This window comes from Kitasatospora sp. NPDC015121 (assembly GCF_055562955.1).
The window spans coordinates 201,084-430,217 of the sequence record NZ_JBVHEH010000003.1; the positions used below are offsets into that span (position 1 = coordinate 201,084).

Annotated in this window: 193 protein-coding genes, 8 tRNA genes, 1 rRNA gene, 1 pseudogene and 1 riboswitch (1 of these 204 cut by a window edge); of the genes and pseudogenes, 68 read left to right on the forward strand and 135 right to left on the reverse strand. The window is 73.4% G+C overall.

Features of this window, described 5'->3' with window-relative positions:
• Positions 1-2,222, forward strand: partial view of a protein kinase domain-containing protein gene (locus ACZ3J7_RS04895; RefSeq protein WP_465616910.1) — the 3' portion only. The gene continues 151 nt to the left of window position 1, outside the view; the window shows 2,222 of its 2,373 coding nt (coding positions 152-2,373); the start codon falls outside the window, past its left edge; it ends in the stop codon at positions 2,220-2,222.
• Positions 2,223-2,280: 58 nt separating this feature from the next.
• Here ACZ3J7_RS04895 and ACZ3J7_RS04900 read toward each other — a convergent pair whose 3' ends face one another.
• The 3 genes from ACZ3J7_RS04900 to ACZ3J7_RS04910 all read right to left on the reverse strand — a co-directional run bounded on the left by ACZ3J7_RS04900 (position 2,281) and on the right by ACZ3J7_RS04910 (position 4,116).
• On the reverse strand, positions 2,281-2,856 hold the full coding sequence (locus tag ACZ3J7_RS04900; protein WP_014135608.1) for a TerD family protein: 576 nt from the start codon (positions 2,854-2,856) through the stop codon (positions 2,281-2,283).
• Between the two features lie 149 nt (positions 2,857-3,005).
• Positions 3,006-3,464 carry a peroxiredoxin gene (locus ACZ3J7_RS04905; RefSeq protein ID WP_465616913.1) on the reverse strand — a complete coding sequence of 153 codons (459 nt, stop codon included), beginning with the start codon at positions 3,462-3,464 and terminating at the stop codon, positions 3,006-3,008.
• 214 nt (positions 3,465-3,678) lie between these two features.
• A complete protein-coding gene (locus ACZ3J7_RS04910; RefSeq protein ID WP_465616915.1) occupies positions 3,679-4,116 on the reverse strand; it encodes a DUF3052 domain-containing protein in 438 nt (145 codons plus the stop codon).
• 467 nt (positions 4,117-4,583) lie between these two features.
• Here ACZ3J7_RS04910 and aceE point away from each other — a divergent pair, with 467 nt between their 5' ends.
• Positions 4,584-7,334, forward strand: coding sequence for a pyruvate dehydrogenase (acetyl-transferring), homodimeric type (gene aceE / locus ACZ3J7_RS04915; protein ID WP_465616917.1), 2,751 nt, complete (start codon positions 4,584-4,586; stop codon positions 7,332-7,334).
• A gap of 165 nt (positions 7,335-7,499) precedes the next feature.
• Here the strand turns inward: aceE and ACZ3J7_RS04920 are convergent, their stop codons facing one another.
• Complete coding sequence (locus ACZ3J7_RS04920; protein WP_465616919.1) at positions 7,500-9,095, reverse strand: MFS transporter; 1,596 nt, start codon at positions 9,093-9,095, stop codon at positions 7,500-7,502.
• A 243-nt stretch (positions 9,096-9,338) separates the two neighbouring features.
• Between ACZ3J7_RS04920 and ACZ3J7_RS04925 the strand changes: the two genes are divergently transcribed.
• From ACZ3J7_RS04925 to ACZ3J7_RS04955, 7 genes are all read left to right on the forward strand, one after another.
• A complete protein-coding gene (locus tag ACZ3J7_RS04925) occupies positions 9,339-10,007 on the forward strand; it encodes a TetR/AcrR family transcriptional regulator (RefSeq protein ID WP_465616921.1) in 669 nt (222 codons plus the stop codon).
• Between the two features lie 62 nt (positions 10,008-10,069).
• Positions 10,070-11,350 (forward strand): sensor histidine kinase, encoded by a 1,281-nt coding sequence (locus ACZ3J7_RS04930; RefSeq protein WP_465616923.1) that lies wholly within the window; start codon positions 10,070-10,072, stop codon positions 11,348-11,350.
• Positions 11,347-12,024, forward strand: a complete 678-nt coding sequence (locus ACZ3J7_RS04935) for a response regulator (RefSeq protein ID WP_465616925.1) — start codon at positions 11,347-11,349, stop codon at positions 12,022-12,024. The genes ACZ3J7_RS04930 and ACZ3J7_RS04935 overlap by 4 nt, the downstream gene beginning before the upstream one ends.
• A gap of 125 nt (positions 12,025-12,149) precedes the next feature.
• Positions 12,150-13,259: an alpha/beta hydrolase gene (locus tag ACZ3J7_RS04940; RefSeq protein ID WP_465616927.1), complete on the forward strand. Its 1,110-nt coding sequence runs from the start codon at positions 12,150-12,152 to the stop codon at positions 13,257-13,259.
• Between the two features lie 93 nt (positions 13,260-13,352).
• Entirely contained in the window at positions 13,353-14,564 is a 1,212-nt protein-coding gene (locus ACZ3J7_RS04945; protein WP_465616929.1) for an acyltransferase family protein, read from the forward strand.
• Between the two features lie 52 nt (positions 14,565-14,616).
• Positions 14,617-14,952, forward strand: a complete 336-nt coding sequence (locus ACZ3J7_RS04950) for an MmcQ/YjbR family DNA-binding protein (RefSeq protein WP_465616931.1) — start codon at positions 14,617-14,619, stop codon at positions 14,950-14,952.
• A 144-nt stretch (positions 14,953-15,096) separates the two neighbouring features.
• Complete coding sequence (locus ACZ3J7_RS04955; protein ID WP_465616933.1) at positions 15,097-16,287, forward strand: alpha/beta hydrolase; 1,191 nt, start codon at positions 15,097-15,099, stop codon at positions 16,285-16,287.
• A 29-nt stretch (positions 16,288-16,316) separates the two neighbouring features.
• Here the strand turns inward: ACZ3J7_RS04955 and ACZ3J7_RS04960 are convergent, their stop codons facing one another.
• Both ACZ3J7_RS04960 and ACZ3J7_RS04965 read right to left on the reverse strand, forming a co-directional pair.
• Positions 16,317-17,339 carry an aldo/keto reductase gene (locus ACZ3J7_RS04960; protein ID WP_465616935.1) on the reverse strand — a complete coding sequence of 341 codons (1,023 nt, stop codon included), beginning with the start codon at positions 17,337-17,339 and terminating at the stop codon, positions 16,317-16,319.
• The gene (locus ACZ3J7_RS04965) at positions 17,336-17,827 is read right to left on the reverse strand and encodes a MerR family transcriptional regulator (RefSeq protein WP_465616937.1); all 492 of its coding nucleotides are present in this window, start codon (positions 17,825-17,827) and stop codon (positions 17,336-17,338) included. Before ACZ3J7_RS04965 ends, ACZ3J7_RS04960 begins: the two co-directional genes overlap by 4 nt.
• 118 nt (positions 17,828-17,945) lie before the next feature.
• On the opposite strand from ACZ3J7_RS04965, the gene ACZ3J7_RS04970 reads away from it, so the two are divergent.
• Complete coding sequence (locus ACZ3J7_RS04970) at positions 17,946-18,776, forward strand: serine hydrolase domain-containing protein (protein ID WP_465616939.1); 831 nt, start codon at positions 17,946-17,948, stop codon at positions 18,774-18,776.
• A 25-nt stretch (positions 18,777-18,801) separates the two neighbouring features.
• Here the strand turns inward: ACZ3J7_RS04970 and ACZ3J7_RS04975 are convergent, their stop codons facing one another.
• Positions 18,802-19,632 carry a pirin family protein gene (locus ACZ3J7_RS04975; RefSeq protein WP_465616941.1) on the reverse strand — a complete coding sequence of 277 codons (831 nt, stop codon included), beginning with the start codon at positions 19,630-19,632 and terminating at the stop codon, positions 18,802-18,804.
• Between the two features lie 247 nt (positions 19,633-19,879).
• Here ACZ3J7_RS04975 and ACZ3J7_RS04980 point away from each other — a divergent pair, with 247 nt between their 5' ends.
• The 5 genes from ACZ3J7_RS04980 to fabF all read left to right on the forward strand — a co-directional run bounded on the left by ACZ3J7_RS04980 (position 19,880) and on the right by fabF (position 24,826).
• Positions 19,880-21,076 carry a PucR family transcriptional regulator gene (locus ACZ3J7_RS04980; RefSeq protein ID WP_465617253.1) on the forward strand — a complete coding sequence of 399 codons (1,197 nt, stop codon included), beginning with the start codon at positions 19,880-19,882 and terminating at the stop codon, positions 21,074-21,076.
• 90 nt (positions 21,077-21,166) lie between these two features.
• The gene (locus ACZ3J7_RS04985) at positions 21,167-22,105 is read left to right on the forward strand and encodes an ACP S-malonyltransferase (protein WP_465616943.1); all 939 of its coding nucleotides are present in this window, start codon (positions 21,167-21,169) and stop codon (positions 22,103-22,105) included.
• Complete coding sequence (locus ACZ3J7_RS04990) at positions 22,102-23,130, forward strand: beta-ketoacyl-ACP synthase III (RefSeq protein WP_465616945.1); 1,029 nt, start codon at positions 22,102-22,104, stop codon at positions 23,128-23,130. Before ACZ3J7_RS04985 ends, ACZ3J7_RS04990 begins: the two co-directional genes overlap by 4 nt.
• 80 nt (positions 23,131-23,210) lie before the next feature.
• Complete coding sequence (locus ACZ3J7_RS04995; protein WP_033250147.1) at positions 23,211-23,453, forward strand: acyl carrier protein; 243 nt, start codon at positions 23,211-23,213, stop codon at positions 23,451-23,453.
• Positions 23,454-23,557: 104 nt separating this feature from the next.
• Positions 23,558-24,826, forward strand: coding sequence for a beta-ketoacyl-ACP synthase II (gene fabF, locus ACZ3J7_RS05000; RefSeq protein ID WP_465616947.1), 1,269 nt, complete (start codon positions 23,558-23,560; stop codon positions 24,824-24,826).
• Between the two features lie 92 nt (positions 24,827-24,918).
• Here fabF and ACZ3J7_RS05005 read toward each other — a convergent pair whose 3' ends face one another.
• The gene (locus ACZ3J7_RS05005) at positions 24,919-25,413 is read right to left on the reverse strand and encodes a DUF3145 domain-containing protein (RefSeq protein WP_465616949.1); all 495 of its coding nucleotides are present in this window, start codon (positions 25,411-25,413) and stop codon (positions 24,919-24,921) included.
• Between the two features lie 276 nt (positions 25,414-25,689).
• The gene (locus tag ACZ3J7_RS05010; RefSeq protein WP_465616951.1) at positions 25,690-26,709 is read right to left on the reverse strand and encodes an NADP-dependent oxidoreductase; all 1,020 of its coding nucleotides are present in this window, start codon (positions 26,707-26,709) and stop codon (positions 25,690-25,692) included.
• 91 nt (positions 26,710-26,800) lie between these two features.
• Between ACZ3J7_RS05010 and ACZ3J7_RS05015 the strand changes: the two genes are divergently transcribed.
• Together ACZ3J7_RS05015 and ACZ3J7_RS05020 are read left to right on the forward strand one after the other, a co-directional pair.
• On the forward strand, positions 26,801-27,280 hold the full coding sequence (locus ACZ3J7_RS05015; protein ID WP_465616953.1) for a MarR family winged helix-turn-helix transcriptional regulator: 480 nt from the start codon (positions 26,801-26,803) through the stop codon (positions 27,278-27,280).
• 281 nt (positions 27,281-27,561) lie between these two features.
• Complete coding sequence (locus ACZ3J7_RS05020; protein WP_465616955.1) at positions 27,562-29,172, forward strand: LCP family protein; 1,611 nt, start codon at positions 27,562-27,564, stop codon at positions 29,170-29,172.
• Here the strand turns inward: ACZ3J7_RS05020 and ACZ3J7_RS05025 are convergent.
• The 3 genes from ACZ3J7_RS05025 to ACZ3J7_RS05035 all read right to left on the reverse strand — a co-directional run bounded on the left by ACZ3J7_RS05025 (position 29,159) and on the right by ACZ3J7_RS05035 (position 31,916).
• The gene (locus ACZ3J7_RS05025) at positions 29,159-30,067 is read right to left on the reverse strand and encodes a 1-aminocyclopropane-1-carboxylate deaminase/D-cysteine desulfhydrase (protein WP_465616957.1); all 909 of its coding nucleotides are present in this window, start codon (positions 30,065-30,067) and stop codon (positions 29,159-29,161) included. The two genes, ACZ3J7_RS05020 and ACZ3J7_RS05025, sit on opposite strands and share 14 nt — an antisense overlap.
• Before the next feature lie 62 nt (positions 30,068-30,129).
• Positions 30,130-31,290, reverse strand: a complete 1,161-nt coding sequence (locus ACZ3J7_RS05030) for a YncE family protein (protein ID WP_465616959.1) — start codon at positions 31,288-31,290, stop codon at positions 30,130-30,132.
• Entirely contained in the window at positions 31,287-31,916 is a 630-nt protein-coding gene (locus ACZ3J7_RS05035; RefSeq protein ID WP_465616961.1) for an ankyrin repeat domain-containing protein, read from the reverse strand. The genes ACZ3J7_RS05030 and ACZ3J7_RS05035 overlap by 4 nt, the downstream gene beginning before the upstream one ends.
• A 553-nt stretch (positions 31,917-32,469) precedes the next feature.
• Between ACZ3J7_RS05035 and ACZ3J7_RS05040 the strand changes: the two genes are divergently transcribed.
• Entirely contained in the window at positions 32,470-34,749 is a 2,280-nt protein-coding gene (locus ACZ3J7_RS05040) for a M9 family metallopeptidase (RefSeq protein WP_465616963.1), read from the forward strand.
• 298 nt (positions 34,750-35,047) lie between these two features.
• Here the strand turns inward: ACZ3J7_RS05040 and ACZ3J7_RS05045 are convergent.
• Positions 35,048-35,121 (reverse strand) — tRNA-Ile (locus ACZ3J7_RS05045).
• Positions 35,122-35,408: 287 nt separating this feature from the next.
• Here ACZ3J7_RS05045 and ACZ3J7_RS05050 point away from each other — a divergent pair.
• Together ACZ3J7_RS05050 and ACZ3J7_RS05055 are read left to right on the forward strand one after the other, a co-directional pair.
• The gene (locus ACZ3J7_RS05050) at positions 35,409-36,284 is read left to right on the forward strand and encodes a trypsin-like serine peptidase (RefSeq protein WP_465616965.1); all 876 of its coding nucleotides are present in this window, start codon (positions 35,409-35,411) and stop codon (positions 36,282-36,284) included.
• Positions 36,285-36,421: 137 nt separating this feature from the next.
• Positions 36,422-37,210 (forward strand): trypsin-like serine peptidase, encoded by a 789-nt coding sequence (locus ACZ3J7_RS05055; RefSeq protein WP_465616967.1) that lies wholly within the window; start codon positions 36,422-36,424, stop codon positions 37,208-37,210.
• 113 nt (positions 37,211-37,323) lie between these two features.
• On the opposite strand, the gene ACZ3J7_RS05060 is transcribed toward ACZ3J7_RS05055, so the two are convergent.
• A tRNA-Asn gene (locus tag ACZ3J7_RS05060) sits at positions 37,324-37,396 on the reverse strand.
• A gap of 5 nt (positions 37,397-37,401) precedes the next feature.
• Positions 37,402-37,474 (reverse strand) — tRNA-Asn (locus ACZ3J7_RS05065).
• A gap of 312 nt (positions 37,475-37,786) precedes the next feature.
• Between ACZ3J7_RS05065 and ACZ3J7_RS05070 the strand changes: the two genes are divergently transcribed.
• The 3 genes from ACZ3J7_RS05070 (at position 37,787) to ACZ3J7_RS05080 (ending at position 41,126) form a co-directional block, all read left to right on the forward strand.
• Complete coding sequence (locus tag ACZ3J7_RS05070; protein WP_033215863.1) at positions 37,787-38,080, forward strand: hypothetical protein; 294 nt, start codon at positions 37,787-37,789, stop codon at positions 38,078-38,080.
• A 131-nt stretch (positions 38,081-38,211) separates the two neighbouring features.
• A complete protein-coding gene (locus ACZ3J7_RS05075; protein WP_465616969.1) occupies positions 38,212-39,642 on the forward strand; it encodes an FGGY family carbohydrate kinase in 1,431 nt (476 codons plus the stop codon).
• 77 nt (positions 39,643-39,719) lie between these two features.
• On the forward strand, positions 39,720-41,126 hold the full coding sequence (locus ACZ3J7_RS05080) for a glutamate decarboxylase (RefSeq protein WP_465616971.1): 1,407 nt from the start codon (positions 39,720-39,722) through the stop codon (positions 41,124-41,126).
• 177 nt (positions 41,127-41,303) lie between these two features.
• On the opposite strand, the gene ACZ3J7_RS05085 is transcribed toward ACZ3J7_RS05080, so the two are convergent.
• The 3 genes from ACZ3J7_RS05085 to ACZ3J7_RS05095 form a co-directional block, all read right to left on the reverse strand.
• The gene (locus tag ACZ3J7_RS05085; protein WP_465616973.1) at positions 41,304-42,509 is read right to left on the reverse strand and encodes an RNA polymerase sigma factor; all 1,206 of its coding nucleotides are present in this window, start codon (positions 42,507-42,509) and stop codon (positions 41,304-41,306) included.
• 157 nt (positions 42,510-42,666) lie between these two features.
• Positions 42,667-44,574: a DNA primase gene (gene dnaG / locus ACZ3J7_RS05090; RefSeq protein ID WP_465616975.1), complete on the reverse strand. Its 1,908-nt coding sequence runs from the start codon at positions 44,572-44,574 to the stop codon at positions 42,667-42,669.
• 125 nt (positions 44,575-44,699) lie between these two features.
• Positions 44,700-45,971, reverse strand: coding sequence for a deoxyguanosinetriphosphate triphosphohydrolase (locus ACZ3J7_RS05095; RefSeq protein WP_465616977.1), 1,272 nt, complete (start codon positions 45,969-45,971; stop codon positions 44,700-44,702).
• A gap of 189 nt (positions 45,972-46,160) precedes the next feature.
• Between ACZ3J7_RS05095 and ACZ3J7_RS05100 the strand changes: the two genes are divergently transcribed.
• A complete protein-coding gene (locus tag ACZ3J7_RS05100; RefSeq protein WP_465616979.1) occupies positions 46,161-46,802 on the forward strand; it encodes a helix-turn-helix domain-containing protein in 642 nt (213 codons plus the stop codon).
• A 137-nt stretch (positions 46,803-46,939) separates the two neighbouring features.
• Positions 46,940-48,190, forward strand: coding sequence for an MFS transporter (locus ACZ3J7_RS05105; protein WP_465616980.1), 1,251 nt, complete (start codon positions 46,940-46,942; stop codon positions 48,188-48,190).
• Between the two features lie 83 nt (positions 48,191-48,273).
• Here the strand turns inward: ACZ3J7_RS05105 and ACZ3J7_RS05110 are convergent, their stop codons facing one another.
• Together ACZ3J7_RS05110 and ACZ3J7_RS05115 are read right to left on the reverse strand one after the other, a co-directional pair.
• Complete coding sequence (locus tag ACZ3J7_RS05110) at positions 48,274-49,026, reverse strand: sirohydrochlorin chelatase (RefSeq protein WP_465616982.1); 753 nt, start codon at positions 49,024-49,026, stop codon at positions 48,274-48,276.
• Positions 49,027-49,146: 120 nt separating this feature from the next.
• Entirely contained in the window at positions 49,147-52,068 is a 2,922-nt protein-coding gene (locus ACZ3J7_RS05115; RefSeq protein ID WP_465616984.1) for a hypothetical protein, read from the reverse strand.
• Between the two features lie 520 nt (positions 52,069-52,588).
• Here ACZ3J7_RS05115 and nirB point away from each other — a divergent pair.
• Together nirB and nirD are read left to right on the forward strand one after the other, a co-directional pair.
• Positions 52,589-55,216 carry a nitrite reductase large subunit NirB gene (gene nirB, locus ACZ3J7_RS05120; RefSeq protein WP_465616986.1) on the forward strand — a complete coding sequence of 876 codons (2,628 nt, stop codon included), beginning with the start codon at positions 52,589-52,591 and terminating at the stop codon, positions 55,214-55,216.
• Entirely contained in the window at positions 55,213-55,560 is a 348-nt protein-coding gene (nirD, locus tag ACZ3J7_RS05125; RefSeq protein ID WP_465616988.1) for a nitrite reductase small subunit NirD, read from the forward strand. Before nirB ends, nirD begins: the two co-directional genes overlap by 4 nt.
• Before the next feature lie 67 nt (positions 55,561-55,627).
• Here nirD and ACZ3J7_RS05130 read toward each other — a convergent pair whose 3' ends face one another.
• Positions 55,628-56,587 carry an SGNH/GDSL hydrolase family protein gene (locus ACZ3J7_RS05130; protein WP_465616990.1) on the reverse strand — a complete coding sequence of 320 codons (960 nt, stop codon included), beginning with the start codon at positions 56,585-56,587 and terminating at the stop codon, positions 55,628-55,630.
• Positions 56,588-57,529: a PAC2 family protein gene (locus ACZ3J7_RS05135; protein ID WP_465616992.1), complete on the reverse strand. Its 942-nt coding sequence runs from the start codon at positions 57,527-57,529 to the stop codon at positions 56,588-56,590.
• Positions 57,530-58,181: 652 nt separating this feature from the next.
• Between ACZ3J7_RS05135 and ACZ3J7_RS05140 the strand changes: the two genes are divergently transcribed.
• Positions 58,182-58,937: a GNAT family N-acetyltransferase gene (locus ACZ3J7_RS05140; RefSeq protein ID WP_465616994.1), complete on the forward strand. Its 756-nt coding sequence runs from the start codon at positions 58,182-58,184 to the stop codon at positions 58,935-58,937.
• 232 nt (positions 58,938-59,169) lie between these two features.
• Here the strand turns inward: ACZ3J7_RS05140 and ACZ3J7_RS05145 are convergent, their stop codons facing one another.
• The 8 genes from ACZ3J7_RS05145 to ACZ3J7_RS05180 all read right to left on the reverse strand — a co-directional run bounded on the left by ACZ3J7_RS05145 (position 59,170) and on the right by ACZ3J7_RS05180 (position 68,343).
• Positions 59,170-59,526 (reverse strand): transcriptional regulator, encoded by a 357-nt coding sequence (locus ACZ3J7_RS05145; RefSeq protein ID WP_465616996.1) that lies wholly within the window; start codon positions 59,524-59,526, stop codon positions 59,170-59,172.
• Positions 59,523-60,023, reverse strand: a complete 501-nt coding sequence (locus tag ACZ3J7_RS05150; RefSeq protein WP_465616998.1) for a hypothetical protein — start codon at positions 60,021-60,023, stop codon at positions 59,523-59,525. Before ACZ3J7_RS05150 ends, ACZ3J7_RS05145 begins: the two co-directional genes overlap by 4 nt.
• Before the next feature lie 130 nt (positions 60,024-60,153).
• Complete coding sequence (locus tag ACZ3J7_RS05155) at positions 60,154-60,678, reverse strand: ribonuclease (RefSeq protein WP_465617000.1); 525 nt, start codon at positions 60,676-60,678, stop codon at positions 60,154-60,156.
• A 214-nt stretch (positions 60,679-60,892) separates the two neighbouring features.
• Positions 60,893-63,601, reverse strand: coding sequence for a pyruvate, phosphate dikinase (gene ppdK / locus ACZ3J7_RS05160; protein WP_465617002.1), 2,709 nt, complete (start codon positions 63,599-63,601; stop codon positions 60,893-60,895).
• Positions 63,602-64,166: 565 nt separating this feature from the next.
• Complete coding sequence (gene dusB / locus ACZ3J7_RS05165) at positions 64,167-65,354, reverse strand: tRNA dihydrouridine synthase DusB (protein WP_465617004.1); 1,188 nt, start codon at positions 65,352-65,354, stop codon at positions 64,167-64,169.
• Positions 65,355-65,570: 216 nt separating this feature from the next.
• Positions 65,571-66,452: a DUF4097 family beta strand repeat-containing protein gene (locus ACZ3J7_RS05170; RefSeq protein ID WP_465617006.1), complete on the reverse strand. Its 882-nt coding sequence runs from the start codon at positions 66,450-66,452 to the stop codon at positions 65,571-65,573.
• The gene (locus ACZ3J7_RS05175) at positions 66,449-67,096 is read right to left on the reverse strand and encodes a response regulator (RefSeq protein ID WP_465617008.1); all 648 of its coding nucleotides are present in this window, start codon (positions 67,094-67,096) and stop codon (positions 66,449-66,451) included. Before ACZ3J7_RS05175 ends, ACZ3J7_RS05170 begins: the two co-directional genes overlap by 4 nt.
• The gene (locus ACZ3J7_RS05180; RefSeq protein ID WP_465617010.1) at positions 67,084-68,343 is read right to left on the reverse strand and encodes a sensor histidine kinase; all 1,260 of its coding nucleotides are present in this window, start codon (positions 68,341-68,343) and stop codon (positions 67,084-67,086) included. Before ACZ3J7_RS05180 ends, ACZ3J7_RS05175 begins: the two co-directional genes overlap by 13 nt.
• A gap of 135 nt (positions 68,344-68,478) precedes the next feature.
• Between ACZ3J7_RS05180 and ACZ3J7_RS05185 the strand changes: the two genes are divergently transcribed.
• From ACZ3J7_RS05185 to ACZ3J7_RS05200, 4 genes are all read left to right on the forward strand, one after another.
• On the forward strand, positions 68,479-68,979 hold the full coding sequence (locus ACZ3J7_RS05185; RefSeq protein WP_465617012.1) for a hypothetical protein: 501 nt from the start codon (positions 68,479-68,481) through the stop codon (positions 68,977-68,979).
• Positions 68,976-69,536, forward strand: a complete 561-nt coding sequence (locus ACZ3J7_RS05190) for a hypothetical protein (RefSeq protein ID WP_465617013.1) — start codon at positions 68,976-68,978, stop codon at positions 69,534-69,536. Before ACZ3J7_RS05185 ends, ACZ3J7_RS05190 begins: the two co-directional genes overlap by 4 nt.
• A gap of 905 nt (positions 69,537-70,441) precedes the next feature.
• Positions 70,442-71,020 (forward strand): NADAR family protein, encoded by a 579-nt coding sequence (locus tag ACZ3J7_RS05195; RefSeq protein ID WP_465617015.1) that lies wholly within the window; start codon positions 70,442-70,444, stop codon positions 71,018-71,020.
• 315 nt (positions 71,021-71,335) lie between these two features.
• Positions 71,336-72,916, forward strand: coding sequence for a hypothetical protein (locus ACZ3J7_RS05200; RefSeq protein WP_465617017.1), 1,581 nt, complete (start codon positions 71,336-71,338; stop codon positions 72,914-72,916).
• Between the two features lie 150 nt (positions 72,917-73,066).
• On the opposite strand, the gene ACZ3J7_RS05205 is transcribed toward ACZ3J7_RS05200, so the two are convergent.
• Positions 73,067-74,449: a glycine--tRNA ligase gene (locus ACZ3J7_RS05205; RefSeq protein WP_465617019.1), complete on the reverse strand. Its 1,383-nt coding sequence runs from the start codon at positions 74,447-74,449 to the stop codon at positions 73,067-73,069.
• 313 nt (positions 74,450-74,762) lie between these two features.
• Here ACZ3J7_RS05205 and ACZ3J7_RS05210 point away from each other — a divergent pair, with 313 nt between their 5' ends.
• From ACZ3J7_RS05210 to ACZ3J7_RS05225, 4 genes and pseudogenes are all read left to right on the forward strand, one after another.
• Positions 74,763-75,746 carry a metal ABC transporter substrate-binding protein gene (locus ACZ3J7_RS05210; RefSeq protein WP_465617020.1) on the forward strand — a complete coding sequence of 328 codons (984 nt, stop codon included), beginning with the start codon at positions 74,763-74,765 and terminating at the stop codon, positions 75,744-75,746.
• Between the two features lie 53 nt (positions 75,747-75,799).
• On the forward strand, positions 75,800-76,624 hold the full coding sequence (locus ACZ3J7_RS05215) for a metal ABC transporter ATP-binding protein (protein ID WP_465617022.1): 825 nt from the start codon (positions 75,800-75,802) through the stop codon (positions 76,622-76,624).
• Positions 76,621-77,487, forward strand: a pseudogene (locus ACZ3J7_RS05220) (metal ABC transporter permease); the annotation flags it as partial. The gene ACZ3J7_RS05215 and the pseudogene ACZ3J7_RS05220, both read left to right, overlap by 4 nt.
• 227 nt (positions 77,488-77,714) lie before the next feature.
• Positions 77,715-78,134, forward strand: coding sequence for a Fur family transcriptional regulator (locus tag ACZ3J7_RS05225; RefSeq protein ID WP_014135670.1), 420 nt, complete (start codon positions 77,715-77,717; stop codon positions 78,132-78,134).
• A 142-nt stretch (positions 78,135-78,276) separates the two neighbouring features.
• Here the strand turns inward: ACZ3J7_RS05225 and ACZ3J7_RS05230 are convergent, their stop codons facing one another.
• From ACZ3J7_RS05230 to leuA, 4 genes are all read right to left on the reverse strand, one after another.
• Positions 78,277-79,104 carry an isoprenyl transferase gene (locus tag ACZ3J7_RS05230; protein WP_465617025.1) on the reverse strand — a complete coding sequence of 276 codons (828 nt, stop codon included), beginning with the start codon at positions 79,102-79,104 and terminating at the stop codon, positions 78,277-78,279.
• A 2-nt stretch (positions 79,105-79,106) separates the two neighbouring features.
• A complete protein-coding gene (gene recO / locus ACZ3J7_RS05235) occupies positions 79,107-79,853 on the reverse strand; it encodes a DNA repair protein RecO (RefSeq protein WP_465617027.1) in 747 nt (248 codons plus the stop codon).
• Between the two features lie 223 nt (positions 79,854-80,076).
• Positions 80,077-80,622: a TerB family tellurite resistance protein gene (locus ACZ3J7_RS05240; RefSeq protein ID WP_465617029.1), complete on the reverse strand. Its 546-nt coding sequence runs from the start codon at positions 80,620-80,622 to the stop codon at positions 80,077-80,079.
• A gap of 466 nt (positions 80,623-81,088) precedes the next feature.
• Positions 81,089-82,873, reverse strand: coding sequence for a 2-isopropylmalate synthase (gene leuA / locus ACZ3J7_RS05245; protein WP_465617031.1), 1,785 nt, complete (start codon positions 82,871-82,873; stop codon positions 81,089-81,091).
• A 409-nt stretch (positions 82,874-83,282) separates the two neighbouring features.
• Here leuA and ACZ3J7_RS05250 point away from each other — a divergent pair, with 409 nt between their 5' ends.
• Positions 83,283-83,549 carry a protealysin inhibitor emfourin gene (locus tag ACZ3J7_RS05250; RefSeq protein WP_465617033.1) on the forward strand — a complete coding sequence of 89 codons (267 nt, stop codon included), beginning with the start codon at positions 83,283-83,285 and terminating at the stop codon, positions 83,547-83,549.
• A gap of 101 nt (positions 83,550-83,650) precedes the next feature.
• On the opposite strand, the gene ACZ3J7_RS05255 is transcribed toward ACZ3J7_RS05250, so the two are convergent.
• The 20 genes from ACZ3J7_RS05255 to hrcA all read right to left on the reverse strand — a co-directional run bounded on the left by ACZ3J7_RS05255 (position 83,651) and on the right by hrcA (position 102,018).
• Positions 83,651-84,364: an alpha/beta fold hydrolase gene (locus ACZ3J7_RS05255; RefSeq protein WP_465617034.1), complete on the reverse strand. Its 714-nt coding sequence runs from the start codon at positions 84,362-84,364 to the stop codon at positions 83,651-83,653.
• A gap of 32 nt (positions 84,365-84,396) precedes the next feature.
• Entirely contained in the window at positions 84,397-85,326 is a 930-nt protein-coding gene (gene era, locus ACZ3J7_RS05260) for a GTPase Era (protein ID WP_465617035.1), read from the reverse strand.
• 66 nt (positions 85,327-85,392) lie between these two features.
• The gene (locus ACZ3J7_RS05265; RefSeq protein ID WP_465617037.1) at positions 85,393-85,551 is read right to left on the reverse strand and encodes a hypothetical protein; all 159 of its coding nucleotides are present in this window, start codon (positions 85,549-85,551) and stop codon (positions 85,393-85,395) included.
• 166 nt (positions 85,552-85,717) lie between these two features.
• Complete coding sequence (locus ACZ3J7_RS05270) at positions 85,718-86,071, reverse strand: cytidine deaminase (protein WP_465617039.1); 354 nt, start codon at positions 86,069-86,071, stop codon at positions 85,718-85,720.
• Positions 86,072-86,112: 41 nt separating this feature from the next.
• On the reverse strand, positions 86,113-87,102 hold the full coding sequence (locus tag ACZ3J7_RS05275; RefSeq protein ID WP_465617041.1) for an aldo/keto reductase: 990 nt from the start codon (positions 87,100-87,102) through the stop codon (positions 86,113-86,115).
• 99 nt (positions 87,103-87,201) lie between these two features.
• The gene (locus tag ACZ3J7_RS05280) at positions 87,202-87,741 is read right to left on the reverse strand and encodes a DUF4383 domain-containing protein (RefSeq protein ID WP_465617043.1); all 540 of its coding nucleotides are present in this window, start codon (positions 87,739-87,741) and stop codon (positions 87,202-87,204) included.
• Positions 87,738-87,980, reverse strand: a complete 243-nt coding sequence (locus ACZ3J7_RS05285; RefSeq protein ID WP_465617044.1) for a hypothetical protein — start codon at positions 87,978-87,980, stop codon at positions 87,738-87,740. Before ACZ3J7_RS05285 ends, ACZ3J7_RS05280 begins: the two co-directional genes overlap by 4 nt.
• A gap of 138 nt (positions 87,981-88,118) precedes the next feature.
• Positions 88,119-89,447, reverse strand: a complete 1,329-nt coding sequence (locus ACZ3J7_RS05290; RefSeq protein WP_465617046.1) for a hemolysin family protein — start codon at positions 89,445-89,447, stop codon at positions 88,119-88,121.
• Between the two features lie 13 nt (positions 89,448-89,460).
• On the reverse strand, positions 89,461-89,955 hold the full coding sequence (gene ybeY / locus ACZ3J7_RS05295; RefSeq protein WP_014135684.1) for an rRNA maturation RNase YbeY: 495 nt from the start codon (positions 89,953-89,955) through the stop codon (positions 89,461-89,463).
• A gap of 14 nt (positions 89,956-89,969) precedes the next feature.
• Complete coding sequence (locus ACZ3J7_RS05300) at positions 89,970-90,980, reverse strand: PhoH family protein (protein ID WP_465617255.1); 1,011 nt, start codon at positions 90,978-90,980, stop codon at positions 89,970-89,972.
• A gap of 318 nt (positions 90,981-91,298) precedes the next feature.
• Entirely contained in the window at positions 91,299-92,219 is a 921-nt protein-coding gene (locus ACZ3J7_RS05305; protein WP_465617048.1) for a ribonuclease Z, read from the reverse strand.
• 3 nt (positions 92,220-92,222) lie between these two features.
• Positions 92,223-92,576 (reverse strand): HIT domain-containing protein, encoded by a 354-nt coding sequence (locus ACZ3J7_RS05310; RefSeq protein WP_465617049.1) that lies wholly within the window; start codon positions 92,574-92,576, stop codon positions 92,223-92,225.
• 51 nt (positions 92,577-92,627) lie between these two features.
• The gene (locus ACZ3J7_RS05315) at positions 92,628-93,035 is read right to left on the reverse strand and encodes a hypothetical protein (RefSeq protein WP_465617051.1); all 408 of its coding nucleotides are present in this window, start codon (positions 93,033-93,035) and stop codon (positions 92,628-92,630) included.
• Positions 93,036-93,046: 11 nt separating this feature from the next.
• On the reverse strand, positions 93,047-93,442 hold the full coding sequence (locus ACZ3J7_RS05320; RefSeq protein WP_465617053.1) for a hypothetical protein: 396 nt from the start codon (positions 93,440-93,442) through the stop codon (positions 93,047-93,049).
• A gap of 37 nt (positions 93,443-93,479) precedes the next feature.
• Complete coding sequence (locus tag ACZ3J7_RS05325; RefSeq protein WP_465617054.1) at positions 93,480-95,036, reverse strand: peptidoglycan-binding protein; 1,557 nt, start codon at positions 95,034-95,036, stop codon at positions 93,480-93,482.
• Positions 95,037-95,133: 97 nt separating this feature from the next.
• Positions 95,134-95,421: a WXG100 family type VII secretion target gene (locus ACZ3J7_RS05330; protein WP_465617056.1), complete on the reverse strand. Its 288-nt coding sequence runs from the start codon at positions 95,419-95,421 to the stop codon at positions 95,134-95,136.
• Positions 95,422-95,582: 161 nt separating this feature from the next.
• A complete protein-coding gene (locus tag ACZ3J7_RS05335; protein WP_465617058.1) occupies positions 95,583-98,786 on the reverse strand; it encodes a S41 family peptidase in 3,204 nt (1,067 codons plus the stop codon).
• An 81-nt stretch (positions 98,787-98,867) separates the two neighbouring features.
• Positions 98,868-99,611, reverse strand: coding sequence for a 16S rRNA (uracil(1498)-N(3))-methyltransferase (locus ACZ3J7_RS05340; RefSeq protein ID WP_465617060.1), 744 nt, complete (start codon positions 99,609-99,611; stop codon positions 98,868-98,870).
• Between the two features lie 115 nt (positions 99,612-99,726).
• On the reverse strand, positions 99,727-100,863 hold the full coding sequence (dnaJ, locus tag ACZ3J7_RS05345; RefSeq protein WP_380236927.1) for a molecular chaperone DnaJ: 1,137 nt from the start codon (positions 100,861-100,863) through the stop codon (positions 99,727-99,729).
• 81 nt (positions 100,864-100,944) lie between these two features.
• Positions 100,945-102,018 carry a heat-inducible transcriptional repressor HrcA gene (hrcA, locus tag ACZ3J7_RS05350; protein WP_465617062.1) on the reverse strand — a complete coding sequence of 358 codons (1,074 nt, stop codon included), beginning with the start codon at positions 102,016-102,018 and terminating at the stop codon, positions 100,945-100,947.
• Positions 102,019-102,319: 301 nt separating this feature from the next.
• Between hrcA and htpX the strand changes: the two genes are divergently transcribed.
• A complete protein-coding gene (gene htpX / locus ACZ3J7_RS05355; RefSeq protein WP_465617064.1) occupies positions 102,320-103,240 on the forward strand; it encodes a zinc metalloprotease HtpX in 921 nt (306 codons plus the stop codon).
• A 51-nt stretch (positions 103,241-103,291) separates the two neighbouring features.
• Positions 103,292-103,885 carry a PspA-associated protein PspAB gene (gene pspAB, locus ACZ3J7_RS05360; RefSeq protein WP_465617066.1) on the forward strand — a complete coding sequence of 198 codons (594 nt, stop codon included), beginning with the start codon at positions 103,292-103,294 and terminating at the stop codon, positions 103,883-103,885.
• Here the strand turns inward: pspAB and ACZ3J7_RS05365 are convergent.
• Positions 103,882-104,568, reverse strand: coding sequence for a hypothetical protein (locus ACZ3J7_RS05365; RefSeq protein ID WP_465617068.1), 687 nt, complete (start codon positions 104,566-104,568; stop codon positions 103,882-103,884). The genes pspAB and ACZ3J7_RS05365 overlap by 4 nt on opposite strands.
• 106 nt (positions 104,569-104,674) lie before the next feature.
• Between ACZ3J7_RS05365 and ACZ3J7_RS05370 the strand changes: the two genes are divergently transcribed.
• Positions 104,675-105,520: a DUF3097 domain-containing protein gene (locus ACZ3J7_RS05370; protein WP_465617070.1), complete on the forward strand. Its 846-nt coding sequence runs from the start codon at positions 104,675-104,677 to the stop codon at positions 105,518-105,520.
• A 102-nt stretch (positions 105,521-105,622) separates the two neighbouring features.
• On the opposite strand, the gene ACZ3J7_RS05375 is transcribed toward ACZ3J7_RS05370, so the two are convergent.
• From ACZ3J7_RS05375 to ACZ3J7_RS05385, 3 genes are all read right to left on the reverse strand, one after another.
• A complete protein-coding gene (locus ACZ3J7_RS05375) occupies positions 105,623-105,889 on the reverse strand; it encodes a sigma factor (protein WP_465617071.1) in 267 nt (88 codons plus the stop codon).
• A gap of 82 nt (positions 105,890-105,971) precedes the next feature.
• Positions 105,972-107,201 (reverse strand): radical SAM family heme chaperone HemW, encoded by a 1,230-nt coding sequence (hemW, locus tag ACZ3J7_RS05380; RefSeq protein WP_465617073.1) that lies wholly within the window; start codon positions 107,199-107,201, stop codon positions 105,972-105,974.
• 75 nt (positions 107,202-107,276) lie between these two features.
• The gene (locus tag ACZ3J7_RS05385) at positions 107,277-109,178 is read right to left on the reverse strand and encodes an AMP-dependent synthetase/ligase (RefSeq protein ID WP_465617075.1); all 1,902 of its coding nucleotides are present in this window, start codon (positions 109,176-109,178) and stop codon (positions 107,277-107,279) included.
• A 249-nt stretch (positions 109,179-109,427) separates the two neighbouring features.
• Here ACZ3J7_RS05385 and ACZ3J7_RS05390 point away from each other — a divergent pair, with 249 nt between their 5' ends.
• From ACZ3J7_RS05390 to ACZ3J7_RS05405, 4 genes are all read left to right on the forward strand, one after another.
• Complete coding sequence (locus tag ACZ3J7_RS05390; protein ID WP_465617077.1) at positions 109,428-111,161, forward strand: ABC transporter ATP-binding protein; 1,734 nt, start codon at positions 109,428-109,430, stop codon at positions 111,159-111,161.
• Complete coding sequence (locus ACZ3J7_RS05395) at positions 111,158-113,263, forward strand: ABC transporter ATP-binding protein (RefSeq protein ID WP_465617079.1); 2,106 nt, start codon at positions 111,158-111,160, stop codon at positions 113,261-113,263. Before ACZ3J7_RS05390 ends, ACZ3J7_RS05395 begins: the two co-directional genes overlap by 4 nt.
• Before the next feature lie 131 nt (positions 113,264-113,394).
• Positions 113,395-114,312 (forward strand): RNA polymerase sigma factor SigJ, encoded by a 918-nt coding sequence (gene sigJ, locus ACZ3J7_RS05400; RefSeq protein WP_465617081.1) that lies wholly within the window; start codon positions 113,395-113,397, stop codon positions 114,310-114,312.
• 84 nt (positions 114,313-114,396) lie between these two features.
• Complete coding sequence (locus ACZ3J7_RS05405) at positions 114,397-115,467, forward strand: NAD(P)/FAD-dependent oxidoreductase (RefSeq protein WP_465617083.1); 1,071 nt, start codon at positions 114,397-114,399, stop codon at positions 115,465-115,467.
• A gap of 83 nt (positions 115,468-115,550) precedes the next feature.
• Here the strand turns inward: ACZ3J7_RS05405 and lepA are convergent, their stop codons facing one another.
• Entirely contained in the window at positions 115,551-117,419 is a 1,869-nt protein-coding gene (lepA, locus tag ACZ3J7_RS05410; protein ID WP_465617085.1) for a translation elongation factor 4, read from the reverse strand.
• 104 nt (positions 117,420-117,523) lie between these two features.
• On the opposite strand from lepA, the gene ACZ3J7_RS05415 reads away from it, so the two are divergent.
• The 3 genes from ACZ3J7_RS05415 (at position 117,524) to ACZ3J7_RS05425 (ending at position 119,035) form a co-directional block, all read left to right on the forward strand.
• Positions 117,524-117,829, forward strand: coding sequence for an antibiotic biosynthesis monooxygenase family protein (locus tag ACZ3J7_RS05415; RefSeq protein ID WP_465617087.1), 306 nt, complete (start codon positions 117,524-117,526; stop codon positions 117,827-117,829).
• Between the two features lie 174 nt (positions 117,830-118,003).
• Entirely contained in the window at positions 118,004-118,267 is a 264-nt protein-coding gene (gene rpsT, locus ACZ3J7_RS05420; RefSeq protein WP_099899135.1) for a 30S ribosomal protein S20, read from the forward strand.
• A 456-nt stretch (positions 118,268-118,723) separates the two neighbouring features.
• On the forward strand, positions 118,724-119,035 hold the full coding sequence (locus ACZ3J7_RS05425; protein WP_465617089.1) for a hypothetical protein: 312 nt from the start codon (positions 118,724-118,726) through the stop codon (positions 119,033-119,035).
• 43 nt (positions 119,036-119,078) lie between these two features.
• On the opposite strand, the gene holA is transcribed toward ACZ3J7_RS05425, so the two are convergent.
• Positions 119,079-120,074 carry a DNA polymerase III subunit delta gene (gene holA, locus ACZ3J7_RS05430; RefSeq protein WP_465617091.1) on the reverse strand — a complete coding sequence of 332 codons (996 nt, stop codon included), beginning with the start codon at positions 120,072-120,074 and terminating at the stop codon, positions 119,079-119,081.
• A gap of 140 nt (positions 120,075-120,214) precedes the next feature.
• Here holA and ACZ3J7_RS05435 point away from each other — a divergent pair, with 140 nt between their 5' ends.
• Complete coding sequence (locus ACZ3J7_RS05435; protein WP_465617093.1) at positions 120,215-120,478, forward strand: hypothetical protein; 264 nt, start codon at positions 120,215-120,217, stop codon at positions 120,476-120,478.
• A gap of 161 nt (positions 120,479-120,639) precedes the next feature.
• Here ACZ3J7_RS05435 and ACZ3J7_RS05440 read toward each other — a convergent pair whose 3' ends face one another.
• The 15 genes from ACZ3J7_RS05440 to ACZ3J7_RS05510 all read right to left on the reverse strand — a co-directional run bounded on the left by ACZ3J7_RS05440 (position 120,640) and on the right by ACZ3J7_RS05510 (position 136,942).
• Positions 120,640-123,390 (reverse strand): ComEC/Rec2 family competence protein, encoded by a 2,751-nt coding sequence (locus ACZ3J7_RS05440; protein ID WP_465617095.1) that lies wholly within the window; start codon positions 123,388-123,390, stop codon positions 120,640-120,642.
• Positions 123,391-123,641: 251 nt separating this feature from the next.
• Positions 123,642-124,133 (reverse strand): ComEA family DNA-binding protein, encoded by a 492-nt coding sequence (locus tag ACZ3J7_RS05445; RefSeq protein WP_465617097.1) that lies wholly within the window; start codon positions 124,131-124,133, stop codon positions 123,642-123,644.
• Between the two features lie 766 nt (positions 124,134-124,899).
• Positions 124,900-125,832 carry a DegV family protein gene (locus ACZ3J7_RS05450; protein WP_465617099.1) on the reverse strand — a complete coding sequence of 311 codons (933 nt, stop codon included), beginning with the start codon at positions 125,830-125,832 and terminating at the stop codon, positions 124,900-124,902.
• 118 nt (positions 125,833-125,950) lie between these two features.
• A complete protein-coding gene (locus tag ACZ3J7_RS05455; RefSeq protein WP_465617101.1) occupies positions 125,951-126,733 on the reverse strand; it encodes a hypothetical protein in 783 nt (260 codons plus the stop codon).
• A 363-nt stretch (positions 126,734-127,096) separates the two neighbouring features.
• The gene (leuS, locus tag ACZ3J7_RS05460) at positions 127,097-129,976 is read right to left on the reverse strand and encodes a leucine--tRNA ligase (RefSeq protein WP_465617103.1); all 2,880 of its coding nucleotides are present in this window, start codon (positions 129,974-129,976) and stop codon (positions 127,097-127,099) included.
• 207 nt (positions 129,977-130,183) lie between these two features.
• The gene (locus ACZ3J7_RS05465) at positions 130,184-131,476 is read right to left on the reverse strand and encodes a hypothetical protein (RefSeq protein ID WP_465617104.1); all 1,293 of its coding nucleotides are present in this window, start codon (positions 131,474-131,476) and stop codon (positions 130,184-130,186) included.
• 92 nt (positions 131,477-131,568) lie between these two features.
• A tRNA-Ala gene (locus ACZ3J7_RS05470) sits at positions 131,569-131,641 on the reverse strand.
• A 182-nt stretch (positions 131,642-131,823) separates the two neighbouring features.
• Positions 131,824-131,896, reverse strand: a tRNA-Ala gene (locus tag ACZ3J7_RS05475).
• Positions 131,897-131,934: 38 nt separating this feature from the next.
• Positions 131,935-132,007: transfer RNA gene (locus tag ACZ3J7_RS05480), tRNA-Ala, on the reverse strand.
• 152 nt (positions 132,008-132,159) lie between these two features.
• Positions 132,160-132,807: a histidine phosphatase family protein gene (locus tag ACZ3J7_RS05485; RefSeq protein WP_465617257.1), complete on the reverse strand. Its 648-nt coding sequence runs from the start codon at positions 132,805-132,807 to the stop codon at positions 132,160-132,162.
• A complete protein-coding gene (gene rsfS / locus ACZ3J7_RS05490; protein WP_387643114.1) occupies positions 132,804-133,241 on the reverse strand; it encodes a ribosome silencing factor in 438 nt (145 codons plus the stop codon). The genes ACZ3J7_RS05485 and rsfS overlap by 4 nt, the downstream gene beginning before the upstream one ends.
• 166 nt (positions 133,242-133,407) lie before the next feature.
• On the reverse strand, positions 133,408-135,468 hold the full coding sequence (locus tag ACZ3J7_RS05495; RefSeq protein WP_465617107.1) for a LytR C-terminal domain-containing protein: 2,061 nt from the start codon (positions 135,466-135,468) through the stop codon (positions 133,408-133,410).
• Between the two features lie 19 nt (positions 135,469-135,487).
• Positions 135,488-136,150 (reverse strand): nicotinate-nucleotide adenylyltransferase, encoded by a 663-nt coding sequence (gene nadD / locus ACZ3J7_RS05500; RefSeq protein WP_465617108.1) that lies wholly within the window; start codon positions 136,148-136,150, stop codon positions 135,488-135,490.
• A gap of 175 nt (positions 136,151-136,325) precedes the next feature.
• Positions 136,326-136,475: a hypothetical protein gene (locus ACZ3J7_RS05505; RefSeq protein WP_014135723.1), complete on the reverse strand. Its 150-nt coding sequence runs from the start codon at positions 136,473-136,475 to the stop codon at positions 136,326-136,328.
• A gap of 242 nt (positions 136,476-136,717) precedes the next feature.
• The gene (locus ACZ3J7_RS05510) at positions 136,718-136,942 is read right to left on the reverse strand and encodes a hypothetical protein (RefSeq protein ID WP_465617110.1); all 225 of its coding nucleotides are present in this window, start codon (positions 136,940-136,942) and stop codon (positions 136,718-136,720) included.
• A gap of 238 nt (positions 136,943-137,180) precedes the next feature.
• Here ACZ3J7_RS05510 and ACZ3J7_RS05515 point away from each other — a divergent pair, with 238 nt between their 5' ends.
• Positions 137,181-138,263: a M48 family metallopeptidase gene (locus ACZ3J7_RS05515; RefSeq protein WP_465617112.1), complete on the forward strand. Its 1,083-nt coding sequence runs from the start codon at positions 137,181-137,183 to the stop codon at positions 138,261-138,263.
• A 29-nt stretch (positions 138,264-138,292) separates the two neighbouring features.
• Here the strand turns inward: ACZ3J7_RS05515 and ACZ3J7_RS05520 are convergent, their stop codons facing one another.
• From ACZ3J7_RS05520 to folC, 20 genes are all read right to left on the reverse strand, one after another.
• A complete protein-coding gene (locus ACZ3J7_RS05520) occupies positions 138,293-139,351 on the reverse strand; it encodes an SCO2583 family membrane protein (RefSeq protein WP_465617114.1) in 1,059 nt (352 codons plus the stop codon).
• Between the two features lie 96 nt (positions 139,352-139,447).
• Positions 139,448-140,053, reverse strand: coding sequence for an SCO2584 family spore wall biosynthesis protein (locus tag ACZ3J7_RS05525; protein WP_465617116.1), 606 nt, complete (start codon positions 140,051-140,053; stop codon positions 139,448-139,450).
• A 125-nt stretch (positions 140,054-140,178) separates the two neighbouring features.
• The gene (locus ACZ3J7_RS05530; protein WP_465617118.1) at positions 140,179-141,486 is read right to left on the reverse strand and encodes a glutamate-5-semialdehyde dehydrogenase; all 1,308 of its coding nucleotides are present in this window, start codon (positions 141,484-141,486) and stop codon (positions 140,179-140,181) included.
• Between the two features lie 221 nt (positions 141,487-141,707).
• On the reverse strand, positions 141,708-142,310 hold the full coding sequence (locus ACZ3J7_RS05535; protein WP_465617119.1) for a hypothetical protein: 603 nt from the start codon (positions 142,308-142,310) through the stop codon (positions 141,708-141,710).
• Between the two features lie 80 nt (positions 142,311-142,390).
• Positions 142,391-143,527: a glutamate 5-kinase gene (gene proB / locus ACZ3J7_RS05540; RefSeq protein WP_465617121.1), complete on the reverse strand. Its 1,137-nt coding sequence runs from the start codon at positions 143,525-143,527 to the stop codon at positions 142,391-142,393.
• A gap of 187 nt (positions 143,528-143,714) precedes the next feature.
• A complete protein-coding gene (gene obgE, locus ACZ3J7_RS05545) occupies positions 143,715-145,175 on the reverse strand; it encodes a GTPase ObgE (protein ID WP_465617123.1) in 1,461 nt (486 codons plus the stop codon).
• Between the two features lie 102 nt (positions 145,176-145,277).
• Positions 145,278-145,535 carry a 50S ribosomal protein L27 gene (gene rpmA / locus ACZ3J7_RS05550; RefSeq protein ID WP_014135732.1) on the reverse strand — a complete coding sequence of 86 codons (258 nt, stop codon included), beginning with the start codon at positions 145,533-145,535 and terminating at the stop codon, positions 145,278-145,280.
• A 38-nt stretch (positions 145,536-145,573) separates the two neighbouring features.
• The gene (gene rplU / locus ACZ3J7_RS05555; protein ID WP_014135733.1) at positions 145,574-145,891 is read right to left on the reverse strand and encodes a 50S ribosomal protein L21; all 318 of its coding nucleotides are present in this window, start codon (positions 145,889-145,891) and stop codon (positions 145,574-145,576) included.
• Positions 145,892-146,128: 237 nt separating this feature from the next.
• Positions 146,129-149,734: an Rne/Rng family ribonuclease gene (locus ACZ3J7_RS05560; RefSeq protein WP_465617126.1), complete on the reverse strand. Its 3,606-nt coding sequence runs from the start codon at positions 149,732-149,734 to the stop codon at positions 146,129-146,131.
• A 364-nt stretch (positions 149,735-150,098) separates the two neighbouring features.
• Entirely contained in the window at positions 150,099-150,872 is a 774-nt protein-coding gene (locus ACZ3J7_RS05565; RefSeq protein WP_465617128.1) for a TIGR03936 family radical SAM-associated protein, read from the reverse strand.
• A 134-nt stretch (positions 150,873-151,006) separates the two neighbouring features.
• The gene (locus ACZ3J7_RS05570) at positions 151,007-151,633 is read right to left on the reverse strand and encodes a hypothetical protein (RefSeq protein ID WP_465617130.1); all 627 of its coding nucleotides are present in this window, start codon (positions 151,631-151,633) and stop codon (positions 151,007-151,009) included.
• Positions 151,634-151,736: 103 nt separating this feature from the next.
• The gene (locus ACZ3J7_RS05575; protein WP_465617131.1) at positions 151,737-153,665 is read right to left on the reverse strand and encodes a TIGR03960 family B12-binding radical SAM protein; all 1,929 of its coding nucleotides are present in this window, start codon (positions 153,663-153,665) and stop codon (positions 151,737-151,739) included.
• A gap of 87 nt (positions 153,666-153,752) precedes the next feature.
• Positions 153,753-154,952 (reverse strand): rod shape-determining protein RodA, encoded by a 1,200-nt coding sequence (gene rodA / locus ACZ3J7_RS05580; protein ID WP_465617133.1) that lies wholly within the window; start codon positions 154,950-154,952, stop codon positions 153,753-153,755.
• Entirely contained in the window at positions 154,949-157,183 is a 2,235-nt protein-coding gene (gene mrdA / locus ACZ3J7_RS05585) for a penicillin-binding protein 2 (RefSeq protein WP_465617135.1), read from the reverse strand. Before mrdA ends, rodA begins: the two co-directional genes overlap by 4 nt.
• A 21-nt stretch (positions 157,184-157,204) precedes the next feature.
• Complete coding sequence (gene mreD / locus ACZ3J7_RS05590; RefSeq protein WP_465617137.1) at positions 157,205-157,849, reverse strand: rod shape-determining protein MreD; 645 nt, start codon at positions 157,847-157,849, stop codon at positions 157,205-157,207.
• Positions 157,849-158,784, reverse strand: a complete 936-nt coding sequence (gene mreC, locus ACZ3J7_RS05595) for a rod shape-determining protein MreC (RefSeq protein ID WP_465617139.1) — start codon at positions 158,782-158,784, stop codon at positions 157,849-157,851. The genes mreD and mreC overlap by 1 nt, the downstream gene beginning before the upstream one ends.
• 70 nt (positions 158,785-158,854) lie before the next feature.
• A complete protein-coding gene (locus ACZ3J7_RS05600) occupies positions 158,855-159,880 on the reverse strand; it encodes a rod shape-determining protein (RefSeq protein WP_030458241.1) in 1,026 nt (341 codons plus the stop codon).
• Between the two features lie 366 nt (positions 159,881-160,246).
• Complete coding sequence (gene ndk / locus ACZ3J7_RS05605) at positions 160,247-160,660, reverse strand: nucleoside-diphosphate kinase (protein ID WP_100836136.1); 414 nt, start codon at positions 160,658-160,660, stop codon at positions 160,247-160,249.
• Positions 160,661-160,756: 96 nt separating this feature from the next.
• Entirely contained in the window at positions 160,757-161,119 is a 363-nt protein-coding gene (locus ACZ3J7_RS05610) for a DUF4233 domain-containing protein (RefSeq protein ID WP_465617141.1), read from the reverse strand.
• Between the two features lie 6 nt (positions 161,120-161,125).
• A complete protein-coding gene (gene folC, locus ACZ3J7_RS05615; RefSeq protein WP_465617143.1) occupies positions 161,126-162,517 on the reverse strand; it encodes a bifunctional tetrahydrofolate synthase/dihydrofolate synthase in 1,392 nt (463 codons plus the stop codon).
• A 129-nt stretch (positions 162,518-162,646) separates the two neighbouring features.
• On the opposite strand from folC, the gene ACZ3J7_RS05620 reads away from it, so the two are divergent.
• Both ACZ3J7_RS05620 and ACZ3J7_RS05625 read left to right on the forward strand, forming a co-directional pair.
• A complete protein-coding gene (locus ACZ3J7_RS05620) occupies positions 162,647-164,035 on the forward strand; it encodes a glycosyltransferase family 2 protein (RefSeq protein WP_465617145.1) in 1,389 nt (462 codons plus the stop codon).
• A gap of 163 nt (positions 164,036-164,198) precedes the next feature.
• The gene (locus ACZ3J7_RS05625) at positions 164,199-165,779 is read left to right on the forward strand and encodes a chitinase (RefSeq protein ID WP_465617147.1); all 1,581 of its coding nucleotides are present in this window, start codon (positions 164,199-164,201) and stop codon (positions 165,777-165,779) included.
• 64 nt (positions 165,780-165,843) lie between these two features.
• Here ACZ3J7_RS05625 and ACZ3J7_RS05630 read toward each other — a convergent pair whose 3' ends face one another.
• Both ACZ3J7_RS05630 and ACZ3J7_RS05635 read right to left on the reverse strand, forming a co-directional pair.
• Positions 165,844-166,386, reverse strand: coding sequence for a hypothetical protein (locus tag ACZ3J7_RS05630; protein WP_465617149.1), 543 nt, complete (start codon positions 166,384-166,386; stop codon positions 165,844-165,846).
• A gap of 277 nt (positions 166,387-166,663) precedes the next feature.
• The gene (locus tag ACZ3J7_RS05635; RefSeq protein WP_465617151.1) at positions 166,664-169,303 is read right to left on the reverse strand and encodes a valine--tRNA ligase; all 2,640 of its coding nucleotides are present in this window, start codon (positions 169,301-169,303) and stop codon (positions 166,664-166,666) included.
• Between the two features lie 159 nt (positions 169,304-169,462).
• On the opposite strand from ACZ3J7_RS05635, the gene ACZ3J7_RS05640 reads away from it, so the two are divergent.
• Positions 169,463-170,416, forward strand: a complete 954-nt coding sequence (locus tag ACZ3J7_RS05640) for a resistance to Congo red protein (protein WP_465617153.1) — start codon at positions 169,463-169,465, stop codon at positions 170,414-170,416.
• A 94-nt stretch (positions 170,417-170,510) separates the two neighbouring features.
• Complete coding sequence (locus tag ACZ3J7_RS05645; protein WP_465617155.1) at positions 170,511-171,329, forward strand: hypothetical protein; 819 nt, start codon at positions 170,511-170,513, stop codon at positions 171,327-171,329.
• Between the two features lie 92 nt (positions 171,330-171,421).
• Here the strand turns inward: ACZ3J7_RS05645 and clpX are convergent, their stop codons facing one another.
• The 5 genes from clpX to ACZ3J7_RS05670 all read right to left on the reverse strand — a co-directional run bounded on the left by clpX (position 171,422) and on the right by ACZ3J7_RS05670 (position 176,256).
• On the reverse strand, positions 171,422-172,708 hold the full coding sequence (clpX, locus tag ACZ3J7_RS05650; RefSeq protein WP_014135752.1) for an ATP-dependent Clp protease ATP-binding subunit ClpX: 1,287 nt from the start codon (positions 172,706-172,708) through the stop codon (positions 171,422-171,424).
• A 280-nt stretch (positions 172,709-172,988) separates the two neighbouring features.
• Positions 172,989-173,651, reverse strand: a complete 663-nt coding sequence (locus ACZ3J7_RS05655; RefSeq protein ID WP_465617157.1) for an ATP-dependent Clp protease proteolytic subunit — start codon at positions 173,649-173,651, stop codon at positions 172,989-172,991.
• Between the two features lie 44 nt (positions 173,652-173,695).
• Complete coding sequence (locus ACZ3J7_RS05660) at positions 173,696-174,325, reverse strand: ATP-dependent Clp protease proteolytic subunit (protein WP_465617259.1); 630 nt, start codon at positions 174,323-174,325, stop codon at positions 173,696-173,698.
• A 249-nt stretch (positions 174,326-174,574) separates the two neighbouring features.
• On the reverse strand, positions 174,575-175,972 hold the full coding sequence (tig, locus tag ACZ3J7_RS05665; RefSeq protein WP_465617159.1) for a trigger factor: 1,398 nt from the start codon (positions 175,970-175,972) through the stop codon (positions 174,575-174,577).
• 210 nt (positions 175,973-176,182) lie between these two features.
• Positions 176,183-176,256: transfer RNA gene (locus ACZ3J7_RS05670), tRNA-Pro, on the reverse strand.
• A gap of 161 nt (positions 176,257-176,417) precedes the next feature.
• On the opposite strand from ACZ3J7_RS05670, the gene ACZ3J7_RS05675 reads away from it, so the two are divergent.
• Positions 176,418-176,491: transfer RNA gene (locus ACZ3J7_RS05675), tRNA-Gly, on the forward strand.
• 130 nt (positions 176,492-176,621) lie between these two features.
• On the opposite strand, the gene ACZ3J7_RS05680 is transcribed toward ACZ3J7_RS05675, so the two are convergent.
• The 3 genes from ACZ3J7_RS05680 to ACZ3J7_RS05690 all read right to left on the reverse strand — a co-directional run bounded on the left by ACZ3J7_RS05680 (position 176,622) and on the right by ACZ3J7_RS05690 (position 180,022).
• Positions 176,622-177,626, reverse strand: a complete 1,005-nt coding sequence (locus tag ACZ3J7_RS05680) for a M23 family metallopeptidase (RefSeq protein ID WP_465617161.1) — start codon at positions 177,624-177,626, stop codon at positions 176,622-176,624.
• Between the two features lie 5 nt (positions 177,627-177,631).
• Positions 177,632-177,785, reverse strand: a riboswitch (cyclic di-AMP (ydaO/yuaA leader).
• 371 nt (positions 177,786-178,156) lie between these two features.
• The gene (locus ACZ3J7_RS05685; protein ID WP_465617163.1) at positions 178,157-178,351 is read right to left on the reverse strand and encodes a hypothetical protein; all 195 of its coding nucleotides are present in this window, start codon (positions 178,349-178,351) and stop codon (positions 178,157-178,159) included.
• A gap of 459 nt (positions 178,352-178,810) precedes the next feature.
• Positions 178,811-180,022: a SpoIIE family protein phosphatase gene (locus ACZ3J7_RS05690; protein WP_465617165.1), complete on the reverse strand. Its 1,212-nt coding sequence runs from the start codon at positions 180,020-180,022 to the stop codon at positions 178,811-178,813.
• A 356-nt stretch (positions 180,023-180,378) separates the two neighbouring features.
• On the opposite strand from ACZ3J7_RS05690, the gene ACZ3J7_RS05695 reads away from it, so the two are divergent.
• Positions 180,379-180,756 carry a sterol carrier protein domain-containing protein gene (locus tag ACZ3J7_RS05695; protein ID WP_465617167.1) on the forward strand — a complete coding sequence of 126 codons (378 nt, stop codon included), beginning with the start codon at positions 180,379-180,381 and terminating at the stop codon, positions 180,754-180,756.
• A gap of 44 nt (positions 180,757-180,800) precedes the next feature.
• Here the strand turns inward: ACZ3J7_RS05695 and ACZ3J7_RS05700 are convergent, their stop codons facing one another.
• Positions 180,801-181,286: a ribose-5-phosphate isomerase gene (locus tag ACZ3J7_RS05700; protein WP_465617169.1), complete on the reverse strand. Its 486-nt coding sequence runs from the start codon at positions 181,284-181,286 to the stop codon at positions 180,801-180,803.
• Positions 181,287-181,357: 71 nt separating this feature from the next.
• Positions 181,358-181,954, reverse strand: coding sequence for a biotin transporter BioY (locus ACZ3J7_RS05705; protein ID WP_465617171.1), 597 nt, complete (start codon positions 181,952-181,954; stop codon positions 181,358-181,360).
• Positions 181,955-182,229: 275 nt separating this feature from the next.
• Between ACZ3J7_RS05705 and ACZ3J7_RS05710 the strand changes: the two genes are divergently transcribed.
• Complete coding sequence (locus ACZ3J7_RS05710; protein WP_465617173.1) at positions 182,230-183,618, forward strand: amino acid permease; 1,389 nt, start codon at positions 182,230-182,232, stop codon at positions 183,616-183,618.
• Between the two features lie 58 nt (positions 183,619-183,676).
• Here the strand turns inward: ACZ3J7_RS05710 and ACZ3J7_RS05715 are convergent, their stop codons facing one another.
• A complete protein-coding gene (locus tag ACZ3J7_RS05715) occupies positions 183,677-184,312 on the reverse strand; it encodes a mycothiol-dependent nitroreductase Rv2466c family protein (RefSeq protein ID WP_465617175.1) in 636 nt (211 codons plus the stop codon).
• Positions 184,313-184,492: 180 nt separating this feature from the next.
• On the opposite strand from ACZ3J7_RS05715, the gene pepN reads away from it, so the two are divergent.
• The gene (gene pepN / locus ACZ3J7_RS05720; protein ID WP_465617177.1) at positions 184,493-187,078 is read left to right on the forward strand and encodes an aminopeptidase N; all 2,586 of its coding nucleotides are present in this window, start codon (positions 184,493-184,495) and stop codon (positions 187,076-187,078) included.
• A 62-nt stretch (positions 187,079-187,140) separates the two neighbouring features.
• On the opposite strand, the gene ACZ3J7_RS05725 is transcribed toward pepN, so the two are convergent.
• The 5 genes from ACZ3J7_RS05725 to acnA form a co-directional block, all read right to left on the reverse strand.
• Positions 187,141-188,094, reverse strand: a complete 954-nt coding sequence (locus ACZ3J7_RS05725) for a carbohydrate ABC transporter permease (RefSeq protein ID WP_465617179.1) — start codon at positions 188,092-188,094, stop codon at positions 187,141-187,143.
• Between the two features lie 10 nt (positions 188,095-188,104).
• Entirely contained in the window at positions 188,105-189,037 is a 933-nt protein-coding gene (locus tag ACZ3J7_RS05730; protein ID WP_465617181.1) for a carbohydrate ABC transporter permease, read from the reverse strand.
• Between the two features lie 127 nt (positions 189,038-189,164).
• Positions 189,165-190,559 (reverse strand): N-acetylglucosamine/diacetylchitobiose ABC transporter substrate-binding protein, encoded by a 1,395-nt coding sequence (ngcE, locus tag ACZ3J7_RS05735; protein ID WP_465617183.1) that lies wholly within the window; start codon positions 190,557-190,559, stop codon positions 189,165-189,167.
• A gap of 368 nt (positions 190,560-190,927) precedes the next feature.
• Positions 190,928-192,259: a glycoside hydrolase family 18 protein gene (locus ACZ3J7_RS05740; RefSeq protein ID WP_465617185.1), complete on the reverse strand. Its 1,332-nt coding sequence runs from the start codon at positions 192,257-192,259 to the stop codon at positions 190,928-190,930.
• Positions 192,260-192,429: 170 nt separating this feature from the next.
• Positions 192,430-195,090 (reverse strand): aconitate hydratase AcnA, encoded by a 2,661-nt coding sequence (acnA, locus tag ACZ3J7_RS05745; RefSeq protein ID WP_465617187.1) that lies wholly within the window; start codon positions 195,088-195,090, stop codon positions 192,430-192,432.
• A gap of 327 nt (positions 195,091-195,417) precedes the next feature.
• On the opposite strand from acnA, the gene ACZ3J7_RS05750 reads away from it, so the two are divergent.
• From ACZ3J7_RS05750 to ACZ3J7_RS05765, 4 genes are all read left to right on the forward strand, one after another.
• Complete coding sequence (locus tag ACZ3J7_RS05750) at positions 195,418-195,939, forward strand: SigE family RNA polymerase sigma factor (RefSeq protein WP_465617189.1); 522 nt, start codon at positions 195,418-195,420, stop codon at positions 195,937-195,939.
• Between the two features lie 92 nt (positions 195,940-196,031).
• A complete protein-coding gene (locus tag ACZ3J7_RS05755) occupies positions 196,032-196,943 on the forward strand; it encodes a hypothetical protein (RefSeq protein ID WP_465617191.1) in 912 nt (303 codons plus the stop codon).
• Between the two features lie 18 nt (positions 196,944-196,961).
• Positions 196,962-197,366, forward strand: coding sequence for a type II toxin-antitoxin system VapC family toxin (locus tag ACZ3J7_RS05760; protein ID WP_465617193.1), 405 nt, complete (start codon positions 196,962-196,964; stop codon positions 197,364-197,366).
• A 141-nt stretch (positions 197,367-197,507) separates the two neighbouring features.
• Positions 197,508-198,062: a superoxide dismutase family protein gene (locus tag ACZ3J7_RS05765; RefSeq protein ID WP_465617195.1), complete on the forward strand. Its 555-nt coding sequence runs from the start codon at positions 197,508-197,510 to the stop codon at positions 198,060-198,062.
• A gap of 45 nt (positions 198,063-198,107) precedes the next feature.
• Here the strand turns inward: ACZ3J7_RS05765 and argF are convergent, their stop codons facing one another.
• The 3 genes from argF to ACZ3J7_RS05780 form a co-directional block, all read right to left on the reverse strand.
• The gene (gene argF / locus ACZ3J7_RS05770) at positions 198,108-199,109 is read right to left on the reverse strand and encodes an ornithine carbamoyltransferase (protein WP_465617197.1); all 1,002 of its coding nucleotides are present in this window, start codon (positions 199,107-199,109) and stop codon (positions 198,108-198,110) included.
• 195 nt (positions 199,110-199,304) lie between these two features.
• Positions 199,305-201,908 carry a polynucleotide kinase-phosphatase gene (locus tag ACZ3J7_RS05775; protein WP_465617199.1) on the reverse strand — a complete coding sequence of 868 codons (2,604 nt, stop codon included), beginning with the start codon at positions 201,906-201,908 and terminating at the stop codon, positions 199,305-199,307.
• On the reverse strand, positions 201,905-203,566 hold the full coding sequence (locus ACZ3J7_RS05780) for a 3' terminal RNA ribose 2'-O-methyltransferase Hen1 (protein WP_465617201.1): 1,662 nt from the start codon (positions 203,564-203,566) through the stop codon (positions 201,905-201,907). Before ACZ3J7_RS05780 ends, ACZ3J7_RS05775 begins: the two co-directional genes overlap by 4 nt.
• A gap of 101 nt (positions 203,567-203,667) precedes the next feature.
• Between ACZ3J7_RS05780 and dapD the strand changes: the two genes are divergently transcribed.
• Positions 203,668-204,657 carry a 2,3,4,5-tetrahydropyridine-2,6-dicarboxylate N-succinyltransferase gene (gene dapD / locus ACZ3J7_RS05785; RefSeq protein WP_465617203.1) on the forward strand — a complete coding sequence of 330 codons (990 nt, stop codon included), beginning with the start codon at positions 203,668-203,670 and terminating at the stop codon, positions 204,655-204,657.
• Between the two features lie 280 nt (positions 204,658-204,937).
• On the opposite strand, the gene ACZ3J7_RS05790 is transcribed toward dapD, so the two are convergent.
• The 7 genes from ACZ3J7_RS05790 to ACZ3J7_RS05820 form a co-directional block, all read right to left on the reverse strand.
• Positions 204,938-205,795, reverse strand: coding sequence for a DUF6099 family protein (locus ACZ3J7_RS05790; RefSeq protein ID WP_465617205.1), 858 nt, complete (start codon positions 205,793-205,795; stop codon positions 204,938-204,940).
• A gap of 204 nt (positions 205,796-205,999) precedes the next feature.
• Entirely contained in the window at positions 206,000-206,380 is a 381-nt protein-coding gene (locus tag ACZ3J7_RS05795) for a nucleotide pyrophosphohydrolase (RefSeq protein ID WP_465617207.1), read from the reverse strand.
• The gene (locus ACZ3J7_RS05800) at positions 206,377-207,765 is read right to left on the reverse strand and encodes an AAA family ATPase (protein WP_465617209.1); all 1,389 of its coding nucleotides are present in this window, start codon (positions 207,763-207,765) and stop codon (positions 206,377-206,379) included. The genes ACZ3J7_RS05795 and ACZ3J7_RS05800 overlap by 4 nt, the downstream gene beginning before the upstream one ends.
• Before the next feature lie 126 nt (positions 207,766-207,891).
• Entirely contained in the window at positions 207,892-208,722 is an 831-nt protein-coding gene (locus ACZ3J7_RS05805; RefSeq protein WP_465617211.1) for a putative RNA methyltransferase, read from the reverse strand.
• A 136-nt stretch (positions 208,723-208,858) separates the two neighbouring features.
• Positions 208,859-209,272, reverse strand: coding sequence for a hypothetical protein (locus tag ACZ3J7_RS05810; RefSeq protein ID WP_033256814.1), 414 nt, complete (start codon positions 209,270-209,272; stop codon positions 208,859-208,861).
• Entirely contained in the window at positions 209,269-209,505 is a 237-nt protein-coding gene (locus ACZ3J7_RS05815; protein ID WP_465617213.1) for a toxin-antitoxin system HicB family antitoxin, read from the reverse strand. Before ACZ3J7_RS05815 ends, ACZ3J7_RS05810 begins: the two co-directional genes overlap by 4 nt.
• A gap of 125 nt (positions 209,506-209,630) precedes the next feature.
• Positions 209,631-210,359, reverse strand: coding sequence for an NUDIX hydrolase (locus ACZ3J7_RS05820; RefSeq protein ID WP_465617215.1), 729 nt, complete (start codon positions 210,357-210,359; stop codon positions 209,631-209,633).
• 84 nt (positions 210,360-210,443) lie between these two features.
• On the opposite strand from ACZ3J7_RS05820, the gene ACZ3J7_RS05825 reads away from it, so the two are divergent.
• The 3 genes from ACZ3J7_RS05825 to ACZ3J7_RS05835 are packed head-to-tail and all read left to right on the forward strand — an operon-like array spanning position 210,444 to position 213,830.
• Positions 210,444-212,231: a hypothetical protein gene (locus tag ACZ3J7_RS05825; RefSeq protein WP_465617217.1), complete on the forward strand. Its 1,788-nt coding sequence runs from the start codon at positions 210,444-210,446 to the stop codon at positions 212,229-212,231.
• Positions 212,228-213,181 carry a 5'-methylthioadenosine/S-adenosylhomocysteine nucleosidase family protein gene (locus ACZ3J7_RS05830; protein WP_465617219.1) on the forward strand — a complete coding sequence of 318 codons (954 nt, stop codon included), beginning with the start codon at positions 212,228-212,230 and terminating at the stop codon, positions 213,179-213,181. The genes ACZ3J7_RS05825 and ACZ3J7_RS05830 overlap by 4 nt, the downstream gene beginning before the upstream one ends.
• The gene (locus ACZ3J7_RS05835; RefSeq protein WP_465617221.1) at positions 213,174-213,830 is read left to right on the forward strand and encodes a hypothetical protein; all 657 of its coding nucleotides are present in this window, start codon (positions 213,174-213,176) and stop codon (positions 213,828-213,830) included. Before ACZ3J7_RS05830 ends, ACZ3J7_RS05835 begins: the two co-directional genes overlap by 8 nt.
• A gap of 18 nt (positions 213,831-213,848) precedes the next feature.
• Here the strand turns inward: ACZ3J7_RS05835 and ACZ3J7_RS05840 are convergent, their stop codons facing one another.
• The gene (locus ACZ3J7_RS05840; RefSeq protein WP_465617261.1) at positions 213,849-215,183 is read right to left on the reverse strand and encodes a class I SAM-dependent RNA methyltransferase; all 1,335 of its coding nucleotides are present in this window, start codon (positions 215,181-215,183) and stop codon (positions 213,849-213,851) included.
• Between the two features lie 560 nt (positions 215,184-215,743).
• Entirely contained in the window at positions 215,744-217,816 is a 2,073-nt protein-coding gene (locus ACZ3J7_RS05845) for an APC family permease (RefSeq protein WP_465617223.1), read from the reverse strand.
• A gap of 244 nt (positions 217,817-218,060) precedes the next feature.
• On the opposite strand from ACZ3J7_RS05845, the gene ACZ3J7_RS05850 reads away from it, so the two are divergent.
• Both ACZ3J7_RS05850 and ACZ3J7_RS05855 read left to right on the forward strand, forming a co-directional pair.
• Positions 218,061-218,729, forward strand: a complete 669-nt coding sequence (locus tag ACZ3J7_RS05850; protein WP_465617225.1) for a potassium channel family protein — start codon at positions 218,061-218,063, stop codon at positions 218,727-218,729.
• On the forward strand, positions 218,729-219,385 hold the full coding sequence (locus ACZ3J7_RS05855; RefSeq protein WP_014135788.1) for a potassium channel family protein: 657 nt from the start codon (positions 218,729-218,731) through the stop codon (positions 219,383-219,385). The genes ACZ3J7_RS05850 and ACZ3J7_RS05855 overlap by 1 nt, the downstream gene beginning before the upstream one ends.
• 56 nt (positions 219,386-219,441) lie before the next feature.
• On the opposite strand, the gene ACZ3J7_RS05860 is transcribed toward ACZ3J7_RS05855, so the two are convergent.
• From ACZ3J7_RS05860 to ACZ3J7_RS05875, 4 genes are all read right to left on the reverse strand, one after another.
• A complete protein-coding gene (locus ACZ3J7_RS05860) occupies positions 219,442-220,185 on the reverse strand; it encodes a DUF3159 domain-containing protein (RefSeq protein WP_465617228.1) in 744 nt (247 codons plus the stop codon).
• Positions 220,182-220,592: an OB-fold nucleic acid binding domain-containing protein gene (locus ACZ3J7_RS05865; RefSeq protein ID WP_465617230.1), complete on the reverse strand. Its 411-nt coding sequence runs from the start codon at positions 220,590-220,592 to the stop codon at positions 220,182-220,184. Before ACZ3J7_RS05865 ends, ACZ3J7_RS05860 begins: the two co-directional genes overlap by 4 nt.
• Positions 220,593-220,680: 88 nt before the next feature.
• Positions 220,681-221,361: a response regulator gene (locus ACZ3J7_RS05870; RefSeq protein ID WP_465617232.1), complete on the reverse strand. Its 681-nt coding sequence runs from the start codon at positions 221,359-221,361 to the stop codon at positions 220,681-220,683.
• On the reverse strand, positions 221,358-223,982 hold the full coding sequence (locus ACZ3J7_RS05875; RefSeq protein ID WP_465617234.1) for an ATP-binding protein: 2,625 nt from the start codon (positions 223,980-223,982) through the stop codon (positions 221,358-221,360). Before ACZ3J7_RS05875 ends, ACZ3J7_RS05870 begins: the two co-directional genes overlap by 4 nt.
• A 138-nt stretch (positions 223,983-224,120) precedes the next feature.
• Here ACZ3J7_RS05875 and ACZ3J7_RS05880 point away from each other — a divergent pair, with 138 nt between their 5' ends.
• Positions 224,121-224,951: a patatin-like phospholipase family protein gene (locus ACZ3J7_RS05880; RefSeq protein ID WP_465617236.1), complete on the forward strand. Its 831-nt coding sequence runs from the start codon at positions 224,121-224,123 to the stop codon at positions 224,949-224,951.
• 17 nt (positions 224,952-224,968) lie between these two features.
• Here ACZ3J7_RS05880 and ACZ3J7_RS05885 read toward each other — a convergent pair whose 3' ends face one another.
• The 5 genes from ACZ3J7_RS05885 to rrf form a co-directional block, all read right to left on the reverse strand.
• The gene (locus ACZ3J7_RS05885) at positions 224,969-225,634 is read right to left on the reverse strand and encodes an ABC transporter ATP-binding protein (RefSeq protein ID WP_465617263.1); all 666 of its coding nucleotides are present in this window, start codon (positions 225,632-225,634) and stop codon (positions 224,969-224,971) included.
• Positions 225,635-225,641: 7 nt separating this feature from the next.
• On the reverse strand, positions 225,642-226,589 hold the full coding sequence (locus tag ACZ3J7_RS05890; RefSeq protein WP_465617238.1) for an ABC transporter ATP-binding protein: 948 nt from the start codon (positions 226,587-226,589) through the stop codon (positions 225,642-225,644).
• Between the two features lie 276 nt (positions 226,590-226,865).
• On the reverse strand, positions 226,866-227,996 hold the full coding sequence (locus ACZ3J7_RS05895; protein WP_465617240.1) for a hypothetical protein: 1,131 nt from the start codon (positions 227,994-227,996) through the stop codon (positions 226,866-226,868).
• A complete protein-coding gene (locus ACZ3J7_RS05900; RefSeq protein ID WP_465617241.1) occupies positions 227,989-228,714 on the reverse strand; it encodes a SigE family RNA polymerase sigma factor in 726 nt (241 codons plus the stop codon). Before ACZ3J7_RS05900 ends, ACZ3J7_RS05895 begins: the two co-directional genes overlap by 8 nt.
• Positions 228,715-228,850: 136 nt before the next feature.
• Positions 228,851-228,967, reverse strand: a 5S ribosomal RNA gene (rrf, locus tag ACZ3J7_RS05905).
• Positions 228,968-229,134 lie beyond the last annotated feature (167 nt).

The window sequence follows — 229,134 nt, forward strand, 5'->3', positions numbered from 1 at the left end:
TCGCCGGGGACGCCGACTTCCGTGAGCGGTTCCGCCGCGAGGTGTCCGCCGCGCAGTCCGTCGGCGGCACCTTCACCGCGCCGGTGGTGGACGCCGACCGGGACGGCCCCTCGCCCTGGCTGGCCACCGCGTACGTGCTCGGGCCGGCGCTGGACGACGCGGTGCGCGCCCACGGGCCGCTGCCGGTGGAGGCGGTGCGCACCCTCGGCGTGGGCCTGGCCCAGGCACTGTCCGCGATCCACGCGGCGGGCCTGGTGCACCGCGACCTCAAACCGTCCAACGTGCTGCTGGCCGCCGACGGGCCCCGGGTGATCGACTTCGGCATCGCCCGGGCGCTGGACGGCGACCGGATGACCTCGACCGGCGTGGTGGTCGGCTCACCCGGCTTCATGAGCCCCGAGCAGGCGGCCGGCCGCCGCCTCGGCCCGGCCGGGGACGTGTTCTCGCTCGGCTCGGTGCTGGTGTACGCCGCCACCGGCCACGGCCCGTTCGACCGCTCCGAGGACGGCGGGGCGCCGTCCGCCGCCTCGCTGCTGTACCGGGTGGTGCACGACCGGCCCGACCTGGCCGACCTGCCCGAGCCGCTGCGGGCCGCGGTCACCGCCTGCCTGGCCAAGGACCCGGAGGCCCGGCCGGCGCCCGCCGAGCTCGGCGCGCTGCTGGGCGAGCCGGTCGCCCCGGCCCGCTCCGGCTGGCTGCCCGCCGCGCTCGCCTCGGAGATCGCCACCCGCGCCGCCGAGGTGATGGACCTGGAGGCCCCGGTCCGCCCGGCCGACCCGCGCGCGGCCGCCGTCGCACCGGCCGCCGTCCCCACCCCCACCGAGGTCTCGCTCCCCGGGGCGCCCACCGCCGTCGACCCCGGCACCGTCCGGCTGCGCGCCACCGACCCCGCGGCCGCGCCGGCCGGGCACCCCACCGCGCCGGTCGCCCCGGCCCGCCCGTCCCGCCGGGCGCTGCTGCTCGGCGGCGGCGCGGCGGTGCTGGCCGGCGCGGGCGGCCTGACCGCCTGGGCGCTCGGCGGCGGCGCGGGGCCGGACCCGGCGCCGAAGCCCGCCCCGCCGACCGGCACCGGCACCCCGGTCACCCCCGCCGCGTCCGGCACCGCCCCCAGCCGGGCCCCCGGCATGCCGCCCGCGCCGCTGTGGACGTACCGGACCGAGGCGAGCAACGTCGGCAGCGTCGGCCTGGTCTTCTCCCCCGGCCTGCTGCACATCGGCAACGCCGACCTGATCACGGTGGACCTGTCCGACGGCAGGCAGAAGTGGATCACCAAGGACGCGATGGCCTACCACCTGGCCTGCGCGGGCGGCACGATCAGCTACGGCACCGTCGCCGACCTGATCACGGTGGACGCCGCCACCGGCACCGTGCTGTGGAAGTACCGTCCCGAGCCGGCGAAGCCGAACGGCGTGCAGATCGCCTCGGACACGGTGCTGAACGCCGACGACCGCGCCGTGTACGCGATGTGCGCCTACCTGAAGCTGGACGACAAGGGCGTCACCGACGCGGGCGCGAAGACCGAGAAGGGCATCATGGCGCTGTCCCGCAAGGACGGCTCGATGCTGTGGAACCAGCACCGGCAGCAGACCGCCGACTACACGGTCAGCTCGGTCCTCACCCCGGACGCCCTGCTCTACACCGACAGCAAGGAGAACCTGGTCGCCCGGTCGCTGGCCGACGGCACCCAGACCTGGTTCGCCACCACCAACTCCCGCTCGGCGTACCAGCCGGTGGTGCAGGACGGCCTGGTGTTCTGCTCGGCCGAACCGAACGGCGTCCAGGGCGTGCGGGTCTCCGACGGCAAGCAGGTCTGGGCGAAGACCTCGGACCGCTCGACCCGGATGTGGTACGGGGCGCCCGCGGCCGGCGGCCACGTCCTGTACTCGGTGCTCGGCGGCATGACGCTGACCTACCAGGGCACCACCTACACCCCGACCGCCCCGACCCGGGTGGTGGCGTTCGACGCGGCCGACGGCACCGAGCTGTGGCACCTGGAGCTGCCCAGCGAGGTGTCGATGGACACCAACCCGGTGCTGGTCAAGGACACCCTGTTCGTACCGACCGCGGACCGCGGCGTCTACGCCGTCGACGTGGTGGGCCACAAGGTCCGCTGGGTCTTCCAGACCAACGCGGGGGCCGAGCTGCCCTGGCACCTGGCCGGCAACGGGGAGCTGCTGATCGCCGTCCAGGGCAACCAGGTGATGGCCCTCCCGCCGGAGTAGGACGACGGACAGGGCGGCCCCGCGCGCGGAGCCGCCCCGCCGGGGCCGTGCCGACCGGTCAGACGTTGACGCCGAAGTCCTGGGCGATGCCGCGCAGGCCGGAGGCGTAGCCCTGGCCGATGGCGCGGAACTTCCACTCGGCGCCGTTGCGGTACAGCTCGCCGAAGACCATCGCGGTCTCGGTCGAGGCGTCCTCGGAGAGGTCGTAGCGGGCGATCTCGGCGCCGCCGGCCTGGTTCAGCACCCGGATGAACGCGTTGCGGACCTGGCCGAAGCTCTGCTGCCGGTTCTCCGCGTCGTAGATCGACACCGGGAAGACGATCTTCGTGATCTCGGCCGGGACGTTGGCCAGGTCGACCTTGACCTGCTCGTCGTCGCCCTCGCCCTCGCCGGTGAGGTTGTCGCCGGTGTGCTCGACCGAGCCGTCGGCGCTCTTCAGGTTGTTGAAGAAGATGAAGTCGGCGTCGGAGCGGACCTTGCCCTGCTCGGTGCAGAGCAGCGCGCTGGCGTCCAGGTCGAAGTCCGTGCCGGTGGTGGTGCGCACGTCCCAGCCGAGGCCGACGACCACGGCGGTCAGGCCGGGCGCCTCCTTGGTGAGCGAGACATTGCCGCCCTTGCTCAGGCTGACACCCACGTGGTCCTCCAAGAAGTTCGATTTCCCGGTCCGTCAACGGCCCGATCGTAGTGCCGGGTTCCCGGCCCGCGGCGCCGACCGGCCCGGCGCGGCGCGACTTCCGCCCCGCCGGGCCGGTCCGACTGCCCCGGGCCGGGCCCGGGCGGGCCTCAGAGCGCGCCGAGGGCGGCCAGGTACTCCTGGGTGTCCCGGGCGTCCGGCAGGCCGTTCACGACGCTCCAGCGGACCACGCCCTCCTTGTCGATGACGAAGGTGCCGCGGACCGCGCAGCCCTTCTCCTCGTTGAAGACGCCGTACGCGCGGGAGACCTCGCCGTGCGGCCAGAAGTCCGACAGCAGCGGGTACTCCAGGCCCTGCTGGTCACCGAAGACCCGCAGCGAGAACGGCGAGTCGTTGGAGACGGCGAGCACCTGCACCTCGTCGTTCTGCAGGCGCGGCAGCTCCTTCTGGATCTCGCAGACCTCGCCGGTGCAGACGCCGGTGAAGGCGAACGGGTAGAAGACCAGGACGACGTTCTTCTCGCCGCGGAAGTCGGACAGCCTGACCGACTCGCCGTGCTGGTTGCGGAGCTCGAAGTCCGGGGCCTGGGTGCCGATCTCGACGGTCATGGAAGGACCTTCCTGCCTGAACGGTGGTGGACGGTGGTGCGCTCGGGACGATCCTCCCACCCGCGGCCCCCGGTTCGACCGTCCGGGTGAGCCCGCGCGCCCGTCCGGGCGATCCGTTCGCCCTGGGTGAACACGGTGCGGCGGGCCCCGGAACGCGGACGGGCCCCGCCGGCGCGTTCGCCGGCGGGGCCCGCCACGGGTGGTGCTCCGAAGGTCAGCGCTTGCCGGCCTTCGAGGCCTTGGGGGTGGCCAGGCGGGTTCCCGCCCAGTCCTTGGCGATCGCCACCGAGCTGGTCTGCGACAGACCGGCGGTCTTCGCGGCGTCGGCGATCTCGTGCGCCTCGACGTGCCCGTCTCGGCCGGTCTTCGGGGTGAGCAGCCAGATCAGGCCGCCCTCCGCCAGGTACTCCAAGGCGTCGACCAGGGAGTCGGTGAGATCCCCGTCCTCGTCGCGGTGCCACAGCAGGACGCCGTCGGCGACGTCGTCGTAGTCCTCGTCGACGAGTTCGGTGCCAGTGATCTCCTCGATCCCCTCGCGGAGCTGCTGGTCACTGTCTTCGTCGTACCCGAGCTCCTGGATGATCTGGCCCTCTTCGAAGCCGAGACGAAGCGCCGGGTTGGACTTGTCCGCGGGGTCCGCGGTCGCGCTCACGGGAATAACCTCCAGTATTCGGCCCGGCGTCCATGCCGGGGCTGTGGCCGTAGTCCACACGGGAGCGGCGGTTCGCGCAAGTACCCGACCCCCGATCCCACCCAAAGGTTGACGTGTCGCCGGGCGACACGCCGCCCACTGTGGTGGTGAACACACCCATATGTCCCTGTCCGTACCGACAAGGTTGCTTCGTCTCGTACCCGCCCGCGGCCCGTTCACCCCCCGTACGCCTGCCCGAGATGCGAACGGCATTCGGGTGGGGGCGGGGTGCGGGCGTAAAGTCTCCTGTTGGCCCTCATCCCGGTCGGCCGCCATCGTCCGCCCGGGTCCAAGGTCAAACCACCTCCTGACCGTCCCGTCCACCAGGCGGAACGGTTACCGATCGGTAGAGATGACGGATCTCCGAAAGCGGTAGCACGATGGAGGCGGCGCGACAACTCAGTTTCGACCGACAGTGAAGGAACAGCGTGGCTTCCGGATCCGATCGCAACCCGATCATCATTGGCGGCCTCCCGAGCCAGGTCCCGGACTTCGATCCCGAGGAGACCGCGGAGTGGCTGGAGTCGCTTGACGCTGCCATCGACGAGCGGGGGCGCGAGCGTGCCCGCTACCTCATGCTGCGGCTGATCGAGCGCGCCCGTGAGAAGCGCGTGGCCGTGCCCGAGATGCGCAGCACGGACTACGTCAACACCATCGCCACCAAGGACGAGCCGTTCTTCCCCGGCAACGAGGAGATCGAACGCAAGATCCTGAACGCTACGCGCTGGAACGCGGCCGTCATGGTCTCCCGCGCCCAGCGTCCCGGCATCGGCGTCGGCGGGCACATCGCCACCTTCGCCTCCTCCGCGTCGCTGTACGACGTGGGCTTCAACTACTTCTTCCGCGGCAAGGACGCCGACGGCGAGTCGGGCGACCAGGTCTTCTTCCAGGGCCACGCCTCGCCCGGCATCTACGCCCGCGCCTTCCTGCTGGACCGACTGACCGAGCAGCAGCTCGACGCGTTCCGGCAGGAGAAGTCCAAGGCGCCGTTCGGCCTCTCCAGCTACCCGCACCCTCGGCTGATGCCGGACTTCTGGGAGTTCCCGACCGTCTCGATGGGCCTCGGCCCGCTCGGCGCGATCTACCAGGCCCGGATGAACCGCTACCTGGAGCACCGGGGCATCAAGGACACCTCCGACTCGCAGGTGTACGCCTTCCTCGGCGACGGCGAGATGGACGAGCCCGAGTCGCTCGGCCAGCTCTCGCTGGCCGCCCGCGAGGGCCTGGACAACCTGACGTTCGTGGTCAACTGCAACCTGCAGCGCCTGGACGGCCCGGTCCGCGGCAACGGCAAGATCATCCAGGAGCTGGAGTCGCAGTTCCGCGGCGCCGGCTGGAACGTGATCAAGCTGGTCTGGGACCGCAGCTGGGACCCGCTGCTGGCCCAGGACCGCGACGGCGTCCTGGTGAACAAGCTGAACACCACCCCGGACGGCCAGTTCCAGACCTACGCCACCGAGACCGGCGCGTACATCCGCGAGCACTTCTTCGGCGGCGACCTGCGCCTGCGCGCCATGGTCGAGAACATGACCGACCACCAGATCCAGCACCTGGGCCGCGGCGGCCACGACCACCGCAAGGTCTACGCCGCGTTCAAGGCCGCCCGCGAGCACAAGGGCCAGCCGACCGTCATCCTGGCGCAGACCGTCAAGGGCTGGACGCTGGGCCCCAACTTCGAGGGCCGCAACGCCACCCACCAGATGAAGAAGCTGACGGTCGAGGACCTGAAGCGCTTCCGCGACCGGCTGCACCTGCCGATCACCGACAAGCAGCTCGACGAGGGCTACCCGCCCTACTACCACCCGGGCCGCGACTCGGAGGAGATCCAGTACATGCACGACCGCCGCGAGGAGCTCGGCGGCTACGTGCCCACCCGCAAGGTGCGCCCGCGCAAGCTCGAACTGCCGGGCGACGACGCGTACAAGGCGGTCAAGAAGGGCTCCGGCAACCAGACCATCGCCACCACCATGGCGTTCGTCCGGGTGCTCAAGGACCTGATGCGCGACAAGGGCATCGGCAACCGCTTCGTGCCGATCGCGCCCGACGAGTACCGCACCTTCGGCATGGACTCGCTGTTCCCGTCCGCCAAGATCTACAACCCGCTCGGCCAGACCTACGAGTCGGTCGACCGCGAGCTGCTGCTGGCGTACAAGGAGTCCCCGTCCGGCCAGATGCTGCACGACGGCATCTCCGAGGCCGGCTGCACCGCCTCGCTGATCGCGGCCGGCTCCTCGTACGCGACGCACGGCGAGCCGCTGATCCCGGTGTACGTCTTCTACTCGATGTTCGGGTTCCAGCGCACCGGCGACCAGTTCTGGCAGATGGCCGACCAGCTGGCCCGCGGCTTCGTGATCGGCGCCACCGCCGGCCGCACCACGCTGACCGGCGAGGGCCTGCAGCACGCCGACGGCCACTCGCAGCTGCTGGCCTCCACCAACCCCGGCGTGGTCGCCTACGACCCCGCCTACGGGTACGAGATCGCCCACATCATGCAGGACGGCCTGCGCCGGATGTACGGCTCCTCCGCCGAGCACCCGCACGGCGAGGACGTCTTCTACTACATCACCGTCTACAACGAGCCGATCAAGATGCCCGCCGAGCCGGAGAACGTCGACGCCGACGGCATCCGCAAGGGCCTCTACAAGCTCTCGGACGGCACCGCCGGCCAGATCCCCGCGCAGCTCCTCGCCTCCGGCGTGGCGGTGCCGTGGGCCCTGGAGGCGCAGCGGATCCTCGCCGAGGAGTGGAACGTCAAGGCGGACGTCTGGTCGGCGACCTCCTGGAACGAGCTGCGCCGCGACGCCGTCGAGGCGGAGGAGTTCAACCTGCTGCACCCGGAGGAGCCGCAGCGCGTCCCGTACGTGACCACCAAGCTCTCCGGGGCCGAGGGTCCGTTCGTGGCCGTCTCCGACTGGATGCGCGCCGTCCCGGACCAGATCGCCCGCTGGGTCCCCGGCCAGTACCAGTCGCTGGGCGCCGACGGCTTCGGCTTCGCCGACACCCGCGGCGCGGCCCGTCGCTTCTTCCACATCGACGCGCAGTCGATCGTCCTGGCCACCCTCACCGAGCTGGCCAAGCAGGGCAAGATCGACCGCTCGGCCCTGAAGGACGCGATCGACCGCTACCAGCTGCTCGACGTGGCGGCGGCCGACCCCGGCGCCGCGGGCGGCGACGCCTGAGCACCGGCCTCCGGCGAAAGGCCCGCCCGGGGAGGGAATTTCCCTCCCCGGGCGGGCCTTTCCGCTTGTCCGCGGCCGCCCGCGCGGCTCCCGCGGACGGAGAACGGGATCCGCCCGGGGCGGAGGGTTCTCCTCCCCGGGCGGATCCGCGAGCGGTGCGTCGTGTCAGATGTGGACCGAGGGTCCGCTCTCGTTCACGCCGCGGCGGGTGAGCAGGCCCAGGCCCGCCGCCGCCAGGGCGACGACCGCGGCGACCACGAAGGCCACGCCCATGCCGCTGACGAACGAGGAGTGCACGGCGTCGGCGACGCCGCGGGCGAACTCCGGCGTGGCGGTCGGGCCGAGGTCGGCCGCCTGCGGGGCGATGCCGAGCTGCGCGCCCTGCTTGAGCAGTTCGCCCTGTTCGCCGGTCGGGAAGGGGGCGCCGGTGGCGGCCCACTTGCCGGGCAGTTCGCTGGTGACCTTGGAGGCCATCACCGCGCCGAGGACGGCGGTGCCGAGGCTGCCGCCGACCTGCATCGCGGCCTGCTGGAGGCCGCCGGCCACGCCGGACAGCTCCAGCGGGGCGTTGCCGACGATGACGTCGGTGGCGCCGACCATGACCGGGCTGAGGCCCAGGCCCATCAGCAGGAACCAGAGCGACATGACGCCGTTGCCGGAGTCGACGTCCAGGGTGGACATGCCGATCATCGCGGCGGTGGTGAGCAGCATGCCGCCGACGATCGGGATCCGCGGGCCGACCTTGCCGATCAGGAAGCCGGCCACCGGCGCGCCGACGATCATCATGCCGGTCATCGGCAGCAGGTGGACGCCGGCGTCGACCGGGGCCATCCCGTGCACGTTCTGCAGGTAGAAGGTGACGAAGAAGACGCCGCCGAAGAAGGCGAAGGCCATCAGGACCATCAGCAGGGTGCCGGCCGAGAGCGGCACCGAGCGGAACAGCGACAGCGGGATCAGCGGTTCCCTGGCGTAGTTCTGCCAGACCGCGAAGAGCGCCAGGGCGAGCAGCGCGCCGCCGAGGAAGAGCAGGGTGAGCGGGTCGCCCCAGCCCCAGCTCGGGGCCTTGATGATGCCCCAGACCAGCATGAACATCGCGCCGGAGAGCAGCACGATGCCGGGGACGTCGAAGGACTTGGCGGCGTTCTCGGCCCGGACGTCCTTGAGCACCAGCAGGCCCAGGACGAGGGCGATGACGCCGACCGGGATGTTGATGTAGAACACCGACTCCCAGTTGACGTGCTCGACCAGCAGGCCGCCGACGATCGGGCCGGCCGCGGTGGAGGCGCCGATGACGCCGCCCCAGATGCCGATCGCCATGTTGAGCCGGTCGGCGGGGAAGGCCCCGCGCAGCAGGCCGAGCGCGGCGGGCTGCAGCAGCGCGCCGAACAGGCCCTGCAGCACGCGGAAGAGGATCACCTGCTGGATCGAGCCGGCGAAGGCGATCGCGGCGGAGGTGGCGGCGAAGCCGACCGCGCCGACCAGGAAGGTGCTCTTGTGGCCGAACCGGTCACCGATCTTGCCGGCGGTGATCAGGAAGACGGCCAGGGCCAGCAGGTAGCCGGAGGTGACCCACTGGATGTCGGACGGGCTGGCGTTCAGGTCCTTGGCGATGGCCGGGTTGGCGATCGCGACCACGGTGCCGTCGAGGGCGACCATCATGACGCCGACGGCGACGGTGAGCAGCGTCAGCCAGGGGTGTCCCCGGAGTCGGCCGCCCGCGGTCGGAACCGCTTCCTTGTCGAGTACTACGGACTGGCTCATGTCTCGGGACTTCCCCGTTCGTGTGGTGTCGCTGGGACCGCTGGGAGCGCTGGGAACGTGAACGGCGGCGTCCGGCCCTCACTCCCTCCCGGCCCCCCGGGGGGCGGGAGGTGCGCCCCTCCACGGGCTCCGGGACGGGCGGGCACCGCCACCGCGGAACATTATGGCAGCTACTGACATTCGACAAAGGGTGACTCCTGTCACCTGGTGCCAGTTGCCGATCACGGCGCTATCGTTGGCTCCATGGCCACCCCCACCACCGCCGCCGACCCGCAGCCCGTCGGCCTGCGGGAACGCAAGAAGCGGCGCACCCGGGACGCCCTGGTCGACGCCGCGCACCGGCTGTTCCTCTGCCACGGCTACGGGCGCACCACGGTGGACGAGATCGCGTCCGAGGTGGAGGTCTCCCAGCGCACCTTCTTCCGGTACTTCGCCAACAAGGAGGAGGTCGCCCTCGCGGTGCTGGCCGACGCCGAGGAGGCCTTCCTGGGCTTCCTGCGGGACCGCCCGGCCGCGGAGAACCCGCTGGAGGCGATGCGCGGCGCCGTCCGGGAGGTCTGGCAGTCCGTCGACCGCGGCGAGGGCACCGGCCCGGCCGCGCTGGAGCTGTTCGAGCTGATCGAGTCCACCCCGACGCTGCTCGCCGCCCACCTGCGGCACTCCCTCCAGCAGGAGGCCGAGGTCGCCCGGGTCCTGGCCGAGCGCGAGGGCCTCGACCCGGAGGTCGACCTCCGCCCCCGCCTGCTGGCCGCCGTCTTCGGCACCGTGGTGCGGATCTCGCACCTCTCCTACGCGGCCAGCCCGGCCGCCGACGGGCACTCGATGACCGGCATGCTCGACCTGATCGAGCGCCACTTCGACCAGCTCGGCCCGGCCCTGGCCGGCTCCTGGCGCCGCCCCCTACTCCGGTAGCCCCCGGACGCGCTACCGGGGTATGAGGACACCCGCCGGGCCGGCGACCTACCCTCGGCCCGGTGAACCCCTGGACCGAATTCCTGCGCGCTCTCACCGAACCGCTCGGCGACCACCGCCCGCCGCTGTCGACGGCCCGCCGGCCCTGGATCCGGCTGCTGCCCTACGGGCTGGTACTGGCGATGACCGGCTCGCTGCTGCCCACCGGCGTCGTCACGCTGCAGCGCTTCTACGGGGTGGACCCGGGGCTCGCCACCGCGCTCGCCGTGGTGCAGGCGGGCGCGCTGCCGCTGGCGCTGACCCGGCCGCTGCTCGCCTGGCAGCTGGTGGCGCCGTCGGTGCTGGTCGGCGCGGTCGCCACGCACGGCGCCGCCGCCGAGCAGCCCTGGCCGTGGCCGGTCACCACGCTGCTGGCGTACCTCTTCCTGATGGTCTTCCTGGCGATCCGGGAGCGCGGCCGCACCCTGCTCGCGGTCTGGGTGGTCACCTTCGTCGGCTGCAGCCTGAGCTGGACGGTCTTCAACGCGCACTTCGACGGCTCCTCGGTGGTCGCCGCCGCGCTGTCCGGCGTGCTGCTGCTGCTCGGCTGGAGCCTGCGCGGGCGCGGCGAGGCCAAGCGGCTGCTGGCCGAGCAGGAGCAGATCTCGGAGACCGAGCGGGCCCGGCGCACCCTGCTGGAGGAGCGCGCCCGGATCGCCCGCGAGCTGCACGACGTGGTCGCCCACCACATGTCGGTGATCACCGTGCAGGCCGACAGCGCCCCGTACCGGATCGAGGGCCTGCCACCGGCCGCCGTCGAGGAGTTCGGGCAGATCGCGGCCGCCGCCCGCGGCTCGCTGGCCGAGATGCGCCGCCTGCTGGGGGTGCTGCGGGCCGCCGACGCGGCCGCCGACAAGGCGCCGCAGCCGGGCCTGGACGACCTGCCGAAGCTGCTGGCCACCGTCGGGCAGGCCGGGGTGCGGGCCGAACTCGCCGTCGAGGAGGCGGTGTCGGCGCTCGGCCCGGTGCCCGAGGCGGTCGGCCTGTCCGCGTACCGGATCGTCCAGGAGGCGCTGGCCAACGTCGTCCGGCACGCCCCGGGCGCCACCGCCGGGGTGCGGCTGGCCGCGGCGGACGGCGCGCTGGTGCTGACCGTCCGCAACGACCCGCCGCCCGGCCGGGCCGCCGCCGTGGAGACCTCCGGCGGCACCGGGCAGGGGCTGGTCGGAATGCGCGAGCGCGTCCGCCTGCTGGCTGGCACCCTGGACACCGGTCCGACCGCCGACGGCGGCTACCTGGTGACCGCCGTCCTGCCGCTGGACGGCACCGGGCCGGGCCCGGAGTCAGGGGAGAGCACCGCATGACCATCCGCGTCCTCATCGTCGACGACCAGGCGATGGTCCGGGCCGGCTTCGCCGCCCTGCTCAACGCCCAGAGCGACATCGACGTGGTCGGCGACGCGGCCGACGGCAGGCAGGCGGTCGAGGCCAGCGGCCGCACCCACCCCGACGTGGTCCTGATGGACGTCCGGATGCCCGAGATGGACGGCCTGGAGGCCGCCCGCCGTCTGCTCGACCCGCCGCCCGGCACGGTCCACCGGCCGCGCGTCCTGATGCTCACCACCTTCGACGTCGACGACTACGTGTACGAGGCGCTGCGGGCCGGCGCCAGCGGCTTCCTGCTCAAGGACGCCCCGCCCGCCGACCTGATCGCCGCCGTCCGGGTGGTCGCGGCCGGCGACGCGCTGCTCGCCCCGTCCGTGACCCGCCGGCTGATCGCCGACTTCGCCCGCAACCGCCCCGCGCCGCGCCGCGACCCGCGGCTGCGGCTGAACGGACTGACCCCGCGCGAGACCGAGGTCCTCGAACTGATCGCCCGCGGCCTGTCCAACCAGGAGATCGCCGCCCGGCTGGTGCTCGCCGAGCAGACCGTCAAGACCCACATCGGCCGCATCCTCGCCAAGCTCGACCTCCGCGACCGCGCCCAGGCCGTCGTCCTCGCCTACGAGAGCGGCCTGGTCCAGCCCGGCGAGCGGTAGCGTCCGTCCCCCGGGTGACCCCCCGGTATGACACCGCTGTTGGCTCCGCGGTGTGACGCCCGCCCGGGCGTCGCCCTCCTACCTTCCTCCCGTTGCCGAACGGACGGAACGGAAGGAGGACCGGGATGCTGTCGCGCCTGCGTCGGGGAACGGCCGTGGCCGGGTTGGTGCTGGCCGCGGTGCTGGGGGCGGGGTCGTGGGCGTCGGCGGACGCGCAGACGCCGCTGACGGGGCCGCCGCCGGGTGCGGTGGCGTGGGCCGCCGACACCACGCTGGGGGTGCCGCTGCCCGATCCGGCGAGGGCCGGGCCGGCCGAGGTGGCCGCGTTCTTCGCCGGCCTGCCGGCCGCCCGGCGCGAGGCGCTCGCGGTGCGCCACCCGCAGGTGGTCGGCAACCTGGACGGCGCCCCGGTCGCGCTGCGCCTGCGGGCCAACGCGCTGGCCGTCGCCGAGGAGCGCGACCGGCAGCGGGCCCGGGCCGCCGACGCCGGGCTCCCGGCCGCCGAGCGCGCCGGGGCCGCCGCGCGGGCCGACCGGTACGACGGGCTGGCGCAGCGCCGGCTGCTGGCCTTCGACCCGCGCGGCCGGGGCCAGGTCGCCGAGGTCTTCGGCGACCTGGCGGGCGGCGGCCGCACCGTCGTCCTGGTGCCGGGCTCGGACACCGACCTGGCGAGCTACGACCGGCCCTCGGCGGCCGGCTACGACACCCTCGCCGGGATGGCCCGCGCCCTGCGCGCGGCGAGCGGCGGGCGGGTCGCGGTGGTCGCGTGGACCGGTTACACCACGCCGGTCGGCCTCGGGGTGGACGCGGCCCGCGAGGAACTGGCCGAGGCCGGCGCGAAGCGGCTGGCCCGGCTGGTGGAGGGGCTGGCGCCGGTGACCGGGCCGGTGGAGCTGGTCTGCCACTCGTACGGGTCGGTGGTCTGCGGGCGCTCGGCGCCGGACCCGGCCGCGGTGGCCGGGGTGGTGGCGGTGGCCTCGCCCGGGATGGGGCTGGAGCGGGCGGACCAGCTGCGGGTGCCGGTGTGGGCGGTGAGCCGCAACGCCGAGGACTGGATCGGCGACGTGCCGAACGTCTCGCTGCTCGGGTTCGGCCACGGTGCCGACCCGACCTCGGGCGGCTTCGGCGCCCGGCTGCTGCCGTCCGCCGGCTCGCACGGCCACACCGGCTACTTCGCGCCCGGTTCGGCCTCCCTCGCGGCCCTCGCCGCCCTCGCCCTCACCACCCGCGCCTGACCCGCCCACGCACCCGACGCACCCCACGTGCCCGGCGTGCCCGGCGTGCCCGGCGCGTCCGGCGCGCCGTCAACCGTCCGAGGAGACGCCACGATGACCGCTCTGACCACGCTCCGCCGCACCGCGGCGGCGATCGACGCCAAGACCCCCGCCACCCGCGACCGCGCCCTGGACGGGCTGCGCGCCGTCGCCCTGCTGTCCGTCCCGCTCGGCCACTGGATGCTCGGCGGCTTCGACGCCGCCGGCGGCGTGCTGCGCAACGCCAGCCCGCTGGGCGCGATGCCGTCCCTGGCGCCGCTGAGCTGGGTGCTGCAGATGCTGGGGGTGTTCTTCCTGGTCGGCGGCCGGGCCTCGGCGCTGTCGCTGCGCCGGGCCGCCGAGCGCGGCGTGCCGACCGGGCGGTGGCTGCGCGGCCGGGTGCTGCGGCTGGTGCGCCCGGTGCTGGGGGTGGCCGCGGTGTGGGCGGCGCTGGTGCCGCTGCTGCACGCGCTGGGCGTGCCGGACGCGACGGTGCGCACCGGCGCGGTGCTGATGGTGCAGCCGCTCTGGTACATCGCGATGTACCTGGTGCTGACCGCGCTGACCCCGCTGTGCGTCAAGTTCGGTGCGCTGACCAGGGGTTGGGGGTCGTCGGGGCTGCTGGCGGCGGTCGCGGCGGTGGACTTCCTGCGGTACGGGCCGTGGGGCGGTTCGATGCCGGGCTGGCTGAGCCTGCTGAACCTGCTGCCGGGCTGGCTGTTCGCCTACCAGCTGGGCGTGGACTGGGCGCACGGCCGGCTGACCCGGGCCGGGGCGAAGCTGCTGGCGCTCGGCGGGGCGGCGCTGTTCGCGGTGCTGCTGCTGGTGTTCCACTACCCGGCGAGCATGGTCGGCGTGCCGGGCGCGGCCCGCACCAACTCGCACCCGCCGTCCGTGCTGGTGCTGGCCCTGGCGTCGACGCAGGCCGGGATCGCGGTGCTGCTGAAGGACCGGCTCGGCCGGGCGCTGCGGCGGCCGCTGCTGTGGCTGCCGGTGGTGGTGGTCAACCTGGGCGCGATGACGATCTTCTGCTGGCACCAGAGCGCGATGTTCCTGACCGCGCTGGCCGGTTCGCACCTCGGCGCGCTGCCCGGCCTGACCACCGCCCCGGAGTCGGGCGCCTGGGCGCTGGCCCGGCTGGCCTGGCTGCCGGTGTTCGGCGCGGTGCTGGCGCTGGTCGGCCGGTGGGCCCGGCGCTTCGACGCCCCGTGGCCGTCCCGGGCCTGGCGGGCGGTGGCGGGCGCGGGCGCGGCGCTGTTCGCGGTGTACGCGCTGGGCGCGGTCTGAGCCCGGCCGTCGGCGGGGGCCGCTGTCGGCGGCGGGACGTACGCTGGCCGCCGTGGCGACCTTCGACGAACTGACCGCACTCGCCCTGGCACTGCCGGGGGCCCACCAGGAGGAGACCTGGGAGCAGGTGACGTTCCGGGTCGGCCGGAAGATCTTCGCGATGGGCCGCCCGGAGACCGGCGAGGCGACGGTGAAGGCCGCCCCGGCGGAGCAGGCCGAGCTGGTGGCCGCCGCGCCCGGGGTGTTCTCGGTGGCGCCGTACACTGGCCGGTTCGGCTGGGTCCGGGTCCGGCTGGCCGGCCTGGAGGGGGCGGAACTGGGCGAGCTGCTGACCGACGCCTGGCGCTCGGTCGCCCCGAAACGGGTGGTGGAGGGGCACGGCGGGTAGCGTCCGGGCGAATGTGACGCGGAACACCGTTTACTCCCTGCCCGGCGGGTCGGGTGCCCTCTACTCTGGCTGACTAGTAGTTGGCAGTCACAGCACCGTCGGGCCCGTCCCGCCGCGATGTACCGGCCCGAGGGAGTGGACGCCATGCACCGCAGGCGGGTCAAGCGGATCCTGATCGGCGTCTTCGCCGGCTGCGCCGCCCTGGTGGACGCGGGTGCCGCCGCCGCCCAAGCGGCCGCCTCCAACGAGCAGTTGGCGATCACCACGCCGCCCGCGGGCAGCACCGCCTGGGTCGCCGACCGGAGCTTCGGCCACACCCTGCCCGACCCGGCCACCGCCGACCCGGCCGCCGTCGCCGCGTTCTTCGCCGCGCTGAAGCCCACCGAGCTGACCCGGCTGATCGCCGCGTACCCGCTGGTGGTCGGCAACCTGGACGGCGCCCCGGTGGACGTCCGCTACCGGGCCAACCGGGTCGCGATCGCCGACGAGCGGGACCGCGCCCGGCAGCGCGCCGCGGACACCGCGCTGGACCCCACCGCCCGCGCGCTGGCCGCCTCCCGGGCCAACGACTCGGACCGGCTGCTCGCGCCGGGCCGGCAGGTGCTCGCCTTCGACCCGCGCGGCCGGGGCCTGGTCACCGAGGTCTGGGGCGACCTGTCGGCCGCCGAGCGGATCGCCGTCCTGGTCCCGGGCTCCGACGCCGACCTGGGCCACTTCGACCAGACCGCCGACCCGCTGCGCTCCCCCGCCGGCATGGCCCGCGCGCTGTACGCCGAGGAGCGGGCGCAGTCCCCCGGCACCCGCACCGCGGTGGTCGCCTGGACCGGCTACGTCACCCCGCAGGGCCTCGGCCCGGACGCGGTCACCGCCCGGCTCGCCGCCGCGGCCGCGCCCCGGCTGGCCCGGCTGCTGGCCGGCCTGAAGCAGACCAGCCACCCGGACGCGCCGCCCGCCCTGCTCTGCCACTCGTACGGCTCGGTGGTGTGCGGCACCGCCGCCCCGGGGCTGCACGAGGCGCAGCCCACCGACGTGGTGGCGTTCGGCAGCCCCGGGATGGGCGTCGACTCGGCGGCCGAGCTGGGCACCGGCGTCCAGGTGTGGGCGGCCCGGAACCCGAACGACTGGATCGGCAACGTCCCCTACCTGGAGGTCGGCGGTCTCGGGCACGGTGCCGACCCGACCACCCACGCGTTCGGCGCGATGTCGATCTCCTCACTGGGCGCCAGCGGCCACACCGGCTACCTGGCCGAGGGCACCGCGAGCCGGCACAACTTCGCCGCGATCGCGCTCGGCCACTACGGGGACGTCACCGGCCCGTCCGAGACCCAGGGCTAGGACCGCCCGGCCGGACCGCCCCGCCCCGCTCAGACCTCGCGGGCGTCGGAGGTCGCGCTCATGTCGGCGTAGCGGCCGCCGGAGACCCGGGCCGCGATCGGCTCCAGCTCGGCCAGCTCCTCCTTGTCGAGCACCAGCCGGGTCGCGCCCAGGTTCTCCTCCAGCCGGCTCCGCTTGCGGGTGCCGGGGATCGGCACCACCGCGGTCAGGCCGTGCGCCTCGGCGCGCTGCCCCAGCCAGGCCAGCGCGACCTGCGCGGCGGTGGCGCCGCGGCGTTCGGCGATCGCCCGGATCGGGGCGACCAGTTCGGCGTTCCCGGCCGCGTTCGGGCCGGTGAACTGCGGCAGGTGGCGGCGGAAGTCGTTCGCGTCCAGCTGCCCGGCGTCGGCGAACGCCCCGGTCAGGAAGCCCCGGCCGAGCGGCGAGTACGGCACCAGCGCGACGCCCAGCTCGGCCGCCGCCGGGACGGCGCTGCGCTCCACGCTGCGGGCGAAGATCGACCACTCGGACTGCAGCGCGGTGATCGGGTGCACGGCGTGCGCCTCCCGCAGCTCCGGGCCGGTCACCTCGGACAGGCCGAGGTACCGCACCTTCCCGGCCTCGACCAGCTCGGCCATCGCGCCGACCGACTCGGCCAGCGGGACCCGCGGGTCGCGGCGGTGCATGTAGTAGAGGTCGATCACGTCGACGCCGAGGCGGCGCAGCGAGGCGTCGACCGCCTGCCGGACGTACGCCGGGTCGTTGTTGATGCCCCGGTAGGCGGGGTCGTCGGCGCGCCGCTCGATGGCGAACTTGGTGGCCAGCACGACCTGTTCGCGGTGCGCCCGGACGAACGGGCCGATCAGCTCCTCGTTGGCGCCGGAGCCGTAGATGTCGGCGGTGTCGAACAGGGTCACGCCCAGTTCGAGCGCCCGCTCCAGGGTGGCCAGCGCCTCGTCGGTGTCGGTCGGGCCGTAGAACTCGCTCATCCCCATGCAGCCCAGGCCCTGCACGCCCACGACCGGGCCGTGGCCGCCGAGCCGGGTGGTCTCGATGGTGTTGTCGCTGCTCATGCGCTCTTCCTGTCCTGTGCGGTGTGGTCCACTGGCGTCCCGCCGTCGGGGAGCCGGGCGTCCAGCCCGTCGTAGTGGTCGATCTTCCGGTCGATCGCGGCGAGCGTGGCGTGCAGGTCGGCGATCCGCTGGCGCACCTCGGTGCGGTGCGCGACCAGCAGGTCGCGCCGCTCGGTGCGGGTGCCGTCCCCGGCCCGGAGCAGGTCGACGTACCGGACCATGTCGGCCACCGGCATGCCGGTCAGCCGCAGCTTGGTCAGGAACGCCAGCCGGGCCAGGTCGGCGTCGCTGTAGCGGCGCTGCCCGGCGTGCGAGCGGTCGACCGGCTCCAGCAGGCCGATCCGCTCGTACCAGCGCAGCGTGTGCGCGGTCAGCCCGCTGATCGCGGAGACCTCGCCGATGCTGTGCCGGGGCGTCAGGTCCGGTGCGGCGGTGGGGTGCCGGAACGCCTCCTCGCACGCCGGCACCTGTTCCGCGGGCTCTGCCATGGTTCCGGTCTCCTGTCTCGACGACACCGACGACGCTACCGACTTGGAGTGCGCTCGAAGCAAGCCTGGCACGCCACGCGCCCGCCCGGGCCGGGGCGGGCTGGGTAGAGTGCGGCCCATGCAGAGCTTGCGGATGATCGAGGACTGGCCGGTACCCCACGCCGCGGCGGCGGTGGTCCGCGGGAGCGACGGCGCGCTGCTGGGCGCGCACGGCCCGCAGGACCACCTGTTCCCGCTGGCCTCGGTGACCAAGCTGCTCAGCGCGTACGCCGTGCTGATCGCCGTCGAGGAGGGCGTCTTCGAGCTCGACGACCCGGCCGGGCCGCCCGGCTCCACCGTCCGGCACCTGCTGGCGCACACCTCGGGCCTGGCCTTCGACGAGCACCGGGTGATGGCCGAACCCGGCAACCGGCGGCTCTACTCCAACGCCGGCTTCGACGTGCTGGCGGCCGCCCTGGAGGACGCCTCCGGCATCCCGTTCGCCCGGTACGCCGCCGAGGCCGTCTTCCAGCCGCTCGGCATGCACGCCACCCTGATCAACACCGCGCACCGCACGCCGGCCGGCGCGGGCGGCCTGTCCACCGTCGCCGACCTGGTCCGCTTCGCCGCCGAACTGCAGTCCCCCAAGCTGCTCGACCCGGCCACCGTGCGCGCCGCGACCCGCGAGGTGGCCTTCCCCGGCACCAGCGGCGTGCTGCCCGGCTTCGGCCACCGCCGCCCCAACGACTGGGGCCTGGGCTTCGAGATCCGCGACCACAAGGCCCCGCACTGGACCGGCACCGCCAACTCCCCCGGCACCTTCGGCCACTTCGGCCAGTCCGGCACCTTCCTCTGGGTCGACCCCGCCGCCGACCTCGCCTGCCTCGCCCTCACCGACCGGGACTTCGGCCCCTGGGCGGCGGAGGCCTGGCCCCGCCTGGGCGACGCGGTCCTCGCCGAACGGGCCTGACGCCCGGCGCGCCGCCGGGACCGGCTCAGCCGAACCGCACCGGCGTGCGCATCTCCCAGAGCAGCAGTTCGACGCCGTCCGCCCCCGCCGTCGGGTCCGCGAACGCGTCGCCGGTGATCCGGACCGAGTCGCCCGGGCCGGCCGACCGCCCGCCGCCCTGCGGGCCGGGGACGGTGCGGTAGCCGACCGATCCGGCGACGACGTGCGCGTAGCGGAAGGGCGCGGCGGGCAGCTCGGGCAGCGGCATCCACGCGGGGGCCCGGACCAGCCAGAGCGCCGCGTCGCTCCGGCGCAGCCGCAGCGCCCGGTCCGCGTCCTCGTCCCGCCCGGAGGCGAGCAGGTGCAGCCCGTCGCCGTCGGGGACGGCCCGCAGGCCGAAGCCGGGCGGGGCGCCGTACGCGTCGGGCTGCAGCCACATCTGGACGAAGCGCACCGGTTCGGTGGCCCCGCCGGGGTTGCGCTCGGTGTGGCTGATGCCGGTGCCGGTGGACTGCACCTGCACCGTGCCGGGCCGCACCACGCTCGCGTGGCCGGCGTCGTCGCGGTGGGCGAGGGCGCCGGAGAGCACCCAGGTGACGATCTCGGTCTCGCTGTGCCGGTGCGCCTGGTAGCCGGCGCCGGGGGCGAGGGTCTCCTCGTTGCAGGCGAGCAGCGCGCCGAAGGAGGTGTTCCTCGGGTCGTAGTGGCCGGCGAAGGAGAAGGCGTGCCGGGTGGTGACGCCTTCGGCGGGTTCCGACAGGTAGCGTTCGGCGGCGCGCCGGAGGTCGGCGCGGCCGCGCTCCTTGCGGCCCGGTCCGGACACCGGTTCGACGGGTTCGTACGCCTGCCCGCCGGGGGGCGGAAGTTCCACGCTCACGGGCACCACGGTAGCCGGTGTGACGGGTGCCACCGGTCGACATCGGGCCGGGTGTGCACGAGCACCCTCCGGCGTGAGGCAGGCTAGTGCCGTGCCAGCCGCCTCAGCGAAACCCGACAAGCCCTCCGACCGGACGTCCGACGCGCGCCCCGCTCCCGAGCGGCCCGCGGAGAAGCCCGCGGAGAAGAAGCCCGCCAAGCGCCCGGCCGCGGCGAACCGCCCCGCGGGGGTGCCGGGCCGGGGGCGGATGACGGCCGAGGAGCGGCGGTTCGCCGCCGAGCGGGCGGAGCTGCGGGCGGCGACCCTGAAGCGGCTGGAGAAGTCGGCGGGCAAGCTGGCGTCCGCGGCGATCGCCCGGATGGACGACCAGCTGGCCTGGTACCGGCGGATGCCGCCGGAGCACCGCTCGTGGATCGGCCTGGTCGCGCAGGCGGGCATCGCGGCGTTCACCGAGTGGTACCGGCACCCGGAGGCGCCGCAGGCGATCTCCACGGACGTGTTCGGCACCGCCCCGCGCGAGCTGACCCGGGCGATCACGCTGCGGCAGACCGTGGAGCTGATCCGCACCACCATCGAGGTGATGGAGGAGGCCATCGAGGAGGTGGCCGCGCCCGGCGACGAGGCGGGCATGCGCGAGTCGGTGCTGGTCTACGCCCGGGAGATCGCCTTCGCCACCGCCCAGGTGTACGCGCAGGCCGCCGAGGCGCGCGGCGCCTGGGACGCCCGGCTGGAGGCGCTGGTGGTGAACTCGCTGCTGTCCGGCGACGCCGACGAGGGCGTGCTGTCGCGGGCGGCGGCGCTCGGCTGGGGGCAGCCCAGCCAGGTGCGGGTGGTGATGGGCAGCGCCCCGGACGGGGACAGCGAGCTGGTGGTGGAGGCGATCCGGCGCGCGGCCCGGTACGCCAAGCTGCACGTGCTGACGGGGGTGCTGGGCCGCCGGCTGGTGGTGGTGGTCGGCGGCGACAAGGAGCCGGTGCACGCGGCCCGGGCGCTGATCGGGCAGTTCGCGCCGGGTCCGGTGGTGGTCGGTCCGACGGTCGGCGACCTGCTGTCGGCGACGCGTTCGGCGCACGCCGCCGCGCAGGGCCTGAAGGCGTGCGCGGCCTGGCCGGACGCGCCCCGCCCGGTGCTGGCCGACGACCTGCTGCCGGAACGGGCGCTGGCGGGCGACGAAGTGGCGCGCCGTCAGTTGGTGGAGGAGATCTACACACCCCTGGAGGAGGCCGGTTCGGCGCTGCTGGAGACGCTGAGCGTCTACCTGGAGCAGGCGTCCTCGCTGGAGGGTGCCGCCCGGATGCTCTTCGTTCACCCGAACACCGTGCGCTACCGGCTGCGTCGTGTGACAGACGTCACCGGCTATGCTCCGTCGGACGTGCGTTCGGCCTTCACCCTGCGCATCGCCCTTGCTCTGGGGCGTCTCGGCTCCGGGTCCGATCAGACCTGACCGGACTGTAGGGAATCCACAAGCCGACGTGCTTTTCTTCGTCATCGTCGCCTACCCGCCCCCGGGCGTCCGGCGAGAGAGGGTTGAACCGTGCTCGTTATCGTCGCCCCTGGACAGGGTGCCCAGACTCCCGGCTTCCTCAACCCCTGGCTCGAACTGGACGGCGCCGCCGACCGGCTCCGCCGGTGGTCGGCGACGGCCGGCCTCGACCTGGTGCACGCCGGCACCGAGGCCTCCGAGGAGGAGATCCGGGACACCGCCGTCGCCCAGCCGCTGCTGGTGGCCGCCGGCCTGGTGACCGCCGCCGCCCTGTTCCCGCAGGGCCTGGCGGGCACGGTCGGCGCGGTGGCCGGCCACAGCGTCGGCGAGATCACCGCCGCGGCGCTGGCCGGCGTGCTGTCCGAGCAGGACGCGCTGGGCTTCGTCCGCGAGCGCAGCCTGGGCATGGCGGAGGCCGCCGCGGCGACCGCGACCGGCATGACCGCGGTGCTCGGCGGCGACCCGGAGGCGGTGCTCGCGAAGCTCGCCGAGCACGGCGTGACCCCGGCCAACAACAACGGCGGCGGCCAGCTGGTCGCGGCCGGCACGCTGGAGCAGCTGGACGCGCTGAAGGCGGACCCGCCGGCCGGCGCGCGGCTGATCCCGCTGAAGGTCGCGGGCGCGTTCCACACCGCGCACATGGCCCCGGGCGTGGCGCGGCTGGAGAAGCTGGCGCCGTCCCTCGCGGTCGCCGACCCGGCCCTCGCGTACCTCTCGAACCAGGACGGCGAGGTGGTCGGCTCCGGCGCCGAGGTGCTCGCCCGCCTGGTCTCGCAGGTCTCCCACCCGGTCCGCTGGGACCTGTGCATGGAGACCCTGCAGCGGCTCGGCGCGACCGCCGTGATCGAGCTGTCCCCCGCCGGAACCCTCACCAACCTGGTCAAGCGCAACGTCAAGGGTGTCGCCACGCTGGCCCTGAAGTCCCCCGCCGATCTCGACAAGGCCCGCGCACTCGTGGCCGAGCACGGCAGCCAGGAGGCGACCGCATGAGCGCGACCATCAAGCCGGCCACCGGCGCCCGGTTCTCCCGCATCCACGGCGTGGGCGGCTACCGGCCGACCCGGGTGATCCCCAACTCCGAGGTGCTGAACTGGATCGACTCCTCGGACGAGTGGATCCGCACCCGCTCCGGGATCGCCGAGCGCCGCTGGGCCGGCCCGGAGGAGACCGTCGCCGAGATGTCGGTGCAGGCGGCCGGCAAGGCCGTCGCGATGGCCGGGATCCGGCCGGAACAGATCGGCGGCGTCATCGTGGCGACCGTCTCGCACCTGAAGCAGACCCCGGCGATCGCCACCGAGATCGCCCAGCGGCTCGGCTGCGGCACCGCCCCGGCGTTCGACATCTCGGCGGCCTGCGCGGGCTTCGGCTACGGCCTGAGCCTGGCCGACGGCATGGTGCGCGGCGGCAGCGCCGAGTACGTGCTGGTGATCGGCGTGGAGCGGCTGTCCGACCTGACCGACGTCACCGACCGGTCGACCGCCTTCATCTTCGGCGACGGCGCCGGCGCCGCGATCGTCGGCCCGTCCGACACCCCCGGCATCGGCAAGGTGATCTGGGGCTCCGACGGCTCGCAGGCCGACGTGATCTCGCAGACCCAGGCCTGGGACACCGCGTTCGCCAAGCCGGACGCGGTCAACGGCGCCGGTGACGAGACCAAGTGGCCCGCCCTGCGGATGGAGGGCCAGACGGTCTTCCGCTGGGCGGTGTACGACATGGCGAAGGTCGCCGAGCAGGCCCTGGAGGCCGCCGGGATCACCGCCGACCAGCTCGGCGCGTTCATCCCGCACCAGGCGAACATGCGCATCATCGACGCCATGGTCAAGAAGCTGGACCTGCCCCCGAACGTCCCGGTGGCCCGCGACATCGCGGAGACCGGCAACACCTCCGCCGCGTCCATTCCGCTCGCCATGGAGCGGATGCTGGAGCGCGGCGAGGCCAAGAGCGGCGACCTGGCACTGATCATCGGCTTCGGGGCGGGTCTCGTCTACGCCGCCGCGGTCGTTACGCTCCCCTAGGCGTTTTTCCCCCGTCACACCCCCAGAGCGCGTCGGTCCACCGGGCCGCACGCCGTCAACACCGAGAAGGAGCAGCCGACATGGCTACCCGCGAAGAGGTTCTCGAAGGTCTCGCCGAGATCGTGAACGAGATCGCCGGCATCCCCACCGAGGACGTCGCCCTCGACAAGTCCTTCACCGACGACCTGGACGTCGACTCGCTGTCCATGGTCGAGGTCGTCGTGGCCGCCGAGGAGCGCTTCGGCGCGAAGATCCCGGACGACGAGGTCAAGAACCTCAAGACCGTCGGCGACGCGGTGGACTTCATCGTCGCCAACGCCTGACCCGGCGCCAGGCCCCGGCCGGGGCGCGCCCGCCGCGCCCCGGCCGGACCCCTCCCCCTCCGGTCCTTTGACCCTCCCCGCAGATGTGAGAGAAGAAGAAACCAGTGACTGCTGAAAACCGCACCGTGGTCGTCACGGGTATCGGCGCCTTCACGCCGCTGGGCGGCGACGCCGCCGCTTTCTGGGAGGGCCTGCTGGCCGGCAAGTCCGGGGTCCGCGCCCTCACCGAGGAGTGGGCGGCCGAGCTACCCGTTCGGATCGCCGCCCGGGTGGCCGTCGAGCCCGGCGAGATCCTGCCCCGCCCGCTGGCCCGCAAGCTGGACCGCTCGGCCCAGTTCGCGCTGATCGCCGCCCGCGAGGCCTGGAAGGACGCGGGCTACGAGGCCCCGGCCACCGACGACTCCAACCCGCTGGCCCCCGAGCGGCTGGGCGCGGTCATCGCCTCCGGCATCGGCGGCGTCACCACCCTGCTCGACCAGTACGACGTGCTCAAGGAGCAGGGCGTCCGCAAGGTCTCCCCGCACACCGTCCCGATGCTGATGCCCAACTCCCCGGCGGCCAACGTCGGCCTGGAGGTCGGGGCCCGCGCGGGCGTGCACACCCCCGTCTCCGCCTGCGCCTCCGGCGCCGAGGCGATCGGCTACGCGATCGAGATGATCCGCACCGGCCGCGCCGACGTGGTCGTGGCCGGCGGCACCGAGGCGGCGGTCCACCCGCTGCCGATCGTCGCCTTCTCCAACATGATGGCGATGTCCAAGAACAACGACGACCCGCAGCACGCCTCCCGCCCGTACGACAAGGGCCGGGACGGCTTCGTCCTCGGCGAGGGCGCCGGCGTGGTCGTGCTGGAGTCCGCCGCGCACGCGGCCGCCCGCGGCGCCCGGGTCTACTGCGAGGCCGTCGGCCAGGGCCTGTCCTCGGACGCGCACCACATCGCGCAGCCCGAGCCGACCGGCGCCGGCGTGGCCCGCGCCATCGACGACCTGTTCGCCCGCAACGAGCTCGACAAGTCCGAGGTCGTGCACGTCAACGCGCACGCCACCTCGACCCCGCAGGGCGACACCGCCGAGATCAAGGCGCTGCGCCGCACCCTCGGCGAGCACCTCGACCACGTGGCGATCTCCGCCACCAAGTCGATGACCGGCCACCTGCTCGGCGGCGCCGGCGGCATCGAGACCGTCGCGACCGTGCTCGCCCTGTACAACCGGATCGCCCCGCCGACGATCAACGTGGTCGACCTGGACGACGACATCGACGCCGACGTCGTCCGCGACGAGGCCCGCAAACTGCCGGTCGACGGCCGGATCGCCGCCCTCAACAACTCTTTCGGCTTCGGCGGCCACAACGTGGTGCTGGCCTTCCGCACCGTCTGACGCGCCGTCCGGCGCCTCGTCCGTTCCAGGGCACCCGGAAGGGGGGTGCGGGGTCTCCCCCGCACCCCCCTTCCGGCGCGTCGGACCGCCGGTCAGACCACCTGGTGCAGCCAGCGCACCGGCGCGCCCTCGCCCGCGTACCGGAACGGCTCCAGCTCGTCGTCCCAGGGCTTGCCGAGCAGCCGGGCGATCTCCGCGGCCAGGTCGCCGCCCTCGTTGCGGGTGCGCAGCAGGACGGCGCGGAGCCGGTCCTCGGGGATCAGGATGTCGCCGTGGATGCCCGTGACGGCGTGGAAGATGCCGAGCGCGGGCGTGGAGGAGTACCGCTCGCCCTCCGCCGTGGCGCAGGGCTCGCTGGTCACCTCGTACCGCATCAGCTGCCAGCCGCGCAGCGCGGAGGCGAGTTTGGAGGCGGTGCCGGGCTCCCCCTGCCAGGAGAGTTCGGACCGCCAGTGGCCGGGCGCGGCGGGCTGCCTGATCCAGTCGAGGTTGACCCGCACGCCTAGCACCCCCGCGACCGCCCACTCGACGTGCGGGCACAGCGCGCGCGGCGCGGAGTGGACGTAGAGCACACCACGTGTCGTCACCGGGACCTCCTGGCTGTGGACGAGGGTCGCCTTCCCCAGCTGCCTCGCGCCGTCGCCGGTAGGTAGTGACCAGTTGCTACCCCGTGCCGCTCGATTTATTCGACATTAGGTCATCAAATCGAGCAAAACGGACAAGCTTTCCCCCCATGCTAGTCGGTTCCTCCGAGAGGTCTACCCCCGCAGCGCCCACCTCCCCCGAACGGCCGCACGCGCGCGCCCCCGCCGGGGATCCCGCTCCGGTGGGGGCGCACTGACGGTGCGGCAGCTGAGCGGCGGTCAGACCTCGACGACCATCTTGCCGGTGTTGGCGCCGCGCAGCAGGCCGATGAAGGCCTCGGCGGCGTTCTCCACGCCCTCGACCACGGTCTCGTCGGAGCGCAGCGCGCCGTCCCGCAGCCAGCCGCCGACCTCGGCGAAGAACTGCTCGCGCAGCGCGGCGTGATCGCTGACGATCATGCCCTGCAGGCGCAGCCGCTTGCCGATGGCGAGCGCGAGGTTGCGCGGCCCCGCCGGGGCGGAGGTGTCGTTGTACTGGGCGATGGCGCCGCACAGGGTGACCCGGCCGTGCACCTTGAGCGCGCCGATCGCGGCCTCCAGGTGCTCGCCGCCGACGTTGTCGAAGTACACGTCGATGCCGTCCGGGGCGGCCTTCGCGAGCTGCTCGGCGACCGGCCCGGCCTTGTAGTCGAAGGCGGCGTCGAAGCCGTACTCCTCGACCAGGGTGGCGACCTTCGCGGCGGAGCCGGCCGAGCCGACCACCCGCTCGGCGCCCTTGAGCCGGGCGATCTGTCCGACCAGCGAGCCGACCGCGCCGGCCGCGCCGGAGACGAAGACGGTGTCGCCGGGCTTGAACGAGGCGACCTCCAGCAGTCCGGCGTACGCGGTGAGGCCGGGCATGCCGAGCACGCCCAGGTAGGCGGAGAGCGGGGCGAGCTCCGGGTCGACCCTGACCGCGTGCGCGGCGTCCAGGGTGGCGTACTCGCGCCAGCCGAGCCCGTGCAGCACGGCGTCGCCGACCGCGAAGCCCTCGGCCTCGGAGGCGACCACGTACCCGACCGCCCCGCCGTCCATCGGCGCGCCGAGCGCGTACGGCGGGACGTAGGACTTCACGTCGTTCATCCGGCCCCGCATGTAGGGGTCCACCGAGAGATGGGTGTTGCGCACCGTGACCTCGCCGGGGCCGGGCCGCCGGACGGGCGCCTCGACCAGGGCGAAGTCGGCGGGGACGGGCCAGCCCTGCGGGCGCGCCGCCAGGTGCCACTCGCGGCCGGTGGCGGGGAGGTCCTGCTCTGCCATCACGTACTCCTGAGGGTGAAATATTCAGCGCCTGAAGCAATCGTGCGAATGAAAGGTTCAGGTTGTCAAATGTTCAGCTAGACTCGAACGCATGGAGCAGCCGGAGGAGGAGCAGGCCATGACGGAGCAGCGCGCCGCGGCCGTCGACCCGATCACGCTGGAGGTCGTCGACCTGATGGCCCGCCTGGTCGGGCTCTTCCACCGCGAGTACGAGGAGGCCGCGGCCGCCCGCTCGCTCACCGGCGCCCAGGCCAAGGTGCTGGCGCTGCTGCGGCGCGGGCCGATGCCGATGCGGCACATCGCGCAGACGCTGTCCTGCGAGCCGTCCAACATCACCGGCATCGTCGACCGGCTGGAGGGCCGGGGCTTCGTCACCCGCGAGTCCGACCCGCAGGACCGCCGGGTCAAGCTGGTGGCCGCCACCGCCGCCGGGCGCTCCGCCTCCACCGAGCTGCGCGAGTCGCTGAACTTCGCCCGCGAGCCGCTGGCCGCCCTGGACGGCGAGGAGCGCGCCCAGCTGCGCGACCTGCTGCGCCGGATGCTCGACTCCACCGGGCCCGAGGCCGGCTGAGCCGCCGGCGGCGCCCCGTCCCGCCCGTCCGACCACGCCCGACCACGCCCGACCACGTCCGACCACGGCCGACCACGGCCGCCCTCCGGAACCGGACGGCACCGTCGACCCGCCCGGTTCCGCCGGTTCGAAAAATCTCTCGAAAAAAATGGTTCGCGTGTAACCATTCCGTGGGCCGGGCCGTCCAAGTAGTGACGAGAGCGGATCCGCAGTGCGGCGGATCAGCCGAGTGCCTGCCCTCGGGCACCAGTTGCCGCTGCGCGCAGAGAGACCTCCGACCGATGACCGACGCCAAGCACGACGCCGCCCCGACCCGCTCCCGCGGCCGCCGGACAGCCCGGGCCCTCGGAGCCGTCACCGCCGCCGCGGTCGTCGCCGCGGCCGGCGCCGGCGCCTGGTACTACCAACGGCTCGACCACAACATCACGACCTTCGCGCCCGAGGGCATCGCCTCCAGCCGCCCGCCGGTCGCCACGCCCGCGCCCACCGGCGGACGCCCCGTCAACATCCTGCTGCTCGGCTCCGACACCCGGGACGACGGCAACAACTCGCTGGGCGGCGGCGACGAGGGCGTGGGCCACTCCGACACCGCGATCCTGCTGCACGTGTACGCCGACCACAAGCACGCGGTCGGCGTGTCGATACCGCGCGACACCCTGGTCACCGTCCCGCCCTGCCTCCTCCCGGACGGCACCTGGAGCCGGCAGCGGACCAACCAGATGTTCAACTCGGCGTTCACCGTGGGCGAGTTCAAGAACGGCAACCCGGCCTGCACGCAGAACACCGTCGAGACGCTGACCGGCCTGCGGGTGGACCACACCCTGGTGGTCGACTTCAAGGGCTTCGCCGCCATCACCAGCGCCGTCGGCGGCGTGGACGTCTGCGTGCCCAACGACGTGGACTCGTACGGGATCCACCTGACCAAGGGCCGGCAGACCGTCTCCGGCCAGCAGGCGGTGGACTACGTCCGGGCCCGGCACGGCCTCGGCGACAGCTCCGACATCGGCCGGATGCTCCGGCAGCAGGCCTTCATGTCCTCGCTGATCAAGAAGGTGCAGGGCCAGGGCTTCGGCCTGACCACCCTGCTGCCGCTCGCCGACGCCGCCACCAAGTCGCTCACCGTCGACCCCGAACTCGGATCCCCCTACCGGCTGGCCGAGTTCGCCCAGTCCCTGCAGGACATCCCGCTCTCCGAGATCCAGTTCGTCACGGTGCCCTGGCGCTTCCAGGGCGCGCGGGTCGCCGTGGTCGAACCGGACGCGAGCATCCTGTGGAACCTGCTGCGCGAGGACCGCACCCTCGACGGCCACACCACCGGCACCGGTGCCTCCGCCACGCCCGCCGCCGGCACCTCGTCCTCGCCCACCCCGTCCACCACCCCCTCGCCGTCGGCCGGCGGATCGGCCGCCGCCCTGGACGCGCCGGTCACCGTGCACAACGCCGCCAAGTCCACCGGCCTGGCCGGCCGCACCGCGCTCGCCCTGCGCGGCCACGGCTACACCGACATCACCATCGGCGCCGACACCCCGGCCCGCCGCACCACCCTGATCGAGTACGGCCCCGGCCGGCAGGCCGCCGCCGAACAGCTCGCCCTGCTCTACCCCGGCGCCGAACTCCGGGCCGACACCGTCGACGGCCTCGTCCTCACCCTCGGCCAGGACCGGGCCGGCTCCGACACCGCCGGGACGGGGGCCGGAACCGGCTCCGACACCGCCGGGACCGGGAACGCCGTCGAGCTGTCCGGCGGCACCGGCGGCCCCTCGGCCACCGGCAGCGCCCCGGCCACCGGCAGCGCCTCGCCCGGCACGCCGCCCTCGGGCATCCCCTCGGGCATCACCGACAACACCCGGCCCGCCGACGCCGACCTCTGCAGCGACCTCAACTTCGGCTGACCGGCGGGTCGGCCGGGTCGGGCAGGCCCGTCACCACCACCGTCACCCGGCGGCCCGCCCACTCGCCCGTCCGCAGCAGCCCGTACACCGCCCACAGCGCCTTGGCCACGTACCGGCGCTCCACCGGCACCCCGTACGCGTCCTGGAACCACCGGGCGAACCGTTCCAGCTCGGGCGGGACCCTGCCGTACCCGCCGCCGTGCCAGCCGTGCGCCAGCCGCCAGTTGGCGGACTCCCGGCCGTACCCGGCCCGCTGCAGGGCGGCCACCTCGCGCTCCAGGTAGCCCTCGCCGCGCAGCACGGCGACGCCGAGGGCCCGGGCCCCGGCGGGCAGCCCCGCCGCGATGCCCGCCAGGGTGCCGCCGGTGCCGACCGCGCAGCAGACCACGTCCCGCGCGCCGAAGTCGGGCAGCTGCCCGGCGAGTTCGGCCGCGACCACGGCGGCCCCGCGCACGGCCGGACCGTTCGAGCCGCCCTCCGGCAACACGTGGTAGCCCTCCCGCCGCCCCCGCCCGGCGGCCGCCTCCCGGTAGGCGGAGCGTTCGACGAACTCCAGCACCATGCCGTCCCGTTCGGCCCGCGCCAACGACCAGTTCCGCGGCCGCCCGGCCAGCTCCGCGCCGCGGATCACCCCGACGCTGGCCAGCCCGAGCCCCTTCGCGGCCGCCGCCACCGCCCGCACGTGCGTGGAGTACGCCCCGCCGTAGGTGAGCAGCCCCCGCGCTCCGGCTCCGACCGCCAGCTCCAGGTTCGGCGCGAGCTTGCGCCACTTGTTGCCGGGCACGGTCGGATGCGCCAGGTCGTCCCGCTTGAGCCACAGCTGGGCCCCGGCCGCGGCGAACTCCGGATCCTCGACCACCGTCAGCGGCGTGGGCAGGTCAGCGGCAGCAAGCATCCGCCCACCCTAGGGCCCGCCCGCTCCGTCCCCCTCCCCCTCCCGCTCCCCCGTTCCCCCGCTCAGAGGACCACCACCCCCAGGGGGCGCCGTCCGGCGTCCAGGCGGTGGGTGGTGCCGTCGGCGAGGTCGACCAGGGTGATGCCGTTCCAGTAGCCGTCCCGGGTGAAGCCGCCGGTGACGTAGGCGGTGCGGCCGTCGGCGGAGACGGCGACGTCCTCGTGCGGGACGCCGAGGGGGTAGACCCGTTCGCTGCCGTCGGGCTCGCGGACGGTCAGGCTGGGGCCGCGGTCGTCGCGGGTGACCGGGCCGGAGCCGACCACCAGCAGGCGGCCGTCCGGGGTGGTGGTGGCGCCGTGCTGGTGGGTGTCGGCGGTCATCGGCTCGATCGTCACCCGGCCGGTGGCGGGGTCGACCACGGCCAGGCGCTCGCCCTCGAAGGGCAGCAGCAGCCTGCCGTCGCTCGGGCGGACCGCCGCGTAGTGCGGTTTGAGCCAGGAGCCGAGGCCGCCCTCGGTGCCGTACGGGGCGACCTCGATCCGGCGGGTGGCCAGGCCGTCGGCGGCGACCACCGTGACGTCGAAGGAGTCGTGGCCGGTGGCGTAGGCCTCCCGGCCGTCCCGCGAGACGTCGACGTCGAAGGGGCGGCGGCCGACCGGGGCGACCCCGGTGACCTCGCCCTTCGCGGTGTCGACGACCTCCAGCACGCCGGTGCGGCCGGGCACGTTCACGCCGACGTACAGCCGGGTGCCGTCGGGCGACAGGGCCAGGCCCATCGCGCCGCCGCGGTACTCGCCGGTCCCGGCCGGGCCGGTGTCGGTGCGCAGCGCGACCTTCCGGAGCAGGGTGCGGGCCCGGGTGTCGACCTCGGCGACGCCCTCGGCGGTGCTGACCCAGGCCCGCCCCCCGCCCGGTGCGAGCGCGACCGCGTACGGCGCGGTGCCCACCTCGACCGAGCCGATCGGGCCGCGTGCCGGGTCGACGAAGGTGACGGTGTCGGCGCCGAAGTCGGCCACCAGCAGCGTACCGGCGGGGCTCGCGACCGGAGCCGGGGCGGCGGTGGTGGCGGCGGGGCTCGGCGCGGACGCGGGTGAGGATACGGGTGCGGCGCCGGGGTCAGGGCCTGGGCCGGGGTCAGCGGCGCAGCCGGCCAGCAGGGCGGCCAGCACCGGTGCGGCCAGCAGGAGCAGCGGACCGGTGCGCCGACGGCGGCGGGCGGTCACCGGGTCGTCCCGTCCGGAGCGGGCGCGGCCGTCTCGGCTGCCCGCAGCAGGGCGGCGAGGGCGGCGAAGCCGCGCCGTTCGGCGTGCCGCAGCGGGGTCACGCCGTCGCTGTCGGCGAGCCGCGGGGAGGCGCCGGCGGCGAGCAGCAGGCGGACGACCTCGGTGTGCGCCCGGCCGCCGTCGCCGAGGATCACGGCCTCCAGCAGGGCCGTCCAGCCCAGCCGGTTGACGTGGTCGACGTCGGTGTCGGTCTCCGCCAGCACGGCCCGCACGTAGGGGACGTGGCCGCGCTCGGCGGCGGGTATCAGGCTGACCCCGCCGAACCGGTTGGTCAGCCGGACGTCGGGGCCGGCGGGCAGCAGGGCGCGCATCATCGGCACGCTGCCGGTGACGCCGGTGACCAGCCAGGGGCTGTCCTCCCGCTCGTCCCGCGCGTCGGGGTCCGCCCCGGCGGCGACCAGGAGTTCGGCCACGGCGACGTGGTCGGCGAGCGCGGCGAGGAGCAGGGCCGTCCGCCCGTGCGGGTCGCGGGCCTCCGGGTCGGCGCCGTCGGCCAGGGCGGCCCGAACGGCGTCGAGGTCTCCGGTGCGCGCGGCGGTGAGCAGGCGCCGGTCGGTCGCGGTCATCACGGTCCTCCTTCTGAGGGACGGCAGGTGGAGCACGGAGTGCCTCGACAGACGTGCGGGAGCGGCGGGCGGGAGGGGCGGGGGGACGGGTCCGCCGCCCGACTCCATGGTCGCCCCGGCCCCGGCCGCGTTCCGTCGGCGAACCGGCCGGTTCGGGCGGGCGTTCCGGTGGACCCCGGCATCAGCCGATCGGTCGATGCGTCAGCGCGTCGGGCGTGTTCTCGCAGCTCAGCTCGGGTGCGGGGGCGTCGGCGCGGCCCGGGCCGCGCCGACTGCGGCTGCCGTGACCAAAAAGTTTCCCACCGGCACCCGAACGGAATCCGAACATCGGACGACGGCCCGTCCACCCCGAGCCGTGCGCCGGTCGACCTGCGGTTATCCACCGCCGGGCGGCCCGACCGCCGGGCCGGCCGGGACTGCCGGGCGTGCGCGGCGGCGTCCGGCCCGCGGTTTCGGCCCTTCCCTCCCGCTGTGATCTATGCCATTTTACATGTCACACATCAGATGGTCGGCGCCCTCAGGTCGACCGCCTCAACCGCTCGGAGCCCCCACCGTGCGTCACATCCGCATATCGATGGCCCAGTTGGGCCGGGTGTTCGCCCTGGCGTTCGCACTCGTGCTCACCATCGGACTGTTCTCCCCGCAAGGCAGCGCGTCCGCCGCCCCCGCCGCGACCGGCACCGGCGCCCCCGGTGAGTCGTCCGCCGCCCCGACCGCGCACCCCGTGCCGAAGTCGCCCGACGAGCCCGCGGACAGCCGTCCGACCCCGGGCGCGGTGCGGACCGGCACCGACGCCGCGCCGCAGAAGGCCGCCCAGAACGCCCCCACCGTCAAGGGCGACAAGAAGTTCGGCGCACCGGCCGCCGACGCGAACGGCTGCGACACCTCGCTGTTCGGGTCCACCAGCGGCGACGCCCTGGTCAACGCGGTCAGGTCGGCTTCGCTGGACTGCGTGGGCAAGCTCTACAACATCACCGGCACCGACGCGAAGAACACCTTCCGCGAGCCGCAGATGGTCACCGTGGCCAACGCCCTGCGCACCGCCTCGGCGGGCTACGACGGCACCAACTCGGCCTCGGTCGCCCAGCTGGTCACCTTCCTGCGGGCCGGCTACTACGTCCAGTGGTACAACGCGGACACCGTCGGCCCGTACGGCGGCACGCTGCAGAGCGCGATCCGCGGCGCCCTGGACGCGTTCCACGCCGCCCCGCACGCCAAGGACGTCACCGAGGCCAACGGCCAGATCCTCTCCGAGGCCGTCATCCTGATCGACTCCGCCCAGGAGAACGCCCGCTACACCGGCGTGGTCAAGGACCTGCTCGACCGCTACACCCCCGCCTGGACCGGCGGCATGTGGTCGGCCGTCAACAACACCAAGCTGATCCTGGAGAACGGCCTCGGCGACGACGCGTTCAACGCCGCCCTGGTCGCCGACCCGGGCGTCGGCACCTCCATCGCCTCCTTCGTCAAGCGCAACAGCTCGATGATCACCGGCGGCGACCTGGCCACCGGCCTCGGCATCGACCTCGGCTCCTTCCTGGAGCAGCCGGTGCTGCGGGCCCAGGCCCGCCCGCTGGTCAAGGACCTGGTCAACGCCTTCCCGCTGGTCGGCGCCACCGGCCCGCTCACCATGAACCTCGCCTGGTTCACGGAGAAGAAGGACGAGGGGCACTGCTCCTACTACGGCCTGTGCGACCTGCCGACCCGGCTGGTCCCGCTGGTCCTGACCGTCGACCGCGTCTGCAGCTCGACCCTGCACATCCGCGCCCAGGCCCTCAGCGCCACCGAGCTGGACGGGACCTGCGCCAGCCTCGCCAACGAGGACGCCCTCTTCCACAGCGTGGTCAAGGACGGCGGCCCGGTCGCCGACGACGTCAACACCGCCCTGGAGGTCGTGGTCTACGACTCCTCCTACGACTACCGCCTGTACGCCTGGTCGATGTTCGACATCGACGTCGACAACGGCGGCATGTACCTGGAGGGCACCCCGAGCCAGGCCGGCAACCAGGCCCGCTTCATCGCCCACGAGGCGGAGTGGCTGCGCCCGGCGTTCTCGGTCTGGAACCTCAACCACGAGTACGCGCACTACCTCGACGGCCGCTTCGACTTCTACGGCGACTACGAGGCCGGCCAGACCAACCCCAACATCTGGTGGATCGAGGGCTTCGCCGAGTACATGTCCTACACCTACCGGGACGTCCGCTACGACGAAGCGATCGCCCAGGCGGCCAAGGGCACGTACAAGCTGAGCACCCTGTTCGACACCACGTACGAGAACACCGACTCCACCCGCACCTACAACTGGGGCTACCTGGCCACCCGTTACATGCTGCAGTCCCACCCGCAGGACGTCGCCGCCTACCTGGGCCGGACCCGCACCGGCGACTACACCGGCGCCCGCGCCGTCATCACCGGCATCGGCACCTCCTACGACGCCGACTTCGCCACGTACCTGAAGGCCTGCGGCGCCGGCGACTGCGGCACCCTGCAGCCCGCCGCCGCGCCGCTCTGCGCCAACCAGGACACCCGCTGGTACGAGCAGAACTGCCGCCGCGACGGCGTCGCCGCCACCACCGGCAACTACAGCTACGCCTTCCTGAACCTGCCGGCCGGCGTGAAGCAGCTGACCATCACCACCAGCGGCGGCACCGGCGACGCGGACCTGTACTGGAACCCGTCCGCCTGGGCCACCACCGGGTCCTCCACCGCGAAGTCGACCAACACCGGCAACGGCGAGACGCTGACCCTCACCAACCCGCCCGCGGGCTGGGTGTACTTCAGCCTGTACGCGCGGAACGGCTTCTCCGGAGTCACCGTCACCACGCAGTACTGACCGCCCCCGTGACGACGGCGAGGCCCGCGGATCCCCGGATCCGCGGGCCTCGTCCGCGTTCCGGCCCGGTCAACGGGGGGCCGTTCCCGAAGGGGTGAACCCGCCCGGCCCCGGCGGCGCACCCGGCCCGGGTCCCGCGCCCGTTCCGGGGACGTTCCGCGGGCGTTCCACGGCGGGGCCCCGGGAGGCCGTTCCGGACCGCTCCCGGTGGGCGCTACCGTAGACCCGAAAACGCGGGGATTCGATGTTCTGCCTGGTCAGGGGGGATGTTCACCTGACGTTGCGTCAGCGGCCGAGGTAGGGCGGGTGGGACTCGAACCCACGACCAAGGGATTATGAGTCCCCTGCTCTAACCGGCTGAGCTACCGCCCCCCGACTCGACCCGCCGGGGCCGACGAAGCGGTCCTGGCAGCAGCAGACGGCCCCTCAGGGCCGCCCCCGGCAGCATAGCCGGTCGATCACCCGTGGTGCGCGCCGGGGGCGCATCCGGGTACGCACGGCCCGCCGCCCGTCCGCGCGTCACCCGGCGGCCCGGACGGCTCCCCCGAACGGCGGCCCGGCCGGGGCCGAACGGGGTCCGGTGGCGCCGGTGGCGGGGGGGCCGGTCGGCGGGCGACGCTGGAGCGTCGGGTTGGCGCGAGCGGGAGCGGGTGGCCGGGATGAAGCGGTCCGCGGGTGCGGCGGCGTGGACGGCGGCACTGGTGCTGGCGGCGGTCGGTTGCGGCTCCGCGGCCACCACCACGGGTGCGGCCGCCCCGTCCCCCGCACCGACCCCGGCCACCCTCCCGGCGGGCGCCCCGGCCGCCGCCGTCGCGCACGGCTGGGGCCGGGAGCGGCTGCTGGCCGCGGTCGACCGGCACCGGGGGACGACCCGCACCGTCGCGCCGACCGAGCCGAACAGCCGGGTCGGCGCGGTCTTCACCCACGGCACCGACGGCGACCACTTCTGCACCGCCAGCGTGGTCGACAGCCCCGGCCGGAACCTGATCCTGACCGCCGCGCACTGCCTGGTCGAACCCCGGACCGGCCGGACCCGCGCCGACCTGGTGTTCGTCCCCGGCTACCGGAACGGCGACGCCCCGTCCGGGGTCTGGCCGATCGACCGGGTCACCGTCGACCCGAGCTGGCGGCACGGCGGCAACGCGGACCTGGACGTGGCCTTCGCGACCGTCCGGCCGCAGGACGGGCACCAGGTGCAGGAGGTGCTGGGCGGCAACCGGCTCGGCACCGACCAGGGCCACACCCTGCCGGTGCGGGTCACCGGCTACCCGAGCAGCACCGACCAGCCGATCACCTGCGCCGCCACCACCACCGAGCAGAGCCCCACCCAGCTGCGGATCGACTGCCCCGGCTACACCGGCGGCACCAGCGGCAGCCCCTGGGTCACCCGCCTCGACCCGGCGACCCGCACCGGCACCGTGGTCGGCGTGATCGGCGGCTACCAGGAGGGCGGCGACACCGCCGACACCTCCTACAGCAGCTACTTCGGCGCCCCGGTCCGGGCGCTCTACCAGCAGGCCGCCGGCGGCTCGTGACCGCGCGTCGGGACGGCGGGCGGGCGGCCGTCCAGGCCTTTCCCGCCGGCGGTTGCCCGGCCCGCGCGGGCCCTGGTAGACCTTGCAGCGACCGCCGCCCGGCCCCCGGGCGGGCCGCCGAGCGGAAGCGAGCCACGGTGCCGCGCACCTCCCCCAGCCCCGGCCCCCGGCCGGCCGCCGCCGGTGCGCTGGCGCTGCTGCTGGCCGCCGCCGTGGCGGGCTGCGGCTCCTCCGACGGCGAGCGGCCCACCGCCGGGCGCCCCGCGGGCGGCCCGTCGGCCACCGCCCGGCCCGCCCCGGCCGGCCCGGCGTCCGACCGGATCGGCGCCCTGTTCGTCGACGGCCCCGACGGCGCCCGGGCCTGCACCGCGGGCGTGGTGCACAGCCCCGACCGGAACCTGCTGATCACCGCCGCCCACTGCGCGGCCCCCGGCGGCGTCCCGCTGGACGGCCTGGTGTTCGTCCCCGGCTACCGGGACGGCCGGACCCCGTACGGCACGTGGCCGGTCACCGGCGTCACCGTCGACCCGGCCTGGGAGGACGGGCAGGACGAGGACCGGGACGTCGCCTTCCTCACCGTCGGCCCGGTCGACGGCCGGCCGGTCGAGGACGCGGTGGGCGCCGACGCGCTCGCGGCCGACGCCGAGGCAGGCTCCGGGCAGGAGGTCACCGTCACCGGCTACCCCAACGCCGACGACGCCCCGGTCACCTGCCGGGCCCGCGCCACCGCGTACGGCGCCACCCAGCAGCGCTTCGACTGCGCCGGGTTCACCAACGGCACCAGCGGCAGCCCGTGGATCACCGGCGCGGGCCGGGTGGTCGGGGTGATAGGCGGCTACCAGGAGGGCGGCGACACCGCCGACACCTCGTACAGCGTGCGCTTCGACGCGCACGTCACCGAGCTGTACCGGCGGGCCGCCGGCTGAGCGGCCCCGGGGCGGGGCGGGGGCCAGGGCTGCGGGGGCCGGGAAACACGAAGGCCCCCCGGGCCGGCCGGGAGGCCTTCGCTCTGTACCGATCACCGAGACTTCCGGTGAAGCTCCCCCAATTGGACTCGAACCAATAACCTGCCGATTAACAGTCGGCTGCTCTGCCAATTGAGCTATGGGGGACCGCGCTCCTCCAATTGGACTCGAACCAATAACCTGCCGATTAACAGTCGGCTGCTCTGCCAATTGAGCTATGGAGGATCGTGCTTCCGCTTCGACCACCCCGGTCTCCGGATCGCTCCGGGGCCCACGGTGCTCGCTGCGGGACATACATTAGCGCACTCAGGGGGGTGTTCCGCCAATCGCTTTCCCCGGCGTCCTCCCCCACCTCCGGCCGGTCCCGCCCGCCGGGTCGGACCGGCGCGCCCCGCGCGCGCCCCGGGGCGCGGGCGGGGATGCTGGTGCACGGCGGTCCGGTCGGCCCGGAACCGCCACCGGAAGCGCGGTTCACGACCCGGCCGGACGGGTAGACGCGGCACACAATCGCGCGGCGAGGAAGGGTGGAACCCAGGCATGTGGAAGGTGTCGTTGATCGTGGGCCTCGGGATCGGGTACGTCCTCGGTACCCGGGCCGGACGCGAGCGGTACGAGCAGTTGGCCGGCGCGGCCCGGCACGTGCGGGAGAACCCGCGGGTGCAGGACGCCGCGGAGAAGGCCAAGCAGCAGGCGGGCGCGGTCGCCGGGAAGGCCGCCGGGGCGGTCGCCGACAAGGTCGGCGAGAAGCTGCCGAACGCGCTGACCGAGCGCGTCCCGTACTTCGCCAAGCAGCACGGCGAGGACGACGGCTGGGGCACCGTCCGCCCCTGAGCCGGCGGAATCCGCCGCAGGCCCGCTGAGCTGGGCCGGAGGGTCGCCGGACGGGGTGGTTCCGGTACCGACTGGGCAACACTTGCGGCAGTCGGCCCCGCCCCGGCCGCCGACTGCGGCATGATCTCGGCATGGCCATCGTCGCGGGCATCGACAGCTCCACCACTCGCACCCGGATCGTCGCGTGCGACGCCGACACCGGCGCCGTGCTCCGACAGGGCCGGGCCCCCCACCCGGTGATCGAGGGCGAGGAGGGCCGGAGCACCGAGGTCGACCCGCAGACCTGGCTGCACTCGCTGGGCGACGCCGCCGCCGGGGGCCTGCTGGAGGGCGTCCGGGCGATCGGCGTCTCCGCCCAGCAGCACGGCCTGATCGGCCTGGACGCCGGGGGCGTGCTGGTGCGGCCCGCGCTGCTCTGGAACGACCCCCGCTCGGCGGGCTCGGCCGCCGCGCTGCTGGACGCGCTGGGCGGCCCGCAGCCCTGGGTGGAGGCGATCGGCGCCGTCCCCGGCCCCACGTACACCATCGCCAAGCTGCGCTGGCTGGCCGAGTTCGAACCGGCCTCGGCGCAGCGGATCGCCGAGGTGCTGCTGCCGCACGACTGGCTGGTCTCCCAGCTGCTGGGCGGCCCGAAGCGGCGCACCACCGACCGGGGCGACGCCTCCGGCACCGGCTACTGGTCGCCGGTCACCGGCGAGTACCGGCAGGACCTGATCAAGCTGGCGCTCGGCCACGAGCTGGGCGTCCCGCACGTGCTCGGCCCGGCCGAGCCCGCCGGGCACACCCCCGAGGGGCTGCTGATCTCGGCCGGCACCGGCGAGAACATGGCGGCCTCGCTCGGCCTCGGCCTGGGCCTGGGCGACGCGGTGGTGTCGCTGGGCGGCAACGGGACGATCTTCGCGGTGCACGACCGGGCCGTGGTCGACCCGTCCGGGCTGGTCTCCTCGTTCGCGGACGCCACCGGCCGGCACCTGCCGATGGTGGCCACCCTGAACGCGGCCCAGGTGCTGCGCTCCACCGCGGCGATGCTCGGCACCGACCTGGCGGGCCTGTCCGAGCTGGCGCTGCAGTCCTCGCCCGGCGCGTACGGGATGGTCTTCCTGCCCTACCTGGACGGCGAGCGGACCCCGAAGCTGCCGCACGCGGCGGGCACCCTGACCGGGCTGCGGGCCGAGTCGATGTCGCCGCAGCACGTGGCGCGGGCCGCCGTCGAGGGCATGCTGTGCAACCTGGCCGAGGCGCTGGACGTGCTGCGCGGGCACGGCGTGGCGGTGAACCGGGTGTTCCTGCTCGGTACGGCCGGGCGGCTGCCCGCGGTGCGGGAGATCGCGCCGCAGCTGTTCGGGCTGCCCGTGGCGGTGCCCCCGCCGGGCGACCACGCGGCGCGCGGCGCGGCCCGGCAGGCCGCCTGGGCGCTCGCCGGAACGCCCGAGCCCCCGAGCTGGGAGCTGCCCGACCTGACCGTGCTCGCCCCCGAGCAGGAGCACGACCTGGCGGTCGGCAGCGCGGTGCGCCAGCAGTTCGCGGCGGTGCGCGAGCAGTACCACCCGGAGACCGCCTGACCCCGCGCGGCCTGATGTGCGAGGGCTGCGGTCCGGTGCCACCGTGGAGGTTCCACGAGTGGAGGGACGTTCTCGCCATGGCGCTGCACAAGGGCAAGAAGGACGACGGGAAGCGGCTGCCGTTCAGCCCGCTGCACGTGCTGACCGACCCGCTGGGGGCGATGCAGCAGGCCCCGGCGCTGCACGAGCTGCCCCGGGTGCCGGTCCCGCCGTCCGTCGCCTACCAGCTGATCCACGACGAGCTGATGCTGGACGGCAACGCCAAGCTCAACCTGGCGACCTTCGTCACCACCCAGATGGACGAGTACGCGGACCGGCTGATGTCCGAGTGCCGCGACAAGAACATGATCGACAAGGACGAGTACCCGCAGACCGCCGAGCTGGAGCGGCGCTGCGTGGCCATCCTCGCCGACCTGTGGCACGCGCCCGACCCGGCGGCGGCGGTCGGCTGCTCGACCACCGGCTCCAGCGAGGCCTGCATGCTCGCCGGGATGGCCCTGAAGCGGCGCTGGACGGCCCGCAACGCCGACCGGTACGCGGCCGGGGCCCGGCCGAACCTGGTGATGGGCGTCAACGTGCAGGTCTGCTGGGAGAAGTTCTGCAACTTCTGGGAGGTCGAGGCGCGGCTGGTCCCGATGGCGGGCGAGCGCTTCCACCTGAGCGCCGAGGAGGCCGTCGCGCACTGCGACGAGAACACCATCGGCGTGGTCGGCGTGCTCGGCTCCACCTTCGACGGCTCGTACGAGCCGATCGCCGAGATCTGCGCCGCCCTGGACGCCTTCCAGCAGCGCACCGGCCTGGACGTGCCGGTGCACGTGGACGGGGCGTCCGGCGCGATGGTGGCGCCGTTCCTCGACCCCGAGCTGGTCTGGGACTTCCGGCTGCCCCGGGTGGCCTCGATCAACACCAGCGGGCACAAGTACGGCCTGGTCTACCCGGGCGTGGGGTGGGCGCTGTGGCGGGACGGCGCGGCGCTGCCCGAGGAGCTGGTGTTCAAGGTCAACTACCTGGGCGGCGAGATGCCGACCTTCGCGCTGAACTTCTCCCGGCCCGGGGCGGAGGTGGTCGCCCAGTACTACGCGTTCCTGCGGCTCGGCTTCACCGGCTACCACGCCGTCCAGCAGGCCTGCCGGGACGTCGCGCGGTACCTCGCGGCGGAGATCGGCGCGTGCGGACCGTTCCGGCTGATCACCGGGGGCGACCAGCTGCCGGTGTTCGCGTTCACCACCGTGGACGACTGCCCGTTCGACGTCTTCGACGTGTCGCGGCGGCTGCGCGAGCGCGGCTGGCAGGTGCCCGCGTACACCTTCCCGGAGGGGCGGACCGACCTGGCGGTGCTGCGGGTGGTCTGCCGCAACGGGTTCACCCGGGACCTCGCCGACCTGCTGCTCGCCGACCTGCGGCGGCTGCTGCCCGAGCTGGAGCGCCAGCCCGCGCCGCTCAGCGACCTGGGGATGCCGCAGCGCAGCGGGTTCCACCACTGAACGGCCCGGGGTCCTAGGCCCTCTCTTTCGGATCTTGTCGGATCAGCGCGCGGCATTGGGCGCCCGGCTGGGAGTGCCGGCCCGACGCCCTCGTACTGGATGTACTTGGGTGTGGGGCCGGTGCTTCCAGGCGGGATGCCCGGCGTCGGGCGCCCGGCAAGATCCGAAAGAGAGGGCCTAGTCGAGGTAGCCGCGGAGCTGGTCGGCGAAGGCGTGGTCGCGCAGCTTGCCGAGGGTCTTCGCCTCGATCTGCCGGATCCGCTCCCGGGTCACCCCGAACAGGTGGCCGATCTCCTCCAGGGTGCGGGGGCGGCCGTCGTCCAGGCCGTAGCGGAGCTGGACCACTTGGCGCTCGCGCTCGCCGAGGGTGGCCAGCACCGCCTCCAGGTGCTCGCGCAGCAGCAGGAACGCGGCGCTCTCGGGCGGGGACGCGGCGTCGGCGTCCTCGATCAGGTCGCCGAGGGCGACGTCGTCCTCCTCGCCGACCGGGGTGTGCAGCGAGACCGGCTCCTGGGCCAGTTTCAGCACCTCCCGGACCCGCTCCGGCGGCAGCTGCAGCACCTCGCCGACCTCGGCGGCGGTCGGCTCGACGCCGCGCTCCTGCAGCAGCGAGCGCTGCACCCGCAGCACCCGGTTGATCAGCTCGACCACGTGCACCGGCACCCGGATGGTGCGGGCCTGGTCGGCGAGGGCCCGGCTCATCGCCTGGCGTATCCACCAGGTGGCGTAGGTGGAGAACTTGTAGCCGCGCGCGTAGTCGAACTTCTCCACCGCCCGGATCAGGCCGACGTTGCCCTCCTGGACCAGGTCGAGCAGGGTCAGGCCGCGCCCGACGTAGCGCTTGGCGACCGAGACCACTAGCCGCAGGTTCGCCTCGATCAGCCGCCGCTTGGCGATCCGGCCCAGCACCACCAGCCGGTCCAGGTCGCCGAGCAGGCGCTCGTCGGCGGGCAGGCGCTCGTCGGCGGGCGGGACGCGGTCCAGCGCCTCCTCCGCGAACAGGCCGGCCTCGATCGCACGGGCCAGCTCCACCTCCTCGACGGCGGTCAGCAGCCGGATCCGGCCGATCTCGCGCAGGTACTGGCGCAGCAGGTCGGCGGCCGGGCCGGTGCCCTCGTCCAGCGCGGGTTCCGGCGGCTCGTCGGCCGCCAGCTCCTCGGCGGTCGGGCCGTCCTCGGTGGCGGGGTCCTCCTCGGTGGCGGGGCCGTCCTCGGTGGCGGGGCCGTCCTCGGTGGTCGGGCCCTCCTCGGTGGCGGCCGGGCTCGCGGGGGCGGGTGCGGCGGGGCCGGGGCCGGGGTCGGTGGGGGCGGGCTGGGGCGGGATCGCGGCGTCCCGGGCGGGGGCGGTCTGGGGCGGGCGGGCGACGGAAAGCTCCACGGGCATCCCTCCAGGGGCCGCGCGCGGCCTGGGGGTCGGCCGCGCCACACCCCAGGGGATACCCAGCGCGGCGGGCCCGGGCACCTGCGAGCGGGCGCGAGCCGGTCGGACGGCACCGCACGGCGGGCCGGGTGCCACCCGGGCGGAGCGGGCCGACGCCGCGTCAGAGCGCGGCGGCGCCCCGGGAACGGAGCTGCTGGCCGTACTGCTGCAGGGCCCAGAGCTCGCTCTGCACCGGATGCTGCTCCTCGGCGGTGGCCCGGTCGCCGAGTCGACGCAGGTGGGCGCGGACCTCGTCGATCCGGCGGTCCACGGCCTGCAGGCGCAGCTTCACCAGGAACTCCCCCGCGTACAGCTGGTCGGCCTTGCGGCGGGTGCGGATCGGTTCGACGGTCAGCTCGGTGACCAGGCCGCGCACCTGGTCGTCCGGGCTGGCCTCGCGGACGGCGGCGGTGAAGTCGGGCAGGCCCGCGCCGTACGCGGTGCCGCCGGCCTGGCCGATGGCGCGGCGGACGGCCCGGTACGGCGGGGTGGGGAACTCGTCCTCGCCGTACTGGTCGAAGGCCGGGCTGACCAGGTCGGGGTGCTGGAGGGCGAGCTTGAGCAGCTCGCGCTCGACGAACTGGGCCGGGTCGCGCGGGTTGAGCCGGAACGCGGGCCGTTCGGGGCGGACCGGCTGCGGGGCGGCCTCGGGGCGGCGCAGCGTGCGCTGCTGGCCGCTCTGCTGGTTCTCGCGCTGCCAGCGGGCGAGTTGGGCGATCCGGTTGACCACGAAGCGCTCGTCCAGGATGCCGACCATGCCGGCCAGCTGGACGGCGTACTCGTGCTGGATCGACCGGTCCTTGATCTTGACGATGATCCCGGCGGCCTCCTCCAGCGCGGCGGCCCGGCCCTCCGCGGTGTCCACCCGGTGCCGGGCGACGGCCGAGCGGAGCGCGAACTCGAACAGCGGGACGGGGTTGTCCACCAGGGTGCGGACCGCCTCGTCGCCCTGGGCCAGGCGCAGCTCGCACGGGTCCATGCCGCCCGGGGTGATGGCGATGGAGGTGCGGGCGGCGAACTTCTGGTCGTCCTCGAAGGCGCGCAGGGCGGCCTTCTGGCCGGCCGCGTCGCCGTCGAAGGTGAAGACCGTCTCGCCGCGGTAGGTGGAGGTGTCCATCAGCAGCCGGCGGATGATCTTGATGTGGTCCTCGCCGAAGGCGGTGCCGCAGGTGGCCACGGCCGTGGTGACGCCCGCCAGGTGGCAGGCCATCACGTCGGTGTAGCCCTCGACCACCACCGCCCGGCCGGACTTGGCGATCTCCTTGCGGGCCAGGTCGATGCCGTACAGGACGTTCGACTTCTTGTAGAGCGGCGTCTCGGGGGTGTTCAGGTACTTCGGGCCGTTGTCGTCCTCGCGCAGCCGGCGCGCACCGAAGCCGACCACGTCGCCCGCGCTGTCCCGGATCGGCCAGACCAGCCGACCCCGGAAGCGGTCGATCAGGCCGCCGCGCTGGCCCTGCGAGGCCAGGCCGCCGACCGAAATCTCCTTGTCGGTGAAGCCCCGGCCGCGCAGGAAGCGCACCAGGTGCTCCCAGCCGACCGGCGCGTAGCCCACCCCGAAGTGCTTGGCGGCGGCCTCGTCGAAGCCCCGCTCGGCCAGGAAGCGGCGGCCGATCTCCGCCTCCGGCGTGGCCAGTTGCTCCTGGAACCAGGCGGCGGCCACCTTGTGCGCCTCGACCAGCCTGGTCCGCTCGCCCTGCTGGTGGCGCGGGCTGTAGCCGCCCTCCTCGTAGCGCAGCGTGATGCCCGCCTGGGCGGCCATCCGCTCGACCGCCTCCGCGAACGAGCAGTGCTCGATCTTCATCAGGAAGGTGATCGTGTCCCCGGACTCGCCGCAGCCGAAGCAGTGGAAGACGCCCTTGCCCGGGTGCACGTAGAAGGACGCCGACTTCTCGTCGTGGAACGGACAGACGCCCTTGAGCTGCGCACCGCCGCCCGCCGCCAGCTGCACGTAGTCGCCGACCACGGCGTCGATCGGCAGGGCGGCACGCACCGCCTGCACATCCTCGTCCCTGATCCGACCGGCCACCGGGAAAGTCTACGGGAGCGGGTCTGACACTCCGGGCCCCTCGGTCCGCCGCCCGGCCCGTCGGCGTGCGGAGCCGGCCCGTCGGCGCGTGGGGGCGGCGCGTGCGGGCGGCCCGTGGGGGCGGGCTAGGCGACCAGCTTGGCGTGCAGGGCGAGCGCGGAGGCGTCGGTGAGGGTGGCGATCTGGTCGATCACGGTGCGCAGCGCGGCCCGGTCGTCCTCCGCCTCCTCGTACTGGGCGGCGAACACCGGGTCCAGCCGGTGCGGGGCGTCGTTCAGCAGCACGTCGGCCAGCTCGGCGATCACCACCCGCTGGCGGGAGCGGAGTTGGGCCTGCTCGTCGCGCTGCATCACGTACCGGACGGCGACCGCCTTGAGCACCGCGCACTCCAGCCGGACGCCGCGCGGGACGACCAGCTCGGCGGCGTACCTGGTGAGGGGGCCGGAGCCGTGGCGGGCCCGGGTGGCCTGCTCGGCGGCCAGGCAGAAGCGGCCGATCAGCTGGCTGGTGAGGTCCTTCAGCCCGGCCCGGGCGCGGGCGGTGCCGTCGTAGCCGGCCGGCCACCAGTCCTGCGCCCGCAGGCGGTCCAGGGCCTCGGCGAACTCGGCCTCCTCGGCGTCGGCGAACCGCTCGGCGACCTTGAACAGTTCGGCGCGCTCGGTCGCGGAGCGCAGCGCGGCCGGGTCGATGTGGCCGGCCTGCAGGCCGTCCTCCACGTCGTGGGTGGAGTACGCGACGTCGTCGGACCAGTCCATCACGGTGGCCTCGAAGCACTTGCGACCGTCGGGCACGCCGGTGCGCAGCCAGCGGAACACCGGCAGGTCGTCCCCGTAGACGCCGTACTTGGTGGAGCCGGGGTCGGCGGGGTGCCGCCCGCGCGCCCACGGGTACTTGGTCGCGGCGTCCAGCGCGGCGCGGGTCAGGTTCAGGCCGACGCTGCGGCCGGGCCAGGGGGCCAGCCGGACCTCGGGCTCGTCCAGCGGGGCGAAGCGCTTGGGCTCCAGCCGGGTCAGGATGCGCAGCGACTGCGCGTTGCCCTCGAAGCCGCCGCAGGCCTCGGCGGCCTGGTCGAGCGCCTCCTCGCCGGTGTGGCCGAACGGCGGGTGGCCGATGTCGTGGGCCAGGCAGGCGGTCTCCACCAGGTCCGGATCGCAGCCGAGCGCCGCCCCCAGCTCGCGGCCGACCTGCGCGCACTCCAGCGAGTGGGTCAGCCTGGTCCGCGGGAAGTCGCTGCGCATCGGCGCGACCACCTGGGTCGTCCCCGCCAGCCGGCGCAGCGCGGCGGAGTGCAGCACCCGGGCGCGGTCCCGCTGGAAGGCGGTGCGGCCGGGCCGCTTGTCGGGCTCGGGCACCCAGCGGGCCTCTGACTGCGGATCGTACGGAGCCGTGTTCTTCATAGGCCAGTCACCGTACGCCGGATGACGGACAACCGACCCTGCGCCGCGCGTACGGGGGCGCGAACGGGAGGTGGCGGGTGGGCGGGCGGCGGGGTGGTGGCGGGGTGGTGGCGGGGCGGACCGGAAGTTGCAGAGGAAACTCTGCAAAGAGGTCTATGCAGAGAGTTCTCTGCAATCTACGCTGGACCCATGACCGAGCACCGCCCCGAAGACTCCGAAGGCTCCGCCACCGCCCCGGCCTCCCCGCCCGCCGAAGGCGCCGCACCGCGCCGCCGGCTGGACGCCGGCTCGCTGCGCGGGCTCGCCCACCCGCTGCGGATGCGACTGCTGGACGAGCTGCGGCTGAACGGCCCGGCGACCTCCGCCCGGCTCTCCGAGCGCACCGGCGAGTCCACCGGCACCATCAGCTGGCACCTGCGGCACCTCGCCGAGCACGGCTTCATCGAGGAGGAACCCGGCCGCGGCACCAAGCGGGAACGCTGGTGGCGCGCCGCGCGCGGGGGCATCACGCTCGCCGCCACCGACTTCGACCGGGACCCGGGCGCCCGGGCCGCGCTCTCCGTCTTCCAGGCCGAGAACCTGCGCCGGCAGTACCAGCGGGTCGCCGACTCGATGGCCGCCGACTGGGAGGGCGAGTGGCGGGGCACCGGCTCCGTCTCCGACTGGAGCAACCTGCGCCTGACGCCCACCCAGCTCCAGGCCCTCGTCGACGAGCTGGCCGCCGTGGTCGCCCGGCACACCCCCGACCCGGACGCCGCCCCCGATCCGGCGGCGCGACCGGTCATCGTCCAGATCCAGGCACTGCCCCGAAAGGACCCCGACCGGCCATGACCGCGCCCGCACCCACCCCCGCGCCCGTTTCCGACGCCGCCTCCGGGTCCGCCCCCGTTTCCGGGTCCGCCTCCGGGTCCGCTCCCGTTTCCGCTTCCGGGCCCGTCGGGCTGCTGCGACGGCACCGCGACTTCCGGATGCTGTGGATCGGCGAGACCGCCAACAAGTACGGCTCCGCGGTCACCGGGCTGGCCCTGCCGCTGATCGCGGTCAGCACCCTGCATGCCAGCACCCTCCAGGTCGGCCTGCTCGGCGCCGCGGGCTGGCTGCCCTGGCTGCTGATCGGCCTGCCCGCCGGGGTGTGGGTGGACCGGCTGCGCTGCCGCCCGATCATGCTCACCGCGACCGCCGCCTCCCTGCTGCTGTACGCCACCGTCCCGCTGGCCGCGCTCGCCGGGGCGCTCACGCTGTGGCACCTGCTGGCCGTCGCGCTGCTCGCCGGGGCCGCCGAGGTGTTCTTCCAGACCGCGTACACCGCGTACCTGCCGCAGCTGCTGGCCCCCGCCGACCAGTCCGAGGGCAACGCCAAGCTGCACGGCAGCGCCTCGGCCGCGGGCATCGTCGGGCTGGGCAGCGGCGGTCTGATCGCGCAGCTGGCCGGGCCGGTCAGCGGGCTGCTGGCCAACACCGCGACCTTCCTGCTCTCGCTCTGCTGCACCGCCCGGATCGGCCACCGCGAACCGGCCCGCGCCGGCCGGCCCCGCCGGGCGCTGCGCCAGGAGGTCGGCGAGGGCCTGCGCCTGCTCGCCTCGGACGTCTGGTTCCGCACCTTCGCGCTGTTCGGCGCCGCGTCCAACCTGGTGCTGACCGGCTACCAGTCGCTGCTGGTGGTCTTCCTGATCCGCGAGGTCGGCGTCGGCGAGGGCACCGTCGGCCTGCTGGTCGCGCTGGCCTCCACCGGCGGCATCGTCGGCGCGGCCGTCGCCCGCCGGATCGCGGCCCGGCTCGGCACCTCGCGGGCGATGCTGGTGCTGGAGCTCGTCCTGCCCGCGCTGACCGTGCTCATCCCGCTGACCGGCCGCGGCGCCGGACTGGCCTGGTACCTGGTCGGCGGGTTCGGCGCCTCCTGCGGCGTCGTCGCGGGCAATGTCATCAAGGCGACCTTCCAGCAGCGCTACTGCCCGCCGGAGCTGCTCGGCCGGCTCTCCGCCAGCAGCGCGGTGCTCAACTTCGGGTCGATCCCGCTCGGCGCGCTGCTGGCCGGCGTCCTCGGCACCCAGCTCGGCGTGCGGCCCGCGCTGTGGCTGATGACCGTCGGCGTCCCGCTGGCCGCGCTGATCCTCTGGTGCTCGCCGCTGCGCCGGGTCCGCGACCTGCCCACCGAACGGCGCGCGCCGGCCCTCGGGAGCGGGCTGCCGCCGGTGCCGGCCGTCGGCACGGCGGGCTGACGGGCTGACGGGCTGACGGGCGGTGCCTGCCGGCCGGGCCGCCGGGGAGGGGGGTCCCGGGGCGCGGAGGTGCGGGGTGCGGGTCAGCCGGCCAGGCGGACGGTCCGGGTGACGCAGGTCTGATACCGCTCCAGGACCAGCCGGGCCAGCGCGGGGTGGTCGCCGAGCGGGGCGGAGGTCAGCGCGCCGCCGGCCGCGGCCGCGAGGCGGGCGAAGTCGCCCGGTGCGGTGAAGTACGAGGCGACGGCGACCCGCGGGTGGCCCTCGGCGGTGAGTTCGGCGACCCGCGCGGCCACGCTCGGCCCGTTCGCCGCCACGTACCCCGGGCGGACGGGGACGCCCAGCCGGTCCGACAGCAGCGCGGCCTGGGCCTCGGCGTCCCGGGCGGCGTCCTGGTCGCGGGAGCCGGAGGCGGCGAGGACCACCGGCTCGTCCCGCCACCCGGCCGCCAGCAGGCGGTCGGCCAGCGCCTCGGTGAGCAGCGGGTCCGGCCCGAGCGGCGGGGTGCACTCCCCCGCCAGGTGCGGTGCGGCGGAGAGCGTCCGGGGGATGTCCACCTTGCTGTGGTAGCCGCGGCCGAGCAGCAGCGGCACCAGGACCACCCGCCCGCTCAGCCCGTCCAGCACGGTCGGCAGCAGCGGGTCGTTCAGCCCGAGGTGCCCGAGCCGGATGTCCAGCTCCGGTCGGGCCCGCCGCAGCCGGGCGTGCAGCCGGCCGAGTTCGGCGGCCGCGGCCGGGTCGTGCGAACCGTGCGCCACCAGCACCAGAGCCGGGCGGCGGGCCGCGTGCAGCACCCGCAGCGGGGCGAGGCGGCTGGGAAGCGAAGTGGTGGTCATACCGTCCACCATGCCGGATCCCTGTTTCGACCCGGTTGCCCGCCGGTCACGGGGGTTTTCCCCCGCACTCACCCGACCACCCCACCGGGGTGAACGGGCCGGCCCCGCACGGGGCGGTGATCAGCCCGCGGTGGGATCCCCCGCCTGTCGCGGAACGCGCGGGCGGCGCGCCCCCGCGACGGGACGCCCGTCCCCGGGGAGGGCGGGAGCGGTGGTCGACCGCGGGGCGGCGCTGTCGGTGCCCGGTTCCCAGCCGTTGCCGTGCAGCGCCTTCGCGACTCCGGGCCGGGCGGACGCCCCGTACTCCTGGAGCAGCATCAGCGCCTCGCGGTGGGCCAGCGGGTCGCCGGCCTCGGCGGCCCGGCGGTACCACTCCACGGCGTGTTCGGGTCGGCGGCGTTCGGCGAGCATCCGGGCCGCCGCGAGCAGGGCGTCCCGGTCGCCTCCGGCGGCGGCCCGCTCGTACCAGGTGAGCGCGTCGTCGATCCGGCCCCGGCTCTCCAGCATCTCGGCCGCCTCCCGGACGGCCGGTCCGTCGCCCGTGTCGGCGAGCCGCTGGACCCAGGCGATGGCCCGGTCACCGGTGACCGCGCCGCAGAGCATCCGGGACGCCTCGCGCAGCCGGTCCGGCTCCGGGCGGTCGGTGGAGTTCAGCAGCAGCCCGGCTTCGAAGAACCGGCCGGCCTCCTTGAGCAGTTCCACCGCCTCCTCCAGCGCGGCGGCCCCGGAGCGGCGGCCGGCGGCCCCGGAGCAGCGGCCGGCGGGGACGGGCACCGCGGTGCCCGGACGGACCGGCTCCCCGTTCCGGGTGCTCCGCGCGGCCGGGACGGAACGCGGCACGGGGACGGCGGACGCCCCCGGTTCGAGGTGCGGCGCGGCCGGGACGACGGCGGGCAGGACGGGCCGCCCGCTCGCCGCGGCCGCGGCCCGGTGCCAGTCGGCGGACTCCCGGGGGCGGCCCAGTTCGCCGTGCAGCCGGGCGAGTTCGCGCATCGCGTAGACGTCGCCGCGGGCGGCGGCCCGTTCGTACCAGTGGACGGCGCGGGCCCGGTCGCCGTGCCGCTCCAGCAGGTCGGCGGCCTGGAACAGGGCGGTCTCGCTGCCCGCTTCGGCCGCCTTCCGGTACCAGTCCAGTGCCCCGGCCGCGTCTCCGGCCCGCTCGCACCGCTCGGCGCGGTCGCGCAGGATCTGCGGGTCGCCGATGTGCGCGTACCAGGGCAGGTTGCCGTACTGGCCGTGCCGGGCGAGCAGGGCCGCGGCCTCGTGCCAGGCGTTCTCGTCGCCGGCCGCCGCCGCGCGCTCGTACCAGGCGGCGGCCTCGTCGATCCGGCCGGCGGCCTCCAGGGTCCGGGCCGCCTCGTGCACGCCGACCGGGCCGCCCCGGGCCCAGGCCCGTTCCCACCAGGCGACCGCCTGGTCGATCCGGCCGGCCTCGGCGCAGAGCCTGGCGCAGTCGACGGCCGCCTCGGGGTGCCCGTCGGCCGCCGCCCGCTCGAACCAGTCCAAGGCCTCGGCGCCGCGCCCGAGTTCGGCGAGCAGTCGGCCCGCCCGGTGGCGGGCGGTGGAGTGGCCGGCCCGGGCGGCCGCCTCGAAACGCTGCAGGGCCGGAGCGATATCGCCGTACCGGCCGAGCAGTTCGGCACCCCGGCAGTGGGCGTCGGCGTCCCCGCCCCGGGCGGCCCGGTCGTACCAGTCGACGGCCTGCTCGAACCGGCCGTCCCGCTCCAGCAGTTCGGCCGCCCGCAGCGCGGCCTCCGGCACGCCCCGGTCGGCGGCCGCGCCGTACCAGTCGGCGGCCTCGGCGGTGCGGCCGGCCTCGGCGAGCAGGGCGGCGCCGACCGAGAGCGCGGCGGGGTCCCCCGTCTCGGCGGCGGAGGCGCACAGGCCGACCGCGATCCGGGTGAGCCCCCGGGTCGCCGCCGACCGGGCCAGGGCGGACCGGTCGGCGGGGTGGGCGTGCCTGGTCAGGCTCTCCCACAGCCCGGCCGGGATCGTGCGCCCCTCCCGCTCCGGCCCCAGCTGCCGCACCAGGGCCTCGGCGAGCCACACCTCGTGACCGCCCGCCACCCGGACCGCCTCCGCACTCCGGTGCGCCGCCGTGCCCTGGTCCGCCGCCGTGCCACGGGAGGCTGCCGTGTCGCGGGAGGCCGCCGTGTCGCGGGAGGTCGCCGCGTCGCGGAGCCTCTCCGTCCTGCCGGGCGCCTCCGCGGCGCGAGACGGGGCGATGCCGCGCGGTGCCCGGCCCGCCGCGGTCCGGGCGCCCGTGAAGCGACCGTCCGCGGTACGGCCGTTCAGCGGGTCGGCGGCCGTCGGGTCACCGGTCATCAGGAGCGCGCCCGTGCCCGGGACGGCCTTGCGCAGGTAGGCCAGCCCGTCGGCGACCCAGCCGGGCCGGAGGGCGCTGCGCTCGTGCGAGGTCAGGTAGTGCGGGGCGGAGGCCGCGAGCAGCGCCGCCGGCAGGACCGGACGGTGGCCCAGGCGCACCGCGTCCATCGCCGCGTCGACGACGGCCCTGGCGGCGGGCGGCGCCGAGCGGTAACGGTTCACCAGCCGGGCGCCGACCGGTCCGGGGCCGCCGACCGCTGCCCGGTGGGCCGCCGCGCCCGCTCCGGCGGCCGCCGGCCAGGTCCGGCGCACCGCGCCGTCCGCTCCCCGGAGGGCTACCACCCGCCGTCCGGACGGGCACGGTGCGGCGGTGGCCGACTCGTGTCCCTCGTCGTCCGGCGGCGGTGGAACGGCGAGCCGCTCCCGGCGGCGGTCGGACTCCAGCAGGGCGGCCCAGTGGGCGGCCGACCGCACCGGTCGACCCGCGACGCGGGCCAACTCCCCTGCCACCAAGGCGAGTCGGTCCGCCTCGCGGGGCACCGAGCGTCCGGACAGCCAGCCGTACAGGGTGGACGGTCCGATGCCGCCGATCCGGGCCAGGTGTGTCCGGGTGACCGTCCGGCCGCCGACCCGGCGGGCCTCGTCCCAGAGCAGCAGGAGTTCGCGCAGCACTGCGGAGTGAGCCGCACGGACCCCCACCTGCACGTCTGTTGTCATGCCAGCTCCCGGCCGGACTCGGACCGGATCTTGGAATCCGCTCCCCTGCGTGCAGGGTACGCACTCCCTCACCCCCACGTATCGACTTCTCCACGAATCCCGTTCCGGATCGGCGGTCCTGCCCCCGCGGGAGCCCGCCACCTGGTATGGGGCCTCCGGGGCGCTCCTCCCGGCGGCGGTGCCCACTGGAACGCCGCCCGCCGCACCTGACGGACACGTCGCCGGGCGCGGAGGGAGGGGAAGGGCGGCCGACCGCTCTCACAGCCGGTGCCGGGCGCCGCTGAGGCCGAAGTTCCGGCGGTGAAACAGGGCGGCACCGGTCGGGAAACACCCTCCGAGCATGCTCGGTGCCACGACAGCGACCGGGTCGCAGCCACGGCGGGCCGCCCCGGTCGAGGCCTCCGGCGGGACCGGAGGCGCACTGCGCCCCGACCGGACCGACGGTGGTCCGGTCGGCGCCCGGTCAGCCCGCCAGCTCCGACGCCCACCATCCGGAGCACGACCTCGGAGGGACTTCCCGATGACCACCACCAAGCCCACACTGCTCCTGGTCGGCTACGGCATGGTCGGCCACCGCTTCCTGGAAGCCCTGGTCGACACCGGCGCCGCCGACCGCTACCGGGTCGTCGTCCTCGCCGAGGAACCCCGGCCCGCCTACGACCGGGTCGGCCTGACCTCCTACTTCTCCGGCCGGAGCGCGGACGACCTGCTGCTCGCCGAGGAGGGCTTCACCGATCGGCACGGGTTCGAGGTGCACCTCTCCTCCCCCGCCGTCTCACTCGACCCGGCGGCCCGGACCGTCACCACGGCCGCCGGGCACACCCTCCCGTACGACACCCTGGTGCTGGCCACCGGCTCCTACCCCTTCGTCCCGCCGGTGGACGGCCGGGACGCCGAGGGCTGCTTCGTCTACCGCACCATCGAGGACCTGCAGGCGATCGAGGCCTACGCGGCCGGGGCCCGGGTCGGCGCGGTGGTCGGCGGCGGGCTGCTCGGGCTGGAGGCCGCCGGCGCGCTGCGGGGCCTCGGCCTGGAGACCCACGTGGTGGAGTTCGCGCCGCGGCTGATGCCCGTCCAGGTGGACGAGGCCGGCGGGGCCGCGCTGCGCCGGACCATCGAGTCGATGGGCGTGGTCGTGCACACCGGCATCGGCACCAAGGCGATCACCGTCGCCGAGGGCCGCGCGGTCGGCATGTCCTTCACCGACGACTCGGCGCTGGCGACCGACCTGGTGGTGTTCTCCGCCGGTGTCCGCCCCCGCGACCAGCTGGCCCGCGAGGCCGGCCTGACGGTCGGCGAGCGCGGCGGCATCGCGATCGACGAGCACTGCCGCACCTCGGACCCGCACGTCTTCGCGATCGGCGAGTGCGCCCTCGCGGTGGACGGCCGGGTCTACGGCCTGGTCGCCCCCGGCTACGAGATGGCCGTCGCGGTGGCCCGGCAGCTCGCCGAACAGGCCGCGCAGCCGTTCACCGGCGCGGACCTCTCGACCAAGCTCAAGCTGCTCGGCGTCGACGTGGCCAGCTTCGGCGACGCCTTCGGCAGCATGCCCGGCTCGCTCGACGTGGTCTACTCCGACTCCCGCTCCGGCGTCTACAAGAAGCTGGTGGTCACCGGCGAGGGGGCGCTGCTCGGCGGCATCCTGGTCGGCGACGCCTCGGCCTACGCCACCCTCCGCCCGCTGGCGGGCACCGGGAAGCCGCTGCCCGTCCCGGCCGAGTCGCTGGTGCTGCCGGCCGGCGCGGACACCGCGGTCTCGCTCGGGAGTTCCGCGCTGCCCGACGACGCGGTGGTCTGCAGCTGCAACAACGTCACCAAGGGCACGATCCGGGCGGCCGTCACCGACCACCGGTGCACCACCGTCCCCGAGGTGAAGAAGTGCACCCGGGCGGGCACCAACTGCGGCTCCTGCGTGAAGCTGCTCGGCACGATCGTCGCGGACGAGCTGGAGGCGAGCGGCGTCGAGGTCGACCGGGGCCTGTGCCCGTGCTTCGCCCACACCCGGGCCGAGCTCTACGAGATCGTCCTGGTCAAGCGGATCCCGACGCACCGGCAGCTGCTCGCCGAGCACGGCCGGGTGCCGGAGGGCTCCGAGGGCTGCGAGGTCTGCAAGCCGACGGTCGCCTCGATCATCGCCTCGCTGGCGCCCGAGCTGGAGGCCTCCGGGCACATCCTGGACGGCGAGCAGGGCGCCCTGCAGGACACCAACGACCACTTCCTGGCGAACCTGCAGAAGAACGGCTCCTACTCGGTGGTGCCGCGCATCCCCGGCGGCGAGATCACCCCGGACAAGTTGATCGTGATCGGCGAGGTGGCCAAGGAGTTCGGTCTCTACACCAAGATCACCGGCGGTCAGCGGATCGACCTGTTCGGCGCCAGCGTCGACCAGCTGCCGATGATCTGGAGCCGGCTGGTCGCGGCGGGCTTCGAGTCGGGCCACGCGTACGGGAAGTCCCTGCGCACCGTGAAGTCCTGCGTCGGCTCCACCTGGTGCCGCTACGGCGTGCAGGACTCGGTCGCCATGGCGATCCAGCTGGAGCTGCGCTACCGGGGCCTGCGCTCGCCGCACAAGCTCAAGTCCGCGGTCTCCGGCTGCGCCCGCGAGTGCGCCGAGGCCCGCGGCAAGGACTTCGGCGTCATCGCCACCAGCAACGGCTGGAACCTGTACGTCGGCGGCAACGGCGGCGCCACCCCCCGGCACGCCGACCTGCTCGCCCAGGACCTGGACGACGAGCAGCTGGTCCGCCTGATCGACCGGTTCCTGATGTTCTACATCCGCACCGCCGACCGGTTGGAGCGCACCTCCACCTGGCTGGAGCGGATCGAGGGCGGTCTGGACCACGTCCGCGAGGTGGTGGTCGAGGACTCGCTCGGCATCGCCGACGAGCTGGAGCGCCTGATGGCCCGACACATCGGCGACTACCAGGACGAGTGGGCGGCGACCCTGGCCGACCCCGAGCGGATGCGCCGGTTCGTCTCCTTCGTCAACGCCCCCGGGGTGCCCGACCCGAGCATCCGGTTCGTTCCCGAGCGCGACCAGGTCAAGCCCGACCTGGTGCTGCTGGCCACCGAGGAGCAGCTGCTCGCCGCCCTCGACCCCGACAACGCCCAGTCCCCGACCGCCCGCATCCTGGAGGAAGCCCGATGACCGCCACCGCCTCTGCCACCCGGGTCGAACTGCTCTCCCCCGCCGGCTGGTCCCCGGTCTGCGACTGGGACCTGCTGGTCCCCGGTCGCGGCGTCGCCGTCCTGCTGCCGGACGGCCGTCAGGCCGCCGTGTTCCGCGACAGCAACGACCGCCTCTACGCCGCCGACAACCGCGACCCGTTCACCGGCGCGTACGTCCTCTCCCGGGGCCTGCTCGGCTCCACCGCGGACGGCCGGGTCTACGTGGCCTCGCCGCTGCTCAAGCAGCGCTTCGACCTGGCCACCGGGGAGTGCCTGGACGACGAGGGCGTCCGGATCGGCGTCCACACGGTCCGCGCCGCCTGACCGCCCCGCCCGGCACCGGCCCGCTCCGGCCGACCCCGCCCCCGTCGTCCCGCCGACTGGGGCGGGTTCAGTTCCGCTGCCGGAGCGCGGCCAGGACGGCGGCGGCCATGCCCTGCTGGCCCCGGGCGTTCGGGTGGATGGGTGCCAGCCCCTTCCCGGCGTCGAGGGGCTCCACCCAGCGGGTGCCCTCGCCCTCGCACATGTCGTGACCGGTGGACGAGGAGTAGGTGTCGACGAACGCCACCCCGGCGGCCTCGGCGCGCTGCCGGAGCATGCCGTTCAACTGCCGTTCCTGCTCCGCGACGAAACCGATGTCGGCGTCCGCGATCCCCTCACCCAGGGCCTCGCTGCAGCGCCCCGGGTCCTGCGGCAGCAGGGCCGGGTAGCCGACGAGCAGCACCTCGGCCTGCGGGGCCCGCCGTCTGATCTCGCCGAGGGCCGCGGTCAGCCGTTCGCCGGTGGCCGTCATCCTCCGCTGGACCTCGCCGCTTCCGGCGCCGCTCGTGTAGTACGTCCGGCAGGGCGCGTCGTCGCCCCTGCCGATCAAGCCGTGCCGGAGGCTCTCGACCGCGCAGCGGCCCAGGACGTCCATGAAGCCGGCGTCGTTGCCGCCGATCCCGAGCGTCACCAGCCGGGTCGCCGTGCTGAGGGCGTCCAGCTGCGGCGGGTTGGTCCCGTCCTCGGTCCGCTGGGCCGCCGTCAGGTCCCCGGTGCGCGCGCCGCTGCAGCTGACGTCGGTGAAGTCCTTGAGGTCGAGCCGCTGGGCCACCAGGGACGGGTAGTTGGCCCCCGAGCGGCCGCAGCCCTGCGGGGTCCCGCCCTGGGGCGGGATTCGCAGGCCCGAGGTGTAGGAGTCCCCGAGGGCCACGTAGGGCCCGGTGACCGGGGTCGGGGCGGGGGAGGGTGTCGGCGGCGAGGCCCGGTCGGGCTTCGGAACGGGGGCGGCCGCTCCGGCGCCGCACCCGGCGGTGCCGATCAGGGCGGCCCCCGCCAGGGCCGCCGCCACGGCGACCGGCAGGCGGCGCACCTACTCGGCGCCGCGTTCGTGCTCGGCCAGGAACTCCTCGAACCTCCGGCCGAGCTCGTCGGCCGAGGGGAGGTCGTTGGCCTCGGCGAGCAGGCTCTCCCGGTCGACGACGCCGGAGACCGCGTCGTACTGGCCCTCCATGCCCTGGATCGCCGTGCGCAGTTCGCCGTCGCCCTGGGAGAGCTGGTCCTCGATCTCGGCGTAGACCTCGTTGACCCGGGCGCGCAGTTCGCTGCCGGGCAGGATCAGGCCGGTCGCCGACTGGGTGGCCTCCAGGACCGCCACCGCGGCGGCCGGGTAGGAGGAGCGCGCGATGTAGTGCGGGACGTGGGCGGCGAAGCCCAGCACGTCGTGCCCCGCCTCCATGAGCCGGTACTCGACCAGCGCCTGGGCGCTGCCGGGCACCTGGGCCTGGTCGAACCACTTGGGGTGGCCGGACGCCAGGTCGATCCGGTTGCCGTGCGGGGTGAGGCCGACCGGGCGGGTGTGCGGGACGCCCATCGGGATGCCGTGGAAGGAGAGCGCGAGCCGGATCTCGAACCGCTCCACCAGATCGGCGATGGCGGCCGCGAACAGCTCCCACTCGGTGTCCGGCTCGGGGCCGGTGAGCACCAGGAAGGGCGCGCCCACCGCGTCGCGCACCAACTGGAGCAGGATCTCCGGCGGGTCGTAGTCCGTCCAGCTCTCGCGGTCGAAGGTCATGGCGGGGCGGCGCGCCCGGTAGTCGACCAGCCGGTCGTGGTCGAAGCGGGCCACCACCTGCGGGGAGCCCTGCTCCAGCAGGTGCGCGACGACCTGGCCGCCCGCCTCGCCCGCGTCCATGAAGCCCTCGAAGTGGTAGAGCAGCACCAGGCCGGTGCCGGCCTCGGCCGCGGCGCGGGCCGCCGCCAGGGCGGTCACGCCCTGCGGTTCCAGCTCGTACAGCTCCTTGGGATCACGCACGGCGCACCCATCCCCGTTCCGTCTCGTCGTCTCGGAATGCTTTCGGACCTGATCTCTCCAGCGTGCGACGGCCCGTCGGAATTCCCGCCCTCGCACGAGTCTTCACGTCGTCTCTCGAATCCTCTCACCTCCGGGCAAAGTGCCTGGTCGCAGGCGTGGCACTCGGGTCACCCGGTACGGTGGCGAAGCGGCCCGGCGTGCCGAAAGGACCCGCGCGCCCCTGCTGGCGCGCCGCGAAGTGACGCACCGCCTCCGGGCGGGTATCGTCCTCTCGCTGCCTCGCATCGTCGCGTCGTCGCGCCACGCCGTCTGTCACGTCGTGGGCCACGCCCCGGTCCGTTGCGCTGCCAGTCATCCCATGCGCACCTTGCCTTCACCTGGCCGCCTGCTTCGCTTCGTGATCTCGTTTCTCTCTCGGCCATCTCGCGGACGCACACTGTCCCGTCGCTCATCCCGCCGGATCGGTCCGTCGACCCGTGTCCGTACCGGCACCGCGCTGCCCGCCTCCGGGCTGCCGTCCCGCCGCACGCCCGAGCCTCTGGCGTAGCGCCCCCGGGCGGCCGTTCTCCGGGGCCGGGGCGACACGACCACTGCCCTCGCGCCGCGAACCCGGCACGCTGGCACCCGACGACGCCGAAGGACCGAAGGATCCGTGCCCGTACCCGTCACCCTCTACGGCCGCACCGTGCGGCTGGAGCCCCTCGCCGAGCACCATGCCGCGGCCCTGGCCCTGGCCGGTTCCGAGGACCGTACGACCTACGCCTTCACCCCCGTGCCGCACGGCCTGGAAGCCGCCCGGGAGTACATCGCGCGCGCCCTCGCCGATCGGGCGGCGGGCCGGTCGATGCCGTTCGCCACGGTGAGCACGGCCGACAACCGGGTCGTGGGCTCGACCCGGTTCCTGGAACTGGACTACTGGCAGGGCCCGCTGGTGTGGCCGCCCGCGCCGGGCGTGCCGCACGGCGACCCGCTGGAGGCGGTCCCGGACGCCGCGGAGATCGGCAACACCTGGCTGTCCCCGCGGGCGCAGGGCACCGGCATCAACACGGAGGCGAAGCTGCTGATGCTGCGGCACGCCTTCGAGGTGTGGGGGGTGCAGCGGATCTCGCTGCGGGCCGACGCCCGCAACACCCGTTCCCGGGTCGCCATCGAGCGGCTGGGCGCCACCTCCGAGGGGGTGCGCCGGGCGCACTCGCGCGGCCTGGACGGGGTGGTCCGGTCCACCGCGTTCTACTCGATCCTGGACGAGGAGTGGCCCGCCGTCCGCGACATCATCGAGCTGCGGATCGCCGCGGCGACCTCGCCCAGCGCGCCGGACCCGGCGCCGCTCAACCAGGAGTGCCTTAGACACGGCAGCCCCCTGGTGACCGACCCGATGATCGGCGACTCCCTGGTGCCGGCCGCCTGAGCCGAACGGACGGGCGGGGTGGGCGGGGCCGGTCCTCCCGGTCGGGGCGGGTACGCGGCGGACGATCACGTCGGGCACCCGCCCCGGCCGGTTCCTCCCGGGGGTTTCTCGGCACTCTGTCGAGTTGTCAAGGAGCACGGACAGCACGGGTCCGGGCCCACCTCCGCTCCTGGGTGTGATCCTCCTGACACTCCGCCGGCCCGCCGCGCCCGCCCCGACGGTCGCGCGCCGCTCAGCCGTCGGCCCCGGCCTGGCCCGGCTCCGGTTCGGCACCGGGTGCGGCGCCGGACGCGGTCCCGGCCGCCTCGGCGGTGGCGGCCAGGTGCTGGAGCGCGGCCAGGTGCGCCGCCAGCGCGGCACGGCCCTGCGGGGTGGCGGACAGCCAGGTGCGGGGCCGCTTGCCGACGTAGCCCTTGCGGGCCCGCAGGTGGCCGGCCGCCTCCAGGCTCGCCGCGGTCTTGCTGAGCACCGAGTCCGAGACCTGGCAGTAGTCGCGGACGACGGAGAACTCGGCCTCCTGGCATCCGCTGAGGAAGGCCAGGACGGTGAGCCTGGTGGGCTGGTGGAGTATTGGGTCGAGTCCGTTCACCGCTCGCTGCTCATGCTCTGCTCCTTGATGTCTCGATTGGCCAGGGCGATGACGCCCCACACGGCCAGGCCCGCGACCAGGCCCGCGGCGGCCATGGCCCACCCCTGGTCGTCGGTGGCCAGCCACGTTCCGAGCCAGGCCAGCAGCGCCGCCAGGACGGTCAGGCCGAGCGCGCGCAGGACGTTCGGCGGGACCTTGGCCTTCTCCAGCCGCGCGGCGACGCCGCTGGAGCGCATGGCCACCCGCACTATCGCCCCCAGCACCGCCGCCAGGGCGGCCGCGCACAGCGGTATCAGCCACTGCGCCTGCCGCTGGAAGCTCTGCCCGATCGCCGCGCAGTAGACCGCGAGGGTCGCGCCCACCCCGGGGCCGTACCACCAGGGCATCGGCGTGGGCCGTCGGGCGGCGGCCCGCGCGCGCTCGGCGAGCGCCAGCGCCTCGGCGGGCGCGAGCTCCTCGGAGTGCGGCCCGGGCGCCTGCTGCCTGTCGTCAACCATCGGTTCCCCCATGCGGACGTGCCGTCGGATCCGACCTGCTGCCGGATCAAGTGCTGTCACTCTGGCACATGCTTTCCGCCATGGAAAGTAATTTTCCGACGGTCCGTCAGCGGGCCTCCGGGCGGGCCGCTCAGCAGCGCGGGTCGATCTCCTGGAAGCTGGCGTAGTGGTCGGCCGTCCAGTACTGCTCCCCGGCGCCACCGGTGACGATCCGCCTGGTCCCGCGGTCGTCCGACCCCGGCGTGACCACGGTGAACTCGTGGTAGTAGCCGCTGCCCTGACGGGGAAGTCGGCTCTCCCGGTTCTCGAAGACGACGCCGTCCGAGCGGTACGGGTAGGGGCCGCCCCGGGCGATCAGGCCGAGGGTGTCGAGGGCCTGCGCGGGCAGCTTTCCGCGGCAGACGTCGGCCAGCGCCGTGCTGGTGGGCACCCAGGTGGCCCGGGCGGCGGGCGACTTGGCCGGGGCCGAGGGCTTGGGGGCGCCCGTGGCGCCACCGCGGGTGGCGGTGGCGGCAGACGCGGCGGAGGCGGGGGCGGAGTGCGCGGCGCCCGCCCCGTCCGGGTCGTTCCCGCCGTTCAGCAGTGCGGCGACCGCGGCGGCGATGCCGAGCAGGACCACGGCGACGAGGCCGATCAGGCGGTTTCGGCTGTTCATGCCCCAAGCCTGCCGCACCCGCTCACCCGGACGGCGCACGGCGCGCGCCCGGGCCGGCCGGCCCGGGCGCACGGGAGAACGCCGCCGGGGCGGGACCGGACGCCGTTGTCCGTTCCCGCCCCGGCTGCTCCGTACGGCGGCTCTCCTGCGCCGAGCTCCGCCGTACGCCCCTCCCCTTCGGAGGGGTGCGGTCAGTGAACCGCGCTGCTTCGTGTCAGCGCGAGTCGCTTCCCGCCGTCTCGATGGCGGCGCGGCCCGCTTCCAGCCGCGCCACCGGAATCCGGAAGGGGGAGCAGGATACGTAGTCCAGCCCCACCTCGTGGAAGAAGTGGACCGAGTCGGGGTCGCCGCCGTGCTCGCCGCAGACGCCGAGCTTGAGGTCGGGGCGGGTGGCCCGGCCGGCCTGGGCGGCGTTCTTGACCAGGGCGCCGACGCCGTCGCGGTCGATGGTCTCGAACGGGCTGACCCCGAAGATGCCCTTCTCCAGGTAGGCGGTGAAGAAGGAGGCCTCGACGTCGTCGCGGGAGAAGCCCCACACGGTCTGGGTCAGGTCGTTGGTGCCGAAGGAGAAGAAGTCGGCGGCCTCGGCGATCTGGCCGGCCGTCACGGCGGCGCGCGGCAGCTCGATCATGGTGCCGAGCTTGATGTCGAGGTTGACGCCGGTGGACGCGGCGACCTCGGCGAGCACCCGCTCGCACTCGTCGCGGACCAGCTCCAGCTCCTGGACGGTGCCGACCAGCGGGATCATCACCTCGGGGCGCGGGTCGCCGCCGGCCAGCTTGCGCTCGGCCGCGGCCTCGGCGATCGCCCGGACCTGCATGCCGAACAGGCCGGGGATGACCAGGCCGAGGCGGACGCCGCGCAGGCCGAGCATCGGGTTGGCCTCGTGCAGCCGGTGGACGGCCTGGAGCAGGCGCAGGTCGTTCTCGTTCGGGTCCTTGCGGGCCTCGGCGAGGGCGACGCGCACCGACAGCTCGGTGATGTCGGGCAGGAACTCGTGCAGCGGCGGGTCGAGCAGCCGGACCGTCACCGGGAGGCCGTCCATCGACTGGAACAGCTCCAGGAAGTCGCCCTTCTGCAGCGGCAGCAGGCTGGACAGCGCGGTCTCGCGGTCCTTGTCGTTGTCCGCCAGGATCAGGTGCTCGACCTCCTTGCGGCGCTCCTCGCCGAGGAACATGTGCTCGGTGCGGCACAGGCCGATGCCCTGGGCGCCGTACCGGCGGGCGCGGTTCGCGTCCTCGGCGTTGTCGGCGTTGGCGCGCACCGCGAGGCGGCGGCGGCCGTCGGCGTGCGACATCAGCCGGTGCACGGCCTGGACCAGCCCGCCCTGGACGTCGGCGCCGGCGTGCAGGGTGCCCTCGAAGTACTCGACCACCGGGGACGGCAGCACCGGGACCTCGCCCAGGTACACCTTGCCGTTGGCGCCGTCGATGGAGACCACGTCACCCTCGTGGACGACCTGGCCGTCGGCGGTGGTGAACTTGCGGTTCTTGGTGTCGACCTCCAGCTCCTCGGCGCCGCAGACACAGGTCTTGCCCATGCCGCGGGCGACCACGGCCGCGTGGGAGGTCTTGCCGCCGCGCGAGGTGAGGATGCCCTCGGCGGCGATCATGCCCTCCAGGTCGTCCGGGTTGGTCTCGCGGCGGACCAGGATGACCTGCTCGCCGGAGCGGGACCACTTCACCGCGGTGTACGAGTCGAAGACCACCCGGCCGACCGCCGCGCCGGGCGAGGCGGCGATGCCGTACGCGACCGGCTTGGTCTCGGAGGTGGGCGCGAAGCGCGGGAACATCAGCTGGGCGAGCTGGCCGCCGGTGACCCGGTGCAGCGCCTCGTCCAGGTCGATCAGGCCCTGGTCGACCAGCTGGACGGCGATCCGGAAGGCGGCGGCGGCGGTGCGCTTGCCGACCCGGGTCTGCAGCATCCAGAGCTTGCCGCGCTCGATGGTGAACTCGATGTCGCACAGGTCCCGGTAGTGGTTCTCCAGGGTGTGCATGATGGTCATCAGCTCGTCGTACGACTTCTTGTCGAGCTGCTCCAGGTCCGCCAGCGGCAGGGTGTTGCGGATGCCCGCCACCACGTCCTCGCCCTGGGCGTTCTGCAGGTAGTCGCCGTAGACGCCCTGGGTGCCGGTGGAGGGGTCGCGGGTGAAGGCGACACCGGTGCCCGAGTCCTCGCCGAGGTTGCCGAAGACCATGGTGCAGACGTTGACGGCGGTGCCCAGGTCGTTCGGGATGCGCTCCTGCCGGCGGTACAGACGGGCCCGGTCGCCGTTCCAGGAGTGGAAGACCGCGTGGACCGCCAGGTCCAGCTGCTCGCGCGGGTCCTGCGGGAACTCCCGGCCGGTCTCCCGGAGCACGATCGCCTTGAAGGTGGCGACCAGCGACTCCAGGTCCGCGGCGGTGAGGTCGAGGTCGTTGGCGGTGCCCTTGGCGTGCTTGGCCTCCTCCAGCGCCTCCTCGAACAGCTCGCCGTCGACGCCCAGCACGGTCTTGCCGAACATCTGCACCAGACGGCGGTACGAGTCCCAGGCGAAGCGTTCGTTGCCGGACTGGGCGGCGAGCCCGGTCACCGAGGCGTCGGAGAGGCCGATGTTCAGGACGGTGTCCATCATGCCGGGCATCGAGAACTTCGCACCCGAGCGGACCGAGACCAGCAGCGGGTCGTCCGCCTGGCCGAGCCGCTTGCCCATCCGCTCCTCAAGGGCGACCAGGTGGCCGGTGATCTCCTCGTTCAGCGAGCCCGGCTCCGTGCCGGTCTCCAGGAAGACCTTGCAGGCGTCGGTGGTGATGGTGAACCCCGGAGGGACGGGAAGGCCCAGGTTGGTCATCTCGGCGAGGTTCGCACCCTTCCCGCCGAGAAGATCCTTGAGGTCCTTGTTTCCTTCGGTGAAGGAGTAAACAAACTTCTGCTGCGCCGCCACGGGTCGTTCTCCTCGCACACGGTTGCCCTGACGCCGGAGAACATACCCATTTCGAAGGCCTTCTAGGGGGGCGAATAGCTCGTACGAGCTTCGGAGTGGGCGATTGGCCAGCAGATCTAATGCCCGGAGGGACGTTCACCTGCGTTAGTGAAATCGTCCGGGTGACGCTAGCCTGCCTTCAGGAGTTGAAGGCATCACTACGTCAAGCTCGCTCGAACCGGACACACCGTGACGGCATTCGCACCACCGTGTTTCCCCGGCTTGATTTCCTGCAGCCAGCCGGGGTGATCCACCGGGGGCCCGTTCGGGAAGCGATCCCGACTTGTACACCTTGGCGAAGTCCACTGACTGACTGTCACTCGCCACGATATGTGGCCAGCGTCACGGACGCATCTCAGCCGTCGTGCCGAGTAGGCCTACGCCTATCGTCGCTTTCCGTTGATGATTCCGTCGCTCTGCGTTGCCCGTTTTCGCCTTCGAGGAGCCCTGCTGTCCATCTTGGACAACAGGGCTGGGACGCTCCGGCCAGGCTCGAATCCAGGGCGAATCCGCCGGATCGTACAGATCATCCGCCGGAGGTGTCCGATTCGGCGTCTTCGGCGAGCCGGGCGCACTCGTACGGATCGTCCAACCAGCCCTCGGGCAGGACGACCCGGTTGTTGCCACTGGTCCGCCCGCGCGGTCCGTCGGCGCCGATGGGCCAGCTCTGCTCCTGGTCGACCAGCGCGAGCGTCTCGGCCAGCTCGGTCAGCGAGCTGGAGTTGGCCAGCTTCACCCGCAGCTCGGAGCCGACCGAGAAGCCCTTGGTGTACCAGGCGACGTGCTTGCGGAAGTCGATGACGCCGCGGGCCTCGTCGCCCAGCCACTCCCCCAGCAGCTGGGCGTGCCGCACCATGGCGCGGGCCACGTACCCGAAGGTGGGGCGGGCGTAGTCGACATCGCCCTCGAAGATCGCCACCAGGTCCTTGAACAGCCAGGGCCGGCCCAGGCAGCCGCGTCCGACGACCACGCCGTCACAACCGGTCTCGCGCATCATCCGCACCGCGTCGTCGGCGGACCAGATGTCCCCGTTGCCGAGCACCGGAATGCCGGCCGGGACGGACTCGCGGAGGCGGGCGATGGCCGACCAGTCCGCGGTGCCGCCGTAGTGCTGGGCCGCGGTGCGGCCGTGCAGGGCGATCGCGCAGACGCCCTCCTCCGCGCCGATCCGCCCGGCGTCGAGGTAGGTGAGGTGGTCGTCGTCGATGCCCTTGCGCATCTTCATGGTGACGGGCAGGTCACCGGCGTTGGCGACCGCCTGGCGCAGGATGTCGCGGAGCAGGTTGCGCTTGTACGGCAGCGCGGAGCCACCGCCCTTGCGGGTCACCTTGGGGACGGGGCAGCCGAAGTTGAGGTCGATGTGGTCGGCCAGGCCCTCCGCGGAGATCATCCGCGCGGCCTTGCCGACGGTCTCCGGGTCCACTCCGTACAGCTGGATCGAGCGCGGCTTCTCGCTCGGGTCGAACTTGATCAGCTGCATGGTCTTGGCGTTGCGCTCGACCAGGGCGCGGGTGGTGATCATCTCGGAGACGTACAGGCCCCGGCCGCCGCTCTGCTCCCGGCACAGGGTGCGGAAGGGGGCGTTGGTGATGCCGGCCATCGGCGCCAGCACCACCGGCGGCCAGACCTGCATCGGCCCGATGTGCAACGGGGCGAACTCCGGCGTGCCGGGTGCGGCGGGGACGGCCTGGGCGGTGTCGGGCGTGGTGGTCATGCGCGGCGGATCCTCGATACGGGTAGGGCCCAACGGCGGGCTTCCGGACTCTCCATTCTCTCCCACCCGCCGGACAGGCCCGCCCCGGTGCCGCCCCCCGGCGGGCGGCCCCGGGCCGCCGGGCCGTTCCGGGCGCGGTCGGAGGGCGTCCAGGGTGCGGTCCAAGCGCGGTCGGAGCGAGGTGCGAAGCGCGTTCCGGGTGTGCTCAGGGCGCGCTCAGGGCTTCCCCGTCCGGCCGATGGTGACGGTGCCGGAGGCGGCGGTGACGTCGAGCAGCCGGGGCGAGTCCACGTCCTGGAGGGACTGGTCGACCTCCTGACCGCCGCCCTCGCCGCCGAGCTCGATCCGGTACCGGCTGCGGTCGTCGGGCAGCCGCAGGACGAGGTTGCCGGAGGCGAGGCGGACGGCGACCTCGTCCGGTGGGCGGTCGTATTGCAGGACGACCTGGCCGGAGGAGGCGGACAGTTGGGCGCTGGCCGCGCCCAGTCCCGTGCCGATGATCTGACCGGAACCGCTCTTCGCCCGGATCGGCCCGCTGACCCTGGTCAGCTCCAGCTGGCCGCTGCCGGTCTCCGCCGAGACGCTGCCGGAGACGTCCATGATCTCCGTCCGCCCGGAGCCGTTGCGGGCGTGGACGGTGGTCGAAGGCGGCACCTGTATCTCCAGCGCGACCGGGCAGCCGCGCAGGAACCGGGCCTCCGGGCAGTCGACGGAGACCGTCATCGTGCCCGCGGCGATCCGCTCGTCGACGACGGGTCTCCGCAGCGCCCAGCCGACCCGTTCCGCCACCACCACCCGGTCGGTGCCGCCGACCCGGACGAGGACCCGGGCCGGGCCGGAGTCGATGTCGAGCCGGCCGACCGACTCGAAGTACGTCCGCTCCCGGGTGGTCTCGCGCTGGACGAGGACCGCGCCCGTGACGGCGGCGCCCGCCAGCAGGGCGCAGCCGAGGACCAGGACGCCGAGCATCCGCCAGGCCCGGCGCTCGCCCCGCCCGGGCTCGACCGGCGGCCCCGCCGGGCCGGGGAGGGGCAGCCGACGGGCGAACCGGGCCGGCCCGGCGGGGGCCTCCGGCGGGGGCGGGGCGGGCCGGGTCACTGGCTGACCTCCAGGAAGCGCAGCACCGCGAGCACCCGGCGGTGGGTGTCCTCGGCGGGCGGCAGGTCGAGCTTGGCGAGGATGGAGTTGATGTGCTTGGAGACGGCGCTGTCGCTGACCACCAGGGACTCGGCGATCGCGGTGTTCGAACGCCCCTCGGCCATCAGCGCCAGCACGTCCCGCTCGCGGGGCGTCAGCCGGTGCAGCGGGTCGCGGTCGCGGCGCAGCAGCAGCTGGGCGACCACCTCGGGGTCGAGGGCGGTGCCGCCCTGGGCGACGCGCTGCAGCGCCTCCACGAACTCGTCCACGTTGGCGACCCGCTGCTTGAGCAGGTAGCCGACGCCGCTGGTGTTCTTGGCCAGCAGGTCCGCCGCGTAGCGTTCCTCGACGTACTGGGAGAGCAGGACGACGGCGGTGCCGGGCCACTGCCGCCGGATCAGCAGCGCGGCCCGGACGCCCTCGTCGGCGAAGCCCGGGGGCATCCGGACGTCCGCGACGACGATCTGCGGGCGGTGCTCCTCGACGGCGGCGAGCAGGGCCTCGGCGTCACCCACGGCGGCGGCGACCTCGTACCCCTCGCTCTCCAGCACCTTGACGATGCCGATCCTCAGGAGGACCGAGTCCTCGGCGATCACAGCTCGCACGGCAGCTCCATGGTGATGGTGGTCGGGCCCCCGCGGGGGCTGGTGATGGCGAAGGATCCGTCGACCGAGGCCGCGCGCTTGCGCAGACCGGTGAGGCCGGTGCCGCGGTCGGCGTCCGCCCCGCCGACGCCGTCGTCGGAGATGGTGATGCGCAGTCGGTCGGCCGCCCGGTGCAGCAGGAGGTCGACCCGGGAGGCCCGGGAGTGCTTGGCGGCGTTGGCCAGCGCCTCGGAGACCGTGAAGTAGGCGACCGCCTCGACGGTGGGCGCTATCCGGCCCGGCAGGTAGACCGTGAGGTGCACGGGGACGGGGCTGCGGGCGGCGATGCCGGAGAGCGCCGCGTCGAGCCCGCGGTCCTCCAGCACCGCCGGGTGCAGACCGCGGACCAGGTCGTGCAGCTCCTTGATGGCGGCCTGGGCCTCCTCGTGCGCGGCGGTGATCACCTCCATCGCCTCGGACGGGAGGTGCTTGAGGGTGCGCCGGGCGAGGCCCAGGTTCATCGCGAGCGAGACCAGGCGTTGCTGCGCGCCGTCGTGCAGGTCCCGCTCGATGCGGCGGCGCTCGGCGTCGGCCGCGTCCACCACGTCGACCCGGCTGCGGGCCAGGTGTTCCACCCGGCGCTCCAGCACCTCCGCCCGGTTCGGGCCGAGCAGGGCCCGGACCGTCCACAGGTCGACGGCGGCGAGCAGGGCGACGAGCCAGGGCGTGGCGGCCAGCAGGAGCAGGCCGCCGAGGGTGGCGAGGGCGCCGTCGACGGCCCAACCCGGGCCGGACTTCAGCGGGTTGCCGGGTGGCAGCAGCCACACCCAGCCGAAGAAACCGGTCAGCACGACCGCGGCCCCCCAGAGGCCGAGCACCAGGCCCGCGCAGAGCGCCTGCAACGGCGCCACCACCAGGTGGTGCGCCGCCTGGCGCCAGGACAGCCCGGCGCGGAGCCGGACCACCCAGGCCGCGCCGGGCGGGACCCGGCTCGGGACCTCCAGCCCGTACAGGGCGCGGACCCGGCTGCGCTGGGCGGTGCTCAGCAGGTCGAAGAGGACCGTGACCAGGGCCAGCCCGAACGGCAGGGCCCTGCTCGGCGCGCCGAGCAGGGTCAGGCAGGGCAGGCCGAGCGGGAGGCCGGCGGCGAGGAACAGCGAGTCCCGTCGAGTGCCCGCGGACCACGGGGTGCGCGCGGCCGCGACGGCACGGACCGTAACGGCACGGACCGTCCGGCGCGGGGGCGTGTCGATCTTCGACTGGAACATGCGGATCAGCGTAGAGGCCGGTTGAACTCGGCTTCCATGACGCGGTCCTCCGTCTTTTTGGTGTAGCTGGCTACACCAAAAAGACGGAGCCGAGCGCTACCGACAAGATCTTCGCGCCGAAGGATTCTTGACGGCATGACGAACACGAACCTGATGCGTTGCGGCCGCGACTCCCTCTCCCCCGCCCGGGCCGCGGCCCGGCAGTTCTCCCGGTCGCTCCCCGAACTCCTCGGCGGTGGCGGCCGATCCGCGCTGATCGCCGCGGTCGGCCCGTGGGCGGCGTGCCTGCGTGCGGGCCGCCGCCCGGCCATGGAGGTCTACGAGCACGGCGAACTGCTCGACGTCGTGGTCGAGTCCTCGCTCGGCAGCACCGGGTTGCGCGGGGCGCGACGCGGCCCGGCCGGGGGACCGGAGGAAGGAACGGTCGTCTGCGCCTGGGGCCGACTGCCACCGTGCGGGGCGCCACCGCCCGTGCGCTTCCTCACCGGCGGGTTGCGGCGCACGGTGGACGCCACGGCGGTGCGGACGGCGGGCCGGTTCTGGTTCGCCTCGGCGGCCGGGGAGTTCCGTTGGGCTCGGCTGTCGGCGACGCCCTGCTGCGCGGAGCACGCGGAGCGGTGGGGGTGGGCGGCATGAGCGCGCTCGCTCTCCCGTCGTCCCCGGCGGGCGCCGGCGGCGTGGTCCGGGTCGCGCGTTCGGCGGTTCCGGCCCGGCGGGCCGGGTGGTCGCGACCGGAGGCGCTGTTCCTGGGGTGCGGGTTGCTCCTGCTGCCCTGGGCCGCGCTGCTGGCCGTGCTGCCGGGTGACCGCCCCTGGGCGGTGCTCGACCTGGTCGAGTCCGCGGCACTGTCCACGGCTGCCCTACGGCTGCGGCGGGGCCGTACCCCGTCCTGGTCGGCCGTGCTGGCCGCTGTCCTGTTGGTCACGGACGCCGGGTGCGATCTCGCGATGGCGTCCAGCGGCTCCGAGCTGCTGGTCGCCCTCCTGATGGCGGTGGGCGCGGAGTTGCCGCTGGCCGCCGTGTGCTGGTCCACGGCGCTGCGCGCCGGTGCCGTCCGCACGGGCGGCGGCCCGGTGCCGGCGGCTGGTCCGGGGCGTCGTTCCCGGGGTCGCGCCGCGGTCCCGGCCCCGGTGGGCGGCCGCCCACCGGAATCCTCACGGAAGGAGTGGCAGTGCGAAGCATCCACCTGTTGACGGGGCACGCTCCGGGGCTCGTCTCCGGGGCCCCGGCGAGCCGGGTGTACACCAGGTTGTCCCGTCGCTTGCGGGTCACCGCGACCGGTGGCCGGCCCGGTCGCCCGGCGGCTGTCCCGACGGAGCGGCCCGTGGTCGGTCCCGGCGCCCCGGTGGCCGCAGCAGTGCCCGGCTGCGGCAGTCCGACGCGGTCGGGCGGCCGGGCACCGACCGCTGGGCTGCGGGTCCGGGCCGCGGGCTGGGCGACCCGGTCCTGCCCGGGCCGGGCGCACCGGGCCGCCTCCTGCACCGCGAGGACGGCGGCCGTCTCGCGGCGCAACCCCGGCGTGCCCCGGCGTGCCGCTGCGGAGAGGTCTGCCGGACTCCGGGAGCTGCGCGCGCGGCGGCTCCACAGGGGCTCGGCAGGCTCCCGCCGCCGCTCCTCGGTGGGAGGTTGAGCGTCCACCCCGGCGGCGCTCACCGGTGAGGGGCTGACCCCGCACCGTCCACAAACCGGCCTGAACGACCCGCCCGTCCTGGACGGGCCGCGGAAAGGAGCCGCCCCTCGCCGATCCACCGGCCACCGGCGCCGACACCGCTCTGGCCACCCTGAGCTTCCGCTCGTTCCTCTTTCCGTCCCTACTCCCGCTCCTTGACTTCTCCACAGTGCGATTCGCCCCGCCGACCACCGACCACGTCCTGGCCATCGGCCCCCCGTTCCGGGGTCGCGCTCGCCGGTTCGCAGTGTGGTCGGCGGGCACCGGTGCCCGCCCCCGGAGGCGGAAGGGGGCCGAGCGGGTCGAATGGCGGGGCCGGGTGACAGGGGTCGGAGCTGTGGTCGAGCCCCTGCGGGCAGGCGGTGTCGCGGCCGGTGCCCGCAGGAAAATGGCAGGCCGGCAGCCTTGGAGCGGTGCGAGGATGGCGCCATGCCGACGAACCCGATCCTCCTCCCGAGCGAGGCGCGCACCCGCGAGCAGCTGATGGCGGCGGTCGCTTCCGGGGCTCGTCCGAAGTACCTGTGCTTCTGGGGCCACCGCCCGCAGCGGGACGGGCAGGTCGGGCCCGGTGCGCTCAGCCAGTGGTGGCCCTCCCCGTTCACGGTCGACGGGGTCCGGTACGCCACCGCCGAGCACTGGATGATGGCCGGAAAGGCACGGCTGTTCGGAGACGAGGAGATCGTCCCGAGGATCCTCCGGGCGAGGACGCCCGCGGAGGCGAAGAACCTGGGCCGGCTGGTCGATGGCTTCGAAGAGGGCCGCTGGGTCGAGCACCGCTTCGAACTGGTGGTGGCCGGCAGCACCGCGAAGTTCGGGCAGGACGAGCAGCTCCGCGGCTACCTGCTCCGCACCGGCGAGCGCGTCCTGGTGGAGGCCAGCCCGCTGGACCGGATCTGGGGCATCGGACTCGCGGCCGACGACGAGCGGGCGGAATCACCCGCCCGGTGGCAGGGATCGAACCTGCTCGGCTTCGCGCTGATGGAGGCGCGAGCGCGACTGGCGGTGTGATCCGCCCTCCAACCACCTTGCCTACGAGGCGAGTTGTTCCTCGCTCCGAACAAGTGGGGCGAGTCGGACAGGAATTGGCCGAAATCCATGAGAACAGCAGCTCTCCCGCACCACATCGGCCACTCGCATCCCCATCTCGAAAAGGTTAAGACTTGCTCCCGTAACGTGGCCGCCGTATGGCAGCGCCAGGATGGCCACCAGTCGTTGTGTTCGGGGGCCGGTCGGGTGGCCCCCTTGGAGAAGCCGGGGCGGGGCGCGATGACCGTACGCAGTTCGGGGCCGGATTCGGTCGATGTCCAAACGCTCAGAGCGGAGTTGGACGAACTACTGAGAGCGCGGCAGTTCGCCGCGCAGCGCGAGCGCAGACTCGCCGAGGCCGTCCGGGCCGGCCACGAACCCGACCACGCGCCCGCGTACGGCCGCCCGCCCCGGCGGCCCGACCCCGAGTTGGTGCGACAGCTCGCCCAGGCGCAGAACCTCCGCGAAGGCCTCGGCGCGCGCTGCCTCGAACTGAGCGACCGTCTGCTGGCCGCCGAGGACCAGCAGTCAGCGGGACGGTTCGGCCGCCCCGCGCCCACCCCGGGTGAGGTTCCGGGAAGTCCCGGCACGGTCTCCCGGGCCCCCCGTCCCACCGAACGGGCCGCCGCCCTGGTGCCCCCGCAGCTCCCCTCCCCCACCGGAGCCCGCTTCGGCGGAGAGCGCCGACCGGGGGCAGCCCACGCCCCGGACGCCCGTCCCGACGGACCGGTGGTTCCGGCCGGCACCACCGAACCGGTCCGCGCGACCGCTCCCACCACGGCTCCGGCCACCGATACCCAGACCGCCGACGCCCCGCCACCGCGCGGCGCCCGGTTCAGGGTCGGCCGTCCCCTCCGTGCCTCCCGGCGGAACGACGACCACACCACCGCCGACCAGGCGCGCCCCGGCGCCGCGGAGCACGCGGCGGCCGCCCGGCACGACGCCCCGACGGCCGGCTCCGAAGAGCCCCCCGGTACCTCCTGGGCCAGAACCCGCGGGCCGGGCAAGGAAGTCGACGACACCCGGGCGGCCAGGGGCACCCGCCCGAACGCCGCACCCGCCGGCACCGGCGCCGAAGCTCCCACCGGCGGCGCGGGGACGGCCGTACCGCCGGGTGGGCCGCGCTCCCGGTCACGAGCCGAGCTGATCGCCCTCGTCCAGCGGATCACCGATCTGCACCGGCAGGGTTCGGTGCACGAGTCCGCGGCCATCGTGAGCCAGGTCGCTCTGCTGGTCACGCCGAACGACCTGGTCGAGCTGGCCACGCTGCTGCGCGCCGAAGGACCGACCGGCTCCTCCACCTACCTGGCCCGCTCGGTGGCCCCGGGCGCCCCGGAGCACGCCGCGGCCACGCTGGCCGCGCTGCGCGAGGAAGGGTTGGTGGACGAGGCAGCCGACCTGTTCCACGCCCTGTGGTCGGTGGGCGCGCAGGAGCTCCCGGCGCTGCTCGCGGCACTGGAACGGTCGGGGCAGTCGGCCGACGGGCAGACCCTGCTGTGGGAGCGTGCCTCCGCTCCGGCCGGTGAGTTCTCGGAACTGACCCGGCAGCTGCGGGCCGCCGGGCGCTCCGGCGACGCCCGCCACCTACTGCGCCAGGCAGCGGGCCGGCCGGTCGGCGAGGTCGCCGCGATCGCCGCGGCCCTGGACGAGGAGTCGGCGGCCGAGCTGATCGGCGAGCTGGTTCGGCTGCGTTCGGCGAGCGACGTCGGCCAGTTCGCGGCCGCGGTCCAGGGGTCGGTGGAGCTGTACGACACGCTGCTGTTCGCCGCCGACGACCTGGACGAGAGCCGGGCCCGCAGCGCGTTCGCGGCGCTGCGCACCGCCGGGCTGCCGACCCAGCCGGCGCCCCGCCCCCGGAAGTCCCGCCAGCGCCGCTGACCGGGGCCGCCCCAGGAGCCCCGGCCGGCAGTACAGCCGCCAGGAGGACCCGGCGAACGGTCGGAACGGCGAACGGTCGGCGGACCGCCCCGCTGAGGGGGCGGCCAGCCGACCGTTCGAAGGACCACGGCCGTGCCGCGCCGTCCGGTGTCAGCAGCCGATCAGGCGGGCGGCCAGGTAGGACTTCACCTGGTCGAGCGACACCCGCTCCTGCGCCATGGTGTCACGCTCGCGGACGGTCACCGCGTTGTCCTCGAGGGTGTCGAAGTCGACGGTGACGCAGAACGGGGTGCCGATCTCGTCCTGGCGACGGTAGCGCTTGCCGATCGCACCGGCGTCGTCGAACTCGACGTTCCACGCGGTGCGCAGGTCGGCGGCGAGACCGCGGGCCTTCGGCGAGAGGTCGGCGTTGCGGGACAGCGGGAGCACCGCGACCTTCACCGGGGCCAGGCGCGGGTCGAGCCGCATGCCGACGCGCTTCTCCATGACGCCCTTGGCGTTCGGCGCCTCGTCCTCGAAGTAGGCGTCGAGCAGGAAGGCCAGCATGGCGCGGTTGAGACCGGCCGCAGGCTCGATCACGTACGGGAAGTACCGCTCGTTCGCGTCCTGGTCGAAGTACTTGAGGTCCTGGCCGGAGTGCTCGCTGTGCACCGTCAGGTCGTAGTCGGTGCGGTTGGCCACACCCTCGAGCTCGGAGAACTCGCTGCCGCCGAAGTTGAAGCGGTACTCGATGTCCACCGTGCGCTTGGCGTAGTGGGACAGCTTCTCCTTGGGGTGCTCGAAGAAGCGCATGTTCTCGGTCCGCAGGCCGAGGTCGACGTACCAGTTCCAGCGCTGCTCGAGCCAGTACTCGTGCCAGGTCTCGTCCTCCCCCGGCTTGACGAAGAACTCCATCTCCATCTGCTCGAACTCTCGGGTGCGGAAGATGAAGTTGCCGGGGGTGATCTCGTTGCGGAAGCTCTTGCCCACCTGGGCGATGCCGAACGGCGGCTTCTTGCGCGAGGTGGTCTGCACGGCGCGGAAGTTGGTGAAGATGCCCTGCGCGGTCTCCGGGCGGAGGTAGGCCAGGCCGGCCGCGTCCTCGGTGACGCCGAGGTGCGTCTTCAGCATGCCCGAGAACTCCTTGGGCTCCGTGAAGGCGCCCTTGTTGCCGCAGTTCGGGCAGTTGAGGTCGGCGAGGCCGTTGGCGGGCAGCTTGCCGTGCTTGGCCTCGTAGGCCTCTTCCAGGTGGTCGGCGCGGAAGCGCTTGTGACAGGAGAGGCACTCGGTCAGCGGGTCGTTGAAGGTCGCGACGTGGCCGGAGGCCTCCCAGACCTCGCGGGCGAGGATCACCGAAGAGTCGAGGCCGACGACGTCCTCCCGCGCGGTGACCATCGCGCGCCACCACTGGCGCTTGATGTTCTCCTTCAGCTCGACACCCAGCGGACCGTAGTCCCAGGCGGCACGGGTGCCGCCGTAGATCTCGCTGCAGGGGTAGACGAAGCCACGGCGCTTGCTCAGGCTGACGATCGTGTCGATCTTGTCGGCGGCCACAGTGCTCTCTTCAGTACGACGGCGCGGTCAGGGCACGGCTGGTTGCGCGCGCCCGAATGACTCAGGGTACCGGGGTTGCGGGGGCGGGGTTCAACTCGATAGTTGCACGGGCGGGCCGCCGGGTGGCTGTACCGGGAGTGAACAGCCGTGCGTTCTCCGGCGTGTTGGCGGTCTCCCGGTGCCGTCCGGACGCCGTGGGGGCGCGGCACGGCGCGGCAGGGGCGCGTTCCGGGTGCGGCGCGGCGCCCGCTAGGCGAGGAGTCCACCCAATGCAAGTTGACAATCATTTCCAGATAAGATGAGAATGGTTGTCATGAAGATTCGTCGTGCCACTCCCTCGATAGCCCTCGCGGCGGCCGCCGTCGCCGGGTCGCTGCTGCTCTCCGGCTGCGGCGGGGTCAGCAACGCGGCGGGCGGGGGCGGCGGCCGACTCGAAGTGGTCGCGTCCTTCTACCCGATGGAGTTCCTGGCCCGGGAGATAGGCGGGGAGCACGTCAAGGTCGCCGACCTGACCGCCCCCGGTGTGGAGCCGCACGACCTGGAGCTGACGGCCAAGCAGGTCGCGGCCGTCCAGCGGGCCGACGCGGTGGTCTACCTGAAGGGCCTGCAGCCGACCGTGGACAAGGCGGTCGCGCAGTCCCACGTCAAGCACCCGATCGACGCCACCGCCGTCTCCCCCCTGGTGGACCACCACCTCGACGAGGGCGGGGAGGGCGAGGGCGGGGAGGACGGGACCGAGGCGCACGACGGCGAGCACGGGCACGAGCACGAGGGCGCGGCCGGCGACCCGCACATCTGGCTGGACCCGACCCGGTACGCGGCGGTGGCCCGCAGCGTGGGCGCCGAGTTCGCGGAGCTCGACCCCGCCCACGCCGCCGACTACCAGCACAACACCGACGACCTGGTGGCCCGGCTGACCGCCCTCGACCAGGAGTTCAAGGACGGCCTGGCGAACACCGGCACCCGGACCTTCGTCACCAGCCACGCCGCGTTCGGCTACCTCGCCGACCACTACGGCCTGGAGCAGGTCGCGATCAACGGGGTCGATCCGGAGGCGGAGCCCACCCCGTCCCGGATGGCCGCGATCCAGCGGGCCGCCCGGGAGAACGGCGCGACCACCGTGTTCTTCGAGGCCCTGGTCAGCCCCAAGCTGGCCAACACCGTCGCCGCCGACCTGGGCCTCAAGACCGCCGTGCTCGACCCCCTGGAGGGGATCAAGGAGCCGGAGCAGCACGACTACTTCTCCGTCATGCGGCAGAACCTGACCAATCTGCGGGCCGCGCTCGGCACCCGCTGAACCCACCCCCGGACGGACCCGAGCGAGCGGCGAGAGCGGAGCGAGGAACCACCATGAGTGCTGTCATCCCCAGGACGGGGAACGACCGCCGGGGCCCGGCCCCCGGCGAGGACGCCGGACCGGCGGTCATCGGCCTCCGGGGCGCGGTCGCCACCGTCGGCGGCCGACCGGTGCTGCGCGGCATAGACCTGACCGTCCGGCCCGGTGAGGTCGTCGCCCTGCTCGGCGCCAACGGCTCCGGCAAGTCCACCACCGTGAAGAGCGTGATCGGTTCGGTGCCGCTGGACCGGGGCAGCCTGGAGCTGTTCGGCCGGCCCCACCGCAGGTTCCGGGAGTGGCACCGGATCGGCTACGTGCCGCAGCGCACCACCGCGGCCGGCGGGGTGCCGGCCACGGTCCGCGAGGTGGTCTCCACCGGGCGGCTGCCGCAGCACGGGCTGCTGCCTTTCCGCCGCAAGGACCGAGCCGCGGTGGACCGGGCACTGGCCGCCGTCGGCATGCTGGACCGGGCCGGCGACGGCGTGGCCCACCTGTCCGGCGGGCAGCACCAGCGGGTGCTGATCGCCCGCGCCCTGGTCGGCCGGCCCGACCTGCTGATCATGGACGAGCCGATGGCCGGCGTCGACGTGGACAGCCAGCAGGTGCTCGCCGGCATCCTCCGCACCGAGGTGGAGCGCGGCTGCGCGGTGCTGTTGGTGCTGCACGAACTCGGGCCGCTGGAGCCGCTGATCGACCGCGCCGTGGTGCTCCGCGACGGCTGCGTGGCGCACGACGGGCCGCCGCCGCGGGGCGTCGGCCAGCACGCGCTGCCCGGCCACGACCACGTCCACCCGCACGCCGACGACCACCACCGCACCACCCAGGGACTGCTGGCATGACCGAGATGTTCCAACCCGACTTTATGCAGCGGGCCTTCCTGGCCGCCGTCCTGGTCGGCATCACCGCGCCCTCGATCGGCATCTACCTGGTGCAGCGCCGGCAGGCGCTGATGGGCGACGGCATCGGGCACGTCGCGCTGACCGGCGTCGGCCTGGGCTTCCTGTTCCAGGCCAACCCGATGTGGACGGCGGTCCTGGTCTGCGTGCTCGGCGCCGTCGTGATGGAGCTGGTCCGGGCCCGCGGCAACCAGCGCGGCGACATCGCGCTGGCGATGCTCTTCTACGGCGGCATGGCCGGCGGCAAGCTGCTGGTCTCGATGAGCAGCCAGTCCGGCGCGGGCAGCCTGGAGAGCTACCTGTGGGGCTCCATCCTGTTCGTCTCCCCCGGCGACCTGGTGGTGATCGGCCTGCTCGCGGCAACGGTCGTCGCGGTCACCGTGGGCCTGCGCCGCCAGCTGTTCGCGGTCTGCCAGGACGAGGAGTTCGCCCGGGTGACGGGCCTGCCGGTGCGGGTGCTCAACCTGCTGATCGCGGTGATGGCCGCGGTCACCGTGACCGTCGCCATGCGGGTGGTCGGCCTGCTGCTGGTGAGCGCGCTGATGGTCGTCCCGGTGGCGGCCGCCCAGCAGCTGACCCGGTCCTTCGCCGCCACCCAGGCCACCGCGATCGGGGTCGGCGTGGTGACGGCGCTGCTCGGCGTCGGCACCTCCTACCAGGCCGACCTGCCGTCCGGCCCGACCATCGTGTTCCTGGCCATCCTGACCTTCGCCCTGTTCAGCGCGATCGCCGCGCCGCTGGCCAGGCGGCGGCACCGGGCCGAGGCCGAGCACGGGCCGGCGGTGTGCGACGTGGCCCTGCCCGGCGGCGACGCGGGACCCGGTCGCGTCCCGGGCAGCTCGGCGGGCCCCGGCGCGGCCCCGGAAAGCACCCTCGCCGGGGCGGCCCCGGGGAGCACCGAGCCGGTCCCGGCACCGCCGGGGGCGGTGATCGGCCGGCCGTCGCCCGGGGAGTCGCCGTCGGGGGAGACGCTGTCAAGTCGGGGGCTGGCACAATGATGTGCGAAACCACCCGATCAGCAGGAGGACCCACGGTGACCACCGCAGGCCCGTCGCCGCGCGCGCGATCGACTCGGCAGCGCACCGCCGTCTCGGCGGTCCTGGACGAGATTGAGGACTTCCGCAGCGCGCAGGAACTGCACGACATGCTGAAGCACCGGGGCGACTCGGTGGGCTTGACCACCGTCTACCGCACCCTGCAGTCCCTCGCCGAGGCCGGGGAGGTGGACGTGCTGCGCACCGCCGAGGGCGAGGCGGTCTACCGCCGCTGCAGCAGCGGTCACCACCACCACCTGGTGTGCCGGCACTGCGGGGCGACCGTCGAGGTCGAGGGGCCGGCCGTCGAACGCTGGGCCAACGCGGTCGCCGCCGAGCACGGGTTCAGCGACATCGCGCACACCCTGGAGATCTTCGGCACCTGCGGCGAGTGCGCCGCCAGGCAGCAGCCGGAGTGACCGCACCGCCCGGTCACCGGGACGGCGGTTGCCGCCCCGACCCCGGCAGCGGCGAGGGCCCGGATCGGAACAGTCCGATCCGGGCCCTCGCCCGTACCACCGCCGCCCGCGCCGACCTCGCCGGACGGATCGGCCGGGCCGGTCAGCGCTGCGGCGGCACCTCGGCGCCGACCTCGTTGGGGAGCGCGCCGCCGAAGCGGCGGTCGCGGCGGGCGTACTGCTCGCAGGCGCGCCACAGGTCGCGGCGGTCGAAGTCCGGCCAGAGCACGTCCTGGAAGACGAACTCCGCGTAGGCGGACTGCCAGGCGAGGAAGTTGGAGGTGCGCTGCTCGCCGCTGGGGCGCAGGAACAGGTCGACGTCCGGCATGTCCGGGTAGTAGAGGTACTTGGCGAACAGCTTCTCGTTGACCTTCTCCGGGTTGAGCTTCCCGGCGGCGACGTCGCGGGCGATGGCCAGCGCGGCGTCGGCGATCTCGGCCCGGCCGCCGTAGTTGACGCAGAAGTACAGCGTCATGGCGTCGTTGTCCTTGGTCTGCTCCTGGGCGACCTGGAGCTCCTGCACGACGCTCTTCCACATCCGCGGCATCCGGCCGACCCAGCGGATCCGGATGCCCAGGGCGTCCATCTCGTCGCGGCGGCGGCGGATCACGTCCCGGTTGAAGTTCATCAGGAACTTCACCTCTTCCGGGGAACGCTTCCAGTTCTCGGTGGAGAAGGCGTACAGCGAGAGGTTCTTGACGCCGATCTCCAGGCAGCCGCGCAGCACGTCGAGGACGACGCCCTCGCCGACCTTGTGGCCCTCGGTGCGGGGCAGGCCGCGCTCCTTGGCCCAGCGGCCGTTGCCGTCCATGACGCAGGCGACGTGGTGGGGGACCAGGTCGCTCGGGATCTTCGGCGGCCTGGCGCCGCTCGGGTGCGGTGCGGGGGTCTCGTACGTCCGCTTGCTGCCGAACAGCCGTCGCGCGACCATGCTCACTTCTCCACGTATCTCATCGAGCGGATGCCCCGCTCCAGGTGCCACTGCAGGTAGGCGGCCACCAGCCCGCTGCCCTCGCGCCAGTACCGCGGCTCGCAGTCGTCGGCGGTCTGCCAGTCCCCGGAGAGCAGCGCGCCGAGCAGTACCAGTGTCTCAGGGGAGGGTACGGCACTTCCGGGGACCCGGCAGTCGCCGCACAGCACGCCGCCCGCCTGGAGCGAGAAGAAGCGGTTGGGGCCGGGCAGGCCGCAGCGGGCGCAGTCGGTGAAGCTCGCGCCGTAGCCGTTGACGGCGAGCGAGCGCAGCAGGAAGGCGTCCAGCACCAGGTGCGCCTGGTGGGTGCCGGCGGCCAGCGTGCGCAGGCCGCCGACCAGCAGCAGGTACTGCTGGACCGCGGGCTGGCCCTCGTTCTCGGCGAAGCGCTCGGCGGTCTCCAGCATCGCGGTACCGGCCGTGTAGCGGGTGTAGTCGTCGACGATCCGGGCGCCGTAGGGAGCGATGGTCTCCACCTGGGTGCACAGCGGCAGCGTGCGGCCGACCAGGTCGCTGCCGCGGCTGAAGAACTGGACGTCGACGTGCGAGAACGGTTCGAGGCGGGCGCCGAACTTCGACTTGGTCCGGCGCACCCCGCGGGCCACCGCCCGGACCTGGCCGTGCTGGCGGGTGAGGAAGGTGATGATCCGGTCGGCCTCGCCGAGCTTCTGGGTGCGCAGCACGATGCCGTCGTCGCGGAAGAGACTCATGGTGGAACCCATTGTCCCGCACCCCGCCGACAGTGCGGTCGCGCGCGGGCCGCCGGAACCGCCGGGGTCTTGGGGGCTGCCGGGCGGCGACGGCGGCGCAGCCGTGAGCCCGCACCGGGGTTGTGGGGGGCTTTCACCCGTGCGGTGCGGGACACGGCGGGCCCGGGAGGGGGGTTTCGGGCCCGGCTCTTGGGTGGTGCGGGGGTCGGAGGGAGGAGACCGGTCAGCGCGGGGCGCGGGTGGCCGCTTCGAGGAGCTGGTCGACCTGCTGGGTGGACAGGCGCAGGCAGCGGCCGACCACGGCGAGCGCGGCCCGCTCCTGCGGCAGGTAGCGGCCGTCGGCGAGGGCGACCACCGCACCGAGGGTGAGCAGCCGCTCGCGGCCCTGGACGGCCAGGTGCGGGGCGAGCGGTTCGAGTGCGGCGTGCAGTTCGACAGCGAGCCCGCCGCCCTCGACGTCCACGTCGAGGGGTTCGCCGCCGCCGTGGCCGGAGAGCGCGGCCAGTGCGGCCAGCACCTGGGCCTCGCCGCAGTCCTCGAACCCGGCGTCCCTGATCACCGTGCAGGCCGCCTCGCGTCCGCTGCGCCCGGCGGTGCCGCCGGCCGCGAGGGCGGCCAGGGCGATGGTGTACTGGGCGTCGCGCAGCATCGCGCCGAGCCGGACCGAGGTCAACTGCTCCAGGGCGTCGGTCCCGTAGCGGCCGCGGCAGGAGGTGCACTGGACGCTGCGGGCCACGCCGCCGAGCGGCAGGACCGGTGTCCCGAGCAACCGCAGCCACCGCCGGCCGTGTTGCCGGCGGTAGTTGCGGTCTCCGCCGCAGCCCGGGCAGAAGAATTCACCGAGAACATCCGTCCGCCACCTAGGGCGAACACCCCACAACCCTGTCACGGCGCCACTCCCCAGACATGGCAGGCGGCCTGCACATCAATGGGCAGGTCACGCGACCGGACTCCGGAGTCGTCCCACCGACCCCGGTTCCGGTTCGACGATGTTGCCACGGTTACCGGCTCGTGTCAGCACCCTGAACGGGTGCCGGAGGGAAAATTTGTGACCGGGGCCACATGTGATCGACGACACCGCCCGGACGTGCGCACCGCGGGTCGGACATCTCCTGATGATCAGTCAATGTCCTTGCCCGGCAAGGACGGACAGTCCCGGAGACGCCGAGGGGACCCGCCGGCGGCGGGTCCCCTCAGAACGCGGAACGCTGGGCGTGCGGTGCGCCCGGGTGGCGTCAGTCGCGCTGGGCCGCCCGGTTGACGGCGCTGACCAGGGCCTTCAGCGAGGCCAGCACGGTGTTGCCGTCGATGCCCACGCCCCACAGCACCTTGTCGCCGACGGCGCACTCGACGTACGCGGCGGCCTGCGCGTCGCCGCCCTCGCTCAGCGCGTGCTCGGCGTAGTCCAGGACGCGGACGTCCACGCCGATCGAGGCCAGCGCGTTGACGAAGGCGGAGACCGGGCCGTTGCCGCTGCCGGTCAGGGTCACCGGGGTGCCGTCGACCACGGCCTCGGTGCTCAGCGCGTCGCGGCCGTCCTCGGTGGTCAGGCTGCGCGAACCGCTCAGCGAGATCCGGCCCCACGGGTTGGCCGGGGTCGGCAGGTACTCGTCCTGGAAGACCGCCCAGATGGCGGCGGGGGTGACCTCGCCGCCCTCGGCGTCGGTCTTGGCCTGGATGATCTTCGAGAACTCGATCTGCATCCGGCGCGGCAGGTCCAGCTTGTGGTCGTTCTTCAGGACGTAGGCGATGCCGCCCTTGCCGGACTGCGAGTTGACCCGGATGACCGCCTCGTAGCTGCGGCCGACGTCCTTCGGGTCGATCGGCAGGTAGGGCACGCCCCAGGTGTGCTCGGAGACCGGGACGCCGGCGGCGGCCGCGTCCTCCTCCAGGGCGTCGAAGCCCTTCTTGATCGCGTCCTGGTGCGAGCCGGAGAAGGAGGTGAAGACCAGGTCGCCCGCGTAGGGGTGGCGCTCGGCCACCGGCATCTGGTTGCAGTACTCGGCGGTGCGGCGGATCTCGTCGATGTCGGAGAAGTCGATCATCGGGTCGACGCCCTGGGAGAACAGGTTCATCCCGACGTTGACCAGGTCCAGGTTGCCGGTGCGCTCGCCCTGCCCGAACAGGCAGCCCTCGACCCGGTCGGCACCGGCCATCACGGCCAGCTCGGCGGAGGCCACGCCGGTGCCCCGGTCGTTGTGCGGGTGGGTGGACAGGCAGACGAACTCGCGGCGCGACAGGTTCCGCGACATCCACTCGATCTTGTCGGCGTAGACGTTCGGGGTGGAGCGCTCGACGGTGGTCGGCAGGTTCAGGATGATCTCGCGGCCCTCACCGGGCTGCCAGACGTCCATCACCGCCTCGCAGACCTCCAGCGCGTAGTCCAGCTCGGTGTCGATGAAGATCTCCGGCGAGTACTCGTAGCCGAAGACCATCTCGTCGCCCAGGATCTTCTCGGCGTACTCCATCACCAGGCGGGTGCCGTCCACCGCGATGGCCTTGATCTCCTCCCTGCTCGCCCGGAACACCACCCGGCGGAACAGCGGCGAGGTCGCGTTGTACAGGTGCACGGTGGCCCGGGGCGCGCCCTTCAGCGACTCCACGGTGCGCTCGATCAGGTCCTCGCGGGCCTGGGTCAGCACCGAGATGGTGACGTCCTCGGGGATCGCGCCCTCGTCGATCAGCGAGCGGACGAAGTTGAAGTCGGTGGCCCCGGAGGAGGGGAAGCCGACCTCGATCTCCTTGTAGCCCATCTTCACCAGCAGGTCGAACATCTTGCGCTTGCGGGCCGGCGACATCGGGTCGATCAGCGCCTGGTTGCCGTCGCGCAGGTCGGTGGACAGCCAGCGCGGGGCCCGGGTGATCACCTTGCTCGGCCAGGTGCGGTCCGGCAGGTCGACGGTGCCGAACGGTACGTAGCGCTGGAACGGCATCCCCGAGGGCTTCTGCTGCACGGTGGCGGCGGTGATCGGGGTGGGGCGGTCGACGAACGCGCGGGCGACGGAGGACTGTTCGGTCATGGGTGAGGCTCTCGGCTTCCCTTGTCGAAGGCGGTCTGCGGTCGGGGGATACAGGACACCCGACTCGGCCGACTGAGTGCGCCGCGAGACATCACATGGGCGCAACACGACTCCCCGCGGCGAGGGGGCCGGCCTTCACTGGACTACAGGCCCTCGCCGCGGCAGCTAAGAAGAAGCAGCCGGATACGCATGATGCCGCCACTGTAACAAGACCGACCGGGCCGACGCAGTGAGGCCCGCCACGATCCCACCCACTGAGACGGGCCGGAGCCGGGCCGGGAACCGGGTCGAGGATCCGTCCTGGGCCCGTCCGCGGCCGGAAGTCCGGCCGGGCGGAAGGCGGCGGGCGCTGCGGGGAGTTGGTGAAAAGCCTCGGCAAATCCCTCCGGTGCGTAGCACACTGACAACCATGCGTATCCAGGTCACCCGCACCGGCGGGTTCGCCGGCCTGCTCCGGTATGCCGAGATGGACACCACGGAGCGCCCGGACGCCCCGCACGTGCACGCCCTGGCCCGGGAGGCGGTGGCCGGCGGGCTGCGCGCGCCCGCGTACGGCGTGCCCGACGGCTTCCACTACGAGATCACCGTCGACGGCCGCACCGTCCACTGCGCCGACCCGAAGCTCACCGAGTCCCAGCGCGAGCTGGTGAGCCTGGTGCTGCGCGAAGGCGCCTGAGCCCCGAGGACCCCGCGGGCCCGGCTCCCGGCTCCCGTCAGCCGACCCCGGGCCCGGGCCCGTGCTCCCGGCAGCCGGCAGCCGGCAACCTTCGGGACGGCTCAGATCCACCCGTCCAGCGAGGCGAGGAAGCCCGCCGGGTCGTCGCGGTGGATGCAGTGCCCGGCGCCCGGCACCGTGCGCACCAGGTAGCCGCGGCGGCGCAGTTCGGCGGCTTCCCGCTCCGTCACCAGGCCGCTCGGGTCGGCGAGCTGGACCAGCGAGGGGACGGGCGGGGGGCCCGGCAGGACGGACAGCTCGGGGTGCGCCCAGAGGCCGAGCGCGGTGTCGGTGTCCCAGCAGGCGAGGGCGGCGAGTTCGGCGTCCACGTCCTCGGCGGACCAGTCGGGGTGCATGGTGGTGATGAACTGCCTGGTCCCGAAGCGCTTGAAGCCGATGAACGGCTCCGGCCCGAGCCCGGGGCGCTCGTAGACGAAGGCGGGGTCGCTGTAGACCGCCCGGGCGGGCTTCAGCGCCTCGACGGCCCGCTGGAGCGCGAGGGCGCCCATCGAGTGGCCGATCGCCAGGTCCGCTCCGACCGGCAGGGTGTCGGCCAGGTCCCGGGCGAACTGCTCGGGCCCGTACCGCTCGGCGGGGGTGGTGCCGGTGCCGCGCGGGGAGGCGCCGTGGCCGCGCAGGTCCACGGCGAGCACCCGGTAGCCGCGCTCGGCGAGCGCGGGACCGATCACCCGCCAGGTGCGGTGGTCGGCCTGGATGCCGTGGACCAGCAGGGCGGTGCGGCCGCCCCGGCCCCACTCGTGGGTGTGCAGTTCCATCCGGCCCCGGCCCCTCCCCGCGCGACGCTCCGTCAGAAGCCGAGCTTACGCAGCTGCTTGGGGTCGCGCTGCCAGTCCTTGGCCACCTTGACGTGCAGGTCCAGGTAGACCGGGGTGCCCAGGAGCGCCTCGATCTGCTTGCGGGCGGTGGTGCCGACGTGCTTGAGCCGGGAGCCCTTGGCGCCGATCACGATGGCCTTCTGGCTCTGCCGCTCGATGTACACGTTGGCGTGGATGTCCAGCAGCGGGCGGTCGGCGGGACGGCCCTCGCGCGGGATCATCTCCTCGACCACCACGGCCAGCGAGTGCGGCAGCTCGTCGCGCACGCCCTCCAGCGCGGCCTCCCGGATCAGCTCGGCGACCATGGTCTGCTCGGGCTCGTCGGTGAGGTCGCCGTCCGGGTACAGCGGCATGCCCTCGGGCAGCAGCTTGGTCAGCAGCTCGGCCACCAGCTCGACCTGCTTGTCGCCGACGGCCGACACCGGGATGATCTCGGCCCACTCGATGCCGAGCTCGGCACCCAGCTGGTGGACGGCGATCAGCTGCTCGGCGAGCCGCTTGGAGTCGACCAGGTCGGTCTTGGTGACGATCGCGACCTTCGGGGTCTTGCGGATCTCGGCGAGCTCCTTGGCGATGAACTTGTCGCCGGGGCCGAGCTTCTGGTCGGCGGGGACGCAGAAGCCGATCACGTCGACCTCCGCCCAGGTGCTGCGGACCAGGTCGTTGAGGCGCTCGCCGAGGAGGGTGCGGGGCTTGTGCAGCCCGGGGGTGTCCACCAGGACGAGCTGCGAGTCGGGGCGGTGCACGATGCCGCGCACGGTGTGCCGGGTGGTCTGCGGGCGGTCGGAGGTGATCGCGACCTTCGTCCCGACCAGGGCGTTGGTCAGGGTCGACTTGCCCGCGTTGGGACGGCCGACGAAACACGCGAACCCGGAGCGGTACGGGGAGGAAGGGGCATTCATGGCACCCATTGTCCCCGATCCCCGGGGCCGCACCGGTCATCGGGCACCCGGACGGTCGGCGCGTGCTCAGCCGGCCTTCTTCCCGCCACCGGTGATCGCGCCGACCACCACGAGCGCCAGCAGGACCAGGGTGCCCCACAACCACCACGGGGAGCCGGTCTCGTGCCAGCGCCCGAAGCCCATGACACAGAGCAGCAGCCCGCAGAAGAACGCCGCGACGCCCATGTCCCCTCCCCCGCTCCCCGCCGGGACCGCACCCCGACCGGTGCGATTATCGCACCCGCAGGACTCGCAGAAAGGGCGGCCGAGGGCCTCCCCGGCCCCGCCCGCCCCACTCCGCCCCGCCCGACGCAGCTCCGCCGGCCCCCGTCCCGGCGGACGCCGGACGGCCTCACTCCGCCGCGACGGCCAGCTTCAGGGTCCCGTCCGGCCCGGCCAGCAGCACCGGCGTACCGGCCCCGCCCAGGTCCCGCACGGCGGCCAGGTCGTCCGCCGCCGGCGCGTCCGCCGCGGAGACCACCGCGGCCGCCTCCAGGCCCTTCGCCCCGCTCGCCACGGCCATCGCCACCGCCGTCCGCAGCGCGCTCAGCTGCAGCGACTCCAGGGCCACCGTCCCGGCCACGTACGTCCGCCCGGTCTCGTCCCGGACCGCCGCGCCCTCGGCCACGCCGTTGCGGGCGCGGGCCGAGCGGGCCAGCGTGATGATCTTCTTGTCCTCGGGGTCCAGCTCGGAAATCTCGGTCATGGCCCGAGCATAGGGGCTGGCCCCCCAGCGGCCGCCGCCGCTCAGTCCTTGAGCAGCGCCCCTTCGCCGGCCGGCGTGAACTCGGCGAGCGCGGCCCCGATCCGGGCCAGCGTCGCGGCGTCCAGCACCAGCTCCGCCGCCGCCTGGTTCTCCGCGATGTGCGCCGGGGTCCGGCTGCCCGGGATCGGCACCACGTGGTCGTCCTGGTGCAGCAGCCAGGCGAGCGCCAACTGGCCGGGGGTGACGCCGAGTTCCGCGGCGATCGCGCGCAGCGGGGCGTACCGGTCGTTGTTGGCGGCCAGGTTCTCGGCCGAGAAGCGGGCGTGGTGCTGCCGGAAGTCGCCCTCGCCGAGCTGCTGCACGGTGCCGGTCAGGAAGCCGCCGCCGAGCGGGCTCCAGGCGACCACGCCGATGCCCAGTTCGCGGGCGGCGGCCAGCAGCTCCGGGTCGATCGGCTGCCACATCGACCACTGGGTCTGCACCGCCGCCACCGGGTGCACCGCGTGCGCGGCCCGCAGCTGCGCGGCCGTCACGTTGGAGACGCCCAGGTGCCGGACCAGGCCGTCCGCGACCAGGTCGGCGACCGCGCCGACGGTGTCCTCGAACGGCACCTGCGGGTCCGGGAAGTGCGGGTAGTACAGGTCGATCACCTCGGTGCCGAGGTTGCGCAGCGACCGCTCCGCGTAGCCCCGGACGTACTTGGGCTCGCAGTTCACCGCCAGCTCGCCGAACGCGAAGTGCACCGGGAAGCGGTGCGCCTCGGCGCCCTCCGGCACCCGGAGGCCGAACTTGGTGGCGAGCACCACCTCGTCCCGGCGCTCCCGGACGGCCCGGCCGACCAGCTGTTCGTTGTGCCCGTCGGCGCCGTAGCCGTCCGCGGTGTCGATCATCCGGGCCCCGGCGTCGATCGCGGCCCGCAGCGCGTCCTGCCCGCGCTCCTCGTCGATCTCGCCGTACATGCCGGGCGAGAGCACCATCGCCCCGAACCCGACCGGCGAGCTGACCAGCGCTCCGAGCGTGCGCTCCGTCATCGTCGTTCCCCCTCCAAGCAGACTGCGGCCCAACGGACCTGACGGTCCGTCGGGCCATTGCGGTCATACTCTACGACGGGATGATCGGCTCGCTCCGGGTCAGTGCCCGGTCGGCTTCGGCGGGCCCGGGCGGAGCACCTTGACCAGGGCCGGCGGGCCGTTGGGCTGGTCGGCGGCCTTCGCGTGCCGCTCCTTCCAGTACGGGTTGTCCTGCGGGAGGTGGCTGCTGACCCGGCCGTACATGCCGAAGGTCAGGATCACGAAGCCGAACACGAAGCTGAAGATGACGTTGGAGATGTGGAAGGCGAGCCGGTTGGCGCTGGAGTCCAGCACCATCAGGCCGACGAAGCCGGCCAGCACGAACAGCGTGCCCACCGCCATGTTGACGTTCGAGGCGGTGTTGCCGCCGATCACCGCGCCCAGGATCAGGATCCCGCCGGCCACCAGCGACAGCACGCTGAGCGCCCCGTTGCTGGACAGGCCGAGCACCTCCTTGCCGGAGGTGTCCAGGAAGCCCGGGTGGGCCCCGGTCAGGCCGAGGATCCCGAACACCACCAGGAACAGCCCGCCCAGGCCGGCCCCGTAGCGGTAGACCGTGCCGAGCCGGTGGTCGACCGGGAGTTCGTCGTGCAGTCTCATCGGGTCCTCCCCGCGTGGTCGGACCGGAGGAACGGCACCTCGTGGAGGTACAGCGACCCGCACTGCTGGCAGCAGTGCAGCCCGGTGCCCCAGGCCTCCTCCGGCCTGCTCTCGGCGTCCGAGGCGATCTCGGCGCCGCACATGCCCTGCGAAGGGTCGACGGCACGGACCACGTGCCACCTGGCCACTCCGCCGGCCGGCCCGCTCGGGCCGTACTCCGCGCGCAGTAGATGTGCCATGTCTTCCACGGTGCGCACGCCCGGGGCGGCATCGCAAACGGGCCCCCGGCCGAACCGTCCCAACCGGCGGCACCGATTGGGACGGTTCGTCCAGGGGCCCGTCCAGGGGCCGTGCGGGCGGCCCGCGGCCCGGGGTCCCTAGGAGGCGGCCTCCTCGGCCGGCTCCTCGCTCTCCTCGGCGACCCGCACCGGGGCGGCCACCACGGTGCCGATCCGGTTGCGCCGGCCCGCCGAGCTCTCCGCGGTCAGGCTGATCGCGGCCAGCCCGCTGCCCTCCTGCACCGGCACCTCGCAGGAGGAGCCGGGGATGGGCACCCGGCCCAGGCACTTGGCGAGCAGCCCGCCGACGGTCTCGACGTCCTCGTCGTCCAGCTCGATGCCGAACAGCTCGCCGAGGTTCTCCACGGTGAGCCGGGCGGTGATCCGGTACGAGCCGTCGCCGAGGTCCTCGACCGGGGCGATCTCCCGGTCGTACTCGTCGGTGATCTCGCCGACGATCTCCTCCAGGATGTCCTCGATGGTGACCAGTCCGGCGGTGCCGCCGTACTCGTCGATCACGATCGCGACGTGCGAGCGCATCTGCTGCATCTCGCGCAGCAGGTCGGCGGCGGGCTTGGAGTCGGGGACGAACACCGCCGGGCGCATCACCGAGTCGACCTGCTCGGACTCGGCGTCCCGGTTGATGTGGGTGCGGCGGACCAGGTCCTTGAGGTAGACGATGCCGACCACGTCGTCCTCGTTGTCGCCGACCACCGGGATCCGCGAGAAGCCGGAGCGCAGCGCCAGGGTCAGGGTCTGCCGGACGGTCTTGTGCCGCTCGATCATCACCAGGTCGGTGCGCGGCACCATCACCTCGCGGACGATGGTGTCGCCCAGCTCGAAGACCGAGTGCACCATCCGGCGCTCCTCGTCCTCGATCAGGTCGTCCTTCTCGGCCAGGTCGACCAGCGCCCGCAGCTCGGCCTCGGAGGCGAACGGACCCTCCTTGTAGCCCTTGCCGGGCGTCAGCGCGTTGCCCAGCAGGATCAGCAGCCGCGGGATCGGCCCGAGGATCCGGGCCAGCGGCAGCAGCACGTAGGACGCGGCGGTGACGGTGCTCAGCGGGTGCTGGCGGCCGATCGTGCGCGGGGAGACCCCGACCGCCACGAAGGACACCAGCACCATCACGCCGAACGCCACCAGCACGGCCTGCCAGGTCTGCTGGAAGCCGCGCACGCACACCACGGTGACCAGCACCGCGGCGCCCATCTCACTGGCGACCCGGATCAGCGTCGCCAGGTTCAGGTAGCGGATGTTGTCGGAGGCCAGGGTCAGCAGCCGGTCGGAGCCGCGCCGCCCGGAGCGGACCGCCTCCTCCGCCCGGAACCGGGACATCCGGGAGATGCCCGCCTCGGCGCACGCCGCCAGCCAGCCCAGGCCGACCAGCGCCAGCGCGCCGATCAGGAAACTCGTACTCTCACCACTCACAGCGGGCCGGCCCTCAGTGGACGGTCGGCGCGGGCGACAGGCCGGACAGGCCGCGGCCGGCCCGCCAGTCGTCCAGGATCCGCTTCTGCAGCGCGAACATCTCGCGCTCCTCGTCGGGCTCCTCGTGGTCGTAGCCGAGCACGTGCAGCACCCCGTGGACGGTGAGCAGCTGCAGCTCCTCGTCCATCGAGTGCTTGGTGGGGGCGGCCAGGCCCTGCTCCTTCGCCACCTCGGGGCAGAGCACGATGTCGCCGAGCAGGCCCTCGGGCAGGTCCTCGCCCTCCTTGCCCGGACGCAGCTCGTCCATCGGGAAGGACATCACGTCGGTCGGTCCTGGCAGGTCCATCCACTGGACGTGCAGCTCCGCCATCGACTCGCTGTCGTAGAGGATCACGGAGAGCTCGGACTGCGGATGGATCCGCATCTTGTCGAGGGCGTAGCGGGCGACGTCGAGGATGGACTCCTCGTCGACGTCCCACCCGGACTCGTTGGCGATGTCGATCGACATGGAGGGCTCGGTACTCAGCTTTCGGTGCGATGGGACTGTCGGGGCGCCCGGGCGCCCCGCCGTTGGACGGGTTTGCGGTCGCCGGACTCCTCGGCCTCCTGCCGGGCGTCCCAGCGTTCGTACGCATCCACGATGCGGCCGACCAGCTTGTGACGCACCACGTCGGTGCTGGTCAGCACCGAGAAGTGGATGTCCGGTACGTCGGCGAGGATCTCCTGGACCACCTTGAGGCCGGAGCGGGTGCCGCCCGGCAGGTCGATCTGGCTGGTGTCGCCGGTCACGACCACCCGGGAGTTGAAGCCCAGGCGGGTCAGGAACATCTTCATCTGCTCGGGCGAGGTGTTCTGCGCCTCGTCCAGGATGATGAAGGCGTCGTTCAGGGTGCGGCCGCGCATGTAGGCGAGCGGGGCCACCTCGATGGTGCCCGCCGCCATCAGCCGCGGGATCGAGTCGGGGTCCATCATGTCGTGCAGCGCGTCGTAGAGCGGGCGCAGGTACGGGTCGATCTTCTCGTAGAGGGTGCCGGGCAGGAAGCCCAGCCGCTCCCCCGCCTCGACGGCCGGCCGGGTCAGGATGATCCGGTTGACCTCCTTGGCCTGCAGCGCCTGCACGGCCTTGGCCATCGCCAGGTAGGTCTTGCCGGTGCCGGCCGGGCCGAGGCCGAAGACGATGGTGTGCTTGTCGATCGCGTCGACGTAGCGCTGCTGGTTGAGCGTCTTGGGGCGGATGGTGCGCCCCCGGTTGGACAGGATGTTCGCCGTGAACACCTCGGACGGGGCCGGGTGGGCCGGGTCCTCGGCGGCACTCCTGAGCATGGTGATGGAGCGCTCCACGGCGTCCTCCGTCAGGGGTTGGCCGGTGCGCAGCACCAGCATCATCTCGGTGAAGAGCTGCTTGACGAGCGCGACCTCGGCGGGAGAGCCGGTGGCCGTCACCTCGTTTCCGCGGACGTGGATGTCGGCCCCCGGGAAGCCTCCCTCGATCACTCGCAGGAGCGAGTCGGCCGCGCCCAGCAGGGTGACCATCGGGTGCTTCTCCGGAATGACGATCCGGGTGCTGGTGGACGCCTCGTCGGGGCGTCGCTGTCCGTCGGTGCGGGTCTGCGGTGTGTCACTCATGGGTCGGCGCTGCGGCCTGCCTCATCCCCATCCGTCGTGTCGTGTGGCCTCGGGCTCTCCGGGTCACCAGGGTACGCCGCGCGGGTGTCCGCCGGAGCGGCGCGGCGGCTTCGATGGTGGGCTCTCCCGCTCCGATGCGCGAGCGGTTTTTCCCCGGGTCCCGGTCCCGGGCGCGGCCCCGGGGCGCGGTCGGCGGCGTCCGGCCGGCGGCGCGGCGGCGCGCGCTCAACGGCGCGGCGGGACGGGGACGCGGGCCAGGTCCTCGGCGACCGCGATCTCGCCGTCGAAGTGCTTGGCGGCCTCGGCGAGGTGGCCGGCCAGGTCGGGGTAGCGCTGCGAGAAGTGGGTGAGCACCAGCGTGCGGACCCCGGTCTCGGCGGCCACCCGGGCGGCCTGCGCGGCGGTCAGGTGGCCGTGCTCCTCGGCGAGCCCGGCGTCCTGGTCGAGGAAGGTCGCCTCGATCACCAGCAGGTCGGCGCCGTCGGCGAGTTCGTAGACCCCGTCGCAGAGCCGGGTGTCCATCACGAAGGCGAACCGCTGGCCCGGCCGCACCTCGCCGACCTGTTCGGCGGTGACCGTCCGCCCGTCGTCCAGGGTGACCCGGCCGGTGCGCTGCAGCACGCCCACGGCGGGCCCGCGCAGGCCGAGTTCGCGCAGCTTCTCGGGCCGCAGCCGGAACCCGTCCGGTTCGGTGAGCCGGTAGCCGAACGACTCCACCGGGTGCGAGAGCCGGGCCGCGGCCAGCGCGAACGGGGCGTCCGGCGCGGGCAGCGGGCCGGGGCCGGTGACCGGGTGCTCCCGGATGTCGGCCGTCGCGTGGTAGGCGCTGGCGTGCCGCAGCCGGTCGAAGAACGCCTGTCCGGAGGCCGGGTAGTAGGCGTCCACCGGGTGCGGCACCCGGTCCAGGTTGATCCGCTGCACCACGCCGGGCAGGCCCAGGCAGTGGTCGCCGTGGAAGTGCGAGACCGCGATCCGGGTGATCCCGGTGGCGCTCACCCCGGCGTGCAGCATCTGCCGCTGGGTGCCCTCCCCCGGGTCGAACAGCAGCCCCTCGCCGTCCCAGCGCAGCAGGTACCCGTTGTGGTTCCGGTGCCGGGTCGGCACCTGGCTGGCGGTGCCCAGGACGACCAGCTCACGCTGCGACAACGCTCAGACCAGCCCCTCGGTGAGCGGCTTGCCGCCCAGCACGTGCACGTGCGCGTGGAACACCGTCTGCCCGGCCTCCGCGCCGGTGTTGAAGATCAGCCGGTACGAGGACAGGCCCTCGCCCGCCGCCGCGCCGCCCGCCTCGGTGAGCAGCTCGGCCGCGGTCTCCGGTTCGGCGGCGGCGAGTTCGGCCGCGTCGGCGTGGTGCACCCGCGGGATGACCAGCAGGTGGGTGGGCGCCTGCGGGTTGATGTCCCGGAAGGTGAGGGTCCGTTCGGTCTCGCGCACCACGGTCGCCGGGATGCCTCCCGACACGATCTTGCAGAACACACAGTCCGCCTGCGGCTCGCCGGCCATCTCCCGCGTCCCTTCCTGGATCCCGTCACTGGTGCCACGACCTTACCGCCGTCAGCGCACCACGATCCGGTAGGTCCGGCGTTCGCGGAACCCGTCGTCCACGCTCCACCGGCAGTGCTCGCAGTTGTCGACCGTCAGCTCGGTGGTGCCGCGGCCCTTCGCCCTGAACACCAGGTAGAGCTCGCCGGCGTAGCCGGCCCGGTCGGGGTCGCCGTGGGTCCGGTCGACCCCGGTGAAGACCGCGACCGCCGGGTCGGGCGGGGGCTGCGCCGGCCGGTGGTCCGTCCCCGGGTCCACGGACAGCGACCAGTGCAGCGAGAACACCTGGCCGCGCTGGACCACGATCACCCGGGCGTCCGAGGCGAACACCCTCCCGTGGTTGACCTGCCAGCGCGGCCCCCAGACCGGCGCCACCAGCACCACCAGCACCGACGCCCAGGCGACCCGGCCCCTCGTCACCCGCCGGACCCTCACGCGCGGCGGCTCAGGTGGCGCAGTTCGAGCAGCGCGGCGACCGCGGCGAGCCAGTCGGCGACCAGTGCCCCGGCGGCCACGTCGTCGGGGTCCAGCACCGCGCCGGCCGCGTGCAGCCAGTCCTCGGCGAGTTCGGCCGCGCCGGGGCCGACCAGCGGTTCCGGCAGGGCGGCGGCGGCCCGCAGCCCGGTGGCCCGGACCACCTCGGAGAGGTAGCCGACGGCGTGCGGGGGCACCTCGCACGCCTCGGCCGCGAGCGCGGCGGCCACCGCGCCGTCGGCGAACAGCGCGCGCCGGCGCGGGCCGTCCAGGGGCAGGCCGAGGCGCAGCAGCGCGGGCACGTCCAGGGCGGCGAGTTCGGCGTCGGTCCGGCCGGACGGGGGGCTGGTCATGGGTGCTCTCTGTTCGCTTCGGGACGGGCGGCGGGGGTCACTTCGGGAGGCGGACGCTGGTGGCGGTCCTCATCGGGGGCGGCTGGTCGAGCGCGTTGTCCATGTGGTCGTTGACGAAGTCGTCCTCGGTGATCCAGGTGGTGTAGCCCCACGGGTTGTAGACCTGGAGCCGGTCGCCGTCGTGCCCGATGATCATCAGCGCGTGCCCCTCCTCGTCGCCCCGGATGGTCACGGGGACGGGCCTGCCCTCGTCCACGGCCTTCTCCACGTCGACCAGCACGTCCCGCCGCTCGTCCCGGCCGCCGAGCGGGACGTTGCGGTAGTCGGTGCCGGTGCGCGCCCCGACCTCCGCGCTCACCACGTCCCGGGACTGCTCGTCGCTCAGGCCCTCCTTCCCGACCAGCGGCAGGTCCTGGTACCACTCCCGGCTGCCGTCGTAGATCCGGTCCTGCTCGGCCCTGAACCGCTCGGTGAAGGCCGCCGCGCTCTCGGACCGCGGGTCGCCGGGGCGGCCGCCGGTGGTGAGGTGGAACGCGTACACCGGGTCGGCCGCGGCCCGTGCCGTCACGGTGGACGCCGCCACGCAGGTGTTGCCGTGCTGGGCCCACCCGGCGCCCATGAAGTCCTGCGTCTCCAGGTGGTCGATGCCGGTGCGGGGGGACGGGTCGTGCCGGGTCGGGCTCAGGTGCCGGTCCAGCCAGGCCCGGTCGGCGCCGTGCTCGTGGATCCGCGCGCCGAACGCGGCGACCTCGTCCACGCCGTGGCCGGCCGCGAGCGCCTTCAGCAGGTAGGCGCGCTCCTCCGGGGACCTGGCGCCGGCCAGCAGGGCGTTCAGCCGCTGCCGGTCCTCGGGGCCGAGCCGTTCCAGGAACTGGCCGGCCCGGGTGGCGTCGGTCGCGCTGAGGATCCGGTTCAGGTCGGCGAAGCCCCCGGCGTCGGTGAGCACCAGGCGGTCGGTGGCGCTCAGGCCGCCGCCCCGCAGCCGGGCGGCCTCGGCCTGGGCGGCGAGCCGGTTGAGCTCGCTCGCGGCGCGGTGGCCGGCCTCCTCGGCGCGCACGGCCGCGTTCAGCATCAGGCCGATCGCGTACCGGGCCTCCGCCTTGGCCTCGTGCATCTTGTCGTCGTCCCAGTGCGCCGGGTCCGGCAGGCCGCCGACGGTGGTGATGTCCGCCAGCAGGTCGGCGGCCCGGGACAGCGAGCCGTCCGCCCGGGCGTGGGTGGCCTGGGCCTGCGCCAGGACGTCGCAGAGTTCGACCAGGACGCGGCCGGCCCGGGTGAAGTCCTCGGTCATCCGGTCCAGGTCGTGCGCGGCGGCGGTGACGGCCTCGGCGGCCTTCTCGCCGACCTGCCCGGTCCAGACGTCCGGGAGCCGGCTCCGGGCGACGTCGGCGACCTCGGCCCGGACGCTGTCGACCTGTCCGGACATCGCGGCGAAGTCCCGGCCGAGCCGGTCGATCGTCCCGGGCACGCCCGCGGGCGCCGACAGCCGGGCGGCGGCCCGGACGGCGTCCCGCAGGTCCCCGGCGCCCCACATCCCGTGGGCGCGCTCGATGGCGCGGCCGAGCTTCTCGACCTGCTCGCGTTGCGTCGACATCGCCGTGCCGCCTCCCCCTTCAGCCGGGCCGGACGAACCCCTCCCCGCCGCGGGACCCACCGGCCCCGGCGGGCCCCGCAGGCCCTCCGCGGGCCCCTCAGCCGGCCGACCGGCCGGCCGCTCCGGCCAGTTCGTCGTCGGTGCTGCGGTAGTTCTCCGCGCTGCGCCGCACCTTCTCGGCGAGTTCGCGCAGCGCCTGGACGTCCAGCCGCCACTCGTCCAGCCAGGAGGTGAAGAAGTTGCCGGCCGCCTCGGGGACGCCGTAGTCGCCGAAGTAGTCCCGGCTGAAGTCCGGTGGGCCCCGGAACCTGCCGCCGGCCGACTCCAGGTCGTCCCCGGCCCGGTCCAGCTTCCGGCCGCACTCCGCCAGCGCCTCGTGGTCCACGCTGAAATCCGGTGCCCCCAACGCTCCCCCCTCGGCCGTCACTGCGTGCACCCTAGCGACAACGGGGCGGCACCGGAAGGACGCGACGGGAAACCGGCCGCCCGTCGGGCGGCCGGTCGTTCGCAGACGGTTGATCTCCCGGCGTCAACCGCGCCGGGCCGCTACCCGACCGGGGGCGCGGTCTTCGCCGGGGTCCGCTCCAGCGACTCCAGCGCCAGCCGAACGGCGGTCTCCAGCTGCGGGTCCCGCCCGGCCGCCCAGTCCTGCGGGGCGATCGGGACCTCGACGTCGGGGGTGACGCCGTGGTTCTCCAGCCGCCAGCCGTAGCCCTCGATCCAGTACGAGTACTTGGGCTGGGTCACCAGCGTCCCGTCGACCAGCGCGTACTTGCTGTCGATGCCGATCACGCCGCCCCAGGTGCGGGTGCCGACCACCGGGCCGATGCCGAGCGCCTGGATCGCGGCGTTGACGATGTCGCCGTCGGAGCCGGAGAACTCGTTGGCGAGCGCGACCACCGGGCCGCGCGGGGCGTCGCCGGGGTACGGCTCGGGGTTGGCGAGGTCGCGGCCGTGGTTCCAGCCGACGATCCGGCGGGCCAGCTTCTCGACGATCAGCTGCGAGGTGTGGCCGCCCCGGTTCTCCCGCAGGTCGATCACCAGGCCCTCCCGGGACATCTCGAACCGCAGGTCGCGGTGGAGCTGCGCCCAGCCGGCGCTCTGCATGTCGGGCACATGCAGGTAGCCGAGCCGCCCGCCGGACCGCTCGCGGACGGCGGCCCGCCGCCCGGCCACCCAGTCGTGGTAGCGCAGCGCCTCCTCGTCGGCGAGCGGCACCACGACGGGGTGCCGCACGCCGCCGTCCCGGCCGCTGACGGTCAGTTCGACCGGGCGGTCCGCGGTGCCGGCCAGCAGCGGGGCGGGGCCGGTGACCGGGTCGACCGGGCGGCCGTCGACCGCGAGCAGCGCGTCGCCGGGGCGGACCGCCGCGCCGGGGGCGGCCAGCGGGGAGCGGGCCCGCGGGTCGGAGGACTCGCCGGGCAGCACCCGGGCCACCCGCCACACCTCCCCGTCGCGCACCAGGTCCGCGCCGAGCAGGCCCTGCTGCCGGGCGGACTCGGTGCCGCGGCCGGGCGGCAGCACGTACGCGTGCGAGGTGCCGAGCTCGCCGACCGTCTCCCAGAGCAGGTCGACCAGGTCGGAGTGGCTGCCGAGCCGGTCCACCAGCGGCCGGTAGCGCTCCAGCACGCCGGCCCAGTCGACGCCGTTCAGGTCGGCCCGCCAGAAGTTGTCGCGCATCAGGCGGCCGTTCTCGTCGAACATCTGCCGCCACTCGGCGGCCGGGTCGACGGTGACCCGGACCCGCTCCAGGTCGACGTCCGCCTCCTCGTCCTCGCCGGCCTTCTGGTCGGCGGGCACGATCCGCAGCGAGCCGTCGTCCAGCACGGCCAGCCGGGTGCCGTCCCCGCTGACCGCGAACGCGTCAACGCCGGAGAGCAGTTCCTCGGTCCGGCGCTTCCCCAGGTCGAACCGCTCCAGCGCGGTGCGGGCCGGCTCGTCGTCCAACGAGGCGGCGCTGTCGCCGAGTTCGCCGCTGAACGGGTACCTGGTCCAGAGCACCCCGCCCTTCGCGGCCCGCAGCACCCCGAACCGGCCCGCCTCCACCGGGAACGGCACGATCCGGTCGGCGAGGCCCTCCAGGTCGACCCGGGTGGTCGGCACCGCCGAGGCGTCCTTCTCGCCCTCCTTGGCGTCCTCCTCCTCACCGCCCGCCGGCCGGCCCCCGCGCTGCGGGCCGAACGGCGACGGGGTCTCGGCGGCCAGCGTCAGCAGGTACGGGCGGGTGCCGCCGGGGAACGACAGGTCGAAGGCGTGCTGGTCGTACACCGGGTCGAAGGTCCGCACCGAGAGGAACGCCAGGTGCCTGCCGTCCGCGGTGAAGGCCGGCGAGTAGTCGTGGAAGCGCTGCGGGGTGGCCTCGCTGACGGTGCGCGAGGTCAGGTCGGCCAGCATGACCTGCCGCAGCGACCACGGGCCGAGCACCGGCTGCGACCAGGCCAGCCACGCCGAGTCGGGGCTGAACACCAGCCCGCTGACCTCGCCGTCGCCGCTGCGCGCCAGTTCGTTGACCGCGCCGTCGCCGAGCGCCACCAGCAGCACCCGGCCGTCGTGCGCGGCCACCGCGAGCTGCCGGCCGTCCGGCGAGACCACCAGCGCGCGGACCCGGCCGAGCCGCCCGGCCGCCAGCCGCCGCCGCTCCGCGCCGAGCACCTCGGGGGCGTACTCCAGCGCGTCGTCGCCCTCGGCGTCGGTGACCCACACCGCGCCCTGCGCGCCGTCCTCGCCCGGGACGACCCGGGCCAGCCGGTTGCGCACCCCGGGCGTCTCGTCCAGCACCCGGGCCGGGCCGTCCCGGTGGGTGACCCAGTGCACGGTGCCGCGCACCACCACGGCCGCGGCCCGGCCGGTGCGGTCGGGGGCGGCGGTCTCCACCTGCCCGGCGGCGGGCGTCGGGTGCGGGTGGCGCCGGGTCCGCGGCCCGGCCGGGGCGACGTCCAGCCGGCGCGGTTCGGCGCCGTCCAGGTCGTCCAGCAGCCACAGCTCGCCGGCCCGCTGCCAGACCACCCGGGTGCCGTCGGTGGAGGCCTGCCGGGCGTAGAAGCCGTCCCCGGCCGGGCCGTGCGCCCGCAGGTCGGAGCCGTCCGGGAGGCTGGAGTACAGCCGCCCGGTGCCCTCGTGGTCGGACAGGAAGGCGACCCGGTCGCCGACCCACATCGGGCACTCCAGCTGCCCGTCCAGGTCGGCGTGCAGGCGCTCGAACCCGGCGGCGCCGATCCACAGCTTCCCGGCCCGGCCGCCCCGGTAGCGCTTCCAGTGCGCGGCCTCCCGGTTGTGGGTGCCCAGCAGCACCCGGCCGCCGCCGGCGCCCTCCGGCACCGGCTCGAACGCCAGCGCGCCGATCGGCCCGTACGGCAGCCGCTCCGGCTCCCCGCCGTCCAGCGGCAGCGCGAACGCCCAGGTCCGCCGGATCGTCTCCTGCCCGGCGGCGGTGATCGCCACCGGCCGCCCGTCCGCGGTCCACCCCACCAGCGCGGTGTGCGGGTTCCCCCAGTACGTCAGCCGCCGGGCCGGCCCGCCCTCCACCGCCCCGACGTGCACCTCCGGCGCGCCGTCCCGGGTCGAGGTCCACGCCAGCGAGCGCCCGTCCGGCGAGAACCGCAGCGCCCCCACGGGCGCCCGGTCCGCCGTCGACCGCCAGGCCCGCCCGCCCTCCAGCGGCGCCAGCCAGACGTCGTCCTCGGCGACGAAGGCCACGACGTCGCCATGCAGGTGGGGGTGGCGCAGGTAGCCGCGCGTCGATTCGGTCATCCTGCCACCCTAGGCCGCGCGGCTCACGGAGCGTCAGAGGTTGCAGGACCACGCACCTTCCGGTTCCGGCACCCGCGGCCGCTACCCCCAGCGCCCCGTGCGCCCCAGCAGCAGCGCGCCGGCCGCGACGCCCGCCGTGGAGGTGCGCAGGACGGACGGGCCGAGGCGGTACGGCGCGGCGCCGGCCTCCGCGAAGGCGGCGATCTCGTCCGGGGAGACGCCCCCCTCGGGCCCGACCACCAGGACGATCTCGCCGGCCGCCGGGAGCGCCGCGGTGGCCAGCGGCAGCGAGCCCTCCTCGTGCAGGACGGCGGCGAAGTCCGCGGCGGCGAGCAGCGGCAGCAGCTGCCGGGTGGTGAGCGGGTCGCCGACCTCGGGGAAGCGCAGCCGCCGGGCCTGCTTGCCGGCCTCGCGCGCGGTGGCCCGCCACTTGGCGAGCGCCTTGGCGCCGCGCTCGCCCTTCCACTGGGTGATGCAGCGGGAGGCCGCCCAGGGCACGATCGCGTCGACGCCGGCCTCGGTCATGGTCTCGACGGCGAGCTCGCCCCGGTCGCCCTTGGGCAGCGCCTGGACGACGGTGATCCGGGGCGCGGGGGCGGGCTCCTCGCGGACGGCGCCGACCAGCACGTCGAGGGCGTCCTTGCCGTGCAGCGCGCCGACGGTGCCGTCCGCGCCGAGGCCGCGGCCGTCGGCGAGGGTGAGCGCCTCGCCGGGCTGGAGGCGTTTGACGGCGACGGCGTGCCGGCCCTCGGCGCCGTCGAGGCGGACGGTCGTGCCGGGGGCGGCCCCCGTCAGGTCGTCGACGACGAACACGGGTGCGGTCATCGGTGCTGCGGTCCTCTCGGCAGGAGCCCGGGGAGCCGGGCGGAGAAAGGGACCGGGCCGGGAACGGCGGGGGCGCGCGGCCCCCGCACCGTTCCCGGCCCGGGTCGTACGGGTCTCACCGGCCGTTGAAGGCGTCCTTCAGCCGGGAGAACAGGCCCTGCTGGCCGGGCGCGAACTGCCCGGAGGGACGCTCCTCGCCGCGCAGCATGGCGAGCCGGCGCAGCAGCTCCTCCTGCTCCGGGTCGAGCTTGGTGGGCGTCTGCACCTCGACGTGCACTATCAGGTCGCCCCGGCCGCCGCCGCGCAGGTGGGTGATGCCGCGGCCGTGCAGCGGGATCGACTGGCCGGACTGGGTGCCGGGCCGGATGTCGACCTCCTCCAGGCCGTCCAGGGTCTGCAGCGGCACCTGGGTGCCGAGCGACGCGGCGGTCATCGGGATGGTGACGGTGCAGTGCAGGTCGTCCCCGCGCCGCTGGAAGGTCGGGTGGCTGGTCTCGGCGATCTCGACGTACAGGTCGCCGGCCGGGCCGCCGCCGGGGCCGACCTCGCCCTCGCCGGCCAGCTGGATCCGGGTGCCGTTGTCGACGCCGGCCGGGATCTTGACGGTGAGGGTGCGGCGGGCGCGGACCCGGCCGTCGCCGGCGCACTCGGGGCACGGGGTCGGGACGACGGTGCCGAAGCCCTGGCACTGCGGGCAGGGGCGGGAGGTCATGACCTGGCCCAGGAAGGACCGGGTGACCTGGGAGACCTCGCCCTTGCCGCGGCACATGTCGCAGGTCTGCGCGGAGGTGCCGGGCGCGGCGCCCTCGCCGCTGCAGGTGGTGCAGGTGACGGCGGTGTCGACCTGGAGCTCCTTGGTGGTGCCGAACGCGGCCTCCTCCAGGGTGATCTCCAGCCGGATCATCGCGTCCTGGCCGCGCCGGGTGCGCGAGCGCGGGCCGCGCTGGCCGGTCGCGGCGCCGAAGAAGGCGTCCATGATGTCGGAGAAGCCGAACCCGGCCGCTCCGGCGCCGAAGCCGCCCCCGCCGCCGCCGGGCGACAGCGGGTCGCCCCCGAGGTCGTAGACCTGACGCTTCTGCGGGTCGGAGAGCACCTCGTAGGCGGCGTTGATCTCCTTGAACCGCTCCTGCGTCTTCGGGTCCGGGTTGACGTCCGGGTGCAGTTCACGGGCGAGGCGCCGGAACGCCTTCTTGATCTCGTCCTGCCCCGCGTCGCGTCGGACGCCGAGTACCGCGTAGTAGTCCGTGGCCACCAAATGCTCCGCTTTGTTCCGCCTCTTGAAGTGCCTGCGACAGCACGCTGCCTGTTGCGCCGTTCCGCTGCGCCGTTGTCGTTACGACTCCGCCAGGATCTGGCCGACGTACCGTGCCACCGCGCGCACCGCCCCCATTGTGCCCGGGTAATCCATCCGGGTCGGACCGATCACTCCCAGCTTTGCCACGCTCTGGTCGCCCGAACCGTAACCGACCGAGACGACCGACGTGGAATTGAGGCCCTCGTAGGCGATCTCGTGGCCGATCCGGACCGTCATCGCCGAGTCCGCCGTCTCACCCAGCAGGCGCAACAGCACCACCTGCTCCTCCAGGGCCTCCAGGACCGGGCGGATGGTGAGCGGGAAGTCGTGGCCGAAGCGGGTCAGGTTGGCGGTGCCCGCCAGCATGATCCGCTCCTCGTTCTGTTCGGCCAGGGCTTCGAACAGGACCGTCAGCACGGTGCTGACGGCGGGCCGGTCGGCGGGCTCGAAGCCGGCCGGCAGGTCCTCCAGGACGGTCGGCACCTCGGGCAGCCGGCAGCCGCCCGCCATGCCGTTCAGCCTGGCCCGCAGGTCGCCGAGCAGGGCCTCGCCGACCGGGGCGGGGCAGTCGACCATCCGCTGCTCGACCCGGCCGGTGTTGGTGATCAGCACCAGCATCAGCTTGGTCGGGGTGAGGGACACCAGTTCGATGTGCCGCACGGTGGAGCGGGTCAGCGACGGGTACTGGACCACCGCGACCTGCCGGGTCAGCTGCGCGAGCAGCCGCACCGTCCGGGCCACCACGTCGTCCAGGTCGACCGCGCCCTCCAGGAAGTGCCGGATCGCCCGGCGCTCGGGGGCGGTCATCGGCTTGACCTCGGCCAGTCGGTCGACGAACAGCCGGTAGCCCTTGTCGGTGGGGATCCGGCCCGCACTGGTGTGCGGCTGGTGGATGTACCCCTCCTCCTCCAGCGCGGACATGTCGTTGCGGACGGTGGCCGGGGAGACGCCCAGGTTGTGGCGCTCCACCAGGGCCTTGGAGCCGACCGGCTCCTCGGTGCCCACGTAGTCCTGGACGATCGCCCGGAGCACCGCGAGCCGCCGCTCGTCGAGCGGCCGGGCGGGCGGGCGCGTGTCGATCAGTCGGCCGTCGGGCTTGCCGTCGTCCGGCATGGGGCACGCACCTCCGTCGTCGTCCGTCGTCCCGGTGTCCGGTCCGGCCTGGCACTCAACCGGTCAGAGTGCCAGCACCGTACCTGCCAGTGTACGGCCCGGGCCTGACGGCAGGAACGGTCCGCCCGCGTGATCCTCGTCCGAATGCCGCCCGCCCCCGCGCCCGGCGTGTCGGGTTACGCCCCGGTTCGCCCCGGTTCGGATGGTGCCCCCGGGCCCGGCCGGTGGCAGCATCGAAGGCGAGCGGGACGGTCGGCCGGACGGCCGGGTCCGGCCCGCGCGAGGCAGAGGAGGAGCAGCGATGTCGGCGTCCCGGCACTCCCGGTTCACCCCCGACCGCGGCCTGACCGGCCGGATGGTCACCACCATGTTCCTGATCGGGCTGCTCTACGTGGGCTTCACCGGCCTGCTGATCGTGCTGCTGCGCGGCGCCTGGCCGCTGGTCGTGCTGATCTCCGGCGGCCTGTTCGTCGCCCAGTTCTGGTTCTCCGACCGGATCACCGAGCGGGCGATGGGCGCCCACCGGGTCACCCCCGAGCAGTACCCGCAGCTGCACGGCGCGGTGGACCGGCTGTGCGCGCTGGCCGACATGCCCAAGCCGCGGGTCGCGGTCGCCGACAACGACATGCCCAACGCCTTCGCCACCGGCCGCAACCCGGACAACGCGGTGGTCTGCGTGACCACCGGCCTGCTGCGCCGGCTGGAGCCGGAGGAGCTGGAGGGCGTGCTGGCCCACGAGCTGTCGCACGTCGCGCACCGGGACGTCGCGGTGATGACGGTGGCCGGGTTCCTCGGCGTGCTGGCCGGCGCGATGACCCGGATCGCCCTGTACGGCGGCATGATGGGCGGCGGCAACCGGAACAGCAACGACCAGAACGCGGCGATCGCGATGGTGCTGGTCCCGCTCGCCTCGATGGTGGTGTACGCGATCAGCTTCCTGCTGACCAGGCTGCTGTCCCGCTACCGCGAGCTGGCCGCCGACCGGGCCGCCGCCCAGCTGACCGGCCGGCCCGCCGCGCTGGCCTCGGCGCTGACCAAGGTGACCGGGCAGATCGCCGCCATCCCGACCAGGGACCTGCGGCAGGCCCAGCCCTACAACGCCTTCTACTTCGCCCCGGCGCTGAGCGCCAGGGAGACGGCCGCGCAATTGCTCTCCACCCACCCCTCGCTGGAGCAGCGGCTGGCGCAGCTGCGGAAGGTCTCCGACGAACTCGGGCGGTGAGCCCGACGACCCGAGGACCCGACGACCCGACGACCCGAGGAGCGCTGCCCCGTGGGATTCCTGGACGCCCTGTTCGGCCGGAGCAAGCCGGTCAAGCCCGACCTCGACCAGCTGTTCGGCATCCCGTCGGCGGCACTGACCCTGCGGGCCGCCAAGGGCTTCGTCCCGACCGGCCTCGGCTCGGTCTGCTTCGCCGCGGTCGAGGGCGCCGCCTTCACCGAGGTCCAGCAGCAGGTCCGGGCCCTGCTGGACGCGGACACCGGGCGCGGCGGCGTCCCCGTGGAGGCCTCCCGGGACGCGTACGGGTACTCCTGGCTGCTCGCCCGGCACACCCCCGACGAACTGCCCGACCTGGTCAACGACCTGCACGCGGTCAACAGCGAGCTGGAGGCCCACGGCTTCGGCCCGCAACTGCTCTGCTCGCTGGTCGCCTTCCGGGACGCCGAGGGCCGCTCGCTGGCGCTGGTCTACCTGTACAAGCGCGGCACCTTCTACCCGATGTGCAAGGTCACCGGCCAGGAGAAGCGGGACAACCCGCTGGAGATCGAGGTCTCGAACCTGCTCCGCGGCGACCTGCGGATCGAACCGGACCTGTCCCGCTGGTTCCCGGTCTGGGGCGCGCCGGGCCTCGAAGAGGGGCCTTAGCGCCCCGGGGGCCGGGCCGCCGCCGCGTCGCGGTAGGCGGCCACGGCCGCGGCGACCAGGGCGGGCAGCCGCTCGGCCTCGCCCGCGCCGCCGGACTCCTGCACGACCAGCAGCACGTCACCGTCGCGCAGCACGGCGGTCCGGTCGGTCCGGACCGGATCGCCGGCCGCGTCGGTCCGGGTGGTGCGCAGCAGCAGGCCGGTGCCGAGCGGTTCGACGGTGACGCGCCGCTCGGTCGGGACGCCGTCGACGACCACCGCGCCGGGCGCGGCGCAGCGCAGGGCGGCGGTCCGCAGGTCGGCCAGCACCCCGGCGGCCCGGCCGGGCGGGTAGCGCTCCAGCGACTGCGTCCCGTACCAGGCCTGGCTCCGGGAGGCGTCCGGGAGCCGTCGCAGCCCGACCGAGGCGTTCTCCAGCGGCGGGGCGTGCCGGGCCAGGAAGGGACCGGCCTCCAGCTCCTCGCAGGGCATCCGCACCAGCGGCTCCGGCTGCTCGCCGTCGGGCGGGCCGGGCCCGTCGGTCCCGCCGGTGACCAGCCCGTAGCCCGCCGGCAGCCGCTCCGCGGTCAGCAGCCCGTCCCGCAGCTCCCGCGGCCGTCCCGCGCCCGCGTCCCCGCCCCCGCACCCGGCCGCGCCGAGCACCACCGCGACGGCCACCGCCGCCGCCCGCCACCGTCCGCGCACCCGCCCCGCCCTCCCGTCCGCCCACCCGCCGCGCCCGCCGGGCCCGTGGGCAATATCCCACGCCGCGCCGGGCTGACGCGGCGCCGGCTTCCGTAGACTGCCGCCCATGCGGAGCAGGGAGTACGGGCCGGACCTGACGCCGCCGTGGAAGCGGCAGCAACCGGCGCCCGAGGTGGCGGCGGAGCGGGACCTGGTGGTGGAGGAGGCGGCGACCGGGTTCTGCGGGGCGGTGGTGCGCTGCGAGCGGACCGCCGAGGGGTTCACCGTCACCCTGGAGGACCGGTTCGGCAAGCACCGGGTGTTCCCGCTGGTGCCGCGCGGGTTCCTGCTGGAGGGCCGGGTGGTGACGCTGGTGCGTCCGGCCGCGGCGGCGCCGGCCCCGCCGCGCGGTCCGGGGCTGACCGCGTCGGGTTCGGTCGCGGTGCCGGGGGCGCGGGCCCGGGTGGCCCGCGGGTCGCGGATCTACGTCGAGGGCCGGCACGACGCCGAGCTGGTCGAGCGGGTCTGGGGCGACGACCTGCGGATCGAGGGCGTGGTGGTGGAGTACCTGGAGGGCGTGGACGACCTGCCCGCGATCGTCGAGGCCTTCGACCCCGGCCCGGGCCGCCGGCTGGGCGTGCTGGTCGACCACCTGCTGCCGGGCACCAAGGAGCACCGGATCGCCGAACGGGTGACCGGCGACCACGTGCTGGTCGTCGGCCACCCGTACGTGGACGTCTGGCAGGCCGTGAAGCCCGCCGCGCTGGGCATCGCCGGCTGGCCCGAGGTGCCGCGCGGCGAGGTCTGGAAGGAGGGCGTCTGCCGTCGCCTGGGCTGGCCGGTGGACACCCCCGCCGCCTGGAAGCGGATCCTCGCCGCGGTCGACGGCTGGAAGGACCTGGAGCCGGAACTGCTCGGCCGGGTCGAGGAGTTGATCGACTTCGTCACCCTCCCGGACGGGACGGGCGACTGACGGCGGACGCTCAGCCCGCCGCGGTGCGGACCAGGGCGCCGCTCCCGCCGGACGGGTGACCGGAGGGCGCCGGGGTCCCGCTGCCCGAGGGGGCGGCCCCGGCTACCGGCCCGACCGGGCTCCCCGCCGGCCGGGCCCCCGGCGGGGAGCCCGGCCGGGCCGGTAGCCGCCGGCGGCTTCGAGGGCGGCGACGAAGATGTCGGCGGTGAGGTCGGCGGCCAGGTGCGGGTCGCCGACCCGGCGGGTGACGAAGCCGAGTACCGCGTCGACGTGCTGGTGGGAGAACGCGCCGAAGCCGTCCGGAGTGGTCGGTTCCGGCGGTCGGTCGTCGGGGCGCCCCCCGTGGCGCAGGTGCTCGCGTACCCGCATGCGTCCCTCCTCGGTCGGGGAACCCCCGCGGGTTCCTTCACCGAGTACTCGGCCGCAGCGGGCCGGAGCGTTTCGGACCCGTTCAGTCGACCAGGTCGCGGACCACCCCGTCCGCCAGCAGCCGCCCGCGCAGGGTGAGCGCGGCCCGGCCCGCCGCGTACGGTACGGGCTCCAGCAGGCCGTCGGCGAGGGCCCGGTCGGCGGCGGCGCGGCCGTCGGCGGTGAGCAGGTCGAGCGGGCAGCCCTCGGCGAGGCGCAGTTCCAGCAGGATCCGTTCGACCCGGCGGTCCTCCTCGGCGAGCACCTCGCGGCCGAGCGCGGGGGTGCGGCCCTCGGCGAGGGCCTGGGCGTACGCGGCGGGGTGCTTGGCGTTCCACCAGCGGACGCCGCCGACGTGGCTGTGCGCGCCGGGCCCGGCACCCCACCAGTCGGCGCCGGTCCAGTACAGCTCGTTGTGGCGGCAGCGGCCCTCGGGGGTGGTGGCCCAGTTGGAGACCTCGTACCAGTGGTAGCCGGCGGCGGCGAGCGCGGTCTCGGCCATCAGGTAGCGGTCGGCGTGCACGTCGTCGTCGATCATCGGGAGTTCGCCGCGCTTGACCCGGGCGGCGAGCCGGGTGCCGTCCTCGACGATCAGCGAGTAGGCGGAGACGTGGTCGGGTCCGGCGCCGATCGCGGCGTCCAGCGAGGCCTGCCAGTCCTGGTCGCTCTCGCCGGGGGTGCCGTAGATCAGGTCGAGGTTGACGTGCTCGAAGCCGGCCGCGCGGGCCTCGGCGACGCAGGCCTCGGGACGGCCGGGGGTGTGGTGGCGGTCGAGCAGGGCGAGCACGTGCGGGCGGGCGCTCTGCATGCCGAAGGAGATCCGGTTGTAGCCGCCGGCGCGCAGTTCGGCCAGGTACGCCGGGTCGACGGACTCCGGGTTGGCCTCGGTGGTGACCTCGGCGCCGGGGGCGAGCCCGAACTCCTCGCGCAGCGCGGCCAGCATCCGCACCAGGTCGCGGGCGGGCAGCAGGGTGGGCGTGCCGCCGCCGAGGAAGACCGTCTCGACCGGCAGCTCGGTGTCGCCGAGGACCCGGCGGGCCTGCCGGATCTCGGCGATCACGTTGTCCGCGTACGTCTCCTGGGAGGCGACGGCGCCGGAGGAGCGCAGCTCGGTGGCGGTGTAGGTGTTGAAGTCGCAGTAGCCGCAGCGGCTGGCGCAGTACGGCACGTGCAGGTAGAAGCCGAACGGCCGCTCGCCGAGTCCGTGCAGGGCGTGGGCGGGCAGCGAGCCGTCGGACGGCACGGGTTCGCCGTCGGGGAGTGCGGAGGGCATGCGCCCATTGTCCGGTAGCGGCCGGCGAAACCCGAAAGGGGTCCGCCGGCCGCACCGGGACGGGGGCGCTCGGGGTCAGGCCTCGTTGGTGCCCGCGTACATCGCGGCGACCTCGTCCGCGTAGGTCCGCTCGACCACCGGGCGCTTGATCTTCAGGCTCGGGGTGAGCTCGCCGTGCTCGATGTCCAGGTCGCGCGGGAGCAGCGCGAACTTCTTGATCGTCTGCCAGCGCTGCAGCTCGCCGTTGAGGCGCTTGACGAAGCCGTCGATCAGTTCGACGGTGGCCGGGTCGGCGACCACCTCGGCGTACGTCCGGCCGGCCTGGCCGTGCTCGGCGGCCCACGGCATGAGCACCGCCTCGTCCAGGCCGATCAGCGCGGTGCAGTAGTTGCGGCCGTTGCCGATCACCAGGACGTTGCTGACGAACGGGCAGATCGCCTTGAACTTGCCCTCGACCTCGCTGGGGGCGACGTACTTGCCGCCGGAGGTCTTGAACATGTCCTTCTTGCGGTCGGTGATCCGCAGGTAGCCGCCCTCGGTGAGCTCGCCGATGTCGCCGGTGTGGAACCAGCCGTCCGGCTCCAGCACCTCGGCGGTCTGCTCGGGCATCCGGTGGTAGCCGCGCATCACGCCGGGGCCGCGCAGCAGGACCTCGCCGTCCTCGCCGATCCGCACCTCGGTGCCGGGCAGCGGCAGGCCGACGGTGCCGACCCGGAAGTCCTCGGCCCGGTTGACCGTGGAGCCGGCCGAGGTCTCGGTCAGGCCGTAGCCCTCCAGCACCGGGACGCCCGCGCCCTTGAAGAAGTAGCCGATCTCCGGGGCCAGCGCCGCGCTGCCGGACACCGCGCCGCGCAGCCGGCCGCCGAACGCGGCCCGGATCTTGGTGTACACCAGCCGGTCGGCCAGCGAGTGCCGCAGCCGCAGGCCCAGCGGGGCGCTCTCCCGGCCGGTGGCGACCTGCGCGGCCTGGACGGTCTGCGCGTACGCGCGGGCCACCCCGGCCGCCCACATGAAGATCCTGTACTTGGCGCCGCCCTCGGCCCGGGCCTTGCCCGCGATGCCGTTGTAGACCTTCTCGAAGATCCGCGGCGCGGAGGCCATCAGGGTCGGCCGGATCACCGGCAGGTTGTGGATGATCCGGTCCACCCGGCCGTCCACCGCCATCACGTGGCCGGTGGCGATCTGGCCGGAGATCAGCGTCTTGCCGAACACGTGCGACAGCGGCAGCCACATGAACTGCACGTCGTCCGCGCGCAGCAGCCCGCTCTCCTCCTGGGCCACCGCCTCGTACGCCCAGCAGTCGTGCACCAGGCGCACGCCCTTGGGGCGGCCGGTGGTGCCGGAGGTGTAGATCAGGGTGGCGAGCTGCTCCCTATCGAGCGAGTCGACGGCCTCGTCCACCGCGCCGGGGTGCTCGGCGAGGTGGGCGGCGCCGCGCTCCTCCAGCTCGGCGAGGGTCAGCACGGTCAGTCCCTCGGCCCGCGGCGGCTCGCCCTCGGGGGCGTCGAACAGGATGACCCACTCCAGGTCGGGCAGCGCGTCCTTCTGTTCGGCGGCCTTGCGCAGCTGGCCCTCGTTCTCGGCGAACAGCGCGCGGCTGCCGGAGTCGGCCAGGATGAACGCGGTCTCGTCGGCGTTGGTGCTCGGGTAGACGGTGGTGGTGGCCGCGCCGGCGCACATGTTGCCCAGGTCGGCGAGGATCCACTCGATCCGGGTGGCGGAGGCGATCGCGACCCGGTCCTCGGCCCGGATGCCGAGCGCCATCAGGCCGGCCGCCACCGCGCCGATCCGCCGGTGGGCCTGCGCCCAGGTCAGCGAGCGCCACTGCTCGGCACCCGGCGCGCTGTCCGCGGCCTGCTCGTCCACCGGAACCGGGTACCGGTACGCCTCGCCGTTCGGCGTGGCCCTTACCCTGCTGAGCAACAGGTGGGCCACGGAGGGCGGGCGCCGCTCGATCATGGACTGCGCGGAACTCAACGAGGACCTCCGGGGGCGGGTGGACCGAGAGTGGGCGGACACCGGCCGTGGGGGCGGCCGACCACCGACTTAACCGGTGAGTAACAAGAGGGCACCAGCAGCCTAGGGGGTGGAAAGCCGATCCGTAAGGGGGTGACGTGAGCTGGCACACCCCCAGGTCGGCAGTGCATACCCGTTCGGTCGTGAAGCTTTCCCACAGGTACCCGAAATCGGGATGCGCGCATCCCCTCCGCAGACGAGAGTGTCACGGTGCTTTTCAGACTCCTACGCGCCCACCTGGGCCCCTACTCCCGGGACATCACCCTGCTGGTGCTGCTGCAGCTGGTGTCCACCATCGGCATGCTCTACCTGCCGACGCTCAACGCGGACATCATCGACAGCGGCGTGCTCAAGGGCGACACCGGCTACATCCTGCGCGTCGGCGCGGTGATGGTCGGCGTCTCGCTGGCCCAGGCCGTCTGCTCGATCGGCGCGGTCTACTACGGCGCCCGCACCGCGATGGCGATCGGCCGCGACATCCGCTCCGCCGTGTTCTCCCGGGTGCAGGACTTCTCCGCCCGCGAGCTCAACCAGTTCGGCGCGCCCTCGCTGATCACCCGCACCACCAACGACGTCCAGCAGGTGCAGATGCTGGCGCTGATGACCTTCACCCTGATGGTCGCCGCGCCGATCATGTGCGTGGGCGGCATCGTGATGGCGCTCAACCAGGACGTGCCGCTGTCCGGCCTGCTGCTCGCCGTCGTCCCCGCGCTCGGCGCCGTGGTCGTCGTGCTGGTCGGCCGGATGCGGCCGCAGTTCCGCGGCATGCAGACCCGGATCGACGCGGTCAACCGGATCATGCGCGAGCAGATCACCGGCATCCGGGTCATCCGGGCCTTCGTCAAAGACGACCACGAGAAGGCCCGGTTCACCGGGGCCAACGGCGAACTCGCCGGCTACGCACTGCGGGTCGGCCGGCTGATGGCGCTGATGTTCCCGATCGTGATGGGCGTCGTGAACGTCTCCAGCGTCGCGGTCTTCTGGTTCGGCGCGCACCGGATCGAGAGCGGCGGCATGCAGATCGGCGCGCTCACCGCGTTCCTCTCCTACCTGATGCAGATCCTGATGAGCGTCATGATGGCCACCTTCATGTTCATGATGGTGCCGCGCGCCGAGGTCTGCGCCGAGCGCATCCAGGAGGTGCTGGACACCGAGTCCAGCGTCGTCCCGCCGCTGAACCCGGTCACCGAGCTGCACGCCCGCGGCACCCTGGAGCTGCGCGGCGTCGACTTCCGCTACCCCGGCGCCGAGGCGCCCGTGCTGCGCGACGTCGACCTGACCGCCCGGCCCGGCCGGACCACCGCCGTCATCGGCTCCACCGGCTCCGGCAAGACCACCCTGCTCGGCCTGGTCCCCCGGCTGTTCGACGCCACCGGCGGCAGCGTGCTGATCGACGGCGTGGACGTCCGCGAACTCGACCCGGTCAAGCTCTCCGAACTCATCGGACTGGTCCCGCAGAAGCCGTACCTGTTCTCCGGCACCGTCGCCTCCAACCTGCGCTACGGGAAGCCCGGGGCCACCGACGAGGAGCTCTGGCGGGCGCTGGAGACCGCGCAGGCCGCGGAGTTCGTCCGGAAGTTCCCCGAGGGCCTGGACGCCCCGATCGCCCAGGGCGGCACCAACGTCTCCGGCGGCCAGCGCCAGCGCCTGGCGATCGCCCGCGCGCTGGTCCGCCGGCCCGAGATCTACCTGTTCGACGACTCCTTCTCGGCCCTCGACTACGCCACCGACGCCCGGCTGCGCGCCGCGCTCGCCGAGGAGACCGGCGACGCCACCGTGGTGATCGTCGCCCAGCGGGTCTCCACCATCCGCGACGCCGACCGGATCGTCGTCCTCGACGAGGGCGCCGTCGTCGGCACCGGCACCCACCAGGAGCTGATGGCCGACAACCCGACGTACCGGGAGATCGTGCTCTCCCAGCTCACCGAGCAGGAGGCGGCGTGACCAGCCCCGAGACCCCGGAGACCCCCGGGACCCCGCAGACCCCCGGGGCCCCGTCGGCCGGCGGGGCCGCCGGCAAGCCGGACCTCGCCAAGGCCGCGGCCCCGGAAGCCGCCGGGGGCGCCGAGGCGGTCGAGGCCGCCGAGGCGCCGTCCGGTTCGCAGGAGGCGGCCGCCCGGCGCGGCGGCGGCGGGCCCGGCCGGTTCATGGGCGCGCAGGGCACCGAGAAGTCCAAGGACTTCGGCGGCTCCGCGAAGCGCCTGCTCGGCCTGCTCGGGCCCGAGCGCAGGCTGCTGTGCACCGTGCTCGGCTTCGGCGTGCTCTCCGTGGGCGCCCAGGTGGTCGGCCCCCGGGTGCTCGGCAAAGCGACCGACCTGATCGTGGCCGGCGCCACCGGGCCGCGGTTCGCCGGCGCCCCCGGCAAGCAGGCCGTCCTGGACGGGATGCGCGCCGCCGGCCAGGGCACCACCGCCGACCTGCTCTCCACCATCGACTTCACGCCCGGCCAGGGCATGGACTTCGGCGCCATCGGCACCGTCCTGCTCTGGGCGCTCGGCATCTACCTGGCCGCGATCGTCTTCGGCGTGGTGCAGGGCCGGCTGGCCGCGCTGGCGATCAACCGGGCGGTGTTCCGGCTGCGCGAGGAGGTCGAGGCGAAGCTGTCCCGGCTGCCGCTCAGCTACTTCGACCGCCAGCCGCGCGGCGAGGTGCTCAGCCGGGTCACCAACGACATCGACAACATCAACCAGTCCATGCAGCAGACCATGGGCCAGGTGGTGAACTCGCTGCTCACCATCGTCGGCGTGCTGGCGATGATGTTCTGGATCTCCCCGCTGCTGGCGGTGATCGCGCTGGTCTCGGTGCCGGTCTCGGTGGTGGTCGCCACCAAGGTCGGCAAGCGTGCCCAGCCGCAGTTCATCAAGCAGTGGGGCTCCACCGGCAAGCTGAACGCGCACATCGAGGAGATGTTCACCGGGCACAGCCTGGTGAAGGTCTTCGGCCGCCAGCGGGAGGCCGCGGAGCTCTTCGACAAGGAGAACCAGGCGCTCTACGAGGCGTCGTTCCGGGCGCAGTTCATCTCGGGCGTCATCCAGCCCGCGATGATGCTGGTCGGCAACATCAACTACGTGCTGGTCGCGGTGGTCGGCGGCCTGCGGGTGGCCTCCGGCGCGCTGTCCATCGGCGACGTGCAGGCGTTCATCCAGTACTCCCGGCAGTTCAGCCAGCCGCTCAGCCAGGTCGCCTCGATGGCCAACCTGGTGCAGTCCGGCGTCGCCTCCGCCGAGCGGGTCTTCGAGCTGCTGGACGCCGAGGAGCAGTCCCCCGAGCCGCAGCACCCCGAGCGCCCGGCCGAGGTCCGCGGCCGGGTCGCGTTCGAGGACGTCTCCTTCCGCTACGACCCGGCCAAGCCGCTCATCGACGGCCTGTCCCTGAAGGTCGAGCCCGGCCACACGGTGGCCATCGTCGGCCCGACCGGCGCCGGCAAGACCACCATGGTCAACCTGCTGATGCGCTTCTACGAGGTCAGCGGCGGCCGGATCACCCTGGACGGCGTGGACATCGCCGCGATGTCCCGCGAGGAGCTGCGCTCCGGCATCGGCATGGTGCTCCAGGACACCTGGCTGTTCGGCGGCACCATCGCCGAGAACATCGCCTACGGCGCCGAGTCCGCCACCCGCGAGCAGGTCGTCGCGGCCGCGCGGGCCGCGCACGTCGACCGCTTCGTGCGGACCCTGCCCGACGGCTACGACACCGTCCTGGACGACGAGGGCGCCGGCGTCAGCGCCGGCGAGAAGCAGCTGATCACCATCGCCCGGGCCTTCCTGGCCCAGCCCTCGATCCTGGTCCTGGACGAGGCGACCAGCTCCGTCGACACCCGCACCGAGGTGCTGATCCAGCGCGCGATGGCCGAACTGCGCACCGGCCGCACCAGTTTCGTGATCGCCCACCGGCTCTCCACCATCCGGGACGCCGACGTGATCCTGGTGATGGAGAACGGCTCGATCGTCGAACAGGGCGGCCACGACGAGCTGATCGCCGCCGACGGCGCCTACGCCCGGCTCTACCAGGCCCAGTTCGCCCAGGCGGTGGCCGAGGTCGACTGACCCCGCCCACCCGCCGCCGCGCCCGGGGGAGGTCCGCCGTTCCGGCGGGCCTCCCCCGGCGTCTCCGCGCTCCTGACCGGGCGTCAGGCACCGCCCGGGGCGGCCGGGGTGGGGCGCGCTACCGTGGTCGGGTGCCCGATCCGAACGCCACCGCCGCCACTGCCTCTGCCGCTGCTGCCGCCGCCGCCGAGGCCTTCCAGGCCGAGCGCCGCTACCTGGGCGCGGTCGCCTACCGCCTGCTGGGATCGGTCGCCGACGCCGAGGACGTGCTGCAGGACGCCTGGCTGCGCTGGCAGTCCGCCGACCGGACGGACGTGGCCGACCCGCGCGCGTACCTGACCACGGTGGTCACCCGGCTCTGCTACGACCAGCTGGGCTCGGCCCGGGCCCGCCGGGAGGCGTACGTCGGCGAGTGGCTGCCGGAGCCGGTGCTGACGGACACCGCCGACTCCCCCGCCGAGGTCGCCGAGCTGGGCGAGCAGGTGTCGGTGGCGATGCTGGCGGTGCTGGAGCAGCTGACCCCGGCCGAGCGGGCGGCGTTCGTGCTGCACGACGTGTTCGCGGTCGGCTTCGACGAGATCGCCCCGGTGCTGGAGCGCTCCCCCGAGGCCACCCGGCAGCTCGCCTCGCGGGCCCGGCGCCGGGTCCGCGACGGCGGCCGGCGCGCGCCGGTCGACCCGGTCGAGCACCACCGGGTGGTGTCGGCGTTCACCGCCGCGGCGACCGGCGGCGACCTGGCCGCGCTGGTCACGCTGCTCGACCCCGAGGTGGTCTGGCACGCCGACGGCGGCGGCGTCGTCAACGCGGTGCGCCGCCCGGTGTCGGGCGCGCTCCACGTCGCCCGGCTGCTGCGCAAGCTCACCACCCGGGTGGTCGACGAGCGGCACCCGCTGGTGCCGGCGGTGGTCAACGGCGAGGCGGGCGCGGTCTGGTACTCGGCGCCCGGCACGGTCGGCGGCGTGCTGGCCTTCACCGTCGAGAACGGCCTGATCACCGCCGCGTACGTGATGGTGAACCCGGAGAAGCTCGGCCACCTCCAGGGGGTGTGACCCGGATCACGGTCACACTCCGGCGGACCGCTCCGTCCCCCTTCCGAACCGCAACCGGCGGGCTCACGCACGGAGGAGGACGCAATGACCGGCAAGCACATCGTGGTGATCGGCGCGGGCTACGCGGGGCTGTCCGCCGCCGCCAGGATCGGCCGCGGGCCGGACCGGGTCACCCTGATCGCCCCCGAGCAGCGCTTCACCCACCGCGTCCGGCTGCACGAGCTCGCCGCCGGGCACCGGGTCGCCCGCCCCGAGATCGCCCGGGTGCTGCGCGGCCGCAAGGTCGTCCACCGGGCCACCCGGGCCGTCGCGCTCGACCTGGCCGCCCGCGAGGTGCGCACCGAGGACGGCGAGCGGATCGGGTACGACACCCTGGTGTACGCGCTCGGCAGCCGCACCGCCTGGGGCGACGTGCCGGGCGCCGCCGAGCACGCCTACTCGGCGGAGCGCGCCGAGGAACTGGGCCGGCGGCTCGCCGACGCCCCCGCCCCCGGGACGCTGGCCGTGGTCGGCGGCGGGGCGACCGGCATCGAGCTGGCCGCCGAGCTGGCCGAGGCGCACCCCGCCTGGCAGGTCCGGCTGGTGGCGGCCGGCCGGGTCGGCGGCTGGCTGTCGGAGCGCGGCCGGGCGCACGTGCTGGCGGTGCTCGGCCGCCTCGGGGTGCGGGTCGACGAGCACCACCGGGTCACCGCCGTCACCGCCGACGGCCTGACCTGCGAGAACGGGCCGGTCCCGGCGGAGGTGGTGGTGTGGGCCGCCTCGATGGAGCCGCAGCCGCTGGCCGCCGCGTCCGGCCTGGCCGTCAACGCGCGGGGCCGCGCCCTGGTCGACGACCACCTGCGCTCGGTCTCGCACCCCGAGGTGTACGTGATCGGGGACGCCGCCGCGGTCGAGGTGCCCGGCATCGGCGAGCTGCGGATGGCCTGCGCCACCGCGATGCCGCAGGGCCACTACCTGGCCAAGCTGCTGACCGGCCGCACCGACAAGCCGTTCTCCTACCGGTACGCCACCCAGTGCCTGAGCCTGGGGCGCGGCGAGGCGCTGGTGCAGCTGATCCACGGCGACGACTCGGTGCGACCCCGGGTGCTGACCGGCGCGGCCGGGCGGCTGGTCAAGGCGGGCATCGTCAAGGGCCTGCCGCTGTCGCTCCGCTGAGACGCCGACGGGCCGGCACCCCCTCCCGGGAGGGGATGCCGGCCCGTCGCCGTGGGCCCGTCGGCGCGGGCCCGTGCCGGGAGCTACTTCTTCTCCTTCGGGGCCTCCGCGTCCGTCGACAGCGCGGCGATGAAGGCCTCCTGCGGGACCTCCACCCGGCCGACCATCTTCATCCGCTTCTTGCCCTCCTTCTGCTTCTCCAGCAGCTTGCGCTTGCGCGAGATGTCGCCGCCGTAGCACTTGGCGAGGACGTCCTTGCGGATCGCGCGGACCGTCTCGCGGGCGATCACCCGGGAGCCGATCGCGGCCTGGATCGGCACCTCGAACTGCTGGCGCGGGATCAGCTTCTGCAGCTTGCCGGCCATCATCACGCCGTAGTTGTAGGCCTTGTCCTTGTGCACGATCGCGGAGAACGCGTCCACCGCGTCGCCGTGCAGCAGGATGTCGACCTTGACCAGGTTGGCGGACTGCTCGCCGATGGGCTCGTAGTCGAGCGAGGCGTAGCCGCGGGTCTTGGACTTCAGCTGGTCGAAGAAGTCGAAGACGATCTCGGCGAGCGGCAGGGTGTAGCGCAGCTCGACCCGGTCCTCGGAGAGGTAGTCCATGCCCTGGAGGGTGCCGCGGCGGTTCTGGCAGAGCTCCATGATCGCGCCGACGAACTCGTTCGGGGCGAGGATGGTGCCGCGCACCACCGGCTCGTACACCTCGGCGATCTTGCCGGTGGGGAACTCGCTCGGGTTGGTGACGGTGTGCTCGGTGCCGTCCTCCATGATCACCCGGTAGATCACGTTCGGGGCGGTGGAGATCAGGTCGAGGTTGAACTCGCGCTCCAGGCGCTCCCGGATGATCTCCAGGTGCAGCAGGCCGAGGAAGCCGCAGCGGTAGCCGAAGCCGAGCGCGACCGAGGTCTCCGGCTCGTAGACCAGCGCGGCGTCGTTGAGCCGCAGCTTGTCCAGCGCGTCGCGGAGCAGCGGGTAGTCCGAGCCGTCCAGCGGGTAGAGGCCGGAGAACACCATCGGGCGCGGGTCCTTGTAGCCGCCGAGCGCCTCGGTGGCGCCCTTGTGCTGCGAGGTGATGGTGTCGCCGACCTTGGACTGCCGGACGTCCTTCACACCGGTGATGATGTAGCCCACCTCGCCGACGCCGAGGCCGTCGGCGACCTTCGGCTCGGGCGAGATGACGCCGATCTCCAGCAGCTCGTGGGTCGCGCCGGTGGACATCATGGCGATCCGCTCGCGCTTGGTGAGCTGGCCGTCGACCACGCGGACGTAGGTGACCACGCCGCGGTAGGCGTCGTACACCGAGTCGAAGATCATCGCGCGGGCCGGGGCGTCCTTGACGCCGACCGGGGCCGGGATCTTCTCGACCACGTGGTCGAGCAGGTCCTCGACGCCGAGGCCGGTCTTCGCGGAGACCTTCAGCACGTCGTCCGGGTCGCAGCCGATGATGTGCGCGATCTCGGCGGCGTACTTCTCCGGCTGGGCGGCCGGCAGGTCGATCTTGTTGAGCACCGGGATGATCGTGAGGTCGTTCTCCAGCGCCAGGTACAGGTTGGCGAGGGTCTGCGCCTCGATGCCCTGGGCGGCGTCGACCACCAGGATCGTCCCCTCGCAGGCCGCGAGGGAGCGGGACACCTCGTACGTGAAGTCCACGTGGCCGGGGGTGTCGATCATGTTGAGGATGTGCGTCGTTCCCGCGTTCGCACCGGACCGGGGCGCCCACGGGAGGCGGACGGCCTGGGACTTGATGGTGATGCCGCGCTCGCGCTCGATGTCCATCCGGTCGAGGTACTGGGCGCGCATCTGCCGGGGGTCCACCACGCCGGTGATCTGCAGCATCCGGTCGGCGAGCGTCGACTTGCCGTGGTCGATGTGGGCGATGATGCAGAAGTTGCGGATCACCGCCGGGTCAGTACGGCTGGGCTCTGGCACGTTGCTGGGGGTCGCGGGCACCTTGGTCCGATTTCTGATCCGATCAATATGGTTCCGCCCATCCTCCCATGCCGGACGACCCCCCGGTCCTTCCGGCCCGAGCGGGCGTGCGGGACGATCGCCCCATGATCTTGGAAAGCGCCCTGCTCGACGTCCGCCCCGGCCAGGAGGAGCCCTTCCTCGCCGCCTTCGCCGAGGCCCGCCCGCTGATCGCCGCCCAGCGGGGCTTCCGCTCCCTCGAACTGCGCCGCTGCCTGGACGGGGGCCGCACCTCGCGCTTCCTGCTCCAGATCGGCTGGGACACCCTGGAGGACCACACCGAGGGCTTCCGCCGCTCCCCCGAGTACGCCCGCTGGCGCGAACTGCTGCACCACTTCTACGACCCGTTCCCGGTCGTCGAGCACTACGGCGAGCCGCTGCTCACCGCCTGACCGCCGCCCGCGGCCCCGCCCGGCTCCCGTCCGGCGGTCCGGTTTGGGTCGGCCGGGCGGGCCCTGGTAGCGTGGGCGGCTGCACTCCGCCCTCGGCATGCCCTCTCAGCAGGCCCGAGCGGCGATCCGGTGCGACCCGTCGTAGCAACGATTCACACAGACTGAGGCTCTTTCGTGGCGAACATCAAGTCCCAGATCAAGCGCAACAAGACCAACGAGAAGGCGCGCCTGCGCAACAAGGCCGTCAAGTCCTCGCTGAAGACCGCCCTGCGCAAGGCCCGCGAGGCCGCTGCCGCCGGCGAGACCGAGAAGGCCGTCGTGCTGGCCCGCGCCGCCTCCAAGGCCCTCGACAAGGCCGTGAGCAAGGGTGTCATCCACAAGAACCAGGCCGCCAACAAGAAGTCGGCGATCACCAAGCGCGTCAACGTCGCCGCCTGATCCAGGTCTTCCCGTACGGCCCCGCCGTACGCCCGGTGCCCCCGGCACCACCCCGGTCGGTGTGAACCCGCGGCCCTCTACCCGCCACCACCGCCCCGCTCCCGGAACCCCGGCCCTCTACCCGGACCTCCGACGAGCCGCACGACCCGTACCGCACGCGGCCTGCGTTCGCCACGCGGGTGCGGTACACCCAGCTTCACAGTGAAAGCGCCTGCTCAGGCAGCTTCCACCCACTGCCCGCCCGGTACGCACCGGGCGGGCAGTGTGCTTTTCCGCACCCACGGGCGATCGCGACCGCTTCAGTGCACGACCCGGTGGTGAGGTCGGCATCCGCGACCGTGACCCCGAGACCGCGCAGCACCTCGCGCAGCACGGCGACCGTCTCGACTTCGAGAAGCCTCCGTCGGCCTCCGGCACCCGGCGCATCCCGTGCCCGACGGACCATGCAGGGGAACGATGTCGGCTCCCCCGTTCACCGCCCCCGTTCCAGGGGTACCGGCCCGCCGCACCCCGGCCCCGACCGGGTGCCTGGCGGCCGACGACCTGTGCGCCACCGCCGCCGACCCCGCCCCCTACTCGCTCTGCCCCCGGGTCCGACTCCACCACCAGGTCGACCCGCGCCCGGAGTTCGGCGCCCCGCGCGAGGACCCGGCCCAACACCGCTACCTGATCAGCCCGCTGGACGCGTCCGACCTCGACCAGGCCCGTTCCGCGCTGCTCTCCGACATCCGCGGCTTGCGCCGCGCCCTCGGCGGTTCCCCCACCTGACCCGCCTCCGGCACCGCCCGGCCGCGGAGCCGACAGCGCGGCGTCAGTAGGGACGGGAGCCCGCCCGGGAGGCGCGGGCCACGGCGACGACGGCCCGCTCGAGCGCGTACGCGGGGTCGTCGGAGCCGCCCTTCACCGCGGCGTCGGCTTCCGCGACAGCGGTCAGCGCGGCGGCCACACCGTCACCGGTCCAGCCGCGCATCTGCTGCCGCACCCGGTCGACCTTCCAGGGCGGCATGCCGAGTTCGCGCGCCAGGTCGCCGGGGCGCATGTTGCGGCCCGCCGAGGCGAGCCGGCCGATGCTGCGGACGCCGGAGGCCAGGGCGTAGGTGATTCCGGTCGGCGGCTGGCCCACCGCCAGGGCCCAGCGCAGCCGTTCCAACGCCTCGGCGGCCCGTCCGGTCACCGCCAGGTCGGCCACCTCGAAACCGGTCGCCTCGGCTCGGCCGCTGTAGTACTTCGCGACCGCCGTCTCGTCGATCGGCCCCTCGATGTCCGCGGTCAACTGGCTGCACGCGGCCGACAGTTCCCGCAGGTCGCTGCCCAGCGAGTCCAGCAGCGCCTGGCAGGCCTCGGCGCTGGCAGCCCGCCCCAGGGTGCGGAACTCGTTGCGGATGAAGGCCAACTTTTCGCTCGCCTTGGTGAGCTTCGCGCAGGCGACCTCCCGGGCGCCCGCCTTCTTCGCCGCGTCCAGCAGCCCCTTGCCCTTGGCACCGCCCGCGTGCACCAACACCATGATCACTTCTTCGGCGGGCGACTCCAGGTAGGCCTTGACCTCCTTGACCGAGTCGGCCGAGAGGTCCTGCGCGGCCCTGACCACGATGACCTTCCGCTCCGCGAAGAGCGAGGGCGTGGTGAGTTCCGCCAACTGCCCCGGCTGCAGCACTCCCTGCGCGAGGTCCCGCACGTCCGTGTCCGGATCCGCCGCCCGTGCCGCAGCCACCACCGCGGCGACCGCGCGGTCGAGCAGCAGCTCCTCCTGGCCGACCGCAACGGTCAGCGGGGCGAGCAGGTCGTCGGGTGCACTCTTCCTGGCCATCGCCTACCAGGATCGCACGCCGCGCCGACAGCCCCGCACACCACGAACCCCACCCGCCACCCGCCACCCGTGCCCCGCCCGCCCCGACCGGAAGGCGGGGTCGATGTCACCCCGGCCGCTCGGCCGGGGAAAATGATGACGTGATCGAGAACATTGACCGTCAGTTGCTCGTCCTCCCCGACCGCGATGCGGCGGAGGAGGTCGCCGAGGAGTTGAGCGCGCGCTGGCCCGAACTGGGCGACGTCGAGGTGGTCCGGGAGTCCCTCGCCGGGGAGGACGACGCCGAGGACGCCCAGTGGCTGGTGGTGGTCGAGGCCCCCGAGGAGGAGGGCTGGACCGCCCGCCTGCTGTCCGAACTCGACCGGCTCGTCGCCGAACAGGACGGTTGGCGCGAGCAGGGCTGACCCTGCCCCTGCCCCGCTGAGCCCCCTCCCACCGCACTCCCCGGCCCCGCCCGGGTGAGGTTCCCCACCTCGCCCGGGCGGGGTGCTTCCGCTCCGGCATCCTCCTCCCTCCACGCCACCCGCGGTCCCCGGACCGCCCGACGCGGCGGCCCCGTTCGACCTCAACCGCGGGCCGGACGCCGGTGCGTCGCCACGGCCAGGCTCCGCACGTCGCCCAGGACCGCGATGTCCCCGGAGCGATCGGTCCGGACCACCGTCGCCCCGAGTGCCCCGAGCCCTGCCACGGTCCGCGCCGCCGGATGCCCGTACGGATTGCCCGCACCGCAGGAGATCAGGGCCAGCCGGGGACGGAGCGCGGCCATCAACGACCAGTCCTGTCCGGCCGATCCGTGGTGCGCCACCTTGAGGACGTCCACCCGTCCCACCCCCGGCGGCCCCGGACCGCTCCGCGCCGCCGTCCCCGCTGCCCCCACCGCTGCACCCAGCTCCGCCGTCCTGGCCGTGGCCCGCAGGGACGGCGGAGCTGACGGCGGCGGCGGTAGACCGAGCGCCAGCACGGCAGCCTGGGCCGGCGGTTCCAGGTCTCCGAGCAGGGCGACCCTCAGAGGGGCGGCGGGCGGGCCGACCATGGCGAGGATCGCGATGCTGGAGTTGTTCGGCCCTTCCGCCTCGGGTGCCAGGGGCGAGGTCGGCCACAGGACCTGCCAGGCGAGCTCGGCTCCGACGGTGCGCCGCTCACCGCGCTGCGCGCGCACCACCGGAATGCCGCCGGCTCCCGCCCAGCGGAGCACCCTGCTCCTTTCGCCGTCCGCGTCGTCCGAGGCGGTCACCTCGATCGCGCCGACCGACCGGCCGCGCAGCACTCCCGGGATGCCTTCCGCGTGGTCGGCGTGGAAGTGGGTGAGCAGCAGCAGGGGGATCTCGGTCACGCCGAGGCCTCGCAGGCAGGCGTCGGCACCCTTCGGGTCGGGACCGGCGTCCACCACCACGGCGCTGCCCGGCCCCACCGACAGGACCGTCATGTCGCCCTGGCCGATGTCGCACACCGCCAGCCGCCAGCCCCGGGCGGGCCAACCGGTCGCCAACCGGACGACGGAGGGCGGCCGCAGCAGCACCACCGGCAGCAGCAGGGCGACCACGAGGGCGACCAGGACCCGCGTCCGTCGGCTCCGGGAGCGGTGACCGGCCAGCAGCGGTGGCACCGCCCAGGCCAGCGACAGGATCACCACGACCAGCAGCACCGCGCCGAACGGCCCGGCCGGCCAGGCGAGTTCTCCCCCGGGGAGTTCCGCTCCGTGTCGCGCGACGGTGGCCAACCACCCCACCGGCAGCGCCGCGAGATCCGTCAGGAACTCGGCCGCCCCCTTCGAGAGGGGCGCGGTCGCGAGCGCGCCGAAGCCGAGCAGGGTGGCCGGGGCGACCGCGATCTCGGCCAGCAGGTTGCACGGCACCCCGACCAGGCTGACCCGGGGTGCGAGCAGCACGGTGACCGGCGAACAGAACGCCTGGGCCGCCGCGGTGGCACCGACCGCCGATGCCAGGTGGCGCGGCCAGCGGCGCGCCCGCAGCGCCGCCGTCCACCTCGGCCCGAGCACCAGCAGCCCGGCGGTGGCCAGCGCCGAGAGCAGGAACCCGTACGAGCGGGCCAACTGAGGGTCCACCAGGATCAGGACCAGCACCGCACCGGCCAGCGCGGGAACGCCGCTCCGGGGGCGACCGGTGGCCAGCGCCAGCAGCCCGATCAGCCCGGTCGCGGCCGCTCTGAGCACGCTCGGGTCGGGGCGGCAGAGGGTGACGAACGCCAGCGTCAGCACGGTACCGAGCAGGGCCGTGGTGCGGAACGAGAGGCCCAGTCTCCCGGCCAGGCCGCCGCGGGCGGCAGCGTCGGGTTCGCTGGGCGTGCCGCCGACCAGGACGGCCAGGACGATCGCCAGGTTGGCACCGCTCACCGCGACCAGGTGGCCGAGGTCGGTGGCCCGGAACGCGTCCGCCAGGTCGTCGGGCAGCCGTGAGACGTCCCCCACCACCAGCCCGGGGAGCAGCCCGCGCGGGTCCGGCGGCAGGTGGTCGCAGACGTCGCGCAGCCCTTCGCGCAGGTGTGCCGCGAGCCGCTGCGGGAGGTTCGGCGGCGCGGTGACGCGCGGCTTCCCTTGCGGGACGAGCAGTGCCGCGGAGTCGGCCCGGGACCGGCCGCCGGCCGCCGCCGGCCGCTCCGGCAGCACCTCCGCCCGCAGTTCGAGTTCGGTGGAGGGGATCAACTGTTGCCATGGATAGTCCTCCTGGGAACGGATCAGCAGGGTGACGGGTGTTCGGGTGGCGAGGTCCGCTGTCGGGCCACCGTGCGGCAGTGGGTCGACGCGGACTCGGGTGACGAGTGCGGGGATGGTGAGGGTCAGCCGGAGGGGCGAGCCGCCCTGGGGGTGCGGGCCGCGCTGCTTCGGATCGCCGGTGACGGTCAGCTCGACAGTGACTTCGGGGTTATCGGGCCTCCCACCCACGGACCGTTCCGCAGTGGCCCGCTCGTCATCGCCGGCCGGCTTCCCGGCCTCGGCGGGCGGTGCGGACGGTACGGGCGGTGCGGGTGGCGTAGGTGGTGCGAGCGGTGCGGGTGGACGGGCTAGTGCGGGTAGCGGGCCTCGGTGCAGGTCGGTGGTGTGCAGGACGGTGGTGGTCGCCGCCGTCGCGGCGGTCAGCAGGACGGCGGCGGTCAGGCGGTGGATCGAGCGGCGGGGTCCTTTCGTGGTGAGCAGGGCGCAGGAGGCCAGCGCGGCTGCCGACGCGGCCACGAGCAGCAGAGGGTGACGACCCGGATCCAGGCCGATGACGGCGGACGTCACGGCCCATGCGGTGACGGCCGGGAGGAGCAGCCGGTAGTCGGCGTGTGAGCGGCTGGTGGAAGGTGTGACCGGCACGGGGCGCCTCCTCTCGGCGTGGACGGCGGTCGGCGGCGGAGCCAAGGCCTTTCGGGCGGGCTGCCCGCAGCGTTCCGGGCAGGGAGGGTGGGCGGTCTGGTTCCAGGGGCAACCTCCTGTCAGTGCGTCGGCGTTGTCTCGGTGGTCGCGCGTCAGGGTGCGACCCGGACAGAGCACGTGGCGCCGTTCGGCGGAGGACAGCGGGCCACATGGGTCGGGCGGCGGTGGCCGGGCGGTCGGTCAGTGGATCGTCAGAGGGTCAGCAGCGGTTTGAGGTCTTCGTACTTGCGGGGGCCGATGCCGGGGACGTGGCGGAGTTGGTCGAGGGATTGGAAGGGGCCGTGGGTGAGGCGGTACTGGAGGATGTGTTGGGCCAGGGCGGGTCCCACTCCGGGGAGCGAGTCGAGTTGGTCCGCGCCGGCGTGGTTGAGGCTGACGGGGCCCACGGGTCCGGTCGGCGCCGTGCCGCCGGGGAGGGGGTCGGTGCCCACCAGGATCTGTTCTCCGTCGGTGAGTGGGCGGGCGAGGTTGAGGAGGCTGGTGTCGGTGCCGGGGAGCGGCCCGCCGGCTGCGGTCAGGGCGTCGGCGACCCTTGAACCCGCGGGGAGGGTTCGTAGGCCGGGTTGTTGGACTTTTCCGGCGATGTCGATGACGAGGGGCGGCCCGGTCGGCTGGAGCGCCGGGACTCCGGCCGGGGCCTGGCCGGCGGCGGATTCGGCCATGGCGATGACCGGGACGGCCACGGGATGCGGTCGACCTAGCCAGAAGTGCTGTACGGCGTAGCCCGTGGCGAGGACGAGGAGGACGCTCAGGCCGAGTACGGCTCGGCGGTCGAGGGCGAACACGGTGGGGAAACGGAGTCGCCAGGACGGTTTCGGCGGGACGCGTTGGTAGGGGGAGGTGTCGGCGGGATTCGCGGGTGGGGCCGGACCGGCCGATGGCACATCCAGCTCCGGGTCCGGTCTGCTCTCGGTCGGCCGACCGTCCGGCGGAGTGCTGTCATCGGCCGTTCCGTGGGGCGGGTCCCGTTCCGCCCGCGTGCCGGGTCGGCCGCGGGCGAGGAGCGACGGGCTGTCGTCCCTCGGATCGGGGCGGGCGTTCGCCCAGGTGACCCCGGGCACCGGATGCGGAGGGGACCCGGGCGTGCCGTGCACCGGGAGGAGGCGTGCCGAGGGCAGTGTCGGCGGCGGGTCGGCGGTCGTCGGCATCGGCCCGTCCGACGGGTCGGGTTCGGGCAGCCCGGCGTCCGCACCCCCGGCGGCGCCGCGACCGTCCTCCGGCGGTTCGGCCGGGTCGGTCCTGGCGGACGGGTCGAGCGGGAGGATCCGGTCGAGCCTGGTCCGGGCGGTTTCGATGGTCTGGCGACGACGGTTCTGGGGTGTGGTGATGGTCCTCATGGCGAGGACGGTAGGACGACACCGGCGAACCGTCAGAGAATTCGTCCGCACCTGTGGATAACTCGGGCCTGTGGATAACTCCTGTCGCCCGAACGGGTGACCCCGACCAACTTCACTCAGATGATCCGACGATCGGAGACACCACCACGGCCAGCAGACCGGGGCCGACGTGCGCACCAATCACGGCGCCCACCTCACTGACGTAGAGCTCCCGCAGGCCGGGGATCCGCTCGCCCAGGCGTTCCGCCAACGGCTCGGCCCGGTGCTCGGCGGCCAGGTGGTGAACGGTGACGTCCACCGGCTGCTGCGCCGCCCGCTCGACGGCGATCTCCTCCAGCCGAGCGATCGCACGGGAGGCCGTACGGACCTTCTCCAGCGGCTCGATCCGGCCTCCGGCCAGGTGCAGCAGGGGCTTCACCGCCAGTGCGGAGCCGACCAGCGCCTGGGCGGTTCCGATCCGGCCGCCCCGCCGCAGGTGCTCCAGCGTGTCGACGTAGAAGAAGCCCGCGGTGCCGGCGGCCCGGTTATCGGCCGCGGCAACCACCAGGTCAAGGTCCGCCTCGACGGCCCTGTCGCCCGCACCGCCACTGCCCCCGTCGACGCCGGGCATCGAAGCGGCGCGGGCCGCGTCCAGCGCAGCGGCCGACTCGGCGGCGGCCAGCACGCAGCTCCCCAACGCCATGCCGACGAGCCGGCTGTCGACCACCCGGACCGGGACCTGCACAGCGGAGGCGGCCAGGTGGGCGGCATCCGCCGTGCCGGAGAGCTCGGCCGACAGGTGGATCGAGACGATGCCGCGCGCGCCGGCCTCGGCGGCCGCCCGGTAGGCGGCGGCGAAGGTCTCGGGGCTGGGACGGGAGGTCGTCACCCGCCGCTTGGAGCGCAGGGCCTCGGCCACGTCCTTCGGGGAGATCTCGACGCCTTCCGCGAAGACCCCGTCGTCCACCGCGACGCTGAGCGGCACCACCCGGATGCGGTGCCGGTCCACCGCCTGCTGGGGCAGGTACGCGGTGGAATCCGTGACAAGTGCGAGGTGGCCGGGCATGAGCCGGAGGTTACCCGCCGCGGGGCCGGGAGGACAGCGCTCGTTATTCGGTGGTTTTGCCCCAGGGAGGGCGGGTAACTTCTCCGAGCACGGAGAGCAACCGGTTCGTGACGCGGGGTCAGGATCGGTTGGGGCCCGCCGGATTCGGCTTGCGGAGGCGGTCGGCGAGGCGGGAGAGCGGTTCGGCGGCCAGCCCGAGCAGTTCCTCGGCACTGCTCGGACGACCGGAGCCGAGTCCCTTGCGACGGTCGGCGGGGTCCTCGGCGGAGGACGCGGCCGTGGCGGTGGAGTCCGCTCCGGCGGCGGAGGCCTCGGTGGCCTGGCCGGTGGCGGACCCGGCGGGGTCGGCGGGGGTCCAGTGGCGCAGGGCTCCGGCCTCGTCCTGGCACTCCTTGCCGAGGCGGGCGAGTTCGTCGTCGGCGAAGCGGCGCATCCGGTCCTGGGCGGCCCAGCGCAGGGAGTCCGCGGAGTGGGTGATCCGCTCGGCCCGCTCGCGCAGTTCGGGGAGTTTGGCGGCGACCCGACCGTTCATCGGCTCCCGTTCCAGCATGCGCAGTTCGGCGTCGAGTTCCGCCGCGTGGGAGTCGAGGCGGGCGAGCAGGTGGAGCGCGTCGGTGAGCTGACCATCCTGCGGGAGGCCGGCCTGCAGGACCTGGCGGGTGGAGTCCAACGAGGTGCGCAGGGACAGCCGCAGTGCGGCGATCCTGCCCTGCTCGCCCGGCTTGGCGAAGCTCTTCGCCTTCAGGGCCGCGTTCTCCACCGCCCGCTGGGCGTTGGCGCTGTGCCGGTCGACCTTGGCCGCCACCGCCTTCGCCGCCTTCACCGTCCCGACCACCGCCATCACCAGCAGCGCCACCCCGAACAGCGCGACCAGCGCCACCACCACACCGAGCGCTTCCATCGGGAGCCCACCTTCCGCCCGTGACCGGCCGAGGGCCGCCCGGCGCGGCCCGTTCGCCGCCGGAACTCCACCGTAGCCCGGAGCGGCGGCCGACAGCAGGCCGCAGACACTCCTCGCGGCCGAGATCAGGGACAGCTCAGGGATGTCCCCCAAGCGATCTCCCTGAATTCGCCGGCCGCTTCCACGTCCACTCGAAGAACGGAGCTGTCCTTGTCCGCGTTCCCCTACCTACCCGTGTTCTCATCCGTGCTCGCGTTCCTCCGCCTGCCCGCTCGCCCGGGCCCGCGGACGGCGAAGGGCCGGCCGCCCCGCTGCGGGGACGGCCGGCCCGGTCCGGCCGACGGCGTGTCGGCCGGTGTCGCGTCAGGCGGTGACGATGTTCACCAGCTTCGGCGCGCGGGCGATGACCTTGCGCACCTCCGCGCCGCCGACGGCCGCGACCACGGCCGGATCCGCCAGGGCCAGCGCCTCCAGCTCGGCGTCCGAGATCGACGGCGGGACCTCCAGGCGGGCCTTGACCTTGCCCTTGATCTGCACGACGCAGGTCACGGTGTCGTCGACCAGGTAGGTCGGGTCGGCCACCGGGTAGTCGGCGAAGGCCAGCGACTGCTCGTGGCCCAGACGGCGCCACAGCTCCTCGGCGATGTGCGGGGCCAGCGGGGCGACCAGCAGGACGATCCGCTCGGCGACCGAACGCGGCGTGGAGCCACGCTTCACCAGGAAGTTGTTCAGCTCGATGGCCTTGGCCACCGCCGTGTTGAACCGCATGCCCGCCATGTCGCCGCGGATGCCGTCGATCGTCTTGTGCAGCGCGCGCAGCGTCGCCTCGTCCGGCTCCTCCTCGGTCACCACCAGCTCGCCGGTGACCTCCGAGACGATGTTGCGCCACAGCCGCTGCAGGAAGCGGTACGAGCCGACCACGGCCCGGGTGTCCCAGGGGCGGGAGACGTCCAGCGGGCCCATCGCCATCTCGTACAGGCGCAGCGTGTCCGCGCCGTACTCGTCGGCGATCTCGTCGGGGGCGACCGCGTTCTTCAGCGACTTGCCCATCTTGCCCGCCTCGCGGCGGACCGGCTCGCCCTGCCAGAAGTACTGGCCGTTGCCCTCCGGGTCCACGACCTCGGCCGCGGGCACCGGGAAGCCCCGGGCGTCGCGGTAGACGTCCGCGGTGATCATGCCCTGGTTGAACAGCTTGTGGAACGGCTCGACCGAGGAGACGTGGCCCAGGTCGTGCAGCACCTTGTGCCAGAAGCGGGCGTACAGCAGGTGCAGCACGGCGTGCTCGGCACCGCCGACGTACAGGTCGACACCGCCGGCGGGCTTCTCGGCGGTCGGGCCCATCCAGTAGGCCTCGTTGGCCGGGTCGACCACCGAGGTGGAGTTGACCGGGTCGACGTAGCGCAGCTCGTACCAGCAGGAACCCGCCCAGTTGGGCATGGTGTTGGTCTCGCGGCGGTAGGTCTTGACGCCGTCGCCCAGGTCCAGCTCGACGTTGACCCATTCCTCGTTGCGGGACAGCGGGGTCTTCGGGGAGGACGCGGCGTCGTCGGGGTCGTAGGTGTGCGGCGAGTAGTCGTCCACTTCGGGGACCTCGACCGGCAGCATCGACTCGGGCAGCGCGTGCATCGCGCCGGTCTCGTCGTAGACGATCGGGAAGGGCTCGCCCCAGTACCGCTGGCGGCTGAACAGCCAGTCGCGCAGGCGGTAGTTGACGGTGCCCTCGCCGATGCCGCGCTCGCCCAGCCAGGCAGTGACGCGGGCCTTCGCGTCGACCACCGACAGGCCGTTCAGCGACAGGTCCTCGCGCTCGGAGTTGACCAGCACCGAGTCGTAGGTGTCGAAGGCGTCGTCCCAGCCGTGCGGGTCCTCGCCGCGCCCGTCGGTGGGCTGCACGACGCAGCGCATCGGCAGGTTGAAGGCCCGGGCGAAGGCGAAGTCACGGCTGTCGTGCGCCGGGACGGCCATGATCGCGCCGGTGCCGTAGCCCATCAGCACGTAGTCGGCGATGAACACCGGGATCTGCTCGCCGCTGACCGGGTTGGTCGCGAAGGCGCCGGTGAACACACCGGTCTTCACCTTGGCGTCCGCCTGGCGCTCCACGTCGGACTTGGCAGCGGCGGCGGCCCGGTAGGCGGCGACGGCGTCGGCCGGGTTGGCGGCGCCACCGGTCCACTCCTCGCGCGTCCCGGCCGGCCACTCGGCGGGGACGACCGTGTCGACCAGGGCGTGCTCGGGCGCCAGCACCATGTAGGTGGCGCCGAACAGGGTGTCGGGGCGGGTGGTGAAGACGGTGACGGTGTCGCCGCCGACCGTGAAGTCCACCCGGGCGCCCTCGGAGCGGCCGATCCAGTTGCGCTGCTGCAGCTTGATCGCCTCGGGCCAGTCCAGCAGGTCCAGGTCGTCGATCAGGCGGTCCGCGTAGGCGGTGATGCGCATCATCCACTGGCGCAGGTTCGACTTGAACACCGGGAAGTTGCCGCGCTCGGAGCGGCCGTCCGCGGTGACCTCCTCGTTGGCCAGCACGGTGCCCAGCCCGGGGCACCAGTTGACCGGCACCTCCTTGGAGTAGGCCAGCCGGTACTCGCCCAGCACCTCGTCCCGCTCGACGCCGGACAGCTCGGCCCAGGCGCGGCCGCCCGGCACCTCGCGCTCGCCGGACTCGAACGCGGCGACCAGCTCGGCGATCGGGCGGGCCTTGGCGGCGGCCTCGTCGTACCAGGAGTCGAAGATCTGCAGGAAGATCCACTGGGTCCAGCGGTAGTACTCGGGGTCGATCGTGGAGATCGACCGGCGCGAGTCGTGGCCCAGGCCCAGCCGGCGCAGCTGCCGGCGCATGTTGGCGATGTTGTCCTCGGTGGACACCCGCGGGTGCACGCCGTGCTGCACCGCGTACTGCTCGGCGGGCAGGCCGAAGGCGTCGTAGCCCAGGGTGTGCAGGACGTTGTGCCCGTTCATCCGCTGGAAGCGGGCGTACACGTCGGTGGCGATGTAGCCCAGCGGGTGGCCGACGTGCAGGCCGGCGCCCGACGGGTACGGGAACATGTCCATGATGAAGCTGTGGGGCTTCGCGGCGACGGGCGAGCCGTCGGCCAGCGGGCCGGTCGGGTTGGGGGCGTCGAACGTCCCCTCCTTCTCCCACAGGTCCTGCCAGCGGGACTCGATCTCGGCGGCCAGCGCGGCGCCGTAGCGGAAAGGCTCGGTGGCGGCTTCGGCCGAGCCGGAAGCGGGGGTCGTCTCGCTCATGGTCCTTCGGGCTCCATCGTCATCAGTCAGCGAACAGGCCGTAGAAAGCAGAAAACCCCTCCGCAGGAGGGGACGCCACGCCGACTCCGGCCTACAGACCGGTCCTGGTCAGCGCGGCCGGCTAAGGAGCAGGCGCACAGTTCGCATGGGCTCAGGGTACCGCACCCCCTCAACCCCGTTCCGCCCCACCGCGTCGATCCCCCGCCACTACGCCTCCGCGCGCATCGCGGTGTCGAAGTCCCGCAGGGCCCGGGCCACTCGCGCCGACTGCATGCCGGCGGCGAGCAGCCGGGCCCGGTCGGCGGTGCGTTCGGCTTCGGCCCGCTCGCCGGTGCGCCGGTAGGAGTCGGCGAGGCGCACCATCAACAGCGCCTTGGCCCGGGCCCGCTCGCCCGCGAGGGAGTCGATCGCGGTCAGCAGCAGGCCGCGCGCCCGCCCGTGCTCGCCGAGCAGCAGGTACCCCTCGCCGACCATGCCCTCCAGGTCGGCCCGTTCCTGGGCGTGCCCCTCCACGTCCGCCAGCTCACGGAACGCCCGCTCGGCGACCGCCTCGGCGCTGATCTGCTCCCCCTTGCGGCCGTGCGCCCGGGCGATCCGCCCCAGTTGCAGGGCCCGCTCGCGCGGGGTCAGCACGCCTTCGGCGGCGCGCAGCGCGGTGGAGAGCATCGCCACCGGGTCCAGCCCCCGCCCGCCGGGGTTGTACGTCGCCTGGACGGCGAGGCAGCCGACCACGCCGACGCCGAGCCGCGGGTCGCCGGAGACGTGCGCGGCCCGCAGCGCGGCGACGAAGGCCCGCTGGGCGGCGGCGTCGTTGCCCATGTCGTAGTTGGCCCAACCGACCAGCCGGGCCAGCCTGCTGGCCGCGCCGTACAGCTCCCGGCCGAGCGGCTCGTCGTAGTTGCCGAGCTCCAACAACTTGCCGACCATGGCGAGTTCGGCCTTGGCGAGGTCGAGGATCAGACCGCCGCCGTAAGCGCGTTCCAGGCGCTGCTTGGATTCGTAGGACAGCCGCAGGTCGGCCAGTTGCTCCGGGGCGATCCGCAGCGCGCCCTCGCCCCCGGTGACCGGCGGCGGCGGAGAGGCCCAGTGCCGGGCCGCCTGCTCCAGTTCGTCGCCGCGGAACAGGTCGGTCAGCCGGACCGGGGCGCCGTCGGCCCCCGCCTCGTGGAGCGCGGTCTGCGCGGTGCCGGCGGTCCACGGATCGGTCAGCAGCCGGGGGGAGAGCATCTTCGCGCCCCGGTGGGAGCCCATCCGGCCCCAGAGCTGTTCGTAGGTGACCGCGATGCCGACGCTGCGGCCGAGCACCTCGCAGACGGTCTGGTCGTGCGGCGAGCGCGGCACCATGCCACGGTCGCGCCACTTGTACGGCGCGGTGGAGCTGATCGCCATGCCGGCCGGGAGCACCGCGTTCACCTCGCGGGCCAGCCGCTCCGGGCTCCAGCCGAGCTGGTGGAGTATCCGGGCGAGTTCGTCGTTCCGTTTTCGCACCAGGTCGGCCATGGCACGACCGTAGCGGCCCCGCGCCCCGCTCGGCAGGGAAGTCCCGTGAACGGCCGGAGGCCGCCCCTCGCGGGACGGCCTCCGGACTGCTGTGGAGCTAAGGAGAATCGAACTCCTGACCTATTGCATGCCATGCAATCGCTCTACCAACTGAGCTATAGCCCCATGCTGTTACTGCTGTCACCTGCGGTTTCCCTCGGCGACATCGACAACTGTACACGTTCGGCGCCCCCGGCCCTAATCCGTTCCGGCACCCCCGCGAGCAGCCGTGGGACCGGCCGCGAGGGCGGCTGCGGAGACACCGAAGGCCGCCACCCTGTTCGGGCGGCGGCCTCGCGGAACTGCTGTGGAGCTAAGGAGAATCGAACTCCTGACCTATTGCATGCCATGCAATCGCTCTACCAACTGAGCTATAGCCCCGCGACACTGACGACCACTCACGGACCACCGGTGCGGAGTGGAGCTAAGGAGAATCGAACTCCTGACCTATTGCATGCCATGCAATCGCTCTACCAACTGAGCTATAGCCCCGCAGTTCCGCGACTTCCGCCCCCGGTTTCCCGTCTGCGTTCTTCGCTGCGAACGAGGAAGACTCTAGCTGGTCAGAGCCGGAACTGTGAAATCCGGGTCGGTCGGTCGTCAGGTCCGGCCTCGGCTTGCGCCTCGGGCCTCGGGCCACCGCCTCAGGTCTCGTCGCCGATGACCGGCTGCGGCAGGGTGCCCGCGTTGTGCTCCAGCAACCGCCAGCCGCGGGAGTCCAGGCCGAGCACCGACCAGCAGCAGTTGGAGAGGCCGCCGAAGCGCTCCCACAGCTCCGGCTCCAGGCCCAGCATCCGGCCGATCATGGTGCGGATGGTGCCGCCGTGGCTGACCACCACCAGGGTGCCGCCCTCCGGCAGCTTCTCCACCGCGTCCAGCACCACCGGAACGGAGCGGTCGGCCACCTCGGTGGCCAGCTCGCCGCCGCCGCGCCGGACCTGCTCGCCGTTCGTCCACGCCCGGTACTGCTCCGGGTAGCGGGCCTGGATCTCGGTCTTGGTGAGCCCCTGCCACTCCCCCGCGTAGGCCTCCCGCAGGCCCTCGTGGTGGTGCGCTTCGAGGCCGGTGAGCGCGGAGAGCTCCGCGGCGGTGCGCCGGGCCCGCTGCAGGTCGGAGGAGACCAGCAGGTCGGGCCGGAGCCCGGCGAGCAGTCGGGCCGCCCGCTGGGCCTGGAAGACGCCCTGCTCGGTGAGCTCGATGTCGGTGCTGCCCTGGAACCTCGATTCGAGGTTCCAGGAGGTCTGGCCGTGCCGCCAGAAGACGATGCGCGGCCAGGCCCCGGGGCGGCTCAGAGGTCGCCCCCGGAGACGGCGTTGCCGGCCGCGTCGGTGACGGCGTTCTCCGGCCGGTTGCGGGTGGCCAGCGCGTCCTCGGGGAGCGGCAGCTCGGGGCAGTCCTTCCACAGGCGGTCGAGCGAGTAGAAGGAACGCTCCTCGGAGTGCTGGACGTGCACCACGATGTCGAGGTAGTCGAGCAGGATCCAGCGGCCCTCGCGCTCGCCCTCCCGGCGCACCGGCTTGGTGTCGAGCTTCTCGCGCAGCTGGTCCTCGATCTCCTCGGCGATCGCCCGCACCTGGCGGTCGTTCGCGGCGGAGGCGATCAGGAAGGCGTCGGTGATCGACAGCACCTCGCTGACGTCGAAGGCGATGATGTCGTGCGCCAGCTTGTCGGCCGCCGCCTGCGCGGCGACGGTGATGAGTTCCTGGCTTCGGTCGGTGACGGTCACGATGCTCTTCCGGATCGGCTGTGGGGATACCCACCCAGGATCTCACGAACGCGGCGGAGCCCCCGAGCGTTTTCCGCCCGGGCCCTCCGACCGCCCCACGCGCCGCCCCGCACCCCGCCCCGCGCCGCTCCGCCGCACCGCCCCGCCGTACCCCGGCCGACGCCGCTCACTGGGTCTTCTGCGACGGCGGCTGGTAGTCCTTGCCGACCACCAGCACCAGGTCCGCGTTCTGCGCCTCGGTGACCTTCTTCACCACCGAGTCCGGCAGTCCCATGCTGGTCGCCAGGGTGAGGGCGGCCGGCTGCTTGGCGTCGTCGGTGTAGCGGATCTCGGAGACCGCCTGGTCGGGCGCCTTGGCGCTGGACGGCAGCGCGTCCATGCCCGCGTTGATCACCGCGACCTGCGCGGCGGCCACCGCGGTGTCGTTGCCGGCGGCGTTGACCAGGGTGACCCGGGTGGAGCCGCCGGTGCCCTTGGCGCTGCCGAGGGCACCGCCGAGGATCTCCTTCACCTGCTTGCCCGCCGTGGCGTCGTCCAGGGTGCCGTCGGCCTTGGTGGTGAGCACGGCGGTGGACAGGTGCCCCGCCTTCGCCTGCTTGGCCAGGTTGACCAGCACGCCGGCCAGCGCGCTCTCCGGGAGCGACGGGTCGGCGACCGAGTTCATCCGGCGCACGTCGTCGGTCGCGTCCGCCATGGTGACCGGCATCGCGTTGATCACCGCGGACATCACCTGGCCGAAGCGGGCCAGCTGGGCGCCCCGGTCCTCCCCGGGCGCCTGCAGGGTCGCGTACGCGACGGCGGCGTGGCCGTTCAGCAGGACGTCCTTGCCCGCCGGGGCCAGCACCTTGCCGTCCGGCTTGCCGTCCTCGCGCACCTCGGCGTTGGTGTCGACCTTGATGCCGCCGAGCTGGGAGACCAGCAGCAGCAGGTAGGGGGTGTCCAGCCGCCAGGTGCCGGCCACCTTGGCGCCGAGCACCGAGGTCAGGCCGTCACGGGTGGCGGAGGCGCCGACCTCGTCCAGGGACTTGCCGACCGTGGTGCTGACGGAGGCCCCGTTGCTGGGCAGCTGCAGGGTGTCCGGCAGCAGCAGCACGGTCGCCTTCTTCCCGCCCTCGTCGTCGACCAGCAGCGCGGTGGTGACCTTGCCCTGCGGGTCGCGCAGGTGCACCACGTTCACGTACCGACCGCCGATCGCCTCGGTCGCGTCGTCGCCACCGCCGAGCTTCCCGGCCCACCACAGGTAGCCCACCCCGCCCGCCGCCAGCACCGCCACCACCACCAGCAGCGAGACCAGCCGGTTGCGCAGCCGGCGCCGGCGCTCGGCCCGCACCTCGCTGCGCGACTCGGCGAACTTCAGCCAGTCGATCGCGTCCTCGGACTCCTCCGTCTGCTCGTCGACGAAGCTGAACTCGCCCGTGGTGTACGAGTCCCCGCCCTTGGCCTTCGCCCGGGCCGCCGCCGCTGCCGCCGCCCGACCGCCGACCTGCTCGGACGGCTCCGCCGCCGGCTCGGCCACCGGTGCCGCCCCCGGCCGCGCCCGCGGCGGCACCACCGCAGCGGTCGGCCCGACCGGGCCCGCGCCCGCCCCGCCCACCGGGTTCACCGGCGCCACCGGCGCCTGCCCGGGCGCCGCGGCCGGCTCCCGGTAGAGCCCCTGCGCGGGCGGCTGCTGCCCGTAGTAGGGGTCGTGGGGCTGCTGCCCGTACGCCTCCCGGCCCCCGCGCTGCTCGCCAAACTGCCGTCCGTGGCCCTGCTGTTCGTACCCCTGCGCCTCGTAGCCGCCCTGCTGGTACCCGGTCTGCTCGTACCCGCCCTGGCGGTAGCCGCCCTGCTCGTACCCGGAAGCCTCGTACCCGGAAGCCTCGTACCCGGACGCCTCGTATCCCGCGGCCCCGTACCCGGACGCCTCGTACCCCTGCGCCTGCTGGTACCCGCCCTGCTGCCCGCCACCACCGCCGTACGGGTCCTGCGGGTACTGGGCGCCGTACTGGTCGTACTGGTGGTCGTACTGGCCGCCGCCCTGCCCGTACCCCTGCTGCGGCGACTGCGGCTGCGGCTGCGCCTGCTCGTAGCCCTCGTAACCCGGCTGCTGCTCGTAGCCCTGGTAGCCCTGCTGCTGCGCGTAGTACCCGGGCTGCGGCTGCTGCTCGGGCTGCGGGTGGGGCCGGCGGGGCTGGGGGGGCTGCTGCTGGCCGAACCAGTTCTGGTCGTCGGACGTTCCGGTCACGTCGTCCCTCCTGGGGGCATCAAGGCCGGGCCGACGCGTACAGCGCCCGCTTGTGGATGTATCGGACCACGCCGTCCGGCACCAGGTACCAGATGGGTTCGCCCTTGGCGACGCGCACCCGGCAGTCGGTGGAGGAGATGGCGAGCGCGGGCACCTCGACCAGCGAGACGCCGCCGACCGGCAGGCCGGTGTCGGAGAGAGTATGGCCCGGCCTGGTGCAGCCGATGAAGTGCGCGAGTTCGAAGAGTTCCTCGGAGGAGCGCCAGGAGATGATCTGGGCGAGGGCGTCGGCGCCGGTGATGAAGAAGAGTTCGGCGTCGGGGTGGAGGCTGCGCAGGTCGCGCAGGGTGTCCACGGTGTAGGTGGGGCCGTCGCGGTCGATGTCGATCCGGCTGACCGAGAACTGGGGGTTCTCGGCGGTGGCGATCACCGTCATCAGGTAGCGGTCCTCGGGCGGCGAGACCTGCCGGTCGGACTTCTGCCAGGGCTGCCCGGTGGGGACGAAGATCACCTCGTCCAGCTGGAAGGCGCTCGCCACCTCGCTGGCGGCGACCAGGTGCCCGTGGTGGATGGGGTCGAAGGTGCCGCCCATCACGCCCAGCCGTCGCCTGCGCGAACCCTCGCCCGGCGCGGAGGTGCCCGGCGCCGCGTTCGCCCCAGAGGTCTCGACCTGCTCTCTCATGGCGCCACACCTTACGCGACCCGGATGTCCCGGGGGTTCCGCCCTCCGACGGGCCCCGGACGCACCGCGCGGTGCGTCCGGCGCACCGCCGGGCGCCCGCCGCCCCGGGGCCGCGGGTGCTTCAGCGGACGGGACGGCGGCGCGACCGGTCGGCCACCGGTCGGTGGCCGGCGGGTCAGCGGTCCCGGTTGAAGCGGGTGGTGATGAACAGCAGGAGCAGCAGGATGAACAGCGCCGAGCCGCCGGTCAGCAGGGGGTTCAGGCTGTCGTGGTTACCACCCTCCTCGGCGAGGCGGGCGATGGCGGGCAGGGCGGCAGTGGTCATGGTCTGCGGGACCTTCTCGGCTCGGTGTGAGGACCAGGCGGTCACGGACCGTGCGGCCCGCGCGCTCATCGTACGGGGGGCTGACGCGCAACCGCGCGGCGGCCCACCGCGTCTGACCCGTCGTGAGCCGCGGTCCGGCCGTCCGCACGCGGGTGCGCCCGGTGCCCGGCCCCGGATCCGCGCCCGGAAGCCGGGTCGGGCGGCCCGGCGGGGGCGCTCAGCCCGGCTGGTCGGCCGCGCGCTCAGCCCGGCTGGTCGGCCGAGCGTTCGGCCGTGCGCTCGCTCTCGCGGGCGGCGCTGGCGCGCGACGCGTCGCGCTTGGCGCCGTCCCGGCTCGCCCGGGCCAGCGCCCAGACCATCAGGCCGACTCCGACGAAGGAGGCGATCAGGATGATCCGCAGGAACAGACCGGGACCGTTCTCGCTGGAGATCGGTCCGGCGAGCTGGACCAGGGCGGCAGAGGACATCACGGAGCTCCTTGTTCGGTACGGCACTGCCAGGGTAGTCCCGTTTACCGCCGCGACCGCCCGGCACCCCCGGGGTGTCCGCAGGGCGTGCGGAGAACGGTTCCGGGCCCTCCCCGGGCCGGTCCGGACGGCGTAGCGTGACCGCGGGGACGAGTACGTACACAGCGACGTTGAAGTGGAAAGCAGCGGGGGCCGGCCGGGGAGGCCGGTGCCGGCGTCGATCCAGGAGAGGTACTCAATGACCGACATGACCAAGGGTTCCGCACCGAGCCGCCGGCGCCAGCGCTTCCCGGAGATCTCCACCCGGGCCTGGGAGCACCCGGCGGACCGCTCCGGCCTGGTGGCGCTGCGCAAGCTCAGCGGCTTCGACGACGTCCTGAAGAAGCTGGCCGGCCTGGTGTCGGAGCGCAGCGTGCGCCTGATGTTCCTGGCCACGGCGGTCAAGACGTCGGAGCGCCAGTTCCCCGAGCTGTACGACATGGTGCGGGACGCCGCGTACCTCCTCGACCTGGAGAAGGTCCCGGACCTGTACGTCTCGCAGGACCCGAAGGTCAACGCGTACTGCATCGGCATGGAGACCCCGGTGATCGTGGTCACCACCGGCCTGGTCGAGCTGATGGACGAGGAGGAGCTGCGCGCGGTGATCGGCCACGAGGTCGGTCACGCGATGTCGGGGCACGCCGTCTACCAGACGATGCTGCTGATCCTCACCAACCTGGCGACCCGGATCGCCTGGATACCGCTGGGCAACCTGGCGATCATGGCGCTGATCACCGCGCTCAAGGAGTGGTTCCGCAAGGCCGAGCTGTCCAGCGACCGGGCCGGCCTGCTGGCGGGCCAGGACCTGCAGGCGTCGATGCGGGCGCTGATGAAGCTGGCCGGCGGCGCGCACATGGCCGAGATGAACGTGGACGCGTTCCTGGAGCAGGCCGCCGAGTACGACAAGGCCGGCGACCTGCGCGACAGCGTGCTGAAGCTGCTCCAGGTGCTGCCGCAGTCGCACCCGTTCGCGGTGGTGCGGGTGGCGCAGCTGAAGAAGTGGGCGGAGAGCGAGGAGTACCGCTCGATCATGGCGGGGGCGTACCCGCGCCGGGGCGACGACCCGGACGCCTCGGTCAGCGCGCAGTGGAAGGCCGCCGCCGAGTCGTACTCGCAGTCGATGAAGGACAGCAAGGACCCGCTGATGGGCCTGCTGCGCGACCTGGGCAACGGCGTCGGCACGGTCGGCGGCAAGCTCCGCGACACCTTCACCGGCGCCGGCCGGAGCAACGGCAGCGGCGGCGACGACGACAGCGCCAAGAACGGCGAGACCCGGGACTGACCGGACGGCCGGACGGTCCGACGACCCGGTCACCCGGTGATCGCCCCGATCACCCCGCAGGTCTGCCAGGCCGGCCTGCCGTGGTCGGCCGGGTCGACGGCCGGCGGGCTGCTCGACCGGACGCCCGCCGTGGTCGCCAGCAGCGGCTGCAGGTAGTCGCTCTGCCCGGCCGTGCAGGAGCTGGGCCCGGCCTGCACGGCCGCGTCGACCACCCGCAGCCGCCCGGCGTCCAGGTCGGCGCGGCCGACGTCGATGCGCACCGCCCGGCGCACCGCGTACAGGGTGACCGCCGGGTCGCTGCTGGTGCCGGCCGGGCGCAGCGCGTACACCAGGGTGTGGTCGGCGGTGAGTTCGAGGGTGTCGGGGTCGAGTTCGCCGACGTGGACGCTGCCGGTGGTCATGACGGTGGCGGTGGCCAGGTCGACCTGCCCGGGGTCGAAGCGGACCATCCAGCCGGTGGCGGCGTGGTGCTGGTCGTCGCGCGGCGCGTTCGTACTGTCGTCGTACTGGGCGAGCTCACCGGCCGTGAGCAGTTTGCGGACCTGCGCGGTCTCGTTGGCGGTCAGGGTGGCCGGGGCCAGCTCGGAGAGCACCAGGTAGTGCTGGACGGAGTCCAGCGCCCGCTGCACCTGGGAGCCGGTGAAGTGGGCGGTGGCGGCGGCGGCCGGGAGCCCGAACCCGGCGGCGCCGTCGGCGTACCCGGCGGGCAGCCCGGCGAACGGGTCGGCGCGGTCGGCGGCCGCGGTGACCGTGCCGGCGGGGGCGAGCGGGGTGAGGCTGACGGTCAGCTGGGTGCCGCTGGGCTGGACGACCTCGCCGCGCGGGGCGCTGATCCCGAAGTAGACGGCCGCGGCGAACGCGAGCGCGACCACCAGCAGCAGGACGAGCGCCTGCCGGGGCATCGCCAGCCGGCCCCAGCCGCGCCGCCGGGTGGCCCGCCCCAGGGCGCCGGCCAGCCGTTCCTGCGCGGACGGCTCCTGGATCCGGGCAGCCCGGACGAACGACTCGTCGAAGACGACGGACCGGAACTCGTCATCGTTGGAACCACCCTCGGGCGTGCCCCCAGGAGGCTCGCGCGGGTCACCCATGACACCAGGGTAGACTCGTCGGCCGCCCACGACGAGGGTGCGCGGGCAACGAGCGCGCGACGGCGGCCCTGGGTGCTCCGGGAGTCGCGGGGCCCGTCAGCCGACCGAGACCACGGCCACCGCGGGCGACTGCGCGGGGACCGCGGACGGACCGCTCTCCGCCGGCGCGCCGCCGGTGCCGCCCTGGCTGCTGCTGCCGCTGGTCGGCCGGGCCGGCGACTCCGGCGCGGCCCCGCCGACGCCCCGGTACACGGCGGCGACCGACAGCGCGACCAGGCCGACGCCCATCACCAGGGCCAGCACCCAGGCCACCGGCCGGTGCCAGCGCTGCTGGGCGACGCCGCCGCCGCGCAGCGGATCGAAGGCGCGGACCCGGGAGCGGCGGGTGCGCCGTTCCTGCCGGTCGCACCCCGACCACGGATCGGGGTAGAAGCGGTCCTCGTCCAGTCCGCCGGGCAACGGGCGCAGCTCCAACGGCAGCACGTCGTTGCCCGCGGTGAACTCGTAGCTCCGGGTCGCTCCGGCCTGTTCCGGCTCGAACCGGGCCTCGGCGGCGGCGAGTTGCCGCTCCAGGGCGCTCGGCTCGTGCACGGCGGCGGAGCGGACGAAGCTCTCGTCGAAGACCACGGCGGCGAACTCGTCGTTCGCATCACCGTGGTCGGCGCCGTCGGAGTACGGCGAGCCCCCCACATCCTCAGCCACGGATTCAATGTATTACCGGCCGGGTCGTTTGTCTGTGGGTCCGGCCGATCGGGTCCGGACGGACTACGGCATTCGGCCGCGCGAGCCGCGCCGACCGTCCGCCCGGACCCACCGGAGGAGCGGGCTCAGCCGCCGACGGTCTGCCGGGCCTCGCCGCGCACGTGCCCGTCGCCGGTGACGATGTACTTGGTGCTGGTCAGCTCCGGCAGGCCCATCGGGCCGCGGGCGTGCAGCTTCTGGGTGGAGATGCCGATCTCCGCGCCGAAGCCGAACTCCGCACCGTCGGTGAACCGGGTGGAGGCGTTGACGGCCACCGTGGTGGAGTCGACGAGCTGGGTGAAGCGGCGGGCGGCGGCCTGCGAGCCGGTGACGATCGCCTCGGTGTGGCCGGAGGAGTAGCGGCGGATGTGCTCGACCGCGGCCTCCAGCGAGGGCACCACGGCGGCGGCCAGGTCGAGCGAGAGGTACTCGGTCTCCCAGTCCTCCTCGGTCGCCGGGACGGCCGTCACCCCGGTGCCCTCGGCGGCCTTGAGCACCGCGTCGTCGCCGTGCACGGTGACGCCGGCCGCGGCCAGCGCGGCCAGCGCCGGCGGCAGGAAGGCGTCCGCGACGTCCTGGTGCACCAGCAGGGTCTCGGCGGAGTTGCAGACGCTGACCCGCTGCGCCTTGGAGTTCAGCAGCACGCCGACGGCCATCGCCAGGTCGGCCTGCGCGTCCACGTACACGTGGCAGTTGCCGGTGCCGGTCTCGATCACCGGGACGGTCGAGCCCTCGACCACGGTGCGGATCAGCGAGGCGCCGCCGCGCGGGATCAGCACGTCGACCAGGCCGCGGGCGCGCATCAGCTCCCGCACCGACTCGCGGCCCTCGCCCGGCACCAGCTGGACCACGTCGGCCGGCAGGCCCGCGCCGGCCACCGCCGCGCGCAGCACCTCCACCAGCGCGGTGTTGGAGCGGTAGGCGGAGCCCGAGCCGCGCAGCAGCACCGCGTTGCCGGACTTCAGGCAGAGCGCGGCGGCGTCCACCGTGACGTTCGGCCGGGCCTCGTAGATGATGCCGACCACGCCCAGCGGCACCCGGACCTGGCGCACGTCGAGGCCGTTCGGCAGGGTGTAGCCGCGCACCACCTCGCCCACCGGGTCGGGCAGGCCGACCACGCTGCGGACGTCGGCGGCGATCGCCGCGATCCGCTCCCCGGTCAGCGTCAGCCGGTCGATCACCGACTCGGCGGTGCCGGCCGCCCGGGCCCGCTCGACGTCCTGCGCGTTGGCGGCGGTGATCTCGGCGGACCGCTCGACCAGCGCGTCCGCGATCGCCAGCAGCGCGGCGTCCTTCACCGAACGCGGCACTGGCGCCAGGGCGGCGGCCGCCTCCCGGGCACGGCGCGCGGCGGCGAGGACGGGGCTGTCGGCGGTGGCGGTGGGATCGCTCATGCCGCCAAGCCTAGCGAGCCGACCCCCGTTCCCCGTCCCGCATTTCGCCCGCTGAGACGTCCGCGCCGGGCGGGGCACCGGGCCACCCCTGCACGCACCGGGCCACCCCTGCACGCGCCGGAACCCACCGGGCCGCCCCTGCACGCGCCGGGCCGCGCCGGAACCCACCGGGCCGCCCCGGGACCCGCCGGGCCGCGCCGGAGCGCCGAGCGCCCGGCGGCTCAGTACGGGTGCACCCCGCCGAGCTGCGGCGGCGGATCGCCGAAGCCCTCCGCGACCCGCTGGTGGTACGTCGGGCGGTCCACCACCTCCAGGCCGACGATCTCCCAGGCCGGGAGCTTCGCGCTGGCCTTGTGCTCGCCCCACAGCCGCAGCGCGATCGCCGCCGCGTCGTGCAGGTCGCGGGCCTCCTCCCAGTAGCGGACCTCGGCGTGGTCGGTGGCGTACCGGGCGGTCAGGAAGAACGAGTGGTCGTGGGCGAGCTTCTCCAGTGCGGTCCGCAGTTCGGGCAGTGGTGTCGCGGTCCCGGCCACGCTCAGCACCACGTGCCACATCCGGGCCTGTTCGCGTCCGGCCGCCGTGTCGGGAGCCTCCCGCACCGTCTCCTGCGGCCCCTCCCCCGGCCCCTCTCCCGGCCTCTCCCGCGGGGATTCCGGCCCGACCTCCCGCTCCGCCCCGCCCGGCGCCGCGCGCCCGGTGTCCGGCGCGGCCCCCTGCGGGACCCGACGCTCGACGTCCCGCTCGACGCCCCGGCCGCCCTCGATGCTGGTGAGCCGCCGCTCGGACCTCTGCCCCGGCAGCGCTTCCTCCCGCCTGCGAACCACCGGCGGCCTCCCATTCAGCGTGTCGCGCGGGCCCCCCGGCCCGCTGCTCCCACCCCCCGTACCGGCCCCGCAGCTCGCGCTCAGCCGCGCAGCACGACCAGGTCGTCGCGGTGGACGACCTCGCGTTCGTACGCGGCGCCGAGCTCCTGGGCCAGTTCTCGGGTGGACCGGCCGAGCAGACGGGGCAACTCCCTCGCATCAAAGTTGACCAGTCCGCGGGCGACGATGTGACCGTTTTCGCCAAGAAGGTCGACCGGATCGCCTGCGGCGAACTCCCCTTCGACCCGGGTCACCCCGGCCGGCAGCAGGGACTTGCCGCCGTGCACGACCGCCGCCACCGCGCCGTCGTCCAGGGTCAGCGCGCCGCGCGGGGAGGAGGCGTGCTCCAGCCAGAGCAGCCGGTCGGCGGAGCGGCTGCCGGTGCGCGGGAACAGCGTGCCGGTGGGGCGGCCGGCCAGCGCGTCGGCGGCCTGGCTGGCGGCGGTCAGCACCACGGGGATGCCCGCGCCGGTGGCGATCCGGGCCGCCTCGACCTTGGTGACCATGCCGCCGGTGCCGACGCCGGCCTTGCCGGCGCTGCCGATCTCCACGCCGGCCAGGTCCTCGGGGCCGCGCACCACCGCGATCCGGCTGCTGCCGGGCTTGGCCGGGTCGCCGTCGTACAGGCCGTCCACGTCGGAGAGCAGCACCAGCAGGTCGGCCCGCACCAGGTGCGCGACCAGCGCGGCCAGCCGGTCGTTGTCGCCGAACCTGATCTCGGCGGTGGCGACGGTGTCGTTCTCGTTGACGACCGGCATCGCGCCCATGGTCAGCAGCTGGTCCAGGGTCCGGTACGCGTTGCGGTAGTGCGCCCGGCGGCTGGCGTCCTCGGCGGTGAGCAGCACCTGGCCGACCCGCACCCCGTAGCGGGCGAAGGAGGCGGTGTAGCGGGCCACCAGCAGGCCCTGGCCGACGCTGGCGGCGGCCTGCTGGCGGGCCAGGTCCTTGGGGCGCTCGGCCAGTCCGAGCGGGGCCAGGCCGGCCGCGATCGCGCCGGAGGAGACCAGCACGACCTCCGGCGCGTCCTTCCGGGCCCGCAGCTTGGCCAGCGCGTCGACCAGGGCGTCCACCCGGTCGGCGTCCAGCCCGCCGGCGGCGGTGGTCAGCGAGGACGAGCCGACCTTCACCACGATCCGCCGCGCCGAGACGACCTCCTCGCGGAGCAACTGATCCACCATCAGTCCGACCTTTCCGAGGAGCCCGTGCACGCCCTGTGCACGTCCGCAATCTAGCGAGCCGAATTGCGGCTCACGAAATCGCGACGAGGTGTGAGACGACGCCCTCCCCGAGGACGCGCGCGGGGGCGCGGACCTCACGGTCCGCGCCCCCGTCGTGCCCCGGCCGCCGCACCGCGGCCGACCGGTCCTACTGGTCGAGCTCCTCGCGGCCCGAGGAGAGCGCCTCGAAGTCCAGGTACTCCTGCTCCGCGGCGTCCCGCCCGCGCTGCCGCTCGCGGCGGCGGTCGACGGCGGGGCGCTGGGTCTCCATCCGGTGGTCCTCGCCGCGGCGGCCGAGCATCTCCGCGCCGGCGGCCATGGTGGGCTCCCAGTCGAAGACGACGGCGTTCTCGTCGGGGCCGATGATGACGGTGTCGCCCTCCTTGGCGCCGATCTTCCACAGCTCCTGCTCGACGCCGAGCCGGGCCAGCCGGTCGGCGAGGTAGCCGACGGCCTCGTCGTTGGCGAAGTCGGTCTGCCGGACCCAGCGTTCGGGCTTGCCGCCGCGGATCCGGTACGCGCCGTCCTCCTCCTCGATGGTGAAGCCGGCGTCGTCGACGGCGGTGGGCCGCAGGACGATCCGGGTGTTCTCCTCGACGGGCTTGGCGGCGCGCGCGGCGGCGACGATCTCGGCCAGCGCGAAGGAGAGTTCGCGCAGGCCCTTGTGGGCGAGCGCGGAGACCTCGAAGACCCGGTAGCCGCGCTCCTCCAGCGAGGCGCGGGTCAGGTCGGCGATGTCCTGGCCGTCCGGGACGTCGATCTTGTTGAGCGCGACCAGGCGCGGCCGGTCCTCCAGGCCGCCGTACTGGGCGAGTTCGTCCTCGATGGTCTCCAGGTCGGTGAGCGGGTCGCGGCCGGGCTCCAGGGTGGCGCAGTCCAGCACGTGCACCAGCACCTCGCAGCGCTCGACGTGCCGCAGGAACTCCAGGCCCAGGCCGCGTCCCTGGCTGGCGCCGGGGATCAGGCCGGGCACGTCGGCGATCGTGTAGACGGTCTCGCCGGCGGTGACCACGCCGAGGTTGGGGACGAGGGTGGTGAACGGGTAGTCGGCGATCTTCGGCTTCGCGGCGGAGAGCACCGAGATCAGCGAGGACTTGCCGGCGCTCGGGTAGCCGACCAGGGCGACGTCGGCGACGGACTTCAGCTCCATCACGATGTCGCGGGCCTCGCCGGGCTCGCCGAGCAGCGCGAAGCCGGGGGCCTTGCGGCGGGCGGAGGCCAGCGCCGCGTTGCCGAGGCCGCCGCGGCCGCCCTGGGCGGCGACGAAGCTGGTGCCGTTGCCGACCAGGTCGGCCAGCACGTTGCCCCGGCGGTCCATGACCACGGTGCCGTCCGGGACCGGCAGCACGATGTCCGGGCCGAGCGCGCCGGTGCGGTGACCGCCCGCGCCGGGCTTGCCGTTGGCGGCCTTCCGCTTGGGCGAGTGGTGGTACTCGAGCAGCGTGGTGACCTGCGAGTCGACGACCAGGATCACCGAGCCGCCGTCGCCGCCGTTGCCCCCGTCGGGGCCTCCCAGCGGCTTGAACTTCTCCCGGTGCACGGAGGCGCAGCCGTGGCCTCCGTTACCCGCGGCGACGTGCAGTTCGACGCGGTCCACGAAGGTGGTCATGAGGGGTGCCTCCCGTGCGAAGAAATGAGGTTGTCCTGCGGTAAAGCGGAAGGGTGGGCCCGGATCATCCCGGCCCACCCTTCACAGCGAGTCTGTACGGACTCAGGCCTCGACGGCCACGATGTTGACGACCTTGCGGCCGCGACGGTTGCCGAACTGCACGGCACCGGCGGTCAGCGCGAAGAGGGTGTCGTCACCACCACGGCCGACGTTGGCGCCCGGGTGGAAGTGCGTGCCGCGCTGGCGGACGATGATCTCGCCGGCGGAGACGACCTGGCCGCCGAAGCGCTTCACGCCGAGGCGCTGGGCGTTCGAGTCACGACCGTTGCGAGTGGAACTCGCACCCTTCTTGTGTGCCATCTGGCTATCCCCTTTCTAGGAAAGACCGCAGGAAGTTGTTACTTGCTGACCGAGTCGATGCTGGTGATGCGCACCGCGGTGTGCTTCTGGCGGTGGCCCTGACGACGGCGGTAGCCGGTCTTGTTCTTGTAGCGCAGGATGACGATCTTGTCGCCCTTGGTCTGGTCGACGACCTCGGCGTGGGCCTTCACGCCGCCGAGCACCCACGGGTCGGAGGTGATGGACTCACCGTCGACGACGAGGATGGTCGAGAGCTCGACCGAGTCACCCGGCTTGGCGTCGATACGGTCGATCTCCAGCACGTCGCCGACGGCGACCTTGTGCTGGCGGCCGCCGGCGCGAACGATCGCGTACATGCGGTACCTGCTTTCCTAACTCGGTCGGAACTCCGGATGCCAGCCGCCTGGGTATGGACACAAGCGGGCCTCCCCCGTCGGACGCCGAACCGGTGTCCATCCGGGAGGTGAGGTGCTCTGGAGCATGGCGTCAACACGCCGAGGGTCAACAATACGGACCGGCCCATCCGAAGACAAACCGGGACGTGCGCGGGGGCCGGGAGCACCGCGTCGGCGGTGCTCCCGACCCCCGTGGGCTCACTCCGCGGCGCCGTCGCCCTCGGCGGTCGCGGCCTTCTTGGCCGCCGCGCTGGTCCGCTTGGTGGCGGTCTTGCGCGCGGTGGTCTTCTTGGCGGCCGCGGCGGTGGTCTTCTTCGCCGCGGTCTTCTTCGCCGCCGCCTTGGCCGGCGCCGCCTTCTTGGCGGCGGCGGTCTTGGTGGCGGCCTTGCGCGGGGCGCGCTTCTTCGGCGCGGCCTCCTCGGCCGGGGCCTCGGCCTCCGCCCCGGCGGGCTGCTCGACCTCGACCTCGACGGCGACCTCGGCCGCCGGCTCCACCGAGGCGACGGCCTCGGCCGCCACCTCCGCGGCGGTCGAGGCGGCCTCGGCGGCCGACTTCTCGGCGGCGGCGCTCAGCGCGGCCTCCATCGCGGCCTCGGCGCGGGCCTGCAGGACCACGATCTCGGCCTCGCCGGACGACCCGGCCGGAGCGGTCGCCTTGCGCACCGCGCGGCGCCGGGTGCGGCCCCCCGCCGCGGGCGCGGCCGGCGGGATCTCCACCAGGCTGGGCTTCTCCTCGGCGACCGGCGCGGCGGCCTCGACCGCGGCCTCCACCGCCTCGGCGACGGCCTCGACGGCCTCGTCCTCGACGATCTCCAGGTCCGCGACGGCCCGCTCCAGCTCGGCGACGGCCTCGACCGCGGCCTCCACCGCCTCGGCCTCGGCCTCGGCCTCGGCGGCCTCCGTGCCCTCGGCGGTCTCGGTGCCCTCCACCGCGTCGGCCTCCGCGTTCCCGGCCCCGCCGCGGCCCCGGCGGCGGCGCTTGCCGCCGCCCTCGCCCGCGGTGGCGGCGGCCTGCTGCGGGGCGCCGTGGCCGTGGCCGTGGCCGGGCTGGTCCATGTGGACGATCACGCCGCGGCCGTTGCAGTGCACGCAGGGCTCGGAGAAGGACTCCAGCAGGCCCTGGCCGACCCGCTTGCGGGTCATCTGGACCAGGCCGAGCGAGGTGACCTCGGCGACCTGGTGCTTGGTCCGGTCGCGACCCAGGCACTCCAGCAGGCGGCGCAGCACCAGGTCCCGGTTGGACTCCAGCACCATGTCGATGAAGTCGATCACGATGATGCCGCCGAGGTCGCGCAGCCGCAGCTGGCGGACGATCTCCTCGGCCGCCTCGATGTTGTTGCGGGTGACGGTCTCTTCCAGGTTGCCGCCCTGACCGACGAACTTGCCGGTGTTGACGTCGACGACGACCATCGCCTCGGTCCGGTCGATCACCAGCGAACCGCCGGAGGGCAGCCAGACCTTGCGGTCCAGCGCCTTCATCAGCTGCTCGTCGATCCGGTACGTGGCGAACACGTCGACGTCCGAGGTCCACTTCTGCAGGCGCTCGGTGAGGTCGGGGGCGACGTGGGAGACGTAGTCGTGGATGGTGTTCCACGCGTCGGCGCCGCTGACGATGACCTTGGTGAAGTCCTCGTTGAAGATGTCGCGGACCACCCGGACGGTCATGTCGGGCTCGCCGTAGAGCAGCGCCGGGGCGTTGCCGGTGGCGGCCTTCTTCTGGATCTCCTCCCACTGCTGCTGGAGGCGCTGGACGTCGCGGGTGAGCTCCTCCTCGGAGGCGCCCTCGGCGGCGGTGCGCACGATCACGCCCGCGTCGTCCGGGACGATCTTCTTGAGGATCTGCTTGAGGCGGGCCCGCTCGTTCTCCGGCAGCTTGCGGGAGATGCCGGTCATCGAGCCCTCGGGCACGTAGACCAGGTAGCGGCCGGGCAGCGAGATCTGGCTGGTCAGCCGGGCGCCCTTGTGGCCGATCGGGTCCTTGGAGACCTGCACCAGCACGGACTGGCCGGACTTCAGCACCGACTCGATCCGGCGCGGGCCGCCGTGGCCGCCGAGCGCGCCGAAGTTGACCTCGCCTGCGTACAGCACGGCGTTGCGGCCCTTGCCGATGTCGACGAACGCGGCCTCCATCGACGGCAGCACGTTCTGCACCTTGCCCAGGTACACGTTGCCGACGTACGAGGTGGCCTGCTCCTTGTTGACGTAGTGCTCGACGAGCACGCCGTCCTCCAGGACGCCGATCTGGGTGCGGGCGCCGTTCTGGCGGACCACCATGACCCGCTCGACGGACTCGCGGCGGGCCAGGAACTCGGCCTCGGTGATGATCGGGACGCGGCGGCGGCCCAGCTCGCGGCCCTCGCGGCGGCGCTGCTTCTTGGCCTCCAGGCGGGTGGAGCCCTTGATCGACTGCACCTCGTCCGGGTCGAACGCGGGCTCGGCGGAGCGGCGGCGCGGCTCGCGCACCTTCACCACGGTGCGCACGCCGTCCTCGGTGGTCTCGGGCTGCTCGGGGCCGCCCTCACCGCTGCGGCGGCGGCGACGGCGCCGGCGACGCGAGGAGGACAGGCCGGCGGCCAGGTCGTCCTCGTGCTCGTCCTCGTCCTGGCCCTCGGCGTCCTCGTCGTGGGCGTCCTCGGCCTCGGTCTCGGCGCTCTCGGCCTCGACCGCCTCGGGGGCGTCCTCGGCGTCACCGCGACGGCGGCGGCGGCCACCGCGACGGCGGCGGCGGGACGGGCGGTCGTCCTCCCAGTCGGCGTCCTGCTCGGGGCCGGCGGCGGGCGCCTCGACCTCGGCCGGGCTCTCGACGGCGGGCGCGGCCGGGGCGGGCTGCGGAGCGGCCTTGGCGGGCTGCTGGACGGCCTTGGCGGGCCTGGCCGACTGCTGGACGCGCACCGCGGTGCGGACCCGGCGGCGGCCGACGCCGCTGTACTCGAACTCGTCGTCACCGGAGCCGGCGGACGCGGCGGGGGCCTCCGGCGCGGCGGCAGCGGCGGCCGGGGCCGGCTCGGCCGCCTTCGCGGCGGGCGCGGGGGCGGTGTAGGGCGCGGGCTCCTGGAAGACCGGCGCCTGGAAGATCGCGGTGGACGGGCGGACGGCCCGGCGGCGGGCGCGCGGCGGCTCCGCCTCGACGACCGGCTCAGGCTCCGCGACGGCCTCGGCCTCGGGCTCCTCCTCGGCGGCCTCGGGCTCCGGCTCGGCCCCGGCGGCGGGCTCCTCGGCCACGACCGGCGACTGCACCGGCGCGGACGCGCGCTTGCGGGTCCGCCGGGCCCGGACGGGCTTCTCCTCGGCGACCGGCTCGGCGGCCACGGGCTCGGCCACGGCGGCTTCGGGCTCCGGCTCGGCCTCGGCGGCGGGCTCCTCGGCCACGACCGGCGACTGCACCGGCGCGGACGCACGCTTGCGGGTCCGCCGGGCCCGGACGGGCTTCTCCTCGGCGACCGGCTCGGCGGCCACGGGCTCCGCCACGGCGGCAACGGGCTCCGGCTCGACCTCGGCGGCGGGCGCCTCCGGCGCACCGGCCGGGGACTCCACCCGCTTGCGGGCGCGCCGGGCGCGGACCGGCTTCTCGGGCGCCGCCTCGACGGGCGCCTCGGCGGACGGCTCGGCGGCCGCGGCGACCACCGGCTCGGCGGCGGGCGCGACCACGGTCTCGGCGCCCTCGCTCGCGGCACCCTGCGGGGAGCCGGCCGGGCGGGACACCGCCCGGCGGCGGCGCCGGGGCGGGGCCGCGGAGGCGCCGTCGGCGCCGCTGTTGTCGTTGTTGTCGGCCGCAGCGGGCTGCGGTTCGGTGTTTTCGAGCATGCGGGTGTGTCTCCCGTCAGGCCCCCGGGCTCCGCGTCCGGGCACGACGCTCCACCGCTTTTCACCAGCCGGACGGCCGCTTCGGGCGGTCCGGCTCCCACGGTGCCGTCGTGCGGACGTGAGGCCGCACAGGGGCTCGTAGTCTCGCTCGACCTCCTGCGGGGCGCGGGAGGTCGAAAAGTCTTCTGGTCTGACCAGTCTTCTCAGTTTTCAAGGGCCGGGCCGAGGGGGTGGCCGGGCCTGCACGCGACGACGCTCGCTCCCCTGGGGAGCCGCGGAGGCCGGGGAGCCGCAGGCCCGGAGTTCTCTCCGTGCCTGCGCTCCCGCCCACTCGGCGGACGGCGGTTGCGCGCGGCGGGGCGGCCTACCGGCCGACCTCGGCCGCGGCGCGGTCGAGCGCCAGCGGGTCGGTCACCGTGCCGGTCTGCTCGTCGAGCGGCCCCTGCGCCAGCCTGGTCACCTCTGCGGGGACCGGCGGCGCGAGGTCGGCCGTCGAACGGAGACCGGACAATACGTCGTCGGGTCGTACGGCGGGTGTGGCGTGTCGTACTACCAGGCGCAGTATCGCACAGGGAGCGCCCGTCCGAACATCGTCCGCACCGTCCGTGGCCGTGTTGTCACCGATCCCGACCGGGACGGAGCCCTCGGGGACGACGTCCACGGCGGCGACGGCGGCGCGCGCGTCGAAGGTGCGCAGGCCGTTCTTGGTCATCCGCTGGACCTCGACCGCCTCGGCGGCCAGGAACGCGGCGGCGGCCCGCTCGGCCTCCGCGGGCGCCACGCCCGGCAGGCGCAGCAGCCACTCGGAGGCCTCCAGGCGCTCCACGAAGTTGCTCGTGGCGACCTCGACGGCCTCGGTGATGTCCAGGCCGGGGGGCAGCGACTCGTCCAGTTGGCGGCGCAGCGCCTCGGGGTCGCGGCGCTCGGCGAGGCCGATCTCCAGGTACTCGGCCTCGCTCGCGGTGCCGGTCGGGGCGGCGTTGGCGTAGGAGACCTTGGGGTGCGGGGTGAAGCCCGCGGAGTAGGCCATCGGGACGGCCGAGCGGCGGAGCGCGCGCTCGAACGCCCGCTGGAAGTCCCGGTGGCTGGTGAAGCGCAGACGGCCGCGCTTGGTGTAGCGGAGACGGATGCGCTGCACCGTCGGCGCGGGCGGCGGACCGTCGGGCGTGCGGCGTGCCAGGGGGCTCAGTCCTTCGTCAGTGGTCCCCGTCCGGCCTCGCACCGCGTGCGGGCTCCGGCCGGACCTTGTCCCCACCAAGGGTACGCGGTGCGTCAGCCGAAGAGCGTCCGGCGTACCTCCCGGGCCACCCGGCGGATCTCCGCCTTGACGGGCCACCAGACGCCGCGGCGCACCCAGCGGCACGGGGCGACCACGGTGAAGCGCCAGATCCGGCCGCCGATCCGCCAGGCCCAGCGGAACGCCAGCCACAGCGCGCGCAGCACCGGGTACAGCACCGGGCGCCACAGCCCGTGGTAGAACGCCTTGCCGAGCGGCACCAGCACCCAGTCCCAGCAGGCCCGCAGCGGCACCGCGACCAGGTAGTAGCCGAGCCAGGCGACCACCTTGCCGAAGCCGCGGGCGACGGCGACCATCCCGTTCCAGGCCGGTTCCAGCACGTAGTTCCAGAGGAACCCGAGCACCGGCTCCAGCACGTACCGCCACAGCCAGCGCAGCGGCATGACGACCAGCCACGTCAGCAGCGGCCGCAGCAGGTAGCGCCAGAGCAGCCGCAGCGGCCACAGCAGCACCTTGTCCACCACCCAGCCGATCCCCCGGGCGATCAGCACCACCAGCTCCCACAGCAGCCGCAGCGGCACCACCACCGCCACCACCACCGGCCGCACCACCGCGACCAGGCACCCCTCGCCCTGCTGTCCCCGCTGTCCCTGCTGCGCCATCACCACTCCCCGCGTCCCCCGTCGGCCGATCAGCAGATCGTAGTGCCCGCGCGGAGGGCCCCCGCCGCGAGGTCGCGGCGGGGGCCCTCCGGGTGAACGCGGGTCAGTCGTTGACGACCGTCAGCGGGAGCAGCTTCTTGCCGGTCGGGCCGACCTGGATGTGGGTGTCCATCTGCGGGCAGACGCCGCAGTCGAAGCACGGGGTCCAGCGGCAGTCCTCGACCTCGACCTCCTCCAGCGCGTCCTGCCAGTCCTCCCAGAGCCAGTCCTTGTCGAGGCCGCTGTCCAGGTGGTCCCAGGGCAGCACCTCCTCGTAGGTGCGCTCGCGGGTGGTGTACCAATCGACGTCGACGCCGGTGCCGGCCAGGCCCTTCTCGGCGGAGGCGATCCAGCGGTCGTACGAGAAGTGCTCGCGCCAGCCGTCGAAGCGGCCGCCGTCCTCGTAGACGGCCCGGATGACCGCGCCGATCCGGCGGTCGCCGCGGGAGAGCAGGCCCTCGATGATGCCGGGCTTGCCGTCGTGGTAGCGGAAGCCGATGTTCTTGCCGAACTTGCGGTCGCCGCGGATCGAGTCGCGCAGCTTGGTCAGCCGCTCGTCGGTGGCCTCGGCGGACAGCTGCGGCGCCCACTGGAACGGGGTGTGCGGCTTGGGGACGAAGCCGCCGATCGAGACCGTGCAGCGGACGTCGTTGGTGCCGGTGACCTCGCGGCCCTTGGCGATGACGTTCTTCGCCATGGTGCCGATCTGCAGCACGTCCTCGTCGGTCTCGGTGGGCAGGCCGCACATGAAGTACAGCTTCACCTGCCGCCAGCCGTTGCCGTACGCGGCGGCCACCGTGTTGATCAGGTCCTCTTCGGAGACCATCTTGTTGATGACCTTGCGGATCCGCTCGGAGCCGCCCTCGGGGGCGAAGGTGAGGCCGGAGCGGCGGCCGTTGCGGGACAGCTCGTTGGCCAGGTCGATGTTGAAGGCGTCGACCCGGGTGGAGGGCAGCGAGAGGCCGACCTTGTCCTCGGCGTAGCGGTCGGCCAGTCCCTTGGTGATGTCGGCGATCTCGGAGTGGTCCGCGGAGGACAGCGAGAGCAGGCCGACCTCCTCGAAGCCGGTCGCCTTCAGGCCCTTCTCGACCATCTCGCCGATGCCGGTGATGCTTCGCTCCCGCACGGGGCGCGTGATCATGCCGGCCTGGCAGAAGCGGCAGCCCCGGGTGCAGCCGCGGAAGATCTCCACCGACATCCGCTCGTGCACGGTCTCGGCGAGCGGGACCAGCGGCTGCTTGGGGTAGGGCCACTCGTCGAGGTCCATCACGGTGTGCTTGGAGACCCGCCACGGCACGCCGGGGCGGTTCGGGACGACGCGCCCGATCCGGCCGTCGGCCAGGTACTCGACGTCGTAGAACCGCGGGATGTACACGCCGCCGGTCCTGGCCAGCCGCAGCAGCAGCTCGTCGCGGCCGCCGGGGCGCCCCTCGGCCTTCCAGGCCCGGACGATGTCGGTGATGTCCAGGACGGCCTGCTCACCGTCGCCGATCACAGCGGCGTCGATGAAGTCGGCGATCGGCTCCGGGTTGAACGCGGCGTGCCCGCCGGCCAGGACGACCGGGTCGTCCACGGTGCGGTCGGCGGCGTTCAGCGGGATGCCGGCCAGGTCGAGCGCGGTCAGCATGTTGGTGTAGCCGAGCTCGGTGGAGAACGAGAGGCCGAACACGTCGAAGGCCTTGATCGGCCGGTGCGCGTCCACCGTGAACTGCGGGACGCCGTGCTCGCGCATCAGCGCTTCCAGGTCGGGCCAGACGCTGTAGCTGCGCTCGGCGAGCACGCCCTCGCGCTCGTTCAGCACCTCGTACAGGATCATGGTGCCCTGGTTGGGCAGGCCGACCTCGTAGGCGTCGGGGTACATCAGGGCCCAGCGGACGTCACAGGCGTCCCAGTCCTTGACGGTCGAGTTGAGCTCGCCACCGACGTACTGGATCGGCTTCTGGACGTGCGGGAGGAGGGCCTCCAGGCGTGGGAAGACCGATTCGACAGTCATGCGCAAGGACCTTTACGGCAGAAAAAGCAGTGACCCTTCAGGGTAGCCGAGCCCCGGGGGTCACTGTTTCCACGCGTGCGCCGGACGCTAGATCCCTATCGGCCGCTGGGAGCGCACCGACTGCAGCAGGCCGACCGCGATCCAGACCGCGAACATCGACGACCCGCCGTAGGAGACGAACGGCAGCGGGATGCCCGCGACCGGCATGATGCCGAGGCTCATCCCGATGTTCTCGAAGGCCTGGAAGGCGAACCAGGTGACCGCGCCGGCCGCCAGGACCGTCCCGTACAGGTCGGTGGCCTGGCGCGCTATCCGGCAGGCCCGCCACAGGATGACGCCGAGCAGGCCGATCATCACCAGGCCGCCGACGAAGCCGAGCTCCTCGCCGGCCACGCTGAAGACGAAGTCGGTCTGCTGCTCGGGGACGAACTGGCCGGTGGTCTGGGTGCCGTGGAACAGGCCCATGCCGGTCAGGCCGCCGGAGCCGATCGCGATCCGGGCCTGCGCGGTGTTGTAGCCGACGCCGGACGGGTCGAGCGCCGGGTTGGCGAAGGCCGCGAAGCGGTCGATCTGGTACTGGCTGAGCACGCCGAGCTTCCAGATCGCCAGCGCCCCGGCGGTGCCGCCGGCCAGCAGGCCGACCACCCAGCGGTTGGCGGCGCCGGAGGCCATCAGCACGCCGAGCATGGTGACCACCATGACCATCACCGAGCCGAGGTCGGGCATCAGCATGACCACGGCCATCGGGAAGGCGGCGACCGCTAGCGCCTGCAGCACGCTGCGGGTGGGCGGGAACTCGCGCTCGCCGGTGTCGACCCGCGAGGAGAGCACCACGGCCATGCCCAGCACGATCGCCAGCTTGGCGAACTCGGCGGGCTGGATGGAGAAGCCGCCGCCGAACTGGATCCAGGAGTGCGCGCCGTTGATGGTCGAGCCGAGCGGGCTGAGCACCGCGAACAGCAGCAGCACCACGGCCAGGTAGACGAACGGCACCGCGGTGCGCAGCCGGCGGGTGCCGAGCAGGATCACCGCCACGCACAGGCCGATCCCGATCACCAGGTTGGTCAGGTGCCGGTACAGGAAGTACTGCGGGTCGCCGTGGGTCAGCGAGTCCCGGCCGCGGGTGGCGGACCAGACCAGCAGCGAGCCGATCAGCGAGAGCGCCAGCGCGGCCAGGATCATGACCCAGTCGAGCCGCCGCAGCGGCGAGTCCTTGGCCAGCGCCCGCCCCAGCGAGGAGCGCCGGGGCGCCAGCCGGACGGTGCGGTAGGAGCCGTAGGAGGTCATGCCCGTCCCCTTCCGTGGCCGCCGGTGCGGGTGGGTTCGACGGCGGCCAGCAGGACGCCGGTCGGCTGGTCGGCCTGGAGCGGGCGGGCCGGGTCCAGGAAGGTGGCGCCCGGCTCGTAGCCGAAGGAGGCCGGGACGATCGCGGTGCCGTCCGGGTTGAACTTGGGCAGTTCGGCTTGCGGCTTGGGCAGCAGCGCCTTGGCGTTGTCGATGGCGCCCTTGTCGTCGACGCCGTACAGCGCCTGGTAGATCCGGCGCACCGAGTCGCCGGAGCCGCCGGAGCCGGTGCCGCCCTGGCTGATCGTCATGACCACCGCGTAGTCGTCGCTGTAGGTGGTCAGCCAGGAGGTGGTCTGCTTGCCGGCGACCTCGGCGGTGCCGGTCTTGGCGTGCAGCTGGATCTTGCCCTGCGGCCAGCCCGCGCCGGTGAACTTCCAGGCGGCGGTGCCGGAGGTGATGACGCCCGCGGTGGCCTGGTCGATGTACTCCAGCAGCTTGCCCTGGGCGGGGATCTTGCCGTCCTCGTGCGGCGCGATGTCGCGCACCAGGGTGCCGTCGGGGCTGACCACGGCCTTGCCGATGGTGGGCCGGTAGAGCGTGCCGCCGTTGGCGAGCGCCGCGTAGATCCGGGCCATCTGCAGCGGGGTGACCAGGGTGTCGCCCTGGCCGATGGCGAAGTTGACCATGTCACCGGCGCGCATCTGGTTGCCGTCGGCGCAGTTCTCCCGGGCGATCTCGTCGGCGTACTCGTGGCCGCCCTTGGCCGCCTGGTCGCACCAGGAGTTCTTCATCGCCTCGTAGTAGGACTGCTTCCACTGCCGGTCGGGGACCCGGCCGGCCACCTCGCCGGGCAGGTCGACGCCGGTCTTGGCGCCGAGGCCGAACTCGTGGGAGGTCCGGAAGAACCAGTCCTGGGCGTCCTTCTTGGGCTTGAGGCCGCCGTCCTTCATCCACTGGTCGTAAGCCAGGCCGTAGAACACGGTGTCGCAGGAGACTTCGAGGGCCTTCTCCAGCGTGATGTCGCCGAACTGCTCGCTCTCGAAGTTCTTGAACTCGCGGCCGCCGATGGTCAGCGACTTCGGGCACGGGTAGCGGCCGTTGAGGTCGTAGCCGGCCTGCACGGCGGCGGTGGTGGAGATCACCTTGAAGGTGGAGCCGGGGGCGGACTGACCCTGTATGGCCCGGTTGATCAGCGGGTAGTTGGATTCCTTGCTGTTCAGCGACTCGTAGTCCTTGGCGGAGATGCCGCCGACCCACAGGTTGGGGTCGTAGGTGGGGGCGCTGGCCATCGCCACGATCCGGCCGGTGTGCACGTCCATCACGACGGCGGCGCCGGAGTCGGCGATGTAGTTGCGGCTGGTCTCCTTGTCGTACACCTTGCGGGCCTCGACCATGGCCTGGGCCAGCTGGTCCTCGACCACCTTCTGCACCTTGGCGTCGATCGAGGTGACCAGGTTGTTGCCGGACTGCGCGGGGGTGTTGCCGGCGCTGCCGATCACCCGGCCGAGGTTGTCGACCTCCAGCCGGTCGACGCCGGTGGTGCCGCGCAGGTCGTCGTCGTACACCGACTCCAGGCCGGCCCGGCCGATCTGGTCGGAGGGCAGCCGGCGCTCCCGGCCCGCCTTGTCGGCGGTCGTGGTGACCTCGTTGTCGGTGACCGGCGAGAGGTAGCCGAGGATCTGGGCGGCGCTGGCGCCCTCGGCGTTGGTGTAGCGGCGCAGCGCGGTGGGCTGGGCGGTGACGCCGGGGAAGTCCTCGCGGCGTTCCATTATCTGCATCGCCTGCTGGGTGGTGGCCTGCTGGGTGACCGGGATCGGCTGGTACGGGGAGCCGTTCCAGCAGGGCTGCGGCGTCTTGGCGTCGCACAGCCGGACCTTGTTCCTCACCTCGTCGGCCGGGACGCCGAGGACCTCGGCCAGCCGGGTCAGCACGGCCTTGCCCTTGTCCTTCTGCTGGAGCAGCGCGGTCCGGGAGACCGACACCACCAGCTTGGTCTCGTTGCCGGCCAGGATCCGGCCGGAGGCGTCCAGGATCTCGCCGCGGACGGCGGGTTCGACCACCTCGCGGATGTGGTTGCCCTGGGCCTTCTCGGTGAACTCCTTGCCGTTGCGGATCTGCAGGTACCACAGCCGCCCGCCGAGGGTGGCGAGCAGCGACAGCACCAGCACCTGGAGGACGACCAGTCGGATGGTCACCCGGCGGGACCGGCCGGTCTCGGGGATGTTGCTCACGTGCGCGGACTCCGTCCCGGCTCAGGGGCGCTTGGCGAGGCCGAGCGCGCGCTTCTTCTTGTAGGGGGTGGCGGAGGGCTCGCGGGTGGTGCGGTAGCGGGCCAGCGCGCCGAGGCCGGAGCCGCCGTCCGCGCCGCGCTCGGTCTCGTTGACCACCCGGTCGCCGTCGAAGCGGCGGGCCAGCAGCATCACCAGCGGCACCGTGAAGGGGGCCAGCAGCACGTCGTACAGCAGGGCGCTGAACACCAGGCCGGTCAGGCCGACGTGCCGGGCCGCGGTGTCGCCGACCAGGGCGCCGACCGTCGCGTACAGCAGGGTGGAGACCACCGCGGCGACCGCGACCACGCCGAGCGCGGAGAGCGCCGAGCGCTGCCGGCCGCCCTCCGGCCTGAGCAGTCCGGCGCCGTAGCCGACGAGGCACAGGACCAGCGCGTAGCGGCCGATCGCGTGGTCGGAGGGCGGGGCGACGTCGGCCAGCAGGCCGGCGCAGAAGCCGACCGCGCAGCCGCCCGTCGGGCCGTAGACCAGGGCCAGGCCGACCACCACCAGCATCAGCAGGTCCGGGGTGGCGCCGGGCAGTTGGAGCCGCCCGAGGACGCTGACCTGGATCACCAGGGCCAGCACCAGCAGGACGGCGGACAGCAGGATCCGGTTGAGGCGCGGCATCAGTTCCCCCCGGTGGTCGGCGGTACGGCGGCGATCGGCGCCTGCGGGTTGCCCGCGGCGCCGGCGGACGCGGCGGGCACCGGCGGCAGCACGGCGTCCCGCGGGTCGGTGCGCGGCGGGACGACCACCACGCCGACCAGGTCGAGCCGGGTGAACTGCACGTACGGCTCGACCAGGATGGTCTTGGTGAGCTGCCCGGGGGTGGCCTGGACCTCCTTGACGGTGCCGACCGGCACGCCGGGCACGAACGGGCGGCCGCTCTGCGAGCCGAAGGTGACCAGCCGGTCGCCGGCCTTCACCTGGGCCCGGCCGTTGAGCAGTTCGATCCGCATCGGGGAGGCGCCCTGGCCGGCCGCGAAGCCGATCTCGCCGCCGCCCTCCAGCCGGACGCCGGCGGTGAAGCCGGGGTCGGAGGCGAGCAGCACGGTCGCGGTGGTCGGGGCGACGGTGGTGATCCGGCCGACCAGGCCCTGGCCGTCGATGACGGTCATGTCGCGGGTCAGGCCGTCGTCGCTCCCGGCGTCGATGGTGATGGTCCAGGAGAAGCCCTGGGCGGCGCCGATCGCGATCACCTGGGCGGCCTTGACCGTGTAGCCGCCGGAGCCGGCGGTGCGCAGCATGTCGTCGAGCTGCTTGGTGCGGCCGACCGCGGCGTCCGAGGAGGCGAGCTTCTGGCGCAGCTCGGTGTTCTCCCGGGTGATCTGGTCCAGGCGCTGCTGGTGGGTGCCGGCGTCGCGGATCGCCCGGATGTAGCCGGCGACCGGGTCGACCGCGCCGGCCGCGGCGTTCTCCACCGGGCCGAGCGCGGAGGCGGCGGCCCGGCGGGCACCGCCGAGCGGTGAGTCGTCACCGCCCTTGATGTCCACGGTGATGAGGGCGAAGGCCACCATCACCAGCAGGACCAGCAGTAGTCGACTCTCTCGGGTGTCCCTCACGGTGCCGCCGCCGCCCCTTCGTGCCGGGTGGTCTTCAGCCCGGCTCGGTGTGTAGTTCGATTTGCCTTGCTCAACGACGCGGCTGGGCGTCCAGTACCTGCTGCAGTGCCTCGAACTCCTCGACGCACTTGCCCGCCCCCAGCGCCACCGAGTCCAGCGGGTTCTCCGCGATGTGCACCGGCATGCCGGTCTCCCGGCGCAGCCGCTCGTCCAGGCCGCGCAGCAGGGCGCCGCCGCCGGTGAGCACGATGCCGCGGTCCATCACGTCGCCCGCGAGCTCCGGCGGGCACTGGTCCAGCGTGGTCTTCACCGAGTCGATGATCGAGTTCACCGGCTCGTCGATGGCCTCGCGGACCTCGGCGGCCGAGATGACCACCGTCTTGGGCAGGCCGGAGACCAGGTCGCGGCCGCGGATCTCGGCGTGCTCGTCCTTCTCGCCCTCCAGGCCGAACGCGGAGCCGATCGACATCTTGATCTGCTCGGCGGAGCGCTCGCCGAGCAGCAGGCTGTACTCCTTCTTGATGTGCTGGACGATCGCGCTGTCCAGCTCGTCGCCGGCCACCCGGAGCGACTGGGCGGTGACGATCCCGCCGAGCGAGATCACCGCGACCTCGGTGGTGCCGCCGCCGATGTCGACCACCATGTTGCCGGTGGGCTCGTGCACCGGCAGGCCGGAGCCGATCGCCGCGGCCATCGGCTCCTCGATGATGTGCACCTGGCGGGCGCCGGCCTGCATGCTGGCCTCGACCACGGCGCGGCGCTCGACGCCGGTGATGCCGGAGGGGACGCAGACCACGACCCGCGGGCGGACCAGGTAGCGGCGGCGGTGGATCTTCATGATGAAGTACCGCAGCATCCGCTCGGTGATCTCGAAGTCGGCGATCACGCCGTCCTTGAGCGGGCGGATCGCGACGATGTTGCCGGGGGTGCGGCCGATCATCTTCTTCGCCTCGGCGCCGACCGCGAGGATCCCGCCGGTGTTGGTGTTCACCGCCACCACCGACGGCTCGTTCAGCACGATGCCCTTGCCCCGGACGTACACCAGCGTGTTCGCGGTGCCTAGGTCGATCGCCAGGTCCCGGCCGAGAAACGACAGGTTGTTCGCCATGGGATGTCGAGTGCCTTCCCGAGTTTCGGATCAAGGGCGGGGAACGGGCCGGCCGCGCGGGCCCGTGGGAGGGCTGACGGCGGCTGAGCAGCCGCTCCGTGCCCGTGAGTTGGGGTCCATCGTAGCCACGCCGGTCAGCGCGGGCGGCGGGTACGGCGTGCCGCCCATTCTCCGGGGGCGAAACACCTTCTCCTGGCATTGGGACGCCGTGTCGGAGGGTAGGGTTCCGTGATTTGAGGATTAACGCCCAGAGGGAGCAACCCGACCCGCCGTTCGGCCGCTGAGCTGCGCTTTCCCCCGGATCGGCGTCCCATGCCCGCGGTGGGCACGGGACACCGGATCGCTACCGGATCCTCACGCGTGGGCCGGGAAGAAGATCTTGATCTCGCGCTCGGCCGACTCCGGGGAGTCCGAGGCGTGGATCAGGTTCTCCCGGGTGATGGTCGCGTAGTCGCCGCGGATGGTGCCCGCGCCGGCCGCCAGCGGGTCGGTCGCGCCGGCCAGCGCGCGGATGCCCGGGACGACGTTCTCGCCCTCGACGATCAGCGCGATCGACGGGCCGGAGGTCATGAAGCCGAGCAGCGGCTCGTAGAAGTCGCGGCCGACGTGCTCGGCGTAGTGCTGCTCCAGGGTGGCGCGGTCGAAGGTGCGAAGCTCCATCGCAGCGAACCGCCAGCCGGCCTTGCGCTCGATCCGGCTGATGATCTCGCCGGCCAGGCCGCGCTGTACGGCGTCGGGCTTGAGCAGGACGAGAGTGCGCTGGGACACGGGGCGGCTCCTGAGGTGTTCGGTCGTGCCTGAGTGTGCCCCCGACACTACCCCGCCCCGGTGGACGGCCCGGTGACCAGGCCGTCCACCGGGAGGTCAGGCGGTGGCCGGGGCGGACCCGGCCGCCGCCTCGGCGGCGGCCCGCCGGGCCTTGAACTCGTCGATCTTCCGGCCGTAATGCACCGAGCACCACCACAGGCCGCCGAAGACCACGCCGAACGCGTACATGGTCGGCAGCACCAGGCCGCTGGCCAGCACGGCCACCTGGAGCGCCCAGCCGACGTACACCGCGCCGGGGCGGGTGATCACGCCGCAGAGCAGCACGCACAGGACGATCGCGACCGCGCTGACCGTCCAGATGGTGCCGGTGCCGACGTCGGTGAGCTTCATCGCGACCAGGCCGGCGAACATGATCAGCAGGGCCTCGCCGATCAGGGTGGAGGAGCACAGGGTGCGCATCGGCGGCTACTTCCTTCCGAACAGCAGGCGCGCCTCGCCCACCGTGATGACCGAGCCGGTGACCAGGACGCCGGCGCCGCCGAGGTCCTCCTCCTCGGCGAGCGTGACGGCCGCGTCGATCGCGTCGTCCAGGCGCGGTTCGACCTGCACCCGGTCCTCGCCGAAGACCTCGACGGCGAGGGCGGCCAGCCGGTCGACGGGCATCGCGCGGTGGGTGGAGTTCTGGGTGACGACGACCTCGGCCAGGATCGGCTCGAAGACCTCCAGCAGGCCGGTGACGTCCTTGTCGCCGCTGGTGGCGATCACGCCGACCAGCTTGGTGAAGCCGAAGGCCTCGCCGATCGCGGCGGCGGCGGCCTGCGCGCCGTGCGGGTTGTGCGCGGCGTCCAGGATCACGGTGGGGCTGCGCCGGACCACCTCCAGCCGGCCCGGGGAGGAGACGCCGAACAGCGCCTGCCGGACCTTCTCCTCGTCCAGGTGCTCGGCGCCGCCCTGGCCGATGCCGAAGAAGGCCTCGACGGCGGCCAGCGCCAGCGCGGCGTTCTGCGCCTGGTGGTCGCCGTGCAGCGGGAGGAAGAGGTCCTGGTACTCGTGGCCGCCGATGCCGCGCAGCGTGACCAGCTGGCCGCCGATCGCCACCTCGCGGCGCAGCACGCCGAACTCCATGCCCTCGCGGGCCACCGTGGCGTCCACCTCGACGGCGCGGCGCAGGATCTGCTCGGCCGCGTCCAGCTGCTGCTGGGCGACCACGGCGAGCGCGCCGGACTTGATGATCCCGGACTTCTCGACCGCGATCTCGCCGGTGGTCCCGCCGAGCTTGTCGGTGTGGTCCAGGCCGATCGGGGTGATCACCGCGACCTGGGCGTCGATCACGTTGGTGGCGTCCCAGCTGCCGCCCATGCCGACCTCGACCACGGCGACGTCCACCGGGGCGTCGGCGAAGGCGGCGTACGCCATGCCGGTCAGCACCTCGAAGAAGGACATCGCGACCGGCTGGGCGGCGTCGACCATCCGCACGTAGGGCTCGACGTCCCGGTAGGTCTCGACGAACCTCTCCGGGGTGATCGGCGCGCCGTCCAGGCTGATCCGCTCGGTGACCGACTCCACGTGCGGGGAGGTGTAGCGGCCGGTGCGCAGCTCGAAGGCGCCGAGCAGCTGCTCGACCATCCGGGCGGTGGAGGTCTTGCCGTTGGTGCCGGTGATGTGGATCGAGGGGTAGGAGCGCTGCGGCTGGCCGAGGATGTCCATCAGCGCCTCGATCCGGTCGAGCGAGGGCTCCAGCTTGTTCTCCGGCCAGCGGGTGGCCAGCTCGGCCTCGACGGCGCGCAGTTCGGGGTCGGTGCCGCCGGCGTCGGCGGGACGGACGGTGTAGGGGTTGGGCTCGGCCTTGTCGCTCACCCCGCCAGTCTAAGGACTCCGCGCGCCCGGCCCGGACGGGGCGCCCCGGCGCGAACCGGGTCGAAGGTCCCGGCCGGACGGGCCCTCCGTCCCGGTGGGGCCGGACCCGCCCTCGCGGACCCTGGGGGCATGGACCTGTTCTTCCTGCGGATCGCGCCGGCGCTGTCACTGCTGGTGCTCGCCTACATGGTGCTGGTGCTCGGCCGGTACCTGCTGTACTGGGCGGGCTCGGCGAGCGCCATGCGGCGGGGCCGCGGGATGCCGCCCGGCGACCCGGACGCGCTGGCCTGGCACCTGGTGGTGCCCTGCCGGGACGAGCAGACCGTGATCGGCCGGACCGTCGCCGAGCTGCGCTGGGCCGCCCCGCAGGCGCACCTGTGGGTGGTGGACGACGCCAGCGAGGACCTCACCGGCGGGATCGTCGCGGCCGCCGCCGAGCGCGACCCGATGGTGCACCTGGTCCGCCGGCACCGGCCGGACGCCCGGATCGGCAAGGGCGCCGCGCTGAACGCCGCCTACCGGGCGGTCGGCGCGCACCTGCCGCCCGGCACCGACCGCTCCAAGGTGGTGCTCGGGGTGATCGACGCGGACGGCCGGCTGGAGCCCGGCTCGCTGGGCCACGTCGCCAACGCGCGGGCGATGGGACGGCCGGACACCGCCGCGGTGCAGATCGGCGTGGTGATGCGCAACGCCGACGACCGGACGCCGCTGCCCGGCCGGGGGCGGGTCGCCAACGCGCTGGCCCGGCTGCTGGCCCGGGTGCAGGACGTCGAGTTCCTGGCCGCCAACACCGCGATGCAGTTGCTGCGCCGCCGCACCGGCAGCGTCGGCCTGGGCGGCAACGGCCAGTTCGTCCGGCTGTCCGCGCTGGACGCGCTGGCCGTCGACGGGCGGCCGTGGCCGCAGCGCGGCCTGATCGAGGACTACGAGTCGAGCCTGGAGCTGCGGCTGGCCGGGTTCCGGCTGACCCACGTGCCGGAGGCCCGGGTGTCGCAGGAGGCGCTGGTCTCCGGGCGGCGCTTCCTCACCCAGCGCACCCGCTGGTCGCAGGGCACCCTGCAGTGCCTGCGGTACGTGCCCCGGGTGCTGCGCTCGCCGCACTACGGCTGGGGCGGGCGGGCCGAGGTGCTGTACACCTGCCTGCAGCCGGTGGTGGCGCTGGCGCTGGTGGTGCTGACCCCGCTGGCGGCCGGGATCGCGCTGGCCACCGAGGCGTTCTACCCGGCCGACTCGACGGCGTTCTGGGCCCGGTTCGGGCTGCTGGCGCTGACGGCCTTCCTGCTGGGCGCGCTGCCGATGGTGGCGTGGGGCGTGGGCTACCGCCGCCGCGAGTACCCGGGGCTGCGCTGGACGGTCGGCCTGCTCTGGGGGCTGGCGCTGTGGCTGTACACCTACCACCTCTTCCTGGTCGCGCCGCGCGCCGTCTGGCGGGAGCTGCGCGGCCGCACCGGCTGGGCGAAGACCCGGCGCAACGCCGAGCTGACGGTGGCGGGCGCGCCGACCGCGCTGGAGGCCTGACCGGCGGCGGAGCCGCCGTTCGCCCGCGGACCGCCGACGGGCCCTCTTGACACCGGAATTGGTCTACTCCACCGTGTGATGCGCTCCCCGCTCCCGCATCAGGCTCCCCACGACGAAGCTCCCCGCACCGCGACCCATCGACACTCCCCCACATGGAGATGGCATGCGTGCACTACCGCCCCCGCCCCCGCCCCGCCCGCGCACCGGGCGGGTCCTGCTGGCCGGCCTGCTGTCGGCCTCGGTCGGCCTGGTCGGCCTGACCCTGGCCGGCTCCGGCACGGCCACCGCCGACGTCGCGCCGAGCGTGAACGTCGTCGCCAACGGCGACTTCGCGGCCGGCAACCACATCAGCCCGTGGACCTGCGGCCCGACCGTCACCGCTGTCAACAACACCGCCACCGGCTGGGACCTGCAGGGCTCGCCGGCCGGCACCGACTACGCCAACTGCAGCCAGAGCGTCACCGTGCTGCCCAACTCGACGTACACCCTGAGCGCCGTGGTGCAGGGCGGCTACGTCTTCGCGGGCGTCACCGGCACCGGCGGCACCGACCCGTCCACCTGGAGCTCCAACACCGGGTGGAACACCCTGACCTCGACCTTCACCACCGGCGCGTCCACCACCTCGGTGTCGGTGTGGTTCCACGGCTGGTACGGGCAGACCCCGTTCACCGTGGACAAGGTCTCGCTGGTCGGCCCGGGCACCGCCCCCAGCAGCCCGTCGCCGTCCGGCACGATCATCGTCGACCCGAAGCCGTCCCCGACGGAGAGCAGCCCCAAGCCGACCCCGACGATCTCCGAGGGGACCCCGACGGGCAGCTCGTCGCCGACGGCCAGCCCGACCGCGCCGCCGCCGCGCAAGCACCTGCTGACCGGCTACTGGCAGGACTTCTACAACGGCGCGACGCCGCAGCGGATCAGTGACGTCCCGGCCGCGTACGACATCATCGCGGTGGCGTTCGCGGAGGCCACCAGCACCCAGGGCGGGCTGAGCTTCACCCTGGACCCGACGCTGTCGTCCAAGCTCGGCGGCTACACCGAGGCCCAGTTCAAGGCCGACATCGCGGCCAAGCGGGCGGCCGGCAAGAAGGTGATCATCTCGGTCGGCGGGCAGAACGGCACCGTCTCGGTGTCCAACTCCACCTCGGCGGCCACCTTCGCCAACTCGGCCTACGCCCTGATCCAGCAGTACGGGTTCGACGGGATCGACATCGACCTGGAGAACGGCGTCAACGCCACCTACATGTCGCAGGCGCTGCACTCGCTGGCCGCCAAGGTCGGCTCCGGCTTCGTGCTGACCATGGCGCCGGAGACCATCGGCATGCAGTCCACCGGCGGCGAGTACTTCAAGCTGGCGCTGGCCACCAAGGACATCCTGACCATCGTCAACATGCAGTACTACAACAGCGGGGCGATGCTCGGCTGCGACGGCGGCGTCTACTCGCAGGGCACCGAGAACTTCCTCACCGGCCTGGCCTGCATCCAGTTGCAGGGCGGCCTGCGGCCCGACCAGGTCGGCCTGGGCGTCCCGGCCTCCACCAGCGCGGCGGGCGGCGGGTACATCAGCCCGTCGGTCGTGAACAACGCGCTGGACTGCCTGGCGGCCGGCACCAACTGCGGTTCGTTCAAGCCGGGTCAGACCTGGCCGACGATCGGCGGCGCGATGACCTGGTCCACCAACTGGGACGCCACCGCGGGCAACCCGATCGCCAACACGGTCGGCGCGCACCTGCACGCGATGCCGTGACCTGACCGGATCCGCGCGCCCCGGGGCGGGAACCCCGCGCCCCGGGGCGCGCAGTGACGATCCGTCAGCAGGTGGTGCGGGGCGGCGGCAGTCGGCCGGCGTGCCGGCGGCGCAGTTCGGCGGCGATCTCCTCGGCCTCGCCCTCGGGCAGCAGCGGCAGCATCATCGCCACCGCCTGCACCAGGCCGCCGAGCAGGTAGGTGGTGTCGGGCGTGCCGGCCACCAGGGCGCGGACCCGGCCGACGTCGCCCGCCGCGACGGCCTCCAGCAGCAGCGCGGCGCCGGCCGCCTCCTCGTCCACCACCACCTGGGCGGTGCCGTACGGGGCGCGCCGGGCCAGGCCGCGCAGCACCCGGTCGGCGACCTCGGGGGCGTACGCCTTGCGGACCGCCTCGGCGGCGATCCAGACCAGCAGGGTGGCCACCTCGCGCTCGACGTGCTCGTCGAGCAGCCGGTCCAGCTCGGTGTCGAAGGCGACCTGGTTGCCGTGCCGGAATGCCAGCAGCAGCGTCGCCGCCCGGGCCTTGGCCGCCGCCACCTCTTCCGGCGGGAGTTCGTCCGGAAGTTCGTCCGGAAGTTCGTCGGCCAACTCCCCGGTCGCCATCATGTGCGTGCCCTCCGTTCGCGCCCCGCCCGAATGGGAACTTCCGCCCACCGTACACATCCGATGTGCAAAGGTCGCTGAACGCGCGGGGATCGACGGGGCAATGCATTCCAATTGGCGCGGCTCCAATTGCCCGGCAATGGCGCCGAATAGGCGGTGCGGAACCGGTACCGCGACGCGCGGGCAAGGGAATTGACAAACCGTCCGGAACAACCCGGGAAAAGGCGGAGGGCCGCCGCCCCCGAGGGGGCGGCGGCCCTTGCCGCGCGCTGACGGGACGTCAGCCCTGCGGCAGCGCCGCGAGCTGGGCGGCGATCCGCTCGATGTCGGCCTCGGCGGCGGCCAGCCGGGTGCGGATCTTGCCGACCACCTCGTCCGGCGCCTTGGCCAGGAAGGCCTCGTTGCCGAGCTTGCCATTGGCCTGCGCCTTCTCCTTCTCGGCGGCCGCCAGGTCCTTCTGCAGGCGCTTGCGCTCGGCCGGGACGTCGATGGTGCCGGACAGGTCGAGTTCGACGGTGGCCCCGGCCACCGGCAGCGCGGCGGTGGCGTGGAAGCCCTCCTGGGGCTCGGTCAGGCGCAGCAGCGAGCGGATCGCCGCCTCGTGCACCTCCAGCCGGTGGCCGGCCAGCGCCAGCCGGGCCGGGACCTTCTGGGTGGCGTTCAGGTTCTGGTCGTTGCGGAACCGGCGGACCTCGGTGACCACCTGCTGGAGCAGGGCGATCTCCGACTCGGCGTCGGCGTCCCGGTAGCCGGAGTCCTTCGGCCACTCGGCGACCACGACCGACTCGGCGCCGGTGAGCGTCGTCCACAGCGCGTCGGTGACGAACGGGACGATCGGGTGCAGCAGGCGCAGGGTCACGTCCAGCACCTCGCCGAGGACCCGGCGGGCGTGGTCGGCCTGCGCGCCGCCCTTGTTGAGGGTGGTCTTGGAGAGCTCGACGTACCAGTCGAAGACCTCGTCCCAGGCGAAGTGGAACAGCGTGTCCGAGACCTTGGCGAACTCGAAGTCCTCGTACAGCGCGTCGACTTCGGCGACCGTGGCGTTCAGCCGGGACAGGATCCAGCGGTCCGCGGCGGTGAGCTCCTCCGGGGCGGGCAGCGGGCCCCGGACGGTGGCGCCGTTCATCAGGGCGAAGCGGGTGGCGTTCCAGATCTTGTTGCAGAAGTTCCGGGAGCCCTTGACCCAGTCCTCGCCGATCGGCACGTCGGCGCCGGGGTTGGCGCCGCGGGCCAGCGTGAAGCGGACCGCGTCGGCGCCGTAGGCGTCCATCCAGTCCAGCGGGTCGACCGCGTTGCCGGTGGACTTCGACATCTTCTTGCCGAACTCGTCGCGGACCAGGCCGGTCAGCGCGACCGTCTTGAACGGGATCTCGCCGTCCATCGCGTACAGGCCGAACATCATCATCCGGGCGACCCAGAAGAAGATGATGTCGTGGCCGGTCAGCAGGACGTCGGTCGGGTAGAACTTCTCCAGCTCCGGGGTCCGCTCCGGCCAGCCCAGGGTGGAGAACGGCCACAGGCCGGAGGAGAACCAGGTGTCGAGGACGTCCGGGTCCTGGTGCCAGCCCTCGCCGGCGGGCGGCTGCTCGTCCGGTCCGACGCAGACGACCTCGCCGTCCGGGCCGTACCAGACCGGGATCCGGTGGCCCCACCAGAGCTGGCGCGAGATGCACCAGTCGTGCATGTTGTCGACCCAGTCGAAGTAGCGGCGCTCCAGCTCCTTCGGGTGGATCTGCACCCGGCCGTCGCGGACCGCGTCGCCGGCCGCCTTGGCCAGCGGCTCGACCTTGACCCACCACTGCAGCGACAGCCGCGGCTCGACCACGGTCTTGCAGCGCGAGCAGTGGCCGACGGCGTGGTCGTAGGGGCGCTTCTCGGCGACGATGCGCCCCTGCTCGCGCAGCGCGCCGACCACGGCGGCCCGGGCGTCCAGCCGGTCCAGGCCGAGGAACGGGCCGTGCACCGTGATGGCGCCGCGCTCGTCCATCACCGTCAGGTTGGGCAGGTCGTGGCGCTGGCCGATCGCGAAGTCGTTCGGGTCGTGCGCGGGCGTCACCTTGACGGCGCCGGTGCCGAACTCCGGGTCGACGTGCTCGTCGGCGACGACCGGGATCTCCCGGTCGGTCAGCGGCAGCTTGACGGTGCGGCCGACCAGGTGCGCGTAGCGCTCGTCGGACGGGTGGACGGCGATCGCGGTGTCGCCCAGCAGGGTCTCGGCCCGGGTGGTGGCGACCACGATCGAGTCGTCGCCGTCGCCGTAGCGGATCGAGACCAGCTCGCCGGGGACGTCCTCGTGGTCGACCTCGACGTCGGAGAGCGCGGTCAGGCAGCGCGGGCACCAGTTGATGATGCGCTCGGCGCGGTAGATCAGGCCGTCGTCGAAGAGCTTCTTGAAGATGGTCTGGACGGCCTGCGAGAGGCCCTCGTCCATGGTGAACCGCTCGCGCGACCAGTCGACGCCGTCGCCGAGGCGGCGCATCTGGCCGAGGATCCGGCCGCCGTAGTTCTCCTTCCACTCCCAGACCTTGTCGACGAAGGCCTCCCGGCCCAGGTCGTGCCGGGACAGGCCGGCCTCGGCGAGCTGCTGCTCCACCTTGTTCTGGGTGGCGATGCCCGCGTGGTCCATGCCGGGGAGCCAGAGCGCCTCGAAGCCGAGCATCCGCTTGCGGCGGGTCAGCGCGTCCATCAGCGTGTGCTGGAAGGCGTGGCCGAGGTGCAGCGCGCCGGTGACGTTCGGCGGCGGGATGACGATGGTGTACGCCGGCTTCTCGCTCTTCGCGTCGGCCGTGAAGTAACCGCGCTCCACCCAGCGCTCGTACAGCTCGCCCTCTACCTCGGCCGGGGCGTAGGTCGTCGGGAGGGTGGCTGCGTCGGCCCCGGGCTGCGAGCTCGTGGGGCGCTGGTTCGTCGTGTCGGTCACGACACATAGTTTACGGAAGCGCGGACCGCGGTTACGAACCGATTGTGTCCGGACCACTCGGGCGCACCGGGGGGGCCGTACGATAGCGTGCCGCATACTCGACCACTCGACCGACCACAGGGCCGCGGAACTCGCAAGCGGCGGGGGAGACTGACGACGATGTACGGCCAGGGGCAGGGACCGCAGCAGTATCCGCAGGGGCAGCCGCAACAGCCTTACGGTGCACCGCCGCCGCAGCCCGGCTACGGCCAGCAGCCGCCGGCGTACGGCGCGCCCCAGCCGCCCGCGTACGGCGCCCCGCAGCCCCCCGCCTACGGCGCCCCGCAGCAGCAGCCGCCCGGGTACGGCTACCCGCAGCAGCCCCCCGCCCCGCAGCCCGGCTACGGCCAGCAGCCGCCGCAGCAGTGGGGCGGCCCGCCGCAGCAGCCGGGCTACGGCGGCTACCCGCCGCCGCCCGCGCCGTCCAAGGGCAAGGGCGGGATCATCGCCCTGGTGGTGGTCGTGGCGGTGGCCGCGATCGGCGGCGGCGTCTGGTGGGGTCTCAACAGCGGCGGCGGGGCCGGCTCGGACACCAAGGGCAAGTACAAGCTCGCCGTGCAGGACAGCGTCGCGGGCTACACCAAGAAGTCGTCCAACGAGAAGGGCGAGCTGAAGGGCCTGGAGAACGTCGGCACCTTCGAGGGCTCGCTGAACGTCACCTACCAGAAGAGCACCAAGGACATCGCGACCTTCGGCGGCAGCTGGGGTACCGTGAACGACCCGGACAAGGCGCTGGACGCGCTCAGCGCCAAGCTCGACGAGGCGTTCAAGGGCGGGGACGGCGGCGACTCCGGCGGCGACTCGGAGAAGGCGGTCTGGAAGCAGAAGCTGACCGACTACTCCGCGAACGACTCCAAGGACTCCGGGAGCAAGCTGCGCTGCGGCCTGCTCGGCTCCTCCGGCGGCTCGGCCGCCTCCCAGGCGCAGGCCATGCCGATCTGCCTGTTCGCCACGCACTCGACGATCGGCTCGGTGGGCTCCACCAACCTCGACCCGAGCGGCAAGCAGCTCTCGGTCGACCAACTGGCGGCGCTGGCCCGGCAGTTCCGCGACGCGTCCACCGTCGCCAAGTAAGCGCCTCCCGGGTCGTCGCCGCGCGGTCCCCCCGCGCGGCGCCCCCGTGCGGGGCCCCACCCCCAGACCTTCACGTGTGAACGGAGCCCCAGCCGTGTCCGACAACCAGTTCGGCCCGCCGCAGCCCGGGTTCGGGCCGCCGCAGCCGCCCGCCGGCGCCCCGATACCGCCGCAGCAGGGCGCCCCGGCCCCGCAGCCCGGGTACGGCTACCCGGGCCCGCCGCCGCAGCCCCAGCAGTCCTGGGGCGGCGCCCCGGTCCCGCAGCAGGGCTACCCGGCCGGCGCCCCCGGCTTCCCGCCCGGCTACCCGCCCCCGCCGAAGAAGTCCCGCAAGGGCCTGTGGATCACGCTCGCCGTCGTGTCCGCGGTGATCCTGGGCGGCGGCGGCGTGGTCGCCTACCTCGCGTACGACACCGTCTCGAAGACCGGCAAGTACAAGGTCGCGCTGCCCGCGAAGTTCCAGGACATGAGCAGCGAGGCCGGCGCGGACGTCGCCCAGCAGATGGCCGACCAGATGAAGCAGGACGCGGCCGCCGACCCGGACGCGCTGCAGCCCGAGAAGACCGTCGCCGCGCTCTACCGCTCGGAGGACGAGGAGCGGGTGCTGATCGCGGCCGGCGGCTACGGCAAGGTGAGCCGGCCGGCCAAGCAGGTCGACGAGCAGTTCAAGGACATGGAGAAGCAGGGGGACACCGTCTCCCAGAAGAAGTCGGTGGACCCCGGTCCGCTCGGCGGCTCGATGTCCTGCGGCATCGTCAAGAGCGCGGAATCCAGCACCCCGGACCTCTCGGTCTGCGTCTGGGCCGACTACTCCAGCGTGATCCTGGTGATGGAGCCGACCGAGCAGGCCGACATCGACAAGATCGCGGCCGACACCCGCGAGCTGCGGCAGATCTCCGAGGTGCTCAAGTAGCCCTCGCCGCCCAGGCGTTCGCACGGAACACGGAGGGGCCCCGCACCGTCTCGGACGGTGCGGGGCCCCTCTCGTCGAACGGGCGTCCGGCCTCAGGCGCTCTTCTCCCGGCGCTCGCGCTTGATCATGTCGCGCGGGACCAGGGTCGGGATGGCGTGCTTGGAGACGACGTCCCCGGTGACCACCACGCGGGCGACGTCCTGCCGGGACGGGACCTCGTACATCACGGACATCAGCACCTCCTCCATGATGGCCCGCAGACCGCGCGCGCCGGTGCCGCGCAGGATCGCCTGGTCGGCGATCGCCTCCAGCGCGTCCCGGGTGAACTCCAGCTCCACGCCGTCGAGTTCGAACAGCTTGCGGTACTGCTTCACCAGCGCGTTCTTCGGCTCGGTGAGGATCTGCAGCAGCGCCTCGCGGTCCAGGTTGTGCACGCTGGTGATGACCGGGAGGCGGCCGATGAACTCCGGGATCATCCCGAACTTCACCAGGTCCTCCGGCATCACCTGGCGGAAGTGGTCCGCCGAGTCGACCTCGCGCTTGGAGCGGATGGTCGCGCCGAAGCCGATGCCCTTGGCGCCAGCCCGGCCCTCGATGATCCGCTCCAGGCCCGCGAACGCGCCGCCCACGATGAACAGCACGTTGGTGGTGTCGATCTGGATGAACTCCTGGTGCGGGTGCTTGCGGCCGCCCTGCGGCGGCACCGAGGCGGTGGTGCCCTCCAGGATCTTCAGCAGCGCCTGCTGCACGCCCTCGCCGGAGACGTCCCGGGTGATCGACGGGTTCTCGCTCTTGCGGGCGACCTTGTCGATCTCGTCGATGTAGATGATCCCGGTCTCGGCCTTCTTGACGTCGTAGTCGGCCGCCTGGATCAGCTTCAGCAGGATGTTCTCGACGTCCTCGCCGACGTAGCCGGCCTCGGTCAGCGCCGTGGCGTCCGCGATCGCGAACGGCACGTTCAGCATCCGGGCCAGGGTCTGCGCCAGCAGCGTCTTGCCGGAGCCGGTCGGGCCCAGCAGCAGGATGTTGGACTTGGCCAGCTCGATCGCGTCGTCCCGGCCGCTGCCGGAACGGCCGGCCTCGCCGGCCTGGACGCGCTTGTAGTGGTTGTAGACCGCGACCGACAGCGCCTTCTTGGCGAGGTCCTGGCCGACCACGTACTGGTCCAGGAACTCGTAGATCTCGCGGGGCTTCGGGAGCTCCTCGAAGCGCACCTCGGAGCTCTCGGCGAGCTCCTCCTCGATGATCTCGTTGCACAGGTCGATGCACTCGTCGCAGATGTACACGCCTGGCCCGGCGATCAGCTTCTTCACCTGCTTCTGCGACTTGCCGCAGAACGAGCACTTGAGCAGGTCGCCACCGTCTCCGATGCGTGCCACGAGGTGCTTCCCCTTCGCCAGGGGCCCCGCGGGGGTCGGGGCCTGGTGCTGTGAGACCGGCTGCGCCGTCGGCGGTCGGTCTGGTATCCGACGGTACTCTGCCGAGCCGCTGTTTCCGCCGACTTCGACCGCTCTGCCCTACGCCCTGGGCGAATTGATACCGAACAGATGCCGTCGCGGGTGCATGGACCCGACTGCCCATTGTGCGGGACCGGAGCCCGGACCGGAACGCCCCGGGGCGGGGCGTACGTCACGTACGCACCGCCCCGGGGCGCGGGGATCAGTCGGTGTAGGAGTTCTTCCGGGTCGAGACGATCTGGTCGATCAGCCCGTACTCCAGCGACTCCTCGGCGGTGAGGATCTTGTCGCGCTCGATGTCCTCGCGGACCTGCTCGACGTCCTTGTTGGAGTGCTTGGCCAGCATGGTCTCCAGCTGCTCGCGCATCCGGAAGATCTCCTTGGCCTGGATCTCCAGGTCGGACACCTGGCCGCGGCCGGTCTCGGTGTACGGCTGGTGGATCAGGATGCGGGCGTTCGGCAGCGCCAGGCGCTTGCCGGGGGTGCCCGCGGCCAGGATCACCGCGGCGGCCGAGGCGGCCTGGCCCATGCAGACCGTCTGGATGTCCGGCTTCACGAACTGCATGGTGTCGTAGATGGCGGTCAGCGCGGTGAACGAGCCGCCGGGCGAGTTGATGTAGAGCGAGATGTCCCGGTCCGGGTCCATCGACTCGAGGCAGATCAGCTGCGCCATGATGTCGTTCGCCGAGACGTCGTCCACCTGCGAGCCGAGGAAGATGATGCGCTCCTCGAACAGCTTGGCGTACGGGTCGTACTCGCGGATGCCCTGCGAGGTGCGCTCGACGAACCGCGGGACGATGTAGCGGCCCTCGGCGCGCATGTCCTCCAGGCGCGCCTTGGCACCGGACAGGCTGGGGATGTTCATGGTTTCTGGTCCTCCGAAGCGTGCGGTCAGGGGTGCGATGCCGGTCAGCCGGCCAGGCCGGCGCCGGTGCCGCCGCCGCCCGGGACGTCCGCGGCGCTGTGCATGATCTCGTCGATCAGGCCGTACGCCTTGGCCTCCTCCGGGGTGAACCAGCGGTCGCGGTCGGAGTCCGCGGTGATCTGGTCGAACGACTGGCCGCTGTGCTGGGCGATCAGCTCGGACATCCGCTTCTTGGTGCGCAGCAGCTGCTCGGCCTGGATCCGGATGTCGGTGGCGGAGCCGCCGAGGCCCGCGGAGGGCTGGTGCATCAGGATGTTGGCGTTCGGCAGCGAGAAGCGCTTGCCCTTGGCACCCGCCGTCAGCAGGAACTGGCCCATCGACGCCGCCATGCCCATCGCGATGGTGACCACGTCGTTCTTGATGTACTGCATGGTGTCGTAGATCGCCATGCCGGCCGAGATGGATCCACCCGGGGAGTTGATGTAGAGGTAGATGTCCTTCTCGGGGTCCGCCGCGAGCAGCAGCAGCTGGGCGGTGATCTTGTTGGCGATGTCGTCGTCGACCTGCTGGCCGAGGAAGATGATGCGCTCGTTGAGCAGCCGGTTGTAGACCTGGTCGCCCAGGCCGCCACCCACGTCGCCGCCGGCGGCGTGCGGTGCCATCAGGCCAGGCATCTGCATCTGCGGGAACGTCACTTAGCCACCTGCTCAGTCGATCTGCGTGTGTGTCGCTGTCCACCGACCCTAACGCGCAGGCCCCGCCGCTGAATCCCCCACGCAGAACTGTTCGCTGTGAGCGCAGGGTGAGCAGGCCGAACGCCCGCCGCCCGCAAGGGGGGACGCGAACGGGCCCGGACACCTCGCGGTGTCCGGGCCCGTTCGGGGTCCGGCCGGTCCCGTCGGCGGGCCGACGGGTCAGGGGGCTCAGGCCTCGGCGGACTCCTCGGAGGCCTCCGCGGCGGCGTCGGCGGTGCCGGCGGCCTCGGTGGTCTCCTCCTCCTCGTCCTCGAAGGAGACGGTCTCGCCGTTGGTGTCGGTCACCTTGGCGGCCTCGACGACCAGGGCCAGCGCCTTGCCGCGGGCGACCTCGCCGACCAGCAGCTGCACCTGGCCGCCCTGGACGACCTGCTGGGCGAACTGGTCCGGGGTCAGGCCGGAGCCGGCGGCGCGGCGGATGAGGTGCTCGGTGAGCTCCTCCTGGTTGACGCCCAGCTCCTCGTTCTTGACGATCTGGTCCAGCACGAACTGGGTCTTGATGCCCTTCTTCGCCTGCTCCTCGGTCTCCTTCTCGTAGTCCTCGCGGGACTTGTCCTGGGAGGCGAGGTAGGTGTCGAGGGTCAGGCCCATCGGCTCCAGCTGGTGGTGCTCCAGGTTGTGCTTGCGGGTGCCGATCTCGTCCGCGAGCAGCTTCTCCGGGTAGTCCATCTCGACCCGCGAGAGCAGCTCGTCGAGGACCTTCTCCTGGGCCTGGGTGGCCTGGTCGAACTCCTTCATCCGCTCAAGGCGCTTGACGGAGTCGGCGCGGAGCTCCTCCAGGGTGTCGAACTCGCTCGCCAGCTGCGCGAACTCGTCGTCCAGCTCGGGGAGTTCCTTCTCCTGGACGGCGGTCACGGTGACGGTGACCTCGGAGTCCTTGCCGACCTGGGTGCCGCCCTTGAGGGTGGTGGTGAAGGTCTTGGACTCGCCGGCCGACAGGCCGACCACGGCCTCGTCGATGCCGTCCAGCAGGCGGCCGGAGCCGATCTCGTAGCTCACGCCGGTGGCGGTGCCGTCCTCCGGCACCTCACCGTCGACCTTGGCCTCCAGGTCGATCACGACGATGTCGTTCTCGGTGGCGGCGCGCTCGACGTCCTTCACCGAGGCGAAGCGCTCGCGCAGCTGCTCCAGCGACTTCTCGACGTCCTCGTCGCTGACCTCGATCGGGTCGACCACGACCGCGATCTCGGTGAACTCGGGCAGCGTGACCTCGGGGCGCACGTCGACCTCGGCGGTGAACTTGAGGTCCCCGCCGTCGGCCAGGTTCTCGACACCCTCGATCTCGGTGATGTCGGGCTGGCCCAGCACGTCGATCTGGCCCTCGTCGACGGCCTGCGTGTAGAAGCGCGGAAGCGCGTCGTTGACCGCCTCCTCCAGCACCGCGCCCCGGCCGAAGCGCTGGTCGATCACCTTGTTCGGGATCTTGCCCTTGCGGAAGCCCGGAACGGTGACCTGCTGGTTGATCTTCTTGTACGCCGCGTCGAGGCTGGGCTTGAGCTCCTCGAAGGGCACCTCGACGATAAGTCGAACCCGGGTCGGGTTCAGAGTCTCGACGGCGCTCTTCACGGTTGGGTCTCCTAGGGGGCTTGCGGTCAGGGCGATAGGCGGTTGGGGCTGCAATGCTGTCCGTACTACCGCCAGCGATCCATCCTACCGGTACCACGAAAGCGGCTGTGCCCGGCACCGGGGTCGGGCCGGACGGACCGGCCCGGGACGGGCGCGCGGGCCGCAACGACAACAGGGCCCCGCCCACCGACGAGACCCTGCCGCACACGGTCGGGGTGACCGGATTCGAACCGACGGCCTTCCGCTCCCAAAGCGGACGCGCTACCAACCTGCGCCACACCCCGTGGTGCCGAGCAGAAGAGTACACGTCGACCCGCCCCCGACCGGGGCGATATCGGCGAGCCGACGCCGAGCCGAGGACGGGGAAGGAGTGTGCAATCCACCGACCCGACCAGGTACGCTAGGCCCGTCCTCACCGCCCCGTGGCGGTGCCGGGCGTTCCGTTGCGGGTGTAGCTCAATGGTAGAGCCCCAGTCTTCCAAACTGGTCACGCGAGTTCGATTCTCGTCACCCGCTCCACGAGGCCGACGGCCCCGACCGCACCAGCGGTCGGGGCCGTCGCCGTTCCGGGCCCGCGGGGCCCGCACCCGGCGGGCCGAAGGCCCCGCGCGGTGGGGTCCGCGCGGGGCCTTCGGGGTGGTGCCGGGGATCAGACGTTGACGCCGTGGGCCGCCAGGTAGGCGACCGGGTCGACGTCGGAGCCGTAGTCCGGGGTGGTGCGGATCTCGAAGTGCAGGTGCGGGCCGGTCACGTTGCCGGTGGCACCGGAGAGGCCGATCTGCTGGCCGGCGGTGACCGCCTGGCCGGCCGAGACCGAGATCGAGGACAGGTGCGCGTACTGGGCGTACTTGCCGTCCGCGAGCTTGATGACGACCTGGTTGCCGTAGGCGCCGCCGTTGCCGGCCGAGACCACGGTGCCGTTGGCGATCGCCTTCAGGCTGGTGCCGGTGGAGACCGGGAAGTCGATGCCGGTGTGGTAGCCGCTGGACCAGTTGGAGCCCGCCACCTTGTAGCCGGTGGTGACGCTGCCCGGCGCCGGGGCGACGTAGCCGGAGGAGGCGGTCGTGCCGGTGGAGGACGAGGCCGCGGACGAGGAGGTCGACGGGGTCGACTTCTGGGTCTGGGTCTTCGTCTGGGTCTGGGTCTGGGCCTTCGCCTGGGGCTGGGCCTGGGTCTTCGTCTGGGTCTGGGCCTTCGCGGTGCCGGTCGAGGCCTTCGGCGCGGCCGCGGCGGCGGTGTCCGAGGACGAGGCCTTCGGCGCGGCCGCGGCGGCCTGGCCGCCGATGGTCAGCTGCTGGCCCGGGCGGATCAGGTCCGGGTTGCCGCCGATGACCGAGCGGTTGTCCTGGTAGAGCTTCTCCCAGCCGCCGTCCACGTTCTTCGCGGTGGCGATCTTGGAGAGGGTGTCGCCGGAGACGACCCGGTAGGTCTGGTCGGCGGCCGGGGCGGCGCCGTCGGCGGCGGTGTCGGCGACCGGGGTCGCGTCGACGGAGACGTTGGCCCACGAGCGGCCGCCGTCGTGGTGGTCGGCGGTGCCGTGCGCGGAGGCGGCGGTGACCGGGAGGCCGACCGCGGCACCGGCCACGCCGGTGGCGATGGCGATGCGGACGATGGTGGCCAGGCGCGGCTTGCGGTGCTTGCCCTGAGCGGACATGAAGCTGTTCCTCTCCGACGCCTGCGAGGTGAGCTGTCGGGTTCGGGCGAGAGTTGCCCGGCCGCGTCTCCGCGGCTTCACCCCGAGCCGTTCCCGTGCGTTGCCGGGCCCGGCGTACTACCTGTGGTTCCCCCGCTCCTGCCGTGGCGTGGTGTCTGGTCGGCACCGAACGACGGCAGGACTAGGCGTTCCGCTCGGTGGCCCGCCCGGCCGATGTCCGGGCTGCGGAGGAAGCAAAACCCACGGTTCGCGGGGCTGGCAAGCGCCGAAAAGCCCCGTTCCCGGACCCGGGAGGGGGCTGACGGTCCGCCAGGTCACGCTCCGCCGTCGGCAGGCCGCGCTGCGCGTACGGGATCATGACGGTGCGCCCACGAACCGCGTACAGTGGGCGACTTCGGCCACCGTGCGCGTTCGGGCGCGGACCCGGCGTGACGATATGGGTGACCCTGGTCACCCGCGGGCGGGACTTCGGGACGGGACGGGAGGCCCGGCGTCCGCCCCGGAGGGGTCGCGGAGGGGTCTGCGGCGGGTCAGCCGGCGATCCCGGCGATGGCCTTGGAGACCGACTCGAGGAACTGCTGGATCGGCCCGGCCATCGTCGACTGGCTGAGCATGAAGCCGAACAGCGCGGCGACGATCGCGTGCCCGCCCTTCAGCTGCTTGTTGCGGATGAAGATGAAGACGATGATGCCGAACAGGACAAGGGCGGAGACGGAGAAGGCCACGGGGACTCACTTCCTCGATTCGTGGCGGGGATTCGGGTCGGAACCGGCGATGGTTCCAGGCGGAAACCGGCCCCTGCCCCCCGTGTCCCCACCACTCCATCCGGACTCAGTGTGGTCGCTCGTGCGGAGTGCGTAAAGGACTTGCCCCGTTGCCGGGGGCCCCAACCCGTGTGGTGGGACTGATTTCCGCCGTCCGCGACGATAGCGGACGGGTCCTGACGGAGCGTCGGCGGGAGGCGGTCCGCACCGTCGGCGGCGGCAAACCGGCAGGCAGGCCGGGCCGTGGCCCACGGGGCGGGTGGGGCAACGGAATTGGCCGAAGATCAACGTTCGGGTTTGACACTCCGTGGGCACCCCGTGCCGGGCGTTTCCACACCGTTCCACCACAGTTGGCGCCCGGGCGGACGGCACGCGCACGGAGAGCGTACGGGGGCGGTCCGGACGGCGCGCGGCCGGGGTTCAGCGGCGCCAGACCAGCAGCACGGCGCGGTCGTCGTTGACGTGCTTGGCGACGCTGTCGATCAGCCGGACCGCGGCGCCGGCGCGGCCGCTCACCGGGGTGGTGGCGACCAGCCGGTCGGCCTCGCCCATCAGCCGGTCCATGCCCTCGCCGAGGTCGCGGCCGGGGATCTCGACCATGCCGTCCGTGCACAGCATCAGCAGGTCGCCGGGGCCCAGGACGCCGCGCACGCCCTCGAACTTGGCGCCGTCGTAGACGCCGAGCAGCGGGCCCTCGGCCTCCTTGACCTCCCAGCGGCCGGCCCCGGCGAGCCGGTGCATGCCGGGGAGGTGGCCGGCCGAGAGGAGTTCGTACTCGCCGGTGTCCAGGTCGACGACCAGGTGGACGGCGGTGGCGAAGCCCTCGGCCCAGTCCTGGCGCAGCAGGTAGCCGTTGGCGGCGGGCAGGAAGTCGTGCGCGGGCAGCGAACCGAGCAGTCCGCCGAAGGCGCCGGAGAGCAGCAGGGCGCGGCTGCCGGCGTCCATGCCCTTGCCGGAGACGTCGGCGAGGACGGCCTCCAGCACCCGGCCGCCGGGGCCGGTGCGGGCGGCGACCATGAAGTCGCCGGAGAAGGACTGGCCGCCGGCCGGGCGGAGCGCGGTGTCGGTCTGCCAGCCGTCGGGCAGGTGCGGGACGCGGCCCTGGACCCGGATCCGCTCGCGCAGGTCGAACAGCATGGTGGAGCCGCCGCGCCAGGGCACGCCGATCCGGCGGCGGAACTGGGCGACCAGCAGCCCGGCGACGCCGACCGCGCCGACCACCAGGGCGGAGCCGGGGCTGACGCCGTGGCTGTAGACGGCGGGGAGGTCGGCGGCCAGCCGCTCGCCGGTGTGCACCACCGACTCGGTGACCAGGCCGAGGGCGGCGACGGCGTACAGCAGCACCAGAGTGCCGGGGCGCAGCAGCAGCGCGCCGGCCAGCACCGGGAGCACCAGGGCGGTGGGCGGGGCCCAGTCCGGGGCGAGGATGTTGAGCAGCACCAGCAGCGGGACGGCCAGGGCGAGCGCGGCGAACGCCACCCAGTCGACGCCGTCGCCGCGGAAGTAGTCGACGCCGGCCCGGCGCAGCCTGCGTCGGGCCCGGTACAGCGCGCCGCGCAGCCGGGCCGTCACGGGTTCGCGGGACGGTGCGCCGCCCCGGCCCGTCGCACTGGGACGCGCGCTGCCGGCCATGGGGACCGACCTTATCCACCGCCGGTGCCCGCGTCGACGGGCCGGGTGGCACGGAGTGCAGCGGGGGCCGTCCGCCCGGCGGGTTTCGGCCGCCGGGGACATGCCGGGACCGGTCGGTTGTCGGTTCGCGGATGTCGCGGAGTGACTGGCAGGGAGGGCGTCATGACGGTTCGACCGCCCGAACCGACCGTCCGGCCGCTGCGCGCCGAGGAGTGGGATGCCTGGTACCGCACCGTGGAGGCGGCCTTCGGCGGTGACCAAGAGCCCGCCGAGGAGCGGGAGTTGTGGCGGCGGCCGATCGGCGTGGAACGCACCCTGGCGGTCTGGTCGGACGGTCGACCGGTGGGCGGCGGCGGGTGGTGCAGGCTGAACGGCCCTGGGTGGCGGCCCGGTTGTGGGAGTTCCTGCTGGACCTGCCGGTGGCGCTGGCGGCGCGCGGCTACTCGGCGGCGGTGGACGTGGTGCTGGAGGTGACCGGCGCGTTCTGCCCGTGGAACGCCGGGCGCTGGCGGCTGGCGGCGGATCCGGGCGGTCCGGTGCTCTGCGTGCGCAGCGGCGATCCGGCCGAACTGGAGCTGGACGTCCGCGAGTCGGGCGCGGTGTACCTGGGCGGCGGTTCGCCGGCGGCGCTGGCCGCGGCGGGCCCGGTGCGCGAACTGCGGCCGGGGGCGCCGGAGTCGGCCTCGGCAGCGTTCGGGTCGGGCCCGGAGCCCTGGCTGCCGCACGGCTTCTGAGGGCGGCGGCGCGGGGGACGCCCGGGCGGGCGTCCCCCGTCGGCTCAGCCCTGCGGGTGGTGGGCCGGGATCGGCGGGAGTTCGCCGGTGGTCTCGTACTCGGCGAGCATGTCGATCCGGCGGGTGTGCCGGGCCTCGCCGCTGTACGGGGTGCCGAGGAAGACCTCGACGAACTTGGTGGCCTCGTCGAGGGTGTGCATCCGGCCGCCGACCGAGATGACGTTGGCGTTGTTGTGCTCGCGGCCGAGGGCGGCGGTCTGCTCGCTCCAGGCCAGGGCCGCCCGGACGCCCTTGACCTTGTTGGCGGCGATCGCCTCGCCGTTGCCGGAGCCGCCGATCACCACGCCCAGCGCCTCGGGGTCGGCGGCGGTGCGCTCGGCCGCCCGGAGGCAGAACGGCGGGTAGTCGTCCTCGGCGTCGTAGACGTGCGGGCCGCAGTCGACCGGTTCGTGCCCGGCCCCCTTCAGCCACTCGACGAGGTGGTTCTTCAGTTCGTATCCGGCGTGGTCGGAGCCCAGGTAGACGCGCATGACCACGAGTGTGACATGCCGCCGGGCCCGCTCCCCGACAGGGGCGCGGGCCCGGCGGCGGTGACGGAGCGTCAGCGGCGGCCGAGCAGCTTCCAGGTGAGCGGCAGGGCGCCCATCGCGAGCACCATCTTGAGCGCGTCGCCGACCAGGTACGGGTAGAGGCCGAGGTGGGCGGCCCTGGCCAGCGGGACGTCCAGGGCGAAGGCCAGGTAGGGCACGCCGACGGCGTAGATGGCCAGGCTGCCGAGGACCATCGCGCCCGCGGTGTGCAGCGGCTTGCGGTCGGCGCCCCGGCGGGCCAGCGCGCCGGTCAGCGCGGCGGCGACCACGAAGCCGATCACGTAGCCGAGGGTGGCCAGGCCGGCGCCCGAGCTGCCCTCGGCGAACCAGGGCAGGCCGGCCGCGCCGGCCGCCAGGTAGAGGCCGAGCGCGGCGGCGCCGCGGCGGGCGCCGAGCGCGGTGCCGACCAGCAGCGCGGCGAAGGTCTGCCCGGTGACCGGCACCGGCGAGCCGGGGACGGGCACCGAGAGCTGGGCGGCCAGGCCGGTCAGCGCGGCACCGCCGGCCACCAGGGCCAGGTCGCGGGCGCGGGCGCCGAGCCGGGTGGAGGCCTGCGGCAGCAGGTCGGCGAGGACGGCGGTGGACGGTATCGGCGCGGCGATGGCCATGGCTGCTCCCTTGGGTGCCGGTGCGGGTGATCACCTGCGAACCTACGCGCTGTCAGGTGCTTCCCGCCGCGTCGGGCGTGACAAAGCCGGCCGGCCGGGCTTGTCGGGTCCGTCCTGTGACCGAGCCCTCACCGGCACGTCCGGTGCGGAACCGGTCACCCTCCGTGCGCGGCCCGTCCGGATGGCGGTACCGCTTGGGCGTCCACCGTCACCTGTCGAATAGTGGACAGATCCTGCGAAAGCGCCTGTTGTCCGAAGAGTCTGGATCCACCGGTATGACCCGCTCCCCCTCCCCCGAGACCGCGCCCGCCCGGCCGCCGGCCCCCGAGGACGCGGGCCTGTCCCACGGCCTCAAGCAGCGCCACCTGTCGATGATCGCGCTCGGCGGGGTGATCGGTGCCGGGCTGTTCGTCGGCTCCGGGGCCGGGATCGCGGCGGCCGGACCGGCCGTGGTGCTGGCCTTCGCCGCCTCCGGGCTGCTGGTGATGCTGGTGATGCGGATGCTCGGCGAGATGTCGGCCGCCCGGCCCGCCTCCGGCTCCTTCTCGGTGCACGCGGACCGGGAGATCGGGCCGTGGGCCGGGTTCGCCGTCGGCTGGCTGTTCTGGGTGCTGCTGTGCGTGGGCGTCGCGGTGGAGGCGATCGGCGCGGCCGGGATCGTCTCCGGCTGGCTGCCGGCCGTGCCGTCCTGGGCCTGGGTCGCGGTGTTCATGGCGTTCTTCTGCCTGACCAACCTGGCCGCGGTCCGCAACTTCGGCGAGTTCGAGTTCTGGTTCGCCGCCGTCAAGGTGCTGGCGATCACCGCCTTCCTGGTGATCGGCGTGCTGGCGGTCTGCGGCCTGCTGCCCGGTACCCCGGCGCCGGGGCTGTCCGACCTGACCGGCCACGGCGGCTTCCTGCCGAACGGCACCGGCGGACTGGTCACCGGCCTGCTCGCCTCGGTCTTCGCGTACGGCGGCCTGGAGACCGTCACCATCGCCGCCGCCGAGTCCGAGGACCCGCGGCGCAGCGTGGCGGTGGCGGTGCGGACCGCGATGTGGCGGATCGCGCTGTTCTACGTCGGCTCGATGGCGGTGATCGTCACGCTGGTGCCGTGGGACGACCCGGCGGTGGTGCGGCCGGGGCCGTACGTCGCGGTGCTGGACGCGCTGGGCATCCCGGGCGCGGCGCAGCTGATGAACGTGGTGGTGCTGATCGCGCTGCTGTCCGCGATGAACGCCAACGTCTACGGCTCCTCGCGGATGGCGCACTCGCTGGTCGCCCGGGGCCACGGCCCGCGCCCGCTGGCCCGGGTCTCCGGCGGGGTGCCGCGCCGGGCGGTGCTGGCGTCCTGCGGGTTCGGGTTCCTGGCGGTGCTGCTGTCGTACTGGTGGCCGGAGACGGTGTTCTCCTGGCTGCTGAACATGGTGGGCGCGGCGGTGCTGGTGGTGTGGGCGTTCATCTGCGTGGCCCAGCTGCGGATGCGGCGCCACCTGTCGACGGCCGAACTGCCGGTCCGGATGTGGGCGTTCCCCTACCTGACCTACCTGGCGCTGGCGGCGATCCTGGCGGTGCTGGTGCTGATGACGCTGGACCCGGCGAACCGCGTCCAGCTGTACTTCACCGCCGGGCTGACCCTGGTGCTGGCGGTGGTCGGGCGGCTTCGCGCGCGGCGGGCCGGCTGAGGCGCGGCGGAGCCCCGCACCCGGACGACCGGGGTGCGGGGCTCTGCCGTGCGCGCGGCTACTCGAAGGACGGGCCCGCGGTGCGGGTGCGCTTGATCTCGTAGAAGCCGGGGGTGGAGGCGACCAGGACGGTGCCGTCCCACAGCCGGGCGGCGGCCTCGCCGCGCGGGGTGGGGGTGACCACCGGGCCGAAGAAGGCGACGCGGTCGCCCTCCGGGCCGTCGACCGCGATCACCGGGGTGCCGACGTCCTCGCCGACCAGGCCGATGCCCTCGGCGTGCGAGGCGCGCAGGGCCTCGTCGTACGCGTCGGTCTCGGCGGCGTCGGCGAGCTCCTCGGGGAGGTTCGCGGCGCGCAGCGCGGCGACGATCGTCTCCCGGTTGTTGGGCAGGCCCTGGTTGTGGAAGCGGGTGCCGAGCTCGGTGTAGAGCGGGCCGAGCACCTTGTCGCCGTGCGCCTGGGCGGCGGCGATCAGCACCCGGACCGGGCCCCAGCCCGCGGCCAGCATGTCGCGGTAGACCTCGGGCAGGTCGTCGCGGTCCTCGTTGAGGACGGACAGGCTCATCACGTGCCAGCGGGTGTCCACCGGGCGGAGCTTCTCCACCTCCAGCATCCAGCGGGAGGTCATCCAGGCCCAGGGGCAGATCGGGTCGAACCAGAAGTCGGCGATCTTGCGGGAGTCTGCGGTCGTCACGAACGGCGTCCTTCAGGAGTCGGCAGGTGTCGGGGCTTTCCCCGGGATGCAACGGCGGGACGCCCCCGATGATTCCTCCCCAGTGCAATGGCACAGCAGGTCGGGCGTGAAAGGATGCCCCCCGCAAGGGGTGCCATGAACACTCCGAAAACCGTGTGTTCCGTACAGAGGAGTGCCGACGTGCCGGGCAAGAACCTGAGCCGTGAGGAGGCCCGCGCGCGGGCCGCGATCATCCGGGTGGAGAGCTACCGCGTCCACCTGGACGTCAGTGCGGCGGCCGACCCCGGCCGGCCCACCTTCCGTTCCACCACCCGGATCTCCTTCGACTGCGCCGAGCCGGGGGCGACGAGCTTCGCCGACCTGCTGGCCCCCGAGGTGGTCTCGGTCGAGCTGAACGGCCTCGCGCTGGACCCGGCGGAGGTGTTCGACGGCGCCCGGGTGGCGCTGCCGGTGCTGGCCGCGCACAACGAGCTGACCGTGGTCGCCGAGTGCGCGTACAGCCGCACCGGCGAGGGCCTGCACCGCTTCGTCGACCCGGCGGACGGCGAGACCTACCTGTACACCCACTACGAGCCGGCCGACGCCCGCCGGGTCTTCGCGAACTTCGAACAGCCCGACCTGAAGGCCCCGTTCACCTTCACCGTGACCGCCCCCGCCGCCTGGGACGTGTACGCCAACGCGGTGCACGAGGAGATCACCGACCGGGGCGCCGCCCGCACCTGGGAGTTCGCCCCGACCCGGCCGATCTCCACCTACCTGACCGCCGTGGTGGCCGGCCCGTACCACGTGGTCCGCGACCACTACGCGCGCGAACTCCCCGACGGCACCGTGCTGGAGATCCCGCTGGCCGCCACCTGCCGGCGCTCGCTCGCCGCGCACTTCGACGCCGACGAGATCCTCACCGTCACCAAGCAGGGCCTGGACTACTTCCACCAGGAGTTCGACTACCCGTACCCGTTCGGCAAGTACGACCAGTGCTTCGTCCCCGAGTACAACATCGGCGCGATGGAGAACCCGGGCTGCGTGACCTTCCGCGAGGAGTTCGTCTTCCGTTCGAGGGTCACCGAGGCCGCGTACGAGTCCCGGGCCAACGTGATCCTGCACGAGATGGCCCACATGTGGTTCGGCGACCTGGTCACCATGAAGTGGTGGGACGACCTGTGGCTCAAGGAGTCCTTCGCCGACTTCATGGGCTCCTACGCGCAGATCGGCGCCGGCACCCGGTACGGCTCCGCCTGGATCACCTTCGCCAACCGCCGCAAGGCCTGGGCGTACCGGCAGGACCAGCTGCCCAGCACCCACCCGATCACCGCGGACATCCGCGACCTGGAGGACGCCAAGCTCAACTTCGACGGCATCACCTACGCCAAGGGCGCCTCCGTCCTCAAGCAGCTGGTGGCGTACGTCGGCGCGGAGGCGTTCTTCGAGGGCGCCCGCGCCTACTTCCGGAAGCACGCCTTCGGGAACACCGTGCTGGACGACCTGCTGGACGCGCTGGAGGAGACCAGCGGCCGCGACCTGCGCAGCTGGGCCGCCTCCTGGCTGCAGACCTCCGGCGTCAACACGCTGACCCCCGAGGTGGCCGCCGACGCCGACGGCCGGATCACCGAGCTGGCGGTCCGCCAGGACGGCTCTCCGCTGCGCCCGCACCGGATCGCGGTCGGCCTGTACGACCGGGCCGCGGACGGCGCGCTGCTGCGCACCGGCCGCTTCGAACTGGACGTCACCGGCGAGCGCACCGTGGTCGCCGAGGCCGCGGGGCGGCCGGTGCCCGCGCTGGTGCTGGTCAACGACGACGACCTGACGTACTGCAAGGTCCGCTTCGACGAGCGCTCGCTGGAGAGCCTGCGGGCCGGCCTGGGCGACCTCGCCGACGAGGCCGGCCACGCCGGGCCGAGCCTGGCCCGGGCGCTGGCCTGGTCCGCGGTGTGGAACCTCACCCGGGACGGCCTGATGCCCACCCGCGACTACCTCGACCTGGTGCTGCGCTTCGCCGGCCGGGAGTCCGACGTCGGCGTCCTGCAGTCGCTGCACCAGCAGGCCGCCACCGCGCTGGCGCTGTACGCCGACCCGGCCCGCCGCGCCGACTACGGCACCGCGCTGGCCGAGTGCGCGCTGCGCGAGCTGTCGCAGGCCGCCCCCGGCAGCGACCACCAGCTCGCCTGGGCCCGCTTCCTGGCCGACACCGCCGAGCGCGCCGACCACCTCCAGCTGCTGCGCGGCCTGCTCGACGGCACCGGCCGGATCGACGGCCTGGCCGTCGACCAGGAGCTGCGCTGGACGTTCTGGCTGGCGCTGGCCGCGCACGGCCGGGCCGGCACCGCGGAGCTGGCCGCCGAGCTGGAGCGCGACAACACCGCCAGCGGCCGCCGCCAGCAGACCCTCTGCCTGGCCGCGCTGCCCACCCCGGGCGCCAAGGCCGCCGCCTGGACCGCCGTGGTCGACTCCGACGAACTGCCCAACGCCCTGGTGGAGGCCCAGATCGCGGGCTTCAACCAGCCCGGCCAGCGGGAGCTGACCGCCGCCTACGCGGAGCCGTACTTCGAGATGCTGGAGTCGGTCTGGGCCGAGCGCTCGATCGAGATCGCGATGCGGATCGTCGGCGGCTTCTTCCCGCGCTACCGGACCACCCCGGACACCCTGGCGGCCACCGACGCCTGGCTGGCCGCCCACCCGGACGCCGCCCCGGCGCTGCGCCGGCTGGTGCTGGAGTGCCGGGACGACCTGGCCCGGGCGCTGCGCGCCCAGGAGTGCGACGCCCGGTAACGCGTTGTGGGGCAACTCCCTCCTCTGGAGAGGGAGTTGCCCCACGCGTGAGGGTACCGCGACTACTTCAGGGTGGCCGAGGTCAGACCCGCCTGGACCTGGCGCTGGAAGGACAGGTACACCACCAGCACCGGCAGCATCGCGATCGTCATGCCGGCGAACAGGCCGGGGAAGTCGCTGGCGTAGCCGGACTGCTGGGCCAGGTTCATCAGGCCCTGGGCCAGCATCGAGTGGTCCGGATCGCTGCTCGACTTCTGCTGCATCAGGGTCAGCGGCAGCAGGTACTGGTTCCACTGGCCGAGCACGTTGAAGATGAACACGCTGATCAGGCCGGACTTCGCCATCGGCACCATGACCTGGAAGAACGCCCGGGTGTGCGAGCAGCCGTCGATCATCGCGGCCTCGTGGACGGCGCTGGGGAGCGACCGGAAGAACGAGTGCAGGAAGAACACGGTGAACGGCAGCGAGTAGGCCGTGTAGACCAGGATCAGGCCGGCGTACTGGTTCAGGCCGAGCCACGGGATGACGGTGCCCAGGTTCTTCATCATGAAGAACAGCGGGACGAGCGCCAGGTAGACCGGGAACATCGCGCCGGCCACGAAGAAGTAGTAGATGACCCGGTTGCCGCGGAACTCGTACCGGGCCAGCACGTAGGCCGCCATCGAGCCGAGCAGCATGGTCAGCGTGAGCGATCCCGCCAGCACGATCAGGGTGTTGAGGAAGAAGTCGCCGATGCCCTTGTCCCAGGCCCGGCTGAAGGCGTCGAAGCCCCAGTGCGAGGGCCAGCTCCAGGCGCTGTCGCCGATCTCCTTGTTGTTCTTGAACGAGCCTAGGATGATCCAGATCAGCGGGCCGATGATCAGGACCGCCCACAGGGCCAGGAAGCCGTGCGAGAAGACGTTGAGGACTCCCCCGCCGTCGGCGAAGCGCTGCTCCTTGCGGGGCTTGCGCGGCCTGTCGGCCGCGCTGGTGCGCTGGGCCGGGATGCCGGTGGTCGCGTCGGTGTTGGTGCTCATGCCGGGAACCTCAGAACTCGATCTTCTCGCGCCGGCTGACCCGGAGCGAGACGACGGACAGGACCAGGGTGATGAAGAAGATCACCACACCCATGGCACAGGCGTAGCCGGCCTTGCCGAAGGTGATGAAGTTGCGCATCAGCAAGGTGGCCATGATCTCGCTGTGGTGGTCCGGGCCGCCGCCGTAGTACGAGCCCGGGGTCATCGTGGAGACCAGGGCGAAGGCGTCCATCGCGACGATCGCGAGGTAGACCCAGGCGGTCTGGATGCTCTCCCAGAGCAGCGGCAGCGTGATCTTGAAGAAGGTGGTGCCGCGCTTGGCGCCGTCCAGCATGGCGGCTTCGTAGATGTCCTTCGGGATGCTCTGCATGGCGGCCGAGAACAGCACCAGGTAGAAGCCGACGCTGGACCAGATCAGCACGGCCATGACGCACCACAGGCCGAAGGTCGGGTTGGTCGTCCAGTCCCAGGGGTGCTGCTCGTCGGTGAGGCCGAGCGCGATCACGATGCCGTTGAGCAGGCCGCCCTTGTCGGTCCGGTACATGCCCTGGAAGAGCATCGACAGGATGGCGACCGAGAGCACCTGCGGGAAGAAGAAGACGACCTTGTAGAAGGCCGAGCCGCGCACGCCCTGCACGCCGCCGGTGCTGCTCCGGCCGCCCACGTTGAGCATGAAGGCGAAGAACAGCGCCAGCAGGATGGTGACCAGCGGCAGCACGATCAGCAGCAGCAGGTTGTGCTGCAGCGCGGACAGGAAGGCGCTGTCCTTGAACAGGGCGACGTAGTTGTCCAGCCCGACGAACTTCCTGGGGGGCGCGGCGCCGGGCCAGTCGGTCAGCGAGTACCCGAAGGTCTGCAGGTAGGGCCAGATGACCAGGAGGATGTACAGCGCGACGGGTGCCACGAGGAACCCGAAGATGAACGGTGCTTTACGGTGACGCATGGGAGCTGCTCCTGTCCGCCGACGGCCTGTGGTCAGACAGGCCCGGAACTGCGGTGTCGCGTGGAACGGCCGGGGTCCGCGCGCGGACCCCGGCCTTGCGGTGTCAGGCCGTCGGCCTACCGGGGGGTCAGACCTTCTTGGCCGTCGCGGCCTTGCCGCGGGCGACCCAGTCCGCCGGGCTGATGCGCTTGTTGACCAGCTCGTTGGTGGCGTTCTGGATCTCGGCGTCGGCCGCGGTCTGCAGCTCCTGGAGGGTGAAGCTGAAGGTGGCCTCGGCCGCCTTGATCGCCGCGGCCGAGGACTTGGTGCCCGGCTTCAGCTGGACGTCCGGGTTGACGCCGTCCTTGAGCACGGTGAGCGAGTTCGCGGCCTTCACGAACGTCGAGGAGCTCTCCTTGGTCAGCATCATGCGCAGGAACTCGAGGCCGCCGGCCTTGTTGGCGGCCTTGCTCGGCACCATGAACGGCTCGCCGGCGCCGGCCCACAGGGCGGTGGCGGCCAGCTTGTCGCCGGCCAGCGCCGGGATCGGCAGGAAGGCCATGTCGAAGTCGGCCGGGGTGGCGGCCAGCATCTCGTTCTCCAGCCACGAGCCGGACGGGATGAAGGCGGCCTTGCCCTGGCACCAGGCGGTCTGCGACTCGGTGTGGGTCATGCCGTTGGTGCCGGGGAGCAGGTAGTCCTTCTCCATGATCTGGTAGAAGGCGGTGACGGCCTTGAGCACGGCCGGGTCGTCCCAGGCCGACGCGTCACAGGCGTTGATCCTCTTGACCAGCTCCTGGCCGCCCTGCTTGGCGATCATGCTGAGGATGACGTAGTTCGCGTAGTAGGGGTACTTGCCCTGGTGCGCGAACGGGGAGACGCCGGCGGCCTTGATGGTGCCGCAGAGGGTGATGAACTCGTCCCAGGTCTTCGGAACGGCCCAGCCCTTGTCCTTGAAGAGCTTGGCGGAGTACCACAGGCCGAACACGGTGTAGACGTAGCTCAGCGAGTACATCTTGCCGTTGATGGTGCCGGCCTCGATGGTGCCGGGCAGCAGGACGTCGCGGATCTTCTTGGTCGGGTCGTCCAGGTACGGGGCGTCCAGCAGGACCGTCAGGTCGGTCAGCTGGTCGGCGCCGACCAGGACGTCGGCCTTCATGGCCTGGGCACCGGAGTTGTCGAAGACGTCCGGCGGGCTGCCGGCGTTGAAGCGCGGCTGCAGCTTGCCGCTGATCTCCTGGGTGCCCAGGTGCGAGACCTCGGCGCCGGCGTACGCCTTCTTGTACGCCGCCTCGAACTGCTTGGCGTAGTCGTCGCCGTAGCCGCCCGTGAAGATCACGACGTCCAGCTTGTCGGTGGCCTTCACGCCGAACGGGTTCTTGTTGTCGCCGCCGAGCGTCGGGGACGCCCCCGAGGCGTTGTCACCGCTGCCGGAACCGCCGGCGCAGGCCGCGAGCAGCGAGGTGCCGCCCGCCGCGAGGACGGTGATCGCGGCCGCGCGCTTGAACAGGTCGCGACGGTTGTACCCAGTTGCAGAGCCCATGAGTGCCCTAACCCCTCAGTTCCAAAAGAAGTGGAGCCGGAGTTGACGTCACGTCAACTCCCGTAGCCCGAAAGCTGCCCAGCGGCGAAGGTGCCGGTCAGAGGCGGTGTGATGATGCTGCAAAGGTATAGTCCACTGTTCACCCAGCGGCAATAGTCAGCAGGTCTGATAACAAACCTGACAGTCGAACCGTTGTCCGCGATGCAGCATGTGCAATGTGCAGGAACCCTGCTTATTGCGTGTCCGCGCCAGGGACGGACCGGAATCTAGCGCGTTCGTGCTCGCTTGAACACGAAAACGCGCAGCTTCGCGCAGCACGGTGTCCGAACCGTGATGCGCGAAGCCGCGCGCGACCCGTCCGGCCGGGGTCAGTGGTCCCGGAGGCCCTTGTCCAGGGCCGCGACCAGGGTGCCCTGGGCATCGTCGTTGTCGAGCGACCAGGCCATCACGCCGCCCAGCTCGTTCTCCTCGACGTACCGGGCCTTGCGGGTCAGCAGGTCCGGGGTGTCGTACGTCCAGAACTCGGTGCCGTCGTACTTCCAGGTCGCGCCGTGCGCCCGGTCGGTGAAGACCGTGCCCGGCAGGTCCTTGATCCGGTTGTAGGGCAGGTTCCCGCCCCGGGCCAGGCCGGTGGCGGACTGGTACAGGCCGTTCTGCTTCGGGCCGGCCGGCACGCCCGTCCAGCCGTAGCCGTAGAACGGGACGCCCACCACGGCCTTCTTCGCCGGCAGGCCGCGGTCCAGGTAGGTCCGCACGACCCGGTCGACGCTCAGCCGCAGCCCGGAGGCGTCGGCCTTGTCGGCGTACAGGTTGGCGTCGTGGTTGGTCGGCCCCTGGGCCTCCCACGGGCCGTGCAGGTCGTAGGTCATCAGGTTCAGCCAGTCCACCGACTTGGCGACCTTCTTGACCTCGAACTGGTCGATCTTCGACTCGCCGGCCGGCACGGCCGCGGTGAGCAGGTAGTGCGGGCCCTTCTTGCCGGACAGCGCGTCCAGCTGGCGGCGGAACTCCTGCATCAGCAGGGTGTAGTTCCTCCCGTCCTCCGGGCGCACCACGTTGCCGCCGTCACCGCCGCCGCCCGGGTACTCCCAGTCGACGTCGATGCCGTCGAACACCCCGGCGCCCGCGCCCGCGCCGCCCTCGGCGGAGCCCAGCTGCGGCAGGTCGCCCTTGAGGTACAGGTCGATGCAGGAGGAGACGAACTTCTTCCGCGAGGCGTCGGTGAGCGCCGCGTCCGAGAAGTACTTGGACCAGCTCCAGCCGCCCAGCGAGATCACCGCGCGCAGTTGCGGGTTCTTCGCCTTGAGCTTGCGGATCTGGTTGAAGTTGCCCTTGAGCGCCTGCTCGGCGGTGTCGGCCACGCCGTCCACCGACTCCTCGGCGCCCACCGGGCGCTGGTAGTCGGCCCAGGCGTCGCCCACCCCGGCCGCGTTGGCCTCGAAGCAGGTGCCGTCGGCGGAGACGTTGCCGAAGGCGTAGTTGATGACGGTCAGCTTGCTCGCCTGACCGCTGGTCTGGACGTTCTTGGCGGAGAAGCCGCCGTAGATGCCCCACTGGGTGAAGTAGCCGACCCGCTGGCCCTCCAGCCGGTGGGGCCTGCCGTGGCCGTCGTCCCCGTGGGCCTGGGCGGCGGCCGGCGAGACGAGCAGGGCGCCGAGCGTGGCCGCGACGAGGAGTGCGGCGGAGCTGCGTCTGGTCATTCCGTGAATCTCTCCGATTCAGCGTCAATTGGTATGGACCATGTGCTGTGGAGAGGTTTAGTCCACTCGACGGGGGCCGCACAAGGGGAACGGCAGGATCCGTGCCAAGGAACGGCAAAGGCCGCACCGCCCCTGCGCGGGGCGGTGCGGCCTTCGGCCCGGGTGCGGACTCAGCCGATGAGGCTGCGCAGCACGTACTGCAGGATGCCGCCGTTGCGGTAGTAGTCCGCCTCGCCGGGGGTGTCGATGCGCACCACCGCGTCGAACTCGACGGTGCCGCCCGCCGCGCCGACCGCCTTGACCTTGACGGTCTTCGGGGTGCGACCCTCGTTCAGCTCGGTGACACCGGTGAACTCGAAGGTCTCCTCGCCGGTCAGGCCCAGCGAGTCGGCGTTCTCGCCGGCCGGGAACTGCAGCGGCAGGACGCCCATGCCGATCAGGTTCGAGCGGTGGATGCGCTCGTAGGACTCGGCGATGACGGCCTTGACGCCGAGCAGCGCGGTGCCCTTGGCCGCCCAGTCGCGGGACGAGCCGGAGCCGTACTCCTTGCCCGCCAGGACCACCAGCGGGATGCCCGCGGCCTGGTAGTTCTGCGAGGCGTCGTAGATGAACGACACCGGGCCGTCGGCCTGGGTGAAGTCGCGGGTGTAGCCGCCCTCGGTGCCCGGCGCGATCTGGTTGCGCAGGCGGATGTTGGCGAAGGTGCCGCGGATCATCACCTCGTGGTTGCCGCGGCGCGAGCCGTACGAGTTGAAGTCGCGCTTCTCCACGCCGTTGGCGGTCAGGTACTGCGCCGCCGGGGTGCCGGGCTTGATGTTGCCGGCCGGGGAGATGTGGTCGGTGGTGACCGAGTCGCCCAGCTTGGCCAGCACGCGGGCGCCGGAGATGTCGGTCACCGGGCTCGGGGTCTTGGCCATGCCCTCGAAGTACGGGGGCTTGCGGACGTAGGTGGACTCGGCGTCCCACTCGAAGGTGTTGCCGGTCGGGACGGGCAGCGACTGCCAGCGGTGGTCGCCGGCGAAGACGTCCGCGTAGTCCTTCGAGAACATCTCCTGGTCGATGGAGGTGGCGACCACGTCGGCCACCTCCTGCTCCGACGGCCAGATGTCGGCGAGGAAGACGTCGTTGCCGTCGGCGTCCTGGCCCAGGGCGTCGCGGGTGATGTCCACGCCCATGTTGCCGGCGATGGCGTAGGCGACCACCAGCGGCGGGGAGGCCAGGTAGTTCATCTTGACGTCCGGGTTGATCCGGCCCTCGAAGTTGCGGTTGCCGGAGAGCACCGAGACGACCGCGAGGTCCGACTCGTTCACCGCGGCGGAGACCTCCTCGGGCAGCGGGCCCGAGTTGCCGATGCAGGTGACGCAGCCGTAGCCGACCAGGTTGAAGCCCAGCTTCTCCATGTACGGGAGCAGGCCGGCCTTCTCGTAGTAGTCCATGACGACCTTGGAGCCGGGCGCCAGGGTGGTCTTGACCCAGGGCTTGACGTGCAGGCCCTTCTCCACGGCCTTCTTCGCCAGCAGGGCGGCGCCCAGCATGACGGAGGGGTTGGAGGTGTTGGTGCAGGAGGTGATCGAGGCGATCACGACCGCGCCGTTGTCGATCTCGTACGAGGTGCCGTCGGGGGCGGTCACCGCGGTCGGCTTCGAGGCCTCGGCCGAGTAGGTCGGCAGCGCCTCGGCGAACCTGGTGGCGGCCTCGGCCAGGACCACCCGGTCCTGCGGGCGCTTCGGGCCGGAGATCGACGGGACGACGGTGGAGACGTCCAGCTCCAGGTACTCGGAGTAGACCGGCTCGACCGACGGGTCGTGCCAGAGGCCCTGCTCCTTGGCGTACGCCTCGACCAGGGCGAGCTGCTGCTCGCTGCGGCCGGTGAGCTTGAGGTAGTTGATGGTCTCGGCGTCGATCGGGAAGATCGCGCAGGTCGAGCCGAACTCCGGCGACATGTTGCCGATGGTGGCGCGGTTCGCCAGCGGGATCGCGGTGACGCCCTCGCCGTAGAACTCGACGAACTTGCCGACCACGCCGTGCTTGCGCAGCATCTCGGTGATGGTGAGCACCAGGTCGGTGGCGGTGGTGCCGGCCGGGAGCTGGCCGTTCAGCTTGAAGCCGACCACCCGCGGGATGAGCATCGAGACCGGCTGGCCGAGCATCGCGGCCTCGGCCTCGATGCCGCCGACGCCCCAGCCCAGCACGCCCAGGCCGTTGACCATGGTGGTGTGCGAGTCGGTGCCGACGCAGGTGTCGGGGTACGCCTGGCCGTTGCGGACCATGACGGTGCGGGCCAGGTGCTCGATGTTGACCTGGTGGACGATGCCGGTGCCGGGCGGGACGACCTTGAACTCGTCGAACGCGGTCTGGCCCCAGCGCAGGAACTGGTAGCGCTCCTTGTTGCGGCCGTACTCGATCTCGACGTTCTGGACGAAGGCGTCCGGGGTGCCGAACTTGTCGGCGATGACGGAGTGGTCGATGACCAGCTCGGCCGGCGCCAGCGGGTTGATCTTGGACGGGTCGCCGCCCAGCTCCTTCACGGCCTCGCGCATGGTGGCCAGGTCGACCACGCAGGGCACGCCGGTGAAGTCCTGCATGATCACGCGCGCCGGGGTGAACTGGATCTCCTCGGACGGCTCGGCCGTCGGGTCCCAGCCACCGAGGGCACGGATGTGGTCGGCGGTGATGTTGGCGCCGTCCTCGGTGCGGAGCAGGTTCTCCAGCAGGACCTTGAGGCTGTACGGCAGCCGCTCGGCACCCTCGACGGCGGAGAGCTTGAAGATCTCGTACGACTCGTCGCCCACCTGCAGCGAGCTGCGGGCGTCGAAGCTGTTCGCGGACACGACTGACTCCTTCTTGGTCCACCCGGTGATAAGGTAAGCCTTAGCTAACCTGCCTGCTGTCGCTTACCGAGCCGATGATGGAGGCCTGCGCCTCTCGGCAAGTATCTTGACGTCAAGATAAAGCGTAGCGCGGAATGTATCTCGATGTCGAGATAAACCATAGTGCATGGGGTCCGCCCGCACTCCACCGGCTCGCCCCACCAGGGTGCACCCCGCGCCCCCGGGAGCACGACCCGGGCGCAACGCGACCGGCCGCCTCACGCGTCTTGTTCCTTGGGTACGGGTGGACGTGCACGGGAGACGACGGACGGCGACAGGGGCGCGCGGGTGGCGGTGGGACGGCGCAGGGCGGCCGAGGAGCGGCGCGAGTTCGAGGAGTTCGCGCACTCCCGGGGCGCCGCGCTGTTCCGCACCGCGCTGCTGCTGTGCGGCGACTGGCACCTCGCCGAGGACCTCACCCAGACCGCCCTCGCCCGGATCTACGCCTCCTGGAACCGGGTCAAGCACGCCGAGAGCCCCGCCGCGTACGCCCGCACCGTGCTGGTCCGCTGCTACCTCTCGCACCGGCGGCTGCGCCGCAGCACCGAACTGCCCGTCCTCGACAGCATCCCCGAGCGGGCCGCGCCCGACCACGACCCCGCGCTCCGGGTCGCCCTGCTCGCCGCGCTCGCCGAACTGCCGCCCCGGGACCGGGCCGTGCTGGTGCTGCGCTACTGGGAGGACCGGAGCGTCGACGAGACCGCCGCCGAACTCCAGCTCTCCCCCGGCACCGTCCGGGTCCGCGCCCTGCGGGCCCTGACCAGGCTGCGCCGGCAGCTCGCCCCGCACCTGGACAGCCTGGTGCCGTGACCGGCCCTCCCCTCCCTCCCCGCACGGGCCGGCCGTACCGCCCGGACCGCGCACGCCGGCCGCGCCGCACGCGAGAAAGCGAGAGACCCCCGATGCCCGAGCAGGAACTGAGCGACGTCTTCGTGCGGGCGGTCGGGGGCAGCGCGCCCGACCTCGGCCTGCTGGTCGCCGGGGCCACCGCCGAGGGGCGGGCCATCCGGCTGCGGCGGCGGTTCGCGCTCGGCGGGGCGATCGCCGCCGTCGCCGCGCTGGCGGTCGGCGGCGGACTGCTGCTGCGGCCCGCCGCGCCCCCGCGGCCCGGCGTCGCCGTCGCCGCCGGCCCGGACGCCCCGGCCGCCACGGCCGCCGCCCCGACCGGTGCGGCCTCCCCGACCGTCCCCGCCTCCGCGACCGTTCCGCGCCGGACCGCCCTGCTCGATGCGCTGCTGGCGCACCTGCCGCGCGAGCTGGTCCTGGACGACTGGTCCGCGGAGGGCGCCGGCCCGGAGGACTCGACCGCGTCCGCGCTCCGGGCCCGGTTCCACCGGGCGGACGGCGCGGACGCCGGGGTGATCGAGGTCCGCGTGCTGCGGCCCGCCACGCTCGCGCCGGACCCGGCCGGGCACCGCGACTGCGGCGACCGCGCGGCCGCCGAGGCCTGCACCCCCGTCACCGAGAACGGCGCCAGCGGGGTGGTCCTCGCGCCGCCCGGCCAGGACGGCCGGATCGTCTACCGGGCGGACCTGACCGACCGCCGGGGCACCCGGGTCGTCCTGACCGTCACCGGCCCGGCGGACCTCGGCGCCCCGCCCCTCGAACGGGACGCCCTGCGCAAGATCGCGGTGTCCCTCTGCACGTGGCCCCTCACCGAGGAGGAGCGGGAACGGGCCCGGGCCCTGGCCCGCGAGCACGCCGACGAGGCCACCGGGGTCCCGTCCGCGCACCCCTCCCCCGCCCTCACCCTGCCCCCGGTCGCCACCGCCTCCCCCGCCCCGGGCGGCCCCGGCGACGGCCCGGGCCGGTAGCCGGGCTACGGTGGGCGGGTGATCGTGGTGGATGCCTCCGCAGTGGTGCTGTCGCTCTCCGACCGGGGCCCCCGGGGCGATGCCGCCCGGGCGCTGCTGGCCGCCGACCCCGAGTGGGTGGCGCCCGAACACGTGGTGGTCGAGGTGATGCAGTCGCTGCGCGGCCTGTACCTCGCCAAGCGGCTGACGGCCGAAGAGGTCACCGAACTCACCCACCGGCTGCCCGGGTTGACCATCCGCAAGGTGGAGGTCGCCCCGCTGCTCGGCCGGATCTGGGAGCTCAAGGACAACCTGACCCCGGACGACGCCGCCTACGTCGCGGTCGCCGAACGCTACGGCGCCCCGCTGGTCACCGCCGACCTGCGCCTGATGCGCGCCAGCGGGCCGCGCTGCGAGATCCGCGGCATCGCCGCGGCGGACTGATCCCCTCCCGTCGACCGCCCCGTTCGAACGCGGTTCCCGTACGGGTGACTGCGGGCGGCGGTGCGGCACGGCGGCGTGCGCGCCCGGCCGGGGGCGGCCACCGTGGCGGAAGTCGTCTGCCAGTCCGTCGGAAGGTCCGCGATGCCCCTGTCCTCCGCTGCCGGTGCGCTGTTGGTGCCGCTCGCCCTGCTGCCGGTCGGCCCGCCCGGCACCCAGCTCCCGGCGGGGTCCGGCGGCCCGACCGGCCCGGGCGTCGACCGGGTGGTGGACGCCCGCTTCGACCGGGCGGACGGCATCGTCCCGGCCCGGGCGATCACCCACGCGCCCGACCTGGTCCCGTACGGCGCGCAGGTGCGGGTGACGGTCGGCCGGGCGGCCGGGCACACCTCCGTCACGGTGGAACTCGCCGGGGTGGCCGGGCCGCACGAGTTCCCGGCGCACGTGCACACCGGTCACTGCGGCGCCGATCCGGCCGCCTCCGGGCCGCACTACCAGCAGGTGCCGGGGTCGGACGCCCCCGACAACGAGGTGCGGATGACGCTGCGCACCGACCCGGGCGGGGCCGGGAGCGCCTCGGCGACCGTCCCGTGGGAGTTCCGGCCCGGCGAGGCGCACTCGCTGGTGCTGCACGCGGGCGCCCCGGCCGGGCCGCACGCCCCCGCCGACCGCGCGGCCTGCGTGGACGTCGGCTTCTGAGGCGCGGCCGCGCCGCCGAGAGCCGTCAGGAGCCGGCAGGGGCTGTCAGGAGCCGAGGGTCGCCACCATCACGGCCTTGATGGTGTGCAGGCGGTTCTCGGCCTGGTCGAAGACCACCGAGTGGGTGGACTCGAACAGCTCGTCGGTGCACTCCAGCTCGGACATGCCGGTGAGCTCGTACATCTGCCGGCCGACCTCGGTGCCGAGGTCGTGGTACGCGGGCAGGCAGTGCAGGAACTTGACCGCCGGGTTCCCGGTGGCGCGCACCGTGTCCATCGAGACCTGGTAGGGCTTGAGCAGCGCGATCCGCTCGGCCCAGACCTCCTTGGGCTCGCCCATCGAGACCCAGACGTCGGTGTAGAGGAAGTCCGCCCCCGCCACGCCGGCCGCCACGTCCTCGGTGAGAGTGATCCGGGCCCCACTGGCCCCGGCCAGCGACTCGGCCGCCTTGCGGACCTCCTCGGCGGGCCAGAGCGAGGCCGGCGCGACGATCCGGATGTCCATGCCCAGCAGCGCGCCGGTGACCAGCAGCGAGTTGCCCATGTTGAAGCGGGCGTCGCCGAGGTAGACCAGGGTGGTCTCGTGCAGCGGCTTGGCGGAGTGCTCCTGGATGGTCAGCACGTCGGCCAGCATCTGGGTGGGGTGCCACTCGTCGGTCAGGCCGTTCCAGACCGGGACGCCCGCGTGCGCGGCCAGTTCCTCGACGATCTCCTGACCGTCGCCGCGGTACTCGATGCCGTCGAACATCCGGCCCAGCACCCGGGCGGTGTCCCTGATCGACTCCTTGTGCCCCATCTGCGACCCGGCCGGGTCCAGGTAGGTGGTGAACGCACCCTGGTCGTGGGCGGCCACCTCGAAGGCGCAGCGGGTGCGGGTGGAGGTCTTGGCGAAGATCAGCGCGATGTTCTTGCCGCGCAGCCGGGGCTGCTCGGTGCCCGCGTATTTGGCCGCCTTCAGCTGGGCCGCCAGGTCGACCAGGTGACGGAACTCCTGGGGAGTGAAGTCGAGCTCCTTGAGGAAGTGCCTGTTCCGGATGTTGAACGCCATACCGGTCTCCTGGGTCGATCAACGGACTGAGACAGGAAGTGTATACGAGTATTCGAATATTCATGCAACACCTTGATGGCCGACGCGCGACCCCGGCCCGGGCGGGGCCCGGTGCCGGGGCAGCGCGTCGCCGCCGGATGTCGAAGCCGGTGGTCCGGAGCCGAAGCTCCCGAGCCGGTGCTCCGGAGCCGGGGCTCAGAGCCGGGGGTCGACCGGCTCGGACTCCAGGGCCAGCACCGCGAACACCGCCTCGTGCACCCGCCACAGCGGCTCGCCGGCGGCCAGCCGGTCCAGCGCCTCCAGGCCGAGCGCGTACTCGCGCAGGGCGAGCGAGCGCTTGTGGCCCAGCGAGCGCTGGCGCAGCCGGTCCAACTGCCGGGTGTAGTCCGGGCCGTAGATGATCCGCAGGTACTCGCGGCCGCGGACCTTCAGGCCGGGCTGGACCAGCCGCCCCGAACCGTCCCGGTGCAGCGGCTCGACCGGCTTGACCACCATGCCCTCGCCACCGGCCGCGGTCAGCTCCTCCCACCAGGCGACGGCGGCGGTGATCGAGGCCTCGTCCTCGGTGTCGACGAGCATCCGCCCGGTGCGGTGCAGCACCGGGGCGGCGCCCGCCTCCTCGGCGAGCCGCCGGTCGGCGTCCACCAGCCGGTCGATCAGGGCGAGGTGCTCGGTGTGCGGGCGCGGGGCGAGGTTGGCGCCCTCGGCGGCGAGCAGCTGGAACGGGGCCAGCCGGATGCCGTCGAGGCCCTCGGTCGGCCAGCAGTAGCGCCGGTACGCCTCGACGAAGGCCCGGGCGTCGGCGGCGCGCTCCTGCTGGAGGCCGGTCAGCTCCGCCACGTCCAGCCCGCGGGCGGCGGCCCGGGAGAGGGCGTCGAGCGCGGTGGGCAGGGCGGCGCCGGCGGCCGCGCCGACCGCGGCGTACTGGCGGCGCAGCAGCTCGACCGCCTTGAGCGACCAGGGCATCAGCTCGGCGTCCAGCAGCAGCCAGCCGGTGCCGAGTTCGTCGAACAGGCCGGTGTGCTCGGCGGCGGCCCGGACCCGGTCGAGGATCGCGTCGGTGAGCCGCTGGTCGTCGAGGAAGGCGCGGCCGGTCCTGGTCCAGATCGCGCCGGGGCCGGACAGGCCGAAGCGCCGGTCCAGGGCGGCCTCGTCCCGGGCGACCAGGACGACGGCCCGCGAGCCCATGTGCTTCTCCTCGCAGACCACCTGCCGCACCCCGTCCTGCCGGTAGGCGAAGAACGCCTCCTCGGGGTGCTCCAGCAGGCCCTCGCGCCGGGCGGTCGGCGAGGGGGCCATGGTGGGCGGCAGGTAGGCGAGCAGCCTCGGGTCGAGCGCGAAGCGGCTCATCACCTCCAGCGCGGCGGCGGCGTTCTCCTCCCGGACGGCGACGTTGCCGAGCCGGGCGGTCTCCACCACCCGGCGGCCGGCCACGTCGGCCAGGTCGAGCGGACGGCCCTCCCGGCCGCCGGGCGCGTCGGTGCGCATCGGACGGACCGGCTCGTACCACTCCTGCTCGGCCGGGACGGCGACGACCTCCCGCTCCGGGTAGCGCAGCGCGGTCAGGCTGCCGCCGAACACGCAGCCGGTGTCCAGGCAGATGGTGTTGTTGAGGAAGCTCGCCACCGGCACCGGGGTGTGGCCGTAGACCACCAGGGCGCGGCCCCGGTACTCCTCGGCCCACGGGTAGCGCACCGGCAGGCCGTACTCGTCGGTCTCGCCCGTGGTGTCGCCGTACAGCGCGTGCGAGCGGACCTTGCCGGAGGCGCGGCCGTGGTACTTCTCCGGCAGGCCGGCGTGGCAGACCACCAGCGCGCCGCCGTCCAGCAGGTAGTGGCTGACCAGGCCGCGCATGAACTCCCGCACCCGGGCGCGGAACCCGTCGCTCTCGGCGGCCAGCTGGTCGATCGACTCCTGCAGGCCGTGCGAGACGGTGACCTTGCGGCCGTCCATCCAGCGGCCCAGCTTGTTCTCGTGGTTGCCGGGGACGCAGAGGGCGTGGCCGGCCTCGACCATGCCCATCACCAGGCGCAGCACGCCCGGCGTGTCCGGGCCGCGGTCGACCAGGTCGCCGACGAACACCGCAGTGCGGCCCTCGGGGTGCGCGGCGTCGACGGCGCGGCCCCGCTCGTCGCGGGTGACCTCGTAGCCGAGCAGGCCGAGCAGGGTCTCCAGCTCGGAGCGGCAGCCGTGGATGTCACCGACGACGTCGAACGGACCGGTGAGGTGCCGCAGGTCGTTGAACCGCTTCTCCGGGACGATCTCGGCGCGCTCGACCTCCTCGACGCCGCGCAGCACGTGCACCTTGCGGAAGCCCTCGCGCTCCAGCCCGCGCAGCGAACGGCGCAGGTCCCGCTGGTGGCGGGGGATCACGTGCGCGGGCAGCTGCCGGTCCGGCCGGGCCCGGTTGCGCTCGGCGCACACCTCGGCCGGGACGTCCAGCACGATGGCGATCGGCAGCACGTGGTGCTCCCGGGCGATCGCGACCAGTGCCCGGCGGGCGTGGTCCTGGACGTTGGTGGCGTCGACCACGGTGCGCCGGCCCGCCGCGAGCCGCTTGCCGACGATGTAGTGCAGCAGGTCGAAGGCGTCCGCGGAGGCGGACTGGTCGTTCTCGTCGTCGGCGACCATCCCCCGGCAGAAGTCGGAGGAGACCACCTCGGTGGGCTTGAAGTGCTTGCGGGCGAAGCTGGACTTGCCGGAGCCGGTGCTGCCGATCAGCACCACCAGCGAGACGTCGGTGACGGGCAGTCGGCGACCCGCCCGGTCGGGGGTCGTCTCCGGGGTTTCGGTGCTCATCGGTGGGCGCTCCCTTCCGGGGCGGTGGTGGTAGTGGCGGTGGCGGTAGTGGCGGTGGCCTCGGTCGGCTCGGTCGGCTCGGTCGGCTTGTTCGGCTCGGGGGAGAGGCGGAAGTGGGCGAGCTGGGTGGGCGCCCCGACCTCGGGGTCGTGCGGGCCGACCGGTTCGAGGTCGACGGTGTACCCGTAGGCCTCGGCGACCCGACGCGTCCAGGCCGCGAACTCGGCGCGGCTCCACTCGAAGCGGTGGTCGTCGTGCCGCATCCGCCCGGCGGGCAGGGTCTCCCAGCGCACGTTGTACTCGGCGTTCGGGGTGGTGACCACGACCGCGGCGGGCCGGGCCGCGCCGAACACCGCGTACTCCAGTGCGGGCAGCCGGGGCAGGTCCAGGTGCTCGACGACCTCGCACAGCACCGCCGCGTCGTACCCCTTCAACCGGGCGTCGGTGTAGGTCAGCGCGCCCTGGACCAGCTTGACCCGGCGGGCCTGGCGCTCCGGCAACCGGTCCAGGCGGAGCCGGCGGGCGGCGATCGTCAGCGCGCGGGAGGACACGTCGACGCCCAGCACCTCGGTCACCCGCCCCTCCCTGAGCAGCGCGCCCACCAACTCGCCCTGCCCGCAGCCCAGGTCGAGCACCCGGGCCGCGCCGGTCCGGGCCAGCGCCGCCAGGATCGCCGTCCGCCGCTGCGCGGCCAACGACTCGCCGCGCTCGGTGGCCGCGGCCGGGTCGGCCGGAGCGACCTCCTCCGCGGCCCCCGGGCTCGTGGCCGCGGCAGTTGCGCCCGCCGAACCGGCCGGGTCGATGCCGGTCACCTCCTCCGCGGCGTCCGGGGCCTCCGGAACGTCCGGAACGGCGTTGTCGATCTCCTCGGCCTCGCGGTCGTCGGCCTCGGCCAGGCGGGCCAGGGCGAGGCGTTCCATCGCGAGCTTGGTCAGCGACCAGCGGCGGGAGAGGTAGCGGCGGGCGATCAGGGCCCGTTCGGGGTGGTCGGCGAGCCAGCCCCGGCCGGCCGCGAGCAGCTTGTCGACCTCGTCGGGGGCGACCCAGTAGTGCTTGGCCCCGTCGAGGACGGGCAGCAGCACGTAGAGGTGCTGCAGCGCGTCGGCGAGCCGCAGGGCGCCGGTCAGTTCGAGCCGGACGTACCGGGAGTCGCCCCACTCGGGGAAGGCCTCGTCGAGCGGGACGGGCCGCGCGTCGACCCTCCAGCCCAGCGGGGCGAACAGCCGCTCCACCAGCTCGGGACCGTCGGCCCCGGCCACCGGGACGGCGGGCAGCTCGATCCGCAGCGGCATCGCCCGGCCGGGCAGCTCGGGTCGGTGCGCGCACTCGCCCTTCATCGCGGACCGGTAGACCGTGCGCAGCGCCACCGCGAGCAGCGAGGAGGCGGCGTACGGCCGGTCGTTGACGTACTGGGCGAGCGCGTGGTCGGGCGAGCCGGACCGGCCCTTGCCGCGGCCCTGGCGGAGCAGCGCGGCGGGGTCGACCTCCAGCAGCAGCGCGGCCGTGCAGGCCCGCTCCCCGGCCTCGGGGTAGAAGACGTGCGCGGTGCCGTGCGCGGTGGCGAACCGCTGCACCTTGTCAGGGTGCTTGTGCAGCAGGAAGCCCAGGTCGGAGGCGGGGTTCTCGGCGGTGCCGGTGGTGGAGATCGATACGAACACCCGGTCGAGTATGACCTGCGGGTCTGTACGGGGCCATCAGGTTTTGTCCGTCCGGTGAGCGTGTTGGTCAGTCCTCGGCCCGATTGGTTACGGTGCGGGATGTGACTGCTGAAACCTCCTCCCCCGCAAGCGGTGCGGTGGCCGCCGGCCTGGCGACCATCGCGGCCGACGGCACCGTCCTCGACACCTGGTTCCCCGCGCCCGAGCTGGCCGCCGCCCCGGGCCCGTCCGGCACTGTCCGGTTGAGCGCCGAGGAGGCCGAGCTGGCGCTCGGCCCGGGCGCCGCCGAGGCGCTCCGCACCGACACCCGGCGCGGCGTCGAGGTGGTGGCGGTGCGCACCGTGGTCTCCTCCCTGGACGAGAAGCCGCTGGACGCGCACGACGTCTACCTGCGGCTGCACCTGCTCTCCGCCCGCCTGGTGAAGCCGCACGGCCAGAACCTGGACGGCATCTTCGGCCTGCTGGCGAACGTCGCCTGGACGTCGATCGGCCCGACTCCGGTCGCCAACGTGGAGCAGGCCCGGTTGGCGGTGCGCGCCCAGGGCGGGCAGCTCGCCCTGTACGGCATCGACAAGTTCCCCCGGATGACCGACTACGTGGCGCCGTCCGGCGTCCGGATCGCCCACGCCGACCGGGTGCGCCTGGGCGCGCACCTGGCCGAGGGCACCACGGTGATGCACGAGGGCTTCGTCAACTTCAACGCCGGCACCCTGGGCACCTCGATGGTCGAGGGCCGGATCAGCGCGGGCGTCGTCGTGGGCGACCACAGCGACATCGGCGGCGGCGCCTCGATCATGGGCACCCTGTCCGGCGGCGGCAAGCAGGTCGTCTCGGTGGGCGAGCGCTGCCTGCTGGGCGCCAACGCGGGCATCGGCATCTCGCTGGGCAACGACTGCGTGGTCGAGGCCGGCCTGTACGTCACCGCCGGCACCCGGGTCACCGCGCCGGACGGCTCGGTGGCTAAGGCGGTGGAGCTGTCCGGCCAGGACAACCTGCTGTTCCGCCGCAACTCGCAGACCGGCGCGGTCGAGGTGATCGCCCGCTCCGGTTCGTGGGGCGGTCTGAACGCGGACCTGCACTCGCACAACTGACCTCCTGTCGGGTGGTGTTCTCCGGACGGCCGGTGTCTGCTCCCCAGCAGCCCGGCCGTCCGGCTGTCCGGCTGTCCGGCTGTCCGGCTGTCCGGCTGTCCGGCTGTCCGGCTGTCCGGCTGTCCGGCTGTCCGGGCGCCGTAGCCGAGCGGGGGCGGGCCCCGCAAACTCGGCTCACTCCTGGGGCTGACCGGGCCCGCGGGTTGGACCTCAACGGGTGGTCCGGGGTGACCGCGCGCGGCGGGGACTCGTTGGACCGGCGGCGCCGACCCCCGGCGCTTCACACCGCACCACCGAGTTGAAGGGGCCCCCTCATGTCCGAGCCCTGGACCGAGCCGCCCACCGCGGACACCGCCGCGGGCGGCGCGCCCACCCCCCCGAAGTCGTTGTTGGAGCAGATGCAGGAGCTGCTCGCCTCGATCAACACCGACCTGGCCGGACTCGACTCCGACCTGCGCTCCTCCGCCCCCGGCGGCGGGCAGGACGCCCCGGCCGACGGCTCGCCCCGCACCTGAGCGCCGCACGCCACCGGGACCGGCGGGCCCAGCGGGATCACGAGCCTCGACTCCTCCCGCCGGGCCGCGCCCGGCCCTCCCGGCTCCCCCTCCCCGTCCGGCCGCCCCGGCCCGCCGTCCGGGGCCCGCGCCCCCGTCGGCCCGCGCTGCTCGCGCAGCAGCCCGGCCACCAGGTCACGGCACTCGGAGCCGGCGTCCAGCCCGTCGATGCAGCTCCAGTACAGGCTCTCGGTGTCCGCCCCGCAGGCGAGCACCACCAGGCTCTCGTTCATCTCCCCCAGCAGCAGGGCGAGTTCGTCCAGCACCGGCCCCAGCTCGCCGAGCGCGCCGAACCGGTCGACCAGCGTCGGGCCGGTCCACTCCGGGTACACGCCGATCGGGCCGCCGGGCAGGTCGTCCAGGCCGGGTTCGGGCGGTTGGCGCAGGCAGCTCGCGGTGTGCGCGCCGGCCTCGCTGAGCAGCTGCCCGAGGGTGGCTGACGCCTCCTCGTCGTGGTCGGCGATCCGGGCCCCGACCGCCTCGGTGAGCAGCCCGGCCTGCCAGGCCTCGTGCAGGATGTCGCCGGCCGTCCGGGCCTCGGCCAGGGCGTGCCGAACGGTCTTGATCAGTCGCAGCGCGTCCACGGAGCGCTCCCCTCGTCCACCGCCGCCGTCCTTCGGCGGTCGGTCACGGGGATCAGCGTGCCGCCGGTGGCCGACCCGCTCCCAGTGGATTCGGCGGCCCTGTGGACAACCCGGCCCTGTGGACAACCGAGGTCCCCCGGGAGGGTGAATTCCGGCTGATGTCCCGCTCCACCGGGAATCAACCGGAAGCCCCTGCACGACCCGCTATGGCGCCGGGAACCTGCTCTCGTTGCGCTCGATCTTCTCCGCCAGCGCCCGCAGCGGGTCCACCTCCAGCGCGGTGCACAGCTGCAGCAGGTAGGCCAGCACGTCGGCCACCTCGTCGTGGACCCGGTGCGCCGCCGCCGGGTCCGCCATCACGTCGGCGGCCTGTTCGGGCGTCAACCACTGGAAGATCTCCAGCAGTTCGCCGGCCTCCACGGTCAGCGCCGCGACCAGGTTCTTCGGGGTGTGGTACTGCTGCCAGTCCCGGGCGGCCGCGAACTCGGCCAGCCGCCGCTGCAGTTCGGGCACCGTCAGCTCTTCGGCCGGATTCCCGGCCCGGTCTCCGGCCGGGTTCTCGGCCCGGTTCTCGTGGTCGCTCATTCCCCCAGGTCTACCACCGCTCCTCCGCCCCGCGCCGCCCCCGCCGGCACGCCCACCGGTCCCCCGGCCGACGCGTCCGCCGACAGGTCCGTCGCCGCCCCCTGCGCGGGCACCCTGGCGACCGGTTCGGTGCGGAGCAGCAGGCTGTGCCCGGTGGCCGGATCGCGTCGGCACTCGACCAGTTCGACGCCGTCCAGGCCGAGCGCCGGCCCGGGTTCCTGCAGCGTGGCGAGCAGCCGGATGTCGCTCTTGCCGGTGACCTCGCGGGCCACCCGCAGCAGGGCGACGACCTGTTCGGCGGCCAGGCCGGCGCCGAGGTCCTCGGCGAGCAGCACCAGCTGCCGGTGCGCGTCGGGCACTTCGATGGCGGGGTCGACGTCGAGGACGGCGGCGCCGGTGAGCAGGACGGCGGCGAAGGCGAGCAGCCGCAGCATGCCGTCGGAGGCCTGGTCGGCGCCGGTGCGGCCGAGCACGCCCTCGTCGAAGACGGCGAGCAGCCGCCGGCGTTCGCCCTCGCCGCGCTGGGCGACGCCGAGGCCGAGCAGCGGGTGCGGGGCGGCGGCCTGGACGGCGCGCAGCAGGCGGGCCCAGCGGCGCGGGCACTCGTGCTCCAGCCGGTGCAGGACGGCGGAGACGTTGGCGGCGCCCGCGAGCAGCCGGGCCTGGGGTTCGGGCCGGACCCAGCCGCGCATCGCGGCGGGCACGGGGTGCAGCGCGAACACCTCGCGCAGGGCGGTGAGGAGCTGTTCGGCGGCGGCCAGCACCTTGCGCTCGCCCTTGGACGCCCCGGCGACCCGCAGCGGGAGCTGGGCGGTGATCAGGCTGCCGTTGGGCAGCGGGGCGCGGATGTCACCCTGCCGGGAGTCGTTGTGCCAGGTGGTGTTGATCCGGCCCCGGGCGAGGTCCTGTTCGCCGGTGGCCATCAGGGTCCGGCCGTCCAGGGTGAGCCACTCGCGGGCGATCCGGACGCGTTCGTCGGTGCGCACCACCACGTCGAGCCGGACCGTCCCGACCCGGGAGCGCACGGCGCAGCCCAGGATGATCGCGTTGCGCCCGTGCGGCACGCAGCCGGCCAGGCCGCCGCGCACCGGGGTCGCGAGCGGGCCGCGCGAGCCGCCGGCGCCGTCCAGCGAGGGTTTGATCTCCTCGCCGTGGGCGAGCCGGGAGAGCACGCCCAGCGCGTCCAGCGCGTTGGACTTGCCCGCCCCGGACGGCCCGTGCAGCACGGTCAGCGGCGACATCGGCAGGACGGCCCGCCGGTAGGACTTGAAGGAGGTCAGCCGCAGCTCCTCGACGGTGGGGCGTTTGACCTCCGGTAGGGAGGCCTGCCGCACCTCGCGGGTGGCGGCTGCCGGGGGTGGGGCCACGGGGGCTTCGCTGGTCACCCGGAGCACTCTAGGCCCGCTCTGAGCTGGAGAAACGTCTCTCCTGGCGTCCTTTCACCCCTTCGAGTCCCAACCGTCCTCGTCACCGTTCCTCCACATCACCCGTACGCGTCGGAACCGCACCGTTCACTCGTACGCGGTGATCAGCACCGACCCGGTGACCTCGACCGGTTCGGGCAGTTCCGCCAGCGCGGCGGCCAGCGCGGACGGGTCGATGTGCCAGGCGCTGGGGCCCATGCCGACCACGGCGGCGGCGTCCGTCCGCGACAGCCGCAGGGTGAACTCGACCTCGGTGCGGTCGACCGGGGTGAACCAGGGGCCGAGCTTCTGCCCGATCCGCTGCTCCTTGTCCTCGTCGACCGAGAGCAGGCCGAGCGCGCCGACCAGTTCCCGCAGGTGGCGGGGGGTCGGGGCGGCCACCAGGAGTCGGCCGCCGGGGCGCAGCACGCGCCGCATCTCGGGGCCGTTGCGCGGCGCGAAGACGTTCAGGAGCACGTCGGCGGCGGCGTCCCGGAGCGGGAGCGGGCGCCAGGCGTCGCAGACCACGGCGCCGATCCGCGGGTGCGCCCTGGCGGCGCGCCGCAGCGCGTACTTGGACAGGTCCAGGGCCGCGCCCGCCGCGCCGGGCCGGGCCTCCAGCACCCGGGCCAGGTAGTGGCCGGTGCCCGCTCCGAGGTCGGCGACCAGTCCGCTCTCCGCCGCCACCGGGGCCGCGGCGGCCGCCAGCGCCCGTTCCAGCGGCGCGTAGTGGCCGGCCGCCAGGAAGGCGTCGCGGGCCGCGACCATCCCGGCGGTGTCGGCGGTGCCGGTCCTGGCGTCCCCCGCCAGCAGGCTCACGTAGCCCTGCCGGGCCTGGTCGAAGCCGTGCCCGTCCGGGCAGCGCAGGGTGCGGGCGTCCAGCGCCAGCGGGCGGGCGCAGTACGGGCAGACCAGGTAGGGCTCGATGTCCTGCAGCAACTCGCTCGCATCCTCGCGGAGATCGTCGGCGCCCGGGAACGGTCAGGGGCCGGGGGAACGTCGAGGGTATCCCGCCCGCGGGTGCCTCGTCGCTCTCCCGACCCCTGACGCCTCCGGTCGGCCCGGCGGGGACGCCTCACTCCTCGCCGTCGTCGCCGACCTCCTCCTCCTCCGACTCGTCGACCACCCACATCCCCAGCCGCTCCGCCACGCCGGTGATGCCGAGCTTGCCCTCCCGGATCGCCCGGGCCAGGCTGCGCACCTCGCGCGCGGTGGTCGCCACCCGGCAGCCGCTGGCCACCAGGTACGCGTAGGCCACGGCGGTGGCGAACAGCTCGTTGTTGCGCTCCAGCGCGGGCACCCGGATCAGCTGGTGCATCAGCGCCGCCGCCCGGTCCTGCGGTTCGGGGTAGACCGCGATGTCGAAGACCTCGGCCTGGTGCCTGGTGATCGCCGCGAGCAGCGATCCGTAGTCGGTGACCTGCGGGTCACCGGGCGTGTACTGCTCCGCGGTCATGAGCAGCCACGAGAGGTCGACCTCAAGTTTCAACGGCGCACGTCCTGGAGTTCGGCGGGCGACCCGAACTCGGCGAGGAACACCGCCTCGTGCTCCTTCATGAACTGCGCCGCGGCGTCCACGAAGTTGCGTCCGGCCTCGCCCATGTCCTGCTGCACCAGCCGTTCGATGTACTGGTTCATGCTGATCCCCTGCTGCTCCGCCCGTTCGCGGGCCATCTCGGCGGTGGTCGCGTCCACCCTGACGTTCAGCTGCTTCTTGGCCATACTTCAAGCTAGCGCCGAGGCGCTAGCACAACAAGGGCGCAAACCGGCCGCTCCCCCGCTCCCCCACCATGTCCGCCCGCGCCCCGGCGAAAACCGGCCGCCCGTCTCGATCCGCCAACGTCCCTTCACGAAGGCGCCGTCCCCCGGGAGTCCCGGCCGGCTCCGCGCAGCAGCGGCGGGCTGAGCTCCGATGCGCCACCCCTGCGATAGAGCACGGCCGGGCGGCCGGTGTGGGGTGCCGTCCGTTCCTCCGTGGGCTCCACGAATCCCGGGGTGTTGAGGACCTTGCGGCGGAAGTTGCTCGGATCCAGCTGTTGCCCCCAGACCGCCTCGTAGACCGCCCGCAACCCACTCAGCGTGAACCGCTCCCCACAGAAGGCGGTAGCCACCGACGTGTATTCGAGCTTGCGCCGGACCTCCTCCAAGGCATCCGCCAAGATCACCTGGTGATCAAAGGCGAGCCCCTTCGCCCCGTCCGCGAACTCCGACACATCGGCCCAGTACGCGAGCCTGGCATCGGTTCCGCCCACCGGCACGGGGAGGTCCGGACCCAGTGCCAGATAGGCGATGGTGACCACCCGTCCCCGCGGATCACGCCCCGGATTCCCATAGGCACCGAACTGCTCCAAGTGCAGGCCTCCGCCTTCGATCCCGGCCTCCTCCCGGAGTTCGCGCAGCGCACCCTCCCGCAGCGTCTCGTCCTTGCGGACGTAGCCACCCGGCAGCGCGGGCAGGCCGAGGAAGGGCTCCACCCCGCGCTCGACCAGCAACACCGTCAAATGGTCGTCACGCACGGTGAAGATCGCCAGATCCACGGTCACCCACGAGGCCTCCACACCGTCGGACTCCTTCATTCGAACTCCTAAAGGTCTCATTGACTTAAACCTGCCCCCCGCTTATGGTCACTTAGACCTTAACTCCAGGAGGTGAGACCGGGAGTGATCAGTTCGCGTGTCCCGCTGGCCAAGGAACCGATCGCCGAAGAACCATTCACCGCGGCACCGACCACCGAGGAACCGGCCGACGGCCCCACCGCAGCCACCCGCCACCTGTGCACCGGCGTCTACGTGGACGAGAAGTTCCGGGACCTGGTGATCGACAGGGTGTGCAACGCAGCGCACCGCAGGGTCGCCCCGTCCTACGGGTTCGATGTCGTTCCCGTCATGCACCACGCCTGGCGGGCAGCCACGCTGAGCGCGATGCTGCGCGCCGCGCTCGTCACGACGCTGGTCGCCCCCGCTCTGGGAGGCGACCTGCTCGCAAGCTCGCTGATCGCCATCGGCCTCGCCCTACTCGTCCTGCTGGGCCTCGCCTGGCGGATACACCACACCGCCCGCGAAGAACGGAAGCAGGACCCCGCCGGTCGCTCGCCGAGGTCCCTTCTGGGCCGCACCCGATTACTGGAGTGGCTGTTCCCCCGCTTGCGTCGGCAGAAGAACCCCGCTCTCCGCCGTGCGACCGCTTTCGCGCTCGCGCTCACCGCTACGGGCGCGGTCATCGTGCGGCTGTGCCCAGGGCCCGCCGCCACCGCCCTGCACGCCGCCCTGGCCCTCATGCTCGTGTGCCTCGGGGTCGGAGCCACCCGCCAGTTGATGCTCAACCGGATCCGGCGAGCGGCGTCTCTTCGCCCCTCCCGACTGTCCGGCCGGCAACGGGTCGCCGATGCCCAGCAAGGACACATGTGCACGGTGTACCGCCGTGCCCGACACAGCCGGGACGAGGAGGGAAAGGGGAAGGAACGGGTCTTCGCCAGGCTTTTCGGAGACGACTCGCCGTTCATCGGCGCGGGCGAAGTCATCTACGAGTGGAACCCGCCGATGAGCATCCAGTTACTGCGCCCCGGCACCGAGGACGACGCGCCCCTCCACGAGCGCGAGTACCCCGTCCCCCCGTTCCAGGCCCACGAACTGGTCGACTACCTGCGCCGGACGGTCCTGCTGCTGGACGCCGACGGGCAGGAGACCCGACTGGCCGCCCAAGTGCGCGACCGCGTCTACATCGCCGAGACTGACGTGGCGGTGGACCACTCCCTGTTGGCGGAGACGTTCGATCCGGCCGCGTTGCGCGCGATCATCAACAGCAACGACACCCGGCAGTACCACTTCCTCGAAGTCGTCATGCCCACGGAGGGGGCCGAGTACGTCGCGACGCTCCTGCTGCACGTCAGCCTGCAGGGGCGAACGCTGAGCATCTCCACGGCCGCCTGCGTCCTCGCGCACACACCCAGGTCGTTCCAGCGGACCGAGGAATTCGGCCACCATGGGGCCTTTGCCGTCGTGTGGGCCGCCTTCCGGGAACTCGGCACCCTGCCGAGGGAGATCCCGAACGCCTGGCGCCTCCTTCGCTACCTCGGCACGCTGGCGGCAGCACTCCTCACCCCTCGGGACCTCACCTCCAGGCCCATCCGGAACCTCCTCATCGGTAGCCGGATCAGCATCCGGGAGGACGCCGCGCAGGCATGGCCAAAGGTCCAGTTGGAGAGGACCGACCTCACCGGGCGGGTGAAAACACTCGAAGAGCGGCTGCTCCATGCCGCCGAGGACTTCCTGAACGCGAGGGGCGTGGACGTGTCCGAGTTCAACAACCGGGCCTTGAAGATCATCAACAGCGGGATCTTCAACTTCGGCGACAACAACACCATCGCCAACAACGCCGTGGGCGACAACGCCCAGGCCCTGGCCGGCGCGAATCAGCCGGTCGGCACCGACAACGGAGGAAAACCGTGAGGGAGAACCGCGGCATCGTCAGCCACGGCAGCAACAACACCATCACCAACAACGCTGTCGGAGACCGCGCCCGGGTGTCGGTGACCGTCCCATCCCCACACCCCCTCTCCGCCGCCGTTCCAGCCGTCGATGAAGCCGCTTCCACCGGAGGCACCGAGAACTGGGACATCGGGGTGGTCACCATCCTGAGCGAAGAACTCCGCGCCGTGGTCGACGAGCTGGCCCTGGAGTGCCACCGGACTCCCGACGGGCTGTACTTCTACCGGGGCGGTGTCGCCACCCGGGAGGGCACGGTCCGCGTCGTCGTCGCCCAGAGCCAGAACCAGGGACAGCGCTCCGCGATGGCCGCTCTGGAGAACCTCCGCCGCCACTACGCACCGAAGTTGCTGGCCGTGGTCGGCGTCGGTGGCGGTCTCCACCCGGAACGCGCCCGCATCGGCAGCGTCATCGTCTCCACCGACGTCGTCTACTACGAGAACCGCAAGATCAATCCGAACGGGAACGTGCGCCACCGCGGGGAACAGCGCCAGGCACCGGCCAGGGTCGTCCACGGAGTGAACGCCTTCTTCGCCCAACACCGGCCGGCGGCCTCGCAGGACTTCGAGATCCGACACGGCCTCATCGGGTCCGGTGAGGCCGTGATCGCCGACCGCGACGCCGAAGAACGGCGTTACCTGGCTCAGTACAACGAGAAGATCCTCGCGGTCGACATGGAGGCCGGTGGGCTGAGCCAGTACTGCCAGGAGAACCTCCAGGGCGCTGACCACCACGGTTGGATCGTCATCCGGGGCATCTCCGACAACGCCGACGAGAAGAAGGGCCACGGGTTCCACGAACTCGCCGCCCGAAACGCCGCCCAGGTCCTCCGGCTACTGCTGCCGCACCTGTGGTGGCCCGCCGCGTCGGCGTCCGACACCCCCCGGCCGCACGGGAACCACTCCGATGACTGAGTTCATGTTCGGGGTCGTCAGTTCGCTGGCAGCCAGCGCGATCGTGCTCACCCTCAGCCTGCTGCGGGGCTCCCGGCCACTGTGGTGGTTGATGGCCGTCGCCACCCGGTGCACCGGCATCGGACTCGGCCGGGTGTACCGCCGCCAGTCAGCAGCCGAGGAGCGCCTGGCGCACGACCTCCGCCAGGCGCGCTGGGTCAAGGTCCTGGCCGGCCGCGGGAACGTCCTGACCAGAGAGGCCTTCGCCCCGCTGTGGGCGGGCGAGTCGGCCCCGGATTCGATCCAGGTCCTCTTGCCCGATCCCCGCATCATGGACGATTCCTGGCTAGACCGACGCTCACACGACGTGTCCCGGTTCGACCCCGCATATACCCCGGACCTGCTCAGGAGACAGGTCCGGACGAACTTGGACTACCTGGAGCAGGTCTCGCGAAACCGGCGCGGCTTCGAACTGCGGAACTTCAACCTGCCGAACACCTGCCGGGTGATCGCGACGGACCGGGTGGCGTACCTGACCTTCTACAGCAACTCCGCACACGGCAGGAACTCACCCTGCCTGTACGTCCGGGCACCCGGACTGCTGTACTCCGCCGCCCTGCAGCAGTTCGACGTGGCGTGGACGAACGGTTCGTCCACGCCACCGACCTGACGCCCCGGCGCCGGAGTGCTACTGCGCGACCGGCTCCAGGATCGCCACGCACTCGAAGTGCTGGGTCATCGGGAACAGGTCGAAGGCCCGCAGCGAGACCGGGCGGTAGCCGCCCTCGCGGAAGAAGGCGAGGTCGCGGGCGAGGGCGGCCGGGTCGCAGGCGACGTAGGCGATCCGGCGGGCCGCCAGGGAGCTGAGGTGGGCGACGGTGTCGCGGCCGGCGCCGGCGCGCGGGGGGTCGAGGACGATCAGGTCGGTGGAGGTGATGCCGGTGCGGGGCAGCAGGGTCTCGACCTTGTCGCACTCGATCCGGACCTGCTCCAGCGCGGCCAGGTTGTGCCGGGCGTCGAGGACGGCCTGCTTGCCGGACTCGATGCCGAGCACCGCACCCTCCTCGCCGACCCGCTCGGCGAGCGCGCCCGCGAACAGGCCGACGCCGCAGTACAGGTCGAGCGCGCTCTCGCCCCACTGCGGGTCGAGACCGGTCAGGACGGCGTCGACCAGGGTGTCGGGGGCCTCGGGGTGGATCTGCCAGAAGCCGCCGTTGGAGACCCGCCAGGTGCGGCCGGCGGCGCGCTCGCGGACGAAGGTGCGGCCGTGGACGCGGTGGAACAGGTCCTGGTCGTCGACCCGGGCGATGGACGTCTCGCGGTCCAGCTCGACCAGCGGCAGCTGCTCGCCGGGCCGCGGCCGCAGGATCACCTGCCGGTCCGAGGAGCCGGTGGCGGCGACCGCCTCGACCGAGGCCACGCCGGTCCAGTCGCGGGCCTCGACGCCGAGCTCGGTGACGCCGGGCGCGGCGATCAGGCAGCGGTCGATCGGCTGGACGTCGTGCGAGCGGTGCTTGCGCAGGCCGACCACGCCCTCCTCGTCCACCGCGTACTGCACCCGGGTGCGCCAGGCCGGCACCTCGCCGGCCGGGAGCTTGCCGCCGACCGGCTCGACCGAGCCGTCCCAGCGCGCCTCCTCGGGGGTGAGGCCGGCCAGCTTGGCCAGCTGCTCGGTGAGGACCGCGGCCTTGAGCTTGCGCTGCCCGCCGGGGGTGACGTGCTGCCAGTCGCAGCCGCCGCACCTGCCGGGGCCGGAGAACGGGCAGGGCGCCTCGATCCGGTCCTTGGACGCCTCCAGCACCTCCACCGCGTCGGCCCGCAGGAAGCGCGAGGTGGTGGTGCCCTCGGTGACCAGCGCGACCACCCGCTCGCCGGGCAGCGCGTGCCGGACGAACAGCACCCGGCCCTCGTGCCGGGCCACGCAGTGCCCGCCGTGCGCGACCGGCCCGACCTCAACCTCGTAGCGCTCGCCGACCAGCGGGTCCCCGGAGGGCTGCCGCAGCACCGGCTGGGCGGGCCGCAGCGCCCTCGGCGGGCGGACCGCCCCGGGCTTGCGCCCCTGCCGGGCGGGCTTCTTCCCGCCCGCGCCCGCGCCCGCGCCGCCGCCCGCGCCCGGGCCCGCGCCCTTCGGCGCCTTCTCCTTCGGCGCGGCCTTCGCGGCCTTCGCGGCCTTCACCGGCTTCACGGGCTTCTCCGGACGCTGCTCGCCCGGCACCGGCGGCAGGCTGCGGGCGGTGTTGCCCTCCCGGTCGGTGGCCTCCGGCCGGGCGGGCCGGCTGCTCCAGCGCGGGTGCGCGACCTGCCCCGGCTTGGCGCCGGACGTGCGGCCGGGACGGCCCTGGCGACCGGAGGAGCGGGGCGGGTTGTTGCGGGTCACGGGGGTCGCTTCCTTAGGGGAGACAGCGGGAGACGGCGGAACACGAGCGGGTGGAGCTGGTCGAGCTGGTCGAGCGGTGGAGCTGGTCGAGCGGTGGGGCGGTCGAGCGCGCCGTGCGGCAAACACGGCGGCCCGCGGCGGACCGGGAGGGATCCGCCACGGGCCCATTGAAGGCCATCCGGGAGTCGGACGCGTCGCGCGACCGCTCAGTCGCGCGGCGCGGCGTCCGCCCCGCCCCGGCCCTCGTCAGCCGACCCGGACGACCCGGACGACCCGGACGGCACCGGCCGCCGCCGCGGCTCGCCGCGGCGGACCGCGCCGGGCGCGGACCACGCCTTGGGCGCCTTGCGCCGCTCGGAGGACTCCAACTGCCAGGGTACGGAGGTCACCATCACTCCGGGCTTGAACAGCAGCCGCCCCTTGAGCCGCAGCGCGCTCTGGTTGTGCAGCAGGTGCTCGTACCAGTGGCCGACCACGTACTCGGGGATGTAGACCGCGACCACGTCGCGCGGGCTGGAACGGCGCAGGTTCTTGACGTACTCCAGCACCGGCCCGGTGACCTCGCGGTACGGCGAGTCGAGGACCTTGAGCGGGACGTCCAGGCCGCGCTCCTCCCAGTCCTGCCGGAGCGCCGCGGTGTCGACCGGGTCGACGTTGACGGTGACGGCCTCCAGGGTCTGGGCCCGGGCGAGGCGGGCGTACGCGAGGGCGCGCAGCGCGGGCTTGTGGATCTTGGAGACCAGCACGATGGCGTGCACCCGGGTGGGCGGGGTGGCGTCGTCGGGCTCCTCGGCGGCCTTGAGCTCGGCGTTGACCCGGTCGTAGTGCCGGCGGATCGCCTTCATCAGGACGAACAGCACGACCATCAGGGCGATCGCGATCCAGGCGTGGCCGATCTTGGTGGCGAGCACCACGATCAGCACGGCCATGGTCATCACCAGGCCGAAGGCGTTGATCGCCCGGCTGCGCTGCATGTGGGCGCGCTTCTTCGGGTCGGTCTCGGTGCGCAGCAGCCGGGTCCAGTGCCGGATCATGCCGGACTGGCTCATGTTGAACGCCACGAAGACGCCCACGATGTACAGCTGGATCAGCCGGTTCGGGTCGGCGCCGAACGCCACGATGAACAGGATCGCCGCGCCGGCCAGCAGCACGATGCCGTTCGAGAAGGCCAGCCGGTCGCCGCGGGTGTGCAGCTGCCGGGGCAGGTAGCGGTCCTGGGCGAGGATCGAGCCGAGCACCGGGAAGCCGTTGAACGCGGTGTTCGCGGCCAGCACCAGGATCAGGCCGGTGGTCGCGGCGACGAAGTAGAAGCCGGGCGTGAAGTTGGAGAACACCGCCTCGGAGATCTGCGCCAGCACGGTCTTCTGGTGGTAGTTCTCCGGCGCGCCGATCAGCTGCTCGGTCGGGTTCTCGGCCATCTGCGTGCCGGTCAGGTGGGCCAGGTAGATGATGCCCATGAACATCGTCACGGCGATGCTGGCCATCATCAGCAGCGTGGTGGCGGCGTTCTTGCTCTTCGGCTTCCGGAAGGCCGGCACGCCGTTGGAGATCGCCTCCACGCCGGTCAGCGCCGCACAGCCCGAGGAGAACGCCTTCAGCAGCAGGAACACCAGCGCGAACCCGGCCAGCGAGTCGTTCTCGGGCGTCGCCGCCAGGTGGTACGCGGAGCTCTCGGCGGGCAGCGACTCGCCGAACCCGAAGTGCCGGACCAGGCCGTAGACCACCATGCCGATCACGCCGACCATGAACGCGTACGTCGGGACGGCGAACGCCGAGCCGGACTCGCGCACGCCGCGCAGGTTCATGCCCATCAGCAGGATGACCAGGAACACCGACAGCGTCATCTCGTGCCCGCGCAGCGCGGGCACCGCCGAGACCACGTTGGCCACGCCGGAGGTGGTCGACACCGCCACGGTCAGGATGTAGTCGACCATCAGGGCGCTCGCCACCACCAGGCCGGAGTTCGGCCCGTGGTTGACGGTGGCGACCTCGTAGTCGCCGCCGCCGCTCGGGTAGGCGTGCACGTTCTGCCGGTACGACGCGACCACCGCGAGCATCACGATGGCGACCACGACGCCGATCTGCCAGGAGAAGTGGATGGCCGAGGCGCCGGCCAGCGACAGCGTCAGCAGGATCTCCTCGGGCGCGTACGCGACGGAGGAGAGGGCGTCCGAGGCGAACACCGGCAGCGCGATGCGCTTGGGGAGCAGCGTCTCCCCGAGCTTGTCGCTGCGCAGCGCACGCCCGATCAGGATGCGTTTCGGTAGGTCAGCAGGCATAGGCACAGCAAGGAATCGTAAGGGCTCCCGGTGGCACTCGATGCCTCGCGGGGCCCCTTGCTCGCGACGGTGTTCGGTGGACCGGCTAGCGTGTCGACAGAAGGGTTGGCGGGCAACACCGAGTTGCCCCTCGCGTCGGATCACAGGCGCGGCCGATGAACTGCCCCCGAAATCGGGGGCACGGAAGGACGATGAACGATGTTTACGCAGGTCACGACCCCAACGGACCGGGTGAGGTAGTCGCGTGCACATCGTCATCATGGGCTGCGGACGCGTCGGCTCCGCCCTCGCCAGAGCGCTCGAGAAACAAGGCCATTCGGTCGCGGTGATCGACCAGGACCCGACCGCCTTCCGGCGGCTCGGGGCCGGTTTCCACGGCCGCCGGGTCACCGGCGTCGGCTTCGACCAGGACACCCTGAAGGAAGCCGGCATCGAGGAGGCGGGCGCCTTCGCCGCCGTCTCCAGCGGTGACAACTCCAACATCATCGCGGCCCGGGTGGCCCGGGAGAACTTCGGCGTCGAGCACGTCGCGGCCCGGATCTACGACCCGCGCCGCGCCGAGGTCTACCAGCGCCTGGGCATCCCGACGGTCGCCACCGTCCGCTGGACGGCCGACCAGATGCTGCGCCGGCTGCTGCCCAGCGGTGCCGAGCCGGTCTGGCAGGACCCGTCGGGCGCCGTCCAGCTCGCCGAGGTGGCGTACAACCCGGCCTGGATCGGCCACCGGCTCGCCGAGCTGGAGGAGGCCGCCGGGGTCCGGGTGGCGTTCGTCACCCGGGTCGGCGAGGGCGTGCTGCCCGCCCCGCAGATGGTGGTCCAGGAGGGCGACCTGGTGCACGTGATGCTGCGCCGCAACGAACTGACCGCGGTCGAGGCGGCGTTCGCCAAGGGCCCCGAGGAGGCTGGTCACTGATGCGCGTCGCCATCGCCGGAGCAGGTGCCGTCGGCCGTTCCATCGCCGGGGAGCTGCTGGAGAACGGCCACGAGGTCCTGCTGATCGACAAGAACCCGAACTCCATCTCGGTGGAGCGGGTCCCGCTCGCCGAGTGGCTGCTCGCCGACGCCTGCGAGATCACCTCGCTGGACGAGGCGGCGCTGCAGCGCTGCCACGTGGTGATCGCCGCCACCGGTGACGACAAGGTCAACCTGGTGGTCTCGCTGCTCGCCAAGACCGAGTACGGCGTGCCGCGGGTGGTCGCCCGGGTGAACAACCCGAAGAACGAGTGGCTGTACAACGAGTCCTGGGGCGTGGACGTCGCGGTCTCCACCCCGCGCCTGATGTCGGCGCTGGTCGAGGAGGCGGTGAGCGTCGGCGACCTGGTCCGCCTGATGCGCTTCTCGCAGGGCAACGCCAACCTGGTCGAGCTGACCCTGGCGGCCGACACCGCGCTGGTCGGCACCCGGGTCGGCGACGTCGCCTGGCCGGTGGACACCGCGCTGGTCACCATCATCCGGGCCGGACGGGTGCTGGTGCCGGGCGGCAGCGACACCCTGGAGGCCGGGGACGAGCTGCTGTTCGTCGCCGCCCAGGAGCGCGAGGAGGAGCTGGAGACGCTGCTGGCCGGCTGACCCCGCTCCCGTCCCCGTACGGCGGAGGGCCCCGCGCGGTGCGCGGGGCCCTCGGGTCACTTCTGCGGCTCGTCCTCGTCCAGCTCCGCCTTGATCGGCGGCGGCGCGGTGAGCAGGATCCGCCAGGTCACGTACATCGCCAGCAGCAGCGGCGGAATGCCCAGCGCGACCTTCAGCCAGCCCAGCAGGTTGATCTGCCCGGCGGCCCACAGCGGGAACAGGATCAGCGGCTTCAGGCCCATGATCAGCACCCAGGCCCAGGTGGCCTTGGTGTAGGCGGCCAGCCGGCCCGGGTTCTGCTTGCGCCAGGTGAACATCTCGCCGGTGATCGGGCCGAGCATCACGCCGATCATCGGCCAGCGCACCAGCGCGGAGACCGCCAGCGCCACGCAGTAGCCGACGTTCCACAGCAGGCCGGGCAGGTAGAAGTCCTCGGCCTTGCCGGTCTTCATCGAGATCCAGGCGCCGATCGCCACGCCGAACACGCCGGAGAAGGCGTGCTGGATGGTCTCCCGGCGGGCCAGCCGGAGCACCACGAACACCCCGCACAGCGCCAGCGCCGACCAGGCGGCCACCGGCACCTTGTGGGTGATGTTGAACGCGACGATGTACACCAGGCCGGGCAGCGTCATGTCGACCATGCCGCGCACCCCGCCGAAGGCCTTCAGCACCGTCTCGGCGGCCTCCTTGGAGGCGTCCCGCTCCGGCTCGGCCGACGGCTGCTCGTGGACGCCCGGCCGGTCGTCGTCCTGCGGGCCCTGCGGGCCGTGCGCGCCCACGCTGATCGCCTCGTTGCTCACGCGGACTCGCTCCCGTGTCCCACCGGACGCAGCTCGTAGCGGGGGTTGAAGAGCACGCGGCGCCCGCGTGCGTGGCCGATCCGGCCGCTGGCGATCAGCCGGCGGCCCGGCTCGATGCCGACGATCGAGCGCCGGCCGAGCCAGACCACGTCCAGCGCCTCGGTGCCGTCGAACAGCTCGGCCTCCAGCGCGGGCACCCCCGCGCGCGGGCGGAGCGTGACGGTGCGCAGCGTGCCCGCGACGGTGACGATCTCGCGGTCGCCGCAGGCGGCGATCGGGGTGCAGCCCGCCTCCGCGGTGTCCTGCCGCAGCTCCTCGGCCTCCAGCTCCTCGGAGGAGGAGGTCAGCCGGTTCAGCATGCGGCGGAAACGGCCTTGCGGCTGGTCGCCGATGTGGTCACCACTCATGCCGGAAGGGTACCGGTTCGGCGGCGCCGGGCGGCAGGGCGCGAGGTGGGACCGGTCACGGACCGGGCCGCCGCGCGCCGGTGCCCGGTCAGGGTTCGAAGCGGTAGCCCATGCCCGGCTCGGTGACGAAGTGCCGGGGGTGCGAGGGGTCGGCCTCCAGCTTGCGGCGCAGCTGCGCCAGGTAGACCCGCAGGTAGTTGGTCTCCTTGCGGTAGGCCGGGCCCCACACCTCCTGGAGCAGCTGGGTCTGGCTGACCAGCCGCCCGGAGTTGCGCACCAGCACCTCCAGCAGGTGCCACTCGGTGGGGGTGAGCCGGACGTCGACGCCCTGACGGTTGACCTTCTTCGCGGCCAGGTCGACGGTGAAGCCGTCGGTGACGACCACCGGCTCGCCCTCGGCGGTGACCGGCTCGGCGCGGCGGACGGCGGCCCGCATCCGGGCCAGCAGCTCGTCCATGCCGAACGGCTTGGTGACGTAGTCGTCGGCGCCGGCGTCCAGCGCCTCGACCTTCTCGTCCGAGGCGTGCCGGGCGGAGAGCACGATGATCGGCACCCTGGTCCAGCCGCGCAGGCCGCGGATCACCTCGACGCCGTCCATGTCGGGCAGGCCGAGGTCGAGCACCACCACGTCGGGGTGGCGGGCGGCGGCCAGTTCCAGGGCGCCCGCGCCGTCGTGCGCGGAGTCGACCTCGTACTTGCGGGCCTTGAGGTTGATCACCAGGGCGCGGACGATCTGCGGTTCGTCGTCCACCACCAGGACCCGGGTCATGCGGGACCGGCCTTTCGCTCGTCTCGTTCGGTTCGTTCGGTTCGTTCGGTTCGTTCGTCTCGCTCGGTCGGCTCGGTCGGCTCGTCGGCGGGGCGCGCCAGGGTGACGGCGGGCAGCGCGACCACCATGGTCAGGCCGCCGCCGGGGGTGTCCTCGGCGGTGACGGCGCCGCCCATCGCCTCGGCGAAGCCGCGGGCCACCGCCAGGCCGAGGCCGACGCCGGCGCCGCGCGGGGCGTCGCCGTGGCGCTGGAAGGGGGCGAAGATCCGCTCCCGGGCCTCCTCGGGGACGCCGGGGCCGCGGTCGACCACCCGCAGTTCGACCCGTCCGGCGCGCTCCAGCAGATCCGCCTTCACCAGGACGGGTGAGCCGGGCGGTCCGTACTTGACGGCGTTCTCCACCAGGTTGGCCAGCACCCGCTCCAGCAGCCCGGCGTCGGCCCGGACCATCGGCAGCGACTCCGGCACGTCGAGGCGCACGCTGCCGGGCGGGACGCCGCCGAGCACGAACGGCACCACCTCGTCCAGGTCGGTGGGCCGCAGCAGCGGGGTGACGGTGCCGGTCTGCAGGCGGCTCATGTCCAGCAGGTTGTTGATCAGGTGGTCGAGCCGGTCCGCGCCGGACTCGATCCCGGCCAGCAGCTCGGCCTCGTCCTCCTCGTCCCACTCGACGTCCTCGGCGCGCAGCGAGGAGACCGCGGCCTTGATCCCGGCCAGCGGGGTGCGCAGGTCGTGCGAGACGGCGGCCAGCAGCGCGGTGCGGATCCGGTTGCCCTCGGCCTCCCGGCGGGCCGCGGCCGCCTCCCCGGCCAGCCGGCGGCGCTCCAGCAGGACGGCGGCCTGGTTGGCGAACGCGCCGAGCATCCGCCGGTCCTCGGCGGGCGGCACCCGGCCGCGCAGCACCAGGGCGAGCCGCTCGCCGACCGGGACGTCCGCGTCGGCCTGCTCGGGACCGGCGGGCGGGCGCGGCCCGACCGAGGCCGCGGTGTGCCAGCCGCCGTGCGCGTCCGTGCGCTCCAGCAGCGCCACCGCCTCCTGCTGGAAGGTCTCCCGGACCTGCTCCAGCAGCGCCGTCAGCACCCCCTCGCCGGTGGGCGCGCCGCGCAGCACGGTGCCGGCCAGCGCGGACAGCGTCTGCGCCTCGGCCTGGGCCCGGGCGGCGACGTGGCTGCGCCGGGCCGCGACGTCGACCACGGTGGCGACCGCGATGCCGACCGCCGCGAAGATCGCCACCGCGACGATGTTCTCCGGCTGGGCGATGGTGAAGGTGTGCACGGGGGGCGCGAAGTAGTAGTTGAGCGCCGAGGAGGAGACCAGCGCGGAGGCGATCGCCGGGAACAGCCCGCCGACCAGCGCCGCGCACACCGTCAGCGCCAGGAACAGCAGCATGTCGGTGGAGAGCTCCGGCCCGCCGACCCGGGTCAGCAGCAGCGCCAGCAGCGGCGGCCCGGCCACCCCGATCGCCCAGCCCGCGACCGTCCTGGTCCGGCCCAGGTCGGTCACCCGGCGGATCGGGATCCGGCCCCGGCCGCGCGCGGCGTGCTCGTGGTTGACCATGTGGACGTCGATGTCGCCGGAGCCCCGGGTCACCGCGTAGCCGACGCCCGGCCCGTACACGTACTGCCAGACCTTGCGGCGGCTGGTGCCGACCACGATCTGGGTGGCGTTGACGCCGCGCGCGAAGTCCAGCAGCCCGGCCGCCGGGTCCTCGCCGAGCACCGTGTGGAAGCTGCCGCCCAGGCTCTCCACCAGGGCGCGCTGCTCGATCAGCGCCTGCGGGGAGGAGCCGGACAGGCCGTCGGAGCGCGCGATGTGTACCGCCAGCAGCTCGCCCGCGCTGGTGCGGGCCGCGATCCGGGCCGCCCGGCGGACCAGCGTGGCGCCCTCGGGGCCGCCGGTCAGGCCGACCACGATCCGCTCGCGGGCCTGCCAGGTGCCCTGGATGCCCTGCTCGGCCCGGTAGCGCTGCAGGTACTCGTCGACCCGGTCGGCCGTCCACAGCAGCGCCAGTTCGCGCAGCGCGGTCAGGTTGCCGGGCCGGAAGTAGTGCGCGAGCGCCGCGTCCACCTTCTCCGGCGCGTACACGTTGCCGTGCGCCAGCCGGCGGCGCAGCGCCTGCGGGGACATGTCGACCAGCTCGATCTGGTCCGCCCGGCGCACCACCTCGTCCGGGACGGTCTCCCGCTGCCGGACGCCGGTGATGCCTTCGACCACGTCGCCCAGCGACTCCAGGTGCTGGATGTTGACGGTCGAGACCACGTCGATCCCGGCGGCCAGCAGCTCCTCGACGTCCTGCCAGCGCTTGGCGTTGCGCGCGCCGGGGACGTTGGTGTGCGCCAGCTCGTCGACCAGCACCACCGCCGGGTCGCGGGCCAGCACGGCGTCCAGGTCGAGTTCGGTGAACTCGGCGCCGCGGTGGGTCACCGTCCGGCGCGGTACGGTCTCCAGGCCCGCCAGCAGTTCGGCGGTGCGGGCCCGGCCGTGGGTCTCGACGAAGCCGACCACGGCGTCCGCCCCCCGCCCGGTCCGGCGGTGCGCCTCGGCCAGCATCGCGTAGGTCTTGCCGACGCCCGGGGCCGCCCCGAGGTAGATCCGCAGCCTGCCGCGGGCCGTGTGCACCATGGCACCGAGACTACGGCCACCGGTCGCAATATCCGCTGATCAGACCAGTCCTGGCGGAGAATTGTCGCGTTCTTGACGCCCTCCACCGCCCACTGGGTGAGAATGCCAGGGAATCGAACAACCCGAGGGGGAACCACCATGCGCGGACTCGTACTCGGCGGCGGCGGACTCGCCGGCATCTCCTGGGAGACCGGCCTGCTGCACGGCCTCGCCGAAGCCGGGATCGACGTCCCCGGCACCGCCGACCACGTCCTCGGCACCTCCGCCGGCGCCACCGTCGCCGGCCAGCTCGCCTCCGGCCTCCCGCTCGCCGAGCTCTACCGGCGACAGACCGACCCCGACGCGCAGAACCACGAGATCGTCCCGCCCACCGCCACCGTCACCGCCCTCTTCGAAACCATCGACCGGCTGATCGCCGAGATCACCGACCCCGGCGAACTCCGCCGCCGCATCGGCGGGTTCGCCCTCGCCGCCGACACCGTCCCGCCCGCCGACCGGCTCGCCGTGATCGCCGCCCGGCTCCCCGGCCGCGACTGGCCCGCCTGGCCGCTCACCCTCACCGCCGTCGACGCCGACACCGGCGAACCCCGCACCTTCGACCGCCACAGCGGCGTCCCGCTGCTCGACGCCGTCGCCGCCAGCTGCGCCGTCCCCGGCATCTGGCCCACCGTCGAGATCGACGGCCACCGCTACATGGACGGCGGCATCCGCAGCTCCAACAACGCCGACCTGATGACCGGCCAGCAGGCGGTCCTGGTCCTCGCCCCGATGACCGACCCGTTCCTCGCCCCCGAACTGGCCCTGCTCGCAACCACCGGCCGGGTCCTCGCCGTCAGCCCCGACGAGGACTCGCTCGCCGCCGCCGGCCCCAACCCGCTCGACACCGCCGTCCGCACCCCGTCCGCCCGGGCCGGCCGGGCCCAGGGCCACCGGATCGCCGACCAGGTCCGCGACCTCTGGACGACCTGACGGCCCCGCCCCGCCCGCTACTCGACGATCCTGCCGTCCCGCAGCTCCAGGACCCGGTCCGCCAGCTCCATCAGCTGCGGGTCGTGCGTCGCCACCAGCGCCGTCACGCCCTCGCTGCGCACCACCGCGCGCAGCAACTGCATGATCGCCAACCCGGTGTCCGAGTCCAGCTGGCCGGTCGGCTCGTCCGCGATCAGCAGCGCCGGCTCGTTCGCCAACGCCCGCGCCACCGCCACCCGCTGCTGCTGACCACCCGACAGCTCGGTCGGCCGCTGCTCCGCGTGCTCCGCCAGGCCCACCATCGCCAGCAGCGTCCGGACCCGCTCCTCGCGCTCCCTCACCGCCACCTTGCGCAGCCGCATCGGCACCCCGACGTTCTCCGCCGCGGTCAGCACCGAGATCAGCCCGAACGACTGGAACACGAAACCGATCCGGTCCCGCCGCAGCTCCAACCGGCCCGCCTCGTCCAGCCCCGCCAGGTCCGTCCCGGCGATGCTGATGCTCCCCGAGGACGGCGTGTCCAGCCCGCCCACCAGGTTCAGCAGCGTCGTCTTGCCGGAGCCCGACCGGCCCCGCAGCGCCGTCAACTCGCCGGCCCGCGCGGTGAACGACACCCCGCGCACCGCGTGCACCGCCCGGTCGCCCTCACCGAACGTCCGGTGCACGTCCTCCACGACCACCATCGCGCCGTCACTCACCCGCGTGCACCTCTTCCTCGGCCCGCCACACCCCGATGTGGTCCTCTTCCAACGCCAACCGCACCCGGCGGCTCAACCCCAGCGCCTCCGTGAAGTCCGACGGCAGCTGCAGCCGGCCCACCCGGTCCAGCACCGCGTACTCCACGCCCGGCTCCCCCCGGTCGGGACGCAGCACCTCCGTCGAGGTCCGGCCGTTGCGGATCCGCACCGTGCGGCGCACTTCCTGCGCCACCATAAGGTCATGGGTGACGACCAGCACCGTCACCCCCAGCTCCTCGTTCACCGAACGCAGCGCCGCGAAGATCTCCTCGCTGGTCGCGCTGTCCAGCTCACCGGTCGGCTCGTCCGCCAGCAGCAGCGCCGGCGCGTTCGCGTTCGCCACCGCGATCGCCACCCGCTGCTGCTCACCGCCCGACATCTCGGCCGGCAGCCGACCCGCCAGGTGCCCGATCCCCAGCAACCCCAGCAACTCGCCCGCCTGCCGCCGCCGCTCCCGCCGCGGCACGCCCGCGTACCCCATCGGCAGCATCACGTTCTCCACCGCCGTCAGGTACGGCAGCAGGTTGCGCGCCGTCTGCTGCCACACGAAGCCGACCGTCCGCCGCCGGAACTCCAGCCGCTCCCGCTTCCCCATCGCCAGCAGGTCGTGCCCCGCCACCCGGGCACTGCCCGCCGTCGGCACGTCCAGCCCCGCGAGGATCCCCAGCAGCGTCGACTTCCCCGAGCCCGAGGCGCCGACCACCGCGATCAGCTCCCCCTCCTCGACCACCAGGTCCAGCCCCTGCAGGGCCTGCACCTCCACCCCCTCGGACCGGTGGATGCGCACCAGGTTCTCGCACACCACCATGCCCTCCACCCGCTCCGGACCCTCCGCGGCCGCGCGCCTGCGCAACTCACCGAGATCCGGCCCGGCCCCCGCGCCCACGGTCCCGACCCCCACGCCACTCCCCTCCGGCCGGAGCCGCACGGCTCACCACGGCCTGTCGCGCCGGGAACGACGCCGGGCCGGACGGACGGGACAGTCCCCTGTTCTGCCCCGGCCGTCCGACCCGGCGTTCCCCCCTGACCGCCACCCACACAGCGGCGGTCCTCAACACTCCAACGCCGCCCGAGCCGGGCGGGTTGCACGGGATTCCGAACTTTTTTCGAAACCCCGACCGCCCGCAACCCGCCCGCAGCCCACCCGCAGCCCGCCCGTGAGCGCGGCCGACCGCGTTCATGGGAGCGGCGCACCCACCACCAGCATCGACGGTGTCGACAGCCCCAGCGCCAGGAACTCCGCCGCCGAGACCCGGAACGGCTCCGACGCCCCCGCCTCCGGCGCCACCCCGCGCCCGCCCCGGTGCACCACCAGCACCGCCACCAGCGAACCCCTGACGTGCACCGCCACCTCCTCCGCGGCCACCACCGGCTGCCGCATCCCGAGCGCCACCACGCCGACGTTCCGCTCCTCCACCATCCAGCCCGCCCCCGGCACCACGCAGTCCCCGCCCTGCAACAGCCGGGCCCCCGCGACCTCCGCGTCCGCCGCCGTCCCGAACCGCAGCACGTACTGGTTCGCCGTCGTCGCCTCCCCGCCGTCCGTGTAGGTCTCCCCCCACACCCCGCTCGCGCCCGCGGTCACCACCAGCCGGGGCACGCAACCGTCCGCGAACACCGCCCCCGCCGCACCCGACGTCGCGGACGCACCGAACGTCTCGGACGGAGACGCCGAACCGGACGGCACCGGACGGCCACCACCGCTCGGGCCCGCCCCCTGGACCGTGCTCGCGCTCGTGCTCGCGCCCGGGGTCGTGCCCGGACTCGGGCTGGTACCCGCGTCGGGGGACGCCCCGACGGCCGACCAGGGGCCGTACCCGCCCAGCACGCTCGGCAGCCGGTCCACCCCCAGCGCCAGCGCCCGCACCTCCGCGTCCGCCGCCCGCAGCGGCAGCGTCTCCGACACCCGGACCACCGCACCCGGCCCCGTGGACGACACCGCGGACGGCACCGGCGGCATCGGCAACGTCGCCGGCGGCTTCGGCTGCGGCAACGCGGACTGCTGCACCGGCACCCCCGCCACCCCGTTGTGCCCGGACCGCCACGGCACCACCGTCACCGCCGTCCACAGCACCGCGACCCCCAGCACCCCCGCCCCGGCCACCGCGCCCGTCCGCCGCCGCTGCCGACGCCGCACCCCGCGCCGCACCACCTCGGCGCTCTCCGGCGCCGGCACCCCCGTCACCACGTCGCGCCGCAGCCCATCGAACATCGCCTCCAACCGGGCAGCACCGATCGCCGGACGGTCCTCCGCCCCGACGGCGTCCACCTCCGGCAGCCCGTTCCCCGGGGCCCCTGGCCTAGACATGCGACCTGTGGCCCTCCGCGACCCGCACCCGCTCCCCCGTCAACTCCACGTCCGCCGCGCCCCCTTCCACCTCAGCACTGCCGTCCCCCGCCGTTCGCCGACCCGCTGCCCCACGCGCCTCGCGCACCTCACCCGCGGCAGCCGCCCGAACCGGCCGCAGCGGCGCGACCACCGGTTCCTCGACGACCGCCGCCGGCTCTTCCCCCAACAGCGCCGCCAACGCCTGCCGCCCCCGGTGCAGCCGAGCCTTCACCGTCCCCACCGGCACCCCCTCGTCCGCGGCGATCTCCGCCACCGAACGACCCCCCATGTGGTGCCACACCAACGCCGACCGCTGCGCCTCCGGCAACTGCCGCAACGCCTCCACCAACGCCACCGTCTCCGGCCCCGGCCCCGGAACCGGCGACGACTGCCCGTCCCCGTGCCGGATCCAGCTCTGCAACGCCGTCCGGGCCCGTCGCCACCGACTGATCGCGATCCGCTGCCCCGTCAACCGCACCCAGGCCACCGGATTCTCGTGCGACACCAACCTCCCCCAGTGGTTCCACGCCCGTACGAACGCCTCCTGGGCAGCGTCCTGCGCCTCACCCAGATCCCCCGTCAGCGCGTACAGATGCGCCACCAGTTGCCCGTACGCCGCCTCGTAGAACGCCCGAAAGTCGTCGCCGCCGCCCCGACCGGCTCCGACACCGGCCCCCTCGCCCTGCTCCACGACCATGACGCCACAGTGTGCCCTGCACCGTCCGGCCCGGCAATACTTCCCACCCCGTCGGCCTCCTTCGGGCGGCCGCAATCCCCCCGGGAACGCGAGAAAGCCCCCTGACATCCCGTCAGGGGGCTTTCTCTCAAAGATTGTTCGGCGGCGTCCTACTCTCCCACAGGGTCCCCCCTGCAGTACCATCGGCGCTGTGAGGCTTAGCTTCCGGGTTCGGAATGTAACCGGGCGTTTCCCTCACGCTATGACCACCGAAACACTATGAAACTGTGCACCGCCCGCCTGTGCGGGGGTCGTTGTTTCAGAACAACACAGTGGACGCGAGCAACTGAGGACAAGCCCTCGGCCTATTAGTACCGGTCAACTCCACCCCTCACAGGGCTTCCATATCCGGCCTATCAACCCAGTCGTCTACTGGGAGCC

Coding starts and splice junctions, on each gene's coding strand:
- ACZ3J7_RS05300 (WP_465617255.1), bottom strand. CDS start 90,980: ATGGTCACCCTGCTGGGCGCGGCCGACTCGCTCCTGCGAGTGATCGAG.
- ACZ3J7_RS05370 (WP_465617070.1), top strand. CDS start 104,675: ATGCGGAGCAGGGAGTACGGGCCGGACCTGACGCCGCCGTGGAAGCGG.
- ACZ3J7_RS05630 (WP_465617149.1), bottom strand. CDS start 166,386: ATGATGGCGACCGGGGAGTTGGCCGACGAACTTCCGGACGAACTTCCG.
- ACZ3J7_RS05730 (WP_465617181.1), bottom strand. CDS start 189,037: ATGCGTCACCGTAAAGCACCGTTCATCTTCGGGTTCCTCGTGGCACCC.
- ACZ3J7_RS05705 (WP_465617171.1), bottom strand. CDS start 181,954: ATGGCCATCGCCGCGCCGATACCGTCCACCGCCGTCCTCGCCGACCTG.
- ACZ3J7_RS05455 (WP_465617101.1), bottom strand. CDS start 126,733: ATGGAAGCGCTCGGTGTGGTGGTGGCGCTGGTCGCGCTGTTCGGGGTG.
- ACZ3J7_RS05465 (WP_465617104.1), bottom strand. CDS start 131,476: ATGGCCGACCTGGTGCGAAAACGGAACGACGAACTCGCCCGGATACTC.
- ACZ3J7_RS05035 (WP_465616961.1), bottom strand. CDS start 31,916: ATGACCGCGACCGACCGGCGCCTGCTCACCGCCGCGCGCACCGGAGAC.
- ACZ3J7_RS05710 (WP_465617173.1), top strand. CDS start 182,230: ATGACCCGCTCCCCCTCCCCCGAGACCGCGCCCGCCCGGCCGCCGGCC.
- ACZ3J7_RS04955 (WP_465616933.1), top strand. CDS start 15,097: ATGCACCGCAGGCGGGTCAAGCGGATCCTGATCGGCGTCTTCGCCGGC.
- ACZ3J7_RS05755 (WP_465617191.1), top strand. CDS start 196,032: ATGCCCGAGCAGGAACTGAGCGACGTCTTCGTGCGGGCGGTCGGGGGC.
- argF (WP_465617197.1), bottom strand. CDS start 199,109: ATGGCGTTCAACATCCGGAACAGGCACTTCCTCAAGGAGCTCGACTTC.
- ACZ3J7_RS05010 (WP_465616951.1), bottom strand. CDS start 26,709: ATGGCAGAGCAGGACCTCCCCGCCACCGGCCGCGAGTGGCACCTGGCG.
- hemW (WP_465617073.1), bottom strand. CDS start 107,201: ATGCCCTCCGCACTCCCCGACGGCGAACCCGTGCCGTCCGACGGCTCG.
- ACZ3J7_RS04970 (WP_465616939.1), top strand. CDS start 17,946: ATGCAGAGCTTGCGGATGATCGAGGACTGGCCGGTACCCCACGCCGCG.
- ACZ3J7_RS05885 (WP_465617263.1), bottom strand. CDS start 225,634: ATGGTGGTCGTGGAGGACGTGCACCGGACGTTCGGTGAGGGCGACCGG.
- ACZ3J7_RS04980 (WP_465617253.1), top strand. CDS start 19,880: ATGACGGCCGAGGAGCGGCGGTTCGCCGCCGAGCGGGCGGAGCTGCGG.
- rodA (WP_465617133.1), bottom strand. CDS start 154,952: ATGACCTCCTACGGCTCCTACCGCACCGTCCGGCTGGCGCCCCGGCGC.
- ACZ3J7_RS04990 (WP_465616945.1), top strand. CDS start 22,102: ATGAGCGCGACCATCAAGCCGGCCACCGGCGCCCGGTTCTCCCGCATC.
- ACZ3J7_RS05795 (WP_465617207.1), bottom strand. CDS start 206,380: ATGAGCGACCACGAGAACCGGGCCGAGAACCCGGCCGGAGACCGGGCC.
- ACZ3J7_RS05505 (WP_014135723.1), bottom strand. CDS start 136,475: ATGACCACTGCCGCCCTGCCCGCCATCGCCCGCCTCGCCGAGGAGGGT.
- ACZ3J7_RS05845 (WP_465617223.1), bottom strand. CDS start 217,816: ATGCCTGCTGACCTACCGAAACGCATCCTGATCGGGCGTGCGCTGCGC.
- ACZ3J7_RS05190 (WP_465617013.1), top strand. CDS start 68,976: ATGAGCGCGCTCGCTCTCCCGTCGTCCCCGGCGGGCGCCGGCGGCGTG.
- ACZ3J7_RS05450 (WP_465617099.1), bottom strand. CDS start 125,832: ATGCCCGGCCACCTCGCACTTGTCACGGATTCCACCGCGTACCTGCCC.
- ACZ3J7_RS05415 (WP_465617087.1), top strand. CDS start 117,524: ATGATCTTGGAAAGCGCCCTGCTCGACGTCCGCCCCGGCCAGGAGGAG.
- ACZ3J7_RS05020 (WP_465616955.1), top strand. CDS start 27,562: ATGACCGACGCCAAGCACGACGCCGCCCCGACCCGCTCCCGCGGCCGC.
- ACZ3J7_RS05110 (WP_465616982.1), bottom strand. CDS start 49,026: ATGACCACCACTTCGCTTCCCAGCCGCCTCGCCCCGCTGCGGGTGCTG.
- ACZ3J7_RS05820 (WP_465617215.1), bottom strand. CDS start 210,359: ATGAAGGAGTCCGACGGTGTGGAGGCCTCGTGGGTGACCGTGGATCTG.
- ACZ3J7_RS05610 (WP_465617141.1), bottom strand. CDS start 161,119: ATGCGCACCCTGTGCTCCTCCACCCTGATCGGCGAGGCCCTGCTGATC.
- ACZ3J7_RS05865 (WP_465617230.1), bottom strand. CDS start 220,592: ATGAGTGGTGACCACATCGGCGACCAGCCGCAAGGCCGTTTCCGCCGC.
- ACZ3J7_RS05275 (WP_465617041.1), bottom strand. CDS start 87,102: ATGACGGAGCGCACGCTCGGAGCGCTGGTCAGCTCGCCGGTCGGGTTC.
- ACZ3J7_RS05700 (WP_465617169.1), bottom strand. CDS start 181,286: ATGCGCGTCTACCTGGGCTCCGACCACGCCGGATACGAACTGAAGAAC.
- obgE (WP_465617123.1), bottom strand. CDS start 145,175: ATGACCACCTTCGTGGACCGCGTCGAACTGCACGTCGCCGCGGGTAAC.
- ACZ3J7_RS05655 (WP_465617157.1), bottom strand. CDS start 173,651: ATGAACATCCCCAGCCTGTCCGGTGCCAAGGCGCGCCTGGAGGACATG.
- dusB (WP_465617004.1), bottom strand. CDS start 65,354: ATGACCACCACGCCCGACACCGCCCAGGCCGTCCCCGCCGCACCCGGC.
- ACZ3J7_RS05195 (WP_465617015.1), top strand. CDS start 70,442: ATGCCGACGAACCCGATCCTCCTCCCGAGCGAGGCGCGCACCCGCGAG.
- ACZ3J7_RS05625 (WP_465617147.1), top strand. CDS start 164,199: ATGCGTGCACTACCGCCCCCGCCCCCGCCCCGCCCGCGCACCGGGCGG.
- ACZ3J7_RS05425 (WP_465617089.1), top strand. CDS start 118,724: ATGTCGGCTCCCCCGTTCACCGCCCCCGTTCCAGGGGTACCGGCCCGC.
- ACZ3J7_RS05640 (WP_465617153.1), top strand. CDS start 169,463: ATGTACGGCCAGGGGCAGGGACCGCAGCAGTATCCGCAGGGGCAGCCG.
- ACZ3J7_RS05025 (WP_465616957.1), bottom strand. CDS start 30,067: ATGCTTGCTGCCGCTGACCTGCCCACGCCGCTGACGGTGGTCGAGGAT.
- nirB (WP_465616986.1), top strand. CDS start 52,589: ATGACCACCACCAAGCCCACACTGCTCCTGGTCGGCTACGGCATGGTC.
- ACZ3J7_RS05835 (WP_465617221.1), top strand. CDS start 213,174: ATGACTGAGTTCATGTTCGGGGTCGTCAGTTCGCTGGCAGCCAGCGCG.
- ACZ3J7_RS05855 (WP_014135788.1), top strand. CDS start 218,729: ATGCGCGTCGCCATCGCCGGAGCAGGTGCCGTCGGCCGTTCCATCGCC.
- holA (WP_465617091.1), bottom strand. CDS start 120,074: ATGGCCAGGAAGAGTGCACCCGACGACCTGCTCGCCCCGCTGACCGTT.
- ACZ3J7_RS05310 (WP_465617049.1), bottom strand. CDS start 92,576: ATGGCCGGCGAGCCGCAGGCGGACTGTGTGTTCTGCAAGATCGTGTCG.
- nirD (WP_465616988.1), top strand. CDS start 55,213: ATGACCGCCACCGCCTCTGCCACCCGGGTCGAACTGCTCTCCCCCGCC.
- ACZ3J7_RS04925 (WP_465616921.1), top strand. CDS start 9,339: ATGGCCACCCCCACCACCGCCGCCGACCCGCAGCCCGTCGGCCTGCGG.
- ACZ3J7_RS05340 (WP_465617060.1), bottom strand. CDS start 99,611: ATGACCGCACCCGTGTTCGTCGTCGACGACCTGACGGGGGCCGCCCCC.
- ACZ3J7_RS05405 (WP_465617083.1), top strand. CDS start 114,397: ATGACCGGCAAGCACATCGTGGTGATCGGCGCGGGCTACGCGGGGCTG.
- ACZ3J7_RS05335 (WP_465617058.1), bottom strand. CDS start 98,786: ATGACCGAATCGACGCGCGGCTACCTGCGCCACCCCCACCTGCATGGC.
- ACZ3J7_RS05185 (WP_465617012.1), top strand. CDS start 68,479: ATGACGAACACGAACCTGATGCGTTGCGGCCGCGACTCCCTCTCCCCC.
- ACZ3J7_RS05740 (WP_465617185.1), bottom strand. CDS start 192,259: ATGACCAGACGCAGCTCCGCCGCACTCCTCGTCGCGGCCACGCTCGGC.
- hrcA (WP_465617062.1), bottom strand. CDS start 102,018: ATGCCGGACGACGGCAAGCCCGACGGCCGACTGATCGACACGCGCCCG.
- ACZ3J7_RS05895 (WP_465617240.1), bottom strand. CDS start 227,996: ATGTCTAGGCCAGGGGCCCCGGGGAACGGGCTGCCGGAGGTGGACGCC.
- ACZ3J7_RS05515 (WP_465617112.1), top strand. CDS start 137,181: ATGACCGACATGACCAAGGGTTCCGCACCGAGCCGCCGGCGCCAGCGC.
- ACZ3J7_RS05765 (WP_465617195.1), top strand. CDS start 197,508: ATGCCCCTGTCCTCCGCTGCCGGTGCGCTGTTGGTGCCGCTCGCCCTG.
- ACZ3J7_RS05620 (WP_465617145.1), top strand. CDS start 162,647: ATGGACCTGTTCTTCCTGCGGATCGCGCCGGCGCTGTCACTGCTGGTG.
- ACZ3J7_RS05375 (WP_465617071.1), bottom strand. CDS start 105,889: ATGCGGGTACGCGAGCACCTGCGCCACGGGGGGCGCCCCGACGACCGA.
- ACZ3J7_RS04905 (WP_465616913.1), bottom strand. CDS start 3,464: ATGACCGTCGAGATCGGCACCCAGGCCCCGGACTTCGAGCTCCGCAAC.
- ACZ3J7_RS05050 (WP_465616965.1), top strand. CDS start 35,409: ATGAAGCGGTCCGCGGGTGCGGCGGCGTGGACGGCGGCACTGGTGCTG.
- ACZ3J7_RS05115 (WP_465616984.1), bottom strand. CDS start 52,068: ATGACAACAGACGTGCAGGTGGGGGTCCGTGCGGCTCACTCCGCAGTG.
- ACZ3J7_RS05070 (WP_033215863.1), top strand. CDS start 37,787: ATGTGGAAGGTGTCGTTGATCGTGGGCCTCGGGATCGGGTACGTCCTC.
- ACZ3J7_RS05815 (WP_465617213.1), bottom strand. CDS start 209,505: ATGGCCAAGAAGCAGCTGAACGTCAGGGTGGACGCGACCACCGCCGAG.
- ACZ3J7_RS05180 (WP_465617010.1), bottom strand. CDS start 68,343: ATGTTCCAGTCGAAGATCGACACGCCCCCGCGCCGGACGGTCCGTGCC.
- ACZ3J7_RS05660 (WP_465617259.1), bottom strand. CDS start 174,325: ATGCCTGGCCTGATGGCACCGCACGCCGCCGGCGGCGACGTGGGTGGC.
- ACZ3J7_RS05285 (WP_465617044.1), bottom strand. CDS start 87,980: ATGGCACATCTACTGCGCGCGGAGTACGGCCCGAGCGGGCCGGCCGGC.
- ACZ3J7_RS05255 (WP_465617034.1), bottom strand. CDS start 84,364: ATGGAACTGCACACCCACGAGTGGGGCCGGGGCGGCCGCACCGCCCTG.
- ACZ3J7_RS04960 (WP_465616935.1), bottom strand. CDS start 17,339: ATGAGCAGCGACAACACCATCGAGACCACCCGGCTCGGCGGCCACGGC.
- recO (WP_465617027.1), bottom strand. CDS start 79,853: ATGAGTCTCTTCCGCGACGACGGCATCGTGCTGCGCACCCAGAAGCTC.
- ACZ3J7_RS05575 (WP_465617131.1), bottom strand. CDS start 153,665: ATGACTGTCGAATCGGTCTTCCCACGCCTGGAGGCCCTCCTCCCGCAC.
- ACZ3J7_RS05250 (WP_465617033.1), top strand. CDS start 83,283: ATGCGTATCCAGGTCACCCGCACCGGCGGGTTCGCCGGCCTGCTCCGG.
- ACZ3J7_RS05680 (WP_465617161.1), bottom strand. CDS start 177,626: ATGTCCGCTCAGGGCAAGCACCGCAAGCCGCGCCTGGCCACCATCGTC.
- htpX (WP_465617064.1), top strand. CDS start 102,320: ATGTCGGCGTCCCGGCACTCCCGGTTCACCCCCGACCGCGGCCTGACC.
- ACZ3J7_RS05690 (WP_465617165.1), bottom strand. CDS start 180,022: ATGGCCGGCAGCGCGCGTCCCAGTGCGACGGGCCGGGGCGGCGCACCG.
- ACZ3J7_RS05510 (WP_465617110.1), bottom strand. CDS start 136,942: ATGTCCTCTGCCGCCCTGGTCCAGCTCGCCGGACCGATCTCCAGCGAG.
- ACZ3J7_RS04995 (WP_033250147.1), top strand. CDS start 23,211: ATGGCTACCCGCGAAGAGGTTCTCGAAGGTCTCGCCGAGATCGTGAAC.
- ACZ3J7_RS05105 (WP_465616980.1), top strand. CDS start 46,940: ATGCTGTGGATCGGCGAGACCGCCAACAAGTACGGCTCCGCGGTCACC.
- ACZ3J7_RS05320 (WP_465617053.1), bottom strand. CDS start 93,442: ATGACCAGCCCCCCGTCCGGCCGGACCGACGCCGAACTCGCCGCCCTG.
- ACZ3J7_RS05725 (WP_465617179.1), bottom strand. CDS start 188,094: ATGAGCACCAACACCGACGCGACCACCGGCATCCCGGCCCAGCGCACC.
- ACZ3J7_RS04935 (WP_465616925.1), top strand. CDS start 11,347: ATGACCATCCGCGTCCTCATCGTCGACGACCAGGCGATGGTCCGGGCC.
- ngcE (WP_465617183.1), bottom strand. CDS start 190,559: ATGGGCTCTGCAACTGGGTACAACCGTCGCGACCTGTTCAAGCGCGCG.
- ACZ3J7_RS05155 (WP_465617000.1), bottom strand. CDS start 60,678: ATGAACAGCCGAAACCGCCTGATCGGCCTCGTCGCCGTGGTCCTGCTC.
- ACZ3J7_RS05775 (WP_465617199.1), bottom strand. CDS start 201,908: ATGAGCACCGAAACCCCGGAGACGACCCCCGACCGGGCGGGTCGCCGA.
- ACZ3J7_RS05215 (WP_465617022.1), top strand. CDS start 75,800: ATGAGTGCTGTCATCCCCAGGACGGGGAACGACCGCCGGGGCCCGGCC.
- ACZ3J7_RS05530 (WP_465617118.1), bottom strand. CDS start 141,486: ATGAGCGATCCCACCGCCACCGCCGACAGCCCCGTCCTCGCCGCCGCG.
- ACZ3J7_RS05080 (WP_465616971.1), top strand. CDS start 39,720: ATGGCGCTGCACAAGGGCAAGAAGGACGACGGGAAGCGGCTGCCGTTC.
- ACZ3J7_RS05150 (WP_465616998.1), bottom strand. CDS start 60,023: ATGGTTGACGACAGGCAGCAGGCGCCCGGGCCGCACTCCGAGGAGCTC.
- ACZ3J7_RS04940 (WP_465616927.1), top strand. CDS start 12,150: ATGCTGTCGCGCCTGCGTCGGGGAACGGCCGTGGCCGGGTTGGTGCTG.
- ACZ3J7_RS05095 (WP_465616977.1), bottom strand. CDS start 45,971: ATGAAGAACACGGCTCCGTACGATCCGCAGTCAGAGGCCCGCTGGGTG.
- ACZ3J7_RS05270 (WP_465617039.1), bottom strand. CDS start 86,071: ATGACCGAGATTTCCGAGCTGGACCCCGAGGACAAGAAGATCATCACG.
- ACZ3J7_RS04920 (WP_465616919.1), bottom strand. CDS start 9,095: ATGAGCCAGTCCGTAGTACTCGACAAGGAAGCGGTTCCGACCGCGGGC.
- ACZ3J7_RS05880 (WP_465617236.1), top strand. CDS start 224,121: ATGCGCGGACTCGTACTCGGCGGCGGCGGACTCGCCGGCATCTCCTGG.
- ACZ3J7_RS05265 (WP_465617037.1), bottom strand. CDS start 85,551: ATGGGCGTCGCGGCGTTCTTCTGCGGGCTGCTGCTCTGTGTCATGGGC.
- ACZ3J7_RS05570 (WP_465617130.1), bottom strand. CDS start 151,633: ATGGCGCAGCAGGGACAGCGGGGACAGCAGGGCGAGGGGTGCCTGGTC.
- rplU (WP_014135733.1), bottom strand. CDS start 145,891: ATGTACGCGATCGTTCGCGCCGGCGGCCGCCAGCACAAGGTCGCCGTC.
- mreD (WP_465617137.1), bottom strand. CDS start 157,849: ATGCCGCGCCTCAACCGGATCCTGCTGTCCGCCGTCCTGCTGGTGCTG.
- ACZ3J7_RS05230 (WP_465617025.1), bottom strand. CDS start 79,104: ATGGTCGCGCGACGGCTGTTCGGCAGCAAGCGGACGTACGAGACCCCC.
- ACZ3J7_RS05075 (WP_465616969.1), top strand. CDS start 38,212: ATGGCCATCGTCGCGGGCATCGACAGCTCCACCACTCGCACCCGGATC.
- ACZ3J7_RS05015 (WP_465616953.1), top strand. CDS start 26,801: ATGGAGCAGCCGGAGGAGGAGCAGGCCATGACGGAGCAGCGCGCCGCG.
- era (WP_465617035.1), bottom strand. CDS start 85,326: ATGAATGCCCCTTCCTCCCCGTACCGCTCCGGGTTCGCGTGTTTCGTC.
- ybeY (WP_014135684.1), bottom strand. CDS start 89,955: ATGTCGATCGACATCGCCAACGAGTCCGGGTGGGACGTCGACGAGGAG.
- ACZ3J7_RS05100 (WP_465616979.1), top strand. CDS start 46,161: ATGACCGAGCACCGCCCCGAAGACTCCGAAGGCTCCGCCACCGCCCCG.
- ACZ3J7_RS04945 (WP_465616929.1), top strand. CDS start 13,353: ATGACCGCTCTGACCACGCTCCGCCGCACCGCGGCGGCGATCGACGCC.
- ACZ3J7_RS05875 (WP_465617234.1), bottom strand. CDS start 223,982: ATGGTGCACACGGCCCGCGGCAGGCTGCGGATCTACCTCGGGGCGGCC.
- nadD (WP_465617108.1), bottom strand. CDS start 136,150: ATGAGAGAGCAGGTCGAGACCTCTGGGGCGAACGCGGCGCCGGGCACC.
- proB (WP_465617121.1), bottom strand. CDS start 143,527: ATGGTGGATCAGTTGCTCCGCGAGGAGGTCGTCTCGGCGCGGCGGATC.
- ACZ3J7_RS04965 (WP_465616937.1), bottom strand. CDS start 17,827: ATGGCAGAGCCCGCGGAACAGGTGCCGGCGTGCGAGGAGGCGTTCCGG.
- ACZ3J7_RS05560 (WP_465617126.1), bottom strand. CDS start 149,734: ATGCTCGAAAACACCGAACCGCAGCCCGCTGCGGCCGACAACAACGAC.
- ACZ3J7_RS05900 (WP_465617241.1), bottom strand. CDS start 228,714: ATGGTCGTGGAGCAGGGCGAGGGGGCCGGTGTCGGAGCCGGTCGGGGC.
- ACZ3J7_RS05085 (WP_465616973.1), bottom strand. CDS start 42,509: ATGCCCGTGGAGCTTTCCGTCGCCCGCCCGCCCCAGACCGCCCCCGCC.
- leuS (WP_465617103.1), bottom strand. CDS start 129,976: ATGAGCGAGACGACCCCCGCTTCCGGCTCGGCCGAAGCCGCCACCGAG.
- ACZ3J7_RS05210 (WP_465617020.1), top strand. CDS start 74,763: ATGAAGATTCGTCGTGCCACTCCCTCGATAGCCCTCGCGGCGGCCGCC.
- ACZ3J7_RS05280 (WP_465617043.1), bottom strand. CDS start 87,741: ATGAGACTGCACGACGAACTCCCGGTCGACCACCGGCTCGGCACGGTC.
- ACZ3J7_RS05870 (WP_465617232.1), bottom strand. CDS start 221,361: ATGACCCGGGTCCTGGTGGTGGACGACGAACCGCAGATCGTCCGCGCC.
- rpmA (WP_014135732.1), bottom strand. CDS start 145,535: ATGGCACACAAGAAGGGTGCGAGTTCCACTCGCAACGGTCGTGACTCG.
- ACZ3J7_RS05520 (WP_465617114.1), bottom strand. CDS start 139,351: ATGGGTGACCCGCGCGAGCCTCCTGGGGGCACGCCCGAGGGTGGTTCC.
- leuA (WP_465617031.1), bottom strand. CDS start 82,873: ATGACCGAACAGTCCTCCGTCGCCCGCGCGTTCGTCGACCGCCCCACC.
- ACZ3J7_RS05325 (WP_465617054.1), bottom strand. CDS start 95,036: ATGTCGACGCAACGCGAGCAGGTCGAGAAGCTCGGCCGCGCCATCGAG.